This window comes from Sphingomonas hylomeconis, from assembly GCF_025370105.1.
GTDB classification, from domain to species: Bacteria; Pseudomonadota; Alphaproteobacteria; order Sphingomonadales; family Sphingomonadaceae; genus Sphingomonas; species Sphingomonas hylomeconis.
The window spans coordinates 111,870-338,457 of record NZ_JANQBK010000001.1; the positions used below are offsets into that span (position 1 = coordinate 111,870).

Consider the following 226,588-nt stretch of genomic DNA (forward strand, 5'->3'; position numbering starts at 1 on the left):
CAGTCTCTTGGTACGAGCGAACATCGTTACTCTCCTCGTGTGCGGTCGGCCAAGCACGTCCACGTGACGCGCCGGCGACAGGGCAGGGGAGGGAGCAATAAAAAAGGGAGCCGGGGTGGACCCGTCTCCCTTGTTCGGACCGCTTGCGCAGACCCGGGTCACCCTGGTGGGCAACCCGGCTGGTTACCCGATGTTATTCGGCAGCAATCGCTACCGGCATGTCGACCGAGCAGAATTTGCGGCCGAGCTTGCCTTCCTTGAACGTCACGCGGCCTTCGGTCAGCGCGAACAGGGTGTGATCCTTGCCCATGCCGACATTGGTGCCGGGATAGAATTTGGTGCCGCGCTGACGCACGAGAATGTTGCCCGGGACGACCGATTCGCCACCGAACTTCTTCACGCCAAGGCGACGACCGGCCGAATCGCGACCGTTGCGCGATGAACCGCCTGCTTTCTTATGTGCCATCTCGAACTACTCCTTACGCCTGAGCGGCCGGGGCTTCGGCGCCCGTCGCATCGGTGGTCGGCTTGTCAGCCTTCTTCTCTGCCTTGTGATCACCGATCGCGGTGATGCGCAGGATCGTGTGCTGCTGGCGATGGCCGTTCTTGCGGCGATAGTTCTGCCGGCGACGCTTCTTGAAGACGACGATCTTGTCAGCCTTCGCCTGCGCGATGATCTCGGCGGAGACCAACAGGCCCTCGACTGACTGGAGCTCCGAGCCTTCGCCAGCGAGCAGCACGTCGCTCAACGAGATCGACGATCCTGCTTCACCATCGAGCTTCTCGACGACGATCTTGTCTCCGGCGGCGACGCGGTATTGCTTGCCGCCTGTGCGCACGACTGCGAACATGGCCTACATCACTTTCAAAATAACGAGCCCCACGTCGAGCAAGCCCGACGCGGGAAAGAAGCGCCAGCTAAGTCAGGGCGGCGCTGCTGTCAACCGAAACGGTGTGCTTTGCGCCGTGTCGCGACGCGACACCGTCGCGTGACATTTCGGACGGTGCGCCGCGCCGCGACGATGGGGACATTCGGATAACCGCATAGGATGGTTGAGAGAAGCGGGCAGGGCGCGCGCGATGATTACATAGGGGCTCTGGCAAGCGTCGGCCGCATTCCACCCTTTCGATCGCTACCGGTATCTTCCGCCGCGCTAACAGCGCCGGCGCGCGCAGGTTGCTGCGACCGATGCCGCGCTGCCGACGGCAGTCGCCGCCGAGGCCGAGTCGCTCCAGGACAAGATGATCGCAAGCGGCACGCGCGTGGCGAATCGCGCTGGCGCGAGGCCCCCATTTTGGGCCTGGTGCCGGTTCCGGCGGCGGCTAGTGCCGGTGCTGCGGGCGCAGTGTGTAACGGCCGTCGGCATAGTCGGTGAACAGGCCGTGGATCGCCGGATGGTCGACCGGCTCGTCGCTGTCGTCGGGGATCAGGTTCTGCTGACTGACATAGGCGATATAGCTCGATTCCATATTCTCGGCGAGCAGGTGGTAGAAGGGCTGGTCCTTCTTCGGGCGGATGTCCTCAGGGATCGAATCATACCATTCCTCGCTATTGGCGAAGATCGGATCAACATCGAAGATCACGCCGCGGAAATCGAACATGCGGTGGCGCACGATCTCGCCGATGCCGAAGCGCGCATGGGCGATCGGCGGCAGCGGGATGGTCGCATCGGCGGGCGTCATGGGAATGTGTGAGCGGGACATACAACTAATCTAATGTCCTTTTCGCGGTGCACAAGCTGGAGGCTTGCCACACCCCGATTAGTCGATTAGACGCCCGCCTTCATCGACCGATGCGGCCCCTCCAGGCGGCATCAAAGACCTCGCGGAGAGGTGGCAGAGTGGTCGAATGTACCGCACTCGAAATGCGGCGTGCCCTCGCGGGTACCGTGGGTTCGAATCCCACCCTCTCCGCCATTATTCCTGCTCGGGCGCCGCCCGGGCGGCCGGTCGATCTACCCGACCCGGCACAGCTCGGACGGTGCCGGCCAGGCCCGCCGCAGCATCGCCCGCTATGGACATCGGCGATCGGCGCGACTAACAGGCGTGCAAATTCAGGCCTGGGATTTTCTTGGATATTCGTCGCCGTGCGGCGGATGTGATCCTCGATTTCGGCCGTTTTTTGATCCATCCTGCAGCGGACGCCCTTCCGCCGCATTCTGAACGACAAGTGCCCGAAAGGCCCAGATACGAATGGCGTACAAGGAACCGACTTTCCAGGATCGCGCAGCGCTCGCTGCCCAGGCCAAGCAGAAGGCGCTGGAGAAGCTGAAGGCGAAGCCGCAGATCGATCCGGAGGTTGCCGCCGCGCGCGCCGCTGCACGTCAGGCGCGCGAAGCCAAGGAATTGCAGCGTCGCGCCGAAAAGGCCGCCGCGATCGAACAGGCCCGGCTCGACAAGATCGCCAAGGCCGAAGCCGAGCTGGCCGCGATCGAGGCCGAGAAGCAGCGGCTGATCGATGCCGACATCGCCGCCAAGGCCGCCCGCGATGCGCGCTATGCGGCACGCAAGGCGAAGCGTTAATCCTGACCCTATACGGTCCTGCTGCCGCTCCGCAGGATCGCTTCCAGCCGCTGAGTGACCGCGCGCGGTGTCGCGCGGTCAGCGATCACGGGAAATAGACCCGGCCGACGCGCATCGGCCCGGCGCAGCGCCGGGCCGGCGTCCTCCGGTCAGCCGCCCTGCAGCTTTTTCAGGATGCTCATCGACTGTTCGGCGCCGTTCTGCGGCGTCATTTCGCCGGTACGATCGGTGATCTCTGCCCAATGTGCAGCGATGCCTTCAGGCGACAGATCGTCTCCCGTGAGCAACTTGCCCTGCGTCAGCGTCACATAGGCGGCCTGGAACACGCCGGCGCCGGCGCCGACGATCATGTTGGTCGGCGCCTCCTCCGATACCAGATACAGCGCGGCAGGCGCGACCTTATCGGGCGAGAAAGCGGCGAAGGCCTCGGCCGGGAACAGATCCTCGGTCATCCGCGTGCCTGCGGTCGGCGCGATCGTGTTGACCTTGATATTGTTCTTGGCGCCTTCGATCGCCAGCGTCTTGGTCAGCCCGGCAAGGCCGAGCTTGGCCGCGCCGTAATTGGCCTGGCCGAAATTGCCGTACAGGCCGGTCGACGAGGCGGTCATCAGGATGCGGCCGTAATTCTGCGCGCGCATGCCTTCCCACACCGCCTTGGTGACGTTGGCCGAGCCGTTCAGGTGGACATCGACGACGAACCTGAAATCGGCCGGCTCCATCTTGGCGAAGCTCTTGTCGCGCAACACGCCGGCATTGTTGATGACGATATGGACGCCGCCCCAGGCCTCGGTCGCCTTGGCGACCATTTCCACCATCTGCTCGTATTCGGTGACGCTGCCGCCGTTCGACATGGCGATGCCGCCGGCTGCCTCGATCTCCTCGACGACCTTCAGCGCGGCATCGCTGTGGCCGGTGCCATCGCGCGTGCCGCCGAGATCGTTGACGACGACCTTCGCGCCGCGCCTGGCGAGTTCGAGCGCATAGGCCCGGCCGAGGCCGCCGCCGGCGCCGGTGACAACGGCGACTTTGTCATCAAAACGGATGGTCATGAAAAAAGCGCTCCCGAGATGTGGTGAGCGCTTTCCTAGGCCATCGATCGGCGCTGGCAAGAGGGACGGGCGCCACGCGGCGCCCGTCCCGGTATAGTTTACTTGCCGCCCGGGTTGATGCAGCTGTCCGTCACGGTCTTCGAGCAGCGCGGATAGCTGGCCTTCGGCGCCGGGGCCGGCGGCGGGGCGAGCGGGCCCATCGTCATGGTCGTGGTCGGCGCGGCACCGGGCATCGGGGCGGCGGGGTCTGCCGGCATCGGCATCGGCGCGGCAGGGTCAGCCGGCATCGGCGTCGTCGCGGCCGGATCGGCGGGCATGTCGGCCGGCGGAGTCTGCATTGTCGGATCGCCGGCGGGCGCCTGCATCGCGGGATCTGCCGCTGGCGGCGTGGTCTGCGCGAATGCGGGGGCGGCAAATGCCAACGCGGCAATGAGCATGATTTTCATCACATATTCTCCTGTAAAAACGAGCGCGCCAATGGGGCGGTGCAGGTCAAACGCACATCCCCGGGCATTGCTCCATCGTTACGATAACGATTCGTCCGTCAGGCGCCGGTATCCAACGCATAACCTGCGGATCGCACGGTGCGGATGATGTCCGGCCGGTCCTCGCCGTTGATCGCCTTGCGCAGGCGACGGATGTGCACGTCGACGGTGCGCGATTCGATGTCGCTGTCGTGACCCCAAACCGCATCCAGCAGCCGTTCACGGGAAAAGACCCAGCCAGGATGTTCGAGGAAATGCTTCAGCAGGCGGAATTCGGTCGGCCCCAAGGGCACGACCTCGCCGCCGCGGCGGACCTTGTGGCCGACCGTGTCCATCTCGATGTCGGAATAGGTGAGCTGTTCGCCGGCGAGCGCCGGACGGACGCGGCGCAGCACGGCGCCGACGCGCGCGACCAGCTCGCGCGGGCTGAACGGCTTGGTGACATAATCGTCGGCGCCGGTTTCCAGCCCGCGCACGCGATCTTCCTCCTCGCCGCGCGCGGTGAGCATGATGATTGGCACGTTCTGTGTTTCAGGCATGCGGCGCAGGCGTCGGCACACCTCGATCCCCGACAGGCTTTCGACCATCCAGTCGAGCAGCACGATATCGGGCGTCTTTTCCTTGGCGAGCAGCAGCGCTTCCTCGCCATCGGGGGTGTGCGCAATCTCGAAATCCTCGCGCTTGAAGTGATAGACGAGCAGTTCGGCCAGGGCCGCGTCGTCTTCCACCAGCAGCATCCGTGCGCGTGCCATATCAGCTCTCCGTCGCGTTTGAGGCGCCACGATCGCGTTCCACCATATGGTGGCCGGTCGCGGCGAAATAGACCATCTCGGCGACGTTCGTCGCATGGTCGCCGACCCGTTCGAGGTTCTTGGCGATGAACAGCAGGTGCGCCATTTGCCCGATCGTCTTGGGATTTTCCATCATGTGCGTGACGAGCACGCGAAACAGGCTGTCATAGAAATCGTCGACCTGTCGATCGCGCCGGCACACGTCGAGCGCCGCCTCGGCATCGCGCGCGGCGAAGGCATCGAGCACGTCGTGCACCATCGAGATCGCCAGGCCGGCCATTGCCGGCAGGATCGACAGCGGCTCGACCTCGCCGTGATTGTCGATCAGCGGCACGCGCTTGGCGATGTTCTTGGCATAATCGCCGATCCGCTCGATCACGCCGCCGATCTTGATCGCCGCGACGACCTCGCGCAGGTCGTCGGCCATCGGCGCGCGCAGCGCGATGATCTGGACCGCCAGCTGCTCGACCTTCATTTCGATCGCGTCGATCGCCTTGTCGCCGGCGACGATCGTCGCCGCCGCCTCGAGATCGTGGCGCGTGAGCGCCTGGACGGCGTCGCGGATCGCCTGTTCGGCGAGCCCGCCCATCTGCGCGATCAGCGCGCGCAGCTCGCCGATTTCTTCGTCGAAGGCCTTTACGGTGTGCGTGTTCACGGGTCCGTTCCTCTCAGCCGTAGCGGCCGGTGATGTAATCCTTGGTGCGCTCCTGGCGCGGATTGGTGAAGATGTCCGACGTGTTGCCGTATTCGACCAATGTCCCGAGGTGGAAGAAGGCGGTGCGCTGCGAGACGCGCGCGGCCTGCTGCATGTTATGCGTGACGATGACGATCGCGTAGCGGCCCTTGAGCTCGTGGATCAGCTCTTCGATCCGCGCGGTGGCGATCGGATCGAGCGCCGAGCAGGGCTCGTCCATCAGGATCACTTCGGGATCAACCGCGATGGCGCGGGCGATGCACAACCGCTGCTGCTGGCCGCCGGACAGCGCCGTGCCGCTTTCGCTCAGGCGATCCTTGACCTCTTCCCACAGCCCGGCGCGCTTGAGCGATTTCTCGACCACTTCGGCGAGATCGGTTTTGTTCGCGGCGAGCCCGTGGATGCGCGGGCCATAGGCCACGTTTTCGAAGATCGACTTGGGAAACGGGTTGGGCTTCTGGAACACCATGCCGACGCGGGCGCGCAGCTGCACGACGTCCATGCTCGGGGCATAGATATCCTCGCCGTCGAGCCGGATGTCGCCGGTCACCTTCGCGCTGGCGACGGTATCGTTCATCCGGTTGAGCGTGCGCAGGAAGGTCGATTTCCCGCAGCCCGACGGGCCGATGAAGGCGGTGACCTCGTCCTGGTCGACGTCGATCGACACGTCGGTAATCGCCTGTTTCGTGCCGTAGAACACGTTCACGTTTTTGGCGGACATCTTGATGGTCATGACCAGCGGGTCTCGAATCTGTTGCGGAGGTAGATGGCGAGCCCGTTCATCGCGAGCAGGAAGACGAGCAGCACGATGATCGCGGCGGAGGTCTTCTCGACGAAGCCGCGATTGACCTGATCGGACCAGAGAAAGATCTGCACCGGTAGCACGGTGGCGGGATCGGTGATGCGTCCGGGCGGCGCGACCATGAAGGCGCGCATCCCGATCATCAGCAGCGGCGCGGTCTCGCCCAGCGCGCGCGCCATGCCGATTATCGTGCCGGTAAGGATGCCGGGCAGGGCGAGCGGCAAAACGTGGTGGAACACGACCTGGATCGGGCTCGCGCCGACCGCCAAGGCAGCGTCGCGGATCGAGGGCGGCACGCTCTTGATCGCGTTGCGCCCGGCGATGACGATCACGGGCATGGTCATCAGCGCCAGCGTCAGCCCGCCGACCAAGGCGGCGGAGCGCGGCAGATGGAAGAAATTGAGGAACACGGCGAGCCCGAGCAGCCCGAAGATGATCGACGGCACCGCGGCCAGATTGTTGATCGAAACCTCGATCAGATCGGTCCAGCGGTTCCGCGGGGCATATTCCTCGAGATACAGGGCCGAGAGCACGCCGACCGGGAAGGCGATCAGCAGCGTGACGAGCATCGTATAGAGCGAGCCCTTCAGCGCGCCCCAGATGCCGACGGTGGTGGGATCGGTCGAGTCGGAAGCGGTGAGGAAGCTCGGGTTGAAACTGGTCGAGAGCAGCTTCTGCGTGGTCAGTTTCGCGACCGTCGCTTCCGCTTCTGCCGCGCCCTGTCCCTTGGCGGCGATATCGATCGTGTCAGAGGCGGGGACGTCGATGATCGCCGTGCCGCGCAGCAGCGTGGGATCGGCCTTGACCGCGGCGCGGACGCGCAGCCACGCGCCGTCGGACAGCAGTTTGTAACCGTCCTTGCCGAACTGCGCGGTGGCGGCGGCATCGGTGGCGCGCTCGATCCCGGCGGCGGCGAGCGCGAAGTCGGCGCCCGGGCCGGCCAGCCGCGCCGGATCGAGCGTCAGCCCCGCGGCGGGGAAATGGACACGCAGCTTGAGCTGGGTCTGCGTGAAGCCGCCCAGGCCGTTGATCAGCATGGTGATCATCAGGAAGGCGAGGAAGCCGGCCGACAGCACCACCGCCGCCAGCCCGAACAGGCGGAAGCGGCGTTCGGCGGCATAGCGCTTGCGGATGCGGCGCTGCATCGCATTGGTGCGCCAGTCGGTCGGCGCGCGCTCGGCAAGCGGCGTCGACTGCAGCGGCAGGCCGGGGACGAGCGTGTCAGTCATAGGCTTCGCGGTACCGCTTCACGACGCTCAGCGCGACGATGTTGAGGAGCAGGGTGATGATGAACAGCGTGAGGCCGAGCGCGAAGGCGGCGAGCGTCTTGGGGCTGTCGAATTCCGCTTCGCCGGTCAGCAGGTCGACGATCTGCTTGGTCACGGTGGTCGCACTGGCGAACGGGTTGAGCGTCATCGTCGCGACGCCCGACGCCGCCATCACGACGATCATCGTCTCGCCGATCGCGCGGCTGATCGCCAGCAGCACGCCGCCGACCACGCCGGGGAGCGCGGCGGGCAGCACGACCTTGCGGATCGTCTCGCTGCTCGTCGCGCCCATTGCCAGGCTGCCGTCGCGCATCGAAGCGGGGACGGCGGCGATCGAATCGTCCGCCATCGAGGAGACGAACGGTATGATCATCACGCCCATCACCAGGCCGGCGGCGAGCGCGCTTTCCGAGCTTGCCCAGCTGACCCCGATCCACACCGCGAAATCGCGCACCGCCGGCGCGACGGTCAGCGCGGCGAAATAGCCGTAGACCACGGTCGGCACGCCGGCGAGCATCTCAAGGATCGGCTTCATCCAGCGGCGCACGCGCGGGGCGGCATATTGCGTCAGATAGATCGCGCTCATCAGCCCGAACGGGATCGCCACGATCATCGCGATCACCGCGCCGATGAAGAAGGTGCCCCAGAACAGCGGCACCGCGCCGAGCGACGCGCCGGGATCCTTGGCGGAGATCACCTGCGGGCTCCAATGCGTGCCGAACAGGAAATCTGTGATCGGCACGATGCGAAAGAAGCGCGCGGATTCGAACAGCAAAGAGGCGACGATGCCCACCGTCGTGAGGATCGCGATCAGCGAGGCGGCGAGCAGCAGCAGCATCACCACGCGCTCGATCTTGCTGCGCGCCCGATAATCGGCGCGGACGCGGGTATAGGCCCAGGCGCCACAGGCAAAGGCGAGCAGCAAGGCGGCGGCGCTGCCGATCCAGTCGTAGCGCGATTGCGCCGCGGCATAGGCCGGCGCCAGCGTCTCGGCGAGCGGGTGGAACGCGCCATAGCCGCGGCCTTCGGCCAGGTTGCGCGCCTCGGACAGCACGGCGGCGCGCTCGAAGCCCTTGGGTGGCAGCTCCTGCGCCGCCGGATTGGTCAGCACCAGATCGGTGACCAAAGCTGGCGAGGTGAACGACCAGATCGCGATGAACAGAGCGGCGGGCAGCACCGTCCACATCGCGACATGCGTGGCATGATGCGACGGCAGCGAACCGAACCGCGCGCTGGTCTGGCGGCGGAAGCTGACCGCGCGGACGCGGGCGGAGAGCCAGCCGATCAGGCCGAGCCCGATGATCAGAAAGAGTAGCGTGAGGCCGGACATCAGGTAATTCTTTCCCCGGCGAAGTTCGGGCCCCGCCGTCTGCCGGGGGGGCAGCTGAGATGTGGAATGGCCATCACTTCAGCTCCGCCGCATCGAGTGACGTGCGCCTGGCCACCACGGCTGCCGCTGCCGCGCGTACGTCTGGCGGCGAGGCGATCAGCCCCTTGGCCGTCAGCGGCCCGCCCGGGCCCCATGCCGCGACATAGGTCTTGAGGAAATTGGCCAGCCCCGGGATTGCCGTCAGGTGCGCCTTCTTGACGTAGATGAACAGTGGCCGCGATCCGGGATAGCGCCCGTCGGCGATCGTCGCATAGGTCGGCACCACGCCGTTGAGCGGCACGCCGTTCACATTGTCCCGATTCTCTTCGAGATAGGAATAGCCGAAGATGCCGATCGCATTGGGATTGGATTGCAGCTTCTGGACGATGAGATTGTCGTTCTCGCCGGCATCGATATAGGCGCCGTCCTCTCGGATACGGTTGCACAAGGCGGCATAGCCGTCCTTGTCGCTATCCTTCATCGCTTTGGACTGCGGCGCGACTTCCGCGCAGCCTGAGTCGAGGATGAGTTCGGTCAGCGCGTCGCGCGTGCCGCTGGTCGAGGGCGGGCCGTAGACCTGGATCGGCGTGGCCGGCAGCGCGGGATCGATATCGCGCCACAGCCGGTTCGTGTTGGGCCGGCCGCCGGGCGCGGCGGCGAGCGCGCGGTAGATCTGCGCCGGGGTGAGCGTCATTTTCGGGCCGTTCTTGGCCTCGGCAAAGGCGATGCCGTCGAGCCCGACCTGAATCTCCATGATCTCGGTCACGCCGTTCGCGGCGCAGGCCTTGAACTCGGATGGCTTCATGCGCCGCGACGCCGCCTCGATATCGGGATGGCCTGCACCGATCCCTTCGCAGAACAATTTCATGCCCGAGCCGGTGCCGGTCGATTCGATCACCGGCGCCTTGGTGCCGGGCGTGCCGTTGACGAACTGTTCGGCGACGATCGTGGTGAAGGGATAGACGGTCGACGAGCCGACCGCGGTGATATGGTCGCGCGAACCCGCGCCGCCGCCGCTCGCCTGGTCTTCGCAGCCCGCGAGCGCGAGGGCGACAATCGATATGGCGAGAACCCTCAGCACGAAATACCGTCTCCAGCGAAGGCGTATCGGCCCGGCGCGATCCGCCTAGCAGCGGTGAGGGGCTGCATTGTGACAGTGGCGTTGCGGTTTTATGACAAGGACTAAGGTGGCGCCGCTTATGACGCATCGTTCTCCTGCGAAAGCAGGAGCCCAGGATCTCGAACGGTGTCCTTTGCAACCCTGGACTCCTGCGTTCGCAGGAGAACAGTTTTGAGGAGTGCGTTAAGCCCGCCCGCTCGCGCCGTGCGCGGGCAGCAGGATCGATACCGTCGTGCCGGTGCCGACCAGGCTGGTGATGTCGAGCCGCCCGCGATGCCGCTCGACGATATGTTTGACGATGGCGAGGCCGAGGCCGGTGCCGCCGGCGGCGCGGCTGCGGCCGGGATCGACGCGGTAGAATCGCTCGGTCAGGCGCGGCAGATGTTCGGGCGCGATGCCTTCGCCGCGATCGGCGACGCTGAGGCGGATCATCCCGGCCTGTTCCTGCAGCAGCCGCACCGTCACCGGCGCATCCTTGCTGCCATATTTGATGCCGTTGCCGATCAGATTGTGCAGCATCTGGCTGAGCTGCACGCGGTCCCCCGCCACGGGCGGTACGCCGTCGGCGATCTCGACCAGTACTTCGCCCTTGGTGATCTCGCCGCGCACTTCCTCGATCAGATCGGTGAGATCGACCGCACGATCGGGCAGGCGGTATTTCTCCGCTTCGATCCGGCTGAGCGAGATCAGATCCTCGACCAGCCGCTGCATCCGCCGCGCCTCGTCGTCCATGATCTTGAGGAAGCGCGCGCGGATCGCCGGATCGTCGCCGGCTTCCTCGTTGAGCGTCTCGATATAGCCGAGGATCGAGGCGAGCGGGGTGCGCAGCTCGTGGCTGGCATTGGCGACGAAATCGACGCGCATCCGCTCGGCGGCGTAATTGTTGGTCTGGTCGATCAGCTGCACGATGCGCTGCCCGTCGCTGCCCGCACCGACGCGCATCTGCCAGCGCTGGTCGAGCGTGCCCAGGCCGACCAGATCGATCGGCTCGGTCACGCCGGGCGCGATCGGCCCGACCAGCCGTTCGGCGGCGGCGGGGTGGCGGATCGCCATGCGCACGTCCTCGCCGACGATGTGCCGCCCGAGCAGCGCGCGCGCCGGCGCGTTGGCCTGCACCACGCGGCCCCCGGCGACGATCAGGATCGGCTCGACGATCACTTCAAGCACGTCGTCGAGCGCCGGCGCGGGAAGGTCCTCGGCTGCGGGCACGCCGGACTCGGCGATCTCGGCCTCACTCGTGCCAGCGGCGGCAAGCACCGCGGCGATCCCGCCGATCAGCGTCACCAGCGTCGGCTGAATGTCATGCCCGAGCAGGAACACGGCCAGGGCGGCGATCGCGACGATGCCGATCGCGGTTAGCGTACGAAGACCGAAACCATGGAACATCGGGAGCTTCCTTAGCGCAATCGTGCTTAACGCGGCTAGGCCCGCTTGCCAGTTTCCGGGGATTATGAAAGGGCTATAGCATGAGCGATGAGATCCGCGCTGCGGCAACCGCACCCGAAGGCACCACGCGGCGTCGTGCGCTGATGCTGGGCGCGGTCGGCGCGACGGCAGTGATCTCGATCCGCCCGGCGCTGGCGCAGACCAATGCCTCGGTGCTGACGTGCGAAATTCCGGTGCCCGATGCCGGCCGCGCGGGCTCGGCGATCGCTGCCGACGGCTCGGTCGTGCCGGCCGGCACGGCGGGGTCGTTCCCGGCCAACGGCAAGGTGTTCAAGGGCCAGGACGTCAAGGTCGCTTTGTCCGGCGGGCAATTGCCCGGCACCGATTACGAGACCAACCGCGCCTACACCAATTACATCCGCAAGCTGCAATCCGGCACCAGCGGCTTCACCTGCTTCGCGTCGCTGCAGATGCCGCGCGGCTGAGGCCGCGCGTGACCCTGTACCGCGCCTGCCGCGTCGAGACACTGGCGATCGCCTGGCTCGACGATTTCACCGTGGTGTATCATCGCCCGTCGGGCATCACGCACCTGCTCACCGCGCCGGCACCCGAAATCCTTGCGGCGCTTGGCGAAGCGGGGATGACGTTGCCGGATCTGCACGCGCGGCTCGCTGCATCGTTCGAGCTCGGCGATGCCGATGGTGGTGGGCTGCCGGCGCGGATCGCCGAACTGGTCGCCGCCGGTCTGGTCGAGCCGGTATGAGGCACGCCTTTTCGGTGCGGATCGGGCCGGTCGGCTTTCGCGTCGGATCGGACTGGCGCGCGCCGATCGCGCAACTCGCCGACCTGTATGCCGGCTATCCCGCGCCGCAGGATGGCGTGCCCGATTTCACGGTGCGGCTGTTCGCGGCGCGGCCGTGGCGGCGCGTCGTGCGGCCGTCGGTGATGATCGGCGGCGATTACGTGCTGCCCGAAGCAGCGCCGCTGCCGCTCGCGCAGGGGCTGCTTGCCGCGGAAATGGGCATGAACCTGCAGATGGCGCTCGGCCAGCGCCGCTATCTGCTGCTCCACGCCTCCGCGGTCGAGCGCGACGGGCGCGCCTTGCTGATGACCGGCCAGTCCGGCGCGGGCAAATCGACGCTCGCGGCGCTGCTGTCGCGACGCGGCTGGCGACTGATGGGCGACGAATTCGCCTTGCTCGATCCGGCCACCGGCCTGGTCCACGCCTTTCCGCGGCTCGTCAGCCTCAAGAACCAGGCGATCGGCGTGGTCGAGCGCGCGGCACCCGAGGCGCGCTTCGGGCCGCTGCTCGCGGGCACGCCAAAGGGCGATATCCGCCATCTCGTGCCGGATGCCGCGGCCGTCGCGGCGATGGACCGGCCGGCGCGGCCCGCGCTGCTGCTGTTTCCGAGCTTCGGCTTCGACCCCGCCGAGCGGGTCGTCCCGCCGAGCGAAGCGTTCGTGCGGCTGACCCAGGCTTCGACCAATTACGTGGCGCTGGGCGAACGCGGATTCGACGCGCTGACCGGGCTGGTCCAGGCGATCCCGGCCAGGGCGATCGACTATCCCGACACCGACAGCGCGATCGCGCAGGTCGAAGCGGCGTGGGCGGCGTCGTGAGCGCCTACCTCCATATGCGGTACTCCTGCGGACGCAGGAGCCCAGGGCCACGTGCACCGGCGCTTGTGGCTCTGGACCCCTGCTTTCGCAGGGGAACGCTAGGCCAAGGTGCATCCCGATGACCGATGGCTGGCTGCTCGCCCGCGCCTTGCGCAGCCCCGATAGCACGCGTGCGCTGGACGCGGCCGGCTGGACCGACCTGCTCGCCATCGCCCGTGCCGAACAGATGATCGGCACGCTGGCCTATCGGCTCGAGCCGGTGGCAAAGCCGCCCGCCGTCGCGCGCATCCTCGACGACGCGCGTGCCTCGGCCGATCATGGCCGGACGCTGGCTTTGTGGGAGGCGGAGGCCGCGCGCCGCGTGCTGGCGCCGCTCGGCATCAGGCTGGTGCTGCTCAAGGGCACCGCCTTCGTCGCCGCCGACCTGATGGCGGGGCAGGGGCGGTCGATCGGCGATCTCGACATCCTCGTGCCGCATGCGTCGTTGGACGCGGTCGAGGCCGCGTTGCTTGGCGCGGGCTGGGAATGGGTCAAACCCGACCCCTATGACGACGCTTATTATCGGCAATGGATGCACGAGCTCCCGCCGCTGATTCACCGCGATCGCGACCGGATGATCGATGTCCACCACACGATCCTGCCGCTGACCGCGCGCATCACGCCGGATGCGGCGGCGTTGCTGGACGGTACGATCGAGGTGGCGCCGGGGTTGTGGACGCTGTCGCTGGCGGACATGATCGTCCATGCCGCGGCGCATCTGTTCGCCGATGGCGATCTCGCCGGCGGGATGCGCAACCTGTGGGACGTGGATCGCCTGTGCCGCGAGTTCGGCGAAGGCCAGCCCGATTTCTATGCCGCTGTCTGTGATCGCGCCCGACACCACGGCCTGCTGGCGCAAGTCGAACGCGCGTTTCGCCTCTGTGCGCGACTCTATGCTACGCCGCTCACGATCGACCTGGCCAGGCGGCGCAGCGACACGCTCTATCTCCGTCGGCTCACCGCACGCGACGGCTGGGGCCGTGCGACCCGCGCCGTGACGCGCCAGGCCTTCTATATCCGCTCGCACTATCTGCGCATGCCCCCCGCGATGCTGGCGCGGCATTTGTGGACCAAGTGGCGCAAGGGCGGCGCGGGCCCTTCGGCCGGCTGATAGATGTCGCTAAGCTGACTGGCGAGTTCAGCACGCCGACATGCGTACAGTGGCAAACCCCTTCTCGTACAAGTGGATCAATCGAGGGAAGGGTCGCATCATGGCCAATAAACGCTGGACCGATCAGGACGTCGAGGACTTGCGCCGGCGCGTCGAGGCGGGGCAGGGCGTGCGCCAGATCGCCACCGAACTGCAACGCTCGCAGGAAGCGACGCGCGCCCGGATGCAGATGCTTGGCTTGACCAAGCCGCGCCAGTTCAAGGCCGAACGCGCCGCACCGGTCGAACAGCCGGTGCTGCAGGGCGCGGAACAATAGCGGGGGTTCGCGGTTTGATCGACGTTACAAATCAGGGAGAAACAATATGTCCGATTACCGCAACACCGAAACCGTCGTTGTCGAGAAGCGCCGTGGCGCCGGCGCGACGATCGCGATCATCGTGGTCGCCATCCTGGTCATCGTCGGCCTTCTGTTCGCCACCGGCTTCTGGAGCGCGGACGTGAAGAAGGACGGCGCGTTGCCGGAAGTTTCGGTCAAGGGCGGTGAGCTTCCGTCGGTCGATCTCGATTCGAAGGAAGTGGTCGTCGGCACGACGAAGACCGAGGTCGAAGTGCCCAAGGTCAAGACCGAGACCGAAACGGTCGACGTCCCGACCGTCGGCGTCAAGGACAATGGCGAGAAATAAGCCTCGTCGTTCACGCGGATCGAAGGCCCCCGCCCGCAAGGGCGGGGGCCTTTTTCGTGTCCGGGGGGCCGTGGTGCCCGGGCTCTGCGCGGGATCGGATCGCTACGGACAGCGGGGCGCGGCGGCCGGGGTTACGCCGCCAGCCGCTGCAGCGTCGGAATCAGCTCGTCATAGCGGTCGATGATCGCGTCTGCGCCCAACTCCTCGATCGGCTGGTGCAGAAACCCGAAGCTCACGGCGATGCCGGGGATGCCGGCATTCCGCGCCGCCATCATATCGTAGATCGAATCGCCGACGAATGCCGTGCGCGTCACCCCGACCTCGCCGCCCAGCCGGCCGATCATCGCGTCGATCGGCGCCCGGTGCGGCTTCGACAGGCCCTTGCCGAGCGTATCGCCACCGATCAGCGTGGCGAAGCGATCGAGCAGGCCGAGTTCGCCCAGCAGCTTGCGGGCCATGCTTTCGAACTTGTTGGTGACGATCGCGACCTTCACGCCGAGCGCATCGAACCGGTCGAGCGCCTCCAGCGCCCCGGGATAGGGCCGCGATTGGACCGCGATATGTGCTTCGTAATGCGCCAGCATGCGCTTGTAGAGTGGACGGAACGCCTCCGGCGTACACCCGCCGGTCGCCTCCAGCCCGAGCGTCAACATATGCTTGGCACCGCCACCGATCATCGTCTCGACCTGCGCGATGCTGAGCGTCGGTCGCCCGGCAAAGGTCAGCGTTTCGTTCACCGCTGCGGTCAGATCGCCTGCGGTATCGATGAAGGTGCCGTCGAGGTCGAAGCCGACGATCGCGAAGGGAAAGTTGCTCATCAGCGCCGGCGTGCCAGCATTGCTATGGAATTGACACTGTTTTGGTGGCAGGCGGCAAGGAAATGGGAGCCCCGATGACAGCCCGAGACGCGAATCCAGCCCGGCCGATCGCCGCGATCATCCTTGCCGCCGGCAAGGGCACGCGCATGAAATCCGATCTGCACAAGGTGCTCCACCCGATTGCCGGACGGCCGATGCTGCTGCATCTGGCGGCCGCGGTCGCCGAGCTCGGCGCCGAGCGCACCGTGGTGGTCACCGGCGCGGGGCGCGCGCAGGTCGAGGCGGCGGTCGCGCCGCTTGGCATCGCGACCGCGCTGCAAGCCGAACAGCTCGGCACCGCGCATGCCGTGCTGCAGGCCGCGGGGGCGCTCGAGGGTTTCGACGGCACCGTGCTGATCCTCTACGGCGATGTACCGCTGGTCGGCAGCGCGACGATGCGCCGCATGATCGAGACGCTGCAGGGGGCCGACGCGCCGACCGCGGTGGTGCTCGGCTTCCGCCCCGAGACGCCTGGCGCCTATGGCCGGATCATCGCCGATGCCGATGGTCGAATCGCCAAGATGGTCGAGGCCAAGGATGCGACGCCGGCCGAACTGGCCGAGACGTTGTGCAATTCCGGGCTGATGGCGGTGCGGTCGACCGATCTGTTCCGCCTGCTCGCGCTGGTCGGCAACGACAATGCCGCGGGCGAATATTATCTGCCCGATATCGTCATGCTCGCGCAGGCCGAGGGCGGGGCCTCGATCGTGATCGAGACGCATGGCGACGAGGTCGCCGGGGTCAACAGCCGCGGCGAGCTCGCCACCGTCGAGGTGTCGTGGCAGGCTAGGCGTCGTGCGCAGGCGATGGCCGGGGGCGCGACGCTGATCGCACCGGAGACGGTGTGGTTCGCGCACGACACCGTCGTCGGCCGCGACGTGGTGATCGAGCCCAACGTGTTCTTCGGCCCCGGGGTGACGATCGCCGATGGCGCGACGATCCACGGGTTCAGCCATATCGAGGGTGCAACGATCGGCACCGGTGCCGAAGTCGGCCCCTATGCCCGGCTGCGTCCGGGCGCGGTGCTCGGCGAACGATCCAAGGTCGGCAATTTCGTCGAGATGAAGAAGGCCGTGCTGGGGGCAGGGGCCAAGGCCAACCACCTCACCTATCTCGGTGACGCGGAAATCGGCGCGGGCGCCAATATCGGCGCGGGTACGATCACCTGCAATTATGACGGCTTCTTCAAGGCGAAGACCGTGATCGGCGATGGCGCGTTCATCGGATCCAATAGCGCCCTGGTCGCGCCAGTGACGATCGGTGCCGGTGCGATCGTCGCCGCGGGATCGGTGGTGACGGCGGATGTCGAGGCGGACGCGCTGTGCCTGGTTCGCCCGCCGCAGACGTCCAAGTCAGGCTGGGCGAAGCGGTTCCGTGCGGCGATGACGGCTAAGAAAGCTGGCAAGTGATATCATGCGGTGATATCATCACCGCATGGCCAGCCGTGCGCTCATTTCCCTGGGTAATGATCGGATCGCGCAACTCGATCGGATCGCGAAAGCGCGCGGCCTGTCGCGCGCGGCAGTCATTCGCGAGGCCGTCGATCGGGTGATCGAGGAGGATGCAGCCGATATCGACGATCAGGCGCGCCGAAAGGCTGCAATTGACGCCGGGTTCGGTGCCTGGGCACACCGCACGGATATCGGCGATGCGGTCGAATGGCAGCGGCGCGAGCGGGCCGGCTGGACCCGCCCATGGGATGACGATTACGAGAACGTGAAGGCGGAGTTCCCCGATTTGTTCGACGCGGAGGACGATCGGCAGCGCCAGATCTATCTCGATATGCGTGCAAAAAAGGCGGCCGATGATCCGGCGGAGGCCGCTTGAGCGGCTACAGCTTAGACGCGAACATCATCATTGACGCATTGTTGGGTGTCCCCGATGCGAAGCGGGAAATCGATCGCGCGGGACGCTCGGGCACGTTATGGATCAGCCGGATGGCCTGGATTGAAGTTTTGTCCAAGGGGACCATGCAAGAAATTGCATCGGCAGAAGGGTTTATGGGCGCCTTCGACATCGACGAACTCGATGGCGGGATTGCCGCGCGCGCAGCCGCGCTGCGGCGCGAGCTCCCCAAACTGAAATCGCCCGACGCGATCATTCTCGCCTCGGCACAGGCCAACGGCCGCATTCTCGTCACGCGCAATACCAAGGATTTCCCGGCCGAGATGCCGGGCATCCGCGTTCCCTATACTCTCTAACGGCAGACCAGACATGTGCGGCATTGTAGGAATTCTCGGGCATGGGCCCGTGGCGGATCGTCTGCTCGACGGGCTCAAGCGGCTAGAATATCGCGGCTATGATTCGTCGGGCATGTGCACCGTGCATGACGGCCAGTTCGACCGCCGCCGCGCGCCCGGCAAGCTCGCCAATCTCGCGCGCCGCCTGGCCGAGGATCCGCTGCCCGGCGACGGCGGCATTGCGCACACGCGCTGGGCGACGCACGGCGCGCCGACCGAGGATAATGCGCATCCGCACATCGTCGGCGACGTGGTGCTGGTGCACAACGGCATCATCGAAAATTTCAAGCCGCTGCGCGACGAACTGATCGCCGAGGGGCGGCAGTTCCTGTCGCAGACCGATACCGAGGTCGTCGCGCATCTCGTCGATCGCGAACTGTCGCGCGGGTTCAAGCCGAAGGAGGCCGTCGCCAACGTGCTGCCCCGGCTGCACGGCGCGTTCGCGCTGGGCGTGATGTTCAAGTCCGAACCCGATCTGCTGATCGGCGCGCGATTGGGCGCGCCGCTCACCGTGGGCTATGGCGACGGGGAGAATTTCATCGGCTCCGACGCGCTGGCGCTCGCGCCGCTGACGCAGCGCATCGCCTATCTCGAGGAAGGCGACTGGGCCGTCGTCACCCGCGCTCACGTGCAGGTCTATGACAAGAACAACGAGGCGGTGGAGCGGCCGATCGTCAATTCCGGCGCCTCCGGCCAGCTGATGGACAAAGGCAATCACCGCCACTTCATGCAGAAGGAAATCTACGAGCAGCCGGTGGTCGTCGCGCAGACGCTGCGCTCGTATCTCCGCCCGCTCGAGGAACAGGTCGCTTTGCCCGACATGGAGTTCGATCTGGCGGGTGTCGAGCGCGTCGCGATCGTCGCCTGCGGCACGGCATACTATGTCGGCATGATCGGCAAATACTGGATCGAGCAGCTCGCGCGGATCCCGGTCGAGATCGATTTCGCCAGCGAGTTCCGGTACCGCGATCCGGTTTTCACGCCCAACATGCTCGGCGTCGTCATCTCGCAATCGGGCGAGACCGCGGACACGCTGGCGGCGCTGCGCCATATGAAGGAATCGGGCCTTACCACCGGCGGGATCATCAATGTGCCGACCAGCAGCATGGCGCGCGAGGTCGATCTGCTGCTGCCGACGCATGCCGGCCCGGAGATCGGCGTCGCCTCGACCAAGGCGTTCACCTGCCAGCTGGCGGTGATGGCGGCGCTGGCGGTCAACCTGGCGCGTGCCAAGGGCAAGCTCACGGCGGAGGAAGAGCGCGAGATCGTGCATCATTTGCGCGAAGTGCCCGAGGCGATGAGCCATGCGCTGGGCCATGATGCCGAGATCGAGGCGATCGCGCCCAAGATCGCGGCGGCGCGCGACGTGCTGTATCTCGGCCGGGGCCCGGAATATCCGATGGCGCTGGAAGGCGCGCTGAAGCTCAAGGAAATCAGCTATATTCATGCCGAGGGCTATGCCTCGGGCGAGATGAAGCACGGGCCGATCGCGCTGATCGACGATAGCGTGCCGCTGATCGTCATCGCGCCTTCGGGCCCGCTGTTCGACAAGACGGTGAGCAACATGCAGGAAGCGCAGGCGCGCGGCGCGCAGGTCGTGCTGATCTCCGATGCGGAGGGCATTGCCCAGGCCGGCGAGAACACGATCGCGACGATCGAGATGCCCAAGGTCCACCCGCTGATCGCGCCGCTCGTCTATGCCGTGCCGGTGCAGCTGCTCGCTTACCACGTGGCCGTATTCAAGGGCACGGATGTCGATCAGCCGCGCAATCTCGCCAAATCGGTGACGGTCGAATGATCGAAACGCTCTCCACCAATGTCGCGTTCGGCGGCACGCAGGGCGTGTATCGCCACGCGTCCAGCGCGACCGGCACCGACATGACCTTCGCGGTCTATGTCCCGCCGCATGCGCCGGGCGCGAAACTGCCGGTCCTGTGGTATCTATCCGGCCTGACCTGCACGCACGCCAACGTCACCGACAAGGGCGAGTATCGCGCGGCCTGCGCCGAGGCGGGGGTGATCTTCGTCGCGCCGGACACGAGCCCGCGCGGCGACGACGTGCCCGATGACGAAGCGTATGATTTCGGCAAGGGCGCGGGCTTCTATGTCGATGCGACGCAGGCGCCGTGGTCGGCGAACTTCAAGATGCGCTCCTATATCGAGGACGAGCTGCCCGGCGTGATCGCCGCGGCATTTCCCGCCGACATGGCGCGGCAGGGGATCACCGGCCATTCAATGGGCGGGCACGGCGCGCTGACCATCGGGCTGCGCCATCCCGAGCGGTTCAGGAGCGTTTCGGCCTTCGCGCCGATCGTCTCGCCGCTCAACTGCCCGTGGGGCGAGAAGGCACTCGGCGGGTATCTAGGCCCCGACCGTGCGGCGTGGCGCGAATACGATGCCTGCGCGCTGATCGAGGATGGCGCGCGGGTGCCCGACCTGCTCGTCGATCAGGGCGATGCCGATCAGTTCCTCACCGAGCAGCTCAAGCCCGAATTGCTGCGCGCGGCGTGCGACGCGGCGGGGATCGATCTCACGCTCCGGATGCAGCCGGGCTATGATCACAGTTACTATTTCATCTCGACCTTCATGGCCGACCACGTGCGCTGGCACGCCGCGCGGATGGCGCGCTGATGGCACGGTATGATGTCGTGATCGTCGGGGCCGGCCATGCCGGCGCGCAGGCGGCGATCGCGCTGCGCCAGGCCAAGTTCGCCGGCAGCATCGCGGTGATTGGCGACGAGCCGGAGCTGCCGTACGAGCGCCCGCCGCTGTCCAAGGATTATCTTGCCGGCGACAAGCCGTTCGACCGGCTGCTGATCCGCCCGCCGGCCTTCTGGAGCGAGCGCGACGTGGCGATGCTGCTTGGACAGCGCGTGACGGCGGTGGATGCCGCGGCGCATACCGTGTCGGTCGGCGAAACCGCGATCGGCTATGGCCGGCTGATCTGGGCCGGGGGCGGCAGCCCGCGGCGGTTGAGCTGCAGCGGGCATGATTATGCCGGGGTGCACGGCGTGCGCACCCGCGCCGATGTCGACAAGCTGATGACCGAGCTTGCCACCACGACGCGCGTCGTGGTGATCGGCGGCGGCTATATCGGGCTCGAGGCGGCCGCCGTGCTGACCAAGCTCGGCAAGCATGTCACCGTGCTGGAGGCGCAGGACCGCGTGCTCGCGCGCGTCGCCGGCGCGCAACTGTCGCGTTTTTACGAGATGGAGCACCGCGCGCACGGCGTCGAGATTCGGCTCGGCGTGACGGTCGATGTGATCGAAGGTGCTGCCGACAAGGTTACTGGCGTGCGCCTCGCGGACCGTGAGATCGTCCCCGCTGACATGGTAATCGTCGGCATCGGCATCGTCCCCGAAGTCGCGGCGCTGCTTGCCGCCGGCGCAGAGGGCGGCAATGGCGTCGCGGTCGATCGCCACTGCCGCACCAGCCTGCCGGATATCTATGCCATCGGGGATTGTGCGCTGCACGCCAACGATTTCGCCGACGGCGCGCCGATCCGGCTGGAATCCGTCCAGAACGCCAACGATCAGGCGACCTGCGTCGCCAAGGCGATCGCCGGCGTGTCCGACGCGCCGTATCACGCGATCCCGTGGTTCTGGTCCAACCAATATGATCTCAAGCTGCAGACCGTCGGCCTGTCGATCGGCTATGACCAGACCGTGCTGCGCGGCGATCCCGCGACGCGCAGCTTCTCGCTCGTCTATCTCAAGGCCGGCCGCGTGATCGCGCTCGATTGCGTCAATGCGACGCGCGATTACGTGCAGGGCAGGGCGCTGGTGCTGGCGGGCGCGGCGCCTGATCCGGCGCGGCTCGCCGATCCGGGCCAGGTGCTGAAGGAACTCGCATGACGCCGCTGATTGCCGGGATCGAGCTTGGCGGCACCAAGTGCAACCTGATCCTGGCCAGCGGGCCCGAGGATATTCGCGAGCAGGTTCGCATCCCGACGACCACGCCCGAGGAAACGCTGGGCCAGATCGAGGCGGTGCTCGATCGCTGGTCGGGCTATGACGCGCTCGGCATCGCCAGCTTCGGCCCGGTGTCGATCGACCCGCAGGCGGCCGATTACGGCTATATCACCGCGACAACCAAGGCCGGCTGGTCGAACACCGATGTCGCGGGTCGGTTGACCGCGCGTGCCGGGGTGCCGACCGGGTTCAACAGCGACGTCGCCGGCGCGGCGCTCGGCGAAGGCAGGTGGGGCGCGGCGCAAGGCCTTGCCGATCACGCCTATATCACCGTCGGCACCGGCGTCGGCGTCGGCCTGGTGATGCGCGGCGAGCCGACCAACGGCATGACGCATCCGGAACTCGGCCATGTCCGCACCACGCGGCTGGCGGGCGACGACTGGGCCGGGATCTGCAGCTTCCACGGCGCCTGCGTCGAAGGGCTTGCCTCGGGCCCGGCGATCCAGGCGCGCACCGGCGTCCGCGCACCCGATCTGCCGCTCGATCACCCAATATGGGACACGGTGGCGCACACGCTGGCGCAATTGCTCCACACGCTGGTGCTGACGGGCATACCGCGCCGCATCGTGATGGGGGGCGGGGTGATGACCGGCATGCCGCACCTGTTCCCGATGATCCGCGAACGGCTGGTGGCCAGCCTGGGCGATTACGGCGCGACCGGGCTGATCGCCCCGGTCGACGCGTTCGTCGTGCCGGCCGCGCTCGGCAACGATGCCGGGCCGCTCGGCGCGGTCGTACTGGGCCTGCGCGCGCTGACCCGCTGAACGGCGCACCGGCCCGGGACCGTCACGGCTAGCCCCGGCCGAACGTCGTTTACGACGCCTTAACCGCGTTCTCATACCCTTCCGCAAGGGGGGCCATGTGCCCATGTATTCAGATACGGCGGACAAAAAATGCGGATCCTCATCGTCGACGACGAACCGGGCATGCACGATTCCTACAAGCGCAGCTTCGCGCCGGTGTCTGCCGATGCCGGGCTGCTCGGCGCGATGGCGGCCGATCTGTTCGGCGATGATTCCGAGCCTGTGCCCGAACCCGAACCGGAAGCGACGTTCGAGCTGACGCACGCGATGCAGGGGCTGGATGCCGTCGGCCATGTCGCCGCGGCGATCCGCGACGGCGATCGCTATGCCGTCGCGTTCATCGACGTGCGCATGCCGCCGGGCATCGACGGCAAGGAAACCGCCCGCCGCATCCGCGCGCTCGATCCCGATATCAATCTGGTGATCGTCACCGGCTATTCCGATTTCAGCCCGCTTGAGATCAGCCGCGCGGCCGGCCCGGCGGACAAGATCTTCTATATCGCCAAGCCGTTCGAAGTGGCCGAAGTCACCGCCACCGCGACGGCGCTGGGGCATCGCTGGCAGGTCGATCGCGAGCTCGCCGCGGCGCGCGAATCACTTGCCGCGCAGGTCCAGCTGCTGCGCGAACAGAGCCATGAGCTCGCCGCCAACGAAAGCCGCGCGATCCACATGGCGAACCATGATTCGCTCACCGAAGCGCCCAACCGGCTTGCCTTCCGCCAGGCGCTGACCGAACGCGCGCGCACCGATGCGACGTTCGCGGTGGCGATGGTCGATCTCGACCGCTTCAAGCTGGTCAACGACACGCTCGGCCATCTCGCCGGCGACGAGCTGATCCGCCTGATCTGCGGCAATTTGCAGCAGGCGATGCCGGCCGGCGGCATGGTCGCGCGCCTGGGCGGCGACGAATTCGGCCTGCTGTTCGATTCGCCCGGCGTCGAGGCGGCAGAGATGGAATGCGATCGCATGCTGCGCGGCTGCTGCGGCACGTTCAAGGTGCTCGGCAATTCGGTGCAGGGCGGCGCCTCGATCGGCGTGATCCTGTCCGCGCCGGCCGGGCTGCGCGACCCCACCGATCTGATGCGCCGCGCCGATCTCGCGCTCAACGATGCCAAGCGCGAAGGCCGCGGCATCGTGCGTGTTTTCGACGAAAGCATGGACGAGAACGTCAAGCTGCGCCGGTCGATCGAGGGCGGCTTGAGCAAGGCGATCGAGAAGGGCGAACTGCATCTCGTCTACCAGCCGATCGTCGCGCGCGAAGGGCTGGAAATCGTCGGGTTCGAAGCGCTGCTGCGCTGGAACACCGATGCGCACGGGCCGATCTCGCCCGCCGTGTTCATCCCGATCGCCGAGGAGAGCAACCTGATCCATGAACTGGGCGATTGGGTGCTCGAACAGTCGCTCGACATGGTCAAAGACTGGCCCGGCCAATATGTCTCGGTCAATTTCTCGCCGCGCCAGTTCCGCCGGCACAATTTCGTCGGCCGCATCCTCGATCGGGTCCAGCGCGCCGGGGTCGATCCGCAGCGCGTGCAGATCGAGATTACCGAGACGGCGATCTTCGACGATGCCGATCGTGCCGCCGAGACGCTCTACAAGCTGCGCCAGATGGGCTTCCGCATCGCGCTCGACGATTTCGGCACGGGCTATTCCTCGCTCTACAACATCCGCAAGTTCGCGCTCGATTGCCTGAAGATCGATCGCAGCTTCATCGATGGCATGGGCCGCGAGCGCGAGAGTGCGGCGATCGTGCAGTCGATCGTCCATCTCGGTCGCTCGCTCGGCCTCGGCGTGATCGCCGAGGGCGTCGAGACCGAAGCGCAGGTACAGGCGCTGCGCGTCGCCGGCTGCTCGCACCTGCAGGGCTATTTCTTCTCGCGCCCGGTCGAGGCGGCGGTCGCGCGGACGATGGCGGCTTCATTGTACCTGACCAACGGCGAGGATGACCTGACGGTCGATCCGCCGGCGCAGCTGGGCACCGGGACGCAGGGTTGATGCCGATGCCCGTCAAAGGATGGCGGGTGGGGATCGGCCGGTTGCGCAGCCCGGCATCGCTCGGGGCGAAGCTTGTCCTGATCCTCACCGCAGTCGGCCTGGCCGGGTCGGTCGCGATCACGCTGCTGCTCGCCAGCGTCATCACACCCAATTTCAACGCGCTCGAAAACAGGTCGATCGACGCGCATGTCGATCGCACCCGCGCGGCGCTTGGCGAATATGCCTCCAAGGTCGAAAGCGCGGTGCGCGACTATGGCGACTGGACCGACAGCTACGATTACATGGCCAGGCAGACGGCCAAGTTCGAACAGGACAGTTTCTCGCCGCTGGCGATGAGCAACCTCGCGGTCGATGGCATGGCCTATGTCCGCGACGACGGCCGCATCGTCATCGCGCGCTGGCTGGATCCGCAGCGCGCGGCCGACCAGCCGGCGATGCGCGCGCGGCTGATCGCGGCGATCCGCGGAATCGATTTCCGCAAGCTCGTGGCCAAGAACAATTCGGCCAGCTTCTACCTGCGGCTCGGGCCGGTCGTCGCCGCCGTCGGCGTCGCACAGGTACGCCGCAGCGACGGCACCGGCACCCCGCGCGGCTATGTCCTGATGGCCCGCACCGTGACGTCAACGCAGATGTCCGCGCTGCTGCAGCTCAGCGCCAGGCTCGATCTCGCCAACCGCGCTAATACGGAGACGATCACATCGGGCGCGAGATCGCTCGCCATTTCTGTCCCGATCCGCGGGCCCGATGGCAAAGCGGTGGCGAGCGCGGTGTTCGGCGTGCCACGCGACATCTCCATCCTCGGGCAGCGCATGTTGCTGCTCGCGGTGGGCGGGGCGGTGCTGCTGCTGCTCGTGCTGCTTGTGGTGCTGCGCCGCGCGATCACGCGCCTGGTGCTCCGCCCGCTGCACCGCGTGGAAAGCCATATGCAGGTGGTCCGCGCCAGCGGCGCGCTCGGCCTGCTCGACGAGGAGGGGCGGCGCGACGAGATCGGCTCGCTCGGCCGCAGCTTCAATTCGATGCTGGGGCAGCTCAAGGACCTGCGCGAACAGCTCGAAGTGCAGAGCTTCGCGCTCGGGCGCACCGAAAGCGCGGTCGCGGTGATGCACAATGTCCGCAACGCGCTCAACCCGATCAGCACGATCCTGTCCAAGGGCATCACGCAGCCGCCGCCGATCGACCGCGCGCTGCTCGATCGCGCGGTCGGCGAACTGGCGCGCGACGATCTGCCCCCGGCGCGGCGCGAAAAGCTCGTTCAGTTCGTAGCGGCGGCGGTCGATGCGGAAGCGCGCGATCGCGAGGATCGCCGGCGCCAGTTGCAGGACGGCCGCGAGGCGATGAGCCAGGTGCTGGAGATCATCGGCGCGCAGCAGCATGCAGCGCACGAACGCCCGCCGCTCGAAGCGTGCAACGTCACCGAAATCGTCGCTCGCAACGCGACGATCGCGCGTTATGCCGGTGGCGTCTCGATCCTGTTCGACTTCCCCGCGCGGCCGCACATGGTGATGGCCAATAGGCTGATCCTGAGCCAGGTGATCGGCAATCTGTTCGCCAATGCCGCCGAAGCGGTCGCCGCGCGCGGCACCAACAGCGGCACCGTGTCCGTGACGATCGTGGAGCGGGAGGGCATCGCCAGTATCGCGATCCGCGACGATGGCGAAGGTTTCTCCGCCGATACCGGCGCGACCTTGTTCCAGCGCGGCTTTTCGACCCGCGCGCACAAATCGGGCGGGCTTGGTCTGCACTGGTGCGCCAATTCGATGACGGCGATGGAGGGCGCGCTCAAGCTGGAAAGCGAGGGCCTGGGCAAGGGCGCCTGCGCGACGCTCGCGCTGCGCGTCGCCGACATCGCCGAGGTGCGGGCGGCGGCATAAATCGGGGGGTAGGGTAGCCGCCCGCGCTCAGGCCGCGCGTTGCCCCGCCGCCGCTTCCTGCCGGCGCAGATACGGCGCCACCAGATCGCGCTCGCGGAACCATGCCTGCCGCTCTTCGCTCAGCGTGGCGAACGTGCCGATCACCCGGCGGCAGCCGGCGCTGTGGCACTGGCAGGTCATCCGCCAGTCGCTGTCCGCCAGCGTGGTCGAATAATCCCAGGCGATCTCTTCGCCCGCGGCGATATCGCGCACCGCGATCAAAAACACGCCGGCATCGGTGAAGCGCAGCCCGGCATTGGGATCGCAGCTATGGTTGATCAGATCGTCGATGCGATGCGACGGGCCCATATAATGTTGCGGCGTCACCTGCACGAAGCGGTCGCGCGCACCGCGCAGCACGGTCGGCACCTTGTCGGCGCGGACCCGCCGCCCGGTGAAGCGCACGATCGTGTCGCCTTCGGCAAACCCCTGCGCGGCATAGACGGCCTTGCCGAGATGCGTCTCGCCCACCGAGAACAGGTTGGCGGCGGGGGGATAGGCATCGAGCACGTAGAAGCGGCCATCGCGGAAGCCGAGCGAGCGCAGCGGATTGATCGTCGTGAGGCCGACCATGAACCACACGCTGGCGTGGCACAGCAATTCGACGAAGATGTAGGAATATTCGCCGACCAGCTCGCCATTGACGCGCGTTGCCACCAGCAGGGTGGCGAGATCGCCGAGTGTCCACAGCCCCCAGGCCGGCGAGCGTTCGCGGTTGCGATCCTGCAGCACGCTCTGCCAGGTTGGCCAGAAACTGATCGGCACGGCAACGAGCACCACCATGTGCGCCCAGAAGGCGGTGGAGAAGGCCAGCCACAGGATCAGCGCGGCGAGGCACAGCCCCATGCACAGGATCTCGCCCTGCGACGGCGCCTCCCAGCTGGAACGGTGCCAGATGCCCAGCGTCACGACGATGCAGGCGAGCGTCGACAGGCCGAATACCCAGCTTTGCGGCGTGCCCGGGTTGACCGCGGCATAGGTCGCCGCCTCGACCGCGATCGACGCGCTCCAGATCATCCACGAGGCACGGTTGGGCTGCACCAATTGGCGCCGGATGCCGATCAGGTACAGGCCGTACCCCGCTATGCTGCACGCGACCGCAATGATGAACCAGGGCTCGACGGGCATAAGGGGACCAGATGGTTAAGCCGCATTTTACCGCGAACGCGGACTCGCGTCTACGGTGCGATCGCGCCACGCCTTACAGCGGCAGGACCGCCTGCTCGCCCGCCTCGTCCCCGGCCTCCTGGATCGCCGATAGCGTCAGGCCGAGCAGCCGTACGCCCGACGCGACTGGCAGCAGCGCTTCGAGCAGCACCGTGCCGGCGGCGAGAAAGCCCGCGCGATCCGCCACCGGCAGCGTCGAGGAGCGCGCCCGCGTGATCGTGCGGAAATCGGCATAGCGCAGCTTGAGCGTCACCGTGCGGCCCTGCGCCGCGCTGCGCTCGATCCGCACCCATGCGGCATCCGCGACCCGCTCGAGCGCCGCGATCAGGTCGGCCTGCTCGGTCAGATCCGTGCCGAACGTGCGCTCCGCCCCGACCGACTTGACCGCGCGGTCCGCCCGCACCGGGCGGTGATCGATGCCGCGCGCGGCGCCGAACAGATAATCGGCGCTGCTGCCGAACTGCGCGCGCAGCAGCTCCAGTGGCTGCGCGCCGAGATCCGCGCCGGTCAGGATGCCGAGCCGCTCCATCTTCGCCGCGGTCACTGGCCCCACGCCGTGGAAACGCCGCACCGGCAGCGCGGCGACGAATGCTGCGCCGCGCGCCGGGGGGATCACGCAGATCCCGTCCGGCTTGTTCTGGTCCGAGGCGAGCTTGGCGATGAACTTGTTGTACGACACGCCGGCCGAGGCGGTGAGCCCGGTCTCGGCCTTGATCCGCGCCCGAATCTCCTCTGCGATCGCCCGTGCCGAGCCCAGGCCGCGGACATCCTCGGTCACGTCGAGATAGGCCTCGTCGAGCGACAAGGGCTCGATCAGCGCGGTATAGTCGGCGAACACGTCGCGGATCTGCTGGCTGATCGCGCGGTAGACGTCGAAGCGCGGCGGCACGAACACCAGCGGCGGGCAGCGCTTGAGCGCGGTGACCGAGGGCATCGCCGATTTTACCCCGAACGTCCGCGCCTCGTAACTCGCCGCCGCGACCACCCCGCGCGCCTGCGCCGATCCCACCGCCACCGGACGGCCCTTGAGGCTGGGATCGTCGCGCTGCTCGACGCTGGCGTAGAAGGCGTCCATGTCGATATGGATCACCTTGCGCTGCGGAGGAGGATCGTCGGCCATGCTCAGGCCATCATAGCCGCGCGGGCAGGCGCAAACCAGAACAAAGCGGGAATTGGCACCGGGACATCAAGGCCGGGGCGCTGCAATCTCGAACCGCGCGCCCCGTTCGGACGGCGCCAACACAATCGTCGCGCCCGCCGTGGCGAGCAGCGAACGAACGATCGGCAGACCAAGACCGGTGCCGTTCTCGGCACGCCGCGTCGTGAAGAACGGCTCGAAAATGCGCTCGTGATCGGCCCGCGGCACCCCCGGACCGTTGTCGGCGACGGCGATTGCGACCAGCCCGGGCGCAACATCCACATCGATCCGAGCCGCCGTGGCGCCCGCCTGCCGGCAATTCTCCAGCAAGGTCCCGAGCACCGCTTCCAGCGTCGTATCCGATATCGCCACGTAAGGCAGGTCGCCGTCCGGTATCGTCACGGTAAATCCCGGCGAGCGATGCGCGTCCGCCACGCGCACAAGCACCGGCGACAGCGCGGCGCGGCCGATATCGCCGGCCGTCATGTCCGCCCGGGCGAGGTCGAGCAGGCGCGTGACCAACAATGTCAGCCGGCCCGCATCGGCATCGGCATTGGCCAGGAACAGGGCGCGTTGCGCATCGCTCATTTCGGCGCCGTGATCGGCGAGCAGCTCCAGCACGCCACGGATGCCGGCAAGCGGTGTCTTGAATTCGTGGCTCACTGCATGGGCAAAATCGCGCAGGTAGCGCGAGCGCTGCTCGATCGCGACCGCCATCGCTGCGAAGTCGGCGTACAGGCCCTGGATCTCGATCGTCGCGGTGGGCGGCACCGGCGGGATCGTGCCGCGCCCACCGGCCACGGCGCGCGTCGCCAGGCCGAGCGCCTCGATCGGCCGGGCAATGCCCCGCGACAGCAGCCCGCTCAGCACCACGAGCAGGCCGAAAATCGCCACGATCCCCACCACGATCTTGCCGCGATCCTCGTAGATCCCGCGAAACAACGACCGCGCCGACCGTGACAACAGCAGCACAGCGACGACGCGGCCGCCTGCCACGATCGGCCGCGCGTGATGCACGCGAATCGCCGCAGCGCGCGACAGCCATTCGAACCGATAGGTCGCGCGATAGTCGGCATTCTGCCGGAGCACCGTATCTGCCCGTCCGCGGAGTGCGGCGCGCACTTCGGGCAAGGCGGCATAGCTGCCCCCCGCGGTACTGCCATTGACCGCGCGGCCGTCCGCATCGAGCAGGATGATCGATGCCAGCGTCGTGCGCCGCGTTACGGCGATCACCGGCAGCAGCCGGGCCGCCGCCATCGCTGCATCGTTGCGTGGCGCGCGGCGCGGGCCGGCCGCGTCGGGCCGTTCGGGCAGCACCGGCGTGGCGTTCAGATCGATCCGCAAGCGCTCTGGCCGGAAATCGGTCGGGTCGGGCATTGCCGCCACGCTGCCCGGCCACACCATCGACGCGGCCGCCGACAGCGCCACGCCTTGCGCGATCAATTCCGCCTCGGTCTGGCGCACCAGGGTATTCTCGTACACGCGCAGGAACACCGCGCCGAACCCGGGCAGGGCTGCGACCAGAAACAGCGTGGCGAACAGCAGGGTGCGCAGCCGGAGCCGCGGCCAATGCCGCTTCAACCAGTGCTTGAATGCCGTCACGTCCCGCTGCACGCGCCCAAGCAGTACCCGATCCCGGCGCGCGTCTCGATCAGATCGAAACCGCCGGCCTTGGCGAACTTGTGACGAAGGTTGCGGATATGGCTGTCGATCGTCCGGTCGGTTACGGCAAATCCCGGTCCGTGCAGCCGGTCGATGATCGCGTCGCGGCTGAACACCTTGGCTGGCATCGAGGCCAAGGTGCGCAGGATCGAAAACTCGGTAACCGTCAGCGGCACGTCCGCGCCGTCCCAGCCGGCACGCCACCCTTCGGTATCGAGCAGCAATCGCGCGTGGCGGATGGTGCCGCCGGCTTTGTCCACCTCCGGCGCGCGCGCCGCGGTACGCCTGAGGATCGCCATCACCCGCGCGACCACCTCGCGGGGGGAAAACGGCTTCACGACATAATCGTCCGCGCCGAGTTCGATCCCCAGCACGCGATCGATCTCGTCGTCACGCGAGGACAGGAACAGGATCGGCACGTCGCCATTGCTGCGCAACTGCCGGCACACCTCCAGCCCGTCCATTCGCGGCATGTTGATGTCGAGCACGACCAGATCGGGGGCGGCGCTCGATGCGAGCGCGAGCGCCGCTTCGCCGTCGCCGGCCTCGATCGTATCGAGTCCTGCTTTGCCCAGCGCGAAGATGAGCAATTGGCGGATGTGCGGATCGTCGTCGACGATCAGGATGGTGCGGGGCATGGGGCATAGGATCATCGTTCCTGCCCCGGCGTCAACGGCGGCGTCGGCGGAACGATGCCGATCGGTGCCAGGGGCGGGGCCGGGGCCGGGGCCGGGGCCGGGGCGGGTACCGCGAAGGGCGGCGCCGGCAGCCAGCTGCCGTCGCAGGATCGGCCCTCCGGCGCGTCGCGAGGTTTCACCGCCGCCGGCCCGCTCATTGCCAACGCCTTGTCCAGCCGCCGCGCATTGCGCAACGATGCCGTCCACGGACTGCGCTGCTGCCACAGCGCATCGTCCAGCGCTTCTTGTCGCACGAACGCCACCTGGTCCTGCAACGCCGCGCCCGACACGCGCCGCTCGAGCGCGATCAGCGGCAGCAAGGCCGATGCCCCGAGACCGCGGAGATAGCACAGATCGAGATCGTTGGTGGTGCGCGCGTGCGCCACGTTCCACTGCGCCGCCGTCGCGCCGAGATCGACCACGCTGGCCGCACTGAGCACCACCGTCGCCGCAAGCGCGTTGGCATTGATCAGCCACGCCGCGCTGCGTCCGGCCAGCAGCCGCCAGCAGATCAGCACCAAACCCATGCCGACCAGCCCCATCCAGGCGAGCGCCGAAATCCGCCACACGGTCAGCGAGTAGGCCTCGATATAGTCGATCAGGCGCAGCACGCTGGAGGCGACCAGCATGAGGTTCTGCGCGACCCACAGGACCAGCAGCCGCCGCACCATCGGGCTTTGCGCACCGGCGCTTCCCGGCCGCAGCGCGAGCAGCACGAACAGCCCGGCGAGAATCGCGGTGGCGATCAGCGTATAGGCGCCGCGATGCGCGTAATCGGCCAGGGTCACCGTGCCTGGAAGCCGCGCGCCGCTCCACAGGAAGGTCAGATCGAGTGCGTTCTGCAGCGCGAACACCGCGTTGAAGCAGCACAGCGACAGCGTCAGCGTGCCAAGCGGCACGTCCGGCAGGATCGGGCGTCTTTCGGCCGCGCGTTTGCCGAAGCGGCGCGCGGCAGGGAAGGGGCGCAGGCTCGGCCAGACGAGCAGCGACACCCCGATCCATAACAGCGCGTGTAGCACCGCGGTCATGCCGTTGGGCAAGTCCAGCTGCGCAAAGGTGTCGGCGATCAGCGGATTGGCCCAGGTGAAGAGGGCAAGAAACAGCGCGCTGCCGAGCAACGGTAGCGCCACCACCTTGCCCACCGCGCGGATCCCGGCGCGATCGTCACTGCGCTTGATAAGCCGCAGGGTCCACGCGTCGCGAAACGGTGTCGCCAGGCCTAGCGCCCCGTGCATGACAAGCCGCTGCGCCCAGCGCGCCGCATCGTCGAAGCGGTGGCGCGGCAGCAGTGCCGCGAGCGACAGCGCGGTCCAGAACATCACCCAGGCGAGCAGGCTGGGCGCGTCGATCAGCACCAGCGCGAACAGCAGCGCGGCGCACAGGGAAACCAGAGCGCCCACCCGCCGCCGCACCGGGCCGAGGACCAGCAGCAGCATCCCCGCCCACGCCAGCGCAAAAATCCCCGGCGCCGGCCCGGCGGACCGGAACAGCAGGATATCGGCACACGCCATGAGCGCGGCCAGGCCAGCCAGCTTTGCAGCGAAACTGAAACGTCGTGGCAATCTGGCGAACATCGATTCGTCTCCCTTGGGCAAGTGGCCGCTATGACGGGCGGACGTGGCGCCGCGGCTGCGGGGACGGTGCGTTTGTCGCGCGGAGCCGGTGCAGATTCGATGCAGCGCACTTTGCGCTTGATCACGCCTGGTGCTGCGGCTAGGCGCTCCCACCTGCAATGTTGTCGGGGCGTGGCGCAGTCTGGTAGCGCACTGGTCTCGGGGTCCAGGGGTCGTAGGTTCGAATCCTATCGCCCCGACCATTGCAGGTTTCACCCCGAACGCCGCGCGCCGCATTGCGCGCTTCCCCGACGCCGCTTGCCTGCTAAGAGCGGCGCGGATGTCGCCACTCGAATGCCTCGCCGCGCTGCTGATCCTCGCCAATGTCGTGCTCGTCGCGCAGCGCAGCGTGTGGAACTATGCCTTCGCGATTGCCGGCGTCGCGCTCTACGCGTGGATCTTCTACGAGGCGAAGCTGTACAGCGACATGCTGCTGCAGGGGTTCTTCCTGGTCATCAACCTGTACGGCTGGCGCCACTGGTCGCGCTCGCTCGCCACCGCCGGCACGGTCACCGTCTCGCGCCTCGGCGCCGGCGATCGCGCGCTATGGCTCGCCGGCATTGCGCTGGCCACTGTCGCCTGGGGGGCGGCGATGCACCGGCTGACCGATGCTGCGCTGCCGTTCGTCGATGCCGGCATCGCCATGGCGAGCATCGCGGCGCAGATCCTCCTCTCGCGCCAGAAGCTCGAAAACTGGCTGCTGTGGATCGCAGTCGATCTGGTCGCGATCGGCGTCTATGCCACGCGCGATCTGTGGCCGACCGCCGCGCTGTACGTCCTGTTGCTCGGCGTCTCGATCTGGGGCTTGCGCGACTGGCGCCGGGCGGAGCGACAAGCATGACTCGGACGATCTGCCTGCACGGCCCGGAAAGCACCGGCAAGTCGACGCTCGCGCCGCGTCTTGCGCGCGCGCTCGGCGGCGCGGTGGTCGACGAATATGGCCGCACCTATGCCGAGGAACACGGCACGGATTTCACCATGGCCGATCTGGTGACGATCGCGCAGACGCATGACCGCGTGACCCGCGCGATGGCCGGTGGCGGGATCGACCCGCTGATCATCGATACCGATCCGCTGATGACCGCGGTATGGGCGGACATGCTGTTCGGCACGCGCGATCCGTGGTTCGACGCCTGGCACGGCACCGCCGATCTCTATCTGCTGCTCGATATCGATCTGCCGTGGATCGAGGACGGCACGCGGATGTTCGGCACGGTGGAAGCACGGCAGCGCTTCTTCGATCTGTCCCGCGCGGAACTGGAGCGTCGCCAGGTGCCGTGGGCGCTGGTCAGCGGCGTCGGCGACGCGCGCCTGACCAACGCGCTGGCGGCGATACGAGCGGTCTGGCCGGCATAGCGACCGTGCCGGACGCGCCTGGGGCCGCGGCGTGACGGCGCCGGGCGATGGCGCGTTTGGTGGATGAGTCCATTTCGGCGGCAATCCGGTCCGGGATGGTGGTGATCCGGCTATGTCGGCGAGGGGATTGAGGCGGGAGGCGGGGATGGACGTTCGGCTGCTCGTGCGCGGCGATCGCGCGTGTTTCCGGCGGCCGGAATTCGCCGAGGATATGGTGAGCTATGATGTTATCACCCCGCTTGCTGCACGGTGCGTGCTGGAAGCGGTCCATGCCGGTGCGCCGTTCGGCTGGCGGATCGAGGAGATTCGGGTGTTGCAGCCGCTCCGCATGACCTGGATGGCGCTGGCCGAGGTTGAGCGCGGGGCCGCGGTGGACGGCATCGTCGGCGGGCGGCGCGACCGGCGGATGGCGCAGGTCCTGACCGACGTGGCCTATGTGGTGACGGCCCGCGCCGAAGTGGCCGACCCGCCGGCGCTGTTTCACGAGAAGGTCGTTCGCGGGCGCTTCGTTCGTCCACCCTGCCTGGGGCATCGCAGTTTTCCGGCCGAGATCGCGCTGCTCGACGAAGGCGCGCCGTTGCCGGAAGGCGCCCTGGCCGGCAGCGGGGCGGTCGATCTGGGCTGGATGCTGCACGATTATCACGAACAGAGCCGCGCGCGCTTCTTCCGCCCGACCATGATCGACGGCGTCATCGATCTGCGCCAGCCCAATTCGCTGATCCTTGCGGGATAGCGCGCCGCACCGTATCGCACGCCGCATGATCAAACGTGCGCTCCCCGTCACCCGCGAGGCCGATTTCTCCGCCTGGTACCAATCCGTCATCACCGAGGCCGACCTCGCCGAGGAATCCGGCGTGCGCGGCTGCATGGTCATCCGGCCGTGGGGCTATGGCATCTGGGAGCGGATCCAGCGGCTGCTCGACGATCGCATCAAGGCGACGGGGCACGAGAATTGCTATTTCCCGCTGTTCATTCCGCTCTCCTATTTCGAGAAGGAAGCCGAGCATGTCGAGGGCTTCGCCAAGGAAATGGCGGTCGTCACGCATCACCGGCTGGTCAGCGACGGCAAGGGCGGGCTGGTGCCCGATCCCACCGCCAAGCTGGAGGAGCCGCTCGTCGTGCGCCCAACTTCGGAAACGGTAATCGGCATGGCGTTTGCGCGCTGGGTGCAATCGTGGCGCGATCTGCCCGTCCTGATCAATCAATGGGCCAATGTCGTGCGCTGGGAGATGCGCACGCGGATGTTCCTCCGCACCAGCGAATTCCTGTGGCAGGAGGGGCATACCGCGCATGCGACTGAGGCCGAGGCTGTGGAAGAGACGCTGAAGATGCTCGAAGTGTATCGCAGCTTCGCCGAGGACTGTGTCGCACTGCCGGTGGTGGCGGGCGAGAAGCCCGAGAACGAGCGCTTCCCCGGCGCCGTCGCGACCTATTCGATCGAGGCGATGATGCAGGACGGCAAGGCGCTGCAGGCCGGCACCTCGCATTTCCTCGGTACCAATTTCGCGAGCGCGCAGAATATCCGCTTCCAGAATGCGGCGGGCGAGCTCGAACTGGCGCAGACAACCAGCTGGGGCATGTCGACGCGGATGATCGGCGGGCTGATCATGGTGCATGGTGATGACGACGGCCTGCGCGTGCCGCCGCGCGTCGCGCCGTGGCAGGTGGTGATCGTGCCGATGCTGCGCGATCAGCCGGAGGACGCGGCGATCGTCGACTATTGCAAGGCGCTGCAGGCCGAGCTCGCCGGGCAGTCGGCCTTGGGCGAGCCGGTGCGCGCGCTGCTCGATCTCAAGCCGGCCAAGGCGGCGACCAAGCGCTGGGGCTGGGTGAAGAAGGGCGCGCCGATCGTCATCGAGGTCGGCGGGCGCGACGTGGCCGGCGGCAACGTCTCGGTCATCCGCCGCGACCGGTTGTACCAGGAAAGCGGCAAGCTCGACAGCGCGGTCGTCGCGCGCGGCGATCTGGTCAGCGGCGTGGGCGCGATGCTGGCGGAAATCCAGACGTCGCTGTTCGACGAGGCACATGCCCGGCTGCGCGCCAACATTGCGCCGGTGGAGGATTGGGCCGGCGTCGAGGCGATGTTCGGCGCCGGGGCGAAGAATCCCGGCTGGGTCGACGTGCCCTGGTCGAAGCCGACCGGCGCCGCGCTCGATGCGGTGGTCGAGCGGCTGAAGGCGCTCAAGCTGACGATCCGCAATGCGCCGGTGGGGCAGACAGGCCATCCCGAACGCGGTGGTGGCGTGGCCACCTGCATCTTTACCGGCGAACCGGCAGTGGAGCGCGTGCTGATCGGGCGGAGTTACTGACGGCAACCGCCGGGCATCGCGATGCCCGGCGGCGCAGCACTTATTTCTGCAGCGCGGCGAGCAGCGTATCGGCGGCCCGGGCCGACGAGGCAGGGTTCTGCCCGGTGATCAGCAGCCCATCCGACACGACATGGACGCCCCAATCGGCGGTCTTCGAATAGTTGCCGCCGCGCTCGGCCAGCATATCCTCCACCAGGAACGGCACCACGTCGGTCAGCCCGACCGCCGCCTCCTCGCTATTGGTAAAGCCGGTAACCGACTTGCCCTTGACCAGCGGGGCGCCATCCGCCGCCTTCACGTCACGCAGCACACCGGGGGCATGGCACACCAACGCGATCGGCTTGTCGGCCGCCAGCGTGTCTTGGATCAGCGAGATCGAAGTCGGGTCGTTGGCCAGATCCCAGAGCGGACCATGGCCGCCGGGATAGAAGACCGCATCATAGTCGGCGACATTGACCTCGGCGAGCCGCTTGGTAGCGGCAAGTGCCGCAATTGCCTCGGCATCGGCTTCGAAACGGCGCGTCGCATCCGTCTGTGCGTCGGGCGCGGCGCTGCTCGGATCGAGCGGCGGTTGCCCGCCCTTGGGCGAGGCGAGGGTAAGCTCGGCGCCGGCATCCGTGAACACGTAATAGGGCGCGGCGAGCTCTTCGAGCCAGAAGCCGGTCTTCTTGCCGGTATCGCCGAGATCGGCATGCGAGGTGAGGACGACGAGGATCTTCATGATGGGTCTCCGATGGCGGCGCGCTTGGGTGGCGGCCGAGGATGCCTCATGTAGTGCGTCGCCGGCGCGTTACGACGTTCGGTCCGTCATCGCTTCGCCGCCACCTCGATCTTCTTCACAGGCGCACTGGCGGGCACGCGCGTGCGGATGGGGGCTACCCCGCGGTAGCTGCCACATCGAATGCTATGGCGGCTGTCGCCCAGTTGCAGTCATTCAAGCGACATCGCATAAGTGTTTATGATGCGATGGCTTACCCGTCTTTGGTTAGTGCTATTTTCGGTCGGGTGGCTAATGCCGTTCACCTATTCAATTTTAGCTGCGTTCGATTTTGTGTGGCGATGGGTATGGCCCATGGCTGCATCAAACGATGGGCAACATGTCAGCCCATTCCACCCGTTCGAGTATTCAGCGACGCTGCTTTGCGTCAGCATGGTGTGGCTTGGCATAGTTATTACCTATTGGGTTCTGCTGGCGACAAGGCCGTCGATCAACGGCAGCTAACCACCACCTACGGACACTCACCGTTTGCTGATTGTCGCCCCGACATGCGCCGCGCCGCGCGCTTCGGCGAGCTGCACCTGGCGGTGGCGCTCGGCATAGCCGGCGCGCTGCGTCTCGTCGCGCGCGTCGTGGCAGGCGGGGCAACTGATGCCTTCCGCGTATAACGGCGACAGGCGCTCGTCCGGGCTCACCGGCATGCGGCAGGCGTGGCACAGGCTGTGCGTGCCGGGCGCCAGGCCATGGCCGACGGCGACGCGCTGATCGAACACGAAACATTCGCCCTGCCAGCGGCTCTGCTCGGGTGGCACCTGTTCGAGATATTTTAGGATGCCGCCTTCGAGGTGATGCACGTCCTCGATCCCTTCGGCCTTCAGGAAGGCGGTCGATTTCTCGCAGCGGATGCCGCCGGTGCAGAACATGGCGATGGTCTTGCCGGCAAGTTCCTCGCGGTGTGCGCGGAACCAGCCGGGGAAGTCGCTGAAACTGTGCGTCTGCGGATCGATTGCGCCGGCGAACGTGCCGACGCGGACCTCGTAATCGTTGCGCGTGTCGATCACCACCGTGTCCGGCCGCTCGATCAGCGCGTTCCAGTCGGCCGGTTTGACGTAATGGCCGGTACCGCCGAGCGGGTCGATGTCGGGCTCGCCCATCGTCACGATCTCGCGCTTGAGCCGTACCTTCATGCGGTGGAAGGGTGGCGTCTCGGCGCTGCTGTCCTTCACTTCCAGCTCGGCGCAGCCGGGCAGGGTGCGGATATGCGCCAGCACGGCGTCGATCGCGCCCGCGCCGCCGGCGATCGTGCCGTTGATGCCCTCACGCGCCAGCAGCAGCGTGCCCTTGACGCCCTGTTGGGTGCAGATCGAGAGCAGCGGCGCCTTGAGCGCGGCGGGATCGGGAAAGCGGGCGAAGCGGTAGAGCGCGGCGACACGGATCGGGGAGGGGGCGGTCATATTGCCTTGCGCTTTACGGCCGCCCCCCGCCGCTGGCAAACATGCCGGCTTGCGCCTGGGGGCGCCCGGCGCGGATCAGGCAGGAAACAACGCTGCCCAGCGCTCGGCGAAAGCGCTGCGCTCCTCCTCGCCAAGATGCAGGCCGATCTTGCTGCGACGCATCAGTGCGTCTTCCGGGCTGCGCGCCCATTCGCGATCGTGCATCCAGCGCGCCTCGACCTCGGTGAGCCCGCCGCCCATGTCCGCGCCCATCCCGGCCTCGTCCGTCACGCCGTGCAGCATCTCGCCGAGCAAAGTGCCATAGGCACGGGCCATGCGCGCGCTGCGCGCCGTACCGAGGAACGGCCAGGCGGCGCGCGTTTCGGCCAGCAGGCCGGCCCAGCCGGCGCCGCTTGCGCCCGGGAACAGGCGGTCGCGGGTCGGCTTGCCGGCCGCGAAGCCCAGCGGTTCTGATAGCTTGCCGACGGCTTCTTCCGCCAGATGCCGCGCGGTGGTGATCTTGCCGCCGAAGATGGAAAGCAAGGCCGGGCCGTTGGTGTCGAGTTCGAGTACGTAATCGCGCGTCACCGCCTTGGCCTCGCTGGCGCCGTCGTCATAGAGCGGGCGGACGCCGGACCAGGTCGAGGTGACGTCGGCCGGTGTGATCTGCTGCGTGAAGTGGCGGTTCACCGAGTCGCACAGATAGGTGATTTCGCTCGCGTCGATCTTGGCATCTTCCGGCGCGTCCACCGGCACGTCGGTGGTGCCGATTTCGGTGAAGTCGCCCTGATAGGGGATGGCGAAGACGATGCGGCGGTCGGGTTGCTGCAGGATATAGGCGTGGTCGCCCTCGAACAGCTTGGGCACGACGATGTGGCTGCCCTTGACCAGCCGGACGTTGCTGGCGGCGTTGACACCGAGGCTGCCGAGCATCTGGTGCACCCAGGGGCCCGCGGCATTGACGATCGCGCGCGCCTCCACGGTGCGCCAGTCGGACAAGGTCGCGCGCCACACGCCATTCTCGCGGCGCGCCGATTCGACCGCGGTGCCGACCAGCACGTCGGCGCCATTGGCGGCGGCGTCCATCGCATTGAGCACGGTGAGCCGCGAATCGTCGACGAAGGCGTCGGAATAGACGAAGCCCTTTCGGCCGCCCTTGAGCGGCGCGGTATAGGCATGATCACTGCCGCGCAGCGCGCGCGAGCGCGCCAGCGTCATTTTGCCGCCGAGAAAATCGTACAGATACAGGCCGATCCGCACCATCCACCACGGCCGCACCGCATTTTCGTGCGGCAGGACGAAACGCATCGGGCGGATGATATGCGGCGCGGCCTTCACCAGACGCTCGCGCTCACGCAACGCCTCGGCGACGAGCTTGAAGTCGTAATATTCGAGATAGCGCAGGCCGCCATGGATCAGCTTGGTCGATGCCGAAGAGGTGTGCGCGGCGAGATCGTCGCGCTCGACCAGCAGGACCTTAAGGCCATTCAAGGCGGCCTCGCGCGCGATCGCGCAACCGTTAATGCCGCCGCCGATGATGAGGAGATCGTAAGTCACGCCGCGTGCGTTAGCCGAGTATGCGGCGATTGTCGAAGGATAGGACAGCGTTGTCGGCGGGCTCGCGCCGTACGGTTCACTACGTATTTTTCCAGTCGCGTGCCGGGCCCTAAATCGAGCCGGCTGAGGCGGGGGTTTAGATGATCCGATCCATTGCGCATCCGACCGACTTTTCGCCCGCGGGACAGGCGGCCTTCGAGCATGCGCTGGCGCTGGCGCTGGTCAACCGTTGCCCGCTCGATCTGCTGCACGTCCACAACCCGCGTGCCGATGAAGACTGGGATCGCTTCCCGCACGTCCGCGACGTGCTGCAACGCTGGGAAAAGCTGCCGCCCCGTGCGCGGATTGCGGATGTCGCCGCGGTGGCGGGCATCGACGTGCGCAAGGTCGAGATACGCGATGCCGCACCGGGCGACGGGCTGGTGCGCTTCCTGCACGATCATCGCCCCGATCTGATCGTGCTCGCCAGCCATGGCCGGAGCGGGCCGAGCCGGTGGCTCAGTCCATCGGTGTCGATCGGGGTGGCGCGCGAGACGATCCTGCCGACGCTGATCCTGGGCCCGCATGCGCGGCCCTTCGTCGATGGTTCGACCGGCCGGATCGCACTCGGCTCGGCGCTGATGCCGGTCGAGCATGCGCCATCGGCGCAGGCGGCGGTGCCGCTGCTGGAACGGCTGCTTGGCAATCTCGAGGTGACGATCGAATGCCTGCATGTGGGCCCCACCGCGCCGGTGCTACGCGACCGGCAGGGGGTGCCGATCATGGTCCACCGCGCCGACGGGCCGGTGATCGAGACCTTGCTCGAATATGCCTCGCGCGCACGGCTGATCGCGATGCCGATGGCGGCACGGCGCGGCCTGATCGATCTGCTGCGCGGCAGCACGACCGACCGCGTCGTCGGCGAGGCCAGCTGCCCGGTCCTCGCGCTGCCCGAGGGCGAATAGGGCCGCGCCGGCCAGCACGCGGAGACCGCTGCGTCGAGATCGGCTAGACGTCGCAACGCCGCCGGTTGACCGCGACCGAGTCGGATTGTATAGGCGCCGCTGCTCAGTGGGACCTCCTGGCCCTGTTGTGCTGCTTGAACATTGCTGGATGCATTCCAGGACCCGGGGGATCGCTTGCGATCCGTGCTGGTCCTTTTTGTATTCCCAACGAAGCTCTGGCTCCAGCAAAGTAACCAATTTTCCAAGGTGAAGAGATTCAATGCCGACGATCAACCAGCTGGTCCGCAAGGGCCGCGATCCGCAGAAGGCCAAGTCCAAGGTCCCTGCAATGGAGCAGAACCCGCAGAAGCGCGGCGTTTGCACCCGCGTCTACACGACGACCCCGAAAAAGCCGAACTCGGCGCTGCGCAAGGTGGCTAAGGTTCGCCTGACCAACCAGCGTGAAGTCATCAGCTACATCCCGGGCGAGGGCCACAATCTGCAGGAGCACTCGGTCGTGCTGATCCGCGGCGGTCGCGTTCGCGATCTTCCCGGCGTGCGCTACCATGTCCTGCGCGGTGTGCTCGATACACAGGGTGTCAAGGATCGTCGCCAGTCGCGTTCCAAGTACGGCGCAAAGCGTCCGAAGTAAGCCGGGCAGTTATCTGACCCACCAAGGCTGAAGTTTAGAAGGAAATTGAAATGGCACGTCGTCGTCGCCCAGAAAAGCGTATCATCCTCCCCGATCCCAAGTACGGTGATGAGGTTCTCTCCAAGTTCATGAATTCGGTCATGCTCGACGGCAAGAAGTCCGTCGCGGAACTGATCGTCTACGGTGCACTCGAGACCGTCGAATCGCGTGCGAAGAAGGATCCGCTCAGCGTTTTCCATGACGCGCTGAACAACGTGAAGCCGAACATCGAAGTGCGCAGCCGCCGCGTTGGTGGTGCTACGTACCAGGTGCCGGTCGAAGTCCGCTTCGAGCGCTCGCAGGCGCTGGCCATCCGCTGGCTGATCGGCGCGGCGCGCAACCGCAGCGAGAACACGATGGCCGCACGGCTGTCGGGCGAGCTGCTGGATGCCGCCAACAACCGCGGCAACGCGGTGAAGAAGCGCGAAGACACGCATCGCATGGCCGAAGCGAACCGCGCCTTCTCGCACTACCGCTGGTAACGGCGGCATTGGCAAGGGCCGGCCGGCAATGCCGGGTGGCCTTTCGCCGGTAACGCAAACTACCTATATCGGACGAGCCGGGGGTGACCCCGGCTTCTCCACATCCAAGGAATAACGATCATGGCCCGCAGCCATCCGCTCGACCGCTATCGCAACATCGGCATCATGGCGCATATCGACGCCGGCAAGACGACGACGACCGAGCGTATCCTGTATTACACCGGCAAGTCCTACAAGATCGGCGAAGTGCATGAAGGCACCGCGACGATGGACTGGATGGAGCAGGAGCAGGAGCGCGGGATCACGATCACGTCCGCCGCAACGACGTGCAAGTGGCGCGCCGAAGAGGGCAAGGGCGAAGAGCATCTGATCAACATCATCGACACCCCCGGCCACGTCGACTTCACGATCGAAGTCGAGCGTTCACTCCGCGTGCTCGATGGTGCGGTCGCCTGCTTCGACGGCGTTGCCGGCGTCGAGCCGCAGTCCGAAACCGTGTGGCGCCAGGCCGACAAATATGGCGTGCCGCGCATGTGCTTCATCAACAAGCTCGATCGCACCGGTGCCGACTTCTATTTCTGCGTGCAGTCGATCATCGATCGTCTGGGCGCGCGCCCGGCCGTGCTGTATCTGCCGATCGGCATCGAGGGTGGCTTCAAGGGCCTCGTCGATCTGGTCGAGAACCGCGCGATCATCTGGCTCGAAGAGAGCCTGGGCGCGAAGTTCGAATATCAGGAAATCCCCGAGGACATGGTCGAGAAGGCTGCCAAGTATCGCAGCGAGCTGATCGAGATGGCCGTCGAGCAGGACGATGCCCTGATGGAAGCCTATCTCGAGGGCAACGAGCCGAGCACGGCCGACCTCAAGAAGCTGATCCGCAAGGGCGCGCTGGCCATGGCATTCGTGCCGGTGGTGTGCGGCTCGGCGTTCAAGAACAAGGGCGTGCAGCCGCTGCTCGACGCGGTGGTCGACTATCTGCCGTCGCCGCTCGACGTTCCCGCCATTCAGGGCCTCAAGCTCGACGGCGTGACGCCGGACGAGCGTCCGTCGTCGGACGAGGCGCCGTTCTCGGCCCTCGCGTTCAAGATCATGAACGATCCGTTCGTCGGCACGCTGACCTTCGCGCGCATCTATTCGGGCAAGCTGGAGACCGCGTCGCAGGTCACCAACTCGGTCAAGGACAAGAAGGAAAAGGTCGGTCGCATGCTGCTGATGCATGCGAACGAGCGCGAGGACATCCAGGTGGCTTACGCGGGCGACATCGTCGCTCTTGCAGGCCTCAAGGATACCACCACCGGCGACACGCTCTGCGCGATGAGCGCACCGATCATCCTCGAGCGGATGGAATTCCCCGAGCCGGTGATCGAGCTGTCGGTGGAGCCGAAGACGAAGGCCGACCAGGAAAAGATGGGCATCGCGCTCAATCGTCTGGCACGCGAAGATCCGTCGTTCCGCGTGTCCTCGGACGCCGAGAGCGGCCAGACCATCATCAAGGGCATGGGCGAGCTCCATCTCGAGATCCTGGTCGATCGCATGAAGCGCGAGTTCAAGGTCGAGGCCAATGTCGGCGCGCCCCAGGTGGCGTATCGCGAATATCTGAAGAAGCCGGTCGACGTCGACTATACGCACAAGAAGCAGTCGGGCGGCACGGGCCAGTTCGGCCGCGTCAAGGTCAAGGTCACGCCGGGCGAGCGCGGTTCGGGCATCGTCTTCAAGGACGAGATCAAGGGCGGTAATATTCCCAAGGAATATATCCCGGCGATCGAAAAGGGCTTCCGCGAGACCGCGGCTACCGGTTCGCTGGTCGGCTTCCCGATCATCGATTTCGAGATCCTGGTCTATGACGGCGCCTACCATGACGTCGATTCGTCGGCGCTGGCATTCGAAATCTGTGCCCGCGGCGCGATGCGCGAAGTGGCGCAGAAATCGGGCATCACGCTGCTCGAGCCGGTGATGAAGGTCGAGGTCGTGACGCCCGAGGATTATCTCGGTGACGTGATCGGCGATCTCAACAGCCGTCGCGGCCAGATCCAGGGCACCGATACGCGCGGCAACGCGCAGTCGGTCGATGCGATGGTCCCGCTGGCCAACATGTTCGGCTATGTGAACGCGCTGCGCTCGTTCACCCAGGGCCGCGCGAACTATTCGATGCAGTTCTCGCATTACGAGGAAGTGCCGTCGAACGTGGCTGACGAAGTGAAGGCGAAATTGGCCTGAGCGTGACGCGCTAGGGCTGGCGTAACATCAACTAGGTCGTTAAGGGGCCACGTTCGCGTGGTGCCCCCTTGGCCGCGAATCTGATTCAAGAAGAGGCAAAAATGGCAAAAGCAAAGTTCGAGCGGAACAAGCCGCATCTCAACATCGGCACCATCGGTCACGTCGATCATGGCAAGACGTCGCTGACGGCAGCGATCACCAAGGTTCTGGCTGAGACGGGCGGCGCCACGTTCACCAGCTATGCGAACATCGACAAGGCTCCGGAAGAGCGCGAGCGCGGCATCACGATCTCGACCGCCCACGTCGAGTATGAGACGGAAGCACGTCACTACGCGCACGTCGATTGCCCGGGCCACGCCGATTACGTGAAGAACATGATCACCGGTGCCGCCCAGATGGACGGCGCGATCCTCGTCGTTTCGGCGACCGATGGCCCGATGCCGCAGACCCGCGAGCACATCCTGCTCGCACGCCAGGTCGGCGTGCCGACGATGGTCGTATTCATGAACAAGGTCGATCTGGTCGACGACGCCGAGATCCTCGAGCTGGTCGAGCTGGAAATCCGCGAGCTGCTGTCGTCGTACGACTTCGATGGAGACAACATCCCGGTCATCCAGGGTTCGGCCGTTTGCGCGCTCGACGACAAGCAGCCCGAGATCGGCCATGACGCCGTGCTCAAGCTGATGCAGGCCGTCGACACGTATCTGCCGCAGCCCGAGCGTCCGCTCGACAAGCCGTTCATGATGCCGATCGAGGACGTGTTCTCGATCTCGGGTCGTGGTACGGTCGTCACCGGCCGCGTCGAGACCGGCATCGTCAAGGTTGGCGAGGAAGTCGAGATCGTCGGCATCCAGCCAGCCGTCCGCAAGACCACGGTCACGGGCGTCGAAATGTTCCGCAAGCTGCTCGATCAGGGCCAGGCTGGCGACAACATCGGCGCGCTGATCCGCGGCGTTGGTCGTGAAGAAGTCGAGCGTGGCCAGGTTCTCTGCAAGCCCGGCTCGATCAAGCCGCACACCGACTTCCAGTCGGAAGTGTACGTGCTGTCGAAGGACGAAGGTGGCCGTCACACGCCGTTCTTCGCCAACTATCGCCCGCAGTTCTACTTCCGTACGACCGACGTCACCGGCACCGTCGAACTGCCTGAGGGCACTGAAATGGTCATGCCGGGCGACAACGTCGCGCTGGGTGTTAAGCTGATCGCGCCGATCGCTATGGACGTTGGCCAGCGCTTCACGATCCGTGAAGGCGGCCGCACCGTCGGCTCGGGCATCGTCAGCGGCATCACCGCCTAAATCTTACGCCCGCAAGGGTTTGAGACAGGGGCCCGGCCTTCCCGCTTGGGGAGGCCGGGCTCTTTGCGTCTGGGGCGAATGCGATCGGGCGGCGGCGTCACCTATCTTCGTCACCCCGGACTTGTTCCGGGGTCTACTGCGCGGCAAACCTTGACGTCGATGGGTGGGGGGGCGCCTGGCGTCTATATTCTCGCCTACCGGGAATTTGGGGTGATGTAGGTCGAGGTGACGTCGAATCTTGTCGGACGCATCATCCAGCACCGCGAAGGCCGCTTCGACCGGCATGCCATGAAGCAGGGCATTATGCCGCGGGTCTAATTTGAAGTTGCGAGAGCGATGGACTCTGCGATCGCTAGCGAGAAGCAACCAAAGCGCTGCTGTGGGATGATCTGGCGGTGGGGATAGCGCTTCCGCCGCTACTGTCAGCGCCCTGTGCCGTACCAGGCCCCGGAACAAGTCCGGGGGGATGAAAGGGGAGGGCGACGCGCCTAACGCGCCACCGCGCCGCGCTTTCCGGCTTGATCTCCCATCCGCACCTGTGTAGTGGCCCGCCTTCGGTTTTTCACTCAACAGCAAGAGCGCCGGCAACGGCGCCCGCTCTTTCGCATCGGTAGGGACTTCATGGAAACGCAGAATATTCGCATTCGTCTGAAGGCGTTCGATCACCGCGTGCTCGATCAGGCAACCGGCGACATCGCCGATACCGCCCGTCGCACCGGCGCCCTGATCCGTGGTCCCATCCCGTTGCCCACGCGCATCGAGAAGTTCACGGTCAACCGTGGCCCGCACATCGACAAGAAGTCGCGCGAGCAGTTCGAAGTCCGCACCTACAAGCGCATGCTCGACATCGTGCAGCCGACCCCGCAGACGGTCGACGCGCTGATGAAGCTCGACCTCGCCGCCGGCGTTGACGTCGAGATCAAGTTGGCATAAAGCCGCGCTTCACGAGATTCGGTGCCGCCCCGGCTTATAGCGGGAACGGTGCCAGATACGGGATACCGCCAGGCTTGCCTGGGTCTGCGTCCCCCGACACGCTTCCTTCGGGAGGCACCAGCCCGGGTCGGGGCTCACGCATTATATTTCGGGCTGACAAGGTCTTCGGCGGGGCATCTGCTTTGCTGGGGGCCTTCACGCACCTTCGGGAATTCCCCCGGGGTGCCTCTGTTACAAGGAGCATGATCATGCGCACTGGCGTGATCGCGAAGAAAATGGGGATGACCCGCTTGTTCCGGGACGATGGGCGCCATGTGCCTGTCACCGTGCTGGCGTTGGAGAATCTCCAGGTAGTGGCCGTTCGCGAGGCCGACCGAGATGGGTATGTCGCAGTCCAGCTGGGCGCGGGTACCGCAAAAGCAAAGAATGTCGCCAAGCCGCAGCGTGGCCATTTCGGCAAGGCCGAAGTCGAGCCCAAGGCGAAGGTTGCAGAATTCCGCGTCAGCGACGACGCCGTGCTGGAAGTGGGCGCAACCATTTCCGCCGACCATTATGTCGCTGGCCAGATCGTCGACATCCAGGGCGTGACCCAGGGTAAGGGCTTCGCCGGCGGCATGAAGCGTTGGGGCTTCGGCGGTCTGCGCGCCACCCACGGCGTGTCCGTCTCGCACCGTTCGCTCGGTTCGACCGGTCAGCGCCAGGATCCGGGCAAGGTCTTCAAGAACAAGAAGATGGCCGGCCAGATGGGCAACAAGAACCGCACCCAGCAGAATCTGGAAATCGTCTCGACCGACGTCGAGCGCGGCCTGATCTTCGTCAAGGGCTCGGTCCCTGGCTCGAAGGGTGGCTGGCTGCTCGTCAAGGATTCGATGAAGGTCGCGCGTCACGCCGATGCGCCGTACCCCGCCGGTCTCCGCCAGGTCGCCAACAACAACGACACCGCTCCCGCCGAGACGCCCGCTGACGTCGCGACCGTGGACGCGACCGACGGCCAGGAGGGCTGAACATGAAGGTCACCACTCAGTCCTTCGATGCGAACGCCAAGGGCGCTGACATCGAGCTCAACGACGAGGTCTTCGGTCTCGATCCGCGCGCCGACATCCTGCACCGCGTTGTCACCTGGCAGCTCGAGAAGCGCCGCGCGACGGCACGTGGCACGCGCGAGCGGGCCGATGTCGCCCGCACCGGCAAGAAGTTCGGTCGCCAGAAGGGCGGCGGTACGGCACGTCACGGCGATCGTCGTGCGCCGGTCTTCGTCGGTGGCGGTAAGGCACACGGTGCCCGTGTTCGCGACTTCAACCCGTCGCTGAACAAGAAGGTTCGTGCGCTCGGCCTGAAGATGGCGCTCAGCAGCCATGCCAAGGCGGGTACGCTGGTCGTCATGGACAGCCTGACGGTCGAAGAGAACAAGACCAAGACGCTGCTGGCGAACTGGGCGAACCTCGGCTTCGGCAAGACCGCTCTCGTGATCGACGGCGACATGGTCGAGCAGAGCTTCGCGCTTGCTGCCGGCAACGTCCACACGATCAACGTTCTGCCGGCTGCCGGCGCGAACGTTTACGATATCCTGAAGCACGACACGCTGGTCCTGACCCGCGCTGCCGTCGAAATGCTGGAGGCGCGCTTCAATGGCTAAGAAGCAAAAGGGAGACATCGATCTGCGTCATTACGACGTGATCGTTGCCCCGCACATCACCGAGAAGGCGACCTTGCTCAGCGAGAATAACGCCGTCGTGTTCCGCGTCAGCAACGACGCGACCAAGCCCGAGATCAAGGCTGCCGTCGAGGCGCTCTTCTCGGTCAAGGTTCTGGGGGTCAATACGATCGTCCAGAAGGGCAAGACCAAGAAGTGGAAGGGCGTGCCCTACACCAAGTCCGACATCAAGAAGGCGATCGTCACGCTGGCCGATGGCCAGTCGATCGACGTGACGCAGGGGGTCAGCGCGTAATGGCACTCAAGCATTATAATCCGACCAGCCCGGCGCGGCGTGGTCTGATCCTCGTCGACCGTTCGGGTCTGCACAAGGGCGGCCCCGTCAAGGCGCTGACCGAAGGCAAGCGCAAGACCGGTGGCCGCAACAACAAGGGTCACGTGACGTCGCGCGGCATCGCCGGCGGCCACAAGCAGCGCTATCGCATCATCGATTTCAAGCGTCGCCTGTGGGAAGTCGAAGGCACGGTCGAGCGGATCGAATACGATCCCAACCGCACCGCGTTCATCGCGCTGATCAACTATGGTGCCGATGAGGCTGGCAAGGACAACGTTGCCTATATCATCGCGCCGCAGCGCCTGGCCGTTGGTGACAAGATCATCGCCGCCAAGAAGACCGACGTGAAGCCCGGCAACGCGATGGAACTGGGCCAGATGCCGGTTGGCACGATCGTCCACAACGTCGAGATGAAGCCCGGCAAGGGGGGTCAGCTCGCACGTTCGGCCGGCACCTATGTGCAGGTCGTCGGTCGCGACAAGGGCATGGTGATGATCCGCCTGAACTCGGGCGAGCAGCGCTACATCCATGCGAACTGCATGGCGACGGTCGGTGCCGTGTCGAACCCCGACAACGGCAACACCAACCTCGCCAAGGCCGGCCGCAACCGCTGGAAGGGCATCCGCCCGCTGACCCGCGGCGTCGCCAAGAACCCGGTCGACCATCCGCACGGCGGTGGTGAAGGCCGGACCTCGGGCGGCCGTCATCCGGTTACCCCGTGGGGCAAGCCGACCAAGGGTGCGCGCACTCGTCATAACAAGTCGACCGACAAGATGATCATCCGGTCGCGTCACGCCAAGAAGAAGGGCTAAGAGCTCATGGCACGTTCCGTCTGGAAAGGTCCGTTTGTCGACCTTCACCTGCTCAAGAAGGCAGAAACCGCGCAGGAAGCTAATGCGCGTGGCGCGATCAAGACCTGGTCGCGTCGCTCCACGATCCTGCCGCAGTTCGTCGGCCTCACGTTCAGCGTCTATAACGGCCGCAAGTTCGTGCCGGTCACGGTCAACGAGGATATGGTTGGGATGAAGCTCGGCGAGTTCGCGCCGACCCGCTACTTCCCGGGCCATGCGTCCGACAAGAAGGGCAAGCGCTAACATGTCCAAGCCTAAATCGCCCCGCAAGGTGGCCGACAACGAAGCGCTGTCGGTCGGCACGCAGATCCGTGGTTCGGCGCAGAAGCTCGGCCTCGTCGCTGCGCTCATCCGCAACAAGAAGGTCGGGGATGCGATGAACATCCTTCAGTTCTCGACCAAGGGCATGGCCGTCGAAGCACGCAAGGTGCTCGCGTCGGCGATCGCCAATGCCGAGAACAACCACAACCTCGATGTCGACGCGCTCGTCGTCGCAGAGGCGTCGGTCGGCAAGTCGATCACGATGAAGCGGTTCGCCACGCGCGGCCGCGGCAAGTCGACCCGCATCCTGAAGCCCTTCAGCCGCCTGCGCATCGTCGTTCGCGAAATGGAAGAAGAAGCGTAATGGGCCAGAAATCGAACCCCATCGGTCTGCGCCTGCAGATCAACCGTACCTGGGACAGCCGCTGGTATGCGGAAGGTGCTGACTATGGTCGTCTCCTTCTCGAAGACCTCAAGATGCGCGCCTACATCATGAAGACGCTGCCGCAGGCGGCGATCTCCAAGGTGGTGATCGAGCGCCCGGCCAAGCTGTGCCGTGTCTCGATCTTCGCTGCACGCCCCGGCGTGATCATCGGCAAGAAGGGCGCCGACATCGAGAAGCTTCGCCGTACCCTCGGCAAGATGACGACGTCGGACGTGAGCCTGAACATCGTCGAGATCCGCAAGCCGGAAGTCGACGCCAAGCTCGTCGCCCAGGGCATCGCCGATCAGCTCGAGCGCCGCATCGCTTTCCGTCGCGCCATGAAGCGTGCGGTCCAGTCGGCCATGCGTCTCGGTGCCGAAGGCATCCGGATCAACTGCGGTGGCCGTCTCGGCGGCGCCGAAATCGCTCGCTCGGAATGGTATCGTGAAGGCCGCGTTCCGCTGCACACGCTGCGCGCGAACGTCGATTATGCCGAAGCGTCGGCGCACACCGCTTACGGCGTGTGCGGCGTGAAGGTGTGGATCTTCAAGGGCGAAATCCTGGGTCACGACCCGATGGCGACCGACCGGATCATGATGGAGGCTCAGACCTCCGGCGTGCGCCCGGCGCGCGACGACCGCCGCTAAGGACGCATAGACATGCTTCAACCGAAGAAAACCAAGTTTCGCAAGGCCTTCAAGGGCAAGATCCATGGCGATGCCAAGGGCGGCACGACCCTCAACTTCGGCTCGTACGGGCTGAAGGCGATGGAGCCGGAGCGTCTGACGGCGCGCCAGATCGAGGCGGCTCGCCGCGCGATCACGCGTCACATCAAGCGCCAGGGGCGTTTGTGGATCCGCGTGTTCCCGGATCTGCCGGTCACCGGCAAGCCTGCCGAAGTCCGCATGGGTAAGGGCAAGGGTTCGCCGGAATATTGGGCGGCGCGCGTCAAGCCCGGCCGTATCCTGTTCGAACTGGATGGCGTGCCCGGCGATATCGCGGCGATCGCGTTCAGCCGTGCAGCGATGAAGCTGCCGATCAAGGTGAAGGTCGTTGCCCGTCTCGGCGACACCTCGCATCTGGGAGTTGCATAACATGGCCCGTATCGACGACCTCAAGGCGAAGTCCGAGGATCAGCTGGGTGAAGAGCTCGGCAACCTGAAGCGCGAGGCCTTCAACCTGCGCTTCCAGGCCGCGACCAACCAGCTCGAAAAGCCGAGCCGGGTTCGCGAAGTCCGCCGCGACATCGCTCGCATCAAGACGTTGCAGACCGCTCGCTCGCGCGATGCGGCTGCCAAGTAAGGATTAGATCATGCCAAAGCGCGTGCTGACGGGGCTGATCGTCTCCGACAAGGGCGACAAGACGGTGGTCGTAAACGTGGAACGCAAGGTCAAGCATGCGCTCTACGGCAAGATCATTCGTCGTTCGAAGAAGTATCATGCTCATGACGAGAGCAACGAGTTCAAGCAGGGCGAGACCGTGCGGATCGAAGAGACCGCACCGATTTCCAAGCTGAAGACCTGGAAGGTGATCGATCGGGTTAACACCCATGCGACGCCAGAGCGGGTCGAGACGGACGCAACGGCTTAACAGCCATTCGTAGGCGGCACCGGTCGGAATCGGTGTCATAGTGAGAAGGAACCGGATCTATGATCCAGATGCAATCCAATCTCGACGTCGCTGACAACAGCGGCGCGAAGCGGGTTCAGTGCATCAAGGTGCTTGGCGGGTCCAAGCGTCGTGTTGCAGGCGTTGGCGACATCATCGTCGTCAGCGTGAAGGAAGCCGCTCCCCGCGGCCGCGTGAAGAAGGGCGACGTTCACCGCGCCGTCATCGTGCGGACGGCCAAGGACATTCGTCGTGCCGATGGCACCGTCATTCGCTTCGACGGCAACGCTGCCGTGCTGGTCAACAAGAACGAGGAGCCGATCGGCACCCGTATCTTTGGCCCAGTGGTGCGCGAACTGCGCGGCAAGAAGCATATGAAGATCATCTCGCTTGCGCCGGAGGTGCTGTAATGGCCGCTGCCAAGATCAAGAAGGGTGACCGCGTCATCGTCCTGTCCGGCAAGGACAAGGGCAAGACCGGCGACGTGACCCAGGCCCTGCCGCGCGACGGCAAGGTCATCGTGTCGGGCGTGAACATCCACGTTCGCCATACCAAGCCGAGCCAGGGCGACCCGCAGGGTGGCCTGGTCCGTTCGGAAGCACCGATGCACGCCTCCAAGGTTGCGCACGTGACCGCGGACGGCAAGCCGACCCGCGTCCGTTTCGAGACCCAGGACGGCAAGAAGGTCCGTGTGGCCGTCAAGACCGGGGAGAAAGTCGGTGGCTGAGGCCCAGAACGCAAAGCCGCGCATGCGGCAGATGTACGACGACACGATCATCAAGGCGATGACCGAGAAGTTCGGCTACAAGAACGTGATGGAAATCCCGCGGATCGACAAGATCGTCCTCAACATGGGCGTTGGCGAAGCGACGCAGGACAAGAAGAAGGTCGACAAGGCCGCCGGCGAGATGGAATTGATCGCCGGGCAGAAGCCCGTCGTGACCAAGGCCAAGAAGTCGATCGCGCAGTTCAAGCTGCGTGAGGGCATGCCGATCGGCGTGAAGGTCACCCTTCGCCGCGAGCGCATGTACGAATTCCTCGACCGCTTCATCACCATCGCACTGCCCCGCGTCCGCGATTTCCGCGGCCTGAACCCCAAGTCGTTCGACGGCCGTGGCAACTATGCCTGCGGTTTGAAGGAGCAGCTGATTTTCCCGGAAATCAGCTATGACCAGGTCGATCAGGTGCGCGGCATGGACGTGATCGTGACGACCACGGCGAAGACCGATGACGAGGCGCGCGAGCTGCTTCGCCTGTTCGGGTTCCCGTTCCCGATCGAAGAAACCGCAGACGAAAAGAAGGCGGCGTAAGATGGCCAAGGTAAGTTCGATCAACAAGAACGAGCTGCGCAAGAAGCTCGTGAAGAAATATGCTCCGAAGTATGCCAAGCTGAAGGCGATCGCCGCCGACAGCACGCTGAGCGACGGCGAGCGGATCGAGGCCCGTCTGAAGATGGCCGAAATCCCGCGCAACGGGAATCCGACGCGCATCCGCAATCGGTGCGAGACGACCGGTCGTCCGCGTGCCTATTACCGCAAGTTCCGCCTCTGCCGTATTCAGCTTCGTGATCTCGCCAACAAGGGCATGATCCCGGGCGTTACGAAGTCGAGCTGGTAAGGATCCGTAGAGATGTCATTGACCGATCCCCTGGGTGATATGCTCACCCGCATCCGTAACGGCCAGCGCGCGAAGAAGGACTCTGTCCTGACTCCGGGTTCCAAGCTCCGCCAGCGCGTCCTCGACGTGCTGCAGCGCGAAGGCTATATCCGTGGCTATAGCGAAGAGCAGATGGGCCCAGCGGCCGGCATCCGCATCGAGCTGAAATATTTCGAGGGCCAGCCCGCGATCAAGCACGTCGCCCGTGTCTCGAAGCCCGGTCGCCGCGTCTATTCGGGTTCGACCGAACTGCCCCGCGTCATGAACGGCCTGGGCATCACCATCGTATCGACGCCGCGTGGCGTTCTGTCCGACGCCGAAGCGCGCGAACAGAATGTCGGTGGCGAAGTGCTGGCGGAGGTATTCTGATGAGCCGCATCGGCAAGAAGCCGGTCACGATCCCAGCGGGCGTGACGGCAAACATCGAAGGCGCGATCCTCAGCGTGAAGGGGCCCAAGGGCACTCTCTCCATGCCGATGCGCGACGAGATCAGCTATGTGCTGGAAGACGGCGGCATCGCAGTGAACCCGGCGAACGACACCAAGCGTGCGCGGGCATTCTGGGGCATGCAGCGGACGATGGTGCAGAACCTGATCACCGGCGTGTCGGATGGTTTCACCAAGAAGCTGCTGATCAACGGCGTCGGCTATCGTGCGGCAGCGCAGGGTCGTAACCTGAACCTGAAGCTCGGGTACAGCCACGACGTGAACATCAACGTGCCGGAAGGCATCGAGGTCGCCACGCCGGACAACACGACGATCCAGATCACCGGTTCCGACAAGCAGAAGGTCGGCCAGCTGGCCGCGGAAATTCGTCAGTGGCGTAAGCCCGAGCCGTACAAGGGCAAGGGCATCAAGTACGACGGCGAGTTCATCTTCCGCAAGGAAGGGAAAAAGAAGTAATGAGCACCAAGGGTCTCTCTCTCTTCGCGAAGCGTCGTCTTCGCGTTCGCACCGCGCTCCGCGCGCGTGGCGGCACCCGTCCGCGGTTGTCGATCCATCGCTCGGGCCGGCACATCTACGCGCAGGTCATCGACGACGCGCAGGGCAAGACGCTGGCAGCAGCCTCGACGCTCGAGAAGGACGTGCGTGGCACGACCGGCGCGACGATCGACGCGGCGACCTCGGTCGGCACCCGCATCGCGGAAGCAGCCAAGGCTGCCGGCGTGACGCAGGTCGTGTTCGATCGCGGCGGCTTCCTGTTCCACGGTCGCGTCAAGGCGCTGGCCACCGCGGCACGCGAAGCCGGATTGGAGTTCTAAGACATGGCTGACGACAACATTCCGACCGAAATCGCAGCGTCGCCCGATGGCGCGCCGGTTCCGCAGCAGGAAGCGCCGCGCGGTCGTGGTGGTCCCGGCGGCAACCGTGGCCCAGGCGGCGGTGGTCGTGGTCCTGGCGGCGGTGCGAACCGCGGCGGGCGCGACAATCGCGGCGGTCGCGACAATCGTGGCGGCCGTCCCGGCAGCGACGATGGTGGCGAAGAGCTGATCGAGAAGCTGGTGCACATCAACCGCGTCTCGAAGACGGTCAAGGGCGGTAAGCGCTTCGGCTTCGCTGCGCTGGTCGTGGTCGGCGACGGCAAGGGTCGTGTCGGCTTCGGTCATGGCAAGGCACGCGAAGTGCCGGAAGCCATCTCGAAGGCGACGGCCGCTGCCAAGAAGGCAATGATCCGCGTGCCGCTCAAGGACGGTCGTACGCTGCATCATGACGGCCGTGGCCATTTCGGCGCCGGTCTCGTGACGGTGCGGTCGGCGCCTGCCGGTACCGGCATCATCGCCGGTGGCCCGATGCGCGCCGTGTTCGAATCGCTCGGTGTGGGCGATGTGGTGACCAAGTCGGTCGGCACGTCCAACCCGTACAACATGATCCGTGCGACCTTCGAGGCGCTGACCACGCAGGTCAGCCCGAAGTCGGTCGCGCAGCGCCGTGGCAAGAAGATCGCCGACCTGCTCGGCCGTGGCGGTGCGGAAGCACCCCAGGCCGAAGCCGACGCGATCGTGGAGTAAGACAGATGGCTACCATCAAGATCACCCAGATCGGTTCGCCGATCCGCCGCAAGGCAGACCAGCGCGCGACGCTGATCGGCCTTGGGCTCAACAAGATGCACAAGACCAGCGAGCTCGAGGATAGCCCCGAGGTCCGTGGGATGATCCGCAAGGTCTCCCACATGCTGAGCGTCGAGAAGTAAGATCCGCTCTCCCGTACGGGAGAGATCGGGTGACGGTGAAAGGGCTGGCGTAATGCCGGCCCTTTCGCTATTCGCCCACACCTTCCCCCCCGCTTGGGGATGGAGTCCCCATCAGCGCGACAAAAGCGAAAGCGAGTGCACGACATGAAATTGAACGAAATCCGCGATAACGACGGTGCCCGTAAATCCCGCATGCGGGTCGGCCGTGGTATCGGTTCCGGCAAGGGCAAGACCGCAGGCCGCGGCCACAAGGGTCAGAAGAGCCGTGAAGGTGTCTCGATCGCCGGCTTCGAGGGCGGCCAGATGCCGCTCCACATGCGTCTGCCGAAGCGCGGCTTCAACAACATCTTCGCCAGCGATTTCGCGGTGGTGAACCTCGGCGTGATCCAGAAGCTGGTCGAGGCCGGCACGATCGAAGCCGGCGCGACGCTCGATCATGCCGCGCTCAAGGCAGCCGGCGTTGCCCGTGGCGGCAAGCATGGCGTGCGTCTGCTCGGCAAGGGCGAATTCTCGGCCAAGCTCAGCTTCACCGTCGCCGGCGCGTCGAAGGGCGCGATCGAGATGGTCGAAAAGGCTGGCGGCACGGTCAACGTGATCGAGGTCGTGCCGGCTGCCGAAAAGGCTGCCGCCAAGAAGGGCGTGAAGTACCAGGAGCGCAAGGCGCACAAGGCTTCGTTCAAGGCATAAGTTTGCGCGTCCGCCACGGCGGACGCACGACAAGTGCTAGGCAAGCCCGCTTGCATGACTATATGGGCGGCGGGGGCGGATAACGTTTCCCGCCGCTTTTGTTTCCAGGACAATCGAAGATATGGCATCAGCAGCCGATACGATGGCCCAAGGCCTCAGCCTGTCGAAGTTCGCACAGGCGACCGATCTCAAGAAGCGCTTGTGGTTCACCATCGGCGTGCTGATCGTGTTCCGGATGCTGTCCTATGTGCCGCTGCCGGGCGTCGATCCGACTGCACTTGGTCTGCTCAGCCAGCAGACCCAGGGCGGCGTGCTCGATTTCTTCAACGCCTTCTCGGGCGGGTCGCTCAGCCGCATGTCGCTGACCGCGCTTGGCGTCATGCCCTATATCACCGCGTCGATCGTGGTGCAGCTTGCCACCTCGCTGTCGCCGACGCTTGCGGCGATCAAGAAGGATGGCGAGAGCGGGCGCAAACGGCTCAACCAGTACACCCGCTACGGCACGGTCGCGCTGACCGCGGTGCAGGGCTATTTCATCGCCGTCGGCCTCGAGGCGCTCGGCGCCAGCCAGGGCGTACAGGCGATCGTCGAGCCGGGCATGATGTTCCGCGTCGGCGCGGTCATCTCGCTGATCGGCGGCACGATGTTCCTGATGTGGCTCGGCGAGCAGATCACTGCGCGCGGGATCGGCAACGGCATGTCGCTGATCATCATGGCCGGCATCGTCGCCAGCCTGCCGACGACCTTGTACAACCTGTTCGAGGGTGGCCGGTCCGGCTCGCTCGACGCGGTCAAGATGTTCGGCATCGTCGTCGCGGTCGTCGGCCTGATCCTGTTCATCTGCTTCATGGAGCGTGCGCAGCGCCGCATCCTGATCCAATATCCCAAGCGCCAGACGCAGCGCGGCATGCAGGCCGATCGCAGCCATCTGCCGCTCAAGATCAACACCGCTGGCGTGATCCCGCCGATCTTCGCGTCGTCGCTGCTGCTGATGCCGCTGACGATCAGCCAGTTCGCCGGGCAACGCGTGGCGGGCGAGAGCCAGTGGGGTGATTTCATCATCACACTCAACCAGTATCTGCAGCACGGTTCGCCGGTGTACATGGCGCTCTATGGCGCCGGGATCATCTTCTTCTCGTTCTTCTACACTGCAGTGGTGTTCAATCCGGAAGAGACGGCGGACAATCTGAAGCGTTATGGCGGCTTCGTGCCGGGCATCCGCCCGGGCAAGAATACCGAGACCTATTTCGATTATGTGCTGACGCGCATCACCGTGATCGGTGCCGGCTACCTGACGATCATCTGCCTGTTGCCGGAATATCTCGTCTCGGCGCTGTCGATCCCGTTCTATCTCGGCGGCACTAGCCTGCTGATCGTGGTCAACGTAACGATGGATACGGTGACGCAGATCCAGTCGCATTTGCTGGCGCACCAGTATGGCGATCTGATCAAGAAGGCGAAGCTGAAGGGTGGCCGCCTCCGCTGAGCGGACGGCGGCGCTGACGGGGCAGACGAGAGGATTGCAGGCGTGAATATCATTCTCTTGGGGCCCCCGGGCGCCGGCAAGGGCACCCAGGCGGCCCGCTTGATGGCCACGCACGGGCTGGTTCAGCTCTCCACCGGCGACATGCTGCGTGCCGCGGTCAAGGCGGGTACGCCGACCGGCAAGCAGGCCAAGGCCGTGATGGAAGCCGGCGGGCTGGTGTCCGATGATATCGTCTCGGGCATCATCGGCGAGCGGCTCGACGAGGCGGACACCGCCAATGGCGTGATCTTCGACGGCTATCCGCGCACTGCGGCACAGGCCGAGCAGCTCGATGCCCTGCTGGCGGCGCGCGATCGCACGCTCGATTTCGTGATCGAACTCGAAGTGAACGAGGACGCGCTCGTCGAGCGGATCGTCGGCCGCTATACCTGCGCCCAGTGCGGCACGGGGTATCACGACACGTTCGCCAAGCCCCAGGTTGCCGGCGTGTGCGACAAATGCGCCTCGACCGAGTTCAAGCGGCGGCCCGACGACAATGAGGAAACCGTCCGCACGCGGATGGAGGAATATCGCGCCAAGACCGCGCCGATCCTGCCGATCTATGCTGCGCGCGGCCTGGTCCATGGCGTCGATGGCATGGCCGATATCGATCATGTCACCCAGTCGATCGAGGCGATCCTGCAACGCCGCTAGCCTTGGGCGTTGCGCTGACCGGCAGGGTGCATATGCTGCGCCCGAAACGGGAGGCGGCCGATGAAATATCTATTGCTGGCAGTTGGCATGGGGGCGTTGGCGGTGCCCGCGCGTGCCGATGTCGTGCAGGCTACGCCCGCCGGGTTCGAGCTCCGTCAAGCGGTCACGATCGACGTGTCGATCGCGCGTGCCTGGGCGGCGCTCAAACTGCCGCAGCGCTGGTGGGACAAGGACCACACTTATAGCGACGACAGCGCCAACCTGTCGCTCGACGCGCAGGCGCCGGGCTGCTTCTGCGAACGCTTGCCCGATGGTAAAGGCAGCGTCGAACATGCCCATATCGTGTATGTCGCGCCGGGGCGGATGATGCGTCTGGTCGGATCGCTGGGGCCCCTGCAGGCCGAAGCGGTGACCGGCACGCTGACCTTCAAGCTTGACCCGGAAGGTGATTCCGCGACACGCATGACGATGACCTATGTGGTGGGCGGCTATGTGCGGGCAGGGGCGGATACGCTCGCACCGAAGGTGGACGAAGTGCTGGCGCTGCAGCTGATCAATCTGAAGACCTTCGCCGAAAGCGCTACGGCGGCGGCTCCGGCCTCGAAGAAGCCCGCCGAGCTGGGCCGCTAGCCGGCCGCGGTAAGCAAGCCGAGGATCTTCTGCGCGCCGATGCTGGTGAGCTGCGCGACCGTGTCGTGCTCCAGCAGTTCGATCAGCTCCTTCTGCTCCAGCGCGCGCAGCCAGCGCGTCGCCACGGAGGGGGGCAGGCCGACCAGCCCAGCCAGGGTCGCGGCATCGCTGTGGCGCCCTTCCGCCTCGTCGAGATAGATCTGCAGCAGGATCGACATCGCGTAATCCGAAAACAGGTCGCTTCCCAGCAGGTCGCGCCGGATCTCGTTGAGCAACGCCAACTGCCGCGCCGCGCGCCATAACGTGACGGGGGCGAAGCGCTGCTCCTGGGGGGCGACAAGGTACAGCGTGCCGATCAGATGACCGGTGTCGCTGCCGGCGCTGATCCGCGAGACATGGACATCGGTTTCGACCGTATCGGAATCGGGCAGCAGATAGCGTTTGCGGAACCAGATCGGCGCGCCGTCGCTGGGAATGCGATCGACCAGCAAGGCGTTGCGCCGCCGGTCGGCGTGGTGGGTAATGTCGAGATAGGATTTGCCGATGATCTCGCGCCGCGGTCGCTGCAGTGCATCGCATACGGCACTGTCGAGCGCGATAATCCTGCCATCGCCGTCCGAGACGGAGTGCCCGATCAACACAATGTCTCTCCCTGTTAAGCAAACTCGCGTCGCGCCATTTTTGCGTACGCATCTTATCCTATGCCACCATCGTAAATTAACAACATAAGGTTGTCAGATCACGTCATACCGGGATGGTATTTCTCGTCCGGCGCGGGCATTGGGGTTGGATGGACGCCCTAACGCTGTTTGGCCTGTTCGCGGTCACCTTCATGCTGGTCTGCTACATCAAGGAAGATGCGAGCCATTGGTGGACGCTGGCGTTTGCCCTCGGCTGCGTGATGGGCGCGGCCTACGGCTTTCTGCAGGGCGCATGGCCGTTCGGGCTGGTCGAACTTGCCTGGACGGTCGTCGCGCTGCGGCGCTGGTGGCGCATGCCCGCGCGACGCGGGCTAAACGCCGCGTAAGGGCGGCTGGCACGTCGCGTCACCGCGGTCAGACGAGCGCTGACTCGGTTGACACGCCGTCGCTGGCGGCTTACTGGACCCCATTCCGAACCACCGGTCCCGGCGGCACTAATCAGTGTCCGCCGCATTCGTGCGTTAGGAATGTGTCGCAACGCTATGAGATGGGTCGGCTGCCATGCTGGCCCGTGGAGCAGGAGAATTTAATTCATGGCTCGTATTGCAGGGGTCAACATCCCGACCAACAAGCGCGTCGTCATCGCGCTTACCTATATCCACGGCATCGGCAACACGCATGCCAAGGCGATCGTCAAGAAGCTGAACATCGCCGAAGAGCGTCGCGTTCAGGACCTGACCGATCAGGAGGTGCTTCAGATCCGCGAGACGATCGATGCCGATTACACCGTCGAAGGTGATCTGCGTCGCGAAGTGTCGATGAACATCAAGCGCCTGATGGATCTCGCCTGCTATCGTGGTCTGCGTCACCGCAAGGGCCTGCCCGTCCGCGGCCAGCGCACGCACACCAACGCCCGCACCCGCAAGGGCAAGGCCAAGCCGATCGCCGGTAAGAAGAAGTAAGTCGTCGCCCGCGACGATTTACTCCGCCGGAGGCAGGTGCGTGGCTGAGCGCCCGCCGGTCTCCGCACAAAGGATTAGGAACCAAAAATGGCACGTGAACCAGCACGCATCAAGCGGCGCGAGCGCAAGAACATCACCTCGGGCGTTGCCCATGTGAACGCAAGCTTCAACAACACCATGATCACGATCACCGATGCCCAGGGCAACGCGATCTCTTGGTCCTCGGCCGGCGCGATGGGCTTCAAGGGAAGCCGCAAGTCGACCCCGTACGCTGCGCAGGTCGCCGCGGAAGACGCCGGCAAGAAGGCTGCCGAGCACGGCGTCCGCACGCTGGAAGTCGAAGTGAAGGGCCCGGGTTCGGGTCGTGAATCGGCGCTGCGCGCGCTGCAGGCCGTCGGCTTCCAGATCACCGCGATCCGTGACGTGACCTCGATCCCGCACAACGGCGTGCGCCCGTCGAAGCGCCGTCGCGTCTGAACTACCGCTCGGCGGCGCGCGGTTGATCACGCTGCGCCGCCGATTCTCTCATGGCCCGCGTGGTTCCACGCCGGTCCAAAACCAAGGGGAAGCCCATGTCCGTCAATGCGAAAAATTGGCAGGAACTCAAGAAGCCCAACGGTCTCGAGAAAAAGGCCGGTACCGGTGACGGCAAGCGCAAGGCGACGTTCGTTGCCGAGCCGCTGGAGCGTGGCTTTGGCCTGACGCTCGGCAACGCGCTGCGCCGCGTGCTTCTGTCGTCGCTGCAGGGTGCTGCGGTGACCTCGATCAAGATCGAGAACGTGCTGCACGAATTCAGCAGCCTCGCCGGCGTGCGCGAGGACGTGACCGATATCGTGCTCAACGTGAAGCAGATTGCGCTCCGCATGCAGGGCGAAGGCCCCAAGCGGCTGCAGCTCTCGGCGACCGGCCCTGCGACCGTCACCGCCGGCGACATCGCCGTCTCGGGCGATATCGAAGTGCTCAACCCGACGCTGGTGATCTGCCATCTCGACGATGGCGCGACGCTCAACATGGAGCTGACCGCTGACGTCGGTAAGGGCTATGTCGCGGCGGTCGCCAACCGGCCGGCGGATGCGCCGATCGGCCTGATCCCGATCGATGCATTGTACTCGCCGGTCAAGCAGGTGAGCTACAAGGTCGAAAATACGCGCGTCGGCCAGGAGCTGGATTACGACAAGCTGACGCTCAACATCGAAACCGACGGCACGGTCACGCCCGAGGACGCGGTCGGCTATGCCGGGCGCATCCTGCAGGACCAGCTGGCACTGTTCGTGCAGTTCGACGATTCGCTGGTCACGCGCTCCGCGCCGATCGGCCAGGCGGCGCCTGCTGCGGGTGCGGGCGACGTCGCCGGCGACACGCAGCAGATCAACCGCTACCTGCTCAAGAAGGTCGACGAGCTCGAACTGTCGGTGCGCAGCGCCAACTGCCTCAAGAACGACAACATCATCTATATCGGCGATCTGGTCCAGAAGACCGAAGCCGAGATGCTGCGCACGCCGAATTTCGGGCGCAAGTCGCTGAACGAGATCAAGGAAGTGCTGTCGTCGATGGGCCTGCGGCTGGGGATGGAAATCCCGGGCTGGCCGCCGGAGAATATCGAAGAGATGGCCAAGAAGCTCGAACAGGAGATTATGGGCTGAGCTGCACAGGGTTAGCGCAAGCTAACCCTGAGACAGCGATAGCCCGGCCGGCGGGCGGGGGAGCGGCACGGCCCCGATCCGCGCCCGTCCGACGCTTCTCTAAATATCAAAAAAGGCCGTCCCGCGAGGGGCGGCCTTTTTGCTGTCCGGTGCGGCGAGGCGGCGGCAACAAGCCCGTCGCTTCAGCCGGGTTGCCGACCGTCAGCCCCGACGCTTGTGCCCGTGTCGGTCACCAGCGTGCTCACGCCAAGGCTGGCGCGCCGCTATGCCTGTGAAGGGGCGGCCGAGGCATCAGCAGCGCTCGGCCGTCGGCCCGGCGCTAGCGCAGCGGCTTCACGGTCAGCCCGGTCCACTTGGCCGCGAACGCCCAATTGTCCGCCGCTTCCTCGATCACCTTGTCGGTCGGCTTGCCGCTGCCATGGCCGGCGCGCGTCTCGATCCGCGCGAGGTGCGGGCGGTCGCCGATCGCCGCCGCCTGCAGCGCCGCGGTATATTTGAACGAATGGCCCGGCACGACGCGGTCGTCGGTATCCGCGGTGGCTACCAGGATCGCCGGATAGGCCTTGCCGCTCTTCACGTTGTGATACGGCGAATACTTATAGAGCGTACGGAAATCGGCTTCCTTCGCCGGATAGCCGTAATCGTCGACCCAATAGCGCCCTGCGGTAAAGCGGTCGAAGCGCAGCATGTCCATCACGCCCACCGCCGGCAGCGCCGCCGCGAACAGGTCGGGCCGCTGATTGGTCACCGCGCCAACCAAGAGGCCGCCGTTCGACCCGCCCTGGATGGCGAGGCCGTCCTTCGCGGTGATGCCTTCCTTCTTCAGATATTCGCCCGCGGCGATGAAATCGTCGAACACGTTCTGCTTGTTGGCCAGCCGCCCGCCATCGTGCCACGCTTTGCCATATTCGCCGCCGCCGCGGATGTTGGCCACCGCCAGCACGCCGCCCTGTTCGAGCCAGGCGAGCCGCGTCGCCGAGAAGCTCGGCGTGACCGAAATGTTGAACCCGCCATAGGCATAAAGCAGGGTCGGTGCCGGCCCGGTCACGTCCTTGCGCTTGACCACGAACATCGGGATCTTGGTCCCGTCCTTCGAGGCATAGAAGCGCTGCGCCACGTCGTACTGCGCGGGATCGAACGCCACCTTGGGTGCCGCCCAGACCGTGCTCTTGCCGGTCGCAACGTCGTAGCGATAGATCGTCGCCGGCGTCGCGAAGCTGGTGAAGCTGTAGAACGTCTCGTTGCTGTCGATATCGCCGCCGAAGCCGCCGACGCTGCCGATGCCCGGCAATGCCACGGTACCGTCCGCCTTGCCGTCGAGCGTGTAGCGCCGCACCTCGCTTTTCACGTCGGCCAGATATTCCGCGATCAGCTTGCCGCCGATGATCCGCGCGCCTTCCAGCACCGCGCCGTTGGCGTCCTCCGGCACGATCTCGGTCACCGGTGGCTCGGCCGAGCGCGCGTACAGGTTCATTGCCACGATCTTCAGCCGCGGCGCATCCTTGTTGGTCGCCCAATAGAAATTGCCGCCGACATTGCCCACCAGCGACCATTCATTTTCCAGCCCCTTGACGATCGTCCGCGGGGTCGGCTTGGGCGCCTTGAGATCGATGACCGTGATCTCGTAGCGATTGTCGGTTCCCTCGGTCGAGGTGATCACCAGCCAGCGACCGTCGTCGGTTACCTCGACCATGTGGCCGCGCTTGGGCGTATCGGGCGTTGCATAGATCAGCGTGTCGGCGCCCTGCGCCGTGCCCAGCTTGTGGAAATAGACCTTCTGGTTCTCATTCAGCGCCTGGAACTTGGCGCCCTCCGCCGGCTGGGCGAAGCGCGAGTAATAGAAGCCGCTGCCATCCTTCGCCCAAGCGAGGTTCGAGAATTTGACCCATTCGATCGTGTCCGCCGTCACCTGGCCGGTCGCCACGTCGAGCACCTTCACGGTGCGCCAGTCGGTCCCGCCGTCCTGCACCGTATAGAGGACCTTGGATCCGTCCTCCGACGGCACCCATTCGGCCAGCGCCGTCGCGCCGTCCTTGGACCAGCTATTGGGATCGATCAGCACGCGGCCTGCGCCGTCGAGCGTATCCCGCACATACAGCACCGCCTGGTTCTGCAGCCCGCTGTTGCGGCTGTAGAAATAATGCGCCCCCTTGTGCACCGGCAGCCCGAAGCGCTCGTAATCAAGCAATTCCTTGAGCCGCGCCTTGAACACGTCACGCCCCGGCAGGGTGGCAAGATAGGCATTGGTGACGGCGTTCTGCGAGGCGACCCAGGCGGCGACCTGCTTGTCGGTGCGCACGTCGTTCTCGAGCCAGCGATAGGGATCGGCGACCTTGACGCCGAACTGCGTGTCGACCTGCTCGACCTTGCGGGTCTCGGGATATTGCATGGGGGCAGCCTTGGTCTGGGAGAATGCGGGTGCCGAGACGGTCATCAGGGCAATCAGCGGAAGGGCACGGCGCATCCAGAACTCCAGGCAACAAAAAGGAGCCGTACTCATAACGAGTACGGCTCCTTTTTGAAGGCCTTCCGAGGGGAGGGCGACGACGCTTACGCGTCTTCGTAATCGTCCTCGTTCATCAGCGGGCCCGAATCCTGACCCTTGGCCGAGACGTCGCGGTCGACGAACTCGATGATCGCCATCGGCGACGCGTCCGACAGGCGGATGCCGGCCTTGATCACGCGGGTGTAACCGCCGTTGCGCGTCGCATAGCGATCGGCCAGCACGTCGAACAGCTTGATCAGCTGCGCATCGTCGAGCAGCCGCGCATGCGCTAGGCGGCGGTTCGACAGGCCACCCTTCTTGGCGAGCGTGATCAGCTTCTCGACGTAAGGACGCAGTTCCTTCGCCTTGGCGACGGTGGTGGTGATCTGCTCGTGCTTGATCAGGGCGGCGGACATGTTGCGGAACAGCGCGATGCGATGTGCCGAGGTACGCTGCAGTTTACGACCGCCTACGCGATGCCGCATGGGTAATTCCTTCGTTCGTTAGGGGGCCGTACAAGGTACCCCAGACCAGGCAGCATCAACGGTCGCTGCCAGCACCGAGCGCGCCCTCAACGCGATTCCGCACTACAAGTCAAGCCCGGGCGCCGCCATGGCATGACCCGATACGGGCCCAGTTGCCTTTCGCGAGCGCCGCGCCGATCCCGCGGGTGGATACACAATCGTTAGATTTCAATGGTACAGCGTTGGCGATGAGAATGATCTGCAAGATGCGCGGTCACCAACCCGGCGCCGAGACCTGGAATGAAGGGCTGTTCTACGCCACCTGCGGGCGTTGTCGCGGCGATATCGTCCGGCAGCGCGGCGGTGCGTGGGAAGTCGTGCCGGCAGGGGTGCGCGTGGTCTGGCATCCCGCCGGGCACCAGGGACTGCACTGGAGCAAGGTGATTAGTCGCGCGCGCGCTAAAAAGGCCGAGCTGCCGACGGCGGCGCTGCCGATGATCCGGCAGGCCGAGGGCGACAAGTAACGCCGCCATGGCCGGCGCCCGTCCGGGAGGACCGTTATGCCGGCATGGCGGCGGTGCGCCCGGAGCTAGAGCGCGCTGTCCTGCGGCCATAGCAGCAGCCGATGCCCGTCATGCACGCCGGTGATGTGCACCGGTGCGCCGACAGGCAGGTCGAGCGGCGTATCGAACGGATAGAAATGCGCGCTCCAATGCGAGCTGGCGCCGGGCCCGGGGCGGTTTTCGTACGTACCTTCGGCATCGAGGCGCAGGCGGATCCACTGCACGATGCCGCCGATTGGGCCGCCGTCCGTCACCAGCGTCGCGTTGCCGCGATGCGGTTCGGCGGGGGCGGGGGCGGCAAAATCGAACGCCAGCAGTGCGGTGGGGGCGCTGTGGAGGAGGAGCGTCGGATCGCCGATCGATACCGTACGCGGCACTTGTGCCAGCGCGTCGAACTGGGCGAAGTTGAAGCCGGATACGGTATGGGTGCGCAGCGCCTCGGCACCGCTCCAACTGGCCAGCGCAACCATCACGTCGCCGCCTGACGGAATCATCTGGCCGCCGGGGGCGAGCAGGCGCTGTGCAGCATCGGCCAGCGTATCGAGCACGCCTTCGGCCAACAAATTGTTCGAGACGATCTCAGACACGATCACGTCGGCATGGCCCTCCAGATCGGCATCGCGATCGAGCTCGGTGGAATTGCCGGTGACGATGCGGATCTGCCTGTCATAGCCATTGGCGGCGACGATGCGGCGGGCAGCATCGGCGATCACCGGATAATGTTCGCACGCCACGACACGCCCGGCGCCGGCGCGTGCCGCCATCATCGACAGCAGGCCGCTGCCCGCGCCGATATCGAGCACATGCGTGCCCGGCGTCACCGCGCGGCGAATCGCGGCGTCGAACGCGGCGTTGCGGGGGGCATCCTGCAGCATGCTGAAATGCCAGCGCGGCACGCTGTGGCCGATCAAGTGCTGCGTGTCGGCGGCAACCTCGACATCGTCGGGTGCGCAGGCGCGCGCCTGGATCGCAAGCTGATAGACCCGGCCGCGCAGGCCGATGCGTAGCGCCAGGCTGGCCAGCGCGGCGAGCCTGCGGCCGTCCTGCCCGGCGGCCACGACCATCGGTTCGAACCGCGCGCGTTGTGCGGCATTGCTGTCGTTGCTCGTCATGGGCGGTCCAAAGCTCTTTCCTCGCGCGGCGCTTCTGCTATCTGGCGGCATGACCCATCCGACCGATTCCATTCTCATCGTCGATTTCGGCAGCCAGGTAACGCAGTTGATCGCCAGGCGCGTGCGCGAAGCTGGCGTGTACAGCGAGATCGCGCCGTTCACCACTGCCGACGCGGCATTCGCGCGCATGGCACCCAAGGGAGTCATCCTGTCGGGCAGCCCGGCCTCCGTCCTGACCGACGGAAGCCCTCGCATTCCACAGGCGATCCTGGACAGCGGCGTGCCGATCCTGGGCATCTGTTACGGCCAGCAAGTCCTGATGCACCAGCTTGGCGGATCGGTGACGCTGGGCGAGAGCGGCGAGTTCGGCCATGCCGTGATCGAGGTGACCGACGACTGCGCGTTGTTCGATGGCGTGTGGCAGCTGGGCGAAAGCCATACGGTGTGGATGAGCCATGGCGACAAGGTCACGGCGCTGGCGCCGGGCTTCCGGCCGGTGGCGGTGTCGCCAGGCTCGCCGATCGCGGTGGTCGCGGACGATACGCGCAAATATTACGCGACGCAGTTCCACATGGAAGTGGCGCACACGCCAGACGGCGCCAAGCTGATCGCCAATTTCGCGCGGCACGTGTGCGGCCTCAGCGGCGACTGGACGATGGCCGAGTTCCGCGCCGCCAAGATCGCCGAGATCCGTCAGCAGGTCGGCACCGGCCGGGTCATCTGCGGGCTTTCCGGCGGCGTGGATTCGTCGGTCGTCGCGGTGCTGATCCACGAGGCGATCGGGGAGCAGCTGACCTGCGTCTATGTCGATCACGGGCTGATGCGCGCGGGCGAAAGCGAGCAGGTCGTGACGCTGTTCCGCAACCACTATAATATCCCGCTGGTGCACGTGGATGCCGAGGCGACCTTCCTGGCGGGGCTCGCCGGCATCACCGATCCGGAGGCGAAGCGCAAGTTCATCGGCGGGGCGTTCATCGATATCTTCGAGGCCGAGGCCAAGAAGGTCGGCGGCGCCGACTTCCTGGCGCAGGGCACGCTGTATCCCGACGTGATCGAGAGCGTCAGCTTCACCGGCGGGCCATCGGTGACGATCAAGAGCCATCACAATGTCGGCGGGCTGCCGGACCGCATGAACATGCAATTGGTCGAGCCGCTGCGCGAATTGTTCAAGGACGAGGTGCGTGCACTGGGCGTCGAGCTCGGGTTGCCGCCGGCGTTCGTCGGCCGGCATCCGTTCCCCGGGCCGGGCCTGGCGATCCGCATCCCCGGCGAAGTGACCAAGGAGCGTTGCGACATCTTGCGCAAGGCGGATGCGATCTATCTCGAGGAGATCCGCAAGGCCGGGCTGTACGACACGATCTGGCAGGCATTCGCGGTATTGCTGCCGGTGCGCAGCGTCGGCGTGATGGGCGACGGACGGACCTATGACAATGTGCTGGCGCTGCGCGCCGTGACCTCGACCGATGGGATGACCGCGGAAGCGTTCCAATTCCCGGGCGATTTCCTGCCGCGCGTGGCGACGCGGATCGTCAACGAAGTGAAGGGCATCAACCGGGTGACGTACGATTATACGTCGAAGCCGCCGGGCACGATCGAGTGGGAGTGATCGAGACACGCGATCCTGCGGGGCAGGATCGCGGCTCGATCGCTCCGTGGCTGCAAGGCCGCCGGGGTTGCCGCGGGCGCGCCGCACTGGCGATCGGCATCGCGCTGCTTGCGGCCCCTGCCACAGCGGCCGATCCGCCATCGTGGACGCAGCCGACCGCGCCGTTCCACCTGATCGGGCCGGTCGATTATGTCGGCACCGAGGGGCTGGCGGCCTATCTCATCCACACGTCGGCGGGGGCGATCCTGATCGACGGCACGATGGCCGAGAATGCGGCGGCGATCGAGCGATCGGTCGCGGCACGCGGTGTGCAGATGCGCGACGTGAAGGTCCTGCTGCTCAGTCACGCGCATTTCGACCATGCCGGTGGGCTCGCCGCGCTCAAGCGGGCGAGCGGGGCGCAACTGGTGGCGGGGGCGGCCGACCGTGCGGCGCTGGAAAGCGGCGTGCCGCCCGGCGAGACCAGTTACGGGGTGATCCGCTTTCCCGCGGTCAAGGTCGATCGCGCGATCCGCGACGGCGAGCGCGTGCGCCTGGGCGGCGTGACGCTGACCGCGGTGGCGACGCCGGGGCACACGCCGGGCTGCACGAGCTGGTCGCTGCGGCTGCGCGCGCGCGGCAAGCCGGTGGATATCCTGTTCGCCTGTTCGGTGACGGTGGCGGGCAACAAGCTGGTCGGCAATCGCCGCTATCCGGCGATCGTCACTGATTTTCGCGCTAGCCTGGCCCGGCTCAGCGGGATGTCGGCGGATATCGTGCTGCCGTTCCACCCAGAGCTGGCCGATCTGCGCGCACGCGCGGCGCGGGACACGCTGGTCGATCGTGCCGCGCTGCCCATGATGGTGCGCGATGCGCGCGCGGCGTTCGACGCGGACCTCGCCAAGCAGCGGCAATGATCGCTGCGGCCACCATGGCGGATCGCGCGCCGGTCGTCGCTTTGTGGCAGACGGCGGGGCTGACGCGCCCATGGAACGACCCACTGGCCGATTTCGCACAGGCTCTGGAGGCACCGGGCAGCACGATCCTGATTGCGCGGCGCGATCACGGCATCGTCGGCAGCGTGATGGTCGGCTTCGACGGGCATCGCGGCTGGGTCTATTATCTTGCCGTAGCCGCCGAAGCGCGCCGCGCCGGGCTCGGACGGGCGCTGATGGCGGCGGCGGAGGACTGGCTGCGGATGCAGGGTGCGCCGAAGATCCAGCTGATGGTGCGCGCGGATAATGCGGCGGCGCTCGGTTTTTACGAAAGTCTTGGGCTCGAGCAGCAGAACGTCGTCACGCTCGGCCGCTTCCTTGCGCCATGAGTGCTGCCCTCGCGAAGGTCTTCGACTGGCCTATATTTGCGTCTGCTTGGGCCGTGACAGCAAAGACAAAGTAATTGATTCCAAGTCATAAGTTGAGCTAGTCATAGCGGCGTGTCCGGATTGGTCCGGCTGGTTGGCGTTGTGCGCGTTCGGTCACTGCATGGCATGGAGAACGCCCCATGACTCTGGAAGCGTCACTAGAGCTCGCCGATATCAATGCCGACGATTTGGAAAAGCTCAACCAGGCCATCCGGACGCGCGCTGCGCAGTTTCACATTGCCGACAGCGATATCGACTATGCGCAACTGCTCTTCCTGATCGCAGCGACGGCGGTGGCGAGCGCGTACAATCTCTATCCCTGCAACCCGCCAAACGACCCGAACTATTACGACGTCAACGTCGTCCAGGTGCTGGAAACCGCGGAAGCCAGCTATCGCGCGAAGACGTCGCCGTCGGCGGCCGCGCGGCTGGCGGCGGACCGGGCAAGCGGCGATTGCGACCTGGGCTTCATCAATTTCGGCTTCGCCGCCACATCGATCGACAACCTCTACAACATCCTCGCGCTGCGCGGCACGCAGACGGCCGAGGAGGCGGTGTACGACATTTATAATTGGGACGATGTGACGCAGGCCGTGCTGCCGACGCAGACCGGCGTCGGCGCGGACCAGGGCAATGTGAAGCAGGCGCTGTGGGATTTCTATTCTGAAGGGCTGGCCGGCTACGACCGCGACTCGCTGGCGCAGGCGTGCATCAACGCCATCCAGGCGACCGAGCAGGCGCATCCCGGCCTGCCATGGCTGGTCTGCGCGCACAGCCTGGGCGGCCCGATGGCCAATCTGGCAGCGATGGATGCGACGCTGAGCGGCGCCATGCCCATGCCGCTGGTCATCACCTTCGGCAGCCTGCACCTGGGCGATGCGACGTTCGCGGCGAACTATACCAGCATCTGCCCGGTGACGTACCGGATGGCCAATCTCGCCGATTTCGTGCCGGCGATGATCGCGCTGGAGCCGGGCACCGACACGACGCACTATGTCCATGTCGGCGAACCGGTCAGTTTCGTCTGGCAGACGTGGAGCGACTGGCAGAACCATTCGATGACGCAGACCTATCTGGCGACGATCGGCAGCCAATGGGATGTGGTCACGATCGGCCCGGTGCAGTTTCCCTGCGCGACGGCGCCGCCCGCAGCCGGCGGGTGACGATGATCGCGGCATGACGGGGTGGTTTGACGCGCGATCGCGGTGCGGTAAGGCGCGGTCCCGGACCGATTATCCCGAGGATGCGATGACCGCCTTGCTCTACGGCATACCCAATTGCGACACGGTGAAGAAAGCGCGGGCATGGCTCGAGGCGCACGGCGTGCCCTACACCTTCCACGATTATAAGAAGGCCGGGATCGACGAGACGCTGTTGCGCGACTGGACCGCGCGGCTCGGGTGGGAGGCGGTGCTCAATCGCGCCGGGACGACGTTTCGCAAGCTGCCCGAGGCGGATCGCGTCGCGCTCGACGAGAACAAGGCCGTGGCGCTGATGCTGGCGCAGCCGTCGATGATCAAACGGCCGATCATCGTGCAGGGCGACGTGCTGCTGGCGGGGTTCAAGCCGGATACCTATCTGGACAAGATCACGACATAGGAGCGCGCTTATGCCTACCGCCAGCTGGAACGGCACGGTCATCGCCCGATCGGACGATACGGTCGTCGTCGAGGGTAATCATTATTTCCCCGCCGATAGTGTCGATGCGAGCCTGCTCGAGGAGAGCGCGACGCACAGCCATTGCCCGTGGAAGGGCGATGCCAGCTACAAGACACTGGTGGTGAACGGCGCGCGCAACCCGGATGCGGCGTGGTATTATCCCGCGCCCAAGGATGCGGCGGCGGCGATCAAGGGGCGGTTCGCGTTCTGGAAGGGCGTGACGGTCGCCTAGCGCGCGGATGCTAACTCACCCCCGAGGATGCGGCGACTTGGGCTGAACGGCGCGACTGTTGCTTTTTCGTAATGACTTCTGCAGCCTGCTCCCGCACCGGGAGGAGAGTCGTCATGGTCGAGCGTATCAGGCCGCCCAGCTGGTTCTGGCTGATCGCCCTGTTGGCCATCCTGTGGGGCGTGATGGGCGTGGTCGCGTTCTACATGGATGTGACCATGTCGCCCGCGGCGATCGCCGACCTGTCCAGCTATGATCGCGCTTTACGCGCGAGCCGCCCCGGCTGGTTCATGTGGCTCTATGGCAGTGCGGTGTGGACTGGGCTGATCGGCGGCGTCCTGCTGCTGCTGCGCTCGGCGCTCGCGCACGGCGTGTACGTCGTCTCGCTGGTGCTGGTGATCGCGATGTTCGGCTATATTTTCGCGGTGACCGACTTGATCGCGGTGAAGGGGTTCGGCGTTGCCGCGGGTTTCCCGATCCTCGTCGCGCTGATTGCCGGGGCCGAAATCTGGTTCGCCGCGTGGGCACGGCGCCGGGCGTGGCTGGCCTGATCAGCGCTCCTGCCATTGGAACAGTGATCGGGCAGATCGACGATCGCCGCAGTGCGCCGGGCGATAGCGCGGTCGCGCCGCCTGTCCTGGCTGCTCTGGTATTGGGCCCGGGGCCGGTTTAGAAGAAGTGATGTCCACGACCTTCACGATCGATACCTCGACCAGCCGTGCGAACCCGACGCCGGCACCGATGAAACGCCTGACCGTGCCGGCAATCCAGCGTCGCAAGGGCAAGGAGCCGCTGGTCATGCTGACCGCGTACACCGTGCGGATGGCGCAATTGCTCGACCCGCATTGCGACCTGCTGCTGGTCGGCGACAGCCTGGGGCAGGTGATCTACGGCTTTCCGTCGACGCTGCAGGTCACGCTCGACATGATGTGCGCGCATGGCGCCGCGGTCGTCCGCGGCTCGTATCACGCAGTCGTGGTGATCGACATGCCGTTCGGCAGTTACGAGGCGAGCCCGGAACATGCGTTCGCCTCCGCGTCGCGGGTGATGGCGGAAACCGGCGCGGCGGCGATCAAGATGGAAGGCGGGGAGGCGATGGCGCCGACCGTTGCGTTCCTGACGGCACGCGGCATTCCGGTGATGGGGCATATCGGCCTCACCCCGCAGGCGGTGAACGCGCTGGGCGGATACGGCGCGCGCGGACGCAGCAATGCCGAACACGCCAAGATCATCGGCGATGCGCGGGCGATCGCCGAGGCGGGCGCGTTCGCGATCGTCGCCGAAGGCGTGGTCGAGCCGCTGGCGCGCGCGATCGTGGCGGAAGTTTCCTGCCCGGTGATCGGCATCGGCGCGTCGGCCGATTGCGACGGCCAGGTGCTGGTGACCGAGGACATGCTGGGCATGTTCGAGCGCACCGCACGCTTCGTGAAGAAGTTCGACGATCTGGGCGCGCGCATCACCGCGGCGGTGGAGACGTATGCGGGCGATGTGCGGTCGCGGGCGTTTCCGGGGCCGGAGCAGACCTATCAGCCGAAGGAGTGAGCGCCGAGTACTGTTCTCCCGCGAACGCGGGAGCCCAGGGTTATGGTGGGTGCCGCTTGTGGCCCTGGGCCCCTGCTTTCGTAGGGGAACGGCAGAGGGATGTTGAAGGGGCCAACCCCGCAGATTGATTCCCTTCCCCTTGGCCGCGCGCGCGGCTAAGGTCCGCGCCTTTCCTGCCCCTATCCAATAGTTGTATCTGGAGCCTGCCTTGGCCGTCCCGCCGAAAACCGACGAAGCCTTCCTGCGCGAGGTCGATGAAGAACTCCGCCGCGACCAGCTGACCAGCGTGTGGACGCGCTATGGCCGCTGGATTATCGTCGCCATCGTGCTGGCGCTCGCGCTGTTCGCAGGCTTTCTGTATTGGCGCCATCACCAGACCGAACAGGCCGGCGTCGAGGGCGAACAGTTGCAGGCCGGGTTCGACCAGCTCGCCGCCAAGCCGACGGTCGTGCCGAAGCAGCTGCAGACGCTGGCGGACTCGAAGGTCGATGCCTACCGCGTCACCGCGCGCTTCCTGCTGGCCGATCAGCTGCTGCTCAAGAACGATCTCAAGGGCGCCGCCGCCAAGTTCGCCGAGGTCGCTGCCGATACGTCGCTCGACCAGCCGTTCCGCGATCTCGCGCTGATCCGGCAGACCAGCGCCGAATTCGACACGCTGAAGCCCGAGGTCGTGGTGTCGCGCCTGTCGCCGCTCGCGGTGGCCGACAACCCGTGGTTCGGCAGCGCCGGCGAGATGGTCGCCGCGGCCTATCTGCGGATGAACCGCAAGGATCAGGCGAGCAAGATGTTCGCCGGCATTGCGCGCAGCGACAAGGTGCCCGAGACGATCCGTCTACGTGCGGTTCAGATGTCGGGTGCGATGGGTGTCGATGCGATCGACCAGACCGAGGAAAAGAAGGCTCCATGATGACCAGTAATCGCGCGACCGGGCTGAAGACGTCCGTCGCGATCGCGGCGCTGATCGCGCTCAGCGCCTGCGGCATCTTCAAGGGGGGCAAGACCAAGACCCCGGTGCTCGGCGATCGCGTGCCGATCCTGTTGTCCGAATCCGCGGTCGAGGCGGACAAGACGCTGTCCGGCGTGCAGGTGCTGTTGCCCCCGGCCGAGACCAACACGGAATGGACCCAGCCGGGTGGCAATGCCGCCAAGGCGATGGGGCAGCTGGCCCTGCCGGACACGCTGACGCGCGCATGGACCGCACAGATCAATGGCGGCAGCAACCGGCAGCGACTGGCCTCGCCGCCGGTCGTGTCGGCCAATCGCCTCTATGCGATGGATGTCGACGGCGTGGTGCATGCCTTTGCCGCGGACACGGGGGCAAAGATCTGGGCGACCGACATCGTCAAGGGCGACGAGAATAAATCGGCGCGGTTCGGCGGCGGCGTCAGCTTCGACGACGGCAAGGTCTATGCCACCGATGGCCTGGGCGACGTGGTCGCGCTGGATGCCGGCACCGGGGCCGAGGTGTGGCGCGCCAAGCCGGGCGGCCCGCTGCGCGGTTCGCCGACGATCGCTTACGGCAACGTCTATGTGCTAAGCCAGGACAACCAGCTCTTCTCGCTCGCGCAGGCCGACGGCAAGGTCGCCTGGTCGGCCTCGGGCAGCCTCGAATCGCAGGGCGTGTTCGGCGTCGCGGCACCGGCGGCGAGCTCGGGCACGATCGTCGCCGGCTTCTCCTCCGGCGAACTCAACGCCTATCGCTACGAAAACGGCCGCGCCTTGTGGCAGGACGCGCTGTCGCGCTCGGCGATCTCGACCTCGGTGTCGTCGCTCGCCGATATCGATGCCGCGCCGGTGATCGATCAGGGCCGCGTCTATGCGGTCGGGCAGGGCGGGCGCACCGTGGCGATCGATATCGGCACCGGGCGGCGCATCTGGTCGCAGAACTTCGCCGGCATCTCGACACCGTCGATCGCGGGCGAATGGCTGTTCCTGATCACCGACGATGCCAAACTGGTCTGCCTGTCGCGCGCCACGGGGCTGGTGCGCTGGATCAGCCAGCTCAAGGCGTTCGACAATGAGAAGAAGCGCTCGGGCGCGATCACCTGGTTTGGGCCGGTGGTGGCGGGCAACCGCCTGATCGTGACCAATTCGAACGGCGAGATCGTGTCCGCTGCGGTCACCGACGGCGCGGTCGGTACGGTGATCAAGGGCGGCGCGCCGTTCAATCTGGCGCCGATCGTGGCCAATGGGACGCTGTATGCGCTGGACATGAAGGGGCGGATCACGGCGTATCGCTGATCGCCCGTTTCCCAAGCCGTCATCCTGAACCAAGGTCAGGATGGCGGCCGAAGGAAAAGGGGCGCAGCGCGCTAATCCCTGCGCGTGACCTTTGCCGGCAATGCCGCTAAGGGGGCGCCATGTCCAAACTCCCTGTGGTCGCGATTATCGGCCGGCCGAACGTCGGCAAATCGACTCTGTTCAATCGCCTCGTCGGCAAGAAGCTGGCGCTGGTCGACGATCGCCCCGGCGTGACGCGCGATCGGCGCGAGGGCGACGCGACGCTCGTCGGCGTCGAGTTCCGCATCATCGATACCGCCGGCTATGAGGATCACGACGCGGCGACGCTGCCGGGCCGGATGCGCCAGCAGACCGAGGCGGCGGTGGCACAGGCCGATGTCGCGCTGTTCATGTTCGACGCGCGCGTCGGCATCGTGCCGCTGGAGGAAGAGATTTCGCGCTGGCTGCGCGGCTCCGACACGCCGATCATCCTCGTCGCCAACAAGGCGGAAGGGAAGGCCGGCGAGGCCGGGATCCTCGAATCGCTGTCGCTCGGCTATGGCGACCCGGTGCAGCTCTCCGCCGAGCATGGCGAGGGGATGGGCGACCTGTTCGAAGCGCTGCAGCCGTTCATCGATGTCGAGCCGATCGAGGACGAGCCGGAGTTCGACGAGGACGATCTCAGCGCGCCGCTCAAGCTCGCCATCGTTGGGCGCCCGAATGCGGGCAAGTCGACGCTGATCAACCGTATCCTCGGCGAAGAGCGGCTGATTACCGGGCCGGAAGCAGGAATCACGCGCGATTCGATCGCGGTCGACTGGACCTGGACCGACGAACATGGCGAATCGCGCGCGGTGCGGCTGATCGACACGGCGGGGATGCGCAAGCGCGCCAACGTGCAGGACAAGCTCGAAAAGATGTCGGTCGCCGATGCGCTGCACGCGATCGATTTCGCCGAGGTCGTCGTGCTGCTGCTCGACGCGACCCGCGGGCTCGAATCGCAGGACCTGCGCATTGCCGATGCGGCGCTGCAGGAAGGCCGTGCGGTGATCGTCGCGCTCAACAAATGGGATATCGCCGAACATGCCAGTTCGCTGTTCAACGGCGTCAAGGCGGCGCTGGAAGAGGGGCTGAGCCAGGCGCGCGGCATTCCCGTGCTGACCGTGTCGGCGGCGACCGGCAAGGGGCTCGACATGCTGCTCAAGGTGGCGTTCGAGACGCGCGAGATCTGGTCCAAGCGCGTCGGCACCGGCGAGCTCAACCGCTGGTTCGAGAAGGCGGTCGACGCCAATCCGCCGCCGGCGCCGGGCGGCAAGCGCATCAAGCTGCGCTACCTGACCCAGGCCAAGACGCGGCCGCCGGGCTTCGTTCTGTTCGGCACAAGGGTCGATCAGTTGCCGATGAGCTATCAGCGCTATCTGATCAACGGCATCCGCCGCGATCTCGGCTTCGGCGCAGTTCCGGTGCGATTGACGCTGCGCGCGCCCAAGAACCCGTTCGACAATTGACGCCGATCCGGGGCGGTTTGGCCCCGATCTAGTTGCGTTTTACTTTTTTTACATAGATCAACTCTAATGCCGGCGCGTGTGAACCGATCATTTACCCTGCGCGAATAGGAGGGAGTCACAACATCGGGGCAGTGCCGCCCCTGGTGCGGAGATTGCCGTGTCGTTCGAAGGCAGCACATTGGTGGATTGGTCCGCTTATCAGCGCGCGCGGAGCGAGCTGGGCGCCGGGTTCGTGCGCATCCTGGGCTATTTCCGCGAGGACGGGGTCAAATCGGTCGACGCCATCGAGGCGGCGATGCGCGCCCAGAATGCCGCCGCGCTGGTCATTCCGGCGCATACGCTGAAGGGCGAATCGGCGCAGTTCGGCGCGACGCCGCTCGCAGCGCTGGCCGAGACCATTGAGGAAATCGCGCGCAGCTGCGTCGAGGATCACGACACGCCCGAACAGGCGCTCGAGCATGTCGTGCAATTGCGCCCCTTGTTCACACAGACGCTGGCGCTGCTGGAGCGCGAGGCGAACCCGCTGGTCGAGCGCAAGCCAACGGCGGGGTTCGGGCGTCGACCGATTTGAGCGGTGCGAGCCTGACATCCAAGCAAATCGCCCTGGATGGCCCGCCATGAATGCCATCACTAGCATCGGAACGCTCGCTGCGAATGGCCCCTTCGACGACGCCTGTCGGCGCGTCAACGAGTGGCGGGGGCGATGCATGCACGCGCTTTCCTGCGCTGAGGATGCGGTTACTAAGTGTCTTGTCGTTCTGGCGCAGGTTCCCGATCGCGGCCTTACGGTGAGGCTTCAGCACCTGATCGGTCAGCGATATGATGCACTCTGCGTAGCAGTTGCCGCGGACGGAGCATTCGCACACGAAGGACGGGCCGCATCCGTCGCCCTTCAATCGATGCTGACCCATGCTACGTTCAGGAATGAAATTTGTCATGGCGTCGCAAAGGTGGCAGTCGACCGCAGCGATCGTTGGGTGCTTGTCTTACGCACGACGACGTTACGCGCGAACCGCATGGAACGTAGCACTCTAGTAGTGGAAGAGGCCGAGGGGGCGCAGCAACTCATCGAGCTTATTCGCGCGTCGCGTGACCTTTGCAGTAAGCTCGGTATGCTGAGGAAACAGTTCGAACCAACAGCCGGTATCTCTGCCGACATGATGTGATCCGCGTGGGTTCCTGACAGGCCTCTGCGCCCATAGAAAACGGCCGGTCCGTCGGACCGGCCGTTTTCGCATTGTACGAGTAGTCAGGCGATCTCTTCGTTCGCCGGCTTGCTCTGGAGCTGGACGTAATTCTCGATGCCCATGCGGGCAATCATCTCGAACTGGCGCTCGAGCGTGTCGACATGCTCTTCTTCGCTGTCGAGGATGCGGCGGAACAGGTCGCGGCTGACATAATCGCGGACCTTCTCGCAATGCTCGATCGCGTCGCGCAGCGGGGGCAGCGCTTCGATCTCGAGATCCAGATCCGCCTGCAGCACTTCCTGCACCGTCTCGCCGATGCGCAGGCGACCGAGCAGCTGGAAATTGGGCAGGCCATCGAGGAACAGGATACGCTCGGCGACCCAGTCCGCATGCTTCATTTCGTCGATCGATTCGTGGCGCTCGAACTCCGCCAGCTTGCGTACGCCCCAATGATCGTACAGCCGGTAATGCAGCCAATATTGGTTGATCGCGGTGAGCTCATTCTTGAGCACGATATTCAGATATTCGATTACCTTTGGGTCGCCACGCATGTCAGTCTCCGTTGTCAGCGCCGATCATAGCGCGAACGGCGGCGTAACGACAGGCGAAAATGGCTGATTTCTGCGGCTTTCAGTGCTTGCGACTGTTACGCAGCAGCACGTTCGGCATCGATAATGGATCGCGCGAACGGCACGCATTGGCCGCATTTCGGCTGCCGGCCAAGGCTGCGATAGGCCTGGCATGCGCTGGTGGCGCCATTGCGCGCCGCTTCGCGCACCTGGGTTTCTCGAATGGCATTACAAACGCACACGACCATGAAACAGCCCTCCGGACACGAAGGGTTATGACGCTACTGCGACTTGTTCGCAAGCTTATTTGCGGGTGATTCGCATTATGATGCGCGCGCCGTCTCCTATGGCCGTCATCCTGACGAAAGTCAGGATGACGGCGTGAGGTGAGCGAATCGCGTCAGGCGAGTTTGGGTTCGGCGCCCATCAGCGTGGGGAAGAAGCCTTCGTGGACCGCGCGCAGGTCGGCGATGCTGACGGCCCAGTCGCCCTCGTCGAGTTCGAAGATCACGCGGTCGTTGATCACCCGACCGAGCGGATCGGCGGGGACGTCGGCCTTGTGTGCGGCGACCATGAAGTCGGCCAGGCAGGTGTCGCAGACGGTGACGACGTACACGCCCTGGTCTTCGCCGAACAGGCTGCCGGCAACGCCGAATGGCTGTGGCTCGGTGACGAGCACGCCGAGATTGGAGGCAAGCGCCATTTCCGCCAGCGTGACGGCGAGGCCACCATCGGACACGTCATGGCAGGCGGTGATCGCGCCGTTCTGGATCTGTGCGCGGATGAAATCGCCGGTGCGGCGCTCGGCGGCGAGATCGACCGGGGGCGGGGGGCCATCCTCGCGGCCGTGCAGTTCACGCAGCCACAGCGACTGGCCGAGATCGCCGCCACGCTCGCCGATCACCAAGACGGTATCGCCGGTTCCCTTGAAGCCGATCGTGCAGCTCTTCGACCAATCGGCAAGCAGGCCGAGGCCGCCGATCGCGGGAGTCGGCAGGATCGCGGAGCCGCCGCCGGTCGCCTTGCTCTCGTTGTAGAGCGACACGTTGCCGCTAACGATCGGGAAGTCGAGCGCGACGCATGCCTCGCTCATCCCCTCCAGGCAGCCGACGATCTGGCCCATGATCTCGGGGCGCTGCGGGTTGGCGAAGTTGAGGCAGTTGGTGACGGCGAGCGGCGTGGCGCCGACCGCGGTGAGATTACGCCACGCCTCGGCAATCGCCTGGCGACCGCCTTCGACCGGATCGGCGAAACAATAACGCGGCGTGCAATCGGTGGTCATGGCCAGACCCTTTTGCGTGCCGTGGACGCGCACCACCGCAGCGTCGCCGCCGGGGCGCTGCACCGTATCGCCACCGACCATGTGATCGTATTGCTCCCAGATCCAGCGCCGGCTGGCGATGTCGGGCGAGCCCATCAGCTTGATCAGGTCGGCAACCGGATCGGTGCTTTCCGGCACGTCGGTCAGATCGGCGCGCTTGGGCGTGGCGACGTGCGGCCGATCGTAGAGCGGGGCATCGTCGGCGAGCGGCCCGAGCGGGATGTCGGCGACCACGTCGCCCTTCCACCTGAGCACCATCCGACCGGTGTCGGTGACATGGCCGATCACCGCGAAATCGAGCTCCCACTTCTTGAAGATCGCTTCGGCGAAATCCTCGCGGCCAGGCTTCAGGACCATGAGCATGCGCTCCTGGCTTTCGCTCAGCATCATCTCGTACGGCGTCATGCCGGTTTCGCGCTGCGGCACGTCGTCCATGATCAGCTCGATGCCGACGCCGCCCTTGCTGGCCATCTCGACCGACGAGGAGGTCAGGCCGGCGGCGCCCATGTCCTGGATCGCGACGATCGCGTCGGATCCCATCAGTTCGAGACAGGCCTCGATGAGCAGTTTTTCGGTGAAGGGATCGCCGACCTGCACGGTCGGGCGCTTGGCTTCGGCATCCTCGCCGAAATCGGCCGAGGCCATCGTCGCGCCGTGGATGCCGTCGCGGCCGGTCTTGGAACCGACATAGACGATCGAATTGCCGATGCCGGAGGCGGCGGAATAGAAGATCTTGTCCTGCTCGGCGACGCCGACGGTCATCGCGTTGACCAGGATGTTGCCGTCATAGGCGGGGTGGAAATTGACCTCGCCGCCGACCGTCGGCACGCCGACGCAATTGCCGTAACCGCCGATGCCGTGGACCACGCCGGCGATCAGATGGCGCATCTTGGGATGATCTGGGCGGCCGAAGCGCAAGGCGTTCAAGTTGGCGATCGGGCGGGCGCCCATCGTGAACACGTCGCGCAGGATGCCGCCGACGCCGGTCGCAGCACCCTGATAGGGCTCGATGTACGACGGGTGGTTGTGGCTCTCCATCTTGAAAATCGCCGCCTGGCCGTCGCCGATATCGACCACACCGGCATTCTCACCCGGGCCGCAGATGACCTGCGGTCCGGTGGTGGGCAGCTTCTTGAGGTGGATGCGCGAACTCTTGTAGCTGCAATGCTCCGACCACATGACCGAGAAGATGCCGAGCTCGGTGATGTTGGGCTCGCGCCCCATCGCCGCGAGCACACGCTCATATTCTTCTGCGGACAGGCCGTGGTCGGCCACGATTTGCGGGGTGATGGCGGTCATGCGGGACGCATTAGCGGGGCGCGGCGGCCACGTCACCCCGGACGTGCTGCGGCGCCCAACAGATGCGGGGCGTTCGGAATCCACCTCGCGAATCGTCGGCGGGCTAACCGCGTCTTAATCTAGGTCGCTTAGCGCGAAGGGCATGGGCATGACCGATACGCAGCGGATCCAGTGCATGGCGCCATCGAGGCCGCGCCCGGCGTGCCCGCCGCGTCTGGGCGATGCCCCGTTCCTGCCCCCGCTGCCGGCGGGGTGGCAATGTGACCTGGAGTCGGAAGCATTGACCTGGAGCCGCGGCGTGTTCGACCTGTTCGGCATTCCGCGCGGCACGCCGCTCGATCGGCGCGCAACGCTCGATTTCTATCTGCCCGAGTCGCGGACCGAACTGGAGCGGTTGCGCAGTGCCGCGCTCGCGACCTACGGGAGCTTCACGTTCGAGGCGCAGATCCGGCGCGCCGATGGCGACCTACGCTGGATGCGCGTCTCGGCCGATGTGCAGAAGGTGAACGGGCGGGCGGCCGTGCTGTATGGCACGAAGCGCGATATCACCGCGGAGATAACAGGGTACCCAGTGGCCCGGCCGGCGATGCCCGCGCAGCAGCGGTGAGCGACCGAGCCCGATAGCGTCATCGCCCCGGCGAACGCCGGGGCGTTGCTTGTTGGGAGGCGCTAGCGCCGCCGGCGGTGGAGCCAGCGGCGGAACAGGCCGCGCTTGCTGAACCCTTCGAACATCTCCGCCGGGCCTTCAGGATCGAGCACCTCGTTATCCGCCAGCCATTTCTCGACCGCGCTGATATCGGGCACTTCGTACTGGACGAGGCTGCGCCCGTCGCCGCGCAGGCCCTCGATCGTGGCGATCAGCGACCCCGTCTCGGCGATGCGCGCGTCGACCAGCGCGGGTGCGACGCCGAGATGCTCGGCGATCAGGCCGTTGCGGATCGTGATGATGCACGCGCGGTCGGCGCCGTGATCGGCATCGATCGTCACGTCGCATTCGGTATCCAGGCGCATCGAGCGATTGTTGAAATTGGACGAACCGACACGCAGCACCTCGTCGTCGATCACCAGGATCTTGGCGTGGACGTAGATCGGTTCGCCGCCGGCGGTGACCGGGTGATACATGCGCAGCCGCCGATGCACGTCGCGATGCTTGAGCGCCTCGATCAGCCGGGCGCGTGCGGTGTCCATCGCGATCGGCTCGAGCCAGCCCTGCGCGGTGGTCGGATTGATGATGACGATTTCGGGGCCGTCGGGCTCGTCCAGGCGGCGGGCGATCGCCTCGGCGATCTTGCGCGAGGCGAAATACTGGCTCTCGGCATAGATGCTGTGCTTGGCACTGGCGATCAGATCGAGATACAGATTCTCGATCTCGGTCACCGGCGCCCGATCCGGCATTTCCGGTTCGGACCGCGAAATCGCCACTTCCACGTCGGTAAAATCGACATCGAGTGCGTCGGGCCAGCAGTCGTGCGGTTGCGAGGGCGCAGGGATCGGCTTGCCGCCGGCCAATACCCAGCGATCGCGGCACAGTTCGCCCAGCGCCTTGGCGACCGGCCCGGCCATCGCGGTGGTTGCGTCGTGCCACGGCTTGTACTGCTTGTGGGTGCCGGGTGAGGTGCGGTGCGGCTGGTCGTCGAGATGCTCGCGCGTATCCCAGCGCTCGCTGGTCATGTCGATACCGCCGGCAAAGGCTAGGCAATCGTCGATCACGATGATCTTCTGGTGATGCGACGCACCGAACGGATGATAGCCGTCGAGCTTGGTATGGATGCGCTTGTGCATCATCCATTTGACGACGGTGAAAATCGTCGAGCCGCGCGCCAGCGTCTTGATCGCGCCGGTATCCCAGCGCAGCGTGTGGACGTGCAGCCCGGGATTTTGCTCGACTAGCCAATAGATGAAATCGCCGATCGTGCGCGGCGCGCCATCGTCGATATCGCCATCGGGCGCGAGATCGATCCGCGCGTCGAAATCCCAGCCGACCAGCAGAATCTGTGACCGCGCCTTGAGCATCGCGGCGCGGGCCATCTTGAAATAACGTTCGGCGTCGACGATCACCGTCGCCTGCGTGGCGGATTCGATGCGCCAGCAGTTGCGGCCGGGTTCGAGGACGCTCATCGGATGGCGCGCACGGTGGAATGCCCCTTTGTCGGTCGGGCGCGAGCCCGTTTAATGTTCGTCATCCCGGACCAGGCCCGGGATGACGGCGTGGAGCAGGCAGGCGCGTCTACCCCTGCTTGGCCAACCATTCCTCGAGCCACTTGATCGTATAGTCCCCTGCCTGGAAGTCGGGATCGTCGAGCAGTGCCTGGTGCAGCGGGATCGTCGTGGTGGGCCCGTCGATGACGAATTCCTCCAGCGCGCGGCGCAGGCGGCGGAGCGCGCCGTTGCGCGTCGTGCCGTAGACGATCAGCTTGGCGATCATCGAATCATAGTAAGGCGGCACGCGGTAGCCCGTATACAGACCGCTATCGACGCGGACGTGCATCCCGCCGGGCGCATGGAACATCGTCACCAGGCCGGGCGAGGGGGCGAAGGTGCGCGGATCCTCGGCGTTGATGCGGCATTCGATCGCATGGCCGCGGAACACCACGTCCTGCTGGCGCAAGGTCAGCGGGCGGCCCTCGGCGATCTGAATCTGCTCGCGGACCAGATCGAGCCCGGTGATCATCTCGGTGACGGGATGCTCAACCTGCAGCCGGGTGTTCATCTCAATGAAGTAGAATTCGCCGTCTTCCCACAGGAATTCGATCGTGCCGGCACCGCGATAGCCCATGTCGGCCATCGCCTTGCTGCACACCGCCCCCATGCGCTCGCGGTCTTCCTGACCCAGTACCGGGGAGGGAGCTTCCTCGAGCACCTTCTGATGACGGCGCTGCAGGCTGCAGTCGCGCTCGCCGAGATGAATCGCATTGCCCTGGCCATCGCCGAACACCTGGAATTCGATGTGCCGAGGATTGCCGAGATACTTTTCCATATAGACGGTGGCGTCGCCGAACGCCGCCTTGGCCTCGCTGCCGGCCTGGCTCATCAGCGTCTCGAGCTGATCCTCGGACGTGCACACCTTCATGCCGCGCCCGCCGCCGCCCGAGGCGGCCTTGATGATCACCGGATAGCCAATCCGCTCGGCGATCTGCTTCGCTTCGGCAATGTCGCTGATCGCGCCATCCGACCCGGGGACGAGCGGCAGGCCGAGCCGCCCGGCGGTGCGCTTGGCCTCAACCTTGTCGCCCATCGTGACGATATGCTCGGGCTTGGGCCCGACGAAGATGATGCCGTGCGCCTCGACGATCTCGGCGAACTTGGCGTTCTCCGAGAGAAAGCCGTAGCCGGGATGGATCGCGTCGGCACCGCTGATCTCGGCCGCCGAGATGATATTGGCGATGTTGAGATAGGATTCCGTCGCGGCCGGCGGGCCGATGCAGATCGCCTGATCGGCGAGACGCACGTGCATCGCATCGGCATCCGCCGTGCTGTGCACCGCGACCGTCTCGATGCCCATTTCGTGGCACGCGCGGTGGATGCGGAGCGCAATCTCGCCGCGATTGGCGATCAGCAGTTTCTTGATCTTGGGCATCGGGGTTACGCGACCACCACGAGCGGCTGGTCGAATTCGACCGGCTGCTTGTCCTGCACCAGGATCGCGGTGACCGTGCCGGCGGAGGGCGCGAGGATCGGGTTCATCACCTTCATCGCCTCGACGATCAGCAGCGTGTCGCCGGCGGCAACCTTGTCACCCACGGCAACGAACGGCTTGGCGGTCGGATCGGACGACAGATAGGCAGTGCCGACCATCGGCGACTTGACCGCATCGGTCGGGATCGCGGCCGGCGCGGGATCGCTGGCGACGGGCGTGCTGGCGCTGGCCAGCGGCGTCGGCGCGGGCGCATAATGCAGCGGCGCGGCGACCGGCGCGGCGGCCGCGGCCTTGCGGGCGATGCGGATCTTGCGCCCGCCATCCTCGACCTCGATCTCGGTCAGGCTGGTATCGTCGAGCAGTTGGGCAAGTTGGCGCACCAGATCGACATCGATCCGCATGGCGTCGTTTTGATTAGTATCGGTCATGCGACCCTGAACTCCTTATACGGGAACCCCATTCCCTTTATCGGGCCGCGTCCTGTCAGAGACGCGCGGCGGCTTCAAGCGCAAGGACATAGGAAAGCGCGCCGAAGCCGGCGATGGTTCCCTTGGCGGCCTTGCTGATATGGCTGTGGTGACGGAAGCGTTCCCGCGCGTGCGGGTTGGACAGATGCACTTCGATCACCGGCGTGACGATCGCCTTCATCGCATCGAGAATCGCGATCGAGCTGTGCGTGTACGCCCCGGCATTGAGGATCACCGCCCGCGCGCCCTCGGCCTGCGCCTCGTGCAGCCAATCGACCAGATGGCCTTCGTGGTTGGACTGGCGCATGTCGATCCGCAGATCGAGCTCGCGCGCGCGATCCTCGAGCATGCCGGCAATATCGTCGAGCGTGTCGTCGCCGTAGATTTCGGGCTCGCGCAGGCCGAGCAGATTGAGGTTCGGGCCGTTGAGCACGTAGATGGTGTTGGTCACGGGCGGCTTTCGATTGAAGGTGCGTCGCTCGCAACCCTATATGACTGGGACGGGCCGACCAACCCCTGGGCGTCGGCGCGGCTATACGGAGAATGATGTGCACAGCGACGGAACGGTATCGATCACGGTCAATGGCGAGCACAAGCGGGTGCGCAGCGGGCTTTCCATCGCCGAGCTCGCAGCGGAACTGGGGCTGGTGCCGGAGAAGGTGGCAGTGGAGCGTAATGCCGAGATCGTGCCGCGCTCGACGCTGGCCGACGTGATCGTCGAGGATGCCGACGAACTGGAGATCGTCCATTTCGTCGGCGGCGGCGATCATCTCGCCGCGCTCAAGCCCGATCAATGGACGGTCGCTGGCAAGACCTTCACCTCGCGGCTGATCGTCGGCACCGGCAAGTATAAGGATTTCGCGCAGAATGCGGCGGCGGTGGCGGCATCGGGGGCGGAGATCGTGACGGTCGCGGTGCGCCGCGTGAACATCAGCGACCGCAATGCGCCGATGCTGACCGACTTCATCGATCCCAAGAAGATCACCTATCTGCCCAATACCGCGGGCTGCTTCGACGCCGAATCCGCCATCCGCACGCTGCGCCTGGCGCGCGAGGCGGGCGGCTGGGAACTGGTCAAGCTCGAGGTGCTGGGCGAGGCCAAGACGCTGTATCCCGACATGGTCGAGACGCTGCGCGCGTGCGAGATCCTCGCCAATGAAGGATTCAAGCCGATGGTGTACTGCGTCGACGATCCGATCGCCGCCAAGCGGCTGGAGAATGTCGGCGCGGTGGCGATCATGCCGCTCGGTGCGCCGATCGGCTCCGGGCTCGGCATCCAGAACAAGGTGACGATCCGGCTGATCGTCGAAGGCGCAAGCGTCCCGGTGCTGGTCGATGCCGGGGTGGGCACCGCGTCCGATGCGGCGGCGGCGATGGAACTGGGCTGTGACGGGGTGCTGATGAACACGGCGATCGCCGAAGCGAAGGATCCGGTGCTGATGGCGGCGGCGATGAAGGCCGGGGTGGAAAGCGGCCGGATGGCGTACCGCGCCGGCCGGATGGGCAAGCGCATGTACGCCGATCCGTCGAGCCCGCTCAGTGGCCTGATCTGAAGGTAGAGGGGCAGGGAAGGCCGCGCACGGAACCGCGCCGCTGCCCGACCGTTTTATCTCGCAGAACCGATCATGCCATGATGCGGCGCCGGTCGGGATGGAGACGGATCATGGGCGAGCTCACCGACAAGATCAAAGGCAATGTCAACGAAGCCATCGGCAAGGTGAAGCAGCACAGCGACGATCCCGCGACGCGGGATGAGGGCGCGGCGCAGGAAACCGAAGGCAAGGGCGAGCAGGTCAAGGGCAAGATCAAGGGCATGCTCGGCGACGATATCTGACGCGATCGTCATTTTTCGAAAAGGGCCGTGCCGGGCGACCGGTGCGGCCCTTTTGCCATGCGACCGACGCGGCGACGTTGACAGGCGGCGGCGGGCAGTGACACCTTCGCGGTCATGAGCAATCGCAGCGGCCGTGTCGCCGGCGTCGTCAAATGGCTTGCCGTCGCGGCGCTCGCGCTGACCGCAGGGGCGTCGGCGCAATATCAGGCGCCGCAGCATACCCAGCCAGCCCCGTTCATGGCCGCGCTGCCGCCCGAGGTTTCCGCCTATCTTGCCGATCTCGGCTTGAGCTCCGAGCGCGACCGCGACGCCGCCTGGACCTTGGCCGAGCACCGCCGCGTCGACCGGGCGCTGGCCGCGCTGCAGCCGCAGCGCACCGGCATCGTCGATGCCTATGTCATGGCGATCGCGCTCGATAGCGATCCGGTATTCGGCCGCGAGGCGCGCGAGGCGGGCAGGGTGCTCAGCCGGCGCTACGATGCGGCGGGGCGGACGATCGTACTGGCGGGCACGGATGGTTCGGCAGCGAGCAGTCTGCCGCGTGGGTCGCCGGATACACTTGCCTTGGCGTTGGCACGGATCGCCGAACTGATGGACCCGAAGGAGGACGTGCTGGTCCTCTACACCACCAGCCACGGTGCGCCGATCGGCATTGTGTATAACGATGCTGACCAGGGCTTTGGCATGATCTCGCCCCAACGCCTATGGGCGATGCTCGGCAAGCTCGGCATCGAACGGCGCATGGTGCTGATCAGCGCCTGCTATTCGGGCGTGTTCGTGCCGCTGCTTGCCAGTGAGGACAGCGTGGTGATTACCGCCTCATCGGCCGATCGCACCTCGTTCGGCTGCCAGGCGGACAATGACTGGACCTTTTTCGGGGATGCGCTGATCAACCATGCGCTGCGCAAGGCGCAGCCGATCGGCGCCGCGGGGACCGAGGCGGTCGGGCTGATCGGCGCGTGGGAGGCGCAAGGCAAGCTGACGCCGTCCCAGCCGCAGGTATCGATCGGATCGCGGACCGGCGCGTGGCTGGCGGCGTTGGATGCGCGTGGGCCGAAGGCGACGAGCATGCCGGTGGGGCGACCGGCGGTATCGATGCTGGACGGGAAGTAGGCGGGTAGCGGACGCGTGGCGGGGCAACCTGCCTAATTCATCCGTCTGACGGGAACCCGCCGGGCAAAACGCCGTTCGCGCCTCATGGCCACGCAAACCAAATATCCGCTTCTCGCCAAGCCGCATATCCGCCTGTCCGGCCCGGTCGATCAGTTGATGTACCAGAGCTTCCGGGAACAGCTCGATGCGTGCCCGGACGACGGCACGTTGGTCGTCGCGCTGACCACGCTGGGCGGCGATCCCGAGGTCGCACGGACGATGGCGGACGATATCCGGCTGCTCGAGGAGCATGACGGGCGCGAGATCCTGTTTCTCGGCAAGGTAGCGGTCTATTCCGCCGGCGCGACGTTCATGGCGGCGTTTCCGGTCCACCGGCGCTTCCTCACGCGGCATACGCGGCTGATGATCCACGAACGCGGGATTTCCAAGCAGATCAATCTCGACGGCCCGCTGCGCATGGTGGTCGCGTCGATCAAGGCGGCGCTCCACGAGGTCGAGCATTCGATCGAGATCGAGGAAGAGGGCTTCCGCGATATCGTCAACGGCAGCAAGGTCGAGTTCGAGGACCTGCGCGAGAAAGCGCCGTCCAACTGGTATATCGAAGCCGAGCAGGCGCGGGACCTTGGGTTGGTGCTGGACGTGATCTAGGCGCGGCGCGCACACCGCACCGCACCGCACCGGTTGAAAGCGAGGCTGCCGGTCGCCAGATGAAAGGAACGCTGCGCCGCAAGTCATTCGACGCGCTTCCCTGGTCCGCACGACAGCGCTGGCCGACCTCCCCGCCTCGGGGGCCAACAAGGGGTTGCGCTGCGAGTGCGAAAGGCATAGCCGAACCTGCGATTGTCTATCGCCTCAGGGACCGTACAGCATGGCCGAATTCTCGCTGCCCAAGAACAGCATCGTCTCGAAGAAGGGCAAGGTCCACAAAGCCGCTGCCGACGCCAAACGGGTCAAGAATTTCAAGGTCTATCGTTACGATCCCGATACGGCGGAAAATCCGCGCTACGACACGTTCGAAATCGATCAGGACAATTGCGGTCCGATGGTGCTCGATGCGCTGATCAAGATGAAATCCGAGCAGGATAGCTCGCTGACCTTCCGCCGCTCGTGCCGCGAGGGGATCTGCGGGTCGTGCTCGATGAACATCGACGGCAAGAACGGCCTCGCCTGCACGACCGCGATGGACGACGTGAAGGGCGACATCACGATCACGCCGCTGCCGCACATGGAAGTGATCAAGGACCTGGTCCCCGATTTCACGCACTTCTACGCGCAGTACAGCTCGATCAAGCCGTGGCTGCAGACCGTCACGCCGCCGCCCTCGGGCAAGGAGCGGCTGCAGTCGCCGGAGGATCGCGAGAAGCTCGACGGGCTGTACGAGTGCATCCTGTGCGCCTGCTGCTCCACCTCGTGCCCGTCTTACTGGTGGAACAGCGACAAGTTCCTCGGCCCGGCGATCCTGTTGCAGGCCTATCGCTGGCTCGCCGACAGCCGCGACGAGATGACCGGCGAGCGGCTCGACGAGCTCGAGGATCCGTTCCGCCTGTATCGCTGCCACACGATCATGAACTGCGCGAATGTCTGCCCCAAGGGGCTGAACCCGGCGAAGGCGATCGCCGAGATCAAGAAGATGGAAGTCGAACGCGTCGTTTGAGCGTTGAATCGGGCGGGCGCGTTGCCTCACCACTGCCGTCATCCTGACGAAAGTCAGGATCCATCGCGCCTCCGGGACAATTGGACGTGGGGCACTATGGATCCTGAATCGAGTTCAGGGTGACGGTAATGGGGCGGGGGTGTCTGCCACAAGGAGGGATCGCCGCGCTTGTCTGAACCCACCATCCCTGCCTTCACCTACGAAGACTCCCCCACCGAGCCCGGCTGGAAAAGTTGGGCGTTCCGTGATCCGACCCGCTTCAACGGCTTTCTCGAGCCGCTGCTCGTCAAGGTCGAGGGCGATATCGCGCGCGTGCGGATGACGCCGCTGCACCAGCATTCCAACATGCGCGACAATATGCACGGCGGCGCGCTGCTCGGCTTCATGGATGTGGCGCTTTTTGCGGCGGCGCGCGGACTGGGGGCGTTGCAGGCGGGCGGGGCGGTGACGCTCGATCTGTCGGCGCAGTTCATCGGCGGCGGGCAGATCGGCGCGCCGATCGAGGCGCGTGTCGAATTGTTGCGCGAGACCAAACGGATGTTGTTCCTGCGCGGGCTCATCGTGCAGGAGGGACAGCCGACGATCGCCAGCTTCACGGGGACGCTGCGTAAATCCTCGCCGCCGGCAGGATTGGCGTGACACCTGCCCACAAGGCGCTTCCCCGGCGGACGCCGGGGTCCAGTCGTGCTGTCAGAGGTAAGATCCCGCTACGCCAGCCAACCATCGTCTCCCAACTGGACCCCGGCGTCCGCCGGGGAAGCGCACTATGAAGCAGACCAATGTCCTCCTGGCCTATCAGGCGTTGATCGCCTCGGGCGAGCTCCGGCCCGATCCCGAACAGGCCGCCGCCGCGGCGCGACTCGCCGCGCTCGCCACCGAGCTCGAGGCGCCGGCCAAGAGCGGTGGGGTGTTCGCACGGCTGATCGGCAAGAAGGCTGCGGCACCACGCGGCCTGTACGTCTGGGGTGGGGTCGGGCGCGGCAAGTCCATGCTGATGGACCTGTTCTTCGATTGCCTGACGATCGATCGGAAACGGCGCGTGCATTTCGGCGAGTTCATGCTCGAAGTGCACCAGCGTATCGCGGCCGAGCGCGCCAAGGAACTGGGCGATCCGATCCTGCCGGTGGCGCACGCCATCGCCCAGGAGGCGCGCTGCCTGGCGTTCGACGAGATGATGGTGACCAACAGCCCCGACGCGATGATCCTGTCGCGGCTGTTCACCGAATTGCTCGCGCAGGGCGTGGCGATCGTCACCACCTCCAACAGGCCGCCCTCCGACCTGTACCTGAACGGGCTCAACCGCGAGCATTTCCTGCCCTTCATCGCACTGATCGAGGCCAAGCTCGACGTGCTGCCGTTGAACGGGCCGGTCGATTACCGTCGCGATCGCCTGGGCAGCCAGCAGACCTGGCTGGTGCCCAACGGCCCCGAGGCGACGCGGCAATTGTCCGACGCCTTCTTCCGGCTGACCGACTTTCCGGTCGAGGATCGCGAGCATGTGCCGAGCGAGGATATCGCCGTACAGGGCGGGCGCACGCTGCACGTGCCCAAGAGCATCAAGGGGGTCGCCGTGTTCAGCTTCAAGAAGCTGTGCGGCGACAATCGCGGCACCGCCGATTATCTCGCCATCGCGCGCAAATACCATACGGTGATCCTGGTCGGCATTCCCAAGCTGGGGCCGGACAGCCGCAACGAGGCGGCGCGCTTCGTCGGGCTGATCGATGCACTGTACGAATATAAGGTCAAACTGCTTGCCGCCGCCGATGCCCAGCCGGACCGCCTATACGAGACGGGAGATGGACGGTTCGAATTCGATCGCACCGTGAGCCGGCTCGAGGAAATGCGCTCGGAGGACTATCTTGCCGCCGGGCACGGCGTGGACTGAGCTCTGGCGCGCGGTGCAACGAACCGTTTCGAATAGCGTTTGCACCATACGACCCATTTATGCCTGCAATTGATATTGCGAACGATTTGCAATAGGTGGTGGATTTGCCTCGATTAAGGTTGCCCCCGCGTCGAATCCAGCCTAAGGCGCGGCAACTTTAGCAACTCGAAGGACGATGGATGGCCCGCAAGAAGATCGCGCTTATCGGCGCGGGAAACATCGGCGGGACGCTCGCGCATCTCGCGGCGCTCAAGAATCTCGGTGATGTCGTGCTGTTCGACGTGGTCGAGGGCGTGCCGCAGGGCAAGGCGCTGGATCTGTCGCAGTGCGGCCCGGTCGAAGGCTTCTCGGGCAAGATCACCGGCACCAACGATTATGCCGATATCGCTGGCGCGGACGTGATCATCGTCACCGCCGGCGTCGCGCGCAAGCCCGGCATGAGCCGCGACGATCTGCTCGGCATCAACCTGAAGGTGATGAAGGCGGTCGGCGAGGGCATCGCCGCCAACGCGCCCGACGCGTTCGTGATCTGCATCACCAATCCGCTGGACGCGATGGTCTGGGCGCTGCGCGAATTTTCCGGGCTGCCGCATCACAAGGTCGTGGGCATGGCCGGCGTGCTCGATTCGTCGCGTTTCAGCCATTTCCTGGCGGAAGAGTTCCAGGTTTCGGTCAAGGACGTCACCAGCTTCGTGCTCGGCGGCCACGGCGACACGATGGTGCCGGTGATCCAGTATTCGACCGTGTCGGGCATCCCGGTGCCGGATCTGATCAAGATGGGCCGCTCGACGCAGGAAAAGATCGACGCGATCGTCCAGCGTACGCGCTCGGGCGGTGGCGAGATCGTCGCTTTGCTCAAGACCGGCTCGGCCTATTACGCGCCGGCCACCAGCGGCATCGCGATGGCGGAGGCCTATCTGTACGACCAGAAGCGCGTGCTGCCCGCCGCGGCGCACCTCACCGGTCAGTACGGCATCGATGATCTGTATGTCGGCGTGCCCGTCGTGATCGGCGCCGGCGGCGTCGAGCAGGTCGTCGAGATCGCGCTGGACGAGGAAGCCAAGGGCAACCTCGCCGTGTCGGTCGATGCGGTCAAGGAACTGCTGGTGGCGTGCAAGGCAATCGACGGCTCGCTTGCATGATGTTGGCGGCGATGCTTATCGAGGGGGCTGTCGTGCTTTCGGCTCCCGTCGATCCAATCGCCGCCTTTCGCGCCGTTTGTATGGAGGGTGGTGCTCGTTTTGCTGATGGTGCAGCCAAGTCTGTGAAGCCTGGCGATATCTCGCCCAAAATCCGCCGCGTCTATCGGCCCCCTGCTGAAGCGACATTGTTCGCCGCGAAAGGTGCTGGCGGGGAAGTTATAATCGCAACGGAGAATTCCGTGCGACAAGATGGAACGAAGCATTGCGAGGTGTTTGCAGAAAATCTCGGCGAGGAGCGTTTGAGTGACTTAGGGTTTCGGGTCGGCCCTCCAAAGGCATCACCCGCAGCAATCCGCAATTTCAACTCGGCATATGACGTGACCTCGGACCAAGGATATATCCTGAAGGCGGTCAAGGTTGGGGCGGGCGATATGGTCATTCGATCTATCGCTCTTACGCCTGAGCAATCTGAGCGTCGGCAAAATGACTACCGGACGATTTCAGACCCCGCTGTGTCAAAAAAAGAGCGTAACGCCGCCGCGCGACGCATTGCAGAAGAAGGCAATTAAATAGATGTCCATCCTCGTCGACAAGAACACCAAGGTCATCACGCAAGGGATGACCGGCAAGACCGGCAGCTTCCATACCGAGGCGGCGCTGGCATATGGCACGCAGATGGTCGGCGGCGTGACGCCGGGCAAGGGCGGGACGACGCATCTGGGTCTCCCCAACTTCAACACCGTCGCCGAAGCCAAGCACGCCACTGGTGCCACCGCATCGGTGATCTACGTGCCGCCCCCCTTCGCGGCGGATTCGATCCTCGAGGCGATCGATGCCGAGATCCCGTTGATCGTCTGCATCACCGAGGGCGTTCCGGTCCTCGACATGGTCAAGGTGAAGCGCTCGCTGTCGGGCTCCAAGTCGCGGCTGATCGGGCCGAACTGCCCCGGCGTGCTGACCCCGAACCAGTGCAAGATCGGCATCATGCCGGGGTCGATCTTCAAGGAAGGCTCGGTCGGCGTCGTGTCGCGTTCGGGCACGCTGACCTATGAGGCAGTGTTCCAGACGTCGAATGCGGGTCTCGGCCAGACGACCGCGGTCGGCATCGGCGGCGATCCGGTCAACGGCACGAACTTCATCGACGTGCTCGAACTGTTCCTGGCCGACGACGCGACCAAGTCGATCATCATGATCGGCGAAATCGGCGGCGACGCCGAGGAGCAGGCGGCCGAATTCCTGCGCGACGAAGCCAAGCGCGGCCGCAGCAAGCCGATGGCGGGCTTCATCGCCGGTCGCACCGCGCCTCCGGGCCGTCGCATGGGCCATGCCGGCGCGATCGTGTCGGGCGGCAAGGGCGATGCGGAAAGCAAGATCGCGGCGATGGAAGCCGCCGGTATCCGCGTGGCGGACTCGCCCAGCGAGCTCGGCACGACGTTGCTGGCGGTGTTGAACGGTTGAACAATTCCTTCTCCCTTTGGGAGAAGGTGGCGCGCAGCGCCGGATGAGGGTGACTAGTCACCACGTCACCCTCACCCTCCCAAGCTTCGCTTGGGCCCCTCCCTCTCCCAATGGGAGAGGGGTAAAAGGAAGAAGACGATGGGCTATGAAGGCCAGGATTTCGCGGATTTTGCCGGCGGCGTGAGCCCGGCCTTCATCGAGACGCTGTATGCGCGGTTCAAGGACTCGCCCGAGAGCGTCGAGCCGGGCTGGCGGACCTGGTTCGAGGGGCTGGAAGGCGCCGCGCAGGGGCCGAGCTGGGAACAGCCCAACTGGCCGCTGAGCAGCACCGATGACCTGACCGCGGCGCTCGACCCGACACAGATGGAGCCTGCGCCCAAGCCCGCGCGTGGCGGGGCCAAGCCGGCGGCCGCTGCAGCGCCCGCCGCCGCCCCCAGCCAGGAGGCGATCGCCAAGGCCGCCGCGGATTCGATCCGCGCCATGCTGCTGATCCGTACCTACCGCGTGCGCGGGCATCTCGCCGCCAATCTCGATCCGCTGGGGCTCAAGCCGACGCGTGAGCTGCCGGCGGATCTCAAGACCGAATATCACGGCTTCTCGGAAGCCGACATCGATCGCCCGGTCTATCTCGGCGGCACGATGGGGCTGCAATGGGCGACGGTGCGCGAGCTGGTCGACACGCTGCGCGCCAATTATTGCGGCAATGTCGGCCTCGAATATATGCACATCTCGGACGTCGAGGAGCGCCGCTTCCTGCAGGACCGCATGGAAGGCAAGGACAAGGCAATCGAGTTCACGCCGCTGGGCCAGAAGGCGATCCTCAACAAGGTGATCGAGGCCGAGCAGTGGGAGAAATTCTGCGGCCGAAAATATGTCGGCACCAAGCGCTTCGGGCTGGACGGCGGCGAGAGCATGATCCCGGCGCTCGAATCGGTGATCAAATATGGCGGCCAGATGGGCGTCAACGAGATCGTGTTCGGCATGGCGCATCGTGGCCGGCTCAACGTGCTGACCAATGTGATGGCCAAGCCGTTCCGCATCATCTTCCACGAATTCGGCGGCGGATCGGATAACCCGGACGACGTGGCCGGATCGGGCGACGTGAAATATCACCTCGGCACCTCGACCGACCGCGAGTTTGACGGGATCAGCGTGCACATGTCGCTGGTCGCCAATCCCTCGCATCTCGAAGCCGAGGACCCCGTCGTGCTGGGCAAGGTCCGCGCGATCCAGACGATCGCCGGCGATACCGAGCACAAGGCGGCGCTGCCGGTGCTGATCCATGGCGATGCGGCGTTCGCCGGCCAGGGGATCGTGTGGGAATGCTTCGGCTTCTCCGGCATCCGCGGCTACAATACGGGCGGTTGCGTCCATTTCGTGATCAACAACCAGATCGGCTTCACTACCAGCCCGCAATTCGCGCGCTCCTCGCCTTATCCGTCGGATGTCGCCAAGGGCGTCCAGGCGCCGATCTTCCACGTCAATGGCGACGATCCCGAGGCGGTGACCTTCGCCACCAAGATGGCGATCGAGTTCCGCCAGAAATTCCACCGCGACGTGGTGATCGACATGTGGTGCTATCGCCGCTTCGGCCATAACGAAGGCGACGAGCCGAGCTTCACGCAGCCGCTGATGTATGATCGCATCCGCCAGCATCCCCCGGTCAGCGAAGTCTATGCCGCCAAGCTGATCGAGCAGAAGATTGTCGATCGCGCGTGGATCGACGAGAATATCAAGCAGTTCACGACCTTGCTGGAAGGCGAGTTCGAGGCGGGCGCGAACTACAAGCCGAACAAGGCCGACTGGTTCGCCGGGCGCTGGTCCGGCCTGCATGCGCCCGCCGATGCCGAGACCGCACGGCGCAGTGTCGACACGGGCATCGAGCAGAAGCTGTTCGATTCGCTCGGCCGCACGTTGACCACGGTGCCGGAGGGGCTGACCGTCCACAAGACGCTCAACCGCGTGCTCGATGCCAAGCGCGAGATGTTCAAGTCGGGCGCTAATTTCGATTGGGCGACCGGCGAAGCGCTGGCGTTCGGCGCGTTGCTGTCGGAGGGCTATGGCGTGCGCCTGTCGGGGCAGGATTCGGGCCGCGGCACGTTCAGCCAGCGTCATGCGGTGTGGGTCGATCAGACCGACGAGCACAAATACGTGCCGCTGCAGACGATGGAGCATGGCCGCTTCGAGGTGCTCGACAGCCCGCTGTCCGAATATGGCGTGCTCGGCTTCGAATATGGCTATGCGCTGGCCGACCCGAAGACGCTGGTGCTGTGGGAGGCGCAGTTCGGCGACTTCATGAACGGCGCGCAGATCATGATCGATCAGTTCATTGCGAGCGGCGAGGCCAAGTGGCTGCGCGCCAATGGCCTGGTGATGCTGTTGCCGCATGGCTATGAAGGGCAGGGGCCGGAGCATAGCTCGGCGCGGCCGGAGCGTTTCCTGCAGATGTGCGCGCAGGACAATATGCAGGTCGCCAACTGCACCACGCCGGCCAATTACTTCCACCTGCTGCGCCGGCAGATGCATCGCAGCTTCCGCAAGCCCCTCGTCGTGTTCACGCCGAAATCGCTGCTGCGCCACAAGCTGGCCGTCTCGCAGGCCGCCGATTTTACCGGCGACAGCCATTTCCGCCGCCTGCTCAGCGATCCCTCGGCCCCGGCCGCGGAGAACGTCAAGCGGCTCGTGCTGTGCACCGGCAAGATCGCCTACGACCTGATCGAGGCGCGCGATGCGGCGGGCGACACCAACACCGCGATCGTGCGGATCGAGCAGCTCTATCCGTTCCCGGGTGAGCCGCTGGTCAAGCGCCTCAAGGCACTGACCAACCTCGAAGCGGTGATCTGGGCACAGGAAGAGCCCAAGAACATGGGCGCGTGGAGCTTTGTCGAGCCGTTCCTCGAAGCCTGCCTGGTCGAGGCGGGAGGTGCGGTGCAGCGGCCGCGTTATGCCGGGCGGTCGGCATCGGCGTCGCCCGCGACCGGTCTGATGCGGCGCCACCAGGTGGAGCAGGCGGCGGTGATCGCCGATGCGCTCGGGCACAACGTGCGCGAAGAAATTCGCCGCACGCAGAAGAACTGAACACTGGCTGTTCCCCGGCGAAGGCCGGGGTCCAGTCGCGATGGTGGATGTAACTTAGCGCAGCGCTCGACCAATCGACGTTGCGGAACTGGGCCCCGGCCTTCGCCGGGGAACGAGAAGGCGGATTAGATATGGCAACCGAAGTAACAGTCCCCGTCCTGGGCGAATCGATCACCGAAGCGACGCTCGGCGAATGGCTCAAGCAGCCCGGCGACAAGGTCGCAGCCGACGAGCCGATCGCCAGCCTGGAAACCGACAAGGTCTCGGTCGAAGTGCCGAGCCCGGTCGCCGGGATCATGGGCGCCCATGCCGTACAGGTCGGCGAGACCGTGCTGGTCGGCGCGATGATCGCGACGATCGATGCCGGTGATGGCGCGCCCGCCGCGGCCGCTGCGCCGCAGCCCGCCGTAACGGCGTCGCCTGCACCACAGGCGGCCCCCGCCGACAGCGCCGGCCAGCAGGCGCCGGCGGCGCCGAGCGATGGCCCGGCCGCGCTGTCGCCGTCGGTGCGCCGCGCGGTGCTCGAACACGGTGTTGATCCCTCGACCGTCAAGGGCACCGGCAAGGACGGCCGCCTGACCAAGGACGACGTCGCCACGGCCGCGAGCAGCAAGCCCGCGCCGGCTGCTCCTGAGGCGCCGGTTGCCGCATCGGTCGCCGCCTCGACCGGTCGCAAGGAAGAGCGCGTGCGCATGACGCGGCTGCGCCAGACGATCGCCAAGCGCCTCAAGGAAGCGCAGAACACCGCCGCGCTGCTGACGACGTTCAACGACGTCGACATGACTGCGGTGATCGAGGCGCGCACCAAGTACAAGGATCTGTTCGAGAAGAAGCACGGCGTGCGGCTCGGCTTCATGGGCTTCTTCGTGAAGGCCGCGTGCATGGCGCTGAAGGACATCCCCAGCGTCAATGCCTCGATTGAGGGCGATGAGATCGTCTATCACGATTATGCCGATATCTCGGTCGCGGTGTCGTCGCCGGGCGGGCTGGTCGTGCCGGTGGTGCGCGATGCCGATCAGATGTCGGTCGCGCAGGTCGAGAAGACGATCGGCGATTTCGGCCGTCGCGCCAAGGATGGCAGCCTCAAGATGGACGAGATGAAGGGCGGCACCTTCACCATCTCCAACGGCGGCGTGTTCGGCTCGCTGATGTCGACCCCGATCATCAACCCGCCGCAGTCCGCCGTGCTCGGCCTGCACCGTATCGAGGACCGTGCGGTCGTGGTCGACGGGCAGATCGTGATCCGCCCGATGATGTATCTCGCGCTGAGCTACGATCACCGCCTGATCGACGGGCGTGAGGCGGTGACGTTCCTGGTCGCGCTCAAGAACGCAATCGAAGATCCGACGCGGATCCTGATCGACCTATAAGTCCCAGCACCACCCTGGCGAGAGACCAACGCCGGGGCCAGTTGGGACGGCAGATGTAATCGGGCGCGGTGCTCACCATATCCGTCCCGCAACTGGACCCCGGCGTGCGCCAGGGTGGAGATGACAATGGCTGACTATGATTTCGACGTCCTCATCATCGGCTCGGGCCCCGGCGGCTACGTCGCGGCGATCCGCGCGGCGCAGCTGGGCTTGCGCACCGCCTGCATCGAGAGCCGCGAGACGCTCGGCGGCACCTGCCTCAATGTCGGCTGCATCCCGTCCAAGGCGATGCTGCACGCGAGCGAATATTTCGATGCCGCGGCCAACGGCACGATGGCCAAGATGGGCATCAAGGTCACGCCTGAGCTCGATCTGCCGCAGATGCACGCGCAGCGGCTCGACGCGGTCAAGCAGTTGACCGGCGGCATCGCCTTCCTGTTCAAGAAGAACAAGGTCGAGTGGATCAAGGGTCGCGGCAGCTTCGTCGACGCGCATACCGTGCAGGTCGGCGAGCGTACCGTCACCGCCAAGGACATCGTCATCGCCACCGGCTCATCGGTCACCCCGCTGCCCGGCGTGACGATCGACCAGAAGGTGATCGTCGATTCGACCGGTGCGCTGGAGCTCGATCGCGTGCCGCGGCACATGGTCGTGATCGGCGGCGGCGTGATCGGCCTCGAGCTCGGCAGCGTATGGCGCCGCCTGGGCGCGAAGGTGACCTGTGTCGAGTTCCTCGATCAGATCCTGCCCGGCTTCGATGGCGAGATTCGCAAGGAATCGAACAAGATGTTCAAGAAGCAGGGCATCGAGTTCGTGCTCTCGACCAAGGTGACGCAGGTTGCCGTGTCGGGCGAGACGGCGACGCTGACGCTGGAGCCCGCCGCCGGCGGCGAGGCGACGACGATCGAGGCGGATTGCGTGCTCGTGTCGATCGGGCGCCGCCCCAACACCGATGGCCTGGCGCTCGACAAAGCGGGTCTCACCGCCAACCAGCGCGGGCAGATCGAGATCGATCATCGCTTCCAGACCACGGTGCCGGGCGTGTGGGCGATCGGCGACGTCGTGCCGGGGCCGATGCTCGCGCACAAGGCCGAGGACGAGGGCATTGCCGTTGCCGAGAACATCGCCGGCCTCACCGGCATCGTGAACCACGACGTGATCCCGAGTGTCGTCTATACCTGGCCCGAGATCGCCGGCGTCGGCCTCACGGAAGAAGCGGCGCGCGAGAAGGGCGAGGTTAAGGTCGGCAAGTTCCCGATGGCGGGCAACAGCCGCGCCAAGACCAATCACGAGCCCGACGGTTTCGTGAAGATCATCGCCGACGCCAAGACCGATCGGGTGCTCGGCGTCTGGGCAATCGCCGTGCCGGCCGGCACGATGATCGCCGAGGCAGCTTTGGGCATGGAATTCGGTGCGACGTCGGAAGACATCGCCTATACCTGCCATGCGCATCCGACGCATTCCGAGGCGATCAAGGAAGCGGCGATGGCGGTGCGCGGCAAGGCGATCCACGTCTGAGACGGCGTGCAGCGCACCGCGGCATTTTTATCGCAGTCGCTGATAAAACGCTCTTGAAGCGCGAAAACGCCTTTCCTATATCGGTTTGGCAGGGCTCGTGTCCCCCCCTTTCGCGGGTCTTGCTGCTCACCTTTTAGGTGAGCTCCTCCCTGAACCTTGGCCACCTCGTGCGAAAGCGCGGGGTGGTTTTTTTTTGGGTTACTCGGCGGCGAGTTGCGTCGGCGCGGCCAGCGCCTCGTCGGCCAGCGCCAGGATCATGCGGCGCAGCAGCCGCGCCGTTGCCGCCAGCCCCGGGCCCGGCGCATCGAGCGCGGCGTCGAGATACAGCGCGCGATCGAATTCCACCTGAATTGCATGGATCCCGCGGGCCGGCGCGCCGTGGCGCTCGAGAATATGCCCACCGGCATAGGGCATGTTGAGCGCACAGGGCAGGCCAGCGATCATCGTCTCGGATTCGAGCCGCGACACGAACCGCGCCGCGGCCGATTTGCCGAATCGGTCGCCGAGCACGATCTGCGCGCCATCGGGCAGAGAGGGCATCGAATGCACGTCGAGCAGCACTGCTACGCCGAACGTTGCCCTGGCACGCTCCAGCGCGGCGTGCAGCGCGGCATGATAGGGGCGGTGGTCCTCGGCGATCCGCGCCGTCACCTCCTCGCTGTCGAGCTTGCGGCGCCACAATTCGCCGGCACCGGCGATGCGCCGCGGGATGAGCCCCAGGCCGCCGCGCAGCTTGGCCGAGGGCAAGCCCAGCGCGCGTCGATCGGCGCCGCCATCGATATGGGGATCGCGCTCATTCTCGGCGCGGTTCAGATCGATCCCGGCGCGCGCGCGGCGCTGGACCAGCATGGTTTCGGTCGTCCGCGCGGCCAGCGCCAGCGCGTCGACGTGGCGATCTTCCAGCGGCCGCAGCGCCTCCACCGGCACGCGTAGCGCCGCGCGCAGCGCCAGTGAATAATCCCGCCCCGCATGCGGCACGGAAACGATCACCGGACTGACCGGCGCCAGCGTGCCATGAAGATCGAAGGAGGGGGGACGCAGCATCGTCATTCACCCTATGCAAGCCGCGCGGCGGCGGCAAATCGTCATGCGAGGCTGGAGTTTCTTAAGGGCTTTGCGCTAGATCAGGCGTCTCGTAAAACTCGGATGGCTTACACGCATGATCAGAATATTGCTGGCCGAAGACGACACGGTGATGCGCGAATATCTTTCGCGTGCGCTCGAACGGTCCGGCTATGCGGTCAGCGCGGTGGATCGCGGCACGGCGGCGATCCCGCTGCTCGAAAGCGAGCATTTCGATCTGCTGCTGACCGATATCGTCATGCCGGAAATGGACGGCATCGAACTGGCGCAGCGCGCCGGCGAAATGGTGCCGGACCTGCGCGTGATGTTCATCACCGGTTTTGCGGCGGTGACGCTGAAGGCCGGCAAATCGATGCCCCAGGCACGTGTCCTGTCCAAGCCGTTCCACCTGCGCGATCTGGTGCTCGAGGTCGATCGCATGTTCGAAATGGAACATGCCAGCGGCAATATCTGATGCGGCGTCTGGCAAGGGTTGCGCAGCGGCAAAGGCTTCGCTAAAGCCCGCCCCTCGCTACGGTTCGCCGCAGCGACGTGGGCGTGTAGCTCAGTGGTAGAGCACTGTGTTGACATCGCAGGGGTCGCAAGTTCAATCCTTGCCACGCCCACCATTAAAAGGGCCGCTAACTCGTCGAGTTAGCGGCCCTTTTCTGTTTCTGGCGAGAGCGCTCAGCGGGCGATGACGGCACGCCTTGGGGCGGGGCGGGCAAGCGCGGCCTTGAAGGCGCGCTCGGCGACCGGCGCCATCACGGCATAGCCGGCAGGCGTGGGATGGACATGATCGGAGGACAGGCCTGCGCGCATGCCCAGCGTGCCCGGTTCGGCCAGCGCGGTCCAGTAATCGGCATAGATCGAGCCGGTCGCCGCGGCATAGGATTTGAGCCAGGTGTTCATCGCGACGATCTTGCTGCCCGTGTCGAGGCCGGGGCGCCACGGATAGCTATCCGCCGGCGGGATCGACGCGAGGATCACGCGGATGCCGTGCGCCTGGGCCAGCTCGGTCATGGCGCGGATGTTGGCCTTGCTCTCCTCCGGCGTCATCGGCCCGGTATTGGCGGCGATATCGTTGGTGCCGGCCATGATCTGGACCACCGCGGGGCGCAGCGCGATCACGTCGGCGGAAAAGCGCACCAGCATCTGCGGCGTGGTCTGCCCGCTGATCCCGCGCCCGATGCGCCCCGGAGCAAAGAATGCCGGGGCCTTTGCATACCAGCCTTCAGTGATCGAATCGCCGAGCAGCACGATGCGCGGCTGGCCGGCGACGGGCGCAGGCAGGGCGGCATTGGCCGCGCGGTAGCGGTCGAGATAGGCCCAATCGGTGTGCAGGCGCGCCTCCGTTTCCCTGGCCCATTGCGCCTTTTGCTCGGCCGTCGGATCGGCGTGGGCGGGCAGCGCGATCGACAAGGCGGCGGCGAGCAGGAAGCGAGTGGCAATCATCGAACGGTCCTGTCTTGCGGGTCAGCGATAGAGGTGCGCCTGCGGGGCGTAGCGGTCAATCGCCGCACCGGGTCATCGGCACCGGCGCCGAATCGATCCGTGCGTCGGAGAGCGACAGGCCCAGCGTGCCGCTCGTGGCGATCACCAGCGGCGCGGTGACGTGCGCCATGTCGATCCCGCGATTGGCGAAGCATTGCAGCGGCACGATCACCTGCTGCCATACGCCGGGCGCCGCCGCGGCAAGCGTCTTGGTGATCGGCACGGTGACGGCCTTGCCATCATTGCTGACCATGCCGAGGCTGACGGCAGTGCTCGGCGCCCGGTCGACGCGCAGATCAACGACAAGGCTGAGCTCGCCGTTGCTTTCGCGCGTGAGATCGAGCGGGCGATCCGCCTCGACCCGGGCGTCAGCCGGGCCACCGGCCCAGACCAGGCGGCGTGCATCCTCCTGGCGCCGGCGATCGACCGCCGAGACGGTGAGCCGCTGCGTCGCGGTGGTTGCGCTGGGCCCGAGCAGCCGGACCTTCGACTGGTCCAGCTCGACCAGCGTCAGCGACCAGCCTTCGGGCACGCGGCCCTTGCCGAACAGCGTGCCGTTCGCGGCGGCAGCGAGCCCCGCCGGACGCGCTTCGTCGAGCGTGGGTACCGTGCCCGGCTTGGCGTAGCTCAGGCCATAACCGTAGGCGAACAGCGGATCATAGCCGGGATCGCGACGATTGAGCACATATTGATCTGGCCGCTTGGGCCAGGAAAAGCTCAATTTGCCGGTAAAGTCGTGCGCCACGGCGCCGTCCCTGGCGCGGAACAGCACATCCGCCACGCCGCCGCCCTCGCTGCCGGGCAGGAACGCCGCGACGAACGCGTCCGAGGCGTTGAGCTCGGCATTCACCCAGAGCGGGCGGCCCGACAGGAACACCGCGACGACCGGCACGCCGGCCGCCTTCAGCCTGCGCAGCAGCGCGAGATCGGACTTGTCGTCGGCGCTATATTCGAGCGTCGGGCGATCGCCCTTGAACTCGGCATACGGCTCCTCGCCGAAAACGACGATCGCCGCATCGGGCTTGCTGGCGAACGCGCCATCGGGCGACAGCGTCGCGGTGCCGCCCGCGGCCTTCACCGCGCGGTCGATGCCCGACCAGATCGTCTCGGCATTGGGGAAGTCGGCATTGGTCGTGCCGCCGCCTTGCCAGGTCAGCGACCAGCCGCCCGCCTGTTGCGCGACACTGTCCGCACCGGCGCCGGCGACCAGGATGTTGGCCGACGGCTTGAGCGGCAGCACGCCGTCATTCTTGAGCAGGACCATGGATTCGCGCACCGCGCGCCGGGCGATCGCGCGGTGTTCGGCAGCGCCGATCAGTTCCATCTTGCCGGCCAGCGCGCGGGACGACGGACGGCCGCGATCGAACGTGCCGGCGCGGATCTTCACCCGCAGGATGCGGCGCACCGCATCGTCGAGCCGGGCGGCGGATATCTCGCCGGACTGCGCCTGGCGCAGCGTGTTGGCGTACAGCGTCTTCCAGGCGCTGCCCGAATACATGAACATGTCGAGCCCGGCATTGATCGCCGCGGCGCAGCTTTCGTTGGTGCAGCCCTCGACCTGGCCGTGGCCGTTCCAATCGCCGACGACGAAGCCATCGAAGTGCAGGCGATCCTTGAGCACGCCGGTCAGCAGGCTCTTGTGACCATGCATCTTGGCACCATTCCAGCTCGAGAAGCTGGCCATCACGCTTTGCGTGCCGGCCTCGATCGCGGCCGGATAACCGCCGAGATGTACGTCGCGCAGCACCGTTTCGGGAATATGCGCATCGCCCTGATCGCGCCCGCCGGTGCCGCCATCGCCCAGGAAGTGTTTGGTCGTGGCGATCACGCGGTCGGGCGCGAGGAACTCGCTCGTGCCGACCTTGCCCTGCACGCCTTCGATCACCGCGCCGGCATAATCCGCCTGCACTGCCGGTTCTTCCGAATAGCTTTCATAGGTGCGACCCCAGCGATCGTCCTGCACCACGGCCAGCGTCGGCGCGAAGGTCCAGTCGATGCCGGCCGCCGCAGTCTCGATCGCGGTGACGTGGCCGATCTCACGCATCAGATCGCGGTCACGCGCGGCGCCCAGGCCGATATTGTGCGGAAAGAGCGTGGCGCCTGGAATGTTGTTGTTGCCGTGCACCGCATCGGTGCCCCAGATGACCGGGATAGCGGGGCGGCCATCGTTGCGGATCATCGAGGCGTCGTAAAAGGCATCGGCCAGCGTCAGCCAGGCGATCGGCGGTGCCAGATCGTTGCCGCCGGGGCCGGAATTGCCGCCGTTGAGAATCGAGCCCAGCTTGTAGGTCTTGAGATCGGCGGGCTCGATGCTGGCGATATCGACCTGGATCAGCTGGCCGACCTTGTCGGCGACGGACATGCGCCTGATCAGCGCGTCGATCCGCGCCTCGACCTTGGGGTCGCGCACCGGGCGCGCCGCGGCGGTCGGCCAAAGCTCGGGATGGGCGATGGAAGTCGGCGTGCCGGCGGTGAGGGGAACTGCCGTCGACTGCAGCAGCAGCGCGATCGTGAACGCCGTGAAACCCATCGCCATCTCGCTCTCCCCATCGACAGCGGATTCGCGATCCGCCTTATTGCGGCGACGTTAGCGCTACCGGCGGGGGCCGGGCAACCGAATTTGGTAGGGAAGGATCGTTGCCCGTCGCCGCACTGGTCGGCGACAGCCACGGCGCCAGCAACGAGAATGCTGGCGCCGTGCGTCGGTGCCGCGCTTATTGGTCTAGGAACGACCGCATTTTGCGCGAGCGCGACGGATGCTTCAGCTTCCGAAGCGCCTTCGCCTCGATCTGGCGGATGCGCTCGCGCGTCACCGAGAATTGCTGGCCGACTTCTTCCAGCGTGTGATCGGTGTTCATGCCGATCCCGAACCGCATGCGCAGCACGCGCTCTTCGCGCGGGGTCAGCGACGCCAGAACCCGGGTGACGGTTTCCTTGAGGTTGGCCTGGATCGCGGCATCCACCGGGATGATCGCGTTCTTGTCCTCGATGAAATCGCCGAGGTGGCTGTCCTCCTCGTCGCCGATCGGCGTTTCGAGGCTGATCGGCTCCTTGGCGATCTTCATCACCTTGCGCACCTTCTCGAGCGGCATGCTCAGGCGCTCGGCCATTTCCTCGGGCGTGGGCTCCCGGCCCTGCTCGTGGAGAAACTGGCGGCTGGTGCGGACCAGCTTGTTGATCGTCTCGATCATGTGCACCGGGATACGGATCGTGCGCGCCTGATCGGCGATCGAGCGCGTGATCGCCTGACGGATCCACCAGGTCGCATAGGTCGAGAACTTGTAGCCGCGGCGATACTCGAACTTGTCGACCGCCTTCATCAGGCCGATGTTGCCCTCCTGGATGAGATCCAGGAACTGCAGGCCACGGTTGGTGTACTTCTTGGCGATCGAGATGACGAGCCGCAGGTTCGCTTCGACCATTTCCTTCTTGGCGATGCGCGCCTCGCGCTCGCCCTTCTGGACCATGTTGACGATGCGTCGGAACTCGCCGAGCGACATGCCGGTCGCCTGGCTGATTTCCGAAATCTCGTTGCGGATACGATCGACCGAGTCGCTCTCGTTGGTGACGAACGCAGTCCATTTCTTGTCGAGCTTGCCGAGATTCGGGATCCACTGCTCGTCGAGCTCATGCCCGATATAACGATCGAGGAAATCCTTGCGCGGCACCTTGTGGCGCTCGGCGAGACGCAGCATCTGGCCGCCCAGCGCGGTCAGGCGCCGGTTGAACGCGTAAAGCTGATCGACGAGATATTCGATCTTGGCGTTGTGGAACTGAACGCTCTCGACCTCGGCGGTGAGTTCCTCGCGCAGCTTGTGATATTTGCGCTCGTCGGCCGCGCTCAGTTCGCCGCCGCCGCTCATCGCGTCGAGCCGCGACTGCTGCACCTTGCTGAACTTCTTGTAGAGCGCAGTGATGCTGGCGAAGCGCTCGAGCGCGATCGGCTTCAGCTGCTCTTCCATCTGCGCGAGGGAGAGCGTGTTGTCCTCCTCCTCGTCGTCGGACGGGCGCGGCGTGCGCCGCTCCTGCATCGAATCGTCTTCTTCCTCGGCGGGCGCCTCCTCGGGCTCTTCCTCTTCCTTGAAGCTCGGACCAGCGGTCTTCTCGCTGATCTCGCCCGATCCCTCTTCGTCATCGGTCAGCGATTCGGGCGCCGGGTCCTTGGACAGCATCGCGTCGAGATCCATGATCTCGCGCAGCTGCATCGTGCCTTCATTGAGCGCGGTCGACCAGTCGATGATCGCGTTGAACGTGATCGGCGATTCGCACAGGCCCAGGATCATCGTGTCGCGGCCGGCCTCGATCCGCTTGGCGATCGCGATCTCGCCTTCGCGCGACAGAAGCTCAACGGCCCCCATCTCGCGCAGGTACATGCGCACCGGATCGTCGGTGCGATCGATGACCTCTTTCTTCTTTACGTCGAGCTGCTGCGGGCCGTCGTCCGATGCGTCGACCGATTCGACCTCGTCCTCGTCGGCGGGCTTCTCGTCGCCTTCCTCGCCAGCTTCGTCATTCTCGACGATGTTGATGCCCATTTCGCTGAGCGCGGCGCTGAAATCCTCGATCTTGTCGGGGGACGTCTCGTCCTGCGGCAGCGCTTCGTTGAGCTGATCATAGGTGATGTAGCCGCGCTTCTTGGCGCGCGCGATCACCTTCTTCAGGGCCGCGTCGTTCAGGTCGATCAGCGGTGCATCGCCGGTTTCGGTCGTCTCGGCAGTATCCGCCATGTCGGTCTTCGCCATCAATTGCCCTCAGCACTAAATACCCTGGCGTCTTCGTTCGCCTGCACCAGATTGGCAAGCCGAGCGTCGAGCGCCTGTTGTTCCTTCACCAGCGCTACTTGCCGTTCGAACGCCGCGTCCCAATCGAACGTCGCGTCAGTCGAGCGCGCCTGCATTTCTGCCGTCGCATAGGCCAGTGCCGCATCCACTTCCGGTCGCGAGACCAGGATCGCGATCGCCTCGTCGAGGTCTTCGCGCGCCTGTATCGGTTCCGCATCCTTCTGTGTGAACGAGCAGGATAATTGATCGGCCCGCAACAGATCATGCGCGATTATATCAAATCCAGATGCCGCCAATATGGTGAGGAGGCCGTCACTATCAAGCATCTTTCCCGCATGCGCATCTTCCACCGCGAGATCGACCACTGCTTCGAACAGATTGCCGAGCGCGCCATCGGCAAGTTTGAGGCTTCCCAGCACTTCCATATGGCGGGCGATTTCCGCCGGATGCCGGATCAGCCCGGCGAGCACAGCCTTGGCCAGAATGCGATCGATCCCGCCCGCGCGCACGCCTTTCACGCCTTCGCCGACCGGCCCGGGCGGGGCTTTCCACGGCTGGCCCTGCTTGCGCGCGCTGCGCGGCTGCGGCGTGAAGGGGCGGAACGGTTCGCGCTTGCGGGCATAGAGATCGTCGAAGCGGCGGCGGAATTCGGCGATATATTCGTGCTTCACGTTCTGATCGACGATCAGCCCGGCAAGCTCGTTGAGGCGATGCTTGAAGCCGGCTTTCTGCTCCGGCGTGTCGAGCGGCTCGAGGGCAAGCTCGTGCGCCCACAGCTTGTCGACCAGCGGGTCGGGGCTCTTCAACAACGCCTCGAACGCCGGCGCGCCTTTCGCGCGGACCAGATCGTCGGGATCCTGGCCTTGCGGGAGCGTGACGAAGGCGAGGCTGCGGCCGGGCCCGAGCATCGGCAGCGCGCGGTGCGCGGCGCGGATCGCGGCTTTCTGCCCGGCGCTGTCGCCGTCGAGGCACAGGATCGGCACGTCGCTCATCCGCCACAGCCGTTCGAGCTGTGCTTCGGTCAGCGCGGTGCCCAAGGGCGCGACCGCCTCCTCGAACCCGGCCTGGGCGAGCGCGATCACGTCCATATAGCCCTCGACCACGAGCACGCGGCCGGTCTTCCGCGCAGCCGGGCCGGCCTTATCCAGATTGTAGAGCGTGCGGCCCTTGTCGAAGAGCGGCGTCTCAGGGGAATTGAGGTATTTCGGCTCTCCCTCACCAATGATCCGCCCGCCGAACGCGACGGTGCGCCCGCGCGGATCGCGGATCGGGATCATAAGCCGGCCGCGGAAGCGATCGTACGGCGTTTTCTGCTCGACCGAGATGAGCAGCCCGGCCTCGATCAGCAGCGGATCGCCATAGTCCTTCAGCGCGTCCTTCAACTTGCCGCGCGAATCAGGGGCATAGCCGAGCCCGAAGGCGCGCGCCGTCTCCTGCCGGATTCCGCGCTTCTCCAGCACGCCGCGCGCCTCGGCGCCGGCGATGCCGTTGAGCTGATCGGTGAACCAGCGCGCGGCATCGGCACACGCCTCGTGCAGTCCCTTGGCGGCCTCGGCCTTCTCCGCCGCGCGTGGGTCCATCGCCGGCAATTCCATGCCCGCGGCCTGGGCGAGTTCCTTCACCGCATCCATGAACGGCAGGCCGCGCTGATCGGTCATCCAGCGGATCGCGTCGCCATGCGCCGAACAGCCGAAGCAATGGTAGAAGCCCTTGTCGTCGTTGACGTAGAAGCTCGGCGTCTTTTCATTGTGGAACGGGCAGCAGGCACGGAACTCGCGCCCGGCCTTTTGCAGCTTGGTCGTGCGGCCGATCAGCGTGGACAGCAACGTGCGGCTGCGCAGCTCGTCGAGGAATTGCGGGGAGAGAGTCATGCCTTCTGCTCCCCCTGCCCGCTTGCGGGAGGGGGCTGGGGGGTGGGCGCGCGGCTCGTTTCCGCCGCTGCCGCCAGTATCGTCTCCAGCACGCCGTCCATGTTGCTCGTTAGATCGTTGTTCCAGAATCGGATGACGCGGTAGCCGGCCTGCTCGATCGCCTGAGTTCGGTTGGCATCGTATTGCATCGCCTCGGCATGCTGGCTGCCGTCCAGTTCGATCACCAGCTTCCTCGATCGACACACGAAATCGACGCGATATCCAACGATCGGCATCTGCCGGCTGAACTTCAGCCCGCCCAGGCGGCCGCCCTTGAGCTGCAACCATAGCATCGTTTCGTGCAGCGTCGGATTGTTTCGCAGCGCGCGCACTTCTGCCGTCGGTCGGCCCAGCCGGAACCGGGAGCCCACCCCCGGCCCCTCCCGCGAGCGGGAGGGGGGAAGAAGGGGGCGCTCCCCCATCTTACGCCAGCGCCGCCTTCACCAGCCCGCTCGCCTTGCTCATGTCGAGCTCGCTCGCGTGTCGCGCCTTCAGCTCCGCCATCACGCGGCCCATGTCCTTCATGCCGGCAGCACCCAGCTCGACCTTGATCGCCTCGATCGCCGCCGACGTCTGCGCTTCGTCCATCTGCTGCGGCAGGAAACGTTCGATCACGGTGACCTCGGCGGTCTCCGCGTCGGCCAGTTCCTGGCGCCCGCCCTTCACATACATGTCGATCGATTCGCGGCGCTGCTTGACCATCTTCTGCAGCACTTCGATCACCAGCGCGTCGTCGCTCTCGGGGGCCTTGCCGGTGCGCGCCTCGATGTCGCGGTTCTTCACGGCGGCCTGGATCAGGCTGACGGCATTGCGGGTCACCTTGTCGCCGGCCTTCATTGCGGTGATCTGCGCGGCCTTGATGTCGTCTCGAATCATTCTACGTCCTTTTTGTCGTGGGCGCCGTCTAGCCGGTTTAAGCGATTGACGCATCCCGTCGGCGTCTCTAGCCAACGCCGCTTAGCGACATCGACAACCAAATGGAGTGCCCGCCGACATGGCCGACGCCAAGCCTATTGCCATGCCTGCCAAGGTTCCGGAGGGCGCGACCGGGGTGCTGGTGCTGTCGACCGGGGACGTGGCATGGGGGCGGGGCTTCGGCGCCGAGGGCGATGCGGTGGGCGAAGTCTGCTTCCACACCGCGATGACCGGCTATCAGGAAGTGATGACCGATCCGTCCTTCGCCGGGCAGATGGTGACCTTCACCTTCCCGCATATCGGCAATGTCGGTGCCAATCCGGACGATCTCGAGGCGAACGACCCGCACGCGCTTGGCATCATCGTGCGCGAGGACGTGACCGAGCCGAGCAATTTCCGCTCGGTCGAGCGGCTCGACGCATGGATGGCCAAGCATGGGCGGATCGGCCTTGCCGGGATCGACACGCGCGCGCTGACCAAGCGCATCCGCGTCGGCGGGGCCCCCAATGGGGTGATCGCGCATTCGGCATCGGGCGATTTCGATATCCCCGCGCTGCTGGAAAAGGCGCGCGCCTGGCCGGGGCTTGAGGGCATGGACCTCGCCAAGGACGTGACGACCGAGACGCATTACGGCTGGGAAGGCGGCATCTGGCGGCTGGGCTTTGGGTACGGGGCATCCCCCTCCCGCGTGCGAGTTTCAGGTCGGTCAGGCTCCCAGCCTGACCTGAACGATGTGGGGCATCGTTCACCTGAAACTGGGCTAGGGGAGGGCATGTCCGCAACCGCCCCGTCCGACAATGTGACAGGCCCTCCCCCAACCCCTCCCGCAAGCGGGAGGGGAGAAGAGAAGCCCCACGTCGTCGCGATCGATTACGGCGCCAAGCGCAACATCTACCGCAATCTCGCCGCCGCCGGCGCCAAGGTCAGCGTGCTGCCCGCCACCGCGACCTATGACGAGGTGATGGCGCTCGCGCCCGATGGCATCTTCCTGTCCAATGGCCCAGGCGATCCCGCGGCGACCGGCGTGTATGCCGTGCCGGTGATCCAGCGACTGCTCGAAACGCGGATCCCGCTGTTCGGCATCTGCCTCGGGCACCAGCTGCTCGCGCTCGCGGTCGGCGCGCGCACCACCAAGATGTTTCAGGGCCATCGCGGCGCCAACCATCCGGTCAAGCGGCTGGCCGACGGCGTGGTCGAGATCACCAGCATGAACCACGGTTTCGCGGTGATCGGCGAGAGCCTGCCGGACACCGCGCGCGAAACGCACGTGTCGCTGTTCGACGGCAGCAATGCCGGGTTCGAACTGACCGACCGCCCCGCGTTCAGCGTGCAATATCATCCCGAGGCGAGCCCGGGCCCGCAGGACAGCCTGTATCTGTTCGAGAAATTCGTCGGTAGCTTGAAGGTGGCGGCGTGATCATCGCGCTTCTTCTGGCGCTTGGGCTGCAAGCGGGCAGTGCTACCATGCCTGGCGGGTTTGCTCACGGGGATTGGCGTGGGCGTTGCTACCGCGACGGTAATCTCGGTGGCGTGCCCAAGGCATTGTGCCGGGCAACGCTTCCCGGCGCGGTGACGGTCGAGCTTGAGCGCGACGCTGCACAACTGGCGATCGTCGTTCGGGTAGCTGGCTGTGCGATTGATCCCGCAGCGGGCTATATCGGCGCAGCCATGCTGAAGTCGCCCGCGCGTGCGAAGCTGCTCCGCGTGATGATCGACGAGCAGATCAAGATGGCCACAAAGCAGTGCGGATCGGCTGTGGTCAAGCCAAGGCTCGCGGATGTCGATCTCGTCGCGCTGCTTGGTGAAACCGATGGTTTGGAGCCGATACGATGACCCTTCCCGATGTTTCCCCCGAGCGCCTCGCCGAGGAATGGGCGGCGGATAAGGATGTGCTCGCCAGCCTGCGCGAGAATGGCGACATTGCCGAGATCGTCCGGCCGGTCGATGTCAGCTTCCGCGGCGACGACAAGGCGCTCGATCGGCTCGAGCAGCATGCCGCCGAACTGGGTTTCACGGTGATCGAGCGCGAAGAGGACGAAGACGGCGAAATGTCGCTGTTCCTCGGCTGCGAACAGGCCGCCGACGAAGCCTCGATCAAGGCGCTGACGCTCCGCTGCCTGCAGATCGAGCTGCTGTACGACGTGGAATATGACGGCTGGGGCTGCACCTCCGAAGACGGCACCGACGAAGACGGACAAGATTAATGCCAAAACGCACCGACATTTCCTCCATCCTCGTGATCGGTGCGGGGCCGATCGTCATCGGCCAGGCGTGCGAGTTCGATTATTCGGGCACGCAGGCGATCAAGGCGCTGCGCGAGGAGGGCTATCGCATCGTCCTGGTCAATTCGAACCCGGCGACGATCATGACCGATCCCGAGCTCGCCGACGCCACCTATGTCGAGCCCATCACGCCCGAGATCGTCGCCAAGATCATTGCCAAGGAGCGCCCGGACGCGGTGCTGCCGACGATGGGCGGGCAGACCGCGCTCAACACCGCCCTGGCGCTGTTCAACGACGGCACGCTAGAAAAATACGGCGTGCAGATGATCGGCGCGGATGCCGAGGCGATCGACAAGGCTGAGGACCGGCAGAAGTTCCGCGAGGCGATGGACCGGATCGGCCTGGAAAGCGCGCGCTCCGGCATCGCGCATTCGGTCGACGAGGCCTTCGCGGTGCTCGAGCGCACTGGCCTCCCGTCGATCATCCGGCCGTCGTTCACGATGGGCGGATCGGGTGGCGGCATCGCCTATAATCGCGAGGAATTCGAGGCGATCGTGCGCTCGGGGCTCGACGCGTCGCCGACCACCGAGGTGCTGATCGAAGAGTCGCTTCTCGGGTGGAAAGAGTATGAGATGGAGGTCGTTCGGGACAAGAACGACAATTGCATCATCATCTGCTCGATCGAGAATGTCGATCCGATGGGCGTGCATACCGGCGACAGCATCACCGTCGCTCCGGCGCTGACGCTGACCGACAAGGAATATCAGATCATGCGCAACGCGAGCATCGCGGTGTTGCGCGAGATCGGCGTCGAGACGGGGGGCTCGAACGTGCAGTTCGCGGTCAATCCGGCGGACGGGCGGCTGATCGTGATCGAGATGAACCCGCGCGTGTCGCGCTCGTCGGCGCTCGCCTCCAAGGCGACCGGCTTCCCGATCGCCAAGGTCGCCGCCAAGCTGGCGGTGGGCTACACGCTCGACGAGATCACCAACGACATTACCGGCGCGACGCCGGCGAGCTTCGAGCCGACGATCGATTACGTCGTGACCAAGATCCCGCGCTTCGCGTTCGAGAAGTTCAAAGGCGCCGAGCCGCTGCTGTCGACCGCGATGAAGAGCGTCGGCGAAGTCATGGCGATCGGGCGCAATATCCATGAGAGCCTGCAAAAGGCACTGCGCGGGCTGGAGACCGGCCTGTCCGGCTTCAACATGGTCGAGCAGCTCGCCGGCGCGCCGCGCGCGGAGATCGAGGCGGCGCTGGCCCGCGCTACGCCGGATCGTCTGCTGGTCGCGGCACAGGCGCTGCGCGAAGGTTTCACGGTCGCCGAAGTGCATGCGATCGCCAAGTTCGATCCCTGGTTCCTCGAGCGGATCGCCGAGATCATCGCGGCCGAGGAGCAGGTGTGCCGGCACGGCCTGCCGATCGAGGCGGCCGGGATGCGCAAGCTCAAGTCGATGGGCTTCAGCGACAAGCGGCTTGCCTATCTCGCGCTGAAATCGGCCAATCTGCGCGGCAATGCGCGCGGCATCGCGCGCGGTTCGGGGCTGATCCACGATGCCGTGGTGGCGATGACTGGCGGCGTGACCGAGGACGAGGTGCGCGCGCTGCGCCACCGGCTCGGCGTGCGCCCGGTATTCAAGCGCATCGACACCTGCGCCGCCGAATTCGACGCCAAGACGCCGTATATGTACTCGACTTACGAGGCGCCGAGTTTCGGCGAGCCGGAATGCGAAAGCATGCCCAGCGCGCGTCGCAAGATCGTCATCCTGGGCGGCGGGCCGAACCGGATCGGTCAGGGGATCGAGTTCGATTATTGCTGCTGCCATGCCTGCTTCGCGCTGGAGGAAGCCGGCTATGAGACGATCATGGTCAATTGCAATCCGGAGACGGTGTCGACCGATTACGACACGTCGGATCGCCTCTATTTCGAGCCGCTGACCGCCGAGGACGTGCTGGAGATCCTCCACAAGGAGCAGCAGAACGGCGAACTGGTCGGCGTGATCGTGCAGTTCGGCGGGCAGACTCCGCTCAATCTTGCGCGCGCGCTGGAAGCGGCGGGCATCCCGATCCTCGGCACCTCGCCCGACGCGATCGATCTGGCGGAAGACCGCGAGCGCTTCTCCGCGCTGGTGACCAAGCTCGGGCTGCTGCAGCCGGCCAATGGCCTGGCGCGCAGCCGCGACGAGGCGGTCGCGGCGGCCGAGCGGATCGGCTATCCGGTGCTGATGCGGCCGAGCTATGTGCTCGGCGGGCGCGCGATGGAGATCGTCGACTCGCTCGAACAGCTCGACAATTACATCGCCACCGCGGTGCACGTGTCGGGCGATTCGCCGGTGCTGATCGATCAATATCTGCGCGACGCGATCGAGGTCGATGTCGATGCGATCTGCGACGGGACGGATGTTACGGTCGCCGGCGTGCTCCAGCATATCGAGGAAGCCGGCGTGCATTCGGGCGACAGCGCCTGTTCGATCCCGCCTTATTCGCTGTCCGACGAGATCATCGCCGAGATCGAGCGGCAAACGGTCGCGCTGGCGCATGCCTTGTCGGTCGTAGGCCTCATGAACATCCAGTTCGCGGTCAAGGACGGCCTGGTCTATCTCATCGAGGTCAACCCGCGCGCCTCGCGCACCGTGCCGTTCGTCGCCAAGGCGATCGGCGCGCCGATCGCCAAGATCGCCGCGCGCGTGATGGCGGGCGAGAAGCTCGCCAGCCTGCCGAAGATCGACCGGCACATCGATTATTACGCCGTCAAGGAAGCGGTATTCCCGTTCAACCGCTTCCCCGGCGTCGATCCGGTGCTCTCACCGGAAATGAAGTCCACCGGCGAAGTGATGGGGATCGATAGCAATTTCGCCATCGCCTTCGCCAAGGCGGAGCTCGGCGCGGGCACTGTACTGCCGCGCACCGGCACGGTGTTCATCTCGGTCAAGCCGAGCGACAAGCCGGTGATCCTGCCGGCCGCGCGGACGCTGGCCGAACAGGGCTTCCGCATCGTCGCGACCGACGGCACCGCGGCGTTCCTGATCGCCAACGGCGTCGCGGTCGAGCGCGTCAACAAGGTGGCGCAAGGGCGGCCGCATATCGTCGACCGGATGAAGGACGGCGCGATCGATCTGGTGTTCAACACCACGGAGGGCTGGCAGTCGCTCAAGGACTCGCAGCCGATCCGTGCGGCGGCGCTGGTGCAGAAGATTCCGCACTTCACCACCGCGGCGGCCAGCGTCGAAGCGGCCGGCGCAATCGCGGCGCTTGCCAACCACGACCTTGAAGTACGGCCGTTGCAATCCTATTATTCGCACTCGCACAACTAACCCCCACATACCAAAACGTGCGGGCAGGCTCGAAACGGGCCGGCCGAATGGGGCAATTGACGAAGGACGAAAAGGGATGGCGACCGTCGAAAAGATGCCGATGCTGCAGGAAGGCTATGAAAAGCTGAATGCGGACCTGAAACGGCTTAAGGCGGAGCGCCCGACCATCGTCGACGCGATCGAGGAAGCGCGCGCGCATGGCGATCTTTCGGAAAATGCCGAATATCATGCCGCCAAGGAACGCCAGGGCCAGATCGAAGCCTCGATCAGCGATATCGAGGATAAGCTCAGCCGTGCGCAGGTTATCGACCCGCGCGATCTGACCGGCGACAAGGTTGTGTTCGGTGCGACCGTGACGCTGATCGACGAGGACGAGAAGGAATCGACCTACCAGATCGTCGGCCAGACCGAGGCCGATGCGAAGGGCGGGCGTATCTCGTACAATTCGCCGCTCGGCCGCGCGCTGATCGGCCGCAAGGTCGATGACGAGGTCGAGGTAACGGTGCCGGCCGGCGATCGCTGGTATTCGGTGTCCAATATCGAGTTCATCTAACTGAACGGCATCGATCTTCCCCGCGGGCGATACACCGATGCGCTGATCGCGTTCGCGGTGTTCGCCGCGTTGGTGCTGCTCGCCATCGGCTGGCAGGTCGCAGCGATCCAATACGGCTTTATCCCGCGGGACTTCCTGGCCAACGGCTGGAGCGATGACCCGATACGGGCGTGGCTGTCGCCGATCGCCTCGGTGTTTATCCCGCGCGATCTGCTGTCGGCGGTGTTCGATCTGGTGTTGCTGCTGATCACCGGCCGGTTCGTCGAAAAGGCGCTGGGGCCCGTGGGGCTCGGCGTGGTGGCGCTCGCCGGCACTTATGCCAGCGCGGCCGGACGCCTGCTGCTGACTCCCGGATCGTTGGTCCCGGGGGCAGGGCTCGATCCGATCTTCTTCGCGATGATCGGCTGCTACTTCATGCTGTACGGCCTGCCGCGCAGCCTGCCGATCGGCGTCGGGCAGGCGCGGCCGGTGCGCATCGCGATGCTTGCCGGCATCTGGTTCGGCATCCAGCTGGTGTTTTCGCTGGTCGGGCAGAATTTCGAACTCTCGGTCAGTTATGTCGAGCCGATCTTCGCGCTGATTGCCGGCATGGCGCTGGCGCGGCCATTGCTCAAATGGCAGTATCGCCGCGCCTGAAGCGATCGTGCGCTGGCCGTGCGTCGCACCGCGGGGCCGCGCTTCACGGAACCGTTGCGGCTGCGTATGTGTTCGCAGACGGATACCCCATCGGAGACCAGACATGCGCATCGCGATCATCGGCACGGCAGCCCTGCTGACCTTGGGCCTTTCGGCCTGCAACAAGCAGGAGATGACGGTCGGCGCGCCGGTCGCCGGCGGGGCGCGCGCCACGGCGATGCTGCGCACTGCGGATAACGCCGATGTCGGCATGGCAAGCGTGAGCGAAGTCGCCGGCGGCCTGCGCTTCACGATCGACGCCAAGGGCATGCCATCGGGCACGCACGGTGCCCATGTCCACATGGTCGGTCGCTGCGACGCGCCGGACTTCACCACCGCGGGCGGGCACTGGAACCCGACCGGCATGAAGCATGGTTCGATGAACCCGCAGGGGCCGCACGAGGGCGATCTGCCCAATCTCATCGTCGGCACCGATGGCCGCGGCACGCTCGGCATCACCATCCCGGGCGCGACGCTGGCGGGACTGCTCGACGCGGATGGTTCGGCGCTGGTGGTGCACGCCGCAGCCGACGATCTGATGACCGACCCGTCGGGCAATAGCGGCGGGCGCATTGCCTGCGGCGTATTCTCTGCCGCCTAGTCGCATTCCATCGCCGATCGGCACTGGTCGATCGGCGATGATCCCGTTGCGCGACAGTAACGGCGCGCAGCGGCCAAGTTGAGTGATCGAATTTATGCTAAGCCTCCCCCCGGGCGACTGGACGAGTCGCAGTATCGGGGGGTGGTCATGGCAATACTTAACGCAGTCGTTGATATCTCGCATCATAACGGCACCAAGATCGACTTTGCCAAGGCGAAGGCCGATGGCATTATCGGCGTGATCCACAAGGCGTCGCAGGGGCAGTCGGGGCGCGACCCGATGTATCAGGCGAACCGCGCCAAGGCGACGGCCGCGGGTCTGCTCTGGGGCGCCTATCACTTCGCCACCGGCAGTGACGGCATCAAGCAGGCCGTCAACTTCCTCGATCGCGTCGGCGCCACCGAGCACACGTTGCTGGTGCTCGATTTCGAGCCCAATCTGACCGGTCCGTCGATGTCGCTGGGCGAGGCGCGCGCCTTCGTGACGCACGTGCATGACGTGACGGGCAGGTGGCCCGGCTTCTATTCGGGCCATTATATCAAGCAGCTACTTGGTACAAAGAAGGATCCGATCCTCGCCAATTGCTGGTTCTGGCTGGCGCAATACGGGCCGACCCCGGTCGTGCCGCCGGCCTGGCCGACTTGGACGATGTGGCAATATACCGATGGCGCGATCGGGCCCGAACCGCACAGCGTGAAGGGCATCGGGCTGTGCGATCGCGACAAGTTCAACGGCAGCGAGGTGCAACTGCGCAAGTTGTGGGGCGTGTGATCGGATCACCTTAGCGTGTAAGGAAATGTTGCTCTCGGGGTAGTGCCCCAAATCGCTTGAAAAGCGCGCGCTCAACCCCGATATTCAGGAGTATCCGGCATGAGGCCGGGCATAGGAGTTTCTTGGAAATGGCTAATTGGTCTGACCCACGTCCGAACGGCGCGACTTTCGCGACGGCGGCGGGTGCGCGTACGGAAGCGTACGACGCTGGCCTTCGGTCGTACATGCTTTCGGTCTACAACTATATGACGTCGGGCATCCTGCTCACCGGCATCGTGGCGCTGCTGTTCGCGCGCTCCGGCTATGCCGAGCAGGTGTTCATGAACCCCGGCCTGCTCAAATATGTCATCATGTTCGCGCCGTTGGCGATCGTGTTCGGCATGAGCTTCGGTCAGGGGCGGATGTCCACGCCGACGCTGCAGGCGATGTTCTGGGGCTTCGCCGTGCTGATGGGTCTGTCGCTCTCGACGATCTTCCTGCAGTATAGCAGCACCTCGATCGCCCAGGCGTTCTTCGCCACGGCCGCATCGTTCGGCGCGCTGTCGCTCTACGGCTACACCACCAAGCGTGATCTGTCGGCGTTCGGCACGTTCCTGATCATGGGCCTGGTTGGCCTGATCGTCGCCTCGTTGCTCAACCTGTTCTTCCAGTCGGGCGTGCTCGCGCTGGTGATCAGCATCGTCGGCGTGCTGCTGTTCGCGGGCCTCACCGCCTATGACACGCAGCGCACCAAGAGCATGTATGCGCAGGTCGCCGGCACGGCCGATGAGGGCCGCGTGGTGATCATGTCGGCGCTGTCGCTGTACCTCGACTTCATCAACATGTTCCTGTTCATCCTGCGCATCTTCGGCTCCAGCCGCAGCTAAGCGCTGGACAGAGACGGCCAATGGCCCGGCGGGGAAACTCGCCGGGCTTTTTTGTGCCGGATGGGGGCAGGTTGCCGTTCGCCTGCGCGCCTTGACGGATGCGAGGGACGCCGAAAAGCGCTATCCTTACCCCCAACGTGCCGCAGGTCCGATCGTGTCGCGGCGGCGATCGTCCGGGCGGTGGCAGGGATCCCGGCCTCGCCGGGATGGCGGCAATCAATGTGGCGGGCTGTTGCCCCAATCGAATAGGGAATGACCGAAATGCGCCTGTCGATCGACGTCGAGCTCGATTACTGGATCGACGATCAAGCCGAGGTCCTGCTGCAGATCGAGGCGGCGGCGATGGTCGACCAGCATCTCGAGCATCAGGACCTGCGCATCTTTTGCCTCGAGCCGCTGCGTGCGGTGCCGGGTGAGGATGCGATCGGGCAGCGCACCTGGGCCAAGGCCTCGGGCAGCTTCCGCGTCGATTATAAGGCGGTGGTGAAGATCGATCGTGCCGGCGTGGATTTCTCGCAATTGCCGGCGACCGATCTGTCCGATCTGCCGGGCGACGCCGTGCCCTATCTGATGCCGAGCCGCTATTGCGAGTCCGAGCGGTTCGAAGGATTCGTGCAATCCGAGTTCGACGGCCTGACCGGCGGCGCGCTGGCAGCGGCGATCGGGCAATGGGTGCAGGCGAACCTGACCTATCAATCGGGCAGCAGCAGCGGAATCACCACCGCGCTGATGACCTTCGCCGATCGCCGCGGCGTGTGTCGCGATTATGCGCATCTGGTGGTCGCGCTGGCGCGGGCGGGCGGGATTCCGGCACGCTGCGTGTCGGCGTATGCGCCCGGCGTGTCGCCGCCCGATTTCCATGCCGTGGCCGAACTGTGGCTGGACGGCGGCTGGCATCTGATCGATGCGACCGGGATGGCGCGCTGCGATGATCTGATTCGCGTGGCGGTCGGGCGCGACGCGACCGACATCGCGTTCATGACCGTCTTCGGCACCGCGACGATGAATCGCCAGATGGTGATGGTAAAACGGCTCGCTGATGACGACAGCGGTCTCGGCGACGGAACGGGCGCGTTGGACGATCGTTCTACTAACGGAACAGCCGAAAGAGGATTGGGCATGGATATCAATGCGATCGACCAGAAGGCGCTCGACAGCCTGTCGGTGGCGCCGCCGAACCCCGACGACGCCGGCGGCGATGCCGGTCATATCCAGCATCCCCGCCAGGATGCCGGGCAGGACAAGTCGATCGCCGCGCGACTGGAGCGCGATCCGGAAAACAGCGATGCACGGCTCGATGCCGGGCTCGACGAATCGATGGATGCGTCCGACCCGCCGGCCTCGACCCAGCCGGTGCACAACAATGCAGCACCCGAATCGTCCGGCTTCGATGCCGATGCGGAAGCCAAATTGCAGGCCGACAAAGCCAGCTAAGTCTTTGTACCGAGTTGCGTATGCGTAAATGACGAGGCCCGTCACCCAAGCGGTGGCGGGCCTTTCTATATTGGGAAACGTCGTGGGGAGTAGCTGCGCGCCGGTTTCGGTTCGCCGCATAAATGTGACGCGCATGTTGCAACGCACAACCAACTATGTTGCCATGCGATATCGGGCGAACCGGTCTCTAAGCATTGCGTTAACCAACATGGCGCAAGATCGCCCGACGCCAAGTTCGGTTCCACTTTTGCGGGGCGGGTGACAGTATGGGTTCGAGAATGAAGCCGGCGACCGGGGCGATGACCCTGGCTGAGATGAAGGAATTTGCGAGCTTCCCTGCGGCGACGCAGCGCTACGTGCGGCGCTCGCTGGATATCGGCCTGGAGCGCGAGGATGCGCTGCAGCGCTGGTCGCGCGACCTGGTCGAGACGGCGAGCATCCGCGCCCAGGCACGCATGTACGAGCGGCTGGCGGATCTGCGCGCCACCGTACCCGACGATGCCGGGCTCGACGCGGTCGAGCCGTTCCTCGCGCCGCTGATCACGGTTTCCGCCTTCGACCTGGGGCAGGGGCGGCTGACGACCTTTTCGGCCTATCGGTTCCTCTACGAGCGGCTGATCGGCGCGGACGTGCGGCCCTGGCTGCCTGCGGCGTTCTGCTCCGCCGCCGCGCTGCCGCATCTTCATCCCGATCTGCGGCGCAAGCTGCTCCAGTCGATCAGCGAAGCGGCCGCGACCGCGTCGGGATGGTCGAACCGGGCGCCGGCCTTCTTCCCCAGATGGGTCGAGAAAGTCGAGGGCGCGGTGCTGCGGCACTGAGGTAGTGGTTGGGCGCTAGCGGCAGGCGCGCCAGCCCATCGGGCCGCGGTCGGCCTGATCAAGATGCAGGTGATCGCGGTGCGCGGCATTATAGTCGGGCGACAGCACGGTCGCGAAGACGCGGCAGCCGCCGTCGCGCACGGCGCGTAAAAACGTGCCTTTGTCGCCGGTATCCTGCCAGTTCTTGAGCACGCTGATGCGCGTGCCATCCGCCAGCCGGAAGCCGGCGACGTCGAGCGCGTTGGCGCTGGCATGCTCGCTGAAATCCCCCTGGCTGCGGCCGTACAGGCGGCGACAATTATAGCTGCCGAGATGCTCGATGCTGGCGACGCGCTGGCCGAAAAGGCGTTGGGCGGCGGGCTGGATCACGTTCCATTCCCATACCGACAGGCCGGCTGCGACCGGGCACGAGATGCCGACATTGGCGGGCGCGAAGGCGATCCGCCGCGCGCCGCCGGTCAGCCGCACGCCGTCGTCATAGCCGCACTGGCCGTCGCGCACGGCGGGCAGGGCGGTAAAGCCCACGCCGGCGCGGTCGAGCAGCGCGCGGCAGGCGGGGAAATCCGTGCCGAGTGCGGCGATCTTGCGCCCGGTGAACATGCCGGCCGGCTGCGCCAGATCCAGCGGCGTCCAGGGCAGATCCTGTGGCCGGCCGCGGGTCAGCGCGAACAGCGCCAGCGCCGCGACGGCAAGGACGGCCAGCGCGACGAGCCAGCCGATCACGCGGCGCACGACGCGCATCAGCCGCGCACGGTGCTGGTCAGTGGCTCCGAGGTGACAGGATAGCCGAGATCGTCAGGGATGCAGAGATGGTCGCCGCCGTTACGCTGCTCGATCCACGGCGTGACGGCACGGATCGGGTAGCGTGCCGCGTCCGCCGCCGCCGCGTCGAAGCTGGCGAAGCGCGCCAACCGTTCGAGATTGCGCCGCGTCGGGAAGATGATCGTGACGCGCCCGGCATCGGCATCGTCGAGCACGGCCTGCGCGCTCGACCAGAACAGCCGCACATTCTCGGTCGCGTCGACCCGCGGTTCGGGCGCATCGTCCGGCAACCGCGCCAGATAGAACATCGTGTCGAAGATCCGCATATGCGCGTGCGCCGGCAACCACCGCGCGAACGGCGTGAGGATTGACGGATCGAGCGTGAGGCCGGCCGCGTCAAGCACCTGGCCGAACGCGCTGCCGTCGTGGAGTGCGGCGCGCAGCGTCTTGAGCGTGGCGGCGTCGGGGGTGGGAAGGAGGCCGATCGGCAGGCCGACCTCCTCCAGCGTCTCGCGGATCGCGGCGACGCGGCCGGCGCCGTCGTCCGGATCGCAGCCCAGCGCCAGCGCCAGCGCATGGTCGCCGGGATCGATCCGGCCGCCCGGGAAGACCAGCGCGCCGCCGGCGAACACCATCGCCTTGGCTCGTTCGACCATCAGCAGTTCGGGCGCCGCGCCGGGCCGCTCGCGGAACAGCACCAGCGTGGCGGCGGGGATCGGAATCTGGGATGTCATTGGTCGGAATGTAGGAAGGCGGGTGGGACGTGGCTAGATGCGGACCGCGCGGCGCCGCGTTATGACCGATCGCATGCCGGGCTGGTGGAGCTGAGGGGAATCGAACCCCTGACCTCTGCAGTGCGATTGCAGCGCTCTCCCATCTGAGCTACAGCCCCGCTCCACGCTCGGCCACAGGCCGATTTGCCGCCTTTAGCGAGCCTTTTCGGGCGATGCAACCGCCCGTTCCAACGCCCTTTTCCGGCCGCTCGCGACAGGCCGCCGGGTTAGCGCGGTCAGGCGTTTCGGCGCGCGCCCAGGCCTGGAACCAGGCATGCTCTGAGCGATTGATAGTCTCGACGAGCGGGCAGAAATGAGCCCGCCGCCGCAGGAGCATCCCTTTCAGGAGACCTCAGATGGGCTATGACCGCTACAATCCCAATGTCGGTTCGCAAGGCGACTATTCAGGCACGCGCGATCCGCGAGACACCGATTCGCCGCGCGGGCGCGACGATGGCCGCTATTCCGGCACCGCCGATTATGCCTCCGCCGGACGATACGGCGATGCCGATGGTTACGGACGGCGCGACCAGGGCAATTCCCGCTACGACAATCGCGATCAGCAGAATGCCGGGCGCAGCTTCCAGAACCGGCCGGGCAGCGGCGGCGCCTATCAGGGCAGCTATGCCCATGACGGGCACCGTTTTACCGACGAGGATCGGGGGGGCGATCGCGGGCGCGATCGCGGTTATTACCAGCCGGAGCAATCCTCCTATCGCGGTCAGGATCGCGCGCGCGGCCCGCAGCAACGCGCGGGATATGGCCGCCAGCCCGAGGGTTACGACTATGAGGATCGCGGCTTCATCGCGCGTGCCGGCGACGAAGTACGGTCGTGGTTCGGCGATGACGAAGCAGAGCGCCGCCGCGAATGGGACAGCCGCCAGGACGAGCGCGCTTATGCCCAGGGCAGTTATGGCCGCGACGACGATTATCATCAGTGGCGCAAGGGCCAGATCGACGCGCTCGACCGCGACTATCACGAATATCGCCAGGAAAACCGCAGCAAGTTCGAGAATGAATTCGGTTCGTGGCGCAGCGAGCGGCAGACGCAGCGCGGATCGCTCGGCAAGGTCACCGAGCATATGGAAGTGATCGGATCGGACGATCAGCATATCGGCACGGTCGACAAGGTGCGCGGCGATCGCATCCTGCTGACCAAGAACGACGTCGATGCCGGCGGGCACCACCATTCGATCCCGTCGCGCTGGATCGACAGCGTCGCCGACAAGGTCAAGGTGCGCAAGACGGCCGAGGAAGCCAAGGCGCACTGGCGCGACGAGGAGAACAACCAGGCCTTGCTCGGCGATGACTCGCGCGGCCAGCACAAGGACGCCGACGGCAACGGGCCGCGCATGCTGAACCGGAGCTTCCCGGGCACCTATTGATCGGGTGATCAGAGCGACAAGAAAGGCCCCCGCCGACGACGGCGGGGGCCTTTTTGTTGGGCGACGAGTCCAGCGCTTCAACTACCACCCCGTCGAACACCGGGGTGGTGCTTGACAGTTGGCTCAGATCCTCGCGTTGAACGTGTCGCACTGCGCCGGATCGCCGCTGTCGAGCCCGCGCTTGAGCCAGGCCTGACGCTGTGCCGAGGTGCCGTGCGTGAAGCTGTCGGGGACGACGCGGCCCTGCGATTCCTGCTGCAGCTTGTCGTCGCCGATCGCCTGCGCCGCAGTCATGCCTTCCTCCAGATCGCCCGGTTCCATCCGGTCACGATTCTGCGCCGCCCACACGCCGGCATAGCAATCCGCCTGCAGCTCGAGCTTCACCGACGCGGCATTGCCTTCGCTGCGACTGCCGCGGGCCTGGATCTGCTGAACCTGTGCCGAGGTGCCGAGCAAACTCTGGATGTGATGGCCGAATTCGTGCGCGATGACATAGTTCTGCGCGAAATCGCCCTGCGCGCCGAAGCGGTTGGCGAGTTCGTCGAAGAAGCTGGTGTCGAGATAAATGCCCTGATCGGTCGGGCAGTAGAACGGCCCCATCGCGCTCTGCGCCGCGCCGCAGCCGGACTGGCCATTGCCGCTGAAGAAAGACAGTTTCGGTGCCTGGAAGCGCTGGCCGGATTTGGCGAAGATCGCTTCCCAGGTGTTTTCGGCCGAGCTGAACGCGTTGCAGGCGGCGCGCTTGGCCGGATCAGACGCGCAGACCGCCGCCGCGCCGGTGCCGGCACCTTGCGACGCGGGCGCCGATTGCTGCGTGGGGGCGGTGAGCGAGCCCAGGCTGCCCAGGCCGCCGCCGAATACCGCGAACACGATCAGCAGCACGACCACGCCGCCGCAGCCGAACTTGCTGAACACGAGCGGCAGAAAGCCGAGCAGCATCCCGCCGCCACCGCCACCGCCGCCCAGATTGAAACCGCCGCCCCGGTTGCCCTGGTCCTCGACGTTGATGTTCGGATCGAAATCGTCGAGCCGCATGGCGATGCCCCCTTGAATCGTTGCTGTACCGGCATGAATGCGCAGCCGCCCGTCTTGTTGCAAGACAGGCGAAATAGCGCTCCTGCCTGTGCCGGGGGGGGATAATGTTTGATCCGCCCGCAAGCTCAGCGCATGGCAATCCTTGATGGCCGATGTCGAACCCAAGCCCCGCCGCCGCGCGAAGACGCTGCCTCTGCCCGATTGCGTGGCGCTCGTGCTGCAAGGGGGCGGGGCGCTGGGCAGCTACCAGGCCGGGGTGATCGAGGGGCTGGCCGGCAGCGGGATCGAGATCGACTGGGTGGCCGGCATCTCGATCGGAGCGGTCAATGCGGCAATCTATGCCGGCAATCCGGAAGCGCTGCGGGTCGAGCGGCTGCGCGCTTTCTGGGACCGGATGACCGGAGCACTGCCGAGCTTTCCGATCTTTCCGGACGACCGCGTCCGCGAGCTGATCCACGAATGGTCGGCAAGCTATGTGATGATGACCGGGGTGCCGGGCTTCTTCAAACCGCGCGCGCTGTCGCCGATGTTCGCCGCGCCGGGCACGCCGGAAGCGCTAAGCTTCTACGATTCGGCGCCGCTCAGGGAAACGCTGGATGCGCTGATCGACTGGGACCTGCTGAATAGCGGGGCGGTGCGGCTGTCGGTCGGCGCCGTGGACGTCGAAAGCGGCAATTTCCATTATTTCGACACGACCGAGACGCGGATCGACGCGCGGCATATCATGGCCTCGGGCGCGCTGCCGCCGGGCCTGCCGCCGATCGAGATCGACGGGCGGCTGTGGTGGGATGGCGGGCTCGTCTCCAATACACCGCTGACGCACGTGTTGGATCACCAGCAGGGGTCGCTGCTCGCTTTCCAGGTCGACCTGTTCGCCGCCGCGACCGATCTGCCGCGCACGATCATGGATGTCGCCGCGCGGGAGAAGGAGATCCGCTTTTCCAGCCGCACGCGCCAGGTGTCCGATCAGGTGATGCGCGTCCGCGCGGATCGCGAGGCGGCGCGCAAAGTGCTGGCCAAGCTGCCGCCCGAGATGATGGACGATCCCGACGTGCAGGCGTTGGCCGCCCGCTCGGCGGAGGATCCGGTCAACCTCGTCCATCTGATCCACCGCGCCAATGCCTGGGAGGGCGGCAGCCGCGACTTCGAATTTTCGATGCGGACGATGCGCGAGCATTGGCAGGCGGGCGCCGAGGCGGTGGCCGAGACGATGGCCAATGCGCAACTGGTCGCGGCGAATATCGAGACGGGTAAGAGCGCCGCGTTCGATCTCGGGCGCAAGGTACTGCCGCAGCGCGATGTTATGTCGAAGAGTTGAGGGGAGAGAAAGAATGTTCCTGAAGGGCAAGAGCGCGATCATCACCGGGTCCACCTCGGGCATCGGGTTGGCCTATGCCAAGGCGTTCGCCGCGGAGGGCGCGAGCGTGGTGATCAACGGGTTCGGCGACGCGGCGGCGATCGAAGCGGAGCGCGCCGCGCTGGAAGCGACGAGCGGCGCACGCGTGCTGTACGACGCTGCCGACATGACCAAGCCCGATGAGATCGCGGCGCTGGCCAGGCGCTGTCACGGCGAGCTGGGCGGGCCGGACATCATCGTCAACAATGCCGGCATCCAGCATGTCGCCCGGATCGAGGATTTCCCGCACGACAAATTCGAGGCGATCATCAAGATCAACCTGACCTCCGCCTGGTATCTGATCCAGGCCGCCATGCCCTATATGAAGGCGGCCGGCTGGGGACGGATCATCTCCACCGCCTCGGCGCATTCGCTCGTCGCCAGCCCCAACAAGTCCGCTTACGTCATGGCCAAGCACGGTATCGTCGGGCTGACGAAGACGATCGCGCTCGAGGCGGCGACCGATGGCATCACGGTGAATTGCATTTCCCCCGGCTATGTCTGGACGCCGCTGGTCGAAGGGCAGATCCCCGATACGATGAAGGCGCGGAAGATGACGCGCGAGCAGGTAGTGAACGACGTGTTGTTGGCCGCGCAGCCGACCAAGCAGTTCGTCACGCCCGAGCAGGTGGCGGCGTTCGCGCTGTTCCTGTGTGGCGAGGCGGCGCAGCAGATCACCGGCGCGAACCTGTCGATGGATGGCGGCTGGACCGCGGCCTGAACGCCTTGGCAAGCCGGGCGCGGCGTGGTTCTATGGCGCGGCAAGAAAAGAATGGTCGCGTACGAATGGTGAAAATGGGGTTTGGCCTGGCCGCGTGCGCGATGCTCGCGGCCTGTGGCGGCGGTGGCGGCGGTGGCGGCGATCGGCCGGCGACGGCGGTCGCCGCGGCGCCGCTGGACTGGCGACGGGTCGCGACCGAGGCCGATCGTACGCGGCTGCGCAACTGGCGTGTGGCGTGGATCGAGGCGATGACCAAGGCGCGCGCCGCGGGCAACGGCAAGGCGATCGACGCGCAAGGGCCGCTGTTCGATCCCGATCACGCGCTGGACGGCGCCATGCCGCCCCCGGGCGACTATCGATGCCGCATCTTCAAGCTCGGCGCGCGCGGCACCGGGGCGAAGGATTTCACATCCTATCCGTTCTTCGGTTGCCGGGTGGAGGCCGAAGGCGACGTCTCGAGCTTCTACAAGACGGAAGGGTCCCAGCGGCCGGTCGGGCTGGCATTCCCCGACGGCCAGCGTGCGATCTTTCTCGGCACGATGATGCTCGGCGACGAGCGGAACGCGCTGGAATATGGCCGCGACGCCAATCGTGACATGGCCGGGATCGTCCAGCGGGTCGGTGCCCGCCGCTGGCGTGTCGCGTTACCCTATCCGCGCTTCGAATCGACGCTCGACGTTATCGAGATGCTGCCGGCCGGCTGAGCGCGGGCGTGGCATCCGCCGCCTATGCCGGTCCTGCCGGTTTGAACACGGCGGCGTTTTCGCGCTTCTCCGGGCGGATATAGATCGAGGACAATTGCGGCACGGCCAGCCGCAACTGATCCTCGATGCCCTCGATCAGCGTTTCCGCCTCGCCCATCGTTACCTGATCGTGAAAATCGGCGCTGATCGCGACGAAGATCGCGTCCGGCGCGGTGTGGATCGTGCGGACATGATTGACGCAGGTGATCGCCGGGCTGGCCTCGACCACCGTGCGCACCTTGGCGACGATCGCCGGATCCGCGCCTTCGCCGATCAGCAGGCCCTTCGCCTCGCGCGCCAGCAGCATGGCAACGGCGGCGAGTATCACGCCGATCGCGATCGACGCGATGCCGTCGAGCCGGGCATCCTGATAGGCATGGCTGGCCCACACGCCCAGCCCGGCGATGAGCAAGCCGGCCAGCGCCGCCGAATCCTCGAACAGGACGATGAAGCCGGCGGGGTCCTTCGACTTGTGGATCGACTGCCACCAGCCGGCATCGCCCTTTGACGCGGCGAATTCGCGCATCGCGATGACCCAGGACGTGCCCTCCAGAAGCAGCGCGATGCCGAGCACGATATAATTGATCGTCGGATCGCGCAGCGGTTCGGGGTCGAGGAAATGCGTATAGCCTTCGTAGATCGACACGCCCGCGCCCACCGCGAAGATCAGGATCGCGACGACGAACGCCCAGAAATACAGTTCGCGGCCATAACCGAACGGATGGGCCTCGTCCGGCGGCCGCTTGCCGCGATGCTGGCCGAACAGCAGCAGCACCTGATTGAGGCTGTCGACGACCGAATGGAATCCTTCGGTCAGCATCGAGGATGAGCCGGAAATGCCCGCCGCGATGAACTTGGCGACGGCAATGCCGAGATTGGCGGCCAGCGCCGCCAGGATGACGATATTCGACCCGCCGTCTTTCGTTGCCGCCATCGATCCGTGTCCCATTGGTGCGCGGGGCGCTCTATGCGCAACCGTTGCCAGCCGTCCAGTACGGTGGCGGTCCTGCCGGAACGGGAAATGCCCGCCGAGCATCGCGCTCGACGGGCATCCTTTCCTCCCCAGGAAACTCGGTCGGCCCGGCCGCGCGCTGATCGGAGCGGGCGGCGGGGCCGGTGTGCGGCCGCTTAGGTCATGGAAATATCATGCGAACCACCCCCGCGCGTGGAGCCCCACGGTGAACATGTCTGCCGCCGCGCGCGTCGCCGTGTAGTCTTGTAAAGACATGACAGAGTAAGGCATGGCGGGTAGGCGTTCTTTGTAAAGGAGCCGGGGATGGCCGATCGTAAATTGTTCGCCGGGCATGCGGTTCGGCGGCTCCGGCGCCAGTCGGGGCTCACCCAGGCGGCGATGGCCGAGGTGCTGACGATCTCGCCGAGCTATCTCAATCTGGTCGAAAAGAACCAGCGGCCGCTGTCGGCGTCGCTGCTCGTCAAGCTGGCCGAATCGTTCGATTTCGATCCGCGCGCGCTGGCCGCGGGCGAGCCCGGCGGCGGCGAGGCGGCGATCCGGCGGCGCCTGGCGGATCCGATCTTCGCCGATCTGGAGATCGACCGCAACGAAATCGAGGAATGGCTGGCCGGGGCGCCGGGCGGCGCCGAGGCATTTGCGCGCGCGTTCGACCGGATGGCGACGGGCACGCAGTCGGACGGCGGGGCGGCTGATCCGATCGCCGAGGTGCGGCGCGAGATCGAGCGCTGGCGCGGCCATTTCGCCGATCTGGATGCGATCGCCGAGGCGCTGGCGGACGAATTGCGGCTCGGCGCGGGCGATCTGTACGGCGCGATCGCCGAGCGGCTTCGGGTGAAGCATCAATTGGGCATCCGGGTCTTGCCGGTCGACGTGATGGCGCAGCTGCTGCGGCGGATGGATCTGCATGCGCGCCAGCTGCAACTGAGCGAGACGCTCGACCCCGCATCGCGCACCTTCGCCGCCGCATTCCAGCTCGCCCAGATCGAGGCGCGCGGCGAGATCGATGCGCTGGCCAAGGGGGCAGGGTTCAGCGATCGCCAGGCCGAGCGGCTGTTTCGCCGCCATCTGGCGGGCTATTTCGCTGCCGCGGTGATGATGCCCTATGCGCGATTCCTGCGCGCGTGCGAGGCGACCGGCTATGATCTCGAACTGCTGCAACGCCGCTTTGGCGCCGGTTTCGAACAGGTCGCGCACCGCTTGACCACCTTGCAGCGCGTCGGCGCCCGGGGGCTGCCCTTCTTTCTGGTGCGGATCGACCGCGCCGGCCAGGCATCGAAGCGCTTTTCCGGGGCAAGCAATGCCGCGCTGGCCGAAGCGGACGGGCGCTGTCCGCTGTGGCGCGTGCATTATGCGTTCGATCGGCCGGGGACGCTGGCCGTCCAGCTCGTCGAACTGGAGGATCAGTCCCGCTGGCTGACATTGTCGCGCACGGTGACGCCGCAGCGGCGGCGCTACGGCGATGTGCCGGCGGAATTCGCCATCGGCATCGGCGTGGCGGCGGCGCATGCCGGTACGCTGGCGGCGGCGCGCGGGATCGATCTCAAGGGCGAGGCGACGCCGATCGGGCTGGGCTGCCGCGCCTGCCAGCGCGAGGCCTGCCCGCAACGCTCCGCGCCGCCGCTGGGCCGCGTGCTGACGATCAACGAGCGCGAGCGCGGGATCAGCGCGTTCAGTTTCGGCGGCGATTGAATGATTTGGCGGTGACTCCTCCACGTATTCATGTCAGTCCGAGACAATAGTCCTGACTATGTCCCTGTTGTGTGGAGTATCGTTGTGCAGCGGCGATTCGGATCCTTGGTGGCCTTGGCCGCGATGCTTTCGGCCTGTGGCGGTGGTGGTGGCAGCACTGGCTCGTCCGCCGGAACCGTCATCGGCGCGACGCCGACGCCGATCGCCACACCGTCGCCGACCCCCACAACGGCCGCAGGCTGCTCGCTGCGCGCGCGGCAGGACTGGGTCGCCGCGCAGATGCAGGAATGGTATCTGTTTCCCGAGACACTGCCGACCGGGCTCAATCCGGCCAGCTATGGCACGGTCGATGACTATCTCGATGGGCTGACCGCCAATGCGCGCGCGCAACGCAAGGATCGCTATTTCACCTATCTGACCTCGATCGCCGAGGAGGATGCCTATTACGCCTCCGGCGCGACTGCCGGCATTGGCGTGCGCCTCGCACTCGATTCCGCGAACCGATTGTTCGTCGCGGAGTCGTTCGAGAATGCGCCGGCCTGGCTGGCGGGGGTACAGCGCGGCACCGAGATCGTCGCGATCGGCACGTCCACGGCAAATCTGCGCACCGTCGCGTCGATCATCACCAGCGAGGGTTCGGCCGGGCTGAGCAACGCGCTGGGACCGGACACGCCGGGAACCGCGCGCGTCTTCCAACTGTCCGGCGTTGGCGGCGACCGCACCGTGACGATCGCCAAGGCGGATTACGAACTCCAACCCGTGGGCCCGGATGGCGCGCGCGTGATCGAGGATAACGGCAAGAAGATCGGCTATATCAAGGTGCGCACGTTCATCTCGACCGCCGATCCGCAGTTGCGCAGCGCCTTCGCCACGTTCCGCGCGCAGGGCATCACCGACATCGTCGTCGATTTCCGCTACAATGGCGGCGGTCTGCTCTCGATCGCCGAACTGATGGGCAATCTGCTCGGCGGCAATCGCTCGACGTCGGACGTCTTCGATTATGTCACGTTCCGTCCCGAGAAATCGTCGAACAACACCACCGCGCGCTTCGCGCCGCAGCCGCAATCGGTGAATGCGACGCGCATCGCGTTTATCGGCATGGCGGGAACGGCGTCGGCAAGCGAGTTGGTCATCGCCGGCATGGTCCCGTATCTCCGCGCCAATGCCGGACTGATCGGCACCAATACCTATGGAAAGCCCGTTGGGCAGATCGCGCGCGACAATGCGGGCTGTGACGATCGGCTGCGCGTGATCGCGCTATCGCTGCAGAATGCCAACCGGCAGGGCGCCTATTTTGACGGCGTGGCCGGCACGGTCGAGGCGAGTTGCCGCGCCGGCGACGATCTGAGCCGGCCGATGGGCGACCCCGCCGAGGCCTCGACACGCCAGGCCTTGGACTTTCTGGCCGGGCGCGCATGCACGCCGATTTCGACTGCGCCGGTCGCCAACGCGCGCAGCGCGGCGGCGGCGGGCCGCCCGGCCGAACTGCTGTCATCGATGCGCCCCAACACCGCGCAACGCGAAGTGCCCGGACTGTTCTGAGCCTGGTCAGCGCAACAGGTAGACGATCGCCATCAAGAGTAACGCGACGAGCAGCAGGCTGCTACCAAGCAACAGTCTGGTCACGGTGTCGGTCAACGGCCTATTCACCGTTGCGGTGGCGCGGATATCGCCGCCCTGCTGCTCGCGATGGTTGCGCCGATAGTGCAGAATGGTACGCAAATAGTGCGGTAGACCCGTATTTGTCATGATTGCTCCCCTAAACAAGGACTGCCGCGGGATCCGGGGTACAAGCAACGCCTGTCCTACCCGAAACGGGTATAGAAGGGTGTAACACCCTTACTTTGGTGCTTAATTTTGAGGCTACCGTATCTCGAACAGCACCTCCGGCTAAAGGAGTAACCGGGGATCAGGGGGGAAGGCATGACAGAGGCCGCGATATCGGGTTTGCCGATCAGGCTTATATCCCGATTGCTGGCCGAGATGCAGACCAGCATCCTGAGCGCGGGGATCCCGGCCTTTGACGGGGATCTGGATCGCTTCGGCATCTTCGCGCTGATCGTGCGACAGAGCGGATTGGGGGCAGGTGAGGGCGCGACGCCTGCAGCGATCTCGATCAACTCGCTCGCCACCTCATTGTCGCGGCCGTTCGAAACGATGCGGCGTCACGTCAATGCGCTGATCGCCGACGGACTGTGCATGCGGACCAGCGCCGGGGTGATTGCCGCGCCCGGCTATCTGGAACGCCCGGCGATCGCGCGGACCTTGCAGGTCACGCATGACAGCTTCGTGCGCATCGTGGAGGATCTGATCGCGTTCGATCAACCGATGCCGATGCAGCGACGGATTGCTTACGATCCCAGCGTGTCGGTGCGTGCCGGCGCGGACATGATGCTGGCGGTAGCTGATGGGAATATGGTGCTGCATCACCAGTGGATGAACCTGGCGCTGTTTTCCACCGTGCTGTGCGCCGCCATGCGCGATGTGACGTACGACCCGATCCTGGCGCGGCTCTATGCCACCGCGACCAACGTCGTCCCCGACTTCCTGTGCCGGCCGGTGCGGCCCAGCGTGGTCGCGCGGACCCTGCATCTGCCCTATTCCACCGCGCAGCGCCGGATTGCGCAGATCGTGGCCGGCGGGACGGTGACGAAGGCGCGCGGCGGCTTGCTTCCCGCACAGGCCTGGATGAACGCGCCGGACGTGGTGGCGGTCAGCACCAGCAGCTTTCACAATATCCGGCGAATCCTCGGCGTCGCGGCGGCGGCCGGCTTCCCATTCGATAACCCGGCATCCGCTTATCTCGTCGGAAGGCCGCCACGCGCGCAGTTCGACTGAAGCTGTAAACACTTTACGGGATGACACCTGGCGCTGCGCGTTCGTTGCACTATCGCACGCTGCCGCACGGCTGCGACGGATGGAGTGCGTTGTAAACCTGTCTACAAGGAGGCATCCAATCAGCGGGAATTCTTGATGACCTATCAGACGCACATCGCAAAGACGACGGATCTGATCCGTAAACACAACGGCAGCTGGGACGGGATCGATGCCGAGGCGGTCGCGCGGATGCGGCTGCAGAACCGCTTCCAGACCGGGCTGGATATCGCGCGCTACACCGCGGCGATCATGCGCCGCGATATGGCGGCCTATGATGCCGACCCGGCGAACTACACGCAGTCGCTCGGCTGCTGGCACGGGTTCATCGGCCAGCAGAAGATGATCAGCATCAAGAAGCACTTCGGCACTACCGATCGCCGCTACCTCTATCTGTCGGGCTGGATGGTCGCGGCGTTGCGCAGCGATTTCGGGCCGCTGCCCGATCAGTCGATGCATGAGAAGACCAGCGTGCCGGCGCTGATCGAGGAACTCTACACCTTCCTGCGCCAGGCCGATGCACGCGAACTGGGCATGATGTTCCGCGAGATTGATGCCGCGCGCGCGGCCGGCAATAGCATCGAGGAGCAACGGCTGCTGAACGCGGTGGAGAATTACCAGACGCACGTCGTGCCGATCATCGCCGATATCGATGCCGGGTTCGGCAATGCCGAGGCGACCTATCTGCTGGCGCGCAAGATGATCGAGGCGGGCGCCTGCGCGCTGCAGATCGAGAACCAGGTCAGCGACGAGAAGCAGTGCGGGCATCAGGACGGCAAGGTGACCGTGCCGCACGAGGACTTCCTCGCCAAGGTGCGCGCGTGCCGCTACGCGTTCTTGGAACTGGGTGTCGAGGACGGCATCATCGTGACGCGGACGGACTCGCTGGGTGCGGGGCTGACCAAGCAGATCGCGGTCTCCAAGACGCCGGGCGATCTCGGCGATCAGTACAACTCCTATCTCGATTGCGAGGAGATCGATCCGGCGACCGCGCAGAATGGTGATGTCATCCTCAACCGCGACGGCAAGCTGTTGCGGCCGAAGCGGCTGCCGTCGAACCTGTTCCAGTTCCGCGCCGGCACCGGCGAGGATCGCTGCGTGATGGATTGCATCGCCAGCCTGCAGAATGGCGCCGATCTGCTGTGGATCGAGACCGAGAAGCCGCATATCGACCAGATCGCCGGGATGGTCGACCGGATCCGCGAGGTCGTGCCCAACGCCAAGCTGGTGTACAACAATTCGCCGTCGTTCAACTGGACGCTCAACTTCCGCCAGCAGGTCTATGATGCCTGGGTGGAAGCAGGCAGGGACGTGTCGGCCTTCGATCGTGCGCGGCTGATGTCGGTCGATTATGACGGCACCGATCTGGCGGATGAGGCGGACGAGCGCATCCGCACCTTCCAGCGCGATTCCGCGGCGCGCGCCGGCATCTTCCATCACCTGATCACGCTGCCGACCTATCACACCGCGGCGCTGTCCACCGACAATCTCGCCAAGGAATATTTCGGCGATGCCGGCATGCTGGGCTATGTGAAGGGCGTGCAGCGCAAGGAGATCCGCGAAGGGATTGCCTGCGTGAAGCACCAGAACATGTCCGGTTCCGACATCGGCGACGACCATAAGGAATATTTCGCCGGCGAGGCGGCGCTGAAGGCCGGCGGCGCGCACAACACGATGAACCAGTTCGCGGCGTGATGCGCACGGGCGCAGCGTAGCGGCGCCCGAAACGCATCACGCCCGGCCGGCGGCGGCTCTGGGCCGCCGACCGACGACGCGGCTTTGCCGCGGCACGACCCAGTCTCGCAGTTCAAGCAAGCGGGTCGCTATCCCAGGGAGGGGTGCCCAAGGGCCGGAGCGTCATGCTCCGGCCCTTTTGCTGTGGCACCTCTTTGGCGCAGCATTATCCCTGCTTGCCCAGCGCCGCGGCGATCCGCGCCGCGAGCCGTGTCGCGACTTCCTCCTTGGGCAGGCGTTCCCAACTCTCCACGCCGCCGGCGGTGACGATGTGCACGGTGTTGGCGAGGCCGCCCATCACGTCGCCTGACACGTCGTTGGCGACGATCCAGTCGACATTCTTGCGCGCGCGCTTGGCGGTGGCGTGCGCGATCACATGTTCGGTCTCGGCGGCAAACCCGATCAGCAGCGCGGGCCGCTGCGCGCTGCGCGCGAGGCCGGCCAGGATATCCGGGTTTTCGATCAGCTGCAGCACGGGCGGCGCGCCGCTCTTCTTGATCTTCTGCCCGGTGTCCGCAACGCGCCAGTCGGCCACCGCGGCGACCATCACCGCGGCATCTACGGGCAGCGCGGCATCGACCGCGGCCTGCATCTCGCGTGCGGTTTCCACGTCGATGCGGGTCACGCCGGCGGGTGTCGGCAGCGTGACCGGGCCAGCAATCAGCGTAACGTGGGCGCCGAGCGCGGCCAGCGCGGCGGCGATCGCGAAGCCCTGGCGGCCGGACGAGCGGTTGGCGAGATAGCGCACCGGATCGATCGGCTCGTGTGTCGGGCCGGCGGTGACGAGGATGTGGCGGCCGTGCATCAGGCGGGCAGCGCGGCCCTGATCGCGACGAGGATCGCCGCCGGTTCGGGCAGCCGCCCGGGGCCGAACTCGCCGCACGCCATCGCGCCCTCGTCCGGCTCGAGCACCGTCACGCCGTCGCCGCGCAGCGTCGCCACGTTGCGGCGCGTCGCCGCGTGCTGCCACATCCGCACGTTCATCGCCGGCGCGGCGAGCACCGGCTTGTCGGTGGCGAGCAGCAGCGTGGTGGCGAGATCGTCGGCGATGCCGGCCGCCATCTTGGCCATCAGGTCGGCCGTGGCGGGTGCGACGACGACGAGATCGACGGCGCGGCTGAGCTGGATATGGCCCATCTCGGCTTCGTCCTTGAGATCCCACAAGCTGGTATAGACCTGGTTCTCGGACAAGGCGGCGAGCGTCATCGGGGTGACGAAATGCTGCCCGCCGGCGGTCAGCACGCAGGTGACCGCGATATCGGCCTTGCGGCACAGGCGGATCAGTTCGCAGGCTTTATAGGCGGCGATTCCGCCGCCGACGATCAGCAGGATCTTCATCGAATCATCCTCGTCACCGTGATCCGGCGCCGGTCGCGGGCGGCGACGATCAGGTCGCGCAGGCCATCGGGCAGGAAGGCGAGGCCGATCAGAATCGTGGGCGCGATCATCAGCCCCCAATAGAAGGTGTCGGTGCGCCCGAACAGGCCGAGCAGCAGCGCATAGGCACCAATGGTGGCGAGCGCGCGAAGCGCCAGCGGGTCGCGCCACGCCGCCCAGCCGAACAGCGTCAGGCCGACGAGCAGCGCCGCCAGCCAGGCCGGCGCGAGGTTCAGCGCAGTCGAGATCGTCATCGTCTTCACGAAGAAGCCGAAGCCGAGCAGGCCCGACCAGCCGGGGGAGGTGGGATCGAGCGGGCGCACGACCTGCGAGACGGCATAAGCGTGCAGCGTGACGACGACGGCGAAGATCGCGAGCGTCGCGACCCAGCCCCAGGCCTCGCGGCGATGCCCTTCGGCAAAGGCGAGCATCGCCATGATGCCGACATAGAGCACCGCCGTCTCGCGGATCAGCATCGCGATCATCCCGAACGCCGCCGCTTCGACCCAGCGGTTCGGCTTGCGCAGCGCGAGCGACAGTGCGATCAGCAGCCCGGCCCAAACCTCGTGAAAGCCGACCAGATCGGCCTGCACGAACGCCGCCATGCCGCCCGCCAACAGGATCACCGCGATCGCGCGCGGCGGCGCGCGAGCGAAGGCGGGGCGCAGCCGCACGAACCACGCCAGCAGCACGCCGGCGGCAAGCAGGTAGAGCAGGGCGATGGTCACCGGCGCCGGTAACAGGCTCTGCACCATGGCGAGCGTCGGCAGCCGGAAGGTGATGAACGGGCGCAGCGGATAGTTGCCGGTGCGCAGCGCGGCGGCGGTAACGGCATAGTAGTTGCCGCCGGCGCGCACACCCGAGACGATCGATTCGTACAACACGACATCGGCCATGTCGTCGGCGCGGGTGGCCGGGCTGTGGCTGACCGGCGGCGGCCCCGGGCTGGCCAACGCGGTCAGGCTGGCGGCGAGCACGAGCACGAGCAGCGCAAGCCCCCACCGCGCAGGGATGGGCTTCAGCGCTGCGAACCGGCTGGGGGCGCTCAGCCAGAGTGGGGTGAGCGGGCGGGACATTACCCGACCAGCGACCAGACGATCGCCGCCCCGAGCACCGCGCTGAGCAAGGCGACGGCAAGATAGCGCCAGCCACCGCCAATGCGCACGACCTCGATCTCGCGCAGCGGCGGGCTCGGCGGGGCGCCGCCGGGGGACGGGTAGCGCGCCTCGATGTTGCGGATCAGTTCGGGCAGCCGCGCCAGCGTGCGCAGATCGGTGATGATCTTGTCGGCAACGAATGCTTCGGGGCCGAGCTCGGTGCGGATCCATTCGCGCACGAACGGCGCGGCGGCATCCCAAAGATTGATATCGGGATCGAGACTGGTAGCGACGCCCTCGACCATCACCATGGTCTTCTGCAGCAGCAACAGATGCGGCTGGGTCTGCATGTCGAAATCGCGCGTGATGTTGAACAGGCCGTCGAGCATCATGCCGATCGACATGTCCTTGACTGCCATGCCGCGCATCGGTTCGCCCACCGCGCGCAGCGCGGTGGCGAATTCGGCGACATTGTGATGCGCCGGCACATAGCCCGCCTCGAAATGGATTTCCGCGACGCGCTTATAATTACCGGTGATCAGGCCGTAGAGGATTTCCGCCAGCCACACGCGGGCGCGCCGATCGATCCGGCCCATGATGCCGAAATCGATCGCGGCGATCTTGTTGCCGGGCAGCGCGAATAGGTTTCCCTGATGCATGTCGGCATGGAAGAAACCCTCGGCGATCGCCTGGCGGAGGAACGCATGGACAAGCGTGTTGGCGAGCAGGCGGACGTCGTAGCCCGCATCGACCAAGGCGGCGCGGTTACTCAGCTTTATCCCGTCGACCCATTCGAGCGTCAGCACCTTGCCGCTGGTGCGCTGCCAGTCGATCGCCGGCACGACGAAATCGGGCTCGGCGGTCATCGATTCGGCGAGTTCGGAGGCGGAGGCGGCCTCGCGGCGGAGATCGAGCTCGCGCGCCGTCCAGCGCTTGAACGTCTCGATCACCAGGCGCGGGCGCAGACGGGAAAGCTCGCCACCCATCGCCTCGACTTGGGCGGCAGCCCATTGATAGGTGTCGATCGCGCGGGCGAAATCTTCCTCCACGCCGGGGCGCAGGACCTTTACCGCCACGGTGCGGCCGTCGGTCGTAATTGCGCGGTGAACCTGCGCGATCGACGCCGCGCCGACCGGTACCGGATCGATCGATTGAAACAGCATGCTGGGATCGCGGCCGAACGCCCGGGTCATCGCGGCGTGAATCGTCTCGTACGGGACGGGCGGAAGCGCGTCCTGAAGGCGCAAAAGGTCATTAGCCGCCGCTTCGCCGACGATGTCGGGGCGGGTGGCGAGCGTTTGTCCGAGCTTGATCGCGGCGGGGCCGATCGCCTGGAGCGCGTCGGCATAGGCCGGGATCTTCGGCACGCGCGCGCCGATCCGCGCGATGCGAACGAGGCGGCGGATCGGGGCAGGGGTGTTTGGATCGCGCTCGATCCCGCGCAGCGCACCGTGGCGTGCAAGGATGCGGCCCCATTTTACCAGACGCCAGAGGTGGGTGGTGGTTTGGGTCACGCCTGCTCCCTTCCCGCATGCGGGAGGGGCTGGGAGAGGGCCTGTCGAATAAGCGTTGCGGAGGCCGTGAACAGGCCCTCCCCCGACCCCTCCCGCATGCGGGAGGGGGGAAGAAGCGTAACGCGCATCAAATCTTCCAGCCGCTGTGGATCGCGACGAGCCCGCCGAGCATCGGTTCAACCTTGGTCTGCACGAAGCCGGCCTCGGCAATCATGCCTTTGAACTTTTCCATGTCGGGGAAGCGGCGGATCGATTCGATCAGGTAGCGGTACGATTCGGGATCGCCCGCGAGCAACTGGCCGAGCTTCGGCACGACCTTGTGCGAGTAAGCGTCGTACACGTCGCCGAAGCCGGGCCACAGCGTGGTCGAGAATTCGAGGCAGTAGAAGCGACCGCCGCGGCGCAGCACGCGGTGCGCCTCGCGCAGCGCCTTGGGGATGTCTGTCACGTTGCGGATGCCGAACGCGATCGTATAGGCATCGAAGAAGCGATCGGGGAATTGCAGCACTTCGGCATTGGCCTCGGTCCAGACCAGGCCGTCGATGCCGCGCTTGGCGGCGCGTTCCATGCCCACTTCGAGCATCGCCGGGTTGATATCAGCGACGGTCACCGCCGCGCCGGACGCCGCGAGCCGGAAGGCGATGTCGCCGGTGCCGCCGGCCATGTCGAGCACCTGCTCCCCCTCGCGTGGCTTCACGCGGCGGACGAAGCGGTCCTTCCACAGCCGGTGCATGCCGCCCGACATGGCATCGTTCATGAGATCGTATTTCGCCGCGACGCTGGTGAACACGCCGCCGACACGGGCGGTCTTTTCCTGCGCGGGAATGTCTTCGTAGCCGAAGGAGACGGTATCGGGCGTAGGGGTGGGCGCTGGATCGGTCATGGTGCGGCTCTAGCCGAGCGCGGGCGCGGCGCAAACCACGATGATGGCGCGAGCCTGCTTCTCGTTACCGCGCGTCGGGCGGGCGCCAGCGTCGCACTGCTATCGCAGGCCGTCATCCTCGCCACAATATCGTCATCCTGAACTTGTTTCAGGATCCATCGGGCGGCTAAGCCCCGGACAATTAGGTGAGTGTCGCCATGCCGGCACAATGGATCCTGAAACACGTTCGGGATGACGGAGTGTGGGATGCCTGAACTACCAGAGGTCGAGACGACGGTGCGGGGCTTGCGGCCCGTGCTGGAGGGCCAGCGCCTGGCCTCGGTCGAGACGCGGCGCGGGGATCTGCGGCGGCCGTTTCCCGAAGATCTGCGCCAGCGCATGACGGGGGCCACCGTCACCGCGCTTGGCCGGCGCGCGAAATACGGGCTGATCGAGACGGATCGCGGCGATACCCTGATCTTCCATCTCGGCATGTCCGGCAGGTGGCGGGTCGATCCGGCCGAACTGCTTACGCACGATCATCTGCTCATCGCGACCGACAGCGGGCGGCACCTGGCGCTCAACGATGCGCGACGATTCGGCTCGGTCGATCTGTGGCCGACCGCCGATATCGATGCCTATCCGCCATTCCAGGGAATCGGCCCCGAGCCATTGGGCCCCGAGCTTACCGCGGGGCATCTGCATGATGCGCTCGGCGGGCGGAAGGCGTCGATCAAGCTGATGCTGCTCGACCAGCGCATCGTCGCGGGGCTCGGCAACATCTATGTCTGCGAGGCGCTGTATCTCGCGCGAATCTCCCCCAAGACCGCTGCCGGTCGGGTGTCGCCGGTGCGGTTAGAGCGGCTCGTAGAGGCCATCCGCGCGGTGCTGCTGGCCGCGATCGACGCCGGTGGATCGACGCTGCGCGATTATGCCAAGCCGGATGGCGAACTCGGCTATTTTTCCAAGCAATTCGCGGTTTACGGCCGTGAAGGAGAGCCGTGCGGCTGCGGCGGGCTGGTCAAACGCTATAGCGAGGGCGGCCGATCGACCTTCTGGTGCCCGAAATGCCAGCGATGAGAGTTGACCGCCGCGCCGGCGCTCGGTAAGGAGCGCGCTTTCCGGGGCTGCGGGCTTTGCCGTCCGCGCCCCTTTCTATTTACCAGATGAGGGCTTCATGGCGAACACGCCACAGGCGAAAAAGCGTATCCGTCGTAACGCGGCACGCACGATTGTGAACGGCAACCGGGTTGGTCGTATCCGTACCTTCGTCAAGAAGTGCGAATCGGCGCTGATCGCCGGCGACAAGGATGCGGCTGCTGCTGCGCTGGTCCAGGTCCAGCCGGAGCTGATGCGTGGCGTCGCCAAGGGCGTGTATCACAAGAACACGGCCTCGCGGAAATTCTCGCGCCTGACCAAGGCGGTCGCCGCACTCGCCTAACGGCGACGACGACGACGAAGCACATCGCCCGCCGGGACAGCTCCCGGCGGGCTTTTTGTCGTCCCTGATGCAGGTTAAGGCGCGCGATCGATTCACCCGCATGCGCAAATATCCTCAATCCGGAACGGGTATAGAACAGGCGCGGAAACGCTGCGATTCGCACGCCGGGTTTTCGCGCGGTCGGTGAAAAGCCAAGCGATTGCAGTGTCTTATAAGAAATTCGACGTGAATCCTTGGCGCGTTTTGTGTCAACCCGGATTATTTCGGAAATGTGACCGGTCGAGGCCTTGCTCGACTCGCCACGATCTTCTCTAACTGACCTCCGGCGGCGGCGATTCAGCCCGGCCGACTCTATCGTAACGGCCTCGGCGTCGGACGGATGTGATTCCGCCCGCGGGGAGCGTTTGCGATTGGGATTCATCAGCGCGGGGGGCAAATCGCGCCGTGGGTATAGAGGGTGCGAGTATCGTGGGTTTTGACGTGGATCAGCTGGGCGACGCGGCGCGCGCATGGGGAACCGTCCGCGGCCACCTGCGCGAATCCGCCGGCGCGCGCCTGTTTGATCAGTGGCTGAAGCCGATGGAACTGATCGACGACGGCGCGGACGACACGATTCGGCTCGCGCTCCCGTCGGCGTTCATGACCAACTGGGTCCGCAACCATTATGCCGATCGGCTGGCAGCGGAATTCCGCGCCATCCTGCCGGACGTGCGCAGCGTATCGATCGAAACGCGCGCCGCCACGGCGCCGGCCGCGGCGCCGGCCCCGACCGTGCTGAGCGTAGCGACCTCCGCCGCGCCGGTCGCGGTGAAGCCGGTCGAGCCCTCGGCGCGGCCGCCGCTCGACCCGCGCTTCACCTTCGACCGGTTCGTCGTCGATGCCTCGAACAAGGTAGCCTTCAACGCCGCCAAGGCGCTGGCCGCGCCGGGCGCGCCGCGCTTCAGCCCGCTGTTCCTGCATAGCGGCACGGGGCAGGGCAAGACCCACCTGATGCATGCGGTGGGCGCGGCCTATCTCGAGGCCGTGCCGGACGCGCGCGTGATCCTGATGTCGGCCGAGCGCTTCATGTTCGAATTCGTCTCGGCGATGCGCGCCAAGGACACGCATGCGTTCAAGATGCGCCTGCGCTCCGCCGATCTGCTGATGATCGACGATCTGCAGTTCATTGCCGGCAAGGATGCGACACAGGAAGAATTCTTCCACACGATCAACGAAGTGATGGCGGCGAACCAGCGGCTCGTCGTCTGTGCCGATCGCTGCCCGCAAAGCCTCGACGGCGTCGAAGCGCGGATCACCTCGCGCCTGTCGGTCGGCCTGGTGGCGGACATCAAGGCGCCGGACCTGCCGCTGCGCCAGGCGATCCTGCAGCGCAAGCTGGTCGACATGCCCGGCGCATCGGTGCCGGGCGAGGTGCTGGATCTGCTTGCCGGTCGGATCACGCAGAGCATTCGCGATCTGGAAGGCGCGCTGGGGCGGATCGTCGCCTATGCGCAACTGACCGGCGACAGCGTCGATCTCGATTTCGCCGTGGCGACGCTTGGCGACGTGCTGCGCGGCGCCGAACGCCGCGTGACGATCGACGAGATCCAGAAGGCGGTCTCGGCGCATTTCGAATTGAAGCCGGTCGATCTGGTGTCGGCCCGGCGCGCGGTGGTCGTGGCCCGGCCGCGGCAGATCGCCATGTATCTGGCCAAGCGCCTGACGACGCGCTCGCTGCCCGAAATCGGGCGCAAGTTCGGCGGGCGCGACCATTCGACCGTGATCCATGCGGTGCGGCGGATCGAAGCACTGCGCGACACGGACCGCGAAATCGACGGCGCCGTACGGATCCTGCTGCGCGAGCTTGAGGGCTAAGCGCGACCGGCTGCGGCCGCCAGCGAGGCCGCTAGATCTGCAATCCCATGGCGCGCTGCGCCGCCAATAGCGTCGGCGCGGCCAGATCGCGCGCTTTCTCCGCGCCGCGGTCGAGCAGGCGGCTGACTTCGGCGCGGTCGTCGAGCAGGCGCAGCATGCGATCCCGGATCGGGCCGAGCGTTGCCACGGCGAGATCGGCCAGCGCCGGCTTGAACGTGCCGAAGCCCTGGCCGGCATAATCCGCGATCACGCGATCGGGCGTGCTGTCGGCCAAAGCGGCATAGATCGTCACCAGGTTCTTGGCTTCGGGCCGGTCGGCGAGGCCGGCAACGGTGTCGGGCAACGCATCGGCGTCGCTTTTGGCCTTGCGGAACTTGCCGGCGATCGTCTCGTCATCGTCGACCAGATTGACCCGCGCCTGTTCCGACGGATTCGATTTCGACATCTTGGTCGCGGCGTCGCGCAGCGACATGATACGCGGCGCGGCCGCGCTGACCATTGGTTCGGGCTGCGTGAACAGATCGACCTTGTAATCGAGGTTGAACTTGGCGGCGATGTCGCGCGCAAGCTCGAGATGCTGCTTCTGATCGTCGCCGACGGGCACATGGGTGGCGTTGTAGAGCAGCACGTCCGCCGCCATCAGCACGGGATAATCGTACAGGCCGACGCTCGCGCCTTCGCGGTTCTTGCCGGCCTTGTCCTTGAACTGCGTCATGCGGTTGAGCCAGCCGACGCGCGCCACGTTGTTGAGCAGCCAGGCGAGCTCGCTATGCTGCGGGACGCGGGTCTGGTTGAACAGGATCGAGCGCTCGGGATCGATCCCGGCGGCGATCACCGTCGCGGCCATCTCGATCGTGTTCGCGCCGAGCTCGGCCGGGTCGATCCATTCGGTCAGGCCGTGCAGGTCGGCGATGAAATACAGCGTCTCGCCGCCCTGTTGCTGGATATCATCCTGCATCGCCACCCATTGCTTCACGGCACCGAGATAGTTGCCGAGGTGGAGATTGCCGGTGGGCTTGATGCCGGAGACGACGCGCATGTCAGGAAACTCTCAAACCGCCTTGCGCCGGAACATCACCCGCAGATCGGCGGGGGTGTAGGCGCGCAGCACGAAACAGGCGACCGCGTAGACCAGCCCGCCGGTGCCGACCAGCACGAACATCGCCATCCAGCGGGTCAGGCTCGGGCCGGTGGTATAGGGCGTGAAACGGTCGGTGAGCAGATACATCGCGATGCCCATCAGCAGCGCTGCGCCGAGCAGGCGGACGGCGCGGCGGCGCAGACGGAGGTCCGGCACGAAATGGCCGCGCGTGCGCAGCGTCCTGTACAGCAGGAACACGTTGACGCAGCTGGCAAGCGCGGTCGCGAGCGGCGGGCCGAGATGCTGGAGCGGCACGATGAAGGCCAGATTGAGCACGAAATTGATCGCGATCGCGATCGTCGCAAAGCGCACCGGCGTGCGCGTGTCCGACCGGGCATAATAGCCCGGCGTCAGCACCTTGACGAGAATATAGGCGGGCAGCCCGATCGAGAAGGCGGCAAGCGCGCCGGCGGTTGCGACGGTATCGTCCGCCTTGAACGCGCCGTGCTGGAACAAGGCGGCGACGATCGGGGCGCCGCACGCAATCAACGCGACGGTAGCGGGCAGCGTGAAGAACAGCGCCAGCTCCATGCCGCGATTCTGCGTATCCATCGCGTCCGCCTCATGGCCTAGCCCCAATTGGCGCGAGATTGTCGGCAGCAGCACCGTGCCGAGCCCGATGCCGATCAGGCCAAGCGGCAGCTGGTTCAGGCGATCGGCATAATAGATGTACGATACCGAGCCTTCGGGCAGCAGGCTGGCGGCGAGCGCGGTGGAGACAACGAGGTTGATTTGCACCGCCCCGGCGCCGGCCGCGGCGGGCCAGATCAACGACAGCAGCTTCTTCACGTCGGGGTTGAGCCGCGGCATGCGCAGCCGCAGCCGAACGCCCGCGGCGCGGCACGACCAGCCGAGCCACAGCAGTTGCAAAGCGCCCGATACCGTCACCGCGATCGCCTGGTTGCGCGCGGTGCCGAGCGGATCGGTATGGAAAAACAGCAGCGCCGCGATCAGCGTCGCGTTGAGCAGGATCGGTGCGGCGGCGTTGACCCAGAATTTCTGCAGCGAATTGAGGATGCCGCCGAGCAGCGAGACCAGGCTGATCAGCAGCAGATAGGGAAAGGTGATCCGCGATAACTCAACCGCGAAGGCGAACTCGCCGGCGCTGGCATTCTTGAATCCGCCCGACAGCAGATAGGTGACCGGCCAGGCGGCCAGCTCCATCACGATCGTGAACACGATCAGCATCGGCAGCAGCACCGACAACGCGTTTTCGGCAAACGTCACGGCCCGCGGCATGCCGTTCTCGCCCTCGGCCATCTTGCGATTGAACATCGGTATGAACGCGGCGGAGAAGGCCCCTTCCGCGAACAGCGCGCGGAAAAGGTTGGGCAGGCGGAACGCGACGAGGAAAGCATCCGACGCGAAGCTCGCGCCGACAAAGCGGGCGAACAGCGAATCGCGGACCAATCCGAGCACGCGGCTGGCGAGGGTGAGCCCCCCGACGGACCCCAGCGCGCGTGTCAGGTTCATGGCCATGCCTTTTGAAAAGTGCTCCTGCGCAAGCAGGAGCCCAGAGCCGCTATGGTGCCGCCCGTCGCCTCGGACTCCTGCTTTCGCAGGACCACGGGGGCGCGGACGCGGTCAGGCTCAAGCAGTGCCGACTTCGCCGGTGGTGACGGCGGGCTGGCCTTCGGCATCGGCCTGCTGCTGATACAGCGTGCCGAAATCGATCGGCTCGAGCAGCAGCGGCGGGAAGCCGCCGTCGCGCACCGCATCGGCCAGCACGCGGCGGGCGAACGGGAAGATCAGGCGCGGCGCTTCGCCGAGCAGGAACGGCTGCAGATGCTCGGCGGGGATGTTACGCAGCCCGAACAGGCCGGCGAACGACAGGTCGACGATGAATGCGACCTGGCCCTCGGCCTCGGCGCGTACCTCGATCTTGAGCACGACTTCATAGACGTCCTCGCCGACCTGGCCCGAGCCGATGTTGAACTGCACGTCGATCTGCGGCGCGGTCTGGTTCTGGTAGATCGCGGGAGCGTTGGGATTTTCGAACGACAAATCCTTCACATATTGCGACAGCAGGCCGACGGCGGGCGCCGTATCTTCGCCGTTGGTGTAGGGCTCGGTCGTCACGCCGCGGTCCTGGTCGCTCATCGAAACTCGTCCTTTGAATAGAGTGGGCCATATCACGGCTCAGGAGCGCGCGCCTAGCAGGCGGCGTGCCCATGTTCAACGGTTTGGCGGTTTGGGGGAGCATTTGAAAGCCCCGCGTGTTACGCCTATGTTGCGTGCCCGCACCTGCGCGTTTGGAGACCAGAGTGTTTTACGTTGTACTGCTTGCGATGGTCGCCGGATTTGTGGCGCTACGTCTCTATATGGTGCTGGGCAAGCGCACCGGCCATGAACAGGCGCTGCCCAAGGCGGCCGAGGAGCGCGCGCCGATCACCGTGCTGCCACGCCCGATCGAGGGTGCGCCCGAGCCGCGCGAGATCGCCAACCGCCACATCGACAGCAAGGCCGAAGCGGGCCTGCGACAGATAGTTGCGGCCGAGCCCGGGTTCGACATCGGCCAGTTCGTCGAGGGCGCCAAGGGCGCGTATCGCATGATCCTGGAAGCCTATTGGAAGGGTGACGAAGAGTCGCTCGAATGGCTCGTCGAGTCCGACGTCAAGGCGGCCTTCGGCGAAGCGATTGCAGCGCGGGCGGAGACCGGCCACGTGCTCGACAACCGACTGGTGTCGATCGAACGCGCGGTGATCACCGATGCATCGCTCAACGGCAGCGCGGCGCGCATCACCTTGCGCTTCGATGCCGATGTCGCGGCGATCACCCGCGATGCCGAGGGCAATGTCATCGCTGGTTCGATGAGCGACGCGGTTGAGACGCACGACGTGTGGACCTTCGCACGGACGCTGAAGAGCAGCGATCCGAACTGGAAGCTCGCCGATACCGACGAAGCGTGATGCGCATGACAAGGGCGCGCGGACTGGCCGGCGTCGCGCTCGGTCTGCTGCTTGGTGCGTGCAGTGGCGGGATCGTGCCGCCGAACGGCGTGTCGCGCACCCCGCCGCCCCGCACCACGGGCCGGGACAGCTATCAACCGCCGCGACAGAACAATGTACCGGTGCGGCAGCCGATTCCCGCCGTTCCTTTGCCGCCGATCGCCACCGTGCCGGCCCTCGGGGCGACTACGGCCGCGGCTGCGGGCGTGGTCGCGGGGCCGGTATTCGCTTCCTTGCCGATCAGCGATGCGCAGGCGCGCGATGCGCTGGCCGCGTTCCGCATCTCCTGTGCCTCGCTGGTGCGGCGCACCGACACGTCGGGGCTGACGCGCGGTAGCGACTGGCAACCGGCATGTGACGCGGCCAGGTCGGCCGGCGATGCCCGAACCTTCTTCGCGCAATGGTTCGAGACCGCACAGGTCGGCGATGGCCGCGCCTTTGCAACCGGCTATTACGAGCCGCAGATCCACGGCGCGCGCGAGCGGCGCGACGGCTATGTGCCGATCTATGGCCGGCCGAGCGATCTGGTCGAGGCCGATCTCGGCCTGTTCAGCGATGACCTGAAGGGCAAGAAAATCCGCGGGCGGGTCGAGAAGAACGCCTTCATTCCCTATTTCGATCGCACCGCGATCGAGCAGGGCGCGCTCGACGGGCGCGCGCCGATCATCGCCTGGGCGGCAGACCCGGTCGAGCTGTTCTTCCTGCAGGTGCAGGGATCGGGACAGTTGCGTCTGCCCGATGGGACGGTGATGCGCGTCGGCTACGATACGCAGAACGGCAGATCCTATACCGGGATCGGCGCGCTGATGAAGGCGCGCGGGTTGCTCGGCCCCGGGCAGACATCGATGCAGGGCATCGTGCAATGGCTGCATGACCATCCGGCCGAGGGTCGCGACATCATGCGCGAGAACAAGAGCTATGTGTTCTTCCGCGAACAGCAGGGATCGCCGCTGGGCGCGCTCGGCCTGCCGGTGACGCCCGCGGTGAGCGTGGCGGCGGACGTGAAGTTCGTGCCGCTGGGCGCGCCGGTGTTCCTGTCGATGGACCGCACCGACGCCAACGGTCTGTGGGTGGCGCAGGATACCGGCGGCGCGATCAAGGGTAGCAATCGCTTCGACACCTTCTGGGGCGCGGGCGACGATGCGCGCGCCACTGCTGGCGGGATGAGCGCGCGTGGCACGGCGTTCCTGTTGCTGCCGATCGGCACGATCGCGCGGCTGAATGCGGCGCGGGGCTTCCCGGCGCCCTAAATGGCGGACCGGCCGTTATCGTCGGGCGAAGCGGCGCTATGGGCGCGCGTGCTGGAGACGGTGCGGCCGCTGCGCGTGGCGCCCAAGCCGGTGGCGAAAGTGCCGGTGACGAAGGTCGCAGCGAAGCCTTCGAAGCATGTGGTCGCGGCACCGCCAGCCCTCCTCGCTGGCAAGGGTGGGGCGGGGGGCAAGTCGAGCGAGAGCGCGATGTTCGAGAAGTTGCTGGACCTCGGCGTCGGCAGCGTCGTCACGAAAGCACGCGCAGGCGCACGCGCAGGCCCACGCGCGCACCCCCAACCCCTCCCGTCGAAGGAGGGGCGCAAGAGCAACACGCTCGACGGGTCGTGGGACAAGAAGCTCGCCCGCGGCCTCGTGTCGCCGGACTGTTCGATCGATCTGCACGGACACAACCTCTCCACTGCCTATGCGACGCTGGATGGCGCGCTCGACCAGGCGATCCGCATGGGCGATCGCGTCGTCCTGCTGGTGACGGGCAAGCCGCCCCGCGCGGAGAGCGAGCGGCCGCACGCGCGCGGCGCGATCCGCGCGGCGGTGGGCGACTGGCTGGCGGGCTCGCGGCACGCCTCGGCGATCGCCGCGGTGCGCGGCGCGCACCCGCGGCACGGCGGCGCCGGCGCATTGTATATCATTTTGCGAAGGTCAGACCCGAATCGAGTTTATTAACCTCTCAGCGGTTATTTTCGGCTCGGGGCCGCTAGATCGGTCCACAGGCCGGGGACCTTACGAGCGCAATGGAAGGAGTGTCGCTAAAGAGCCGCGCTATTGCGTTCGCGATGTGCGCCGGATCGGTTGCATTCATCCTGGCGCTGGTTGCGACGACGCCCGAAGGGCCGATCGGCATCGCCGATGTGGCGCGCGCGCTGATCGCCGCGATCGTCTGCGCCGTATTGAGCTGGGCGTCCGCCGAACGCGCGCTGGCCAGCACTGCGGCAGCGATCGATTCGGCAATCCTGCGCCTCTCGCATGCCGCGCAAGGCGATCTGACCAGCGCCATCCCGTCGGAGATCGGCACCTGCGTGCCGGATCTCTCCAATGCGATGACCGGGCTGTTCCAGCAGATCAGCATCAATCTCGAAAGCGTGCATCGGCTGGCGATGTTCGATTCGGTCACCGCGCTGCCCAATAGAACCAATTTCCGGCGTACCTGCGAGCGCATGCTGAGCGATCTGCCGCCCGGCACGATCGCCGCCCTGTTCTTCATTGATCTGGATCGATTCAAGACCGTCAACGATACGATGGGCCATGCGATGGGCGACATGCTGCTCGGCATGGTCGCCAATCGCCTGCGCGCGGTGGGCGACCGGGTGAGCGACGATACCGGCGCGCCGCAGCCGCTGATCGGGCGGCTCGCCGGTGACGAGTTCACCATGTTCGTCAGCCACCTCGCCGATGCTAGCGAGGCATCGCGGATCGCCCGCGGCCTGCTGTTCGCGCTGGCCGAGCCGTTCGATCTGCTCGGCACCGATGTCGAGATCGGTGCCTCGATCGGCATCGCCATGCGTCCCGATCACGGCACCAACCTGACCGATCTGATGCGCGCCGCGGATGCCGCGATGTATCATGCCAAGGCCAGCGGGCGGGGGCGGGCGGAATATTTCACCAAGGAGTTGGCCGATCGGATTGCCGACCGGGCGCGGCTGGAAATCGATTTGCGCGAAGCGATCGAACAGGGGCAGTTCACGCTGGTCTACCAGCCGCAGGTCAGCGTGCCCGACGGACGGATCGTGGCGGCCGAGGCGCTGTTGCGCTGGCAGCATCCGCGTGACGGCACTACACTGCCGGGCGCGTTCATCCAGCGCGCCGAGGAAACCGGGCTGATTGTCGAGATCGGCGAATGGGTGATCGCGACGGTAGCCGAGACGATCGAACGCTGGGGGCGGCTAGGCATCGAGCAGCGGCTGGCGATCAACATCTCGCAGCGCCAGCTGGATCATGCCGCTTTCTTCAAGCGGCTGCGCGCAGCGATGCGTCTGGCCAATGCCCCGGCCCGGCTGCTCGAACTGGAAATCACCGAGACGCTGGCCATGCATTGCTCGCAGGACGTGATCGAGGCGATCGCGCAGTTGCGCGCGGACGGCGCGACGATCGCGATCGACGATTTCGGCACCGGCTATTCGAACCTGTCGCGGCTGCGCGACCTGCCGGTCGATCGGGTGAAGCTGGATCGCAGCCTGATCATTGATATTGCCGAGAGCGCCGAGGCGCGGATGATCGCGCAGGCCGTGATCGGGCTGATCCATGGCCTGGGCTGCGAGGCGGTGGGCGAGGGGATCGAAAGCCAGGCGCAGGCCGATGTGCTGCGCGTGATCGGCTGCGACGTGATCCAGGGCTTCGCGATCGCCGAGCCGATGGACGAGGCCGCATTCGTCGACTGGTCGCGCACCGACGCGCGCCGCGCGCTCCGCGCCCGGGCGTAACGATGGGCGCTAGCGCAGCGCGCGGGCGATGATGTCGGCGTAGATATCGCGCAGCGTTTCGAGATCGGCGATCGCCACCGCCTCGTCGAGCTTGTGCATCGTTGCGTTGCACAGGCCGAATTCGACCACCGGGCATAGCTTCGACAGGAACCGTGCATCGGACGTGCCGCCGGTGGTGGAAAGTTCGGGGCGAAGTCCCGTATGCGCCTCGATCGCATCGCCGATCAGCGTGGAGAAGGCGCCCGGCGGCGTCAGGAACGCCTCGCCCGAAATGCGCGCGGTAACGGTGGCAGCCGGCGCGTGGCGCTGCACGATCGCCTCGATCCGCTGAACCAGCGCCGCACCGTTCTGCTCGTCGTTGAAGCGGACGCTGAGCCGCGCCGCGGCATGCGCGGGAATCACGTTGGTCGCGGGGTTGCCGACGGTGATGTCGGTCGCCTCGATGTTCGAGGGCTGGAACCAGGCGTTGCCGTGATCCAGCACGATCGCGTCGATCTCGGCCAGTGCCGCAACGAGCCTGGGGATCGGATTGTCGGCAAGCTGCGGATAGGCGACATGCCCCTGGCGGCCGGGCATATCGATCCAGATATTGACCGATCCGCGACGACCGATCTTGATCATGTCGCCGAGCCGGGCCGTCGAAGTCGGTTCACCGACCAGGCATAGGTCCGGCGCGATGCCGCGGTTGGCCATACGATCGATGATCGCGGGCGTGCCGAAGGTCGCCGGGCCTTCCTCGTCGCCGGTAACGATCAGGCTGATCGTGCCGGCGCTGGTGACGGGAATGGCGGCAACAAAGGCGGCGATGGCCCCCTTCATGTCAACCGCGCCGCGGCCGTAAAGCAGACCGTCGCGCACGTCCGCGGCGAACGCGCCGCTGGTCCAGCCGGTGCCGGGCGGGACGACGTCGAGATGTCCGGCAAAGGCGAAATGCGGGCCGGCGGTACCGCGGACGGCAAGCAGGTTCTCGACCGGGCCATCGGGCGCCGCGCCGACGACAAAGCGATCAACCGCGAAGCCGAGCGACAGCAACGCCGCTTCGAGCACGTCGAACACGGCGCCGCGCGCAGGCGTGACGCTATCGCAGGCGATCAGCGCCGTGGCGAGATCAAGGACATCGGGACGTTCGGGTGGCATATGTGGCTCAGACATGGAGGGGACATTGCCCAAGCTCGATCTCGATACAATCCCGCAGACCAATGCTACCGGCTACCCGGCGCCGTTCGACGCGGCGGTGGCAGGACGCTGGTACCGCCGCATGGCCCCGGTGGCGGGGCTGACCCAGATGGGCGCGAGCCACGTCACGCTGAAGCCCGGCGCCTGGTCGTCGCAGCGGCACTGGCATCGCAGCGAGGACGAATTGGTGGTGATGCTGTCGGGCGAAGCGGTGCTGGTCGAGGATGACGGCGAAACGGTGCTGCGCGCCGGCGACGTCGCGGCGTTCCCCAAAGGCATGGCCAACGGACATCATTTGCAGAACCGCAGCGACGCGGACTGCGTGTTCGTCGCGATCGGCACCGGCGCCGACGAGGGCGGCTGCTATTCAGACATCGACATGGATTTCGCGCCGCACGGCTATACGCACAAGGACGGCACGCCGTACGCAGCGCAGCGGATCAAGTAGCGGAAGGCACCTCGAACTTCTCGATCACCCATTCCTCTTCCTGTGCGGCGGCGATCCAGTCCTGCATGAAGGGATGCTGCAGCACCGCGTCCATATAGCCGGCGGCGAAGCGCGCGATCGGCAGGCTATAGGTGACGATGCGCGTGACGACGGGCGCGAACATGATGTCGGCCGCGCCGAACGGGCCGAACAAGAATTCGCCGTCGCCGCCAAAGCGTGCGCGCGCCTGCGCCCAGAGCTCCATGATGCGCGCGAGATCGGCGATCACGTCGTCGTCGGGCTGCACGGGCGGGAAGGACTGGCGGATGTTCATGCTGTGCTTGCGGCGCAGGGCGGTGAAGCTTGAATGCATTTCCGCCGACATCGAACGCGCCATTGCGCGCGCGGCATCGTCGGCTGGCCAAAACAGGTCGCGATCGGTCTTCTCGGCGAGATATTCGATGATCGCCAGGCTGTCCCACACCACCGCATCGCCATCCCACAGGATCGGCACCTTGCCCGAGGAGGGGGCGAATTCGTCGCCTTCGCGGCGCTTGTCCCATGCCTCGTCGTACAGCGGCACGACGACTTCCTCGAACAGCAGCCCGGATTGCTTGCACGCGAGCCAGCCGCGCAGTGACCAGGAGGAATAGGCCTTGTTGCCAATGATCAGTTTCATAGGGAGGCGGGATAGCGGCGGCAGGCCGCACAGGCAACGCGCCTGATCAGTTGCCGGGGGCGGGTGTCGGTGGCGCCGGTGTGGGCGTCAGCACGCGCCCGTTGACCCGGATCGGCCCGACCGGCTTTTCCGACATCGGGCTGGACGCGCCGGTCTTGCGGCCGCGCAGATGATCGATTTCGGCCTGGCGGCGCTGCAGGTAGAAGGCGCGCGTGTTGGCGTAGGGATCTTCCTGGCCGTCGTGCAGCGCGGAGAGCGTCTCGTCGAATTCGGCGCGGTGATCGAGCGCGCCGAGCACGCCGAGCGGGGCCGCAACTTCCGGGCGGGTGAAAGTCCGGCCGAACACGAGCGGCATGGTCAGGCGATCGACCGCGCCGCCGAACAGATCGCGTACCGTGGTCGGTCCGACGATCGGCAGAAACATGAACGGGCCGTTGGGGACACCGTAGAAGCCGAGCGTATCGGCGAACCCGTTGCCGCGGCGCGGGAGCTTGAACGGCTTGCGTTTGGCCATGTCGACCACGCCAAGCGCGCCGATCGTCGTATTGAGTGCGAAGCGGCCGACCGTTTCCGCGGCCTTGCCGATCTTGTGCTGCAACACGAAGTTGATGAACACGACCGGTTCGCGCAGATTGTACAGGAAGTTGTGGATGCCCTGGCGGATCGGAGAGGGCACCTTCTTCTTGTAGACCATCGCGACGGGCCCGACGATCGCATCGTCGACCGCATTGGTAAGCTCGAACGCCTTGAGATTGGCGCCGCGCAGCGGATCGGCAGCATCCGACGCCGAGCGCGCAGTGACCACCACATCGGCCTGGTGCGGCGGCTCAGCGGCTGGTGGCGCGGTATCCTGCAGCGGTAGCGGTGTGAGCGACGGTGCGGGCGTCTCGATCGGCTGGGGTACTGCCTGATCGACGGGGGCAGTGATCGGCGCCGCCGGAGCGGCCGGCGGCTCGGTCTGCAGCGGGGGCGCAACCGAGAGCGCCGCAGCCGTCGTCAAGATCAATAGGCCCACGTGCCGCCCTTCCAGAAATACGGCTTCGCCTTACCGTCATGTTTGCGAAATATCCCTGAAGCACAGTCTCGCCGCGGCACGAAACGCTAATTGCCGGGCGGCACCACGACCGGCGCCCCGGCCCGGCGCGCATCGCCGCAAGTCGCTGATATCGGCCGCTCCGGTTGGGTGCCGTCGGCGGTCAGCCGATCGCTTCGATCACCGCCGCGCGCAATTCGGCGATGCCGAGTCCGGTTTCGCTGGAGGTCAGCAAGATATCCGGGTGGGCGGCAGCGCGCTTGCGCGCTTCCTCGGCGGTTCGAGTCGCGACGTCGGCAAGGTCGCTGGCCTTGATCTTGTCCGCCTTGGTCAGCACCAGGCGGTAGCTGACCGCGGCCTTGTCGAGCATCTCGAGGATCTCGCGGTCGACATCCTTGATGCCGTGGCGCGAGTCGATCAGCACCAGCGCGCGCTTCAGTTCCTGCCGGCCGCGCAGGAAATCGTTCACCAGGAAGCGCCACTGCTTGACGATGTCCTTGGGCGCCTTGGCATAGCCATAGCCGGGCATGTCGACGAGGCGGAAGCCGAGCGGCTCGCCGACATCGAAGAAGTTGAGTTCCTGCGTGCGGCCCGGGGTGACCGAGGTGCGCGCCAGCGCCTTGCGCCCGGTGAGCGCGTTGAGCAGCGACGATTTGCCGACATTGGAGCGGCCGGCAAAGGCCACTTCCGGCACGCTCGCCTCGGGCAGGAATTCGAGCTTCGGCGCGGACTTCAGGAACGCGACAGGGCCGGCGAACGTCTTGCGCGCGCGCTCGACCAGATCGGGGTCGAAGGTCGCGGTTTCGAATGGCGCGGGGGCGGACGCTTCGGGCGGTGTGTCGGTCATCTGTTCGGTCCGTTCATATCAGGCTGGCGAGCCTCATTCGTCACCCCGGACTTGTTCCGGGGTCCACTACGCCGCGAGCGCTCCCGCCGAGCCGCTTGTCCATAGCATGCCGCCCGGTGGACCCCGGAACAAGTCCGGGGTGACGCTCGGGCGGGTCAAGCCGGCGGTGGCTATTTCGCCGTCGCTTCCTTCATCCCCGGATGCCGCGCGTAGAGCACGCGCTGCTGCAGGATCGTCAGGCAGTTTGAGGTGATCCAGTAGACCTGCAGACCGACCGCGAACGGCGCCATCACGAACATCAGCACCCAGGGCATGATCGCGAAGATCTGCTTCTGCGTGTCGTCCATCGGCGCGGGGTTGAGCTTGAACTGGAAGTACATCGAGATGCCGAGCAGCACCGGCACGATGCCGATGGCCAGGAAATGCGGCGGCGTGAACGGCAGATAGCCGAACAGGTTTAGGATCGTCGCCGGATCCGGCGCGGAGAGATCCTTGATCCAGGCGACGAACGGCTGGTGGCGCATTTCGATCGTCAGCAGCAGCACCTTGTACAGCGCATAGAAGATCGGGATCTGCAGCAAGGTGGGCAGGCAGCCGGCGAGCGGATTGACCTTCTCGGTCTTGTACAGCTGCATGATCTCCTGCTGCTGGCGCGGCTTGTCGTCCTTGTAGCGCTCCTGCAGCGCCTTCATCTTGGGCTGCAGCGTCTTCATCGCCGCCATCGACTTGAACTGCTTCTGCGCGATCGGGAACATGATTCCGCGGATCGTGAAGGTCAGCAGGATGATGGCGACGCCGAAATTGCCGACCATGCGGAACAGCCAGTCGAGATAATAGAAGATCGGCTTTTCGACGATGCGGAACCAGCCCCAATCGATGCCGTGATCAAAGAAGGCGATGCCCTCCTTGTCGGTATAGCGATCGAGCAGGCGGACTTCCTTGGCGCCAGCGAAGAAGCGCGACGTCTGCGTCAGCGCCTTGCCGGGGGCGAGCAGCCGCGGCGTGACCGAATAATCCGCCTGATAGGCCTTGTTGGCGCCGGCGCGGAACTGGCCGTCGAACGGCACCGCCTGATCGGGAACGATCGCGGTCAGCCAATATTTGTCGGTAAAGCCGAGCCAGCCGCCAGTGGTGGAGAATTTCTGCGCAGCCTCATCCACGTCGGAGAAGTTCGTGCCGTAATCCGCGCCGCCATTGTGCGCGGACATCGGGCCGACCTGAACGGTCCAGGTATCCGGTTCCTTGAACACCCCGTTGCGGTTGACCAGGCCGTAGGTCGCGACCGGCACCGGCGCGGCGCCGGCATTGGCGACCGTCTGGCGGATCGTGAACATATAGCCGTCGTCGACCGACAGTTCGATTCGGAAACGCTGCCCTTGCGCGTTGGCGGCGTCGAGCGTGACCGGCTTGCCGGGCGACAGCACGTCGCCGGTCGCTTTCCACACCGTGTCAGGCGCGGGCGGCTTGAGCCCGTCGTCGCGCCAGCCGAAGCCGGCGAAATAGGCGTCCGGGCTGCCCGAGGGGGAGAGCAGGCGGATCGGCTTCGAATCCTTGGCGATCGTTTCCTTGTAGGTCTTCAGGATCAGATCATCGATCCGCGCGCCCTTCAAGTTGATCGAGCCGCTCACGGTCGGCGTGTCGATCCGTACGCGCGGCGTTTCGCGCAGCACGAGGGTGCGATCGCGCACCGCGGACGGCGCATCGGCGGCGGGATCGGCACTTGGGTTGGGCACGACCTGTGCCTTGCCCTCAACGATCTTGGTGACCGGCGGGTTGGCGGCGGGGAAGAACTTGTTCTGCAGCACGGGCCAGCCGAACAGGATCAGCGCCGCGATCACCGCGAACAGGATGAAATTCTTCTGGTCGTCTTTCACTGGTCAGCAATCCGTTCGCGAAGTTCAGGAACCGGGTCGTAGCCCGATCCGCCCCAGGGATGGCAGCGCCCGATCCGTCGTGCCGCCAGCCATCCGCCTTTGAGGGCGCCATAGCGGCGAAGCGCCTCGATTGCATAGGAAGAACAGCTTGGCGCGTAGCGGCAGGTCGGCGGCAGGATCAGCGAGGGGCCGAGCTGCCAGCCGCGGGCGATGAGGATGAGCAGCCGGGCTAGCATGTGGCACCGGCCGAAAAACCGTCGTCATCCTGAACTTGTTTCAGAATCCATGCGCGGACAGAGTCCAAAAAACCGGTGTCCATGAGGCGGATGGCCGCGCCTGGATCCTGAAACGAGTTCAGGATGACGGTTTGGTGGTGATTCACCGCATCACCTTGGCCAGCGCCTTGGCCAGCTCGCTGCGCAATTGCGCATAGTCACGCTCGATCCCGCCGTTGCGGCCGATCAGCACATGATCCGCGCCGCGAATCCCGCGCTCGGGCAACAGATCACGCGCCAGCGCACGCAACCGCCGCTTCATGCGGTTGCGAACCACGGCGTTGCCGATCTTCTTGGTGACGGTATAGCCGATACGCATATCGGGCGACCCGTCTTGGCGGTCGCGCACGAGCAGGACGAATCCCGGCATCGGTGCGCGCCTGCCCGCATTCGCCGCGAGAAAATCGCGGCGAACCTGCAAGGTCGATATGCTGGCGGCGCCAGCGGGGTTGGTTAGGCCGACAGCTTCTTGCGGCCGCGGTTGCGGCGTGCGCGCAGGATGTTGCGGCCGCCCGGGGTCGCCGAGCGGAGACGGAAGCCGTGACGACGCGCGCGCACGAGATTGCTCGGTTGAAAGGTCCGCTTCATCGGTCATTCCCTAAAATCTAACCCGGGGGGCATCTGAATGTAAGAAGGCCGCCACGGGGGCGACCTTGAAGCCCGGGCCATTAGGCAAGACGGCCGGGAAAGTCAATTCGCCGCCGCCGCTTTGTCGCGTGCATGACGGCGCAACGCGCTGCCGCGGCGCATCATGCGATCGACGAAACTGCCGACGCGCGGGAATCGCCGCTTGAGCCGCGCCCAGCGCTGTCGCGCCCAGGCGGAATTGCGCAGGACGAGAATCATGCCGCCGGCGAACAGGAAGGCGCCGCCGGGACCGGGAAGCGGGGCCACGATCCCCGCGCCAAGGATCAGGAGGATGCCGAGCGTGAGTTGCCCGTAACGCTTGAACGGGTGGGTGGCGGGGCGAGGGGCGACAGTCACCTGCAATAAGTGGGGCCGGTGTGTTGTTTTGGCAAGACAGCCAGGATTGTCGCCGCGGAACTGCTTCCGCTGCGCCAGCACCACCTTGTTCCCCCCCCCGAACGCGGGGGGCAGGGACGAGAGCGATGCCGTGTGGTGCTCTGGGCTGCCGCTTTCGCGGGAGAACATCAGCTATTAGCCGCGAGGACTGATCGGCAACCCCGTGAGCGGTGAGAGCAAGGGGCGCGCTCTTTCCCCCTTGAAAAAAGCAGCTATGCTCGCCCGACTTCGGGGGGAGGCGGCTGCATGGTGGCAAGCGTATCGACCGTCGCCTATCTCGGGCTCGATGCGCGGGCGGTCGAGGTGCAGGTGCAGCTGATCCCCGGGCTGCCGGGCTTCTACGTCGTCGGGCTGGGCGACAAGGCGGTGGCGGAAAGCCGTGAGCGGGTGCGCGGGGCGATCGCCGCGATGGGGCTGGCGCTGCCGCCGAAACGCATCGTCGTGAACCTGTCGCCGGCCGACCTGCCCAAGGAAGGGTCGCATTTCGACCTGCCGATCGCGCTTGCCCTGCTCGGTGCGATGGGCGTGGTCGATGCCGAGACGCTGGCGGATTACGTCGTGGTCGGCGAATTGGGGCTCGATGCGCGGATCGCGCCGTCGCCGGGCGTGCTGCTCGCTGCGCTGCATGCCTCGGCGATCGGCAAGGGGCTGATCTGCCCGGCAGCGCAGGGGCCGGAGGCGGCCTGGGCGGGATCGATCCAGGTGATCGCGGCGCCCGACATCCTGGCGCTGCTCAACCATTTCAAGGGTCACGGGCTGCTGCCCGCGCCGCAGCCCGGCGCGATCGAGGAGGGCTTTGTCGGCCCCGATCTGGCACAGGTGAAGGGGCAGGAAACGGCCAAGCGCGCGCTGGAGATCGCGGCGGCGGGCGGGCATAACCTGCTCATGATCGGGCCGCCCGGCGCGGGCAAATCGCTGATGGCGGCTTGCCTGCCCGGGATCCTGCCACCGCTCGATGCCGCCGAAGCGCTCGACGTGTCGATGGTGGCGAGTGTGGCGGGCACGCTACAGGGCGGGCGGCTGACGCGCACGCGGCCCTATCGCGCGCCGCATCATTCCGCGTCGATGGCCGCGCTGGTCGGCGGGGGGCTGAAGGTGAAGCCGGGCGAGGTCAGCCTGGCGCATCTCGGCGTGCTGTTCCTCGATGAATTGCCCGAATTCCAGCGTGCCGTGCTCGATTCGCTGCGCCAGCCGCTGGAAACGGGCACGGTGAGCGTGGCGCGTGCCAATGCGCACGTAACCTTTCCGGCGCGCGTGCAACTGGTGGCGGCGATGAACCCGTGCCGCTGCGGGCATCTCGGCGATGCGGCGCTGGCCTGTTCGCGGGCGCCGCGCTGCGCGGCGGATTACCAGGCCAAGGTCAGCGGGCCACTGCTCGATCGCATCGACCTGCATGTCGAGGTGCAGGCGGTGAGTGCGGCCGATCTGGTGCTGCCACCGCCGGCCGAGGGCTCGGCCGAGGTGCGGGAGCGGGTGTCCGCGGCACGACGCGTCCAGCTCCGCCGCTATGCCGATCACGGCATGCGCACCAATGCCGAGATCGACGGCGATCTGCTCGCCGCGGTGGCCACGCCGGACGAACCGGGGCGCAAACTGCTGGCACAGGCGAGCGCGGCGATGCGGCTCTCGGCGCGCGGCTATACGCGCATCCTGCGCGTGGCACGGACGATCGCCGATCTTGCGGGACATGGTGAAGTCGGGCGCCTTCAGGTCGCCGAGGCGCTCAGCTATCGGCGGCAGGCGCCGCGCAACTAACGCGCTGGCGCGCGCTCCATGTCGAGCAGCCGTTGTTTGGCGGCCAATCCGCCGGCGAAACCGGTCAGGCTGCCGTTCGCCCCGATCACACGGTGGCAGGGTGCGATGATCGAGATCGGGTTGCGGCCGTTCGCCGCGCCGACCGCACGCGAGGCGCCCGGGCGGCCGATCTGGCGCGCGATCTCGCCATAGCTGCGCGTCTCGCCGAACGGGATGGTGATCAGTGCCGCCCACACGCTTTTCTGGAACTCGGTGCCGTGGAAATCGAGCGGTACGGTGAAGGCGGTCAGCGTGCCGGAGAAATAGCCGGCCAGCTGGCGTTTTGCCTCGCCGAGCACCGCGTGGTCGACATCGTCGGCCAGCTCGATTAGCTCGACTGAATCGCTCAGGCGCACACGGCCGGGCGCGTCGTTTTCCCACAGGATTGCCGTCAGGCCGGCATCGCTGGCGATCAGGCGGAGCATGCCGACCACCGATTCTATCGTCGTATATACGTAGCGCATCGCGGTTCCTCGCATCGTCACGATTGATCTAACGCGGCGCGACGATCGGCGCATGCCGGTTCCTGCGCTTAAAGCCGGCGCGATATCGGGCCACTCGGGCCGCCGGTACAAAAAGGCTGGACGGCGCTGTCCCGTCTATGCCATTCGGCCCTCCGCGATTACGGGGGGCGGAGACGCCCCGATCCTCAAGCCGATGCGGGCGTGGTGGAACTGGTAGACGCGCCGGACTCAAAATCCGGTTCCGAAAGGAGTGTCGGTTCGATTCCGACCGCCCGCACCATTTTCCGATCGTCGCGCGAAACCCGGAGTTCAGGCCCAGGAACTGCCGCGCTGCTCGCTGGGGGAGGCCAGATGGGCGACATGCGCACCGTCGGGCTTCACGCCCGCCTCGTCGGTGTCGATGCCATATTTGTCGGCCAACAGCGCCATGGCGAGCCCGACATAAGCGGCGATCGCATGATCGCCTTCGCGATCGAGCAGATCGCAGGCATTGTACAGCTTTTGGTAAACTTCCAAGGCGTTCATGACGTTCACCCTCCGTCTGCCGAGTTTCCTAAGACGCGACTCCAATATTTCGGCAGATCCCCCTAAGTCCCTGCGTAGCATAGATGGCGGCATAATAAAAGATATGCGATCGCGCGGGGGCGATCGACTTGGCGTCATCGCGGCAGGATGATCGTCGCGTCCAATCCACCTTCCGGTCGATTTCTCAATCGAATGCTGCCGCCCGCATCGGACACGATCGCGCCGGCCAGCGCCAGGCCGAGGCCGATTCCGCCGGTATCTCGGTTGCGGGACGTTTCCAGGCGGGTGAAAGGGGCGAACACATCGGCGAGCCGATCTTCGGGGATGCCGGGGCCTCGATCCGCCACGCGTATCTCCACCCGCGACGGCGCGGCCTGCACGGTGACCGCGGCGGACGTACCGTATTTTACCGCGTTTTCGATCAGGTTGCGCACTGCGCGGCGCATCAGCGAGGGGCGCAGACGCATCTGCAGGCGCGGCGTTTCCTCGTCGAACGTCACGTCGGCGCCGAGATCGCGGAAATCCTCGACCACGGCATCGACCAAAGCGGCAAGGTCGACCTCGGTGAGAGGTTCGCTCGGTCGGCCGAGCCGGGCAAGCGACAGGATGTCGTCCAGTGTGCGGTCCATCTCCATGATCGTGTCGGCCATCTTGATGCGATCAGCATCGTCCTCGACCGATTCGATGCGCACGCGCAGCGCCGCGAGCGGAGTGCGCAAATCGTGCCCGATTGCACCGAGCATGCGATCCTTCTCGTCCAACATCGCCGTAACGCGCAGGCGCAGCGCATTGAACGCGGCGACCACCTCGCGCAGATCCTGCGGGCCGCCCTCGGCGATCGGCACGTCTACCTCGCCCGGCGTGAAATCGCGCGCGGCACTCGCCAGGCTGCGCAGTGGACGCGAGATGCGGCGGCCGATCCACAACACCGGGAGCAGGATGATGCCGTAGAGGATCAGCGTCTGCGCGATCAGGCGTAGGAACAATTGCCCTTCGCCGCGCGGCCAAGGCGTCGCCGACACCAGCCAGCCGCCGCCGGCGCGCTCGACGGCGATGATCAGTTCGCCGCCGCCGGGCCGGCGCAGCCGGTCGCGCGGCCGATCACGCGGGGGCCCGCGACGTTGCAGGCTGGGCGGCCGATCATCCACCACGGCAGTTTCGATCCGGCCGACGGTCAGCCCCGATTCGCGCAGCGCATCGCGGATGCCGCGTTCGATCTCGGGGCGATGTTCCGCCGCCTTGTCGATCGGCGAGGTATCGAGCAGGCGCACGCGCCCGCGGTTCGGCGAGAGTTGCGCCTGATCGGCGCGCTCGACCGCGTCGACGATGCGTGCCACGGCCGGGCCGGTGGCCTGTTCGAAGCGGAAATTGCGCCGTTCGTTGAGCAGCATCGAGAAATTGATGATCTGCGCGATCAGCAGCGCGAGCGCGATCAGCAGCGCCATCTGCCCGGCAAGGCTGCGCGGCCACAGCCGCAGCCGCGTCACAGCCGCGTCACTTCCGCCGCCAGCGTGTAGCCGCCGCCCCACACGGTCTTGATCAGCTCGGGATTCTTCGGATCGGCCTCGATCTTGCGGCGCAGCCTGCTGACCTGATTGTCGATCGCGCGATCGAAGGCGGCGGCCTCGCGGCCCTGCGTCAGATCGAGCAGCTGATCGCGCGTCAGCACCTGGCGCGGGCGGGTGACGAGCGCGTGGAGCAGGTTATATTCACCGGTCGACAGCGGAACGGAGACGCCGTCGCGATCGACCAGGGCGCGCTCGCCCGATTTCAGTACCCAGCCGGCAAAGGCGAACGAGCCGCTGTCCGGCGCATGTTGGCGCGCGCCGCCCGCCGCGGCGCGGCGCAGGATGACCTTGATCCGTGCCGACAGTTCGCGCGGCGAGAAAGGCTTCACGACATAATCGTCGGCGCCCATTTCGAGGCCGACGATCCGGTCGGTCTCCTCGCTACGCGCGGTGAGCAGGATGACGGGGATCTCGCTCGTCTCGCGGATGTGGCGGGTGAGGCTCAGCCCGTCTTCGCCGGGCATCATGATGTCGAGGATGACGAGATCGATCGCATAGGCGGCAAGGCGCGTGCGTGCGGTCGCGGCATCGCCGGCCTGGGTGATGCGGAACCCCTGCTTGGTCAGATATTGCGCGAGCGGTTCGCGGATCGAGCGCTCGTCATCGACGAGCAGCAAATGTGGCGTGTCTCCCATTGCTTCGGCGCTTAGCATGATGTTTCCCCATTGGAGAAGGTGCCGGGCGACGACACGCCGCCCGGCATCGGCTCAGTCGTCGGCGGGCGGGGGCGGGGGCGGCATGTCGCCACCCGGGCCACCGGGGCCACCGGGTCCTCGGCCGGGGCCGCGCATCGCCGCCATCTCGGCCTGATCGATATAGCCGTCACGGTTGGCGTCGAGGCGATCGAAGCGCTGGTCGGCCTCGGCGCGCGCCTCGTCACGGCTGACCTTGCCGTCCTTGTTGGCGTCGGCGTGACGCAGCATCATCCCTGCCATGTCGCCGCGACCACGGGGCCCGCGTGGGCGCATTTCCTCGCCGGTGAGCTTGCCGTCCTTGTCGGCGTCCTGCGCCTTGAAGTGCGCATTCGCCGCGGCGGTGGCCTCGGCGAAGGTGATCGTGCCGTCCTTGTTGGCGTCGTCGCGCAGCAGTTTCTCGCCGCGGCGGCCGGTCTCGATCTCGTCGCCGCTCAGCTTGCGATCGCTATTGGCATCGCGCTTGGCGAAGCGCGCCTCGGCGGCGGCAAAGAATTCGGACCGCGTGACGACGCCGTCCTTGTCGGTGTCGGCGGCCATCGGACCGCGCGGCGCGAGCATCGCGCTGGCGGTGACGGCAATGCCCCCGACCGCCGAAGTGGCGAGTGCGGCGGCGATGAGAAGCTTCTTCTTCATGTGCATGGATCCCGGACTGAGGGGCGCGGCCTGTCCGCTTTCCCTGATGACCGTACTGCACCGCGCCTGTCGCGATTGTGTGTCAAGCCGCGGGAGATTTGTCGCGAATTGTCGCAACGACGGAAGGCCGGGCAGTCGACGGGCAAGGCGGGCGGTTCAACAAGGGCGGCGCCAAGCATGCACTTCACCAGATTTTATAGATGCCGGCTTATTTCCTGTCGCGGGGGGACATAGATCATGATCAACGCCATTTCCGGCTCGACTGCCGCCATGCGCACGATTCAGTATCGTTCGCCGACCATCGCAAGGGCACCAATCGCTACAGCAGGTGGATTCGACGCTGCGATGGCGGCGTCGTCTGCCGCGACGAACCGAAGCACTGCATCAGTTGCGAAGGTCCCAGTTGCGGCTGGCGCGGTTCCTGCCGACTTCGATATGAACTACTACAATGTCGAGCACACACAGGCGGAATTTGCCGCTTATTATGCCGAAGGCGCGCGCCAGATCAGCGAGTCGCAAGGTTTGCCTTACGGCCAATATGACTTCACCAAGGTGAGCCCGAAACAGCTTCATATCATATCGACCGACATGGTGGTCAATCACGGCGCATCACTCGATGACACGTCCGGTTTTCTGCCATTGATGCTCAATGGTACATCGACCAGCAACTGGTCGATGTCGGAAGAGCCGATGGATATGATGTCGATCGTGACGGGCCAGCAAGAACATGAAGCCTCGGTGGGCAATTCGATGATGGCGGACCTTCTGCAGCGCAGTCTCGATCTCATGGCAGCCGCTCACCAAGCCGGTTCGGGATCACAGGATTTTGACATTGCCGAGCTCACCGATTTGCTCAAGCGTGCGGCTGGTGCCAACACAACCGGCTCTTAGCCGCGCGCCACGCGCTGACGATCGTCGTGCCTGATTTCCTGTCGCACCACGCGTTACGACCAAAGCCGACACCGCCTGGTCAGGCGAAGATCGCCACGCTTTGCATCGCCTGGGCGATGGGGACGCCGTCTGCGTTCCACAGCATCATCGTCTGGCTCGAGCAGCCGTTCTTGGCGTAGTCCGATTTGGCGGAGAGCAGCCACCAGCCGTCGGTCGTCGCCGGGGTGGCGGTGAGCAGGTTGACGATCCAGGTGAGCGAGCTGAGCGGCACGGGCTGCTTGCCGAGCAGCTTGAACGCGGCAGGCGGCAATGCGTCCGCGACGGCCATCACTTCGACCATCGGATCAAGGCCCGCGCGGTCGCGCAGCCGGCCCCAGCGCAGCCACTCGGCGTCGCCCAGGCCCTCCTTGTAATCGAAGAAATTGAAGTTGCCGGTGAAGAATTCCGGGGGGCCGGTGTACAGCTCGGCATCGGGCGCGGGCGGGCGGACGTCGCTGTGCAGGCGCCCGTCGAGATCGATGCGCGACGGCTGATCGGACATGAACACGAAGGTCGCGCGGTAGCCGAGGCCGAGCTCGGAGACGATGTCGGCCTGGATGAACGCGGCGTTGCGGCCGCGGCGCAGCTTGGTCGCGGTGACGGTGACCGCGCCGGCGAGCGGGCCGATGAAGCTGACCTGGGCGGAGCGGAGCGGCGGCAGGTCCGGCTCGCAGGCCTGCGCGGCGTGCAGCGCGAGCGCGCTGGACAGGCCGCCATACGCGGTGCGGCCCTGCAGCCAATTGGGGGTGATCGTCGCGGTGAAGCCGCCCTCGGTCGGGGTGGCGGCGGCGAGGATGTCGGTGATCGAAGTCATCGGGGCTTATCCTGAAATCGAAAATGCCAGTCGGCCGGCGTTCGCCGGGTTGGCGCCGGGGTGGAAGCGCGGGCGCATCAGATGGCGTCTTGCTGCAGACGATCGCGCAGCTCGCGCTTGAGGACCTTGCCGATCGCACTTCGCGGCAGTTCGTCGATCGCGTGGAGCGCGCTGAGGCGCTGCGTCTTGCCAAGCTGCGCGTTGGTCCAGTCGCGGATCTCGTCGATGCTCGCATCCACGCCGGTGTGCGGGACGTAGAAGCCGACCGGCGTTTCGCCCCACGCTTCGGAAGGCACGCCGATCACGCTGCATTCCGCGACCGCGGGGTGGCGGGCGAGCACCGCTTCGAGATCGGTGGGATAGATGTTGAACCCGCCGGAGATGATCAGATCCTTCTTGCGATCGAGCAGGATCAGGAAGCCGTCTTCGTCGAAGCGGCCGACATCGCCGTGGCGGATATAGCGATTGCCGTCCGCGTCGTGCCATTCGGCCGCGGCGGTGGCCTCGGCACGGCCGTGATAGCCGGTCATCATCGTCGGGCTGCGGCCGACCACTTCGCCCATCTCGCCCGGCGCCACTTCCTGGCCGTCATCGTCGATCAGGCGGATCTCGTGGCCGGGCAGCGGCGGGCCGACGGTGTGCAACTTGTCCGGATGCGCGCTGGCGTTGAGCCCGGTCGAAGCGCCGCCTTCGGTCATGCCGTAATATTCGACCAACAGGCCCGGCCAGCGGGCGACGATATCGGCCTTGAGCGCGGCCGAGAAAGGCGCGCTGGTGCCGGTCTTGAGCCGGAAGCTGGAGAGATCGAAGCGATCGAAATCGGCCAGCGCCATGATGCGCTGATACTGGACCGGCACGAGCATCGTGTGCGTCGCGCGGTGGCGCTCGGCGAGCTGGAGATAGCCGCGTGCGTCGAATTTCTTCATCAGCACGACGGTGCCGCCCCAGCCGAGCGTGGGCAGGAAGCTGACCAAAGTGGTGTTCGAATAGAGCGGGGTGGCGATCATCGTCACCGCTTCGCCGAACCCGGCCGCGGCATTGCGGGCGATATGCGCCCAGCGCATCGCGTGGCTCTGGACGATGCCCTTGGGGCTGCCGGTGGTGCCCGAGGAATAGATGATGTTGAAGCCGTCCGCTGGCCTGATCTCGACCGGCGCGGGCTGCGCGCCTTCGGGCGCAAGCCAGGTGGCGAGCGATTTGAGGTGGACCAACGTGCCGGGAATGCGCTGCCCGGCGAGCGCCTTCGCCGCGTCGGCATCGACGAAGGTGATCGGCGCGCCGCAATCAACGATCATCGCGCTGATCGAGTCCGGCGTCGCGGAAGGGGCGAGCGGCGTGGCGACGCAGCCGGCGCGCAGCGCGCCGAGAAACACCGCGGCATTCTCGATGCCCGCCGCGGCGACGATCGCGACGGCCGAACCCGGCGCCACGCCATCGCGCTGCAGCGCCGCGGCAACGCGATCGACCAGCGCATCAAGCCCGGCATAATCGAGTTCGCCGCCCGCCTCGGCCAGCGCGACCTTGCCGGGCTGTGCCCGGGCATGCGCGCGGATCAGATCCGGCAGCGTGGCAAAGTCGCTTTCGAGAAGCTGGGCGGCGGTGGTGGTGTCGGTTCCCATGGTTCGACTCCGCTAGTCTAGCGAAGAGCGAAATGCCATACGCGATATTCTAAAAGAGAATCGACGAGGGGAAAACCATGCTGTTCTACGACGCCGTCAATCCCGCGCCCAACCCGCGCCGCGTGCGCATCTATCTCGCCGAAAAGGGCCTGAGCGTGCCGAGCGAGATCGTCTCGATCACCGCCGGCGAGCATAAGAGCGAGGCGTTCCGCGCGGTCAACCCGCTGGGGCAGATCCCCGCGCTCCAGCTCGACGACGGCAGCGTGATCACCGAAAGCGTGTCGATCTGCCGCTACTTCGAGGCGCTGCACCCCGAGCCGGCGATGTTCGGCGTGGGCGCGCAGGGGATCGCCGAGGTCGACATGTGGATCCGCCGCGCCGAGCTGCGGCTGATGACGCCGCTGGCCGGCGTGTGGATGCACACGCACCCGTTCACCGCCCGCGTCGTGAAGCCGCAATATACCGACTATGGCGAGAGCCAGAAGCCGCGTGTGCTGGCGGCGATGAAGGAGTTCGACCGCGTGCTGGCGGACCGCGACTGGCTCGACGGCAAAAGCTATTCGATCGCCGATATCGTGCTGCTGACGACGGTGGATTTCGCCACGTTCGTCGGCGTCGGCATTCCTGCCGAGCTGCAGAACCTGACCGCCTGGCAGGCCCGCGCCTCGGCCCGGCCGAGCGCGACGGCGTAAGGCGGGGCTGTGTCTTCTTTCCAAAAAGCCGCGCGCAATTGACTCGGTGCGCGATTCCCAACCAGTGAAATGTGCCGGTTGGGGAAAACCGGCTTGAGGGGGGATTACATGAACAAATTGGCTATCGCGCTTTCGAGCGCATTTCTCTTGGCGTGCGCAGCTCCGGCCATCGCGCAGACCGTGCCGGGATCGCCGCTGGTCGTCGGCGGCGCGGCGCCAGCGGTGCTGCGCGCCGGCACGCAGGTGCCGCTCAAGATGGCCGAAGCGCTGACCACCAAGGGCAAGGACCTCAAGGTCGGCTATCGCTTCCAGATGGAGACGGCCGAACCGGTGATGGTCGGCGGCCAGATCGTCATTCCGGCAGGCAGCCCGGTGACCGGCGAAGTGACGGACGTGCGCTACAAGGGCATGTGGGGCAAATCGGGCCGGATCGGCGCGCGCGTGCTGTTCGTACGCGCCAACGGCCGGCAGATCCGCATGACCGGCGCGGTCGACGACAAGGGCACGACGGGCACCGGCGGCGTGGTCGCGGCGGTCGCCTTCCTGCCGGTCGCGGGCTTCTTCACCACGGGCACCAGCGCGAACATCCCGCTCGGCGCGCCGGTCAATGCGTTCATCGACGAAGATGTCGCGGTGGCCTTTGCCGGTGGCGCGCCAGAGGCGATGGTGGTGACGCCCGTCGCACCAGTGGTGGCGCCGGTCGCCGCCGTGCCGGTCGCACCGGCCAAATAGGTCGGTTGGGGCGGCGATCGCGCCGCCCCGCGTCTCGCAGGCGCGGGGGCTGCTCACGGGTGCGCCGGCAACGGCGCGGGACCGCGCACCCGTCCCGCCACGATCAGCAGCGCGGCCAGCGCGAGCAGGCCGGCGAGCAGGAAGGCGGCGCCGGGAAAGCCGTGTTCGACGCCGGCCGCCAGCGTCTGCGTCATCATCAGCGGGCTGAGGATCGCGGCGACGCTGCCCAGGCTGCCGAGCCCGCCCTGCAGCGCGCCCTGTCGCTCGGGCCCGACCATGCGCGACAGCAGGCCGTTGACGGCCGGGCCGACGAAGCCGGACAGCGCGCCGACCAGCATGACGGCATAGACCTGCCATCCGGCGGTGACGATCGCCATGGCCAGGAAGCCGGCCGCGCCGGTCGCCAGCCCGATCAGCAGCGCGCGCCGATCGCCGATCCGCCCGATCACCGGCGCGACGAGCAGCGCCTGGACCAGCGCCATGATCAGCCCGACATAGGCCAGGCTGAGGCCGATCGCGCCCGGGCTCCAGGCGAAGCGGATCGTGGCCCAGAACGCCCAGGTGGCGGGGTAGACCTGATGCGCGAGCTGCCAGAGGAAGGCGACGGCGAGCAGGGGCAGGGCGATGCGCTGATCGAACAGCGGGCGGAATGCGCCGACGATATGCGCGTCGCGCAAGACGAACGGCCGGCGATGTTCGCGGCCGAGCGTTTCCGGCATCGCGACGGCCATGATCGCGGCATTGCCGAGCGCCAGCAGCGCGGCGGCGACGAACGGCGCGCGCGGCCCGAGCCCGGCGATCACCCCGCCCAGCGCCGGCCCGATGACGAAGCCGATGCCGAACGCGGCGCTGACATAGCCGAACGCCGCGCTGCGCCTGTCCGGCGGGGTGACATCGGCGATCACCGAGCTGGCCGGGCCGTAGATCGCGCCGGCGATCCCGGCGATGCCGCGGCCGAGGAACAGCCAGGCGAGCGACGGCGCGGCCGCCATCAGCGCGTAATCGATCCCGAATGACAGCATCGAGGCGATCAGCACCGGGCGGCGGCCGAAGCGGTCGCTGAGACTGCCGAGGATCGGGCCGGCGACGAACTGCGCCAGCGCGAAGGCGACCAGCATATAGCCCGCGATCCGCGTCGCCTCATCGATCCCGACCTGGCCGAGCCGGGTGATCAGCGCCGGGAAGACGGGGATGACGATGCCGAAGCCGATCGTGTCGATCAGCACGGCGGCGAGCAAGATCGGCACCGCGCGGTCAGCGAAACGCACGGGCGGTCTCCTCGTGCCGGGCGGGGCGAAAGTCGCGAAAGTCGCACGCGCCCCGCGCGCGAGGCGCAGCACGGCGGGAAAAGGCGGGACGCGTGCGGGCCGTACCGTGTCTCACTGCTCGTCTCCCGGCGCCAGGCGGTGCGCGATCCGGGCGCGAAGCCAGGATCGCGGAACATTGGCCGAACATGACACAAGCGGCGCGTGTAGGACAGCGCCGGATCGCGGCGCACGGAAGGCTTTGCTTGCGCCCCGTTCTGTGCCATCTCTGCCATACCCGATATTCAGAATCGTACAGAAGGATGAGGATCCATGGCTTCCGCTGCCGAACTCGATGCTCCTACCAGCCCGATCGACACATTTCGCGCCGAGGTGCGCCAATGGCTCGCCGAACATTTCCCGCCGTCGCTGAAGCATAAGGACAATGCGATGTCCGCGGTCGACGGGCCGACCGAACTGTCGGCCGAGGAACTGGCGTGGAAGGAGGCCGTCGCCAGCAAGGGCTGGGGCGTGCCGAGCTGGCCGGCGCAATATGGCGGCGCCGGGCTCGACAAGGCGCAGGTCCGCGTGCTGAACGAGGAAATGGGCCGGATCGGCGCGTGGAACCCGATCGGCGGGATGGGCGTGATGATGTTCGGGCCGACCCTGCTCGAATATGGCACCGAGGCGCAGAAGAGCGAGCATATTCCGGCGATCGCCAACGGCACGGTGCGCTGGTGCCAGGGCTATTCCGAGCCCGGCGCAGGCTCCGATCTGGCCAGCCTGCAGATGTTCGCCGAGGACAAGGGCGATCACTATCTCGTCAACGGCCAGAAGACCTGGACGAGCGGCGGGCAATGGGCCGACAAATGCTTTGCGCTGGTGCGGACCGACAAAACGAAAAAGCATGAAGGGATCAGCTTCCTGCTGATCGACATGGATGCCGAGGGCGTCGAGGTGAAGCCGATCCGGCTGATCTCGGGCTCGTCGCCGTTCTGCGAGACCTTCTTCACCAACGTGAAGGTGCCGAAGGAGAATCTCGTCGGGCGCGAGGGCGAGGGCTGGACGATCGGCAAAAGGCTGCTGCAGCACGAGCGCTCCAGCCTGTCGGGCGGCGGATCGGCGCGGCTGTTCGCCGGCAAGCCGATCGGCGCGCTGGCGAAGGAATATCGCGGCGAGGACGACAAGGGCCGCGTGCCGGACCAGGATCTGCGCATGCGCATCGTGCGCCACGAGATGGACAGCCGCGCCTTCGCGCTGACGCTGCGCCGCGCGGCGCTGGAGGCGAAATCGAACCAGGGCCCGTCGGCGGCGACCAGCATCATGAAGAATGTCGGCGCGCGCATCACGCAGGATCGCGCCGAGCTCGGCATCGAGATTATGGGCATGAACGGGCTCGGCTGGGAAGGCGAGGGGTTCAGCGCGGACGAGATCGCGCAGACCCGCACCTGGCTGTGGGGCAAGGCGGTGTCGATCTATGGCGGATCGACCGAGATCCAGAACAACGTGATCGCCAAGCGCATCCTGGGGATGCTCGACCACCAGTAACATTCTCCCGCTCCCCGCCGGGGAGAGGGACGACAGGCAAAGCGACGCCGGGAGCGGGGCAGGGCGGAGCGGGCGGTGGAACACCGTACTCCCCCGGCCTCCCCGGCGGGGAGAGGGAGTTTTACGACATGGCCGTATTGAACGAAGAACAGACGATGCTGCGCGACATGGCGCGCGAATGGGCGGACAACGAGGCACCGGTGAGCGCGTTCCGCAAGGTGCGCAACGCCGCGCCGGCGGAAGGGTATGACGCCGCGGCATGGCGCGCGATGGCGGAGATGGGCTGGGCCGGGATCGTCGTGCCGGAAGAACATGGCGGCTCGGCGTTCGGCTATCTCTCACTCGGCATGGTGCTCGAGCAACTGGGCCGCAACCTGACCGCCTCGCCGCTCGCCTCGACCGCGGCGGCGGCGGCGGCGATCGCGCTCGGCACGTCGGATGCCGCCAAGAGCGACTGGCTGCCGAAGATCGCCGCGGGCGAGGTGATCGCGACGCTGGCGATCGACGAAGGCCCGGTGCACGATCCGGCGAACATCGCCACCACCGTGTCCGGCGGCACGCTGACCGGCACCAAGGCGTTCGTCGCCGAGGGCGACAGCGCGCAGCTGTTCGTCGTCTCGGCCCAGGATGGCCTGTATCTGGTCTCGGGCGATCAGGGCGTGACGCGCGCGCCGCGCAAGATGGCGGATTCGCGCAGCCATGCGCAGGTCAGCTTCGCCGGCGCCGCGGCGGAAAAGCTCGGCGGGCCCGAGCTCACCCAGCAGGTGATCGATCTTGCCACCGCGGCGCTGGCGGCGGAGATGCTCGGCATGGCGGAACAGGCGTTCGCGGTGACCAACGACTATCTCAAGCAGCGCGTGCAGTTCGGCCAGCAGCTCTCGACCTTCCAGGCGCTGCAGCACCGCATGGCCAAGATGTTCACCGAGCTCGAACTGATGCGCTCGGCGGTCGAGGGCGCGCTGGAGGCGATCGACGCCAAGCGCAGCGACGTCGATCAGGCGGTGAGCCTGGCCAAGGCGGTGGCGAGCGACACGCTGCATCTCGTCAGCCGTGAAATGGTCCAGCTGCACGGCGGCATCGGCATGACCGACGAGCATGATGCCGGCCTGTATCTCAAGCGCGCGCGGGTGCTCGAGACGATGTGGGGCAATGCCGCATTCCACCGCGAACGCTTCGCCCGGCTCAACGGCTATTGAGCCATCGCCGCACGGACCGGCCGGCGCGCGTTTCGAAAACGCGTTCTGGCCGGTTCGGCTGTTTGAAACTATGACTTTTTGGCAACAGAGAGCGATCCGTAGCGTAATTTACCGATAGTAATGCTTGACGGGCGATCCGCGATCCTGTCAATTCGAGGATAAGGTACGGAGCTATAAAGCCCCGACCGATCAGGAGAGAATGATGCTCAGCAAGCAGTATCTGTCGGCGTGCGCCCTCACTGTCCTCGCGATCGGGATGGCCACGCCGGCAGCGGCGCAGCAAACCGATGCTGCCACGGGCGCCCCATCCGAAGCCGCCGCCGCCCCGCAATCCGACGAGCTCGGCGCCGATATCATCGTCACCGCCCAAGGCCGCGCGCAGGCGCTGGCCGACGTGCCGGTGGCGATCTCGGCGGTGAACGCCGAATCGCTGCAGAATTCCGGCGCCAACGACATCCGCCAGCTCAACCAGCTGGCGCCGTCGCTGCTGGTCTCCTCGACCGGTTCGGAGGCCAATGGCAGCCCGCGCATTCGCGGCATCGGTACGGTGGGCGACAATCCCGGGCTGGAAAGCTCGGTGGTGGTGTTCATCGACGGCGTGTACCGCTCGCGCTCGGGCATCGGGCTCAACGAACTGGGCGAGATCGACCGGATCGAGGTGCTGCGCGGGCCGCAGGGCACGCTCGGCGGGCGTAACTCCTCGGCCGGCCTGATCAGCATCGTCAGCCGCCGCCCGTCGTTCGAATTCGGCGCCAATGGCGAGGCGACCTACGGCAATTACGATTTCGTCCGCCTGGCCGGCGGCGTCACCGGCCCGATCAGCGAGAAGATCGCGGCGCGGCTCGACGGCGTCTATGTCAAGCGCGACGGTTTCTACCGGGATGCGATCAACGACACCCGGGTCAACGATCGCAACCGCTATTTCCTGCGCGGGCAATTGCTGTTCGAGCCGACCTCGGACCTCAGCATCCGGCTGATCGGCGATTACAGCAAGCGTAAGGAATCGTGCTGCGGTGCGACCTATGTCGATTCCTCGGTCAATCCGTATATCGGCAACGTCAACAATCCCGCCACGCCGCTCACCACCGGTCTGCCCAACGGCAACAACATCGTCAACGTGCTGCGTGATCTCGGACAGAATTTGGGCGCGCTCAACCAGGGCTATTCGCGCGACATCTCGGTATCCCGGGGCCGCAGTTTCGACGGCAAGACGCAGGACTGGGGCGTTTCGGGCCAGATCGACTGGGATCTGGGCGGCGTCAAGCTGACCTCGATCACCGCCTACCGCGACTATTACAACGCGCAGGGCGCCGACAACGACTATAGCTCGGTCGACATCCTGTACGCCGCCGCCGACGGCAACAACCGCCGCGCGTTCAAGACCTTCACGCAGGAAGTGCGGTTGCAGGGCACCGCGTTCGACGACAAGCTCGACTGGCTGGTCGGCGGCTTCTTCATGGACGAAAAGTTCCGCGGCAAGAGCAACCTCAAGTTCGGCAGCCAATATGGCCGCTTCGCGACGTGCCGGATCATCTCCGGCGGCGGGCTCGCCGGCCTCTATTCGCCGACCAGCCCGGGCTGCGTCGCGCCGGGGGTCGGGCCGGCCACGCTCGCCGCGGTCGGCGGGGCGGACATCGCCGCCGGGTTCCAGACGCTCGACGGGATCAACAATGTCGGCTCGACGGTGGACCAATATCGCCAGAACACGCGCAGCTTCGCCGCGTTCACACACAACATCTTCCACGTCACCGACACGCTCGATCTGACGCTGGGCCTGCGCTACACCGACGAGCGCAAGCGTTTCAGCGCGACGTTCGGCAACAACAATACCGGTTGCGTGACGCTGCAGAACACGCTGACCGACGAGGCCAATATCACCGCGGCGCAGATCGCGGCGAACCCCGGGCTGGCGACGCGCCAGGCGCTGGCGCGCGCGCTGATCGGCCTGGGCTGCCAGGGCAATGCGACCGCCGAACTCAACGGCGTCAGCATCAACGACAAGCGGCACGAGGACGAGTTCACCGGCACCGCGATCCTGTCGTGGAAGCCGATCGAGGACCTGATGCTCTACGGTAGCTTCTCGCGCGGCTATAAGGCGGGCGGCTTCAACTTCGATCGCTCGGCACTCAAGGCGCCGCTGCAGCCGATCGCCAACGGTACGCTGACCACGACCTTCGCGGCGCTGGGCGGCGCGCAGGCGCTGGTCGGCAATCTGCAGTTCGAGCCGGAAAAGGTCGATGCGTTCGAAATCGGCGGGAAATACGCCACCGGGCCGTTCAGCCTGTCGTTCGCGGCGTTCCGCCAGCAGTTCAAGAGCTTCCAGCTCAACACGTTCGATGGCGCGGTCTTCCTGGTGCAGAACATCAACGGCTGCAACAGCTCGCTGAACGGCGGCGATCGCGATCAGAACACCTTCCCGACCGCACCGAACTTCAATGCCAATCCGGCGGCGAGCGGCCGGTGCGCGCAGGACGATGTCGGCTGGGGCGTGTCAGCGACCGGCGTCGAGCTGGAGGCGCAGCTGGTGCCGGCACGCGATTTCCGCGTCTCGGCCGGGCTGACCTATGCCGAGACGAAGTATCGCAAGGACCTGGTCGGCAGCAATTCCGGTGCGCCGCTCAGCCCGGCATTGCGCAAGCTGCCCGGCGACAACCTGTCCAACGCGCCCGAGATCGTCGTGACCGGATCGGCCGCCTGGACGCCGCCGATCGGCGGCAGCGGGCTTTCCGCGCTGTTCTACGTCGATACGCGCCTGTCGAGCGACTATAATACCGGTTCGGATCTGTTCCTGCAGAAGGAGCAGGACAGCTTCGCGCTGGTCAATGCGCGGATCGGCCTGCGCGGCCCGGATCAGCGCTGGGCGATCGAGCTTTGGGGCCAGAACATCTTCGACAAAAACTATGCGCAGGTCGCGTTCAGCTCGCCGTTCCAGGCCGGCACGGCAAGCGCGCCGTTCACCGATCCGCAATATCCGGCCGGGCGCCAGCTGACCTCGCAATACCTCGCTGAACCACGCACCTACGGCGTGACCTTGCGGGGCAAGTTCTAACGGAAACAAAACGTTACCGATCGATACACCCTAGTTGATGACTGACTGCCCTCCGCCCGGCATGATCGGGCGGGGGGTTTTTTTACGAGGACGCTGCATGACTTTGGCCACGACGCATCCGGAAATCGCCGATACGCTGGCGCTCAAGCGGCGCACCATGACGCTGGCGCTGCTCACCACGGTCTATTTCTTCAGTTATATGGACCGGCAGATCCTCGCCATCCTGCTCGAGCTGATCAAGGCCGATCTCAAGCTCAGCGACGGCCAGCTGGGCGTCCTCTCCGGCCTCGCCTTCGCGATCTTCTATGCCGTGCTCGGCATCCCGGTCGCGCGGCTGGCGGACAAGGGCAATCGGCGCAACATCATCGCCATCGCGCTGGCGATCTGGAGCGTGATGACCGCGCTGTGCGGGCTGGCGCAGAATTTCGGGCAGTTGCTTGCGGCGCGGATCGGCGTCGGCGTGGGCGAGGCGGGATCGAGCCCGCCATCGCACTCGATCATCGCCGATCTCTATCCGGCGGATCGCCGCGCCGGCGCGATGGCGATCTATTCGCTCGGCGTCGTGCTGGGCGCCGGCGTCGGCACGTTCATCGGCGGCACGGTGGCGCACATCTGGGGCTGGCGCGTGGCGATGCTGACGATCGGGCTGCCGGGCGTGGCGCTGGCGGTGATCGTGTATTTCTTCGTGGTCGAACCGCGGCGTGGCCTGTCCGACGTCGACCGGCTGGCGCACAGCCATCCGATGCCGAGCCTGGCGACCGGGTTCAGCACGATCTGGGCCAATGCCGCCGCGCGGCATCTGGTGATGGCGGTGACGATCACCTCGCTCGTCGGCTATGCGCTGAGCGGCTGGGGGCCGAGCTATCTGCAGCGCTCGCTGGGGCTCAGCGTGCTGCAGATCTCGCTCTACATCGCGCCGATCGGCACCGCGTTTGCCGCCTTCTCGGCGGTGATGGGCGGCAAGCTGGCCGATCGCGTCGCGCGCAAGCACGGGCTGCATGCGCAGAGCAGCATGGTGGCGTGGCTCAAGGTGATCGCGTTTCCGTTCGTGCTGCTGTTCTTTCTCTCCGACAATCTGGCGGTCGCGCTGTTCGGCTATTTCGCCTCGCTGCTGTTCGCCAGCTCCTATCTCGGGCCGACCTTCGCCCTGCTGCAGGGGCTGGCGCCGGTGCAGCTGCGCGCCTTGTGGGCGGCGATCACCTTGCTGGTGATCAATCTGCTGGGCCTGGGGCTCGGGCCGGCGGCGGTCGGCTGGCTCAGCGATGCGTTCCGCCCGACCTTCGGGGACGAGTCGCTGCGCTATGCGTTGGTTTGTGTCGGCATGCTGACGCCCTGGGCGATCTTCCATTACTGGCGCGCCGGCGTGCTGCTGCATCGTAGCGAAAAGGTGACGGCGGCGGGCTGACACCCTACATCCGGGTCATGCCCAAGAAATCCACCGGCTTGCCGACGCGCGAGCAGATCCTCGACTTTATCGCCACGTCCACCACGCCGGCCGGCAAACGCGAGATCGCCAAGGCGTTCGGCCTGACCGCGCAGGAGAAGATCGGGCTCAAGCAGCTGTTGAAAGACATGGCCGATGAAGGCCTGATCGACGGCGCCGGCGCGCGCGCGTTCCACAAGATGGGCGGCGTGCCGCGCGTCACCGTGCTGCGCATCGCGGATGTCGATGATGGCGGCAATGTCTGGGCGGTGCCGGAGAACTGGCATGCCGAGACGCCGCCGCCCAAATTGCGCGTGCGCGAGAAGGGCCGGCGTGGCGCGCTGGGGATCGGCGACCGCATCCTCGCACGCACCGAAGAAGCCGGGCAGGGCTGGATCGCGCATCCGATGAAGCAGCTCGCCAAGGGCGAGGAACTGGTGCTCGGCGTGCTGCGGCAGGAAGGCGGCAAATTGTGGCTGACCGGCGTCGAGAAGCGCGATCGCAGCGAATATCTGGTCGCCGATGCGGGGGGCGCACAGACGGGCGATCTGGTGCTGGCGGAGAAGGGCGGGCGGCCGCCGCGGATCACCGTGCGCGTGACGGAAGTGCTGGGCGATCCGTTCGCGCCGCGCAGCTTCTCGCTGATCGCGATCCACAAGCTTGGCATCCCGACGGTCTTCTCGCCCGAGACGCTGGCGGAAGCCGAGCGCATGGCAGCGCTGCCGCTCGGCGACGATCGCGAGGATCTGCGCGATGTGCCGATCGTCGCGATCGACCCGGCCGATGCGCGCGATCACGATGATGCGGTATGGGCGGCGCCGGACGACGATCCCGCCAATGAGGGCGGGTGGAAGGCGATCGTCGCGATTGCCGATGTGAGTTTTTATGTGCGGCCGGGGTCGGATCTGGATCGCGAGGCGAGGAAGCGGGGGAATTCGGTCTATTTCCCGGATCGCGTGGTGCCGATGCTGCCGGAGATTCTGTCCGCCGAGGTGTGTTCGCTCAAGCAGGGTGTCGATCGCGCGGCGCTGGCGTGCCATCTGCGCGTGGACAGGAATGGCGAGCTGAAGAGCTGGCGGTTCACCCGCGCCGTGGTGCGGCTGGCGGCGAATATCGCGTATGAGGATGCGCAGGCGGTCGCCGACACGTTCTCCCGCGAAAGCGGGAGCCCAGAGCCAAGCAGCGCAGCGCCGGTGACCCTGGACCCCCGCGTGCGCGGGGGAACGATAGAAGAAGCGTTGCGGCCGCTGTGGGACTGCTGGCACGCCCTATACAAGGCGCGCGAGAAGCGTGGGCCGCTCGATCTCGATCTGCCCGAGCGCCGCGTCGTGCTCGACGAGAAGGGCCGCATCATGTCGGTCGCCCCGCGCGAGCGGCTCGATTCGATGCGGCTGATCGAGGATTATATGATCGCCGCCAACGTCGCCGCGGCCAAGGCGCTGGAGGGCAAGAAGGCGCCGGTGATGTACCGCGTGCACGAGCCGCCGAGCCGCGAGAAACTGGTCGCGCTGAAGGACTATCTCAAGACCTTCGGCGTCGAGTTCGCGCTGGGGCAGGTGGTGCAGCCGCGCACGTTCAACCATATCCTCGATAAGGTCGGCGATGTCGATTTCCGCCCGCAGATCATGGAGCAGGTGCTGCGCACGCAGACCCAGGCCTATTACGGGCCGATGAACCATGGCCATTTCGGGCTGGCGCTGGGCAGTTACGGGCACTTCACCTCGCCGATCCGGCGCTATGCCGATCTGATCGTGCATCGATCGCTGGTGGCGGCGTTCAAGCTCGGGCCGGGCGGGCTGACGCAGGGCGAGGCCGAGGGGATGGAGCGGATCGGCGAGGGCATTTCCGCGCTCGAGCGGCGCGCGATGGAGGCCGAGCGCGACACGATCGACCGCTATGTCGCCGCGTTCCTGGCCGAGCGGGTCGGCGACGTGGTCGATGCGCGGATCACCGGGGTGACCAATTTCGGCTTCTTCGCGACGGTCGAGGGGATCGGCGGCGACGGGCTGATGCCGGTGCGCGATATCGGCGGCGAATATTTCCGCTTCGACGAGGCCGCGCGGACGCTGGTCGGCGAGCATTCGGGGACGACGTTTGCCAGCGGCATGCGGCTGCCGCTGCGGCTGGCGGAGGCGAACCCGGTGTCGGGCGGGCTGCGCTTCGAGATGGTCGATGGCAAGGCGGAGCGGGTCGATCGCGAGACGAAGGTGCGGCCGACGCGCGAGATCAAGCGGCGCGGGCGGCCGGCGAACATCCGGCACCAGGGGAAGAAACGGTAACACTCCTCCCCGGAACGGGGAGGGGGACCAGCGAAGCTGGTGGAGGGGCCGGGCCGACAACGCTCCGGTTGCGTTGCCGGCCCACCCCCTCCGTCAGCCTTTGGCTGCCACCTCCCCGTGCCGGGGAGGACAGTCAGCCCGCGGTAAACGTCAGCCCGGCGCGGGCGATCAGCCGCTCGCGCAGCGGCGCGCCCATCAGTGCGCCGGGCGTCCAGATGCCGCCGGCCCCTTCAACGTCGTGCACCAGGCACAGCGCGGCCTCCGAAATCATCCGGCTGGTCGAGCCATAGCCGGGATCGCGATCGCCGGTGACGACCGCGTCGAGCCGTGTGCCATCGGGCATCTCGCCGATGAACAGCAGATCGTAGAAGCCGTTCTCGCGCTCTTCCTGGCTCGGGCCTTCGCCGGGCTTGGGGCCCTTGTCGCCGGCGAACGGGTTCATCTTGGCGATCGCGTCGGCGGCGGCGCGGCCCATTTCGCCCAGGCCCGGCGCGACCATCATCTCGTCATAGACGAAGTCCGCGCCGTACGCCTGATCGAGCAGGAAATTGGTGCGGTGGACGTTCTTGGTGTTGATCGGCGCCATGATGAACGGCGCGACCCAGGCACCGATCGACGCATCATATTCGGGCAGCAGCCCCTTGGGCTGGCTCGGGCCGTCGAAGCCCGGCGTCAGCGCGAACGGGTTGATCAGCAGGCCGAGGATCGAGGGATCGCGCGCGGCGGCGGCCATCGATGCCTTGAGGCTGGCGACGGTGCCGCCCGACGCACCGCCCTGCATTTTCCGCACGCGGCCCTTCACGTGGCGCACCGGGTGGCCGAACTTCGCCTTCGCCGCTTCCTGCAGCGTCAGCACGCCGAGATCGAACGGGATGGAGTCGAACCCGCAGGAGAAGACGATCCGCGCGCCGCTGCGCCTGGCCGTCTCGTGATGCGCGTCGATCATGTGGCGCATCCAGGCGGGCTCGCCGCACAGATCGACATAGGCGGTGCCGGTGGCGGCGCAGGCGGCGACGAGATCGTTGCCGTAGAGCTGGTACGGGCCAACCGTGGTCAGCACGACCTTGGTGCGTTCGCATAGCGCCGTGAGGCTGGCGGGGTCGTCGCTGTCGGCGACGATCAGCGGCGTGTCGGCCGGGGCGCCGATCGCGTCGCGCACCTCCTGCAGCTTGGTCAGCGAGCGGCCGGCCATCGCCCAGCGCGGCGTGTCCTGGCTCAGCAGATATTCGGCGACCAGCCGGCCGGTGAAGCCGGTGGCGCCGTAGACGATGATGTCGAAATCTTGCATGATTCTCCCCTCCCGCTTGCGGGAGGGGTCGGGGGAGGGCCTGCCTCACTCCTGCGCGGTAGCTGTAACATGCCCTCCCCCAGCCCCTCCCGCAAGCGGGAGGGGAGTAGTTAGGCCCCTCCCGCAAGCGGGAGGGGAGTAGTTAGGCCCCTCTTGTAAGAGGGCGGGGCTTACGCGGCCTCGCTGAACTGCAGGCTGGCGAGCCGCGCATAGAGGCCGTTCTGCCCGATCAGTTCGGCATGGCTGCCGCTCTCGACGATCCGCCCCTCGTTCATCACGATGATGCGCTTGGCGGCGCGCACGGTGGCGAGGCGATGCGCGATGACCAGAGTGGTGCGCTGCTGCATCAGCCGCTCGAGCGCCTGCTGCACCAGCTGTTCGCTCTCCGCATCCAGCGCGCTGGTCGCCTCGTCGAGCAACAGGATCGGCGCGTCGCGCAGCAGCGCGCGGGCGATCGCGACGCGCTGGCGCTGGCCGCCGGACAGGCGCGCGCCGCCTTCGCCGAGGAAGGTGCTGAGCCCGTCGGGCAGCTTGCGCAGGAATTCGGCGGCATTGGCGGCCTCGGCCGCGGCCCAGAGCTCGTCGTCGCTTGCCTCCCACTTGCCGTAGCGCAGATTGTCGCGCGCGCTGGCGCCGAAGATCACCGTTTCCTGCGGCACCATGGCGATGCGGCGGCGGATCTCGGCCGGGTCGGCAGCGCGCAGCGATACGCCGTCGAGCCGCACGTCGCCGGCGGACGGATCGTAGAAGCGCTGGATCAGCTGGAACAGGGTGGTCTTGCCCGCGCCGGACGGGCCGACCACCGCGACGGTATCGCCCGGCGCGATCTCGAGCGAGAAATCGTGCAGCGCGGCGGTGTCGAGCCGGGTCGGGTAGCGGAACTCGACATGGTCGAAGCTGAGCGCGCCGCGCGGCGGGACGGGCAGGGTGGCGGGGTGCGCCGGCGGGGCGATCTCGGGCTGTTCGCGCAGCAGTTCGCCGAGCCGGCCAGCGGCACCGGCGCCGCGCAGCAGATCGCCGTACACCTCGGTCAGCGCCCCGAACGCGCCGGCGACGATCCCGCCGGTCAGCACGAAGGCGGCGATCGATCCGCCGCTGATCCTGCCCGCGGCGACATCGACCGCGCCTTCCCACAGCACCAGCGTGATCGAGCCGAAGATCAGCCCGATGACGATTGCGGTCATGAAGGCGCGCAGCGCGATGCGCCGGCGCGCGGCGGCAAAGGTCGCGGCGACGGCATCGGAAAAGCGCTTTGCCTCGCGGCTTTCCTGGCCGAACGCCTGGACGATCTTCATCGCGCCCAGCGTCTCGGTGGCGATCGAGCCGACATCGGCGACGCGATCCTGCGACTGGCGCGATTGATTGCGTACCCGGCGGCCGAGCAGCGCCATCGGCAGGATGATGATCGGAATGCCGAGCATCAGCATGCCGGCGAGCTTTGGCGAGATGGCGAACAGGTAGATCAGCCCGCCGACACCGGTAAAGGCGTTGCGCAGCGCGACCGACACGGTGGTGCCGACGACCTGCTCGATCAGCGTGGTATCGGAGGTCAGGCGCGAGGCGATTTCGGACGGGCGGTTCTGCTCGAAGAAACGCGGCGTCAGCGTCAGCAGATGCGCCTGCACCGAGGTGCGGATGTCGGCGACCACGCGTTCGCCGAGCCAGGAGACGTAATAGAAGCGCACCGCCGTCGCCAGCGCGAGGATCACGACGATCATCAGCAGGTAATGGAACGAGGTATCGACCGCGCCGCCGGCGCCCGGCCCGAAGCCGCGATCGATCACGCGCTTGAAGCCGTAGGGAATGCCGATCGTCGCCGCCGAGGTGGTCAGCAATGCGAGCCAGGCGATGCCGATCTGACGCGGATATCGTTTGGCATGATGCCATACCAAGGCGAGATCGCCGAGGCGACGTTTCCGCGCGGGTTCGTCGGCGGGCGCGGGGCTTGGCTGGGCATCGGACATGGCCACCAGCGCTAGCAGGCCGGCGGCGGTCGCTCAACGGGCCTGAGGGTAACCACGTACGATCATTGCCAGCATGATCCGATGGGTTTATGCCGCAGTTGCGAACAGGTTCCTTTTTCAAATATCGGGTATGCGATGCTCTACAACGCTTATGAGATGCAGAAGTCCATGCTGGCCGGTGCCAGTGCGATGGCGGGTTTCGGCGCGGGCTGGCTGAACAACCCGGCCAATCCCTTCTCCTATCTGGGCGGCGGCACCGTGCTGGCATCGGCGCTGGAAGTGTTCGCGCATGCCTCCGCCCCGCGCGGAAAGCCGGCTTTCGGGCTGGAATACACCACGATCAACGGCGCGCAGGTGCCGGTCGAGGAAGAGATCGTGCTGCGCAAACCCTTCGGCCAGCTGAAGCGCTTCAAGCGCGCGGGCGTGGCCGGCGAACCCAAGCTGCTGATCGTCGCCCCGATGTCCGGTCATTACGCGACTCTGCTTCGCGGTACGGTCGAGCGGATGCTGCCGGTGGCGGATGTCTATATAACCGATTGGCGCGATGCGAAGCAGGTGCCGCTGGCCGACGGCGCGTTCGATCTGGACGACTATATCGATTACGTCACCGAATTCCTCGACGTGATCGGCAAGTCGGGTGACGGCGAACGCGCGCATATGCTCGCGGTGTGCCAGCCCTCGGTGCCGTGCTACGCCGCGACGTGCCTGATGAGCGCGGACCAGCATCCCTATCGGCCCAAGACGCTGACCATGATGGGCGGGCCCGTCGATACGCGCGAGGCGCCGACCGCGGTCAACACGCTGGCGACCGAACGGCCGCATGCCTGGTTCGAGCAGAACGTGATCGCGACGATCCCGGCCAATTATCCCGGCGCCGGGCGCCGCGTCTATCCCGGCTTCCTGCAGCTTGCCGGCTTCATGTCGATGAACCTCGGCAGCCACATGAATTCGCATTACGAGATGTTCAAACACCTCGTGCAGGGCGACGGCGAAAGCGCCGATGCGTCAAAGGATTTCTACGAGGAATATCGCTCGGTCTGCGACATGACCGCGGAATTCTACCTGCAGACGATCGACGTGGTGTTCCAGGATCACGCACTGCCGCGCGGCATCATGCAGCATCGCGGGCGCACGATCGATCCGGCAGCGATCAAGGATGTCGGCATCCTCGCGATCGAGGGCGAGAAGGACGATATTTCGGGGCTCGGCCAGACCAAGGCGGCGCTCACCATCGCCACCGGCCTGTCCGAGTCCAAGAAGCGCTATTACATGGCCGAGGGCGCCGGCCATTACGGCATCTTCAACGGCAGCAAATGGCGCGACCGGATCGCTCCGGTGGTCGAGGAATGGATGGCGGCGAACGCCTGAGGCGCCGTACCGCGGCGGTGCGGATGCTGCCGCCGCCAGCCGCTGGTATGCTGACTGATGGCTGGGGTTCGCGGCGGTGGTTACTAGCCCAACCGTCATCCTGAACTTGGTTCAGGATCCATCGGGCGGCTAGGTGCCGCGGTCGCGGTGAGCGTCGCCGTTGCGGCACTATGGATCCTGAAACGAGTTCAGGATGACGTGCGGGGTGGGCGGGGGGCGCCTTCGTCGGACGCTGCCCCCCCGGCCAGACGGCAGTCGCCAGACGGCAGCCGCCAGGCGCCGCACACCGGCTCCCGGCGACGGCGCGCCATATTACGTCGCGGTGGTGCTCACCTTGGCGTGGCTGCCGGACTCCGACGGCTTGATCGTGCCGCCGACCAGCATCTTGAGCCGGCCGCTGAGCGAGATATCGGTTTCCCACAATTCGGCGCTGTCGATGTCGAGCCGGATCAGCGCCAGGTTGGGATCGCTCTTGCCGCCGGGAAACCAGGCCTCGACCTGCTTGTTCCAGAGCTTGTCGATCATCGCCGGATCGTTGCTCTCGCTGATCGTGCCGGACAGGCAGGCGAAGAAATCGTGCCCCTTGGAGACGAACTGCGCCATCGCCGCGCCGCCGCCGATCAGGCGATTGTCCTTGCCGACGAAGAAGAACAGCGTGTCGACCAGATCCTTGTCGAGCTGCGCGGTCAGCGGCTCGCTATGCTGGTGCGCGTCGGTCAGGCCGACCATCACGAACGGGCTGTCGGCCATCTTGTCCCACAGCGTCTGCTTGATTTCCTGCGTATCGGCCATGCGGTGTCTCCTCGATTGGTTCGGTAGGATAACGTCTCGCGGGCAAAGGGTTTCCTTGTCGCGCAATTGCGCCGCGCCGGGCATGGCGGGCGGATGATCAAGCGCTTCTTCTCCCCGATCCTCGCCGGCGCCACGCTCGGTGACCGGCTCATCGCCTGTGCCGCGGCGGCGATCGGCATCGCGCTCACCGGCCTGCTCAGCGCGCTGCTCGTCGATGGGCATACGGCCGCGTTGCTGGTCGCGCCGATGGGCGCCTCGGCGGTGCTGATCTTCGCGGTGCCCGCCAGCCCCCTGGCGCAGCCCTGGCCGGTGGTCGGCGGGAACGTCCTCTCGGCGTTGGTCGGCATCACGATCGCCTGGGCGGTGCCGATCCCGGCGCTCGCCGCCGGGCTGGCAGTGGCGGTGGCGATCCTGGTCATGTCGCTGACCCGCTCGCTGCATCCGCCGGGCGGGGCGGCGGCGCTGCTGGCCGTGCTGGGCGGACCCGGCGTGGCGGCGGCGGGCTATTGGTTCGCGGCGGTGCCGGTCGGGCTGAACGCCGCGCTGCTCGCGCTATCGGGCGTGCTCCTTCACCGGGTTACCGGCCACAGCTATCCGCATCGCGCCGTGCCGGCCGGCAATCAGGTGCTCGCCACGCGCGATACCGTGCCACACCCGGAGGACGTGGATGCGGCGCTGGCCGATCTTGGCGAAACGTTCGACGTCAGCCGCGAGGATCTCGACCTTTTGTTCCGTCGCGTCGAGTATCACGCCGCCGTGCGCAAGAAGCGGGCGCGCTGAAGAGTCCGCTGACAAGGCAGCGTATCAACAAACGTCATAGCGAGTGTGTAACAAATCAGGTTACCATTCCGTCGGCGGCAATACGGCCGCCGACATGGAAAGGAATACCTATGACGGTAGCCGATCTGTGCCTGATCCTGGGCGCACTGTTCGCCTTTGCGACGCTGATCGTAAAGGTGATTGAGGTGACGCGTAAGGAATAAGGTGCACGGGCGGGGTTCGGTTGACAGGCCGGACCCCAAACGTAAGCGCCATATGTTTGAGCCCCGACCGTGACAGCGGCCGGGGCTCACACAGAAAGGCGCCTATGACGTCGCCGTCATCATAGATATCGCATTTCTACGGAAATTCAAGATCGCTTACAGGACCTCGAACAGGCCGGCGGCACCCTGGCCGCCGCCGATGCACATCGTGATCACGACATGCTTGGCGCCGCGGCGCTTGCCTTCGATCAGCGCGTGGCCGGTCGCGCGCGCGCCGGTCATGCCGTACGGGTGGCCGATCGAGATCGCGCCGCCGCTGACGTTCAGAAGCTCATCGGGAATGCCGAGCTTGTCGCGGCAATATAGCACCTGCACGGCGAACGCCTCGTTCAGCTCCCACAGGCCGATATCGTCCATCTTGAGGCCGAAGCGCTGCAGCAGCTTGGGGATCGCGACGACCGGGCCGATGCCCATCTCGTCCGGCTCGGTGCCGCCGACCGCCATGCCGATATAGCGGCCGAGCGGCTGCAGGCCGCGCTTCGAGGCGATCGATTCTTCCATCAGCACGCTGGCCGACGAACCGTCGGACAGCTGGCTGGCATTGCCGGCGGTGATCGTGAAGTCTGGGCCCATCACCGGCTTGAGCGACTGCAGGCCCTCCAGCGTGGTGTCGGCGCGGTTGCCCTCGTCCTTGGCCAGTGTCACTTCCTTGTAGGTGACTTCCTTCGTCTCCTTGTTGACGATCGCCATGTTCGCGGTGACCGGCACGATTTCCTTGTCGTAATAGCCCGCGGCCTGCGCGGCGGCGGTGCGCTGCTGCGACTGGAGCGCATATTCGTCCATCACGTCGCGGCTGATGCCGTAGCGCTTGGCGACGACTTCGGCGGTCTGCAGCATCGGCATGTAGACGTCGCGGTGCATCGCGATCAGCTCGGGATCGGGCGCAACGCGCATCTGCGGCGTCTGCACCAGGCTGATGCTCTCGACGCCGCCGCCGATCGTGATGTCCATATTGTCGGTGATGATCTGCTTGGCCGCGGTGGCGATCGCCATCAGCCCCGAGGCGCACTGGCGATCGACCGACATGCCGGCGACGGTGACCGGCAGGCCGGCGCGCAGCAGCGACGTGCGCGCGATATTGCCGGCCTGATGGCCCTGCTGTAGCGCGCAGCCGAACACCACGTCGTCGACATCCGCGCCGTCGATCCCGGCGCGCTCGACGGCGGCCTTGATCGCATGGCTGGCGAGCGTGGGGGCGGGGGTGTTGTTGAACGCACCGCGATAGGCGCGGCCGATCGGGGTGCGGGCGGTGGAGACGATGACGGCTGAACGCATGGTTGGGCCTTTCTAGCTCCCCTCCCGCTTGCGGGAGGGGCTGGGGGAGGGCGTGTGGGGAGCGGCACCTGTGACAGGCCCTCCCCTAACCCCTCCCGCAAGCAGGAGGGGAATGGTAGTTCAAACGAAGATCTGGCTGATCCATTCGGCGATCATCGCCGGCTTGTCCTCGCCTTCGATCTCGACGGTGAACTCGTTGGTCTGCTGCCACTGGCCGGGGCGCTTCTCGGCAAACTCGAGCAGCTTGAAGTGGCCGCGGACGCGCTTGCCGGAGCGGACGGGGGTGAGGAAGCGGACTTTGTTGCCGCCGTAATTGACGCCCATCTTGACGCCCTCGATGCTCACCGGATCGATGATCTTGGAGGACAGGAGCGGCATCAACGACAGGGTGAGGAAACCATGCGCGATCGTGCCGCCGAACGGCGTCAGCGCGGCCTTGGCGGGGTCGATATGGATGAACTGGTGATCCCCGGTCGCATCGGCGAACTTGTCGATCATCTCCTGGCTGACCTCGACCCAGTCGGACACGCTTTCGGTGCCGATCCGGCCGGCCATTTCCTGTACGCTGATCGTCGCCACTGGGGGATCCCTTCGGTTGTGAACGTGTCGCGGCAAATGACACCAGACGTGGCGTGGTGCAAGCCTTCGACCGACCGAAAGATGGAACGGGCCGGCATGAATGGCGCAGCCGCCTTCGCGTCAGCCTTGCTGCAGCCCGGACCCGATATTCGAATCGCTCAGTTTTCGCTGCCGCCCTCGAACCCCGGATTGTTTTCGGGCGACGGCGTCGCTTCGCGTGTAGAGGTTCCGGTGGCGCGGGCCGGCGCGTCGGCGCGCGGGGCGGCGTAAGGCAGGACCATGCCGCCCTCGGGCGCGGCGGTGAATTCGGTCTGCGTCGGATAGGCGAGCTCGATGCCTTCCGCGTTGAAGCGCCTGATGATCGCCAGGCCGACCTTGTGGCGGGCCTCGAAAAAGCGCGCAAAGGCGGCGTCGACCGAATCGAATTCGAGATCGAAATCATAGCTGCTCGAGCCGAACTGCATGAAGCCGGCGCGGACGAATTTCTCGCCGCAGCCCTCGACGACCTCCTGCAGCATCGCCGGCAAGGCTTCCATCTGCTCGATCGGGGTCCATTGAACGAGCCCCAAAGTGAACTTGATGCGCCGATATTCGCGACGCGTATTGTTGAGGATTTCCTTGTTGAGCAGATTCTTGTTGGAGATGATCCGCTCTTCGCCGGTGGCCGAGCGGATGCGGGTCGATTTGAGCCCGATCGCCTCGACCGTGCCGCCGCTCGTATCGTAGCTGACCACGTCGCCGCGGCGGAACGGGCGATCGAAGATGATCGCCAGCGCGGCGAACAGATCGGCGAAGATGCCCTGTGCGGCGAGACCGATGGCGATGCCGCCGACGCCGAGGCCGGCGACCAGACCGGTGACGTTGACGCCGAGATTGTCGAGCACCACGATCAGCGCGATCGCGAACAGCGCGAAGGTGACGAGCAGGCGGATGATGCCCATCGCGCTGCCCAGCGCTTCGCCGGAATAATTCTCCGCCTCGGTACGGTGACGCACCGCGCCGAGGATGATCTCGCGCGCCCAGATCGCTGCCTGGAACACCGCGGCGACGGTGAACAGGAAGTTGATCGTCGTCGCCACTTCGGCCGGCGCGCCGGCATAGCCCTCGACCAGCTTGACCGCGACCATCACGATGAAGAAATTGCCGGTCTTGGCGATCGCCTTGCCGAACACGGTGCCCCAGCCGGACGGACCCGGCCCCTCGTGACACAGCCGCTGGCCGAGCGCGCGCGCCGCATGCAGCGCGAGGAAGATGCCGGTGCCGATCGCGCCGGCGATGATGATCTGCAGCCAGTGCGTCTGGAACCAGACATAGCTGGCGTCGAGCAGCGTCTGTGCCTGCGTATCGAGATCGGCTTTGGGGATGATCGGCTTGGTCGCGGCGGCAGTGTTGGACGTCATGAAAATCCTTTAGGCGGCCTTGGCGCGCGGCGCCGGCTTGACCGGATCGAGGAACGCGATCAGCCCGCGCTCGGCACGCGACAGATAGTGCGTCTGGCGCGGCAGTTTGGCGGCGGCGCGGAACTTGCCCTGGCCCTTCTTGACGATGGCCAGCAGCGCGGGGTGGACATAGGATTTGCGCGCGATCGCCGGCGTGTTGCCGAGCGCCTCGGTGACCGGCTCGAGCATCTGCTTGAGCGTCAAGTCATGTTCGGCGGTGACCAGCGCCTCATAGGCGATGACGCTCGCGCTCCAGGTGCGGAAATGCTTGGCAGTATAGTCCGCGCCCATTGCAGTGCGGATATAGTCGTTGACGTCCGACGAGGTGACCGGATGGCAGCTGCCATCCGCGCCGACCCAGCTGAACAGGTGCTGGCAATCGAGATCGGAGCATTTCTTGACGAAGCGGCTGAGCGAGCGATCGGTGATCGTCAGCACGCGCAACTTGCCCGACTTGGCCTTGTATTGCAGCTTGATCGTCTGGCCCTTGAGCTTGGCGTGGCGCTTGCGCAGCGTGGTCGCACCGTAGCTTTTATTCTCTTTCACATAGCCTTCGTTGCCGATGCGGACATGGCCGAGATCGAGCAGCCGAACGATCGCCGCGACCGCGGCGTCCTTGCCGAGGCCGGGGCGCTTGAGATCCTGCTCGACGCGCGCGCGCAGCTTGGGCAGCGCGGCGCCGAACGGCGCGCACAGATCGTATTTCGCGCTTTCGCGCTTCTCGCGGAAATTGAGATGATAGCGATATTGCTTGCGGCCCTTTTCGTCCCAGCCGACCGCCTGAATATGGCCGTTGGGCTTGGGGCAGAACCACGCGTCGCGATAGGCGGGCGGCAGTCCGATCGCGTTCAGCCGGTCGATCTCGTCGCGATCGGTGATGCGCGTGCCATCGGCGTGGAAATAGCCCCAGCCGTGCGACATCTTCTTGCGGGTGATGCCGGGATCGGAATCGTCGTGATAGATGATGCGGGCGCTCATGCCCTGGAAAATGCGCAGGGCAGGGGGTTCGTTCCACCTGCGTCACCGCGGGGCGGTCCGGCGCCTGCGACGGCGCGGCTATTCGGCTGCGACGGTCCGCCTGCCCGCCGGGCCGCGCCAGCGGTTGACCCAGCGCTGCGCGGGGCGCTCGATGCCGTGATACAGCACGACCGAGCTGGCCAGCACGAGCAGCAGGAAGGCCGCGATCATCGCCGGCGATACCGCGCGCGGATCGCTCACGAAGGCGAGCTTGAACGCGATCCATAACAGGAAATGGCCGAGATAGGTCGCGTAGCTGATCTCGCCGAGATAGTGCAGCGCGGCGCCGTCCAGCGGGTTGTGGCGCAGGCCCGAAGTCAGCGCGAGCAGGAGCAGCAGCGTCGCGAACAGCAGCGGCACGGCAAGCGTTTCGGGCAGGCCGAACCACCACAGCAAGGCAAGGCAGAGGGCGACCACGGCGGCGCCGGCGGCAGGGCGCGCCGGTGCCGCCCGCCAGCGCTGCCACAGCGCGCACAGCGCCGTGCCGACGGCGAATTCGATCAGGCAGCGCAGCAGCCCGAACCGGGCGATGTCCTGGCCGAGCGTGAGCGCGCCGCTGCCCGCCATGATCGCATGGAGCAGCAGGCACAGCACGGCGATCGCCGCGACGACCGCCGCGACCGGCAGGCGCCGCCAGTCGAACGTCAGTGCCAGCAGCGGGAACAGCAGATAGGCGCCGAGCTCCGCGCTGATCGACCAGCTCGGCACGTTCCAGCTCAACCGATCGGTGAAGCCCCAATTGTGCAGCAGCAGGACGTGCAGCGGCAGTTGCGCGAAGGGATAATTGTCCGGCTCGGCGCGGCCGGTGGCGACGAACAGCAGCGCAAGTGCGACGGCGAAGGCGAGCATCACCAGATGCAGCGGCCAGATGCGCGCGATGCGCTTGCGCAGGAAGCCGGGCACCGCCGCCCAGCGGTCGCGCCGGATCCGCTCGCCCCAGCTCAGCGCAATGACGAAGCCCGAGAGCAGGAAGAAGAAATCGACCGCGAGATAGCCCTTGCCGAGCCAGCCCACCACGCGCTCCGGCAGGCCGGCGATGGCGAAGCGGATATGGTAGAGTACGACGAGCCACGCCGCGATCCCGCGCACGGCGGTCAGCGCGCGCAATTCGGGCGGCGCGACCGGACGCCCGGTCATGCGGTGGCGGGCGCGGGCGGCGGCGCGCGCTTGCGGCGGATCGGCTGCCACGCCGCTTCGCTGCGTTTCCGCGCCAGATAGGTGTCGAGCCCGATCTGCGCGCCGATCAGCATGAACACGAACGGCTGGAACGCGATGCCGATGAATGCGGCGCCGAGCAGGTAGCAGAAATGCGCCATCTGCAGCGCGCTGGCCAGCGGGCTGATCCATTCCTCGCCCGGCAGCTGGCGGCGGTAGCGGCGGCGCAGCACTTCCATGCGGAACAGGCCGGTGACGTTGATGATCAGCCACAGCGCCAGGCCGGGCCAGCCCTGTTCGCCGAGCATCTCGAAATAGGCGCTGTGGAAGGCGCGGGCCTGATCGACGGTGAGCTTGCGCTCGATCGTCGTGGTGCCTTCGACCTTCTGCACCGTCTCGGTATCGTAGGACAGGCGGTTCTGGCGGTACATTTCGAAGCCGCCGCCGAACGGATGATCCTTGGCGTAATCCCAGGTCCATTTCCACACGGCGAGGCGGGTGGAGGCGGATTCGTCCGCCTTGTAGGTCTTGATCGTGCTCATCCGGTCGGTGAAGGCGGAGGGCAGGAACGGCACCGCGATCATCCCGAGCACGGCGAGGATGCCGAGGAACAGCACCTTGCGCTTGCTGTCGCGCAGCATCAGCATGGCGAGCAGCGCGATGCACAGCAGGCCGGTGCGCGTCGACGTGCCGACCGGGATCAGCAGGCAGGCGAACACCAGGCAATAGCTGAAGCCCTTCACGCGCCAGTCGGGCGGGAAGATCGTGCCATATTTCGTGAACCACAGGATGATCGGAATGATCGCCACCGCCACGGTGCTGATCGTGCTGCCTTCGTAGAGCCCGCTATTGTTGGTCACCATCAGATCGAGCTGGCCGTAGCCGCCGCCGCCGCTGGCGACCGTCTTGATCCCGCCGACGATGATGATCGACGAGGCGGCAAGGATCATGATCAGCAGCAGCGCCTCGATGCGCAGTTTCGTGCGCAGCATCAGCGGCAGGAACGCGGCGAAGGCCAGCGCCTTCCACACCCATTCCCATTTGCTCACCGCCTCGATCGGGAAATCGGCGCTCTTGGTGGTGGCGAAGCAATAGAGCAGCAGCAGCACGATGAGCAGCTGGCGCGGGGCGACGCGGCTGTCCTTCTTGTCGTCGACCAGCGCCCAGGCGCCGACCGTCAGCCCGACCGCGATCAGCGAGATCGGCACGGCGTTGAGCAGGAAATAGGTCAGCCGCTGCGGGCTGACGATATCGATATAGACATAGACCAACGCGAAGATGAACGGCCGGCGGAAGCCGAACGCGAAGAAGGCGGCAAGAAAGGCGACGAAAACGAGATCACGCATCGGGCGGGCCCTGCCGTTCGTCGTCGAGATCGGGCCGGCGCAGCAACAACCACGCGGCGAGCAGCATCAGGCCGTGGCTGATGGCAAGCGCGAAATTGTCGATCATAAGCGGGCGGTGTCCGAAGCAGTGGCGCACCGGCGATACGCGCCCCGGGTTGACGTGCCGTTAAACACTGGCATGGCAAAGCTGCTTGCACGATGCGCATCCTCCATATCCTCGATCATGCCTTGCCGCTGCAGAGTGGCTACACCTTCCGCACGCGGGCGATCCTCAAGGCGCAGATGCAGCGCGGCTGGCAGGTCGCGGCGGTCAGCGGCCCGCGGCAAGGCGCGGGCGACCACGATGTCGAGACGGTCGACGGGATCGATTTCCACCGCACGCAGCCCGGGCGCGCCTGGCCCAGCCCGCTGCAGGAGCTGAACGAGATCCGGCGCTTCGCGCGGCGCATCGACCGCGCGGTGCAGGCGTTCAAGCCCGATCTGCTGCACGCCCATTCGCCGGTGCTCGATGCGCTGGCGGCGCTGCGCGTGGCGAAGAAGCGCGGCCTGCCGCTGGTCTACGAGATCCGCGCCTTCTGGGAGGATGCAGCGGTCGGCAACGGCACCGGCACCGAGGGCTCGGCGGTATACCGCGCGACGCGCGCGCTGGAGACCTGGGCGGTGGGCAAGGCGGATGCCGTGGCGGTGATCTGCGACGGGCTGCGCCAGGACCTGCTCGCGCGCGGCGCGGCCGGCGACAAGATCTTCGTCTCGCCCAACGGCGTCGACCTCAACCTGTTCGGCGCGCCACTCGACTTCGATGCGCCGCTGGCGCTGTCGCTCGGCCTGCATGGCAAGGAAGTGATCGGCTTTATCGGCAGCTTCTACGATTATGAGGGGCTAGACGATCTGATCGCGGCGATGCCCGCTTTGGTCGCCAGCCGGCCCGCGGCGCATCTCGTGCTGGTCGGCGGCGGGCCGATGGAGGCGGCGCTGCGCGCGCAGGCCGCAGCCTCGCCGGTCGCCGCGCATATCCATTTCATCGGGCGCGTGCCGCATACCGAGGTCGAACGCTATTACAGCATCGTCGACGTGCTGGCCTATCCGCGCAAGCGCATGCGGCTGACCGATCTGGTCACGCCGCTCAAGCCGCTCGAGGCGATGGCGCAGCGCCGGCTGGTCGCGGCGTCGGACGTCGGCGGGCATCGCGAGCTGATCCGCGACGGCGACACCGGCACGTTGTTCGCGCCGGACGATCCCGCCGCGCTCGCCGCGGCGCTGGCCGCGCTGCTTGCCGATCGCGGCAGCTGGGCGGCGCGCCGCGCGGCGGGGCGCGCGTTCGTCGAAAGCGAGCGCAACTGGGCGGTAAACGTTGCGCGTTACGCGCCCGTTTACCAAAAACTCATCGACTCTCGTGCATCAGGCGACTCATGGCATCGCTCCCCCGTAAACGCATAACCGTCCCACTCGCCCCGCTGGTCGCGGGCGTGCTGGCGACCGTCGTCGCGCTCGTCTTCGCGCTGCTGCCGGGCGACCTGCTCGGCGAGATCGTGCTGAGCAGCGGCGTCGCCGCGCTGGTCCCGGCGGCCGAGCCGCCGCTCGGCGCCACCGCGCGCGCCGCGCTGATCCTGATCGGCGGCGGCGGCATCGGGCTGGCGGCCTGGTTCGCGACGTTCCTGCTGGTCGGCACGCGATCGATCGCGATCGGCGGCCGCGCCGCGACGGTCGACAACCTGCCGGTGCTGCGCCGCGCCGATGCGCATCCCGACGCGCCGGCCCGCCGCCCGCTGTTCGCCGCGCAGGATCTCGGCACGCCATTCCTCGACATCCGCGCGCCGGTGCATGTCGTCGTCGACGACGAGGAAGCCGAGGCGCCGGTCGCGGCGGCCGCGATCCCGCCGTTCGAGCGTGCGCTGCCGGCCGATCTCGATCTGCCGCTTTCCGCCTATGATCCGCATGCCGTGCGCAGCGACACGATCGCCGCCGCACCGGCGCCCGCGTCGCGCCCGCCGGTGTTCGACGCGGGGGAGCGGTTCGAGACGTTCGAGCTGACGCCGATGGTGCGCAGCGCGCCGGACGTGGCGGCGCCCGTCCCGGCCGCATCGCCGCGGGCCGAATTCGATCCCTCGGCGAGCATCAATGCGCTGCTCGACCGGCTCGAAAAGGGCGTTACGCGCCGCATGCCCGCGGCGCCGGCGACGCGCGACGAGAGCCTGCAGGAATCGCTCGCCTCGCTGCGCCGGCTGGCGATGACCCGCTAAGCGCCGGCCAGGCCTGACCGGCGACGCTTATTGCTCGATCGTCAGTGCCTCGAGCTCGATCGTCACGCCGCTCGAGTCGCGGGTCAGGCCGGCGATATGGATATCGGCGACCAGGTGTCCGCGCAGCAGCAGGTCCGCATCGGGCAGGGCGGCCAGCCAGGCATCGAGCGCGGGGCTGGGCAGGGCGGTCCAGCGCATCGTGTGCCGCGCTCCGGTAAAGGTCGCGCTGGCCCAGCGTAATCAGTCCGAGTCGACGATTTCCAGCGGGCAGCCAGCGGCGCATGCGCTGCGATACAGCGCGCGGACCAGCAGGGTGCCGGCATCGGGGCCGCGGCTCATGGCCGCCCGCTCGCGGCGATGAACGCATCGACCCGCGCGCAGATGCTCCGCCCGGCATCGCGCCCGTTGCGCAGATCGCGCACCAGCCGCGGGTCGTTGACCGCCAGCCGGCCGAACCTGGTGGCGGGCATGTCGGTCGCGCGCAGATAGCGCTCGATCTTGCACAATAGGGTCATCTCCAATCCTCCGAGTCCTGTTGGTGTTCCCGGTCTGTTCCAGCATTTCCAACTTGTCTAGGAAATTTCCTACGGATAGGATGCGATGATGGTGCAGGACGATCCGCGCGGCTTTCTCGACCGGCTGGTGACCGAGCGGGGGGAGAGCTTTGCCGCGCTGTCGCGGCTGTTGCGGCGCAACGACGCCTATCTGCAGCAGTTCGTCAGACGCGGCAGCCCGAAGCGGCTCGACGAGCGCGACCGCAAGCTGCTCGCGGCCTATTTCGGCGTCGACGAGGGCGCGCTGGGCGGGCCGGCCGCTGCGCCGAGCGCGCCGGTGATCGGCGTGCGGCTGCTCGACATCGCGGCCTCGGCCGGGCCGGGCCGGCTGATCGACGAGGAGCGCGCGACCGCGCTGCTGCCGTTCGATCGCGCGATGCTCGAACGGCTCGGCATCCGATCGACGCGGCTGGCGATGATCGCGGCCGATGGCGATTCGATGGCGCCGCTGATCGAGCATGGCGACCAGATCATGGTCGACGAGGCGGACACGCGGGTCGGCGCGCGCGGCGCGGTCTATGTCGTGCGGCTGGACGGGGTGCTGATGGTCAAGCGCGTCGCACGCGTGGCGGACCGGCTGACGATCGCCAGCGACAATCCCGCCGCCGCGCCGATCGGCACGCGCGCCGCGGGGGAGGTGGACGTGCTGGGCAAGGTGGTGTGGCTGTCCCGCTCGTTGCGGTGATCGCGCGCTTTGTCAGCCTGAACCGGGACCTGGGCGGATGACACCGGCTTGTCGGCCGACGCTGGTGGGTTCGGCGGGTGGATGCGACACGATATCCTAGTTCGGTGAACGGTCTTCCGAGGAATAGGACGATGACGCCGCTTTGATCACAAACAACGGGACGCATGCCGTTGCGTGCGGCCTTAGTCGCCCCGCTCCTTCGAGGGGCTGAAGAATGAAATTGTTAGACGGGAAAGTGGCGATCATCACGGGCGCGAGTTCAGGGATCGGAAGGGCGGCCGCGACGCTGTTTGCCGCCCATGGTGCGGCCGTGGTGCTCGTGGCGCGACGATCAGGACCGCTGGATTTGGCGATCGAAGACATCCGGGATCGAGGGGGGCGGGCGATTGCCGTGGTTGGCGACGTCACGGAAGAGCGTACACACCGCGAGGCTGTCGCCGCCGCACGGGCGACGTTCGGCGGCTTGCACATCGCCTTTAACAATGCGGGTTTGGCTGGAGCGATAAAGCCGCTGGCCGATATCGAGCCGGGGGAGTGGGCGAACGTGCTGGCGGTGAACCTGACCGCCGCGTTTCTGGGCGCCCGGGCACAGATCCCGGCAATGCTGGAGCACGGGGCGGGCGCACTTGTGTTCACCGGGAGCTTTGTCGGCAACAGCGCGGGGCTGCCGGGCATGGGCGCTTATGGAGCGGCAAAGGCGGGGCTGATGGGCCTGGTTCGCGGCATAGCGGCGGATTATGGGGCGAAGGGTATCCGGGCAAACGCGCTTCTCCCCGGCGGCACCGATACCGAAATGGCCGGAGATGCTGCCCAGCGCGAATGGGCTGCCGGCCTCCACGCGATGAAGCGTATCGCCCGCCCGGAAGAGATCGCACAGGCGGCGTTGTTCCTGGCCAGCGATATGGCGAGTTTTGTCACCGGGTCGGCGCTATGGGCCGACGGGGGCAACGCGGCAGTGAAAGTATGATCATACCCCACCAGCGGCAGCTTGCGCAGTCCCCGGCGCGATAGCGGTCGCGTATCGGGCGTGGCTCGGATGCAGGATCCGTTGCCTCTCGCGATCAACTATCCGATGACGAGCGGAATCCTGAATCCCGTCCGGGACGACGGCAGGAAACTACCGCCGCCGGTCGATCAGCCAGATCGCGATCGCCATGCCGGCGCCCGCGGCGGCGCCGAGCAGGAAGCCGCGCGTCGCTTCCTGGAACAGGAAACCGATGCCCGCGCCGAGCATCGCGCCGACGGCGATCAGGAAGCCGCCGGCCATCGAGCTGCGCGGGGAATGTTCGGGAGGAGAAGCCATGCCGCCTCCTGCCATGTCCCGTGCCGGTACGCCAGCGTCCCGCAGTGGGACCGGCGGGGCAGCGCGCGGCCATGCGTTTACCATCGTCTCGCGGGGCAGGCGCGGCGGCGCGGGTTGTGGCACGACCGCTGCATGCCGGGCGCATGTACTTGTTGGAGTGTTCCATGTCCCCCCTGCCGTATCTTGCCGACCGCGCCCAGTTCCACGACGCGGCGGAGCTGATTGCCCGATTCGGCGACGATGCGGGCTATGAGGCGGCGGCACGCGCGGACCGCAGCCGGGATCTCGGCAATCATATCCACTTCTGCCGCTGGCGGCAGATCGAGCGGCTGATCGTGCTGCTGGCGGGCGACCGGGCGATGGGGACGGTGCATTGAGGCTGGCCGCACCGCGCTGACGCCGGGTGTGGCGCGCCGCGAGTCCCGCGCTGCCGGGACCGCCGACGCCGGCCAAGCGCGCGGTCCTGCGACCGACATGGCCGTTTTCTCGACCGCCTGCGCGTTTTGGCCCAAAGCACCGCTGTCGCGTGACGCTTTGTGTCGCTAGGACGGCGCCATGTTCGCTTCTGTCGGGCGGCGTGGTGCGACGAGTTGCACCGCCGCATTTCTTCTCGCCGCCACGGCCCCCGGTGCGTTGGCGCAGCAGCCAACCGCGTCGATGCCGGCGGGGCCCGGCGATGCGGCGCAGGACACGCCCGATCTGACCGCGCTCGATCCGAATGCGCCGATGGCGGCGCTGCCCGATCTCGGCGTCGACTGGCCCGATCTCTCGGCACTGCCGGCCGAGCCGGTCGATCCCGCCGCGCAGACCGAGGTGACCGGCGAGACGCGCTATGCGGTCGCGGTGGAAGGGATCGATACGGTCGCCACGCCGCTGCTGCGCCAGCGCTTCGACGAACTCTCGACGCTCAAGACCAACCAGGGCCAGCCGGCCAATGCCGCGCAGCTCGACCGGCGCGGGCGCGAGGATGCCGACCTGCTCGTCGGGCTGCTGCGCGCCGAGGGCTATTACGATGCACGCGTGACTGCACGGATCGCGCCGCAAAAGGGGCGGCCGCTGGTCACGCTCGAGGCCGAGCCGGGCGTGCAGTACAAGTTCGCCGGGGTGACGCTGAACGGAATCACGGCGGCGGGCGACAAGAGCGCAGGGCTGCAAAGCGCGTTCGGCGTGAAGCCCGAGGATGCGGTCAACGCCGATACGATCGTCGCCGGCCAGGCGGCGCTGAAGAGCAGGATCGGCGAGGAGGGCTTTCCCTTCGCGCAAGTCGGTGAGCCGGAGATCGTGGTCGATCGCGCGACGCGCACCGCGACGCTCGATCTCAAGGTCGATCCCGGCGGGGCGCGGCGCTTCGGGCAGATCACCAGCCCGCCCAACAAGGTGTTCGGCCCGCGCCACATGCAGGATATCGCGCGCTTCCGGCCGGGCGACGTCTATAGCGAATCCGCGGTGACCGATCTGCGCCGCGCGCTGATCCAGACCGGTCTGGTCTCGACGCTCGATCTGAAACCGGTCGAGGGGCAGGTGCCGGGCACGGTCGATCTCGCCGTGACGGTCGAGCCGGCGCCGCCGCGCACCGTGGCGGCGGAGCTCGGCTATGGCACCGGCGAAGGCGCGCGCGCGGAGCTCAGCTGGACGCACCGCAACCTGTTCCCGCCCGAAGGCGGGCTGACCGTGCGCGGCGTGCTCGGCACGCGCGAGCAGCTCGGCAGCCTGGTGTTCCGGCGCAACAATTTCCACGCCCGCGATCGCGTGCTGACGCTGCAGGCGGTCGGCTCCAGCCTCAACCGCGACGCCTATCAGGCGACGACCTTCTCGCTGCAGGGCTCGCTCGAACGGCAGACCAACATCTTCTTCCAGAAGACCTGGACCTGGTCGCTGGGCGCGGAGCTGACCGCGTCGGACGAGCGCGACGTGATCGTCTCGACCGGTGCGCCGCGGCGGCGCACCTTCTTCATCGGCGCGCTGCCGACCAGTCTCAGCTATGACGGGTCGGACGATCTGCTCAACCCGACGCGCGGCTTCCGGCTGAGCGGGCGGCTGTCGCCCGAACTGTCGCTGCAGGGCACGGCGTTCGGCTATGCGCGCGTCCAGCTCGACGGCAGCAAATACCAGGCGATCGGCGACAGCGTGGTGCTCGCCGGCCGCGTGCGGCTGGGCACGATCGCGGGCGCGCCGCGCGACGCGGTGGCGCCGTCCCGGCGCTTCTATGCCGGCGGTGGCGCCTCGGTGCGCGGCTATAGCTACCAGGCGATCGGGCCACGCGATCCCAACAATGATCCGATCGGCGGGCGCAGCCTGACCGAGTTCGCGATCGAGGCGCGGATCAAGGCGTTCGGCAATTTCGGCATCGTGCCGTTCCTCGACGGCGGCAATATCTACACCTCGCCCTTGCCCAAGTTCAGCCAGTTCCGCTTCGGCACCGGGCTCGGCGTGCGCTATTATTCCAATTTCGGGCCGATCCGCGTCGATGTCGGCACGCCGATCAACCCGCAAGCAGGCGATGCGCGGATCGCGGTCTATGTCTCGCTGGGGCAGGCGTTTTGAGCGACGAGACCGCTCCGGTCGCCGGCCCGCGCCGCTGGTGGCGCTGGCTGGTGCTCGCCTTGCTCGGCATCGTCGCGCTGCTGGCGGCGGTGCTGTTCGTGCTCGACACCAGCATCGGGCATCGCTGGATCGCCAACCAGATCGCCGCGCAGCGGCCGTCCAACGGCCTGCGCTACAGCGTCGGGCGGATCGACGGTTCGGTCTATTCCAATGCAGCGCTGATCGACGTGCGCGTGCGCGACCAGCGCGGGCTGGTGTTCGTCGCGCCGCGCGCCGAACTGGGCTGGAACCCGTTCGCGTGGATCCGCAACACGCTCGACATCAAGCGGCTGGCGATTCCGCAGGCAACCTTCCTGCGCGCGCCCGAGACGATCAAGACCGGGCGCAAGACGCCGATCCTGCCCAACTTCGACATCGCGATCGGCGATCTGCGCGTCGATCGCCTGACCATCGGCACGACCGGCAAGGTGCGCACCGCGCGGCTGCGCGGCCGTGCCGATATCCGCCGCGGCCGCGCGCTGATCGATCTCGCCGCGGTGGTGCAGGGCAGCGACACGCTGACCGTCAAGCTCGACGCCGAACCGGATCGCGACCGGTTCGACGCGCTGATTCACGCGCGCGGCACGGCCGACGGGGTGATGGCGACGCTGTCGGGGCTGAACCGCCCGATCGCGCTCGACGTGACCGGCGACGGCCGGTGGAGCGCGTGGAGCGGCACGGCGGTGGCCGATATCGCCGACGTGCGCGCGATCGACCTGCGGCTCGGCAACAAGAGCGGCGTCTATGCGCTGACGGGCACGCTGGTGCCGGCGCCGTTCACCAAGGGCAAGGTGATGCGGCTGACCAGCCCGCGCGTGCGGGTCGACGGCAGCGCGACCTTCGCCAATCGCCGGCTCGAGGGCGTGCTCAAGCTGCGCTCGGCGGCGCTGGCGGTGGACACGACCGGCGTGGTGGATCTCGCGCAGAACGCGTTCCGCAACGTGCGCATCCTGGCGCGGCTGCTGCGCCCGGCGGCCCTGTTTCCCAACATGACTGGGCGGGCGGTGGAGCTGCGCGCGATCCTCGATGGCGCGTTCGCCACCGCCGCGTTCGATTACCGGCTGTCGGCCGAACGTGCTGCGTTCGACGATACCGGGTTCGAGGCGGTGCGCGCGGGCGGCAAGGGGCGTTTCTCCAAGGCGCCGATCCGCGTGCCGATCAGGCTGGTCGCCGCGCGCGTCACCGGGGTCGGCGACGTGGCGGGCGGGATCCTGCGCAATCTGAGCGTCGAGGGCGTGCTGCAGGTCACCGCGCAGACGCTGATCGGCAACGATCTGCGCCTGCGCTCGGACAAATTGACCGGGCGGATCAATCTGGTGCTCGATCTTCGCACCGGGCGCTACGAGGTCGGGCTCAACGGCGCGCTCGGGCGCTATCTCATTCCCGGGCTCGGCATCGTCGATGTGACGACCAAGCTGCAGGTCGTGCCCGGGCCGAACGGCCGTGGCACGCGCGTGATCGGCACCGGCACGGCGCAGATGGTGCGGCTCGACAATGCCTTTTTCCGCTCGCTCGCCGGCGGCCTGCCGCGCATCGTCACCGGGCTGGAGCGCACGCCGGACGGCATCCTGCATCTGAAGGGGCTGCTGCTGACGGCGCCCGATATCCGCATCACCGGCAACGGTTATCGCCGGCGCGACGGCACGTTCCACTTCGAGGGCAGCGGGCGGCAGGCGACCTATGGCCCGCTGACGCTCAAGCTTGACGGCAAGATCGACCGGCCGACGCTCGATCTCGTGTTCGCGCGGCCGAACGACACGCTCGGCCTCAGCGACGTGATCGCGCATCTCGATCCCACTGCGCAGGGCTATGCCTTCACCGCGCGCGGCGGATCGCGGCTCGGGCCGTTCAGCGGCGACGGGCAGATCCTGCTGCCGCGCGGCGGCGATGCGACGATCGACATCGCCCGGCTCGATGTCAGCGGCACGCGCGCCACAGGCGCGCTCACCGTGGTCGATGGCGGGTTCGACGGACGGCTGGCGGTCGCCGGCGGCGGGCTGAACGGCGAATTGCTGTTCCGCCCGGTCGGCGACGTGCAGCGCATCGAAGCGCATCTGGCGCTGGCCAATGCGCAGCTCGACGGCGTTACGCTGCGCCGCGGGCGGCTCGACATGGTCGCCTTGCTCGATCCCGCCGGCACCTCGATCGAGGCGACGGCGACCGGCGCGGGGCTGCGCCGTGGCGGGCTGACGATCGGGCGCTTCGCCGGCAATGCCACGCTGCGCGGCGGCGTGGGCAGGATCACCGCATCGATCGCCGGCTCGCGCGGGCGCGCGTTCGATATCCAGTCGGTCACCGAGGTGACGGCGGACAGCTACAGCGTCTCGGCGCAGGGAACGCTCGACCGGCGGCCGCTCAAGCTGCTCACCCCTGCCGTCTTTACGCGCGACGGTGACGGTTGGCGGCTGGCGCCGACCAGATTGAGCTTCGCCGGCGGCCATGCGCAGGTCAGCGGCCTGTTTACCGCGACGTCGAGCGCGATCGACGCCACCGTCTCGCGCATGCCGCTGGCGATCCTCGATATCGGCTATCCCGGCCTCGGGCTGGGCGGCAGCGCGTCGGGCAAATTGTCCTTCGCGCAGGGCGAGGGGCAGGCGCCGACCGGGCGGATCGACATGACGGTGCGTGGCCTGTCGCGCTCGGGGCTGGTCCTGTCGTCGCAACCGATCGATGTCGGCATTGCCGGCGTGCTGCAGGCCGACAAGGCGGTCGCGCGCGCGGTGATGGCGAGCGGCGGCAGGACGGTGGGACGGGCGCAGGCGCGGCTGATGCCGCTCGGCAGCGGCGATCTGGCGGACCGGCTGCGCAACGCCGCCTTGTTCGGGCAGCTGCGCTACAATGGCCCGGCGGACACGCTGTGGCGGCTGACGGGAATCGAATTGTTCGACCTGACCGGCCCGGTGGCGATCGCCGCCGATGTCGGCGGCCGCGCCAGCGATCCGCAGATTCGCGGCGTGGTGCGCGCGAGCGGCGCCAAGATCGAAAGCGCGATCACCGGCACGGTGCTGACCAACGTGCAGGCAAGCGGGCAGTTTGGCGGATCGCGGCTGCGCATCGCCAATTTCACCGCCGATGCCGGCAAGGGCAAGGTGGCCGGCAGCGGCACGTTCGATCTGGCGGCGACGAACGGCTTCGGGATCGATCTCAAGGTACAGGCGCGCAACGCCGCCCTGATCAACCGCGACGATATCGCCGCCTCCGTCACCGGGCCGCTCAGCTTCACCTCGGATGGCTCGGGCGGGCTGATCTCGGGCGACGTGACGCTCGATTACAGCAGCTATCGCCTGGGCAAGGCGACCGCGGCCAGCGCCGTGCCGCGGCTCAATATCCGCGAGATCAACGTGCCCGATGGCGGCGACGAGGACGATAGCCCGCGCAAACCCTGGCAGCTCGACATCCGCGCCCGCGCGCCGAACAATCTGCGCGTCACTGGGCTCGGCCTGGCGAGCGAATGGTCGACCGATCTCAAGATCGGCGGCGTGCCGGAAAATCCGGTGATCACCGGGCGCGCCGATCTGATCCGCGGCGATTATGAATTCGCCGGGCGCGAATTCGATCTCGAGCGTGGCGTGATCCTGTTCGACGGATCGGTGCCGGCGAACCCGTCGCTGGATATCGCCGCCAATGCCGACACGACCGGGCTCAATGCGACGATCCGGGTGACCGGCTATGCGCTGAAACCCGAGATCAGCTTCTCGAGCATCCCGGCGCTGCCGGAGGACGAGCTGCTCTCGCGGCTGCTGTTCGGCACGTCGATCACCAACCTGTCGGCGCCCGAGGCGCTGCAGCTGGCGGCGGCGGTGGCGGCGTTGCAGAACGGCAGCGGCGGGCTCAACCCGATCAACGCGGTGCGCCGCGCGGCCGGGCTCGATCGCCTGCGCATCCTGCCGGCCGACCCGCAGACCGGGCAGGGCACGTCGGTCGCCGCGGGCAAATATATCACCCGGAGGCTGTTCGCGGAGATCGTCACCGACGGGCAGGGCTATTCGGCGACGCAGGTCGAATTCCAGGTGACCCGCTGGCTGTCGCTGCTGTCGAGCATCTCCACGCTCGGGCGGCAGAGCGCTAACGTCCGCGTGTCGAAGGACTATTAGGCGCCGTCATCCCGGACTTGATCCGGGATCCATCAAGCCGCTTAGATAGCGCCCGATTGTCAGTAGCCTGGGTTTGCCGCCCGATGGATCCCGGATCAGGTCCGGGATGACGGTGGGGGGTAGGCGGCCGCCCTGCGCCGCCACAGATGCAGCCCGAGCGTGACCAAAGCCGCCGCCGCCAGCACGCCGATCACCACCTGCTCGGCCGATTTGATCCGCCCGAACAGCCGTTCGATCCCGTCGGCGAAGACAAAGCCGATGCCGGTGAACAGGCACGCCCAGAGCAAAGCGGCGGCGAGGTTGAGTGCGGCGAAGCGGCGCGTGCGGATGCCGGTGGTGCCGATCGCCATCGGCGCGATGGTGCGCAGGCCGTAGAGAAAGCGGAAACCGAACACGAAGGCAGTGGGGTGGCGTTCGAACGCGGCGAGCGCGCGGGCGAAGGTGGGGCGGGCTTCGGCGCGCTTCACGCGCGGGTGATCGCGATAGTATCGGCCGAAGGCGAAGAATGCCTGATCCGCGACGAACGAGCCGGCCGCCGCCGCCAGCGCGACCCCGGCGACCGGCAGCATGCCGTTGTGCGCCAGCACCCCGCCGGTCACTACCATCGTCTCCCCCTCGATCCCGGCGCCGAGGAAGATGGCGGCGAGACCATAGCGGGCGATGAGCAGTTCGATCGACATGGCGCCGACCGTGGCGACATTCTTTCGCGCCTGCCACCCCCGCGCGGAGATAGTTGGCGCGGCGCGGGTTAAGGCAGCATGATGTCGAACACCGAGGTATGATGACCGTTCCCCAAATGCTGTCCGTCGCCACGCTGGCGGGCATGATGGCGCTCTTCATCTGGGGGAAGTTCCGCTACGACGTGGTCGCGATCCTCGCGCTGCTGGCGTCGCTGGCGCTCGGCATCGTCAAGCCGAAGGAAGCCTTTTCCGGCTTTTCCGACGATATCGTGATCATCGTCGGCTCGGCGCTGGTCATCTCCGCTGCCGTGCAGCGCTCGGGCTTTATCGAGGTCGCCTTGTCGTTCGTTTCTCGGCGCGTGACGCGGGTGCGATCGCAGCTCATGGTGCTGACCGCGGCGGTCGGCTTCGCCTCGGCGCTGGTCAAGAATATCGGCGCGCTGGCGATGCTGATGCCGGCCGCGTTCCAGATGGCCAAGAAGAACAATACCAGCCCGTCGGTCTTTCTCATGCCGATGGCGACCGCGTCGCTGCTCGGCGGGCTGATCACGCTGATCGGCACCTCGCCCAACATCATCGTCAGCCGCGTGCGTGAGGAGATGACCGGGCAGCCGTTCGGCATGTTCGATTATGCGCCGGTCGGGCTCGGGCTGACCGTGATGGGGCTGATCTACCTGCGCTTCGCCTATCGGCTGCTGCCGCGTGACCGGCGCGCCGCGCCGACGATGGGCGAAGCACTCGATATCAAGGGCTATGTCACCGAGGCGGAAGTCGTCGAAGGATCGCCGGCGGTGGACGAGACCGTCGCCGCCTTCCTCGACCGCCACGAGCGCGAAGTGACGATCACGCAACTGGTCCGCGCCGGGCTGCGCAGCGCACCGCACGATCATATCCTGCTGCGCGAAGGCGACACGCTGATCCTGGGCGGCGATCCCGATGCGCTCGAGCGGGTGATCGCCAAGGATCGCCTGAAGCTGGAGGGCGAGGATCGCGAGAAGGTCGATGCCGATGACGATGACGAGATCGGCGTGATCGAGGCGGTGATCAATCTCGGCTCGCCGCTGATCGGCCAGACTGCCGGCCGGCTGGCGCTGCAGGCGCGCTACGGCGTCAATCTGATCGCCATTTCGCGGCGCGGCGAGCATCTGTCCAAGCGGCTGGCCAATACCGAGCTGCGCGGCGGCGACGTGATCGTGCTGCAGGGGCCGCTCCAGCAATTGCCCGAACGGCTGCGCAGCCTTGGCTGCCTGCCACTGGCGCAGCGCGAATTGCGGCTCGGCGCCTCCAAGCGCGGCTGGCTGCCGATCGTCATCCTGGCGGCGGCGATGCTGTCGACCGCGACCGGCTATGTTCCCGTCGCGGTGGCGTTCTTCGCCGCCGCCGGGTTGATGATGGCGAGCGGCGTGCTGCCGGTGCGCGAAGCCTATGATCATGTCGAATGGCCGATCCTGATCATGCTCGGCGCGCTGATCCCGGTCAGCGATTCGCTGCGCACCACCGGCGCGTCGAACGTGATCGCGACCTGGCTGGCCGAGACCGCCTCGGCCTTGCCGGCCTGGGGCGCGGTGGCGCTGATCCTGGCGGCGGCGATGGCGGTCACGCCGTTCCTCAACAATGCCGCAACGGTGCTGGTCATGGCGCCGATCGCGGCGACCTTCGCCGGCGATCTCGGCTTCCGGCCCGAGGCGTTCCTGATGGCGACGGCGGTCGGCGCGGGGTGCGATTTCCTCACCCCGATCGGGCATCAGTGCAACACGCTGGTGATGGGGCCGGGGGGATACCGGTTCGGCGATTATGCCCGGCTCGGCGCGCCGCTGTCGGTGCTCGTGCTGGTGGTCGGCACGCCGCTGATCATGGCGGTATGGCCGCTGCACTGAGGCAGCGGCCATCCGGGTTCAGGCGGGCTCGCCGACGATCGTCTTCAGCTCCATGAAGTCGACCAGCCCGTATTTGCCGCCCTCGCGACCATTGCCGGACTGTTTGTAGCCACCGAACGGCGTGCCGCCGCCGCCGGCCCAGGCGTTGATCGTCACCAGCCCGGCGCGCAGCTTCGGCGCGATCTTCGCCGCCTCCGCCGGATCGCCCGAGATCGCCGCCGACAGGCCGTAGACCGTGTCATTGGCCATCTCGATCGCCTGCTCGGCATCGTCATAGCTGCTGATCGTCGCCACCGGGCCGAACGTCTCCTCGCGGTAGATCCGCATGTCCGGCGTGACGTCGGCGAGGAGGGTCGGCTTGACAAAGAAGCCCGCATTGCGCCCGTCGGGCCGGCCGGTGCCGCCGGTGACGAGCGTCGCGCCCTCGTCGATCGCCGACTGGATCAGATCCTGGATCTTCTCGAACTGTGCCTTGTTGACGACCGGGCCGATATGCGCGCCCATCACGCTGGCGGCATCGACCTTGGTCGCCTCCATCATGGTCTTCACCACTGCCGTCGCGTCTGCCACCTGGCTGCTGTGCACCAGCAGGCGGGTGGGGGCGATGCAACTCTGGCCCGAATTGGCCAGCACGCCCGAGACGGTCGGCGGCAGCACGGTGGCGAGATCGGCGCCCTGCAGCACCAGGTTCGGCGCCTTGCCGCCCAGTTCCTGATGCACGCGCTTGACCGTCGCGGCGGCGGCGGTGGCAACCGCGATGCCGGCGCGGGTCGAGCCGGTGAAGCTGACCATGTCGACGTCCTTGTGCGTCGACAGTGCCGCGCCGACCCCGGGCCCGTCGCCATTGACCAGATTGAACACGCCGGCCGGCACGCCGGCCTTGTCCATGATCTCGGCCAGGATGACCGCACAGCCCGGCGCTTCTTCCGACGGCTTGAGGATCATCGTGTCGCCCACCGCGAGCGCCGGCGCGACCTTGGCGCAGATCTGGTTGAGCGGCCAGTTCCACGGCGTGATCATCGCGACGACGCCCAAGGGCTCGTGCACCACGCGGTTCTTGCCGACCTGTTCGGAGAAATCGAATTCCTGCAGCGCCTTCAGCGTGCCGAGGAAATAGCCGAGCCCGGCGGGCACCTGCGCGGCCTGGGCGAAGCCGATCGGCGCGCCCATCTCCTCGCTCGTCGCGGCGGCGAGATCGGGGATGCGCGCCTTATACTCCTCGATCACGCGCTCGAGCAACGCGACGCGCTCGGCGACCGACGTCTGTGAAAAGCTGGCAAACGCCTTTTTCGCCGCGGCAACCGCCTTGTCGACATCGGCCTGCGTGCCGAGCGTGATTTCGCTCACCGGCTGTTCGGTCGAGGGATCGATCACCGCGTGGCGCGTGCCGCCTTCGCTGTCGACCCATGCGCCATCGATATAGTGTTTGAGATAGCTTTTCATCATCGCCTCCTGGTGATTTTTGAAGATGCGGTACGCGGGATGGGGGAGTGATGACGGGCCGTGCGAAGCGTTGCAAGATGAAACGCACACGTTAGGGTCGGCCGCTGGATTGAGGAGACCCGACATGACGCGCACCGCCCAGATCACCCGCACCGGCGGGCCCGAGGTGATCGAGTGGATCGACGTCGATCTGCCCGATCCCGCGCCGGGCGAGGTACGCATGCGCAACACCGCGGTGGGGCTCAATTATATCGACACCTATTACCGCACCGGCCTGTATCCGACCAAGCTGCCCGGCGGGCTCGGCTCGGAAGCGGCCGGCGTGGTCGAGGCGCTGGGCGCGGGAGTGACCGGGCTGGCGATCGGCGACCGGGTCGGCACGTTCGGGCCGGGACTGGGGGCGTACGCCACGGCGCGCAATGTTGCCGCCGACAGCCTGTTGCCGCTGCCCGACGATGTCGACGACCGCACCGCCGCGGCGATCCTGCTCAAGGGCTGTACCGCGGAGTTCCTGATCGAACGCTGCGCCAGGGTGCAGGCCGGGCAGACCGTGCTGGTCCATGCCGCGGCGGGCGGGGTGGGGCATCTGCTGGTCGGCTGGCTGAAGGCGATCGCCGCGACCGTGATCGGCACCGCCGGCAACGAGGAGAAGGCGGCACAGGCGCGCGCCGCTGGGGCGGATCACGTGATCCTGCACAAGAGCGAGGATACCGCCGCGCGGGTGCGCGAGATCACCGGCGGGCAGGGCGTGCCCGTGATCCTCGACGGGATCGGCAAGGCGACGTGGCAGGTATCGCTGGACAGCGCGGCGCGGCGCGGGCTGGTCGTCAGCTACGGCAATGCCGGCGGCGCGGTCGACGGGGTGGCGCTCGGCGTGCTCGCGGCGAAGGGCTCGCTGTTCGTGTCGCGGCCGACGCTGTTCCATTATTACGTGACGGCCGAGGAGCGGTCGGCCGGCGTCGCGCGGCTGTTCGAGATGCTGCGCAGCGGCGCGATCACCGCCGAGATCGGGCAGACCTTCGCGCTCGAGGACGCCGCCGAGGCGCACCGCGCGCTCGAAGCCGGCGAGACGCGCGGCGCGACGGTGCTGACGGTATAACGGCGGCGCGCGGCGGGGCGACGGCGCGGTCGCCATGTCGATTGGCCCTAGGCGAACGAGGGGCCAGCAACTATGTCGCGGGGGTTCGCGTTCAGCCCTTGGCAACGCGATGTCGTCTTAGGGGTGTTCGTGCAACTGTTACTGTTCCTCTCCGCCATGCTGAGCGCGCTGACCGGCGTGATCTCGGGCGTGCGCGTGGCCGAGGCACCGTTCCAGCAGGGCGCGGCGCTGAGCGCTGCGCGGACCGCCGGCGTCGCACGCGCCGCTGCGGTGCGGCCGCTGCGGTCGTGGCTGGCGCTTGCCGGGCAGCCGACGATGGTCGCTGCCGCGATGGCGCCCGTCGCCACGACGGACTGGGCGCTGGCCGTGCCGGTCCCGCTCTATCTGAGCAGATTGCGCCAGTAAGCGCCTGAGCGTCGCGTTTCGCGCGCTCTCCCCGATCGATCTTACTCGTCGCCGCTTCCCGCGCGCGCGCCCATCTGAACGTACAGGAATTCTCCATGCTCGGCGGCTTTGCCAAAACGCTCTTCGGGTCGTCCAACGACCGTTATGTCAAATCGCTTGGCACCATCGTCAACAAGATCGGGTCGTTCGAGCCGACCATCTCGGCCATGTCCGATGAGGAGCTCGCCGACCAGACGGTCAAGTTCCGCGCGCGATTGGCCGAGGGCACCAAGCTCGACGACCTGCTGCCGGAAGCGTTCGCGACGGTGCGCGAAGCGGCCAAGCGCGTGCTCGGCCAGCGCCATTACGACGTGCAGCTGGTCGGCGGCATCGTGCTGCATCGCGGCGAGATCGCCGAGATGCGCACCGGCGAGGGCAAGACGCTCGTCGCGACGCTCGCCACCTATCTCAATGCGCTGCCCGGCGACGGCGTGCACGTCATCACCGTCAACGACTATCTCGCCGCGCGCGACGCCGAGTGGATGGGGCAGGTGTACAATTTCCTCGGTCTCACCACCGGCACGATCGTGCCGAACCTGACCGACCAGCAGCGCCGCGAGGCCTATGCCGCGGACATCACCTACGGCACGAACAACGAATTCGGCTTCGATTACCTGCGCGACAATATGAAGTATGAGCGCAGCTCGATGGTGCAGCGCCCGTTCGCCATGGCGATCGTCGACGAGGTCGATTCGGTGCTGATCGACGAGGCGCGCACGCCTTTGATCATCTCCGGCCCGACCGACGACAAATCGGATCTGTATCGCTCGGTCGATCTGGTCGTGAAGCGGCTCGATTCAGGCGATTACGAGAAGGACGAGAAGCAGAAGACGATCATCCTGACCGAGGACGGCACCGAGAAGGTCGAGCGGATGCTCGAGGATGCCGGGTTGTTGCAGGGCGACAATCTGTACGATTTCGAGAACACGCAGGTCGTGCATCACCTCAACCAGGCGCTGCGCGCGATCGTGATGTTCAAGGCCGACACCGATTACATCGTCAAGGATGGCAAGGTCATCATCATCGACGAGTTCACCGGCCGCATGATGGACGGCCGGCGCTGGTCGGATGGCCTGCACCAGGCGGTCGAGGCCAAGGAAGGCGTCGAGATCGAGCCCGAGAACCAGACGATGGCCTCGATCACGTTCCAGAACTATTTCCGCATGTACCCCAAGCTGGCGGGCATGACCGGCACCGCGGCAACCGAGGCGGCGGAATTCTACGACATCTACAAGATGAATGTCGTGACGATCCCGACCAACGTCGACATCAAGCGTGTCGACGAGGAAGACGAATTCTACAAGGATACCGCGGACAAGTTCGCGGCGATCGCCAAGAAGATCAAATATCACGCCGATCTCGGCCAGCCGGTGCTGGTCGGCACCGTATCGATCGAGAAGTCCGAACTGCTCAGCGAATTCCTCGTCAAGGAAGGCGTCGAGCACAAGGTGCTGAACGCGCGCTTCCATGAGATGGAGGCGCATATCGTCGCCCAGGCCGGGCGCAAATCGGCGGTGACGATCGCCACCAACATGGCGGGCCGCGGCACCGACATTCAGCTCGGCGGCAATCTCGAATTCATGGTCGAGGACGAACTCGCCGACATGCCCGAGGGGCCGGAGCGCGATGCGGCGATCGCCCGCATCAAGGCGCAGATCGCGGTCGAGAAGGCCGAAGTGCTGGCCGCCGGCGGTCTCTTCGTGCTCGGCACCGAGCGGCACGAAAGCCGCCGCATCGACAACCAGCTGCGCGGCCGCGCCGGGCGCCAGGGCGATCCTGGTCTCAGCCGTTTCTATCTCAGCTTGGACGACGATCTGCTGCGCATTTTCGGGCCGGACACGCTGTTCGCGCGGATGATGCGCAACAATATCGGCGATGGCGAGGCGATCGGCAGCAAGTGGCTGAGCAAGGCGATCGAGACCGCGCAGAAGAAGGTCGAGGCGCGCAACTACGATATCCGCAAGCAGGTCGTCGAATATGACGACGTGATGAACGACCAGCGCAAGGTGGTGTACGAGCAGCGCAGCGACATCATGGATGCCGAGACGGTCGGCGACGTGGTCACCGATATGCGTGCCGAGACGGTCAACGCGATCGTCGGCGAGGCCTGCCCGCCCAACTCCTATCCCGAACAGTGGGATATCGCCGGCCTCAAGGAAAAGCTGCTCGCCAATCTCGCGATCGATCCGCCGATCGAGGAATGGGTGACGGAAGACGCGGTCGATCCCGAACTGGTCGTCGAGCGGGTGCGCGAGCTTGCCGATGCGCAGGTCGCCGACAAGGCCGCGCAGCTCGAGCCGGACGTGTGGATCTCGGTCGAGAAGTCGATCCTGCTGCAGAATCTCGATCATCACTGGAAGGAGCATCTCGCCACGCTGGATGCGCTGCGCCAGGTCGTCCATCTGCGCGCCTATGCGCAGAAGACGCCGATCAACGAGTATAAGCAGGAAGCCTTCTCGCTGTTCGAGCGCATGCTCGACAATATCCGCGAGGACGTGACGCGGACCATCGCCTATGCCGAATTCCGCGCGAGCGAGGCGCCCGAACTGCCCGAACTGCCGGACTTCATCACCACGCATTTCGACCCGTTCACCGGCCTGGACGACAGCAACGATATGGATGCCGGCTCGCTCGGCCTGATCCAGACGCGGCTTCCGCCGCTGTCGATCCCGCAGCCCGACGGCAGCAATATCGGCGAGGATCCGGCCAGCTGGGCCGGCGTGGTCAGCCGCAACGCGCCATGCCCGTGCGGCTCGGGCAACAAGTACAAGCATTGCCACGGCGCGGTATGAGCTAGGTTGATACCGTCATCCTTACGCAGGTCATGATCCATCGCGCCTCATCGGCGATCGTCCGTGCAGCGCGATGGATCCTGAAGCGAGTTCAGGATGACGAAAGTGGGTGGGAGAGGCGCGGCTCTAGTAGCGCCTCCGTACGCGGCAAGCGGGCTAAATGTCCGGAGGTGGTGGAAAGCGGTCCGGCCGCTATTGAACGGTCGGGGCAGTTAGCAGACATTCGACAGATGCCCACCAGCCAGCACACGATCGTCAATAAGCAAGATGGACCAATCTATATTTCGACTGAGCCATGGCCGGAATGCTACGAGCTTGAGCCCGGTGATCGGCTGACGCTTTCCTATGGGCTCCCGCAGAGCGGCGACGCGTTGGAAGTTCAGTTCATCAATGAACGCGAACTTGTGCTCTGGCCCACGGAGCTTGATCCGGAACCGGTCGTGCTCATCAATGACGCGTCCGCCGAAGGACGAAGCTGGAAGTTCAAACACCAGTAGCTGGCATTGGCGATGATCCGCGCTCTCGCATCGGCGTCCACGCGGCACGTTGGGATCCTGAACCGCGTTCAGGATGACGGTAGCGTGGGAGACCGCGCCGAGCGCAAAAAGGCCTCCCCGCCATATGGCAGGGAGGCCCTTTCGTAACCGCCGATGCTGGTGCCGTTATTTCGGCACCACCACGCTCGGCCCGATGCTGTCGACCACTGCCCGGGCGTCGAAGGCGCGGATATTGTCGCGGGGCTTGGGGCCCTTGCCGAGCACGATTTCCGCGGTCGCCTCGAACTTGTCGACCGTGCGGATGTCGATGTCGCGATCCCAGAAGGGATCGCCGCCGAAGCCGTTCCACGAGCGCCAGCCAAAGCCGCGGCCGCGATAGCGCCAGCTTGGGCCCCAGCCGCCGAAGCCGCCATAGCCGAAGCCGCCATAGCCGAACCCGCCGACGCCCGGCGTGGAATAGGTCCGCGAGCGCAGATCGGTATCCTTGTCGACCAGGATGAAATTGTCATAGCCGCGCGACAGCGTCAGTTCGGCCGCGCGGAACAGCAGATAGCGCTCGACCGTGTCGCGCGACGTATAGGTATTGCCGGCGAAGCTGACGAGGTAGCGGTTCGGCTCGACCTGGCGATCGCTATAGCCGGTGCGCGCAAAGCCCGAGCCGGTCGCCGGACGGTAGGCAGTCTCGGTTGCGCAGGCGCCGAGCGTCAGGGTCGCCGTGGCGGCGAGCAGCGCACCGCCGAATTTCAATCTGGACATGTCTTCCTCCGACGGCGGCCCCTGCGGTGGAACGGCCGATAAGTTACGAGATGGGGAACGAACGATAGGGCGCAAGTATCCTTACGGACCAATAGCATATCGGCCATGGCGGATTAACCGGGGCTGACGAAACGTGCGTCTGGCGCGGCGAACCGTAATAAAAGCTATCGCGCCGATCCGCCCCGGCAATGCTAGGCGGTGGGCAGTGGGCCAGTGGAAGGAAGCAGCGTGAGCGGCACGGGCATCATGACGCATAGCGATATCCTGCTGCATCCCGATCCCTCCCGCACGGTGATCAGGCCGTTCTCGCCGGAAGACCCGCAGGGCTTCGTCGTGCCGGGCCATCCGCGCGCGGGCCGGATCATCGATCGCGTGCTGGCGATGGACGACAGCGAGCTCGAGATCGACCGCGCCCGCGTGACCGACTCGCTCGACGAGCGCCACCGTGATGTGGAGATGCTGCTGATGCGTCGCTTCGACGAGGTCGCGCGGCAGATCGGGCTCGACGTGGCGGCGATCGACCAGCGGCGCGCGCTGCTCATCGGGGCCTATTTCTGCGAAGAATATTCGTTCGAGGCCGCGGCGCTGTTCAATCCCAGTATCGTCGCGCATCCCGATCAGACCGGCGTGGCGCCGGGCGCGCTGCGCTTCATCCTGTCGTTGCGCGGGATCGGGGAGGGCCATGTCTCCTCGGTCACCTTCCGCACCGGCAGCTGGACGCCGGGCCGGGCGCCCGATGTCGATCCGGCAAGCGCGACGGCGGTGCCGCCGATCATCGAGCAGGATGGCGGCGCGAACGGCGCCACCGCGATCCGGCTGCATTGCGGCGGCAGCCGCGAGGTATCGGAATCGGTGCTGTTCCCGATCACGCCGAGCCAGCGCCAAGGGATCGAGGATCTCAGGCTGGTGCAGTTCAGCGAGGAGGACGGGTCGCAGCATTATTACGGCACCTACACCGCGTTCAGCGGCGCCGCGGCGCGCTCCGAACTGCTGTCCTCGGCCGATTTCCGCAGCTTCGAGATGCGACCGCTGGAGGGCGATGCGGCGGGCGGCAAGGGGATGGCGCTGTTCCCGCGGCGGGTGAACGGCCGCTATGCGATGCTCGGGCGGCACGACAACGAGAATATCTGGCTGCTCGAATCCGACGATCTCTATACCTGGAACGGCGGACGCCGGATCGTGCGCCCGCGATATTCCTGGGAATTCGTCCAGATGGGCAATTGCGGTTCGCCGATCGAGATCGAGGAGGGCTGGCTGGTGCTGACGCACGGCGTGGGCACGGTGCGCAATTACTGCATCGGCGCGTGCCTGCTCGACAAGCAGGACCCGGCCAAGGTGCTGGCGCGCATGATGCTGCCGCTGGTCCATCCCAGCCCCAAGGAGCGCGACGGCTACGTGCCCAACGTGGTGTATAGCTGCGGCGCGCTGGTGCGCGATCGGACGCTGCTGCTGCCCTACGGCGTGGCCGACGATTTCGCGACCTTCGCGACGGTCGGGCTGGACGACCTGCTGGCGGCGATGGCGTGAATCGCCGCGCCCCCGCCGCTCAGGCCGCGACGTAGCGATCGACGAACGCCTGGTGCGTCGGCAGCCGCGCCACCGTACCGGCGATGCCGGCGGCGAGATCGCCGAGTGCGCCGGCGAGCTGCGCCGGCGGCATCATGCGCGGCATCAAATGGTGGCGCTTGGGTACAAGCCCCTGGCCGAGCATCACCTGTAGCCAAGAGCTGACGCGGAACAGTTCGTCGCTGCCCTGATAGGCCTGCGCATTCTCGCCGAACAGCGCGAGCCGCGCGGCCAGCGTGTCGGGGATCGCCATCTCGCGGCACTGCCGCCAGAACGGCTCGTCGCGCGCGTTGAGGTGATAGTGCAGGATGATGAAGTCGCGCACGCCCTCCAGTTCGCGACGCGCCATGTCGTTGAAGCGCGCGGCGACCGCCGGCGTGCTGCCGCCGAACGGGAACAGCTGCACCAGCCGGGTCAGCGCGGTCATCATCAGATGGATGCTGGTCGATTCGAGCGGTTCGACAAAGCCCGAGGCGAGGCTCAGCGCGATGCAATTCCTCTCCCAGGTGCGCTGCCGCCGGCCGGTGGCGAAACGGATCAGCCGCGGCTCCACAAGCGTCGCGCCCTCGATCGAGCCGCGCAGCAGCGCCTCGGCGGCATCGTCCGAAAGATGCTCGGCGGCATAGACGATGCCGTTGCCGACCCGGTGCTGCAGCGGGATGCGCCATTGCCAGCCGGCCTGGTGCGCGATCGCGCGGGTATAGGGCAAAGCGGGGGCGACCGCTTCGGTCTGCACCGCCAGCGCACGGTTGGTCGGCAGCCAGTGGCTCCAGTCCTCGTACCCGATGCCCAGTGTCTCGCCGATCAGCAGCGCGCGAAACCCGGTGCAATCGAGGAACAGATCGCCGGCGATGCGCTCGCCCGATTGGAGCTCGAGCGCGGTCAGGTCGCCGCTCTCGCCGTCGCGCTCGACGCGGGCGATGCGGCCCTCGACACGGCGCAGCCCGGCCGCCTCGCAGCGCTCGCGCAGATAGCGCGCATAGCGCCCGGCATCGAAATGATAGGCGTAGTTGAGCGGCGCTTCGCCGCCGAGCGCGAAGCGTTGCGCTTCGGCCGCCTGCGCTTCGTAGCAATAGGCGCCGATCGGCGCGGCGCTGCCGTCTTCCTGCGCGGACAGCCAGAAATGCTGGAAATCGCCCATCCAGGTCGATTTGCCGACATCGCCGAACGAGTGGAGATAGCGCGCGCCGGGCTTGGTCCAGCCTTCGAACGCGATGCCGAGCTTGAACGTCGCGCCGGTCGCGCGGACGAACTCGCGCTCGTCGAGCCCGAGCAGCGCGTGGAAGGCGCGGATCGTCGGGATTGTCGCCTCGCCGACGCCGACCGTGCCGATCTCCTCGGATTCGACGAGCGTGACATCGAGCAGCGCGCCCAATTGCCGTGTCAGCAGCGCCGCGGCGAGCCAGCCGGCAGTGCCGCCGCCGGCGATGATCACGCGCGTCCGGGGCGGCATATCCATCGCTTGTCCCTTCACCGATTGAGCCGTTGCAGCAAGGTGGCGCGCAGCCGCCGCGCCGCCATGGCATCCAGCGGACCCAGCGCGCCGCGCGCCTCGGGCGGCAGGTGCGCCCCGGCGCGCGCCGCATCGCCGAACACGTAATAGTCGAACAGCGCCTGCCACCCCGCTTTCTCGTGTTCCGGCCGGTCGCGCAGGCTGAGCAGCGCGTGCAGCAACGTGTTCTGCGGCGTGTCCATGAAGCGGGGCGAGGTGTTCCACCAATAGTTGATCATTGCGTTGAACGGATCGAGCGCCTCGACCTGATGCCACCACAAGGCGGGATAGATCAGCGCATCGCCCGGCTCCATTTCCGCCACTTCGGCCATGGCAAGCGCATCGGCGAAGCCGGGATGACGCGCCAGATCGGGGGCGTCGAAATCGACCATCGAGACGACCTGGCCGGCGGGCGTCGGATCGAGCGGGCCGGGATAGAGATTGGCGGCCTGGTCCGGCGGGAACAAGGTGAAGCGCCGCCGCCCGACCAGCGTGACCGCGATATTGTTCGACATGTCGTAATGCGCCGAGGCGATCGTGCGGTTGCCGATCCAGATGCTGACCAGCGGCGGATGATCCAGCAACTCGGCATCGCCGAAGGGCAGGGCGGCCTCGGCGCGAAGCCCAGGCATATATTGGTCGATATCGGTCGAGCCGATATAGAGGGCGGGCGCGGCGGGATCGTCGAGCCCGGCCAGCAACCGATCGAGATAGGCGGAGAGCGATCCGCGCTCCCGCGCGAAATTGAGCGTGGTGCAATCCGCGCTATAGCCGAACCGCCCGCCGATCGCCGGATCGCCGATATAGGCGGTGACCGGCCGGCCGCCGTCGAACTGCTTGAGCCAGTCGATCGCCGCCGGGGCGCCGCGTTGCCCGGCGGCGACCAGCGGCAGATCGCGTGCGATGCCGCGCAGGATCGCCGGGCGACCATCGGCGATCAGCGCCGCGACGGGCAGGCTGGCGGCCTCGGCCCCTTCGATGACACGCGTGCGGCGGGCGATGGCGGGCATCCTGCTCAGCCGCTCGCCCGGGGCAGCGCCTGCTTGCGCGCGATCAGCCCCTGGATGTTGGCAAGCGACACGGCGGCCAGGATGGCGAGGCGCAGCAGGCCCGAGCGGTGCAGCCGCTCGAGCGGTTCGCCGGTCAGCGCGGCGAGCCGCTCGATATCCACCACCAGCACGTCCGGCACGGTGTAGCGCCGTTCCTCGCTGACATCGATGGTCAGCGTGACGGGAGCGAGCAGCCCGGCCGCGTCGAGCGCGGCATAGGCGGCGGGCGCGCTTTCCATCCCGGCATAGAGCAGCCGCAGCACGCCGGTGACATGATCGAGATAGGGCGCATTGCCGCCATGTTCGAGGAACAGCGGCAGGCCGTCGTCATCGCCGACGCGGGGATCGTCGAGATCGACCTGCACCATCGCCTCGCCCGGGCCATCGCCCGCCGCGTCCCTGACCATGCCGATCGAGAAGGGGCCGCGCCGGTGGCTGGCGGGCACATAGCGGCTGGTCCAATGGTCACCGGCCAGAAACAGGTTTTCGTCGCGGTCCAGCCCGAGCAGCACATAGGCGTGCAGCCCGTCGTCGCGACGCCGGAAGATGATCGCGAACTCGCGCTGCGCTTCCTCGAACTCGGCGGGGAATATCGGCGCCTGGTTGGCGGCGTCGCCGAACGCCGCGCCGGCGCGCGGACTGACGCGCAGATCCGCATGGTCGATATTGTTGATCTGTACGGGATTCATCCACTCCGATCCTGTTTTGTCCAAGTCTATCAGTCAGGTGTCGGCGGACAAAAAGAAAAAGGCCGCCGCGCGGTGCGACGGCCTTCCTCCCCCCACGACCAGGCGCGGCGCTGGGCCGCGCCCGGATCCGATCAGAAGCGGAAGCGCGCGCCGGCGTAGAAGCGCGGCTTGAGCTCCTGGACATAGACCAGGTTGGTCTCGGTGCGGGCATATTGACGGAACGGCTCGCTGGTCAGGTTGACCGCTTCGAGCGACAGCGAGATGTTCTGCGTGATGTCGTAGCTGACGCTCGCATCGAGCGTGCCGAACGCCGCCGTGAACAGCGGGTTGCGATTGGCACCCTGGTTGGTCGCCGCCAGATACTTGTCGCGCCAATTGTACGAGATGCGCGCCGAAATGCCGTTCTTTTCGTAAATGCCGGTCAGGTTGGCGCTGTCGCCCAAGCCGGTCAGCGCGAAGATGTTGACGTTCGGATCGGCATAGGGGTTCACGTTCACGTTGCCGTCGACCTTGGTGTACGAGGCCGCGAAGCCGAACCCGGATTGCCCGAAGAAGTGGGTCCAAGCGAATTCGAAGCCGTGCAAATTGGCCTCGCGGTTGTTGACCGGCTCGCTGATCGCGAAATTGACCAGCGGGTCGTTGGAATCGCCGACGAGGTTAACGGCGAGCGCCAGATCGGTGTAGAAGGTGCCGCGGAACTGCCCGGTCGCCGGATCAAATGCGTTCTGGAAGGCGGTCGTCGCCGCTGCCTGGTTGCCGCCATTCTGTTGCAGCAAGGCGGCATAGGCGAACAGGTTTTCGTCGGTCGTGGCGATATTGTTGTTGCGCAGATAGGCCAGCGCGATGCCGGACCGCGAGCCCGGCGCGCCCGCCCCGGGATCGCGCAACCCGAACAGGTTGCCGTTGGTCACCTGGCTGCCGACGAAGTTGCGCACGTCCTTGTTGAAGAAGCCGACCGAGACGAAGCTGGTGGGCTTGTAATACCATTCGACCGACACGTCGAAATTGTCCGAGACGAGCGGCAGCAACGCCGGATTGTGGCGCGATGCCGGTGCCGTTCCCCCCGCGCTCAGCGCGGTCGGGCGGTTCGGCTGGTTGGCCGTCACGGAGGCGAACAGATCGCTATAATCGGCACGCGCCAGCGTGCGGCTGAACGAGGCGCGCGCCACCACATCGTCGACCACTTCCATCTTGAAATCGAGCGACGGCAGCAGATTGTCGTATTTCGACTTGACGTTGACCGTCCCGGTGGACGCCCCGCCCAGCACGGCGAAGTCATTGTCCGACTGCCATTCCAGCGCGGTCGGGATGGTCTGGATGGCGAGCGAATTGACCCTGGTCTGCTCGTAGCGAACACCGATCAGCGCGCTGGCGGGGCGCCCGGCAATGTCGCCCGACCAGTTCATCTGGCCATAGAGCGCCCAGGTCTTCTCGCCCACCGTGTCGTCCGTCGCGCCCTGCAGGATCCGCCCGCGGCCCGGCACATTCGCATAATAAGGCGAGAAGACGTTGAGCAGGTCGACCGCATCGCCGCGGAACGCGACCAGCGCCGACCCGGTCGAGTTCGGGTTATACTTGTCGAACTTGCAGGTCAGGCAGAACGTATCGACGAGATCGCCGGCGAGCTGGTTGACGATGCCCGTGTCGGTGATGCCCCAGTCGCCCAGCAACTGCTGCGTATTGGAACTCGCCGAGCGCGTCCTGGCGTCGACATAGTTGCCGCCGAACACGAAGCGGCTCTCGTTGCCCAGATCCCAGCCCAGTTCCGCGCTGAACTGGTTGACCCGCGATTCCTGCCGCGAAAAGATCTCGCGCGCAATCTGCGTGCCGACGTCGCCGATATCGAGCAGGTTGTTGCAATTGCCGCCGCGGCCGCCGTTGGTCGCGTTGCAGTCGTTCAGCGTTTCGGATTGCTGCGGAAAGCCGTTGCTGAAATCGACCCGGTGCGTGGCGCGAACGGGCGCGCCGATCGAGATCGTCGTCGCCGAGGTGCCGTTCGCATTGTCCGGATCGGTCGTCGACTTCGAATGGTTCGCGTCGAGCTTCAGCGACAGCACGTCGGTGAAGTTCCACTTCACGTTGGCGCCGAACGAATACAATTCGGTCTTGGTGGCGAAACGCTGCTGCTCGTAGCCTTTGTCCGCCTGCTTCGCCTCGGCCAGGATGATCGCCGACTGCATCTCCTTATTGTCGTCGAACGTGATGTCGCTGAACGGGCGCTGGAACCAGTTGGTCTGCTCGCTGCGCTCATCGCTCAGCTTGTTGCGGGCATATAGGCCATCGACCGTGATCTCGAGCCGGTCGGTCGGCTTGAACTGGATGTTGGCCTGGCCATTGAGGCGCTCGCGCCGGTTTTCCGAGAATTGGTAGCGGCTGTCGTTCGGGATCTGCACATACGGTGTGGTCGGACGGTTGGTGATCTTGGTCGCCGCGTTGATGTAAGTCGTCGTATTCAGGAAATCGCTCAGCGGCACGATGTTCCAATAGTTGGGGTTGGACTGGACCGAGGCGGATTCGCGCAGCTGATAGCTGCCGAACACGTTCACGCCGAACGTTTCGGCGTCGTTCTTCCAGTTGATCAGGCCCGAGACTTCCGGCGTGATCCGGCTGAGATCCGATTCGGCCTTCTCGACCGAACTGTCGTACAGCGCCTTGGCGCCGATCGACCCCGACAGGCCGTCCTCGCGCGCATCGAGCGGGCGGCGGGTGACGACGTTGATCGCCGCGCCGATGCCGCCCGACGGGATATTGGCCCGGCCGGTCTTGTACACTTCCAGCGCGGCGACGCCTTCCGACGCCAGGTTCTGGAAGTCGAACGAGCGGCCGGTGCCGACCGCGAATGCGTTGCCGGTGCTGAGGTCGATATTGGTCGAGGCCAGCTGGCGCCCGTTCAGCGTGACCAGATTGTAGTTGCCGCTGAAGCCGCGCACGGCCACCGTCGAGCCTTCGCCGTTGGAGCGGCTGATCGACACGCCGGTGATGCGCTGCAGCGACTCGGCGAGGTTGGTATCCGGGAACTTGCCGATATCTTCGGCCGAGATAGCATCGACGACGCCAGCGGACGTGCGCTTGATGTCGATCGCGCGATTGAGGCTGGCGCGGATGCCGGTGACCACGATGTCCTGTTCATCGGTGTTCTGCGGGTCCTGCTGGGCGACGGCCGGCGAGTCGGCGGGCGCGACCTGCGCTGTGGCGGGCAAGGTGAGGCCGGCGGCCAGCGCCAGACCAGATGTCGTGCGGGCGAGCGCGGTGGCGAAATTGGTGGCTTTCATGATGTCCCCTCCTGAAATTCTCACGGTCGCTGCCGTCGCTTCTCACCCCTTTGCGGGGTTGAGAGCCGTGATTAGTGGTATCGCTACCAAAATGTATGACATTGTCAACGGCGCCCAGTCAAAATGGCGAAATAGAATGGAAATCGGCCCTCTGATGGGTGCTGTTCGCGCCCCGGGGCAGCAGGAGCTTGGCAAGGCCAAGACCGGGCAGATGCCGAGCTTGCAATCCCGCGCCTTCGCAAACCCTCAATTGCCGGACGGACGAAGAAATACTGTCACGGGTTAAGATGCCGACGACAGATGAGGTGAATGAAAATGGCGATGCTGCAGTGCAACTATCTCCCGCTCATCCATTGATCGCTCGACTTTCGTCGTCGCGCGCCAAGGCTGAGTATATTGGTTCCAGACACTGTTCGGGAAACACATGTTGCTGTTACGAAGGGGCGATGAATGCGGGGGATACATGGGGTGGCGGGGCACAGGGTTGTGCGCGTGTCGTGCGGCGCTGGCCGGTCGCCGGAATGACCCGCTTGCCGAGCGCAGTATCGCCTCATATGATAGCGCTATCTATTCCAGATCTCGCAGAAGATCGATATTAGGAGGGAACAGCATGCGCACTCACTGGACCGTCGCGATGGCCGCCGTGCCGCTTGCCTTGGCCACCACGCTGGCGGTCGCGCAGCCCGATGCGGCGCCGCGCAGTGCCGATGGCCGGCGGTTTCTGGCGCAGCCACTAATCAAGGACCTCTATGTCGCCGATCCCTCGGCGCATGTCTTCAACGGCCGGCTCTATATCTATCCCAGTCACGACGTGGATGCCGGCATTCCGGACGACGATCTCGGCAGCCAATATGCGATGCATGATTACCGCGTGCTGAGCATGGCGCGTCCCGGCGGTCCGGTCACCGTGCATCCGCTGGCGATCGACGTGAAGGACATTCCCTGGGCGTCGAAACAGACCTGGGCGCCGGATGCGGCCTATAAGAACGGCGTCTATTATCTCTACATGCCGGCGCGCGACAAAGACGGGGTGTTCCGCATCGGCGTCGCCACGTCGCGGTCGCCGGTCGGCCCGTTCAAGGCCGAGCCCGAGCCGATCCGCGGCAGTTATTCGATCGATCCGGCGGTATTCAGCGATAGCGACGGGCAGAGCTATATGTATTTCGGCGGCATCTGGGGTGGGCAGCTGCAGCGCTGGGCGAGCGGCAGCTACGATCCCGCGGCCGGCGACACCGATCTGCGGCAGGATGACAAGCCGGCGCTGTCGGCCAAGGTTGCGCGCCTGACACCGGACATGAAGCAGTTCGCGGAGCCCCCGCGCGACGTGCAGATCGTCGATGCTGCCGGCAAGCCGATCCTCGGCGGCGATCACGAGCGGCGCTTCTTCGAGGCCTCGTGGATGTTCAAGCGCGGTGGGCGCTATTATTTCACCTATTCGACCGGCGACACGCATTTGCTGAACTATGCGATCGGCGACAATCCCTATGGGCCGTTCCGCTATACCGGCCATATCCTGTCACCGGTGCAGGGCTGGACGTCGCATCACTCGATCGTGCAGTTCCGCAAGCGCTGGTGGCTGTTCTATCACGACACGCAATTGTCGAACAAAAACCATCTGCGCTCGGCCAAGATGACCGAATTGTTCTTCAACGCCGATGGCACGATCAAGCCGATCGATCCGTTCACCGACTGACCCATCTCGAGGGACCGGCCGCGCATGCCGCGGCCGGCGGCGTGCGTTCCGCTTGCATCCGGCGGCGAGGTTCGACAGGCTCGCTGCAAAACGGGGGTCGGCATGGGTAGATGGTGGGCGGTGATCGTGGCGCTGGTCGGCGCGGTCCTGTTGGCGGTGATCGCGACGACGCCGCCGGCGCCGCGCCCCGCGAATGCGCCGCTCGACCAATTCGCCGCAGGCCGCGCGATGGCCGACATCCGCGGGATCGCACGCGCGCCGCATCCCACCGGCAGCGCGGAGAATGCGCGGGTCCGCGCCTATCTGATGCGGCGGCTGGCCGGCATGGTGCTCGCTGTGCGCACCAGCAGCACGCCGGTGACACCGGCGGCGGCCGAGCGCATCGCCGCATGGCGCGGCACGGCGGGCACGGCACCGGCGGCGGTCAATATCGTCGCGACGCTGGCCGGTCGCGACCCGACGCTGCCCGCGGTGCTGCTGATGGCGCATTATGACAGCGTCGGCGGATCGCCCGGCGCGGCGGATGACGGCGCCGGCGTTGCCACCGCGCTGGAAACGGTGCGCGCGTTGCTGGTGGCCGGCCGGCCCGCGCGCGACATCATCGTGTTGCTGACCGACGGCGAGGAAGTGGGGCTGGAAGGCGCCACTGCCTTCTTCGCGCGCGATCCGCTGGCCAGGCGGGTCGGCGTGGTCGTCAACATGGAGGCGCGCGGCGGCGGCGGGCGCGCGTCGATGTTCGAGACGGGCAGCGACAATGGCGCGATGATGCGGCTGTTCCAGCGCGCGGTGTCCCGGCCCGTCGGCACCTCGCTCAGCGTGTTCATCTATCAGCACCTGCCCAACTCGACCGATTTCACGCCCGCCAAGCAGGCCGGCCTGCCCGGTTTCAACTTCGCCTTTATCGGGCGGCCGGGCCTCTATCATTCGCCGCTCGCCACGCCCGACGCGCTCGATCAGGGATCGGTGCAGGACATGGGCGGGCAGGTGCTCGATCTGACGCGCGCGTTGCTGGCGGCGCCGGTCCTGCCGGGCAAGGCGGCGGATCTGACTTTCTTCGATGCCTTCGGGCTGGTGCTGCTGGCCTATCCCGCGCCGCTCGGCTGGGCCTTGTTCGCCGGCGCTGCCTTGCTTTTCGCGCTGGCCGGATGGCGACAGCAGGGCGGGCGAGATATTCTGCGCGGCGCGGCAGCGACCGCCGTGCTGGTCGTGCTGGCCGGAGTGCTGCTCTATCTGGTCAATCTAGTGTCGGGGGCAGATGGGCCGGTCAATTATTACGATCGGCTCGCGGCGATCCCGCGGTTGCAGGTGCAGGCCGCCCTGCTGTGCGCGGCGGCGGTGCTGACGGTGTGGACCATGGTCGGCGCAGGGCGGCGATCGGCCACCGCCTTCTCGATCGGCGCGGCGCTGCCGCTGCTGCTGCTGGGGGGCGCGGCGCAATGGGCGGCGCCGACCGTGTCCGGCGTGCTGTTATGCCCGTTGCTGCTGGTCGCCGCCGCGACCGCCGCAGGCGCCTTTGGCGGGGTGCGGATCGGCACGGCGGCGGGGATCCTGGCAGGGGCGATCGGGATCGGCTTCCTGCTCGCGCTCGGCTTCTTCCTGCTGCAGGCGGTGGGGCCGGACACGCCGTTCGTCGCCGCGCTGCCGCTGGCGCTGGCTGCCTTGTTCCTCTGGCCGCTGCTGCC

222 protein-coding genes, 5 tRNA genes and 1 pseudogene (2 of these 228 only partly in view) are annotated in these 226,588 nt (G+C 66.4%); 139 read left to right on the forward strand and 89 right to left on the reverse strand.

Going from position 1 to position 226,588, the window contains the following annotated elements:
* From NV401_RS00565 to hspQ, 4 genes are all read right to left on the reverse strand, one after another.
* Nucleotides 1-24 carry the 5' portion of a GNAT family N-acetyltransferase gene (locus NV401_RS00565; RefSeq protein ID WP_261292436.1) on the reverse strand. The gene continues 525 nt to the left of window position 1, outside the view, so only the first 24 of its 549 coding nucleotides appear in the window; its start codon is at nt 22-24; its stop codon lies beyond the left edge, outside the window.
* 169 nt (nt 25-193) lie between these two features.
* Entirely contained in the window at nt 194-466 is a 273-nt protein-coding gene (gene rpmA / locus NV401_RS00570) for a 50S ribosomal protein L27 (protein WP_261292437.1), read from the reverse strand.
* A gap of 13 nt (nt 467-479) precedes the next feature.
* On the reverse strand, nt 480-851 hold the full coding sequence (gene rplU / locus NV401_RS00575) for a 50S ribosomal protein L21 (protein ID WP_261292438.1): 372 nt from the start codon (nt 849-851) through the stop codon (nt 480-482).
* Between the two features lie 472 nt (nt 852-1,323).
* A complete protein-coding gene (gene hspQ / locus NV401_RS00580; protein WP_261292439.1) occupies nt 1,324-1,704 on the reverse strand; it encodes a heat shock protein HspQ in 381 nt (126 codons plus the stop codon).
* 123 nt (nt 1,705-1,827) lie between these two features.
* Between hspQ and NV401_RS00585 the strand changes: the two genes are divergently transcribed.
* Both NV401_RS00585 and NV401_RS00590 read left to right on the forward strand, forming a co-directional pair.
* A tRNA-Ser gene (locus NV401_RS00585) sits at nt 1,828-1,917 on the forward strand.
* Between the two features lie 276 nt (nt 1,918-2,193).
* Nucleotides 2,194-2,523 carry a DUF6481 family protein gene (locus NV401_RS00590; protein ID WP_261292440.1) on the forward strand — a complete coding sequence of 110 codons (330 nt, stop codon included), beginning with the start codon at nt 2,194-2,196 and terminating at the stop codon, nt 2,521-2,523.
* 149 nt (nt 2,524-2,672) lie between these two features.
* Here NV401_RS00590 and NV401_RS00595 read toward each other — a convergent pair whose 3' ends face one another.
* From NV401_RS00595 to NV401_RS00635, 9 genes are all read right to left on the reverse strand, one after another.
* Entirely contained in the window at nt 2,673-3,572 is a 900-nt protein-coding gene (locus NV401_RS00595; protein ID WP_261292441.1) for an SDR family NAD(P)-dependent oxidoreductase, read from the reverse strand.
* Between the two features lie 98 nt (nt 3,573-3,670).
* Nucleotides 3,671-4,018, reverse strand: a complete 348-nt coding sequence (locus NV401_RS00600; protein WP_261292442.1) for a hypothetical protein — start codon at nt 4,016-4,018, stop codon at nt 3,671-3,673.
* A gap of 98 nt (nt 4,019-4,116) precedes the next feature.
* Nucleotides 4,117-4,809, reverse strand: coding sequence for a phosphate regulon transcriptional regulator PhoB (gene phoB, locus NV401_RS00605; RefSeq protein ID WP_261292443.1), 693 nt, complete (start codon nt 4,807-4,809; stop codon nt 4,117-4,119).
* Nucleotide 4,810: 1 nt separating this feature from the next.
* Nucleotides 4,811-5,503, reverse strand: a complete 693-nt coding sequence (phoU, locus tag NV401_RS00610) for a phosphate signaling complex protein PhoU (protein WP_261292444.1) — start codon at nt 5,501-5,503, stop codon at nt 4,811-4,813.
* A gap of 13 nt (nt 5,504-5,516) precedes the next feature.
* Nucleotides 5,517-6,275, reverse strand: coding sequence for a phosphate ABC transporter ATP-binding protein PstB (pstB, locus tag NV401_RS00615; RefSeq protein ID WP_261292445.1), 759 nt, complete (start codon nt 6,273-6,275; stop codon nt 5,517-5,519).
* Entirely contained in the window at nt 6,272-7,573 is a 1,302-nt protein-coding gene (gene pstA / locus NV401_RS00620; protein WP_261292446.1) for a phosphate ABC transporter permease PstA, read from the reverse strand. The genes pstB and pstA overlap by 4 nt, the downstream gene beginning before the upstream one ends.
* Complete coding sequence (pstC, locus tag NV401_RS00625; RefSeq protein ID WP_261292447.1) at nt 7,566-8,942, reverse strand: phosphate ABC transporter permease subunit PstC; 1,377 nt, start codon at nt 8,940-8,942, stop codon at nt 7,566-7,568. Before pstC ends, pstA begins: the two co-directional genes overlap by 8 nt.
* A 73-nt stretch (nt 8,943-9,015) precedes the next feature.
* The gene (locus tag NV401_RS00630; protein ID WP_380817286.1) at nt 9,016-10,059 is read right to left on the reverse strand and encodes a substrate-binding domain-containing protein; all 1,044 of its coding nucleotides are present in this window, start codon (nt 10,057-10,059) and stop codon (nt 9,016-9,018) included.
* 225 nt (nt 10,060-10,284) lie between these two features.
* Nucleotides 10,285-11,487, reverse strand: coding sequence for an ATP-binding protein (locus NV401_RS00635; RefSeq protein ID WP_261292449.1), 1,203 nt, complete (start codon nt 11,485-11,487; stop codon nt 10,285-10,287).
* A gap of 80 nt (nt 11,488-11,567) precedes the next feature.
* Here NV401_RS00635 and NV401_RS00640 point away from each other — a divergent pair, with 80 nt between their 5' ends.
* From NV401_RS00640 to NV401_RS00665, 6 genes are all read left to right on the forward strand, one after another.
* Nucleotides 11,568-11,972 (forward strand): hypothetical protein, encoded by a 405-nt coding sequence (locus NV401_RS00640; protein ID WP_261292450.1) that lies wholly within the window; start codon nt 11,568-11,570, stop codon nt 11,970-11,972.
* An 8-nt stretch (nt 11,973-11,980) separates the two neighbouring features.
* On the forward strand, nt 11,981-12,250 hold the full coding sequence (locus tag NV401_RS00645) for an HPr-rel-A system PqqD family peptide chaperone (RefSeq protein ID WP_261292451.1): 270 nt from the start codon (nt 11,981-11,983) through the stop codon (nt 12,248-12,250).
* Nucleotides 12,247-13,107, forward strand: coding sequence for an HprK-related kinase A (locus NV401_RS00650; protein ID WP_261292452.1), 861 nt, complete (start codon nt 12,247-12,249; stop codon nt 13,105-13,107). The genes NV401_RS00645 and NV401_RS00650 overlap by 4 nt, the downstream gene beginning before the upstream one ends.
* Before the next feature lie 118 nt (nt 13,108-13,225).
* Nucleotides 13,226-14,257, forward strand: coding sequence for a nucleotidyltransferase domain-containing protein (locus NV401_RS00655; RefSeq protein ID WP_261292453.1), 1,032 nt, complete (start codon nt 13,226-13,228; stop codon nt 14,255-14,257).
* A gap of 100 nt (nt 14,258-14,357) precedes the next feature.
* Nucleotides 14,358-14,573 carry a hypothetical protein gene (locus NV401_RS00660; RefSeq protein WP_261292454.1) on the forward strand — a complete coding sequence of 72 codons (216 nt, stop codon included), beginning with the start codon at nt 14,358-14,360 and terminating at the stop codon, nt 14,571-14,573.
* A 46-nt stretch (nt 14,574-14,619) separates the two neighbouring features.
* Nucleotides 14,620-14,940 (forward strand): hypothetical protein, encoded by a 321-nt coding sequence (locus NV401_RS00665; RefSeq protein WP_261292455.1) that lies wholly within the window; start codon nt 14,620-14,622, stop codon nt 14,938-14,940.
* A 131-nt stretch (nt 14,941-15,071) separates the two neighbouring features.
* Here NV401_RS00665 and NV401_RS00670 read toward each other — a convergent pair whose 3' ends face one another.
* Nucleotides 15,072-15,758, reverse strand: a complete 687-nt coding sequence (locus NV401_RS00670; protein ID WP_261292456.1) for an HAD-IA family hydrolase — start codon at nt 15,756-15,758, stop codon at nt 15,072-15,074.
* 74 nt (nt 15,759-15,832) lie between these two features.
* On the opposite strand from NV401_RS00670, the gene glmU reads away from it, so the two are divergent.
* From glmU to NV401_RS00715, 9 genes are all read left to right on the forward strand, one after another.
* Entirely contained in the window at nt 15,833-17,206 is a 1,374-nt protein-coding gene (glmU, locus tag NV401_RS00675; protein WP_261292457.1) for a bifunctional UDP-N-acetylglucosamine diphosphorylase/glucosamine-1-phosphate N-acetyltransferase GlmU, read from the forward strand.
* A 25-nt stretch (nt 17,207-17,231) separates the two neighbouring features.
* Complete coding sequence (locus tag NV401_RS00680) at nt 17,232-17,624, forward strand: ribbon-helix-helix domain-containing protein (RefSeq protein WP_261292458.1); 393 nt, start codon at nt 17,232-17,234, stop codon at nt 17,622-17,624.
* Nucleotides 17,621-17,998, forward strand: a complete 378-nt coding sequence (locus NV401_RS00685; RefSeq protein ID WP_261292459.1) for a PIN domain-containing protein — start codon at nt 17,621-17,623, stop codon at nt 17,996-17,998. The genes NV401_RS00680 and NV401_RS00685 overlap by 4 nt, the downstream gene beginning before the upstream one ends.
* 13 nt (nt 17,999-18,011) lie before the next feature.
* Nucleotides 18,012-19,835, forward strand: coding sequence for a glutamine--fructose-6-phosphate transaminase (isomerizing) (gene glmS, locus NV401_RS00690; protein ID WP_261292460.1), 1,824 nt, complete (start codon nt 18,012-18,014; stop codon nt 19,833-19,835).
* Nucleotides 19,832-20,668 carry an S-formylglutathione hydrolase gene (gene fghA / locus NV401_RS00695; protein ID WP_261292461.1) on the forward strand — a complete coding sequence of 279 codons (837 nt, stop codon included), beginning with the start codon at nt 19,832-19,834 and terminating at the stop codon, nt 20,666-20,668. The genes glmS and fghA overlap by 4 nt, the downstream gene beginning before the upstream one ends.
* Nucleotides 20,668-21,891: an NAD(P)/FAD-dependent oxidoreductase gene (locus NV401_RS00700; RefSeq protein ID WP_261292462.1), complete on the forward strand. Its 1,224-nt coding sequence runs from the start codon at nt 20,668-20,670 to the stop codon at nt 21,889-21,891. The genes fghA and NV401_RS00700 overlap by 1 nt, the downstream gene beginning before the upstream one ends.
* Nucleotides 21,888-22,772 (forward strand): ROK family protein, encoded by an 885-nt coding sequence (locus NV401_RS00705; RefSeq protein ID WP_261292463.1) that lies wholly within the window; start codon nt 21,888-21,890, stop codon nt 22,770-22,772. Before NV401_RS00700 ends, NV401_RS00705 begins: the two co-directional genes overlap by 4 nt.
* 129 nt (nt 22,773-22,901) lie before the next feature.
* Nucleotides 22,902-24,806, forward strand: a complete 1,905-nt coding sequence (locus tag NV401_RS00710; protein WP_261292464.1) for a putative bifunctional diguanylate cyclase/phosphodiesterase — start codon at nt 22,902-22,904, stop codon at nt 24,804-24,806.
* A 5-nt stretch (nt 24,807-24,811) separates the two neighbouring features.
* Nucleotides 24,812-26,677: a CHASE4 domain-containing protein gene (locus NV401_RS00715; RefSeq protein ID WP_261292465.1), complete on the forward strand. Its 1,866-nt coding sequence runs from the start codon at nt 24,812-24,814 to the stop codon at nt 26,675-26,677.
* A gap of 27 nt (nt 26,678-26,704) precedes the next feature.
* On the opposite strand, the gene NV401_RS00720 is transcribed toward NV401_RS00715, so the two are convergent.
* From NV401_RS00720 to NV401_RS00740, 5 genes are all read right to left on the reverse strand, one after another.
* Entirely contained in the window at nt 26,705-27,844 is a 1,140-nt protein-coding gene (locus NV401_RS00720) for an SET domain-containing protein (protein WP_261292466.1), read from the reverse strand.
* A gap of 73 nt (nt 27,845-27,917) precedes the next feature.
* A complete protein-coding gene (dinB, locus tag NV401_RS00725) occupies nt 27,918-29,003 on the reverse strand; it encodes a DNA polymerase IV (protein ID WP_261292467.1) in 1,086 nt (361 codons plus the stop codon).
* Nucleotides 29,004-29,069: 66 nt separating this feature from the next.
* Nucleotides 29,070-30,623, reverse strand: coding sequence for a sensor histidine kinase (locus tag NV401_RS00730; protein ID WP_261292468.1), 1,554 nt, complete (start codon nt 30,621-30,623; stop codon nt 29,070-29,072).
* Nucleotides 30,620-31,321 (reverse strand): response regulator transcription factor, encoded by a 702-nt coding sequence (locus NV401_RS00735; RefSeq protein WP_261292469.1) that lies wholly within the window; start codon nt 31,319-31,321, stop codon nt 30,620-30,622. Before NV401_RS00735 ends, NV401_RS00730 begins: the two co-directional genes overlap by 4 nt.
* An 11-nt stretch (nt 31,322-31,332) precedes the next feature.
* Nucleotides 31,333-32,934, reverse strand: coding sequence for a DUF4153 domain-containing protein (locus NV401_RS00740; RefSeq protein ID WP_261292470.1), 1,602 nt, complete (start codon nt 32,932-32,934; stop codon nt 31,333-31,335).
* A 165-nt stretch (nt 32,935-33,099) separates the two neighbouring features.
* On the opposite strand from NV401_RS00740, the gene NV401_RS00745 reads away from it, so the two are divergent.
* From NV401_RS00745 to proS, 5 genes are all read left to right on the forward strand, one after another.
* Nucleotides 33,100-33,176, forward strand: a tRNA-Pro gene (locus NV401_RS00745).
* 77 nt (nt 33,177-33,253) lie between these two features.
* Nucleotides 33,254-33,814 (forward strand): nicotinamide riboside transporter PnuC, encoded by a 561-nt coding sequence (gene pnuC / locus NV401_RS00750; RefSeq protein ID WP_261292471.1) that lies wholly within the window; start codon nt 33,254-33,256, stop codon nt 33,812-33,814.
* Complete coding sequence (locus NV401_RS00755) at nt 33,811-34,329, forward strand: AAA family ATPase (RefSeq protein ID WP_261292472.1); 519 nt, start codon at nt 33,811-33,813, stop codon at nt 34,327-34,329. Before pnuC ends, NV401_RS00755 begins: the two co-directional genes overlap by 4 nt.
* 145 nt (nt 34,330-34,474) lie before the next feature.
* Entirely contained in the window at nt 34,475-35,062 is a 588-nt protein-coding gene (gene cas5, locus NV401_RS00760; RefSeq protein ID WP_261292473.1) for a CRISPR-associated protein Cas5, read from the forward strand.
* Between the two features lie 25 nt (nt 35,063-35,087).
* Entirely contained in the window at nt 35,088-36,638 is a 1,551-nt protein-coding gene (proS, locus tag NV401_RS00765; RefSeq protein ID WP_261292474.1) for a proline--tRNA ligase, read from the forward strand.
* Nucleotides 36,639-36,678: 40 nt separating this feature from the next.
* On the opposite strand, the gene NV401_RS00770 is transcribed toward proS, so the two are convergent.
* The 3 genes from NV401_RS00770 to glpD all read right to left on the reverse strand — a co-directional run bounded on the left by NV401_RS00770 (nt 36,679) and on the right by glpD (nt 40,346).
* Nucleotides 36,679-37,359, reverse strand: coding sequence for a type 1 glutamine amidotransferase domain-containing protein (locus tag NV401_RS00770; protein WP_261292475.1), 681 nt, complete (start codon nt 37,357-37,359; stop codon nt 36,679-36,681).
* A gap of 518 nt (nt 37,360-37,877) precedes the next feature.
* Nucleotides 37,878-38,810, reverse strand: coding sequence for an oxygen-dependent tRNA uridine(34) hydroxylase TrhO (trhO, locus tag NV401_RS00775; protein ID WP_261292476.1), 933 nt, complete (start codon nt 38,808-38,810; stop codon nt 37,878-37,880).
* A 75-nt stretch (nt 38,811-38,885) separates the two neighbouring features.
* Nucleotides 38,886-40,346 carry a glycerol-3-phosphate dehydrogenase gene (gene glpD / locus NV401_RS00780; RefSeq protein ID WP_261292477.1) on the reverse strand — a complete coding sequence of 487 codons (1,461 nt, stop codon included), beginning with the start codon at nt 40,344-40,346 and terminating at the stop codon, nt 38,886-38,888.
* Nucleotides 40,347-40,486: 140 nt separating this feature from the next.
* Between glpD and NV401_RS00785 the strand changes: the two genes are divergently transcribed.
* From NV401_RS00785 to NV401_RS00925, 29 genes are all read left to right on the forward strand, one after another.
* Nucleotides 40,487-41,290, forward strand: coding sequence for a universal stress protein (locus NV401_RS00785; protein WP_261292478.1), 804 nt, complete (start codon nt 40,487-40,489; stop codon nt 41,288-41,290).
* 259 nt (nt 41,291-41,549) lie between these two features.
* Nucleotides 41,550-41,921, forward strand: a complete 372-nt coding sequence (gene rpsL / locus NV401_RS00790) for a 30S ribosomal protein S12 (RefSeq protein ID WP_019516007.1) — start codon at nt 41,550-41,552, stop codon at nt 41,919-41,921.
* Between the two features lie 50 nt (nt 41,922-41,971).
* The gene (gene rpsG, locus NV401_RS00795) at nt 41,972-42,442 is read left to right on the forward strand and encodes a 30S ribosomal protein S7 (protein ID WP_260598031.1); all 471 of its coding nucleotides are present in this window, start codon (nt 41,972-41,974) and stop codon (nt 42,440-42,442) included.
* Nucleotides 42,443-42,562: 120 nt separating this feature from the next.
* Nucleotides 42,563-44,659: an elongation factor G gene (gene fusA, locus NV401_RS00800; RefSeq protein WP_261292479.1), complete on the forward strand. Its 2,097-nt coding sequence runs from the start codon at nt 42,563-42,565 to the stop codon at nt 44,657-44,659.
* 101 nt (nt 44,660-44,760) lie between these two features.
* Nucleotides 44,761-45,954 (forward strand): elongation factor Tu, encoded by a 1,194-nt coding sequence (gene tuf, locus NV401_RS00805; protein ID WP_261293049.1) that lies wholly within the window; start codon nt 44,761-44,763, stop codon nt 45,952-45,954.
* Between the two features lie 621 nt (nt 45,955-46,575).
* Complete coding sequence (rpsJ, locus tag NV401_RS00810) at nt 46,576-46,887, forward strand: 30S ribosomal protein S10 (RefSeq protein WP_034161642.1); 312 nt, start codon at nt 46,576-46,578, stop codon at nt 46,885-46,887.
* A 248-nt stretch (nt 46,888-47,135) separates the two neighbouring features.
* Entirely contained in the window at nt 47,136-47,891 is a 756-nt protein-coding gene (gene rplC, locus NV401_RS00815; RefSeq protein WP_261292480.1) for a 50S ribosomal protein L3, read from the forward strand.
* Between the two features lie 2 nt (nt 47,892-47,893).
* Complete coding sequence (gene rplD / locus NV401_RS00820; protein ID WP_261292481.1) at nt 47,894-48,523, forward strand: 50S ribosomal protein L4; 630 nt, start codon at nt 47,894-47,896, stop codon at nt 48,521-48,523.
* Nucleotides 48,516-48,836, forward strand: coding sequence for a 50S ribosomal protein L23 (locus NV401_RS00825; protein ID WP_260598042.1), 321 nt, complete (start codon nt 48,516-48,518; stop codon nt 48,834-48,836). The genes rplD and NV401_RS00825 overlap by 8 nt, the downstream gene beginning before the upstream one ends.
* The gene (gene rplB / locus NV401_RS00830; RefSeq protein WP_261292482.1) at nt 48,836-49,687 is read left to right on the forward strand and encodes a 50S ribosomal protein L2; all 852 of its coding nucleotides are present in this window, start codon (nt 48,836-48,838) and stop codon (nt 49,685-49,687) included. The genes NV401_RS00825 and rplB overlap by 1 nt, the downstream gene beginning before the upstream one ends.
* 6 nt (nt 49,688-49,693) lie before the next feature.
* Nucleotides 49,694-49,969, forward strand: a complete 276-nt coding sequence (gene rpsS, locus NV401_RS00835; protein WP_261292483.1) for a 30S ribosomal protein S19 — start codon at nt 49,694-49,696, stop codon at nt 49,967-49,969.
* 1 nt (nt 49,970) lies between these two features.
* Entirely contained in the window at nt 49,971-50,351 is a 381-nt protein-coding gene (gene rplV, locus NV401_RS00840) for a 50S ribosomal protein L22 (protein ID WP_261292484.1), read from the forward strand.
* On the forward strand, nt 50,351-51,058 hold the full coding sequence (gene rpsC, locus NV401_RS00845; RefSeq protein WP_261292485.1) for a 30S ribosomal protein S3: 708 nt from the start codon (nt 50,351-50,353) through the stop codon (nt 51,056-51,058). Before rplV ends, rpsC begins: the two co-directional genes overlap by 1 nt.
* Nucleotides 51,059-51,070: 12 nt before the next feature.
* A complete protein-coding gene (gene rplP / locus NV401_RS00850; RefSeq protein ID WP_260598049.1) occupies nt 51,071-51,505 on the forward strand; it encodes a 50S ribosomal protein L16 in 435 nt (144 codons plus the stop codon).
* 1 nt (nt 51,506) lies between these two features.
* The gene (gene rpmC / locus NV401_RS00855) at nt 51,507-51,713 is read left to right on the forward strand and encodes a 50S ribosomal protein L29 (RefSeq protein ID WP_261292486.1); all 207 of its coding nucleotides are present in this window, start codon (nt 51,507-51,509) and stop codon (nt 51,711-51,713) included.
* Nucleotides 51,714-51,723: 10 nt separating this feature from the next.
* A complete protein-coding gene (gene rpsQ, locus NV401_RS00860; RefSeq protein ID WP_261292487.1) occupies nt 51,724-52,002 on the forward strand; it encodes a 30S ribosomal protein S17 in 279 nt (92 codons plus the stop codon).
* A 59-nt stretch (nt 52,003-52,061) separates the two neighbouring features.
* The gene (gene rplN / locus NV401_RS00865; RefSeq protein ID WP_202095168.1) at nt 52,062-52,430 is read left to right on the forward strand and encodes a 50S ribosomal protein L14; all 369 of its coding nucleotides are present in this window, start codon (nt 52,062-52,064) and stop codon (nt 52,428-52,430) included.
* Complete coding sequence (gene rplX / locus NV401_RS00870) at nt 52,430-52,747, forward strand: 50S ribosomal protein L24 (RefSeq protein WP_261292488.1); 318 nt, start codon at nt 52,430-52,432, stop codon at nt 52,745-52,747. Before rplN ends, rplX begins: the two co-directional genes overlap by 1 nt.
* Nucleotides 52,748-52,769: 22 nt before the next feature.
* Nucleotides 52,770-53,330 carry a 50S ribosomal protein L5 gene (gene rplE, locus NV401_RS00875; RefSeq protein WP_261293050.1) on the forward strand — a complete coding sequence of 187 codons (561 nt, stop codon included), beginning with the start codon at nt 52,770-52,772 and terminating at the stop codon, nt 53,328-53,330.
* A gap of 1 nt (nt 53,331) precedes the next feature.
* Nucleotides 53,332-53,637, forward strand: coding sequence for a 30S ribosomal protein S14 (rpsN, locus tag NV401_RS00880; protein ID WP_261292489.1), 306 nt, complete (start codon nt 53,332-53,334; stop codon nt 53,635-53,637).
* 12 nt (nt 53,638-53,649) lie between these two features.
* Entirely contained in the window at nt 53,650-54,045 is a 396-nt protein-coding gene (gene rpsH, locus NV401_RS00885) for a 30S ribosomal protein S8 (protein WP_260598056.1), read from the forward strand.
* Complete coding sequence (gene rplF, locus NV401_RS00890) at nt 54,045-54,578, forward strand: 50S ribosomal protein L6 (RefSeq protein WP_260598057.1); 534 nt, start codon at nt 54,045-54,047, stop codon at nt 54,576-54,578. Before rpsH ends, rplF begins: the two co-directional genes overlap by 1 nt.
* Nucleotides 54,578-54,937 (forward strand): 50S ribosomal protein L18, encoded by a 360-nt coding sequence (gene rplR / locus NV401_RS00895; RefSeq protein WP_261292490.1) that lies wholly within the window; start codon nt 54,578-54,580, stop codon nt 54,935-54,937. Before rplF ends, rplR begins: the two co-directional genes overlap by 1 nt.
* Nucleotides 54,938-54,940: 3 nt before the next feature.
* Nucleotides 54,941-55,684 carry a 30S ribosomal protein S5 gene (gene rpsE, locus NV401_RS00900; protein WP_261292491.1) on the forward strand — a complete coding sequence of 248 codons (744 nt, stop codon included), beginning with the start codon at nt 54,941-54,943 and terminating at the stop codon, nt 55,682-55,684.
* A gap of 5 nt (nt 55,685-55,689) precedes the next feature.
* Nucleotides 55,690-55,866, forward strand: a complete 177-nt coding sequence (gene rpmD / locus NV401_RS00905) for a 50S ribosomal protein L30 (RefSeq protein ID WP_261292492.1) — start codon at nt 55,690-55,692, stop codon at nt 55,864-55,866.
* Nucleotides 55,867-56,010: 144 nt separating this feature from the next.
* The gene (rplO, locus tag NV401_RS00910; protein WP_261292493.1) at nt 56,011-56,553 is read left to right on the forward strand and encodes a 50S ribosomal protein L15; all 543 of its coding nucleotides are present in this window, start codon (nt 56,011-56,013) and stop codon (nt 56,551-56,553) included.
* A gap of 121 nt (nt 56,554-56,674) precedes the next feature.
* Entirely contained in the window at nt 56,675-58,039 is a 1,365-nt protein-coding gene (secY, locus tag NV401_RS00915; RefSeq protein WP_261292494.1) for a preprotein translocase subunit SecY, read from the forward strand.
* Between the two features lie 42 nt (nt 58,040-58,081).
* Complete coding sequence (locus tag NV401_RS00920; RefSeq protein WP_261292495.1) at nt 58,082-58,732, forward strand: adenylate kinase; 651 nt, start codon at nt 58,082-58,084, stop codon at nt 58,730-58,732.
* 60 nt (nt 58,733-58,792) lie between these two features.
* Nucleotides 58,793-59,362 carry an SRPBCC family protein gene (locus NV401_RS00925; RefSeq protein ID WP_261292496.1) on the forward strand — a complete coding sequence of 190 codons (570 nt, stop codon included), beginning with the start codon at nt 58,793-58,795 and terminating at the stop codon, nt 59,360-59,362.
* Here the strand turns inward: NV401_RS00925 and NV401_RS00930 are convergent.
* A complete protein-coding gene (locus NV401_RS00930) occupies nt 59,359-60,003 on the reverse strand; it encodes a PAS domain-containing protein (RefSeq protein ID WP_261292497.1) in 645 nt (214 codons plus the stop codon). The two genes, NV401_RS00925 and NV401_RS00930, sit on opposite strands and share 4 nt — an antisense overlap.
* A gap of 149 nt (nt 60,004-60,152) precedes the next feature.
* Between NV401_RS00930 and NV401_RS00935 the strand changes: the two genes are divergently transcribed.
* The 4 genes from NV401_RS00935 to NV401_RS00950 all read left to right on the forward strand — a co-directional run bounded on the left by NV401_RS00935 (nt 60,153) and on the right by NV401_RS00950 (nt 62,608).
* Nucleotides 60,153-60,389 (forward strand): hypothetical protein, encoded by a 237-nt coding sequence (locus NV401_RS00935; protein ID WP_261292498.1) that lies wholly within the window; start codon nt 60,153-60,155, stop codon nt 60,387-60,389.
* 207 nt (nt 60,390-60,596) lie between these two features.
* Complete coding sequence (gene rpsM, locus NV401_RS00940) at nt 60,597-60,965, forward strand: 30S ribosomal protein S13 (RefSeq protein WP_261292499.1); 369 nt, start codon at nt 60,597-60,599, stop codon at nt 60,963-60,965.
* A gap of 87 nt (nt 60,966-61,052) precedes the next feature.
* Nucleotides 61,053-61,442 carry a 30S ribosomal protein S11 gene (rpsK, locus tag NV401_RS00945; RefSeq protein WP_261292500.1) on the forward strand — a complete coding sequence of 130 codons (390 nt, stop codon included), beginning with the start codon at nt 61,053-61,055 and terminating at the stop codon, nt 61,440-61,442.
* Between the two features lie 95 nt (nt 61,443-61,537).
* Complete coding sequence (locus NV401_RS00950; RefSeq protein WP_261292501.1) at nt 61,538-62,608, forward strand: DNA-directed RNA polymerase subunit alpha; 1,071 nt, start codon at nt 61,538-61,540, stop codon at nt 62,606-62,608.
* A gap of 319 nt (nt 62,609-62,927) precedes the next feature.
* Here NV401_RS00950 and NV401_RS00955 read toward each other — a convergent pair whose 3' ends face one another.
* The gene (locus NV401_RS00955; RefSeq protein ID WP_261292502.1) at nt 62,928-65,072 is read right to left on the reverse strand and encodes a prolyl oligopeptidase family serine peptidase; all 2,145 of its coding nucleotides are present in this window, start codon (nt 65,070-65,072) and stop codon (nt 62,928-62,930) included.
* An 86-nt stretch (nt 65,073-65,158) separates the two neighbouring features.
* Complete coding sequence (gene rplQ / locus NV401_RS00960) at nt 65,159-65,578, reverse strand: 50S ribosomal protein L17 (RefSeq protein WP_261292503.1); 420 nt, start codon at nt 65,576-65,578, stop codon at nt 65,159-65,161.
* 227 nt (nt 65,579-65,805) lie between these two features.
* Here rplQ and NV401_RS00965 point away from each other — a divergent pair, with 227 nt between their 5' ends.
* Nucleotides 65,806-66,081, forward strand: coding sequence for a hypothetical protein (locus NV401_RS00965; protein WP_261292504.1), 276 nt, complete (start codon nt 65,806-65,808; stop codon nt 66,079-66,081).
* Nucleotides 66,082-66,146: 65 nt separating this feature from the next.
* On the opposite strand, the gene NV401_RS00970 is transcribed toward NV401_RS00965, so the two are convergent.
* The gene (locus NV401_RS00970) at nt 66,147-67,232 is read right to left on the reverse strand and encodes a 50S ribosomal protein L11 methyltransferase (protein WP_261292505.1); all 1,086 of its coding nucleotides are present in this window, start codon (nt 67,230-67,232) and stop codon (nt 66,147-66,149) included.
* Nucleotides 67,233-67,281: 49 nt separating this feature from the next.
* On the opposite strand from NV401_RS00970, the gene guaA reads away from it, so the two are divergent.
* The 13 genes from guaA to NV401_RS01035 all read left to right on the forward strand — a co-directional run bounded on the left by guaA (nt 67,282) and on the right by NV401_RS01035 (nt 78,504).
* On the forward strand, nt 67,282-68,838 hold the full coding sequence (gene guaA, locus NV401_RS00975) for a glutamine-hydrolyzing GMP synthase (RefSeq protein ID WP_261292506.1): 1,557 nt from the start codon (nt 67,282-67,284) through the stop codon (nt 68,836-68,838).
* The gene (gene bla / locus NV401_RS00980; RefSeq protein ID WP_261292507.1) at nt 68,835-69,734 is read left to right on the forward strand and encodes a subclass B3 metallo-beta-lactamase; all 900 of its coding nucleotides are present in this window, start codon (nt 68,835-68,837) and stop codon (nt 69,732-69,734) included. Before guaA ends, bla begins: the two co-directional genes overlap by 4 nt.
* Entirely contained in the window at nt 69,731-70,141 is a 411-nt protein-coding gene (locus NV401_RS00985) for a GNAT family acetyltransferase (protein WP_261292508.1), read from the forward strand. The genes bla and NV401_RS00985 overlap by 4 nt, the downstream gene beginning before the upstream one ends.
* Before the next feature lie 179 nt (nt 70,142-70,320).
* The gene (locus tag NV401_RS00990; protein ID WP_261292509.1) at nt 70,321-71,343 is read left to right on the forward strand and encodes a lipase family protein; all 1,023 of its coding nucleotides are present in this window, start codon (nt 70,321-70,323) and stop codon (nt 71,341-71,343) included.
* An 85-nt stretch (nt 71,344-71,428) separates the two neighbouring features.
* Nucleotides 71,429-71,779: an ArsC family reductase gene (locus tag NV401_RS00995; RefSeq protein WP_261293051.1), complete on the forward strand. Its 351-nt coding sequence runs from the start codon at nt 71,429-71,431 to the stop codon at nt 71,777-71,779.
* A 10-nt stretch (nt 71,780-71,789) separates the two neighbouring features.
* Complete coding sequence (locus tag NV401_RS01000; protein ID WP_261292510.1) at nt 71,790-72,071, forward strand: DUF427 domain-containing protein; 282 nt, start codon at nt 71,790-71,792, stop codon at nt 72,069-72,071.
* A gap of 113 nt (nt 72,072-72,184) precedes the next feature.
* The gene (locus NV401_RS01005) at nt 72,185-72,619 is read left to right on the forward strand and encodes a hypothetical protein (protein ID WP_261292511.1); all 435 of its coding nucleotides are present in this window, start codon (nt 72,185-72,187) and stop codon (nt 72,617-72,619) included.
* 130 nt (nt 72,620-72,749) lie between these two features.
* Nucleotides 72,750-73,610, forward strand: coding sequence for a 3-methyl-2-oxobutanoate hydroxymethyltransferase (gene panB / locus NV401_RS01010; RefSeq protein ID WP_261292512.1), 861 nt, complete (start codon nt 72,750-72,752; stop codon nt 73,608-73,610).
* Between the two features lie 208 nt (nt 73,611-73,818).
* Nucleotides 73,819-74,517: a tetratricopeptide repeat protein gene (locus tag NV401_RS01015; protein ID WP_261292513.1), complete on the forward strand. Its 699-nt coding sequence runs from the start codon at nt 73,819-73,821 to the stop codon at nt 74,515-74,517.
* Nucleotides 74,514-75,851: a PQQ-binding-like beta-propeller repeat protein gene (locus NV401_RS01020; protein WP_261292514.1), complete on the forward strand. Its 1,338-nt coding sequence runs from the start codon at nt 74,514-74,516 to the stop codon at nt 75,849-75,851. The genes NV401_RS01015 and NV401_RS01020 overlap by 4 nt, the downstream gene beginning before the upstream one ends.
* 119 nt (nt 75,852-75,970) lie before the next feature.
* Nucleotides 75,971-77,338: a ribosome biogenesis GTPase Der gene (der, locus tag NV401_RS01025; protein WP_261292515.1), complete on the forward strand. Its 1,368-nt coding sequence runs from the start codon at nt 75,971-75,973 to the stop codon at nt 77,336-77,338.
* Nucleotides 77,339-77,495: 157 nt separating this feature from the next.
* The gene (locus tag NV401_RS01030) at nt 77,496-77,909 is read left to right on the forward strand and encodes an Hpt domain-containing protein (protein ID WP_261292516.1); all 414 of its coding nucleotides are present in this window, start codon (nt 77,496-77,498) and stop codon (nt 77,907-77,909) included.
* Nucleotides 77,910-77,955: 46 nt separating this feature from the next.
* On the forward strand, nt 77,956-78,504 hold the full coding sequence (locus tag NV401_RS01035; RefSeq protein ID WP_261292517.1) for a hypothetical protein: 549 nt from the start codon (nt 77,956-77,958) through the stop codon (nt 78,502-78,504).
* Nucleotides 78,505-78,587: 83 nt separating this feature from the next.
* On the opposite strand, the gene bfr is transcribed toward NV401_RS01035, so the two are convergent.
* From bfr to purL, 3 genes are all read right to left on the reverse strand, one after another.
* Nucleotides 78,588-79,076, reverse strand: coding sequence for a bacterioferritin (gene bfr / locus NV401_RS01040; RefSeq protein ID WP_261292518.1), 489 nt, complete (start codon nt 79,074-79,076; stop codon nt 78,588-78,590).
* Nucleotides 79,077-79,171: 95 nt separating this feature from the next.
* Entirely contained in the window at nt 79,172-79,342 is a 171-nt protein-coding gene (locus NV401_RS01045) for a (2Fe-2S)-binding protein (RefSeq protein ID WP_082472903.1), read from the reverse strand.
* Nucleotides 79,343-79,494: 152 nt separating this feature from the next.
* Nucleotides 79,495-81,714 (reverse strand): phosphoribosylformylglycinamidine synthase subunit PurL, encoded by a 2,220-nt coding sequence (gene purL / locus NV401_RS01050; protein WP_261292519.1) that lies wholly within the window; start codon nt 81,712-81,714, stop codon nt 79,495-79,497.
* Between the two features lie 148 nt (nt 81,715-81,862).
* On the opposite strand from purL, the gene NV401_RS01055 reads away from it, so the two are divergent.
* Entirely contained in the window at nt 81,863-82,321 is a 459-nt protein-coding gene (locus NV401_RS01055) for a PAS domain-containing protein (protein WP_261292520.1), read from the forward strand.
* A gap of 62 nt (nt 82,322-82,383) precedes the next feature.
* On the opposite strand, the gene NV401_RS01060 is transcribed toward NV401_RS01055, so the two are convergent.
* The 4 genes from NV401_RS01060 to aroQ form a co-directional block, all read right to left on the reverse strand.
* Complete coding sequence (locus NV401_RS01060) at nt 82,384-83,832, reverse strand: phospholipase D-like domain-containing protein (RefSeq protein ID WP_261292521.1); 1,449 nt, start codon at nt 83,830-83,832, stop codon at nt 82,384-82,386.
* Between the two features lie 109 nt (nt 83,833-83,941).
* On the reverse strand, nt 83,942-85,291 hold the full coding sequence (gene accC / locus NV401_RS01065; protein ID WP_261292522.1) for an acetyl-CoA carboxylase biotin carboxylase subunit: 1,350 nt from the start codon (nt 85,289-85,291) through the stop codon (nt 83,942-83,944).
* A 5-nt stretch (nt 85,292-85,296) separates the two neighbouring features.
* Nucleotides 85,297-85,779, reverse strand: a complete 483-nt coding sequence (gene accB / locus NV401_RS01070) for an acetyl-CoA carboxylase biotin carboxyl carrier protein (protein ID WP_261292523.1) — start codon at nt 85,777-85,779, stop codon at nt 85,297-85,299.
* 55 nt (nt 85,780-85,834) lie between these two features.
* Nucleotides 85,835-86,269, reverse strand: a complete 435-nt coding sequence (aroQ, locus tag NV401_RS01075; protein WP_261292524.1) for a type II 3-dehydroquinate dehydratase — start codon at nt 86,267-86,269, stop codon at nt 85,835-85,837.
* 97 nt (nt 86,270-86,366) lie between these two features.
* Between aroQ and thiS the strand changes: the two genes are divergently transcribed.
* The 13 genes from thiS to lpdA all read left to right on the forward strand — a co-directional run bounded on the left by thiS (nt 86,367) and on the right by lpdA (nt 100,870).
* On the forward strand, nt 86,367-87,371 hold the full coding sequence (gene thiS / locus NV401_RS01085) for a sulfur carrier protein ThiS (RefSeq protein ID WP_315369032.1): 1,005 nt from the start codon (nt 86,367-86,369) through the stop codon (nt 87,369-87,371).
* Nucleotides 87,372-87,481: 110 nt separating this feature from the next.
* Nucleotides 87,482-87,652, forward strand: a complete 171-nt coding sequence (locus tag NV401_RS01090) for a CsbD family protein (RefSeq protein ID WP_261292525.1) — start codon at nt 87,482-87,484, stop codon at nt 87,650-87,652.
* A 114-nt stretch (nt 87,653-87,766) separates the two neighbouring features.
* Nucleotides 87,767-88,765, forward strand: a complete 999-nt coding sequence (locus tag NV401_RS01095) for a C13 family peptidase (protein ID WP_261292526.1) — start codon at nt 87,767-87,769, stop codon at nt 88,763-88,765.
* Between the two features lie 84 nt (nt 88,766-88,849).
* Nucleotides 88,850-89,413 (forward strand): ATP-dependent Clp protease proteolytic subunit, encoded by a 564-nt coding sequence (locus NV401_RS01100; protein ID WP_261292527.1) that lies wholly within the window; start codon nt 88,850-88,852, stop codon nt 89,411-89,413.
* A 220-nt stretch (nt 89,414-89,633) separates the two neighbouring features.
* The gene (locus NV401_RS01105) at nt 89,634-90,419 is read left to right on the forward strand and encodes a succinate dehydrogenase iron-sulfur subunit (RefSeq protein ID WP_261292528.1); all 786 of its coding nucleotides are present in this window, start codon (nt 89,634-89,636) and stop codon (nt 90,417-90,419) included.
* 168 nt (nt 90,420-90,587) lie between these two features.
* Nucleotides 90,588-91,058, forward strand: coding sequence for a PaaI family thioesterase (locus NV401_RS01110; protein ID WP_261292529.1), 471 nt, complete (start codon nt 90,588-90,590; stop codon nt 91,056-91,058).
* A gap of 127 nt (nt 91,059-91,185) precedes the next feature.
* Nucleotides 91,186-92,304 (forward strand): cell division protein ZapE, encoded by a 1,119-nt coding sequence (gene zapE, locus NV401_RS01115; RefSeq protein WP_261292530.1) that lies wholly within the window; start codon nt 91,186-91,188, stop codon nt 92,302-92,304.
* A gap of 179 nt (nt 92,305-92,483) precedes the next feature.
* On the forward strand, nt 92,484-93,446 hold the full coding sequence (gene mdh, locus NV401_RS01120; protein ID WP_261292531.1) for a malate dehydrogenase: 963 nt from the start codon (nt 92,484-92,486) through the stop codon (nt 93,444-93,446).
* Entirely contained in the window at nt 93,443-94,015 is a 573-nt protein-coding gene (locus tag NV401_RS01125) for a hypothetical protein (protein ID WP_261292532.1), read from the forward strand. Before mdh ends, NV401_RS01125 begins: the two co-directional genes overlap by 4 nt.
* Nucleotides 94,016-94,019: 4 nt before the next feature.
* A complete protein-coding gene (gene sucD / locus NV401_RS01130) occupies nt 94,020-94,904 on the forward strand; it encodes a succinate--CoA ligase subunit alpha (RefSeq protein ID WP_261292533.1) in 885 nt (294 codons plus the stop codon).
* Nucleotides 94,905-95,042: 138 nt separating this feature from the next.
* A complete protein-coding gene (locus NV401_RS01135) occupies nt 95,043-97,982 on the forward strand; it encodes a 2-oxoglutarate dehydrogenase E1 component (protein ID WP_261292534.1) in 2,940 nt (979 codons plus the stop codon).
* Between the two features lie 131 nt (nt 97,983-98,113).
* Entirely contained in the window at nt 98,114-99,352 is a 1,239-nt protein-coding gene (gene odhB, locus NV401_RS01140; RefSeq protein WP_261292535.1) for a 2-oxoglutarate dehydrogenase complex dihydrolipoyllysine-residue succinyltransferase, read from the forward strand.
* A gap of 126 nt (nt 99,353-99,478) precedes the next feature.
* A complete protein-coding gene (gene lpdA, locus NV401_RS01145; RefSeq protein ID WP_261292536.1) occupies nt 99,479-100,870 on the forward strand; it encodes a dihydrolipoyl dehydrogenase in 1,392 nt (463 codons plus the stop codon).
* Between the two features lie 198 nt (nt 100,871-101,068).
* On the opposite strand, the gene NV401_RS01150 is transcribed toward lpdA, so the two are convergent.
* Nucleotides 101,069-101,914 carry an N-formylglutamate amidohydrolase gene (locus NV401_RS01150; RefSeq protein WP_261292537.1) on the reverse strand — a complete coding sequence of 282 codons (846 nt, stop codon included), beginning with the start codon at nt 101,912-101,914 and terminating at the stop codon, nt 101,069-101,071.
* 115 nt (nt 101,915-102,029) lie between these two features.
* Here NV401_RS01150 and cpdR point away from each other — a divergent pair, with 115 nt between their 5' ends.
* Nucleotides 102,030-102,407 (forward strand): cell cycle two-component system response regulator CpdR, encoded by a 378-nt coding sequence (gene cpdR / locus NV401_RS01155; protein ID WP_261292538.1) that lies wholly within the window; start codon nt 102,030-102,032, stop codon nt 102,405-102,407.
* 79 nt (nt 102,408-102,486) lie between these two features.
* Nucleotides 102,487-102,561: transfer RNA gene (locus tag NV401_RS01160), tRNA-Val, on the forward strand.
* A 58-nt stretch (nt 102,562-102,619) separates the two neighbouring features.
* On the opposite strand, the gene NV401_RS01165 is transcribed toward NV401_RS01160, so the two are convergent.
* The 6 genes from NV401_RS01165 to NV401_RS01190 form a co-directional block, all read right to left on the reverse strand.
* Nucleotides 102,620-103,387 (reverse strand): SGNH/GDSL hydrolase family protein, encoded by a 768-nt coding sequence (locus tag NV401_RS01165; protein ID WP_261292539.1) that lies wholly within the window; start codon nt 103,385-103,387, stop codon nt 102,620-102,622.
* Nucleotides 103,388-103,442: 55 nt separating this feature from the next.
* Entirely contained in the window at nt 103,443-105,962 is a 2,520-nt protein-coding gene (locus NV401_RS01170; protein WP_261292540.1) for a glycoside hydrolase family 3 protein, read from the reverse strand.
* 178 nt (nt 105,963-106,140) lie between these two features.
* On the reverse strand, nt 106,141-108,168 hold the full coding sequence (gene rpoD / locus NV401_RS01175) for an RNA polymerase sigma factor RpoD (protein WP_261292541.1): 2,028 nt from the start codon (nt 108,166-108,168) through the stop codon (nt 106,141-106,143).
* Nucleotides 108,168-110,078 carry a DNA primase gene (dnaG, locus tag NV401_RS01180; protein ID WP_261292542.1) on the reverse strand — a complete coding sequence of 637 codons (1,911 nt, stop codon included), beginning with the start codon at nt 110,076-110,078 and terminating at the stop codon, nt 108,168-108,170. The genes rpoD and dnaG overlap by 1 nt, the downstream gene beginning before the upstream one ends.
* A complete protein-coding gene (locus NV401_RS01185) occupies nt 110,075-110,449 on the reverse strand; it encodes an endonuclease domain-containing protein (protein WP_261292543.1) in 375 nt (124 codons plus the stop codon). Before NV401_RS01185 ends, dnaG begins: the two co-directional genes overlap by 4 nt.
* Nucleotides 110,450-110,540: 91 nt before the next feature.
* Nucleotides 110,541-110,993, reverse strand: coding sequence for a GatB/YqeY domain-containing protein (locus NV401_RS01190; RefSeq protein ID WP_261292544.1), 453 nt, complete (start codon nt 110,991-110,993; stop codon nt 110,541-110,543).
* Between the two features lie 118 nt (nt 110,994-111,111).
* Between NV401_RS01190 and carA the strand changes: the two genes are divergently transcribed.
* The 11 genes from carA to NV401_RS01245 all read left to right on the forward strand — a co-directional run bounded on the left by carA (nt 111,112) and on the right by NV401_RS01245 (nt 122,286).
* Nucleotides 111,112-112,449, forward strand: coding sequence for a glutamine-hydrolyzing carbamoyl-phosphate synthase small subunit (gene carA, locus NV401_RS01195; RefSeq protein WP_261292545.1), 1,338 nt, complete (start codon nt 111,112-111,114; stop codon nt 112,447-112,449).
* Nucleotides 112,446-112,865, forward strand: coding sequence for a hypothetical protein (locus NV401_RS01200; protein ID WP_261292546.1), 420 nt, complete (start codon nt 112,446-112,448; stop codon nt 112,863-112,865). Before carA ends, NV401_RS01200 begins: the two co-directional genes overlap by 4 nt.
* A complete protein-coding gene (locus NV401_RS01205) occupies nt 112,862-113,236 on the forward strand; it encodes a ribonuclease E inhibitor RraB (RefSeq protein WP_261292547.1) in 375 nt (124 codons plus the stop codon). Before NV401_RS01200 ends, NV401_RS01205 begins: the two co-directional genes overlap by 4 nt.
* On the forward strand, nt 113,236-116,568 hold the full coding sequence (gene carB / locus NV401_RS01210; RefSeq protein WP_261292548.1) for a carbamoyl-phosphate synthase large subunit: 3,333 nt from the start codon (nt 113,236-113,238) through the stop codon (nt 116,566-116,568). The genes NV401_RS01205 and carB overlap by 1 nt, the downstream gene beginning before the upstream one ends.
* A 76-nt stretch (nt 116,569-116,644) precedes the next feature.
* On the forward strand, nt 116,645-117,121 hold the full coding sequence (gene greA / locus NV401_RS01215; RefSeq protein WP_261292549.1) for a transcription elongation factor GreA: 477 nt from the start codon (nt 116,645-116,647) through the stop codon (nt 117,119-117,121).
* Between the two features lie 57 nt (nt 117,122-117,178).
* Nucleotides 117,179-117,757, forward strand: coding sequence for a rhomboid family intramembrane serine protease (locus tag NV401_RS01220; RefSeq protein WP_261292550.1), 579 nt, complete (start codon nt 117,179-117,181; stop codon nt 117,755-117,757).
* Between the two features lie 103 nt (nt 117,758-117,860).
* Entirely contained in the window at nt 117,861-118,397 is a 537-nt protein-coding gene (locus tag NV401_RS01225) for a superoxide dismutase family protein (RefSeq protein WP_261292551.1), read from the forward strand.
* A gap of 147 nt (nt 118,398-118,544) precedes the next feature.
* A complete protein-coding gene (locus NV401_RS01230; RefSeq protein WP_261292552.1) occupies nt 118,545-119,168 on the forward strand; it encodes a glycoside hydrolase family 25 protein in 624 nt (207 codons plus the stop codon).
* A gap of 128 nt (nt 119,169-119,296) precedes the next feature.
* A complete protein-coding gene (locus tag NV401_RS01235; protein ID WP_261292553.1) occupies nt 119,297-120,034 on the forward strand; it encodes a Bax inhibitor-1/YccA family protein in 738 nt (245 codons plus the stop codon).
* A gap of 252 nt (nt 120,035-120,286) precedes the next feature.
* Entirely contained in the window at nt 120,287-121,468 is a 1,182-nt protein-coding gene (locus tag NV401_RS01240; RefSeq protein WP_315369040.1) for a transglutaminase-like domain-containing protein, read from the forward strand.
* Between the two features lie 266 nt (nt 121,469-121,734).
* Nucleotides 121,735-122,286: a hypothetical protein gene (locus NV401_RS01245; protein WP_261292554.1), complete on the forward strand. Its 552-nt coding sequence runs from the start codon at nt 121,735-121,737 to the stop codon at nt 122,284-122,286.
* A 15-nt stretch (nt 122,287-122,301) separates the two neighbouring features.
* Here NV401_RS01245 and NV401_RS01250 read toward each other — a convergent pair whose 3' ends face one another.
* The 3 genes from NV401_RS01250 to NV401_RS01260 form a co-directional block, all read right to left on the reverse strand.
* Nucleotides 122,302-123,027 (reverse strand): extensin-like domain-containing protein, encoded by a 726-nt coding sequence (locus NV401_RS01250; protein WP_261292555.1) that lies wholly within the window; start codon nt 123,025-123,027, stop codon nt 122,302-122,304.
* On the reverse strand, nt 123,027-123,782 hold the full coding sequence (locus NV401_RS01255) for an NUDIX hydrolase (protein WP_261292556.1): 756 nt from the start codon (nt 123,780-123,782) through the stop codon (nt 123,027-123,029). The genes NV401_RS01250 and NV401_RS01255 overlap by 1 nt, the downstream gene beginning before the upstream one ends.
* Nucleotides 123,783-123,864: 82 nt before the next feature.
* Nucleotides 123,865-123,940, reverse strand: a tRNA-Ala gene (locus NV401_RS01260).
* A 237-nt stretch (nt 123,941-124,177) separates the two neighbouring features.
* On the opposite strand from NV401_RS01260, the gene NV401_RS01265 reads away from it, so the two are divergent.
* On the forward strand, nt 124,178-125,206 hold the full coding sequence (locus NV401_RS01265; protein WP_261292557.1) for a DUF2171 domain-containing protein: 1,029 nt from the start codon (nt 124,178-124,180) through the stop codon (nt 125,204-125,206).
* A gap of 123 nt (nt 125,207-125,329) precedes the next feature.
* Here NV401_RS01265 and ypfJ read toward each other — a convergent pair whose 3' ends face one another.
* On the reverse strand, nt 125,330-126,241 hold the full coding sequence (ypfJ, locus tag NV401_RS01270) for a KPN_02809 family neutral zinc metallopeptidase (protein WP_261292558.1): 912 nt from the start codon (nt 126,239-126,241) through the stop codon (nt 125,330-125,332).
* A gap of 145 nt (nt 126,242-126,386) precedes the next feature.
* Here ypfJ and NV401_RS01275 point away from each other — a divergent pair, with 145 nt between their 5' ends.
* From NV401_RS01275 to NV401_RS01285, 3 genes are all read left to right on the forward strand, one after another.
* Nucleotides 126,387-127,559: a patatin-like phospholipase family protein gene (locus NV401_RS01275; RefSeq protein WP_261292559.1), complete on the forward strand. Its 1,173-nt coding sequence runs from the start codon at nt 126,387-126,389 to the stop codon at nt 127,557-127,559.
* 13 nt (nt 127,560-127,572) lie between these two features.
* Nucleotides 127,573-128,358, forward strand: coding sequence for a 3-hydroxybutyrate dehydrogenase (locus tag NV401_RS01280; RefSeq protein WP_261292560.1), 786 nt, complete (start codon nt 127,573-127,575; stop codon nt 128,356-128,358).
* Nucleotides 128,359-128,432: 74 nt separating this feature from the next.
* Nucleotides 128,433-129,062, forward strand: a complete 630-nt coding sequence (locus tag NV401_RS01285; protein ID WP_261292561.1) for a DUF4893 domain-containing protein — start codon at nt 128,433-128,435, stop codon at nt 129,060-129,062.
* A 22-nt stretch (nt 129,063-129,084) separates the two neighbouring features.
* Here the strand turns inward: NV401_RS01285 and NV401_RS01290 are convergent, their stop codons facing one another.
* A complete protein-coding gene (locus NV401_RS01290; RefSeq protein WP_261292562.1) occupies nt 129,085-130,035 on the reverse strand; it encodes a cation diffusion facilitator family transporter in 951 nt (316 codons plus the stop codon).
* Nucleotides 130,036-130,377: 342 nt separating this feature from the next.
* On the opposite strand from NV401_RS01290, the gene NV401_RS01295 reads away from it, so the two are divergent.
* Nucleotides 130,378-131,763, forward strand: coding sequence for a helix-turn-helix domain-containing protein (locus NV401_RS01295; RefSeq protein WP_261292563.1), 1,386 nt, complete (start codon nt 130,378-130,380; stop codon nt 131,761-131,763).
* Nucleotides 131,764-131,886: 123 nt separating this feature from the next.
* On the forward strand, nt 131,887-133,305 hold the full coding sequence (locus NV401_RS01300; protein ID WP_261293053.1) for a S41 family peptidase: 1,419 nt from the start codon (nt 131,887-131,889) through the stop codon (nt 133,303-133,305).
* A 6-nt stretch (nt 133,306-133,311) separates the two neighbouring features.
* Here the strand turns inward: NV401_RS01300 and NV401_RS01305 are convergent, their stop codons facing one another.
* Nucleotides 133,312-133,512, reverse strand: a complete 201-nt coding sequence (locus tag NV401_RS01305) for a hypothetical protein (protein ID WP_261292564.1) — start codon at nt 133,510-133,512, stop codon at nt 133,312-133,314.
* Nucleotides 133,513-133,746: 234 nt separating this feature from the next.
* Here NV401_RS01305 and NV401_RS01310 point away from each other — a divergent pair, with 234 nt between their 5' ends.
* Both NV401_RS01310 and NV401_RS01315 read left to right on the forward strand, forming a co-directional pair.
* Nucleotides 133,747-134,601, forward strand: a complete 855-nt coding sequence (locus NV401_RS01310; protein WP_261292565.1) for a hypothetical protein — start codon at nt 133,747-133,749, stop codon at nt 134,599-134,601.
* Between the two features lie 135 nt (nt 134,602-134,736).
* Nucleotides 134,737-136,332 carry an isocitrate lyase gene (locus NV401_RS01315; RefSeq protein WP_261292566.1) on the forward strand — a complete coding sequence of 532 codons (1,596 nt, stop codon included), beginning with the start codon at nt 134,737-134,739 and terminating at the stop codon, nt 136,330-136,332.
* A gap of 205 nt (nt 136,333-136,537) precedes the next feature.
* Here the strand turns inward: NV401_RS01315 and coaBC are convergent.
* The 4 genes and pseudogenes from coaBC to NV401_RS01335 form a co-directional block, all read right to left on the reverse strand.
* Nucleotides 136,538-137,709: pseudogene (coaBC, locus tag NV401_RS01320) on the reverse strand (bifunctional phosphopantothenoylcysteine decarboxylase/phosphopantothenate--cysteine ligase CoaBC).
* Nucleotides 137,706-138,824, reverse strand: coding sequence for a hypothetical protein (locus NV401_RS01325; protein ID WP_261292567.1), 1,119 nt, complete (start codon nt 138,822-138,824; stop codon nt 137,706-137,708). The pseudogene coaBC and the gene NV401_RS01325 overlap by 4 nt, the downstream one beginning before the upstream one ends.
* Entirely contained in the window at nt 138,824-140,359 is a 1,536-nt protein-coding gene (ubiB, locus tag NV401_RS01330; protein ID WP_261292568.1) for a 2-polyprenylphenol 6-hydroxylase, read from the reverse strand. Before ubiB ends, NV401_RS01325 begins: the two co-directional genes overlap by 1 nt.
* A gap of 127 nt (nt 140,360-140,486) precedes the next feature.
* The gene (locus NV401_RS01335) at nt 140,487-141,242 is read right to left on the reverse strand and encodes a class I SAM-dependent methyltransferase (RefSeq protein ID WP_261292569.1); all 756 of its coding nucleotides are present in this window, start codon (nt 141,240-141,242) and stop codon (nt 140,487-140,489) included.
* 246 nt (nt 141,243-141,488) lie between these two features.
* Between NV401_RS01335 and mutM the strand changes: the two genes are divergently transcribed.
* The 3 genes from mutM (at nt 141,489) to dnaA (ending at nt 144,516) form a co-directional block, all read left to right on the forward strand.
* On the forward strand, nt 141,489-142,301 hold the full coding sequence (mutM, locus tag NV401_RS01340; RefSeq protein ID WP_261292570.1) for a bifunctional DNA-formamidopyrimidine glycosylase/DNA-(apurinic or apyrimidinic site) lyase: 813 nt from the start codon (nt 141,489-141,491) through the stop codon (nt 142,299-142,301).
* Nucleotides 142,302-142,398: 97 nt separating this feature from the next.
* Nucleotides 142,399-142,662, forward strand: a complete 264-nt coding sequence (rpsT, locus tag NV401_RS01345; protein ID WP_261292571.1) for a 30S ribosomal protein S20 — start codon at nt 142,399-142,401, stop codon at nt 142,660-142,662.
* A gap of 468 nt (nt 142,663-143,130) precedes the next feature.
* On the forward strand, nt 143,131-144,516 hold the full coding sequence (gene dnaA / locus NV401_RS01350) for a chromosomal replication initiator protein DnaA (RefSeq protein ID WP_261292572.1): 1,386 nt from the start codon (nt 143,131-143,133) through the stop codon (nt 144,514-144,516).
* A gap of 31 nt (nt 144,517-144,547) precedes the next feature.
* Here the strand turns inward: dnaA and trpS are convergent, their stop codons facing one another.
* From trpS to secB, 3 genes are all read right to left on the reverse strand, one after another.
* Nucleotides 144,548-145,555: a tryptophan--tRNA ligase gene (gene trpS / locus NV401_RS01355; RefSeq protein ID WP_261292573.1), complete on the reverse strand. Its 1,008-nt coding sequence runs from the start codon at nt 145,553-145,555 to the stop codon at nt 144,548-144,550.
* 12 nt (nt 145,556-145,567) lie between these two features.
* The gene (gene murJ / locus NV401_RS01360) at nt 145,568-147,130 is read right to left on the reverse strand and encodes a murein biosynthesis integral membrane protein MurJ (RefSeq protein WP_261292574.1); all 1,563 of its coding nucleotides are present in this window, start codon (nt 147,128-147,130) and stop codon (nt 145,568-145,570) included.
* Nucleotides 147,131-147,247: 117 nt separating this feature from the next.
* Nucleotides 147,248-147,757: a protein-export chaperone SecB gene (gene secB, locus NV401_RS01365; RefSeq protein WP_261292575.1), complete on the reverse strand. Its 510-nt coding sequence runs from the start codon at nt 147,755-147,757 to the stop codon at nt 147,248-147,250.
* Between the two features lie 164 nt (nt 147,758-147,921).
* Here secB and NV401_RS01370 point away from each other — a divergent pair, with 164 nt between their 5' ends.
* From NV401_RS01370 to NV401_RS01385, 4 genes are all read left to right on the forward strand, one after another.
* A complete protein-coding gene (locus tag NV401_RS01370; protein WP_261292576.1) occupies nt 147,922-148,566 on the forward strand; it encodes a Tim44/TimA family putative adaptor protein in 645 nt (214 codons plus the stop codon).
* 5 nt (nt 148,567-148,571) lie between these two features.
* Nucleotides 148,572-149,855, forward strand: coding sequence for a murein transglycosylase A (mltA, locus tag NV401_RS01375; protein WP_261292577.1), 1,284 nt, complete (start codon nt 148,572-148,574; stop codon nt 149,853-149,855).
* A 51-nt stretch (nt 149,856-149,906) separates the two neighbouring features.
* Nucleotides 149,907-150,539 carry a Smr/MutS family protein gene (locus NV401_RS01380; protein ID WP_380817283.1) on the forward strand — a complete coding sequence of 211 codons (633 nt, stop codon included), beginning with the start codon at nt 149,907-149,909 and terminating at the stop codon, nt 150,537-150,539.
* A 68-nt stretch (nt 150,540-150,607) separates the two neighbouring features.
* Nucleotides 150,608-152,293, forward strand: a complete 1,686-nt coding sequence (locus NV401_RS01385) for a putative bifunctional diguanylate cyclase/phosphodiesterase (protein ID WP_261292579.1) — start codon at nt 150,608-150,610, stop codon at nt 152,291-152,293.
* A gap of 9 nt (nt 152,294-152,302) precedes the next feature.
* On the opposite strand, the gene dapE is transcribed toward NV401_RS01385, so the two are convergent.
* A complete protein-coding gene (gene dapE, locus NV401_RS01390; protein ID WP_261292580.1) occupies nt 152,303-153,445 on the reverse strand; it encodes a succinyl-diaminopimelate desuccinylase in 1,143 nt (380 codons plus the stop codon).
* A gap of 10 nt (nt 153,446-153,455) precedes the next feature.
* Between dapE and NV401_RS01395 the strand changes: the two genes are divergently transcribed.
* Nucleotides 153,456-153,917: a cupin domain-containing protein gene (locus NV401_RS01395; RefSeq protein ID WP_261292581.1), complete on the forward strand. Its 462-nt coding sequence runs from the start codon at nt 153,456-153,458 to the stop codon at nt 153,915-153,917.
* Here the strand turns inward: NV401_RS01395 and NV401_RS01400 are convergent.
* From NV401_RS01400 to NV401_RS01435, 8 genes are all read right to left on the reverse strand, one after another.
* Nucleotides 153,910-154,575, reverse strand: a complete 666-nt coding sequence (locus NV401_RS01400; protein WP_261292582.1) for a glutathione S-transferase family protein — start codon at nt 154,573-154,575, stop codon at nt 153,910-153,912. The genes NV401_RS01395 and NV401_RS01400 overlap by 8 nt on opposite strands.
* 46 nt (nt 154,576-154,621) lie before the next feature.
* Nucleotides 154,622-155,590: an MlaA family lipoprotein gene (locus NV401_RS01405; protein ID WP_261292583.1), complete on the reverse strand. Its 969-nt coding sequence runs from the start codon at nt 155,588-155,590 to the stop codon at nt 154,622-154,624.
* Nucleotides 155,591-155,771: 181 nt separating this feature from the next.
* A complete protein-coding gene (gene yihA / locus NV401_RS01410; RefSeq protein WP_261292584.1) occupies nt 155,772-156,455 on the reverse strand; it encodes a ribosome biogenesis GTP-binding protein YihA/YsxC in 684 nt (227 codons plus the stop codon).
* Nucleotides 156,456-156,625: 170 nt separating this feature from the next.
* Nucleotides 156,626-158,329: a membrane protein insertase YidC gene (yidC, locus tag NV401_RS01415; RefSeq protein WP_261292585.1), complete on the reverse strand. Its 1,704-nt coding sequence runs from the start codon at nt 158,327-158,329 to the stop codon at nt 156,626-156,628.
* Nucleotides 158,326-158,565 (reverse strand): membrane protein insertion efficiency factor YidD, encoded by a 240-nt coding sequence (yidD, locus tag NV401_RS01420; RefSeq protein WP_261292586.1) that lies wholly within the window; start codon nt 158,563-158,565, stop codon nt 158,326-158,328. The genes yidC and yidD overlap by 4 nt, the downstream gene beginning before the upstream one ends.
* A gap of 142 nt (nt 158,566-158,707) precedes the next feature.
* Nucleotides 158,708-159,025: a ribonuclease P protein component gene (gene rnpA / locus NV401_RS01425; RefSeq protein ID WP_380817185.1), complete on the reverse strand. Its 318-nt coding sequence runs from the start codon at nt 159,023-159,025 to the stop codon at nt 158,708-158,710.
* A 32-nt stretch (nt 159,026-159,057) separates the two neighbouring features.
* Nucleotides 159,058-159,192, reverse strand: a complete 135-nt coding sequence (gene rpmH / locus NV401_RS01430; protein ID WP_261292588.1) for a 50S ribosomal protein L34 — start codon at nt 159,190-159,192, stop codon at nt 159,058-159,060.
* A 102-nt stretch (nt 159,193-159,294) separates the two neighbouring features.
* A complete protein-coding gene (locus NV401_RS01435) occupies nt 159,295-159,756 on the reverse strand; it encodes a PGPGW domain-containing protein (protein ID WP_261292589.1) in 462 nt (153 codons plus the stop codon).
* A 117-nt stretch (nt 159,757-159,873) separates the two neighbouring features.
* On the opposite strand from NV401_RS01435, the gene NV401_RS01440 reads away from it, so the two are divergent.
* The gene (locus NV401_RS01440; RefSeq protein WP_261292590.1) at nt 159,874-161,382 is read left to right on the forward strand and encodes a YifB family Mg chelatase-like AAA ATPase; all 1,509 of its coding nucleotides are present in this window, start codon (nt 159,874-159,876) and stop codon (nt 161,380-161,382) included.
* On the opposite strand, the gene NV401_RS01445 is transcribed toward NV401_RS01440, so the two are convergent.
* The gene (locus NV401_RS01445; RefSeq protein WP_261292591.1) at nt 161,379-161,885 is read right to left on the reverse strand and encodes a methylated-DNA--[protein]-cysteine S-methyltransferase; all 507 of its coding nucleotides are present in this window, start codon (nt 161,883-161,885) and stop codon (nt 161,379-161,381) included. The two genes, NV401_RS01440 and NV401_RS01445, sit on opposite strands and share 4 nt — an antisense overlap.
* Nucleotides 161,886-162,080: 195 nt before the next feature.
* On the opposite strand from NV401_RS01445, the gene NV401_RS01450 reads away from it, so the two are divergent.
* A tRNA-Leu gene (locus tag NV401_RS01450) sits at nt 162,081-162,165 on the forward strand.
* A 29-nt stretch (nt 162,166-162,194) separates the two neighbouring features.
* On the opposite strand, the gene NV401_RS01455 is transcribed toward NV401_RS01450, so the two are convergent.
* From NV401_RS01455 to NV401_RS01470, 4 genes are all read right to left on the reverse strand, one after another.
* Nucleotides 162,195-162,410: a hypothetical protein gene (locus NV401_RS01455; protein WP_261292592.1), complete on the reverse strand. Its 216-nt coding sequence runs from the start codon at nt 162,408-162,410 to the stop codon at nt 162,195-162,197.
* A 134-nt stretch (nt 162,411-162,544) separates the two neighbouring features.
* Nucleotides 162,545-163,855, reverse strand: coding sequence for a sensor histidine kinase (locus tag NV401_RS01460; RefSeq protein WP_261293054.1), 1,311 nt, complete (start codon nt 163,853-163,855; stop codon nt 162,545-162,547).
* A gap of 38 nt (nt 163,856-163,893) precedes the next feature.
* Nucleotides 163,894-164,613 (reverse strand): response regulator, encoded by a 720-nt coding sequence (locus NV401_RS01465; RefSeq protein WP_261292593.1) that lies wholly within the window; start codon nt 164,611-164,613, stop codon nt 163,894-163,896.
* Nucleotides 164,614-164,685: 72 nt separating this feature from the next.
* Entirely contained in the window at nt 164,686-165,306 is a 621-nt protein-coding gene (locus tag NV401_RS01470; protein ID WP_261292594.1) for an EF-hand domain-containing protein, read from the reverse strand.
* A 237-nt stretch (nt 165,307-165,543) separates the two neighbouring features.
* On the opposite strand from NV401_RS01470, the gene NV401_RS01475 reads away from it, so the two are divergent.
* Nucleotides 165,544-166,197: a hypothetical protein gene (locus NV401_RS01475; protein WP_261292595.1), complete on the forward strand. Its 654-nt coding sequence runs from the start codon at nt 165,544-165,546 to the stop codon at nt 166,195-166,197.
* Nucleotides 166,198-166,276: 79 nt separating this feature from the next.
* On the opposite strand, the gene NV401_RS01480 is transcribed toward NV401_RS01475, so the two are convergent.
* On the reverse strand, nt 166,277-167,050 hold the full coding sequence (locus NV401_RS01480) for a thioesterase family protein (protein ID WP_261292596.1): 774 nt from the start codon (nt 167,048-167,050) through the stop codon (nt 166,277-166,279).
* Nucleotides 167,051-167,127: 77 nt separating this feature from the next.
* Complete coding sequence (locus NV401_RS01485; RefSeq protein WP_261292597.1) at nt 167,128-168,669, reverse strand: class I adenylate-forming enzyme family protein; 1,542 nt, start codon at nt 168,667-168,669, stop codon at nt 167,128-167,130.
* 77 nt (nt 168,670-168,746) lie between these two features.
* On the opposite strand from NV401_RS01485, the gene NV401_RS01490 reads away from it, so the two are divergent.
* Both NV401_RS01490 and NV401_RS01495 read left to right on the forward strand, forming a co-directional pair.
* Nucleotides 168,747-169,361, forward strand: a complete 615-nt coding sequence (locus NV401_RS01490) for a glutathione S-transferase family protein (RefSeq protein ID WP_261292598.1) — start codon at nt 168,747-168,749, stop codon at nt 169,359-169,361.
* Nucleotides 169,362-169,469: 108 nt separating this feature from the next.
* Complete coding sequence (locus NV401_RS01495; protein WP_261292599.1) at nt 169,470-170,093, forward strand: hypothetical protein; 624 nt, start codon at nt 169,470-169,472, stop codon at nt 170,091-170,093.
* Nucleotides 170,094-170,146: 53 nt separating this feature from the next.
* On the opposite strand, the gene NV401_RS01500 is transcribed toward NV401_RS01495, so the two are convergent.
* Nucleotides 170,147-171,361, reverse strand: coding sequence for an MFS transporter (locus NV401_RS01500; protein ID WP_261292600.1), 1,215 nt, complete (start codon nt 171,359-171,361; stop codon nt 170,147-170,149).
* Nucleotides 171,362-171,670: 309 nt separating this feature from the next.
* Between NV401_RS01500 and NV401_RS01505 the strand changes: the two genes are divergently transcribed.
* From NV401_RS01505 to NV401_RS01525, 5 genes are all read left to right on the forward strand, one after another.
* Nucleotides 171,671-172,885 (forward strand): acyl-CoA dehydrogenase family protein, encoded by a 1,215-nt coding sequence (locus NV401_RS01505; protein ID WP_261292601.1) that lies wholly within the window; start codon nt 171,671-171,673, stop codon nt 172,883-172,885.
* 128 nt (nt 172,886-173,013) lie between these two features.
* A complete protein-coding gene (locus tag NV401_RS01510; RefSeq protein WP_261292602.1) occupies nt 173,014-174,081 on the forward strand; it encodes an acyl-CoA dehydrogenase family protein in 1,068 nt (355 codons plus the stop codon).
* 202 nt (nt 174,082-174,283) lie between these two features.
* Nucleotides 174,284-177,130, forward strand: a complete 2,847-nt coding sequence (locus tag NV401_RS01515) for a TonB-dependent receptor (RefSeq protein WP_261293055.1) — start codon at nt 174,284-174,286, stop codon at nt 177,128-177,130.
* Nucleotides 177,131-177,227: 97 nt separating this feature from the next.
* Nucleotides 177,228-178,535: a spinster family MFS transporter gene (locus NV401_RS01520; RefSeq protein WP_261292603.1), complete on the forward strand. Its 1,308-nt coding sequence runs from the start codon at nt 177,228-177,230 to the stop codon at nt 178,533-178,535.
* 17 nt (nt 178,536-178,552) lie between these two features.
* Complete coding sequence (locus tag NV401_RS01525; RefSeq protein WP_261292604.1) at nt 178,553-180,832, forward strand: ribonuclease R family protein; 2,280 nt, start codon at nt 178,553-178,555, stop codon at nt 180,830-180,832.
* 133 nt (nt 180,833-180,965) lie between these two features.
* Here NV401_RS01525 and NV401_RS01530 read toward each other — a convergent pair whose 3' ends face one another.
* A complete protein-coding gene (locus tag NV401_RS01530) occupies nt 180,966-182,120 on the reverse strand; it encodes a saccharopine dehydrogenase family protein (protein WP_261292605.1) in 1,155 nt (384 codons plus the stop codon).
* Nucleotides 182,121-182,290: 170 nt separating this feature from the next.
* Nucleotides 182,291-184,084: an ABC transporter transmembrane domain-containing protein gene (locus NV401_RS01535; protein WP_261292606.1), complete on the reverse strand. Its 1,794-nt coding sequence runs from the start codon at nt 184,082-184,084 to the stop codon at nt 182,291-182,293.
* Nucleotides 184,085-184,219: 135 nt separating this feature from the next.
* Between NV401_RS01535 and NV401_RS01540 the strand changes: the two genes are divergently transcribed.
* Nucleotides 184,220-185,452: a polyhydroxyalkanoate depolymerase gene (locus NV401_RS01540; protein ID WP_261292607.1), complete on the forward strand. Its 1,233-nt coding sequence runs from the start codon at nt 184,220-184,222 to the stop codon at nt 185,450-185,452.
* A gap of 312 nt (nt 185,453-185,764) precedes the next feature.
* Here NV401_RS01540 and NV401_RS01545 read toward each other — a convergent pair whose 3' ends face one another.
* Nucleotides 185,765-186,244, reverse strand: a complete 480-nt coding sequence (locus NV401_RS01545) for a pyridoxamine 5'-phosphate oxidase family protein (RefSeq protein ID WP_261292608.1) — start codon at nt 186,242-186,244, stop codon at nt 185,765-185,767.
* Nucleotides 186,245-186,337: 93 nt separating this feature from the next.
* On the opposite strand from NV401_RS01545, the gene NV401_RS01550 reads away from it, so the two are divergent.
* Nucleotides 186,338-187,024, forward strand: a complete 687-nt coding sequence (locus tag NV401_RS01550) for an HPP family protein (protein WP_261292609.1) — start codon at nt 186,338-186,340, stop codon at nt 187,022-187,024.
* Between the two features lie 359 nt (nt 187,025-187,383).
* Here the strand turns inward: NV401_RS01550 and NV401_RS01555 are convergent, their stop codons facing one another.
* The 6 genes from NV401_RS01555 to NV401_RS01580 all read right to left on the reverse strand — a co-directional run bounded on the left by NV401_RS01555 (nt 187,384) and on the right by NV401_RS01580 (nt 194,098).
* Nucleotides 187,384-188,562: an acetyl-CoA C-acyltransferase gene (locus NV401_RS01555; protein WP_261292610.1), complete on the reverse strand. Its 1,179-nt coding sequence runs from the start codon at nt 188,560-188,562 to the stop codon at nt 187,384-187,386.
* 120 nt (nt 188,563-188,682) lie between these two features.
* The gene (locus NV401_RS01560; RefSeq protein ID WP_261293056.1) at nt 188,683-189,117 is read right to left on the reverse strand and encodes a MaoC family dehydratase; all 435 of its coding nucleotides are present in this window, start codon (nt 189,115-189,117) and stop codon (nt 188,683-188,685) included.
* 182 nt (nt 189,118-189,299) lie between these two features.
* Nucleotides 189,300-190,541 (reverse strand): mechanosensitive ion channel family protein, encoded by a 1,242-nt coding sequence (locus NV401_RS01565; RefSeq protein WP_261292611.1) that lies wholly within the window; start codon nt 190,539-190,541, stop codon nt 189,300-189,302.
* 9 nt (nt 190,542-190,550) lie between these two features.
* Entirely contained in the window at nt 190,551-191,558 is a 1,008-nt protein-coding gene (locus tag NV401_RS01570; RefSeq protein WP_261292612.1) for a DNA topoisomerase IB, read from the reverse strand.
* A 78-nt stretch (nt 191,559-191,636) separates the two neighbouring features.
* Entirely contained in the window at nt 191,637-192,785 is a 1,149-nt protein-coding gene (locus tag NV401_RS01575; protein ID WP_315369050.1) for an acyltransferase family protein, read from the reverse strand.
* Complete coding sequence (locus tag NV401_RS01580; RefSeq protein WP_261292613.1) at nt 192,731-194,098, reverse strand: putative O-glycosylation ligase, exosortase A system-associated; 1,368 nt, start codon at nt 194,096-194,098, stop codon at nt 192,731-192,733. Before NV401_RS01580 ends, NV401_RS01575 begins: the two co-directional genes overlap by 55 nt.
* 198 nt (nt 194,099-194,296) lie before the next feature.
* Between NV401_RS01580 and NV401_RS01585 the strand changes: the two genes are divergently transcribed.
* Nucleotides 194,297-195,535: a TIGR04063 family PEP-CTERM/XrtA system glycosyltransferase gene (locus NV401_RS01585; RefSeq protein WP_261292614.1), complete on the forward strand. Its 1,239-nt coding sequence runs from the start codon at nt 194,297-194,299 to the stop codon at nt 195,533-195,535.
* A complete protein-coding gene (locus NV401_RS01590; protein ID WP_261292615.1) occupies nt 195,508-196,338 on the forward strand; it encodes a hypothetical protein in 831 nt (276 codons plus the stop codon). Before NV401_RS01585 ends, NV401_RS01590 begins: the two co-directional genes overlap by 28 nt.
* A 27-nt stretch (nt 196,339-196,365) precedes the next feature.
* Here the strand turns inward: NV401_RS01590 and NV401_RS01595 are convergent, their stop codons facing one another.
* Together NV401_RS01595 and NV401_RS01600 are read right to left on the reverse strand one after the other, a co-directional pair.
* On the reverse strand, nt 196,366-196,536 hold the full coding sequence (locus NV401_RS01595; protein ID WP_261292616.1) for a hypothetical protein: 171 nt from the start codon (nt 196,534-196,536) through the stop codon (nt 196,366-196,368).
* A gap of 137 nt (nt 196,537-196,673) precedes the next feature.
* On the reverse strand, nt 196,674-196,853 hold the full coding sequence (locus NV401_RS01600) for a hypothetical protein (protein ID WP_261292617.1): 180 nt from the start codon (nt 196,851-196,853) through the stop codon (nt 196,674-196,676).
* 88 nt (nt 196,854-196,941) lie between these two features.
* Between NV401_RS01600 and NV401_RS01605 the strand changes: the two genes are divergently transcribed.
* Together NV401_RS01605 and NV401_RS01610 are read left to right on the forward strand one after the other, a co-directional pair.
* Nucleotides 196,942-197,577 carry a S24 family peptidase gene (locus tag NV401_RS01605; RefSeq protein ID WP_261292618.1) on the forward strand — a complete coding sequence of 212 codons (636 nt, stop codon included), beginning with the start codon at nt 196,942-196,944 and terminating at the stop codon, nt 197,575-197,577.
* Between the two features lie 214 nt (nt 197,578-197,791).
* On the forward strand, nt 197,792-198,544 hold the full coding sequence (locus NV401_RS01610; RefSeq protein WP_261292619.1) for an SDR family oxidoreductase: 753 nt from the start codon (nt 197,792-197,794) through the stop codon (nt 198,542-198,544).
* Nucleotides 198,545-198,694: 150 nt separating this feature from the next.
* Here the strand turns inward: NV401_RS01610 and NV401_RS01615 are convergent, their stop codons facing one another.
* A complete protein-coding gene (locus tag NV401_RS01615; RefSeq protein WP_261292620.1) occupies nt 198,695-198,880 on the reverse strand; it encodes a hypothetical protein in 186 nt (61 codons plus the stop codon).
* A 164-nt stretch (nt 198,881-199,044) separates the two neighbouring features.
* On the opposite strand from NV401_RS01615, the gene NV401_RS01620 reads away from it, so the two are divergent.
* The 3 genes from NV401_RS01620 (at nt 199,045) to NV401_RS01630 (ending at nt 205,557) form a co-directional block, all read left to right on the forward strand.
* Complete coding sequence (locus NV401_RS01620; RefSeq protein ID WP_261292621.1) at nt 199,045-199,257, forward strand: hypothetical protein; 213 nt, start codon at nt 199,045-199,047, stop codon at nt 199,255-199,257.
* 178 nt (nt 199,258-199,435) lie between these two features.
* The gene (locus NV401_RS01625) at nt 199,436-201,424 is read left to right on the forward strand and encodes an autotransporter assembly complex protein TamA (protein WP_261292622.1); all 1,989 of its coding nucleotides are present in this window, start codon (nt 199,436-199,438) and stop codon (nt 201,422-201,424) included.
* Nucleotides 201,421-205,557 (forward strand): translocation/assembly module TamB domain-containing protein, encoded by a 4,137-nt coding sequence (locus NV401_RS01630; protein WP_261292623.1) that lies wholly within the window; start codon nt 201,421-201,423, stop codon nt 205,555-205,557. The genes NV401_RS01625 and NV401_RS01630 overlap by 4 nt, the downstream gene beginning before the upstream one ends.
* Nucleotides 205,558-205,652: 95 nt before the next feature.
* On the opposite strand, the gene NV401_RS01635 is transcribed toward NV401_RS01630, so the two are convergent.
* A complete protein-coding gene (locus tag NV401_RS01635; protein ID WP_261292624.1) occupies nt 205,653-206,237 on the reverse strand; it encodes a DedA family protein in 585 nt (194 codons plus the stop codon).
* Nucleotides 206,238-206,338: 101 nt separating this feature from the next.
* Here NV401_RS01635 and NV401_RS01640 point away from each other — a divergent pair, with 101 nt between their 5' ends.
* Nucleotides 206,339-208,114, forward strand: a complete 1,776-nt coding sequence (locus tag NV401_RS01640; protein ID WP_261292625.1) for an SLC13 family permease — start codon at nt 206,339-206,341, stop codon at nt 208,112-208,114.
* Nucleotides 208,115-208,132: 18 nt separating this feature from the next.
* Here the strand turns inward: NV401_RS01640 and NV401_RS01645 are convergent, their stop codons facing one another.
* Nucleotides 208,133-209,557 carry an aldehyde dehydrogenase family protein gene (locus NV401_RS01645; RefSeq protein ID WP_261292626.1) on the reverse strand — a complete coding sequence of 475 codons (1,425 nt, stop codon included), beginning with the start codon at nt 209,555-209,557 and terminating at the stop codon, nt 208,133-208,135.
* 124 nt (nt 209,558-209,681) lie between these two features.
* On the opposite strand from NV401_RS01645, the gene NV401_RS01650 reads away from it, so the two are divergent.
* The 4 genes from NV401_RS01650 (at nt 209,682) to NV401_RS01665 (ending at nt 214,389) form a co-directional block, all read left to right on the forward strand.
* Nucleotides 209,682-210,656: a quinone oxidoreductase family protein gene (locus tag NV401_RS01650; protein WP_261292627.1), complete on the forward strand. Its 975-nt coding sequence runs from the start codon at nt 209,682-209,684 to the stop codon at nt 210,654-210,656.
* Nucleotides 210,657-210,785: 129 nt separating this feature from the next.
* Nucleotides 210,786-211,061, forward strand: coding sequence for a hypothetical protein (locus NV401_RS01655; RefSeq protein WP_261292628.1), 276 nt, complete (start codon nt 210,786-210,788; stop codon nt 211,059-211,061).
* A 95-nt stretch (nt 211,062-211,156) separates the two neighbouring features.
* Nucleotides 211,157-213,892 (forward strand): preprotein translocase subunit SecA, encoded by a 2,736-nt coding sequence (gene secA / locus NV401_RS01660; RefSeq protein ID WP_261292629.1) that lies wholly within the window; start codon nt 211,157-211,159, stop codon nt 213,890-213,892.
* A gap of 32 nt (nt 213,893-213,924) precedes the next feature.
* Nucleotides 213,925-214,389: a hypothetical protein gene (locus NV401_RS01665; RefSeq protein ID WP_261292630.1), complete on the forward strand. Its 465-nt coding sequence runs from the start codon at nt 213,925-213,927 to the stop codon at nt 214,387-214,389.
* 165 nt (nt 214,390-214,554) lie between these two features.
* On the opposite strand, the gene NV401_RS01670 is transcribed toward NV401_RS01665, so the two are convergent.
* On the reverse strand, nt 214,555-215,145 hold the full coding sequence (locus NV401_RS01670) for a CC0125/CC1285 family lipoprotein (RefSeq protein WP_261292631.1): 591 nt from the start codon (nt 215,143-215,145) through the stop codon (nt 214,555-214,557).
* A gap of 246 nt (nt 215,146-215,391) precedes the next feature.
* On the opposite strand from NV401_RS01670, the gene NV401_RS01675 reads away from it, so the two are divergent.
* Complete coding sequence (locus tag NV401_RS01675) at nt 215,392-216,672, forward strand: glycoside hydrolase family 130 protein (protein ID WP_261293058.1); 1,281 nt, start codon at nt 215,392-215,394, stop codon at nt 216,670-216,672.
* Between the two features lie 19 nt (nt 216,673-216,691).
* On the opposite strand, the gene NV401_RS01680 is transcribed toward NV401_RS01675, so the two are convergent.
* From NV401_RS01680 to NV401_RS01695, 4 genes are all read right to left on the reverse strand, one after another.
* The gene (locus NV401_RS01680) at nt 216,692-218,170 is read right to left on the reverse strand and encodes a tryptophan halogenase family protein (protein ID WP_261292632.1); all 1,479 of its coding nucleotides are present in this window, start codon (nt 218,168-218,170) and stop codon (nt 216,692-216,694) included.
* An 11-nt stretch (nt 218,171-218,181) separates the two neighbouring features.
* On the reverse strand, nt 218,182-219,213 hold the full coding sequence (locus tag NV401_RS01685; protein WP_261292633.1) for a cupin-like domain-containing protein: 1,032 nt from the start codon (nt 219,211-219,213) through the stop codon (nt 218,182-218,184).
* A 5-nt stretch (nt 219,214-219,218) separates the two neighbouring features.
* The gene (locus NV401_RS01690; RefSeq protein ID WP_261292634.1) at nt 219,219-219,941 is read right to left on the reverse strand and encodes a SapC family protein; all 723 of its coding nucleotides are present in this window, start codon (nt 219,939-219,941) and stop codon (nt 219,219-219,221) included.
* A 131-nt stretch (nt 219,942-220,072) separates the two neighbouring features.
* Nucleotides 220,073-223,213, reverse strand: coding sequence for a TonB-dependent receptor (locus tag NV401_RS01695; RefSeq protein ID WP_261292635.1), 3,141 nt, complete (start codon nt 223,211-223,213; stop codon nt 220,073-220,075).
* Between the two features lie 610 nt (nt 223,214-223,823).
* Here NV401_RS01695 and NV401_RS01700 point away from each other — a divergent pair.
* Nucleotides 223,824-224,906: a glycoside hydrolase family 43 protein gene (locus tag NV401_RS01700; protein WP_261292636.1), complete on the forward strand. Its 1,083-nt coding sequence runs from the start codon at nt 223,824-223,826 to the stop codon at nt 224,904-224,906.
* Between the two features lie 102 nt (nt 224,907-225,008).
* On the forward strand, nt 225,009-226,588 hold the 5' portion of the coding sequence (locus tag NV401_RS01705) for a M20/M25/M40 family metallo-hydrolase (RefSeq protein ID WP_261292637.1). Its footprint extends 133 nt past the window's final position; 1,580 of the gene's 1,713 nt are visible here — the first part of the coding sequence; it begins with the start codon at nt 225,009-225,011; its stop codon lies beyond the right edge, outside the window.

Coding starts and splice junctions, on each gene's coding strand:
- secY (WP_261292494.1), top strand. CDS start 56,675: ATGGCATCAGCAGCCGATACGATGGCCCAAGGCCTCAGCCTGTCGAAG.
- NV401_RS01240 (WP_315369040.1), top strand. CDS start 120,287: ATGACCGAAATGCGCCTGTCGATCGACGTCGAGCTCGATTACTGGATC.
- NV401_RS01105 (WP_261292528.1), top strand. CDS start 89,634: ATGGCCGAATTCTCGCTGCCCAAGAACAGCATCGTCTCGAAGAAGGGC.
- NV401_RS00705 (WP_261292463.1), top strand. CDS start 21,888: ATGACGCCGCTGATTGCCGGGATCGAGCTTGGCGGCACCAAGTGCAAC.
- NV401_RS01695 (WP_261292635.1), bottom strand. CDS start 223,213: ATGAAAGCCACCAATTTCGCCACCGCGCTCGCCCGCACGACATCTGGT.
- rplC (WP_261292480.1), top strand. CDS start 47,136: ATGCGCACTGGCGTGATCGCGAAGAAAATGGGGATGACCCGCTTGTTC.
- dapE (WP_261292580.1), bottom strand. CDS start 153,445: ATGTCTGAGCCACATATGCCACCCGAACGTCCCGATGTCCTTGATCTC.
- NV401_RS00655 (WP_261292453.1), top strand. CDS start 13,226: ATGACCGATGGCTGGCTGCTCGCCCGCGCCTTGCGCAGCCCCGATAGC.
- NV401_RS00970 (WP_261292505.1), bottom strand. CDS start 67,232: ATGACGAGCAACGACAGCAATGCCGCACAACGCGCGCGGTTCGAACCG.
- NV401_RS01700 (WP_261292636.1), top strand. CDS start 223,824: ATGCGCACTCACTGGACCGTCGCGATGGCCGCCGTGCCGCTTGCCTTG.
- NV401_RS01635 (WP_261292624.1), bottom strand. CDS start 206,237: ATGTCGATCGAACTGCTCATCGCCCGCTATGGTCTCGCCGCCATCTTC.
- NV401_RS01335 (WP_261292569.1), bottom strand. CDS start 141,242: ATGACCGATCCAGCGCCCACCCCTACGCCCGATACCGTCTCCTTCGGC.
- NV401_RS01275 (WP_261292559.1), top strand. CDS start 126,387: ATGGCCGATGTCGAACCCAAGCCCCGCCGCCGCGCGAAGACGCTGCCT.
- NV401_RS01055 (WP_261292520.1), top strand. CDS start 81,863: ATGACCGATACGCAGCGGATCCAGTGCATGGCGCCATCGAGGCCGCGC.
- NV401_RS01665 (WP_261292630.1), top strand. CDS start 213,925: ATGATCCATCGCGCCTCATCGGCGATCGTCCGTGCAGCGCGATGGATC.
- NV401_RS00660 (WP_261292454.1), top strand. CDS start 14,358: ATGGCCAATAAACGCTGGACCGATCAGGACGTCGAGGACTTGCGCCGG.
- rplP (WP_260598049.1), top strand. CDS start 51,071: ATGCTTCAACCGAAGAAAACCAAGTTTCGCAAGGCCTTCAAGGGCAAG.
- NV401_RS01000 (WP_261292510.1), top strand. CDS start 71,790: ATGCCTACCGCCAGCTGGAACGGCACGGTCATCGCCCGATCGGACGAT.
- rpsG (WP_260598031.1), top strand. CDS start 41,972: ATGGCACGTCGTCGTCGCCCAGAAAAGCGTATCATCCTCCCCGATCCC.
- rpoD (WP_261292541.1), bottom strand. CDS start 108,168: ATGGCGAAGACCGACATGGCGGATACTGCCGAGACGACCGAAACCGGC.
- NV401_RS01515 (WP_261293055.1), top strand. CDS start 174,284: ATGCTCAGCAAGCAGTATCTGTCGGCGTGCGCCCTCACTGTCCTCGCG.
- NV401_RS01265 (WP_261292557.1), top strand. CDS start 124,178: ATGGGCTATGACCGCTACAATCCCAATGTCGGTTCGCAAGGCGACTAT.
- NV401_RS01285 (WP_261292561.1), top strand. CDS start 128,433: ATGGGGTTTGGCCTGGCCGCGTGCGCGATGCTCGCGGCCTGTGGCGGC.
- sucD (WP_261292533.1), top strand. CDS start 94,020: ATGTCCATCCTCGTCGACAAGAACACCAAGGTCATCACGCAAGGGATG.
- NV401_RS01440 (WP_261292590.1), top strand. CDS start 159,874: ATGGTGGCAAGCGTATCGACCGTCGCCTATCTCGGGCTCGATGCGCGG.
- NV401_RS01595 (WP_261292616.1), bottom strand. CDS start 196,536: ATGCGCTGGACCGCCCTGCCCAGCCCCGCGCTCGATGCCTGGCTGGCC.
- hspQ (WP_261292439.1), bottom strand. CDS start 1,704: ATGTCCCGCTCACACATTCCCATGACGCCCGCCGATGCGACCATCCCG.
- NV401_RS01060 (WP_261292521.1), bottom strand. CDS start 83,832: ATGAGCGTCCTCGAACCCGGCCGCAACTGCTGGCGCATCGAATCCGCC.
- NV401_RS01535 (WP_261292606.1), bottom strand. CDS start 184,084: ATGTCCGATGCCCAGCCAAGCCCCGCGCCCGCCGACGAACCCGCGCGG.
- NV401_RS01255 (WP_261292556.1), bottom strand. CDS start 123,782: ATGACATCCCAGATTCCGATCCCCGCCGCCACGCTGGTGCTGTTCCGC.
- NV401_RS01295 (WP_261292563.1), top strand. CDS start 130,378: ATGGCCGATCGTAAATTGTTCGCCGGGCATGCGGTTCGGCGGCTCCGG.
- NV401_RS01300 (WP_261293053.1), top strand. CDS start 131,887: ATGCTTTCGGCCTGTGGCGGTGGTGGTGGCAGCACTGGCTCGTCCGCC.
- NV401_RS01650 (WP_261292627.1), top strand. CDS start 209,682: ATGACGCGCACCGCCCAGATCACCCGCACCGGCGGGCCCGAGGTGATC.
- NV401_RS00995 (WP_261293051.1), top strand. CDS start 71,429: ATGACCGCCTTGCTCTACGGCATACCCAATTGCGACACGGTGAAGAAA.
- NV401_RS01530 (WP_261292605.1), bottom strand. CDS start 182,120: ATGCAAGATTTCGACATCATCGTCTACGGCGCCACCGGCTTCACCGGC.
- NV401_RS01680 (WP_261292632.1), bottom strand. CDS start 218,170: ATGGATATGCCGCCCCGGACGCGCGTGATCATCGCCGGCGGCGGCACT.
- NV401_RS00825 (WP_260598042.1), top strand. CDS start 48,516: ATGGCTAAGAAGCAAAAGGGAGACATCGATCTGCGTCATTACGACGTG.
- NV401_RS01610 (WP_261292619.1), top strand. CDS start 197,792: ATGAAATTGTTAGACGGGAAAGTGGCGATCATCACGGGCGCGAGTTCA.
- proS (WP_261292474.1), top strand. CDS start 35,088: ATGATCAAACGTGCGCTCCCCGTCACCCGCGAGGCCGATTTCTCCGCC.
- NV401_RS00735 (WP_261292469.1), bottom strand. CDS start 31,321: ATGCCCCGCACCATCCTGATCGTCGACGACGATCCGCACATCCGCCAA.
- NV401_RS01280 (WP_261292560.1), top strand. CDS start 127,573: ATGTTCCTGAAGGGCAAGAGCGCGATCATCACCGGGTCCACCTCGGGC.
- yidD (WP_261292586.1), bottom strand. CDS start 158,565: ATGCTAGCCCGGCTGCTCATCCTCATCGCCCGCGGCTGGCAGCTCGGC.
- NV401_RS01640 (WP_261292625.1), top strand. CDS start 206,339: ATGACCGTTCCCCAAATGCTGTCCGTCGCCACGCTGGCGGGCATGATG.
- NV401_RS01685 (WP_261292633.1), bottom strand. CDS start 219,213: ATGCCCGCCATCGCCCGCCGCACGCGTGTCATCGAAGGGGCCGAGGCC.
- greA (WP_261292549.1), top strand. CDS start 116,645: ATGGCGACCGTCGAAAAGATGCCGATGCTGCAGGAAGGCTATGAAAAG.
- NV401_RS00955 (WP_261292502.1), bottom strand. CDS start 65,072: ATGCGCCGTGCCCTTCCGCTGATTGCCCTGATGACCGTCTCGGCACCC.
- guaA (WP_261292506.1), top strand. CDS start 67,282: ATGACCCATCCGACCGATTCCATTCTCATCGTCGATTTCGGCAGCCAG.
- carB (WP_261292548.1), top strand. CDS start 113,236: ATGCCAAAACGCACCGACATTTCCTCCATCCTCGTGATCGGTGCGGGG.
- NV401_RS01620 (WP_261292621.1), top strand. CDS start 199,045: ATGTCCCCCCTGCCGTATCTTGCCGACCGCGCCCAGTTCCACGACGCG.
- NV401_RS01095 (WP_261292526.1), top strand. CDS start 87,767: ATGAGCAATCGCAGCGGCCGTGTCGCCGGCGTCGTCAAATGGCTTGCC.
- NV401_RS01580 (WP_261292613.1), bottom strand. CDS start 194,098: ATGCGTGATCTCGTTTTCGTCGCCTTTCTTGCCGCCTTCTTCGCGTTC.
- NV401_RS00755 (WP_261292472.1), top strand. CDS start 33,811: ATGACTCGGACGATCTGCCTGCACGGCCCGGAAAGCACCGGCAAGTCG.
- NV401_RS01150 (WP_261292537.1), bottom strand. CDS start 101,914: ATGCTGCGTCCCCCCTCCTTCGATCTTCATGGCACGCTGGCGCCGGTC.
- NV401_RS01625 (WP_261292622.1), top strand. CDS start 199,436: ATGTTCGCTTCTGTCGGGCGGCGTGGTGCGACGAGTTGCACCGCCGCA.
- pstB (WP_261292445.1), bottom strand. CDS start 6,275: ATGACCATCAAGATGTCCGCCAAAAACGTGAACGTGTTCTACGGCACG.
- murJ (WP_261292574.1), bottom strand. CDS start 147,130: ATGAACCTGACACGCGCGCTGGGGTCCGTCGGGGGGCTCACCCTCGCC.
- NV401_RS01100 (WP_261292527.1), top strand. CDS start 88,850: ATGGCCACGCAAACCAAATATCCGCTTCTCGCCAAGCCGCATATCCGC.
- NV401_RS00665 (WP_261292455.1), top strand. CDS start 14,620: ATGTCCGATTACCGCAACACCGAAACCGTCGTTGTCGAGAAGCGCCGT.
- NV401_RS01645 (WP_261292626.1), bottom strand. CDS start 209,557: ATGAAAAGCTATCTCAAACACTATATCGATGGCGCATGGGTCGACAGC.
- rplN (WP_202095168.1), top strand. CDS start 52,062: ATGATCCAGATGCAATCCAATCTCGACGTCGCTGACAACAGCGGCGCG.
- rplQ (WP_261292503.1), bottom strand. CDS start 65,578: ATGCGGCATCGCGTAGGCGGTCGTAAACTGCAGCGTACCTCGGCACAT.
- NV401_RS01675 (WP_261293058.1), top strand. CDS start 215,392: ATGACGCATAGCGATATCCTGCTGCATCCCGATCCCTCCCGCACGGTG.
- rpsL (WP_019516007.1), top strand. CDS start 41,550: ATGCCGACGATCAACCAGCTGGTCCGCAAGGGCCGCGATCCGCAGAAG.
- glmS (WP_261292460.1), top strand. CDS start 18,012: ATGTGCGGCATTGTAGGAATTCTCGGGCATGGGCCCGTGGCGGATCGT.
- NV401_RS00650 (WP_261292452.1), top strand. CDS start 12,247: ATGAGGCACGCCTTTTCGGTGCGGATCGGGCCGGTCGGCTTTCGCGTC.
- NV401_RS01560 (WP_261293056.1), bottom strand. CDS start 189,117: ATGGCCGGCCGGATCGGCACCGAAAGCGTGTCCGACTGGGTCGAGGTC.
- NV401_RS01125 (WP_261292532.1), top strand. CDS start 93,443: ATGATGTTGGCGGCGATGCTTATCGAGGGGGCTGTCGTGCTTTCGGCT.
- NV401_RS01400 (WP_261292582.1), bottom strand. CDS start 154,575: ATGAAACTGATCATTGGCAACAAGGCCTATTCCTCCTGGTCACTGCGC.
- fghA (WP_261292461.1), top strand. CDS start 19,832: ATGATCGAAACGCTCTCCACCAATGTCGCGTTCGGCGGCACGCAGGGC.
- NV401_RS00740 (WP_261292470.1), bottom strand. CDS start 32,934: ATGTTCGCCAGATTGCCACGACGTTTCAGTTTCGCTGCAAAGCTGGCT.
- der (WP_261292515.1), top strand. CDS start 75,971: ATGTCCAAACTCCCTGTGGTCGCGATTATCGGCCGGCCGAACGTCGGC.
- NV401_RS01670 (WP_261292631.1), bottom strand. CDS start 215,145: ATGTCCAGATTGAAATTCGGCGGTGCGCTGCTCGCCGCCACGGCGACC.
- NV401_RS01510 (WP_261292602.1), top strand. CDS start 173,014: ATGGCCGTATTGAACGAAGAACAGACGATGCTGCGCGACATGGCGCGC.
- pnuC (WP_261292471.1), top strand. CDS start 33,254: ATGTCGCCACTCGAATGCCTCGCCGCGCTGCTGATCCTCGCCAATGTC.
- rpsE (WP_261292491.1), top strand. CDS start 54,941: ATGGCTGACGACAACATTCCGACCGAAATCGCAGCGTCGCCCGATGGC.
- NV401_RS01495 (WP_261292599.1), top strand. CDS start 169,470: ATGAACAAATTGGCTATCGCGCTTTCGAGCGCATTTCTCTTGGCGTGC.
- NV401_RS01455 (WP_261292592.1), bottom strand. CDS start 162,410: ATGAACGCCTTGGAAGTTTACCAAAAGCTGTACAATGCCTGCGATCTG.
- cpdR (WP_261292538.1), top strand. CDS start 102,030: ATGATCAGAATATTGCTGGCCGAAGACGACACGGTGATGCGCGAATAT.
- NV401_RS01470 (WP_261292594.1), bottom strand. CDS start 165,306: ATGAAGAAGAAGCTTCTCATCGCCGCCGCACTCGCCACTTCGGCGGTC.
- NV401_RS01565 (WP_261292611.1), bottom strand. CDS start 190,541: ATGACGTCCAACACTGCCGCCGCGACCAAGCCGATCATCCCCAAAGCC.
- NV401_RS01570 (WP_261292612.1), bottom strand. CDS start 191,558: ATGAGCGCCCGCATCATCTATCACGACGATTCCGATCCCGGCATCACC.
- NV401_RS00640 (WP_261292450.1), top strand. CDS start 11,568: ATGAGCGATGAGATCCGCGCTGCGGCAACCGCACCCGAAGGCACCACG.
- bfr (WP_261292518.1), bottom strand. CDS start 79,076: ATGCGTGGCGACCCAAAGGTAATCGAATATCTGAATATCGTGCTCAAG.
- rpsC (WP_261292485.1), top strand. CDS start 50,351: ATGGGCCAGAAATCGAACCCCATCGGTCTGCGCCTGCAGATCAACCGT.
- NV401_RS01005 (WP_261292511.1), top strand. CDS start 72,185: ATGGTCGAGCGTATCAGGCCGCCCAGCTGGTTCTGGCTGATCGCCCTG.
- cas5 (WP_261292473.1), top strand. CDS start 34,475: ATGGACGTTCGGCTGCTCGTGCGCGGCGATCGCGCGTGTTTCCGGCGG.
- NV401_RS01540 (WP_261292607.1), top strand. CDS start 184,220: ATGCTCTACAACGCTTATGAGATGCAGAAGTCCATGCTGGCCGGTGCC.
- rplE (WP_261293050.1), top strand. CDS start 52,770: ATGCGGCAGATGTACGACGACACGATCATCAAGGCGATGACCGAGAAG.
- NV401_RS01490 (WP_261292598.1), top strand. CDS start 168,747: ATGCTGTTCTACGACGCCGTCAATCCCGCGCCCAACCCGCGCCGCGTG.
- NV401_RS01545 (WP_261292608.1), bottom strand. CDS start 186,244: ATGGCCGATACGCAGGAAATCAAGCAGACGCTGTGGGACAAGATGGCC.
- rpsQ (WP_261292487.1), top strand. CDS start 51,724: ATGCCAAAGCGCGTGCTGACGGGGCTGATCGTCTCCGACAAGGGCGAC.
- rpmH (WP_261292588.1), bottom strand. CDS start 159,192: ATGAAGCGGACCTTTCAACCGAGCAATCTCGTGCGCGCGCGTCGTCAC.
- NV401_RS00950 (WP_261292501.1), top strand. CDS start 61,538: ATGTCCGTCAATGCGAAAAATTGGCAGGAACTCAAGAAGCCCAACGGT.
- rplV (WP_261292484.1), top strand. CDS start 49,971: ATGTCCAAGCCTAAATCGCCCCGCAAGGTGGCCGACAACGAAGCGCTG.
- rpmA (WP_261292437.1), bottom strand. CDS start 466: ATGGCACATAAGAAAGCAGGCGGTTCATCGCGCAACGGTCGCGATTCG.
- dnaG (WP_261292542.1), bottom strand. CDS start 110,078: ATGACTCTCTCCCCGCAATTCCTCGACGAGCTGCGCAGCCGCACGTTG.
- rplX (WP_261292488.1), top strand. CDS start 52,430: ATGGCCGCTGCCAAGATCAAGAAGGGTGACCGCGTCATCGTCCTGTCC.
- NV401_RS00670 (WP_261292456.1), bottom strand. CDS start 15,758: ATGAGCAACTTTCCCTTCGCGATCGTCGGCTTCGACCTCGACGGCACC.
- rpmD (WP_261292492.1), top strand. CDS start 55,690: ATGGCTACCATCAAGATCACCCAGATCGGTTCGCCGATCCGCCGCAAG.
- NV401_RS00635 (WP_261292449.1), bottom strand. CDS start 11,487: ATGTTCCATGGTTTCGGTCTTCGTACGCTAACCGCGATCGGCATCGTC.
- rplF (WP_260598057.1), top strand. CDS start 54,045: ATGAGCCGCATCGGCAAGAAGCCGGTCACGATCCCAGCGGGCGTGACG.
- NV401_RS01235 (WP_261292553.1), top strand. CDS start 119,297: ATGGCTAATTGGTCTGACCCACGTCCGAACGGCGCGACTTTCGCGACG.
- NV401_RS01600 (WP_261292617.1), bottom strand. CDS start 196,853: ATGACCCTATTGTGCAAGATCGAGCGCTATCTGCGCGCGACCGACATG.
- NV401_RS01090 (WP_261292525.1), top strand. CDS start 87,482: ATGGGCGAGCTCACCGACAAGATCAAAGGCAATGTCAACGAAGCCATC.
- NV401_RS01230 (WP_261292552.1), top strand. CDS start 118,545: ATGGCAATACTTAACGCAGTCGTTGATATCTCGCATCATAACGGCACC.
- fusA (WP_261292479.1), top strand. CDS start 42,563: ATGGCCCGCAGCCATCCGCTCGACCGCTATCGCAACATCGGCATCATG.
- NV401_RS01250 (WP_261292555.1), bottom strand. CDS start 123,027: ATGCGCGTCGTGCGCCGCGTGATCGGCTGGCTCGTCGCGCTGGCCGTC.
- NV401_RS01460 (WP_261293054.1), bottom strand. CDS start 163,855: ATGGCGCTGCTGATCGCGCTCGCGCTGCTGATCGCGCAGATCATCAAT.
- NV401_RS01445 (WP_261292591.1), bottom strand. CDS start 161,885: ATGCGCTACGTATATACGACGATAGAATCGGTGGTCGGCATGCTCCGC.
- NV401_RS00700 (WP_261292462.1), top strand. CDS start 20,668: ATGGCACGGTATGATGTCGTGATCGTCGGGGCCGGCCATGCCGGCGCG.
- NV401_RS00935 (WP_261292498.1), top strand. CDS start 60,153: ATGGACGCCCTAACGCTGTTTGGCCTGTTCGCGGTCACCTTCATGCTG.
- phoB (WP_261292443.1), bottom strand. CDS start 4,809: ATGGCACGCGCACGGATGCTGCTGGTGGAAGACGACGCGGCCCTGGCC.
- secA (WP_261292629.1), top strand. CDS start 211,157: ATGCTCGGCGGCTTTGCCAAAACGCTCTTCGGGTCGTCCAACGACCGT.
- rpsH (WP_260598056.1), top strand. CDS start 53,650: ATGTCATTGACCGATCCCCTGGGTGATATGCTCACCCGCATCCGTAAC.
- accB (WP_261292523.1), bottom strand. CDS start 85,779: ATGACCGATACTAATCAAAACGACGCCATGCGGATCGATGTCGATCTG.
- NV401_RS01465 (WP_261292593.1), bottom strand. CDS start 164,613: ATGGGAGACACGCCACATTTGCTGCTCGTCGATGACGAGCGCTCGATC.
- NV401_RS01315 (WP_261292566.1), top strand. CDS start 134,737: ATGACCTATCAGACGCACATCGCAAAGACGACGGATCTGATCCGTAAA.
- rpmC (WP_261292486.1), top strand. CDS start 51,507: ATGGCCCGTATCGACGACCTCAAGGCGAAGTCCGAGGATCAGCTGGGT.
- NV401_RS01165 (WP_261292539.1), bottom strand. CDS start 103,387: ATGATTGCCACTCGCTTCCTGCTCGCCGCCGCCTTGTCGATCGCGCTG.
- NV401_RS01225 (WP_261292551.1), top strand. CDS start 117,861: ATGCGCATCGCGATCATCGGCACGGCAGCCCTGCTGACCTTGGGCCTT.
- NV401_RS01585 (WP_261292614.1), top strand. CDS start 194,297: ATGCGCATCCTCCATATCCTCGATCATGCCTTGCCGCTGCAGAGTGGC.
- NV401_RS01480 (WP_261292596.1), bottom strand. CDS start 167,050: ATGACTTCGATCACCGACATCCTCGCCGCCGCCACCCCGACCGAGGGC.
- lpdA (WP_261292536.1), top strand. CDS start 99,479: ATGGCTGACTATGATTTCGACGTCCTCATCATCGGCTCGGGCCCCGGC.
- pstC (WP_261292447.1), bottom strand. CDS start 8,942: ATGTCCGGCCTCACGCTACTCTTTCTGATCATCGGGCTCGGCCTGATC.
- rplO (WP_261292493.1), top strand. CDS start 56,011: ATGAAATTGAACGAAATCCGCGATAACGACGGTGCCCGTAAATCCCGC.
- NV401_RS00710 (WP_261292464.1), top strand. CDS start 22,902: ATGCGGATCCTCATCGTCGACGACGAACCGGGCATGCACGATTCCTAC.
- rplB (WP_261292482.1), top strand. CDS start 48,836: ATGGCACTCAAGCATTATAATCCGACCAGCCCGGCGCGGCGTGGTCTG.
- NV401_RS01135 (WP_261292534.1), top strand. CDS start 95,043: ATGGGCTATGAAGGCCAGGATTTCGCGGATTTTGCCGGCGGCGTGAGC.
- NV401_RS01690 (WP_261292634.1), bottom strand. CDS start 219,941: ATGAATCCCGTACAGATCAACAATATCGACCATGCGGATCTGCGCGTC.
- NV401_RS00595 (WP_261292441.1), bottom strand. CDS start 3,572: ATGACCATCCGTTTTGATGACAAAGTCGCCGTTGTCACCGGCGCCGGC.
- accC (WP_261292522.1), bottom strand. CDS start 85,291: ATGCCCAAGATCAAGAAACTGCTGATCGCCAATCGCGGCGAGATTGCG.
- NV401_RS01435 (WP_261292589.1), bottom strand. CDS start 159,756: ATGTTCTCCCGCGAAAGCGGCAGCCCAGAGCACCACACGGCATCGCTC.
- NV401_RS00985 (WP_261292508.1), top strand. CDS start 69,731: ATGATCGCTGCGGCCACCATGGCGGATCGCGCGCCGGTCGTCGCTTTG.
- NV401_RS01605 (WP_261292618.1), top strand. CDS start 196,942: ATGGTGCAGGACGATCCGCGCGGCTTTCTCGACCGGCTGGTGACCGAG.
- NV401_RS01305 (WP_261292564.1), bottom strand. CDS start 133,512: ATGACAAATACGGGTCTACCGCACTATTTGCGTACCATTCTGCACTAT.
- carA (WP_261292545.1), top strand. CDS start 111,112: ATGGCCGACGCCAAGCCTATTGCCATGCCTGCCAAGGTTCCGGAGGGC.
- NV401_RS01475 (WP_261292595.1), top strand. CDS start 165,544: ATGATCAACGCCATTTCCGGCTCGACTGCCGCCATGCGCACGATTCAG.
- tuf (WP_261293049.1), top strand. CDS start 44,761: ATGGCAAAAGCAAAGTTCGAGCGGAACAAGCCGCATCTCAACATCGGC.
- NV401_RS01325 (WP_261292567.1), bottom strand. CDS start 138,824: ATGTCCCGCCCGCTCACCCCACTCTGGCTGAGCGCCCCCAGCCGGTTC.
- NV401_RS00715 (WP_261292465.1), top strand. CDS start 24,812: ATGCCCGTCAAAGGATGGCGGGTGGGGATCGGCCGGTTGCGCAGCCCG.
- NV401_RS01190 (WP_261292544.1), bottom strand. CDS start 110,993: ATGATTCGAGACGACATCAAGGCCGCGCAGATCACCGCAATGAAGGCC.
- rpsJ (WP_034161642.1), top strand. CDS start 46,576: ATGGAAACGCAGAATATTCGCATTCGTCTGAAGGCGTTCGATCACCGC.
- NV401_RS01205 (WP_261292547.1), top strand. CDS start 112,862: ATGACCCTTCCCGATGTTTCCCCCGAGCGCCTCGCCGAGGAATGGGCG.
- NV401_RS01385 (WP_261292579.1), top strand. CDS start 150,608: ATGGAAGGAGTGTCGCTAAAGAGCCGCGCTATTGCGTTCGCGATGTGC.
- rplR (WP_261292490.1), top strand. CDS start 54,578: ATGAGCACCAAGGGTCTCTCTCTCTTCGCGAAGCGTCGTCTTCGCGTT.
- NV401_RS01505 (WP_261292601.1), top strand. CDS start 171,671: ATGGCTTCCGCTGCCGAACTCGATGCTCCTACCAGCCCGATCGACACA.
- NV401_RS00785 (WP_261292478.1), top strand. CDS start 40,487: ATGATCCGATCCATTGCGCATCCGACCGACTTTTCGCCCGCGGGACAG.
- rpsT (WP_261292571.1), top strand. CDS start 142,399: ATGGCGAACACGCCACAGGCGAAAAAGCGTATCCGTCGTAACGCGGCA.
- NV401_RS01020 (WP_261292514.1), top strand. CDS start 74,514: ATGATGACCAGTAATCGCGCGACCGGGCTGAAGACGTCCGTCGCGATC.
- rpsM (WP_261292499.1), top strand. CDS start 60,597: ATGGCTCGTATTGCAGGGGTCAACATCCCGACCAACAAGCGCGTCGTC.
- rplD (WP_261292481.1), top strand. CDS start 47,894: ATGAAGGTCACCACTCAGTCCTTCGATGCGAACGCCAAGGGCGCTGAC.
- NV401_RS01590 (WP_261292615.1), top strand. CDS start 195,508: ATGGCATCGCTCCCCCGTAAACGCATAACCGTCCCACTCGCCCCGCTG.
- glmU (WP_261292457.1), top strand. CDS start 15,833: ATGACAGCCCGAGACGCGAATCCAGCCCGGCCGATCGCCGCGATCATC.
- NV401_RS01520 (WP_261292603.1), top strand. CDS start 177,228: ATGACTTTGGCCACGACGCATCCGGAAATCGCCGATACGCTGGCGCTC.
- NV401_RS01170 (WP_261292540.1), bottom strand. CDS start 105,962: ATGGCGATGGGTTTCACGGCGTTCACGATCGCGCTGCTGCTGCAGTCG.
- NV401_RS01525 (WP_261292604.1), top strand. CDS start 178,553: ATGCCCAAGAAATCCACCGGCTTGCCGACGCGCGAGCAGATCCTCGAC.
- NV401_RS00770 (WP_261292475.1), bottom strand. CDS start 37,359: ATGAAGATCCTCGTCGTCCTCACCTCGCATGCCGATCTCGGCGATACC.
- rpsK (WP_261292500.1), top strand. CDS start 61,053: ATGGCACGTGAACCAGCACGCATCAAGCGGCGCGAGCGCAAGAACATC.
- NV401_RS00680 (WP_261292458.1), top strand. CDS start 17,232: ATGGCCAGCCGTGCGCTCATTTCCCTGGGTAATGATCGGATCGCGCAA.
- NV401_RS01045 (WP_082472903.1), bottom strand. CDS start 79,342: ATGGTCGTGTGCGTTTGTAATGCCATTCGAGAAACCCAGGTGCGCGAA.
- NV401_RS01615 (WP_261292620.1), bottom strand. CDS start 198,880: ATGGCTTCTCCTCCCGAACATTCCCCGCGCAGCTCGATGGCCGGCGGC.
- rplU (WP_261292438.1), bottom strand. CDS start 851: ATGTTCGCAGTCGTGCGCACAGGCGGCAAGCAATACCGCGTCGCCGCC.
- odhB (WP_261292535.1), top strand. CDS start 98,114: ATGGCAACCGAAGTAACAGTCCCCGTCCTGGGCGAATCGATCACCGAA.
- NV401_RS01555 (WP_261292610.1), bottom strand. CDS start 188,562: ATGCGTTCAGCCGTCATCGTCTCCACCGCCCGCACCCCGATCGGCCGC.
- mltA (WP_261292577.1), top strand. CDS start 148,572: ATGACAAGGGCGCGCGGACTGGCCGGCGTCGCGCTCGGTCTGCTGCTT.
- rpsN (WP_261292489.1), top strand. CDS start 53,332: ATGGCCAAGGTAAGTTCGATCAACAAGAACGAGCTGCGCAAGAAGCTC.
- NV401_RS00990 (WP_261292509.1), top strand. CDS start 70,321: ATGACTCTGGAAGCGTCACTAGAGCTCGCCGATATCAATGCCGACGAT.
- NV401_RS01550 (WP_261292609.1), top strand. CDS start 186,338: ATGATCAAGCGCTTCTTCTCCCCGATCCTCGCCGGCGCCACGCTCGGT.
- secB (WP_261292575.1), bottom strand. CDS start 147,757: ATGAGCGACCAGGACCGCGGCGTGACGACCGAGCCCTACACCAACGGC.
- panB (WP_261292512.1), top strand. CDS start 72,750: ATGTCCACGACCTTCACGATCGATACCTCGACCAGCCGTGCGAACCCG.
- NV401_RS01290 (WP_261292562.1), bottom strand. CDS start 130,035: ATGGCGGCAACGAAAGACGGCGGGTCGAATATCGTCATCCTGGCGGCG.
- trhO (WP_261292476.1), bottom strand. CDS start 38,810: ATGACCGCCCCCTCCCCGATCCGTGTCGCCGCGCTCTACCGCTTCGCC.
- mdh (WP_261292531.1), top strand. CDS start 92,484: ATGGCCCGCAAGAAGATCGCGCTTATCGGCGCGGGAAACATCGGCGGG.
- dinB (WP_261292467.1), bottom strand. CDS start 29,003: ATGGCCGACGATCCTCCTCCGCAGCGCAAGGTGATCCATATCGACATG.
- NV401_RS00925 (WP_261292496.1), top strand. CDS start 58,793: ATGAAATATCTATTGCTGGCAGTTGGCATGGGGGCGTTGGCGGTGCCC.
- rpsS (WP_261292483.1), top strand. CDS start 49,694: ATGGCACGTTCCGTCTGGAAAGGTCCGTTTGTCGACCTTCACCTGCTC.
- NV401_RS01310 (WP_261292565.1), top strand. CDS start 133,747: ATGCAGACCAGCATCCTGAGCGCGGGGATCCCGGCCTTTGACGGGGAT.
- NV401_RS00965 (WP_261292504.1), top strand. CDS start 65,806: ATGAGAATGATCTGCAAGATGCGCGGTCACCAACCCGGCGCCGAGACC.
- NV401_RS01485 (WP_261292597.1), bottom strand. CDS start 168,669: ATGGGAACCGACACCACCACCGCCGCCCAGCTTCTCGAAAGCGACTTT.
- NV401_RS00600 (WP_261292442.1), bottom strand. CDS start 4,018: ATGAAAATCATGCTCATTGCCGCGTTGGCATTTGCCGCCCCCGCATTC.
- NV401_RS00720 (WP_261292466.1), bottom strand. CDS start 27,844: ATGCCCGTCGAGCCCTGGTTCATCATTGCGGTCGCGTGCAGCATAGCG.
- trpS (WP_261292573.1), bottom strand. CDS start 145,555: ATGCGCGTCGTCTCCGGCATCAAGCCCACCGGCAATCTCCACCTCGGC.
- NV401_RS01245 (WP_261292554.1), top strand. CDS start 121,735: ATGGGTTCGAGAATGAAGCCGGCGACCGGGGCGATGACCCTGGCTGAG.
- ypfJ (WP_261292558.1), bottom strand. CDS start 126,241: ATGCGGCTCGACGATTTCGATCCGAACATCAACGTCGAGGACCAGGGC.
- NV401_RS01035 (WP_261292517.1), top strand. CDS start 77,956: ATGAATGCCATCACTAGCATCGGAACGCTCGCTGCGAATGGCCCCTTC.
- purL (WP_261292519.1), bottom strand. CDS start 81,714: ATGACCGCCATCACCCCGCAAATCGTGGCCGACCACGGCCTGTCCGCA.
- NV401_RS00590 (WP_261292440.1), top strand. CDS start 2,194: ATGGCGTACAAGGAACCGACTTTCCAGGATCGCGCAGCGCTCGCTGCC.
- mutM (WP_261292570.1), top strand. CDS start 141,489: ATGCCTGAACTACCAGAGGTCGAGACGACGGTGCGGGGCTTGCGGCCC.
- pstA (WP_261292446.1), bottom strand. CDS start 7,573: ATGACTGACACGCTCGTCCCCGGCCTGCCGCTGCAGTCGACGCCGCTT.
- yihA (WP_261292584.1), bottom strand. CDS start 156,455: ATGACCGACACACCGCCCGAAGCGTCCGCCCCCGCGCCATTCGAAACC.
- zapE (WP_261292530.1), top strand. CDS start 91,186: ATGAAGCAGACCAATGTCCTCCTGGCCTATCAGGCGTTGATCGCCTCG.